Source organism: Herbiconiux dendrobii, assembly GCF_052048175.1.
In the GTDB taxonomy this organism is placed as follows: Bacteria; Actinomycetota; Actinomycetes; order Actinomycetales; family Microbacteriaceae; genus Herbiconiux.
In genome coordinates this window covers 346,030-568,905 of sequence record NZ_JBLZQV010000004.1, presented here as the reverse complement: position 1 = coordinate 568,905, position 222,876 = coordinate 346,030, and the positions used below count along the sequence as shown (strand labels likewise).

Genomic DNA, 222,876 nt, shown 5'->3' with positions numbered 1-222,876 from the left:
CGTTCGTGAGCGACGCGGCGCACGAGCTGCGAACCCCCGTCGCGGGCATGCAGGCCGCGGCCGACACGCTGGTACGGTCATCCGTCGACCGCGACGAACGCGAGCGACTCGCCTCGCACGTGGTGCGGGAGGCCGGCCGGGCGTCGCGACTGATCGACGACATGCTGCTGATGGCCCGTGTGGACCGCGGGCTCGTGCTCGAGTCCCGGCCCGTCGACCTGGCCGACGTCGTGTCGGCCGAGGCCGAGCGGCAGCGCATCCGCCGGCCCGATCTCGATCTGGTGCTCGCCCTGCCCGCTGCCTCCGCCGGACCCGCCGTCGTGGACGGCGACCCGGAACGCCTCAGCCAGATCGTCGCCAACCTCGTCGACAACGCGGCGCGGATGGGCGGCGGCGCAGTGACGCTGGCCGTCGACCACGTGGGGGAGACCGTCCGGCTGGTGGTGTCGGACGACGGTCCCGGGGTTCCGCCCGAAGATCGCGAGCGCATCTTCGACCGCCTGGTGCGGCTCGATTCCTCCCGCAACGCGCGTGGCGGCGGCGCGGGACTCGGCCTCCCGATCGCCCGCGGGATCGCGCGCGCCCACGGAGGCGATCTGGTCTCGGTCGAGCCCTCGGAGGTCGGCTCGTCGGCGCACGGTGCGGCCTTCGCGCTCACTCTCCCGCGGGTGTGAACCCCGCGCGCCGGGGACGACGGATGCGTCAGAGACCGGTGCGGCGGCGGACCTTGGAGAGCAGACGGCCGAGCTTGCGGGCGCCCCGGTGGACGAGGGTCGGCGCGGGCGCGGGTGCCTCGGCGGCCTGCGGCGGCTCGTCCTCGACGCGCACGAGCACGGCCATCGCCTGGTCGAACAGCTCGCCGGTGGGCACCCAGCGCTCGAGCCGGAAGCCGGCCGCGCCCCACACCGTCTCGACCCACGGCCGGGGCGCCACGGCCCAGGAGTAGAACGAGCGCTTGCGCGGGCCGTCGTCGTCGGAGCCGCCGCCCGCGTAGACGAACTCGCCCCGGCGGACCGCGTCGAGGCTCTGCAGCGCATCCGGAACCACCTGCGCGAGGTTGCTGGTGAACTTGTCGGCCTCGCCGGCGGCGACGGCCGCCTGCGCGCCGGCCACCACCGCGAGGAACTGCTCCTCGAGCACGGTGATGTACACCCGGGCGCCGGGGTGCGTGAGCCGGCCGAACTCGGCGGCCCACTGCCGGTGAGCGTCTTCGGAGAGGTGGGAGAACACGCTGAACGCGGTCACGGCGTCGAATCCGCCGTCGCGGAACACGGTCGGCGGCCACGGCGCGTTCGTGACGGCGTTCACGCCCGGAAGAGTGGTGTGCAGCAGCGTCGTCATCTCGGAGTCCACGTCGCTCGGCCAGAGCTGGTCGGCTCGGAGGCGGCGCATCAGCAGGCGGGAGATGCGGCCCCAGCCCGATCCGAAGTCCAGCACCGTCTGCGAGGCGACGTCTCCCTCGGGCCAGGCGTCGAACGCGGCGTCGACGAAGCGCTCGGCCTCGGAGTACGCGGTCAGGTAGCTCGACCCCACGAACTTGCGCTGGATGCGTTCCGGCGGGTTCAGCGGCGTGCGCTGCACGGGGTCGGCCACGGCGGGCAGTTCGTCGAGGCTGGGCGCCTCGGCGAGCTTGCGGACGAACGTGCTGTCCGAATCGGCGTACGCCATATCTCCTCCAGGTCTCTGCGCGCCCATCTTGTCACAGTTCGACATGATCGACAGGGGTCGATGAACTATCCTCATCCGGCATACTGGTCGCATCAGGTGATCACCGACGAAAGGCCGTCATGACGACCCCGTTCTCTCTCGAATCCCTCTTCGCCGTAGGCGGCATCATCCTCGTGGTGCTGATCCTGCTGGTGGCGCTGATCGTACTGCTGCGCGGCATTAAGGTGGCCAAACCCGATGAGGCGATCATCGTCACCTCCCGCCAGAAGGCGGTGAAACCCGGCCAGACGGCGTTGGAGGAGACCGAGAACGCCGGGCAGCGCGTGGTGTTCGGCTCGCGCGTGTTCGTGAAGCCGATCGTCGAGGCGCACTTCAAGCTCTCGCTCCGCTCGCGCCAGCTGAACGTGCAGGCCACGGCCCAGACGAAGGATGCCATCACCATCAAGGTGAACGCGGTCGCGGTGGTCAAGGTGGGCGGCTCGGAGTCGATGGTGCGCGCCGCGGCCCAGCGGTTCCTCAACCAGCAGGACCAGATCGAGACCTCCACCGAAGAGGTGCTCTCCGGATCGGTGCGATCGATCGTGGGTCAGCTGACGGTGACCGAGATCATCACCAACCGTCAGGCGCTGCAGGGCCAGGTGCTCGACGCCGTGCGCGAGTCGCTCGACGTGCAGGGTCTGCAGATCGACACGCTCCAGATCAAGGAGATCGACGACGACAACGGCTACATCCGTGACCTCGGTCGCGCCGAGGCGGCTCGCGTGAAGCAGGTCGCCGAGGTCGCCGAGTCGGTGGCCCGCCGCACCTCGGAGGAGGCCCGCATCGAGGCCGACCAGGCCGTGGCCGAGCAGCAGCGCAAGCTCGACCTGCGGAACGCCGAGATCCAGAAGGAGACCGACAAGGCCCGCGCCGAGGCCTCCGCCTCCCGCCCGCTGGCCGAGGCGATCTCGCAGCAGGAGGTCATCGCGCAGCAGGAGATCACCGCCGGCAAGCGCGTGGGCCTCCGCAAGCAGGAGCTCGACGCCGAGATCCGCGCCGTGGCCGACGCCGACGCCTACTCGCTGGAGAAGAAGGCGCAGGCGGATGCCGCGGCCGCCGTCGCCGCCGCGAACGCCGAGCGCGACCGCCGCAAGGCCGTGGCCGAGGCCGTCGAGGCCGAGGGTATCGCCGAGCGCAACCGCCGTCGCAGCGCCGCCGAGGCGACCGAGGCCGAGGGTGTGGCCGAGAAGAACCGCCGGATCGCGGCCGCCGAGGCGCTGCGGGCCGAGGGTGAGGCCGAGGCCAACTCGATCCGGGTGAAGGGTTCGGCCGAGGCCGAGGCCACCCGGGCGAAGGCCGACGCGCTGGAGGAGCGCGCCGACGACCTGCTGCGCCAGCAGGTGATCGGCCAGCTGCCCGCCATCGTGCGCGCCGCATCCGAGCCCCTGGCGGCCATCACGAACATGACGGTGATCTCCAGCGACGGATCGGGCACCGAGCAGGTCGGCTCGAGCGTGGCCGGCCAGCTGGCCTCGTCGATGCAGATCGTGAAGGACCTGGTGGGCATCGACATCTCCGAGATCGTGACGGGGCGCGCCTCGGGCGCCGCCGCCGGCCGCGCCTTCGCCGAGGCGAACGCCGGCGTGAAGCAGGCGGCGCCCGCCCCGCGCGTCGCACCTCCCGCGACCGCCCAGGAGTAGCGGGGGAGTAGCGTGAGGCCATGGCTGGCGAAGCGGTGATGCTCGAGGTCGACGGACCGCACGGGATGCGCGAGGTGCGGGTGTCGAGCCCGTCGCGCGTGCTGTGGCCCGAGCCCGGCATCACCAAGGGCGATCTTGCGCAGTACCTGATCGACGTGGGCGGGCCCTTCGTCGAGGCGAACGGCGACCGGCCGATCTCGCTGCAGCGCTTCTCGGCCGGCATCGAGGGCGAGCAGTTCTTCTCCAAGAACCCGCCGAAGGGGGCGCCCGAGTACGTGCGGGCCGTGCCCGTCACCTACCCGAGCGGGCGCACGCATCCGCAGCTCGTCATCGACGAACCGGCCGTCGCCGTGTGGGCCGCGCAGATGAACACGATCGTGTTCCACCCGTGGGCCTCGCGCGCCGAGACCGCCGACTTGCCCGACCAGTTGCGGATCGACCTCGACCCGCAGCCCGGCACCGGCTTCGCCGAGGCCGTCACAGCGGCGCTCGCCCTGCGCGAGGTGTTGCAGGAGGCGGGCCTGACCGCCTTCGTGAAGACCTCGGGCAACCGCGGACTGCACGTGTTCGCGCCGATCGAGCCGACGCAGGAGTTCCTCGTGGTGCGGCACGCCGTGATCGCGGCGGCGCGCGAACTCGAACGACGGATGCCCGACGCGGTGACCACCCATTGGTGGAAGGAAGAGCGCGGCGAGCGCATCTTCGTCGACTTCAATCAGGCCAACCGCGACCGCACGATGGCGGGCGCGTACAGCCCCCGGCCGTTGCCGCACGCCCCCGTTTCGTGCCCGGTGACCTGGGACGAGCTTCCCTCGGTCGACCCGGCGGCGTTCACCGTCCTGACGGTGCCCGAGCGGCTGCGCACGGTGGGGGATCCCTGGGCCGGGATGGGCGCGCATCCGGGTACCATCGACACCCTGCTCGGCTGGTGGGAGCGCGACCTCGCCGCAGGCCTCGGTGAGTTGCCGTTCCCGCCCGACTTCCCGAAGATGCCCTGCGAGCCCCCGCGCGTGCAGCCGAGCCGCGCCCGCAAGCCCGACTGAGCCCTGCGCGCCCCGTCCACTTGCCACATCTTCTGGCAAGTCGGCCCCGAAAGCGCCGACTTCTGCCAAGTGGCTATGCTGCTGACGGCGACTTCTGCCAAGTGGCCGTGCTGCTGATGGCGACTTGTGCCAAGTGGCGGGTCGGATCGCCTACGGGCCGGGAGCGGCAGCGTGCAGCGCGATCAGCTGGGCGGCGGAGTGGGCGAGGTGCTCCCGGATGGCGGCATCGCCTCGGGTTCGGATCGCCTGCAGCAGGCGGTCGTGCTGCTCGGCCATCTCGGCGGCGGGCAGCAACGGGCGCAGCTGGTTGAGGAAGAGCAGCAGCTCGCTCTCGAGCCCGGCGTGGGCCTCGGTGAGGCGGGGGCTGCCGGCCGACGCCACGAGCGCGTGGTGCAGGCGGGCGTGCGCACGCTCGATCGCCCGATGGTCGTCGGGGTGGAGAGCGCAGAGCGCCCGCAGCTCGCCGTTCGCCTCGACCACGGCATCCGGGATCTCCACCACGGCACCCGGAGTCGCCGTGCGCGCCTGCAGCAGCCGCACCGCCTCGGCCTCCAGCGCCGTGCGGTACTCCATCAGGGAACGGATGTCGTCGTCCGAGAACGCGCGCACGCGGGCCCCCCGGTAGGGCGCGAAGTCGACCAGCCGCTGCGCCGCCAGCTGCTGCAGCGCGGCCCGGACGGTGTGCCGGTTCACGCCGAACCGCTCGCTGAGCGCCTCCTCGCGAAGCGCCGATCCGGGCGCGAGCACGGCATCCAGGATCTGCTCGCGCAGCTCCGCGGCCACGATCGAGACGGCGGTGCGCGCGGTTCCGGTCACGCCTCGAGGGTACCCGGATGCGGTCGGTCGCGATTCGAAAGCGGGTCATAGGGCTGTCATAGCAACCGCAAAGACTCCGGCGGCTGAATGGACATCGTTCGTTCATCACCCGTTCTAGTGGAGTTCCCCATGTCCCAAGCCATCCTCGTCGCTATCGACCTCATGGCCGTCGGCATCCTCACCTTCGGCCTGTACTTCCGCCGCCACCACCGCCGCGACCTCGTGGTCGCGTTCCTCGGGGTGAACGTGGGCGTGCTCGCGGTCTCGATGGTCCTCGGCTCGAGCACCATCGGTGCCGGCCTCGGTCTCGGCCTGTTCGGCGTGCTGTCGATCATCCGGCTGCGCTCGGACGAGATCGCCCAGCACGAGGTGGCCTACTACTTCTCCGCCCTCGCCCTCGGCCTGCTCTCCGGCCTCACCGGCACCGTCAGCGTGCTGAACGTGGCGCTGATGGCACTCATCCTGCTCGTGATGTTCGTGGGCGACAACCCGGCCCTGTTCCGCCGCTACCGCCAGCAGAGCATCCAGCTCGACCGCGCCTTCACCGACGAGCGGATGCTCACCGCGCACCTCGAGCGGATGCTCGGCGCCGAGGTCAAGCAGGTGCAGATCAAGCACCTCGACCTGGTGAACGACACCACGCTGGTCGACGTGCGCTACCGGGTGCAGCCCGACGGCGGGGCTCCGGATGCCGCACCCGCCGGATCGCAGACCGCACGCGAAGCCGAACTGGTGGGCTCCCGATGAGCACGCAAGTCGTTCCCCCGGCCGCACCGGCCGCCCCGGCCGGTCCCAGCGACCGCGCCTCGGCCCGTGTACACGCCCTGCCGCCGATCGGCCTCGACGAGCTGGTCGAGCGCGCCGCCCTGCAGACCCGCATCGACCGCAAGTACGTGGTGCCCGCGGCCGAGCTCGACGGCATCCTCGCCGAGGTGGCGGCCCTGCCGGCCGAGGCCCGCGTGCTCGAGATGGCGGGCATCCGTTCGTTCCGCTACGAGTCGGTGTACTTCGACACCCCCGAGCTCACCAGCTACTGGATGGCCGCCCGCGCGCGGCGCCGCCGGGTGAAGATGCGCACCCGCTCCTACGTCGACTCCGGCACCGCCTTCCTCGAGGTGAAGACGAAGGGCGCCCGCTCGGCCACGGTGAAGGACCGCCTCGAGTACGACTTCGCCGACCGCGCCCGCCTGAACCACGACGGACTCGACTACCTCGGCGCCACGCTCGACGACGCCGGTTTCGACGAGGTCGCCCCGGCCGCGCTCGTGCCCACCCTGGTGACGCGCTACCACCGCACCACCCTGTTCGTGCCGGGCGACGAGCAGCATGCCGAGAGCCGCGCCACCATCGACACCGGCCTCGACTGGGAGCGCGACGCGGACCACCGCATCCGAACCCCCGGAATCGTGATCGTCGAGACGAAATCCGGATCGCGCGCTTCGGCCGTCGACCGCATTCTGTGGGGCCGCGGCCACCGCCCCACCACCGTCTCCAAGTACGGGACCGGGCTCGCCGCGCTCCGGCCCGACCTCGCCTCCAACAAGTGGTCGCGCACCCTGCGCCGCCATTTCGACCCCACCTCCCTCTCGTCTTATCCCGCCCCTTAAGGAGCACTCCATGCGATCACCCCGCAAACCCCTCGTCTTCCCGCTGCTGGCCGGAGGCATCGTCACCATCGGCCTGCTGGCCGGCTGCGCCACCACGGTGGCGGCCGGTTCGGGCGGCGCCGCGTCCTCGGCCACCACCGAGACCGTCGACACCGGCACCACCGCCGACGCGACGGGCGTCGACGCCACCCAGAACGCCGCCGCCGTGCTCGCCGCGAACGACAGCGTGCACGACTTCACCGACGACTCCTCGGGCGACGCCGACGCCACCACAATCACGCTCGACGGATCGACGGCGACGACGGATGCCGCAGCCGGGGTCACAGTCGACGGCGGCACCGTCACCATCACCGCGGCCGGCACCTACCGGGTGAGCGGCAGCCTCACCGACGGGCGGCTCGTGGTGAACACCACCGACTCCGGCACCGTGCGCCTCATCCTCGACGGCGCCTCGATCGCGAGCTCGACCAGTTCGGCCGTCGACGTGGTGGCCGCCGACGAGGTGGTGCTCGTGCTCGCCGAGGGCTCCGCGAACACACTCAGCGACACCTCGGCCTACGCCGACACCGACGAGTCGAACGCCGCCCTCTACAGCGCGGCCGACCTGCTGATCACCGGCTCCGGATCGCTCGACGTGACCGGCAACGGCAACGACGGCATCACCGGCAAGGACGGCCTGGTGATCGCCTCCGGCACCATCACGGTCGATGCGGTCGACGACGGCATCCGCGGCAAGGACTATCTCGTGGTCACCGGCGGCACCATCACCGTCACGGCGGGCGGGGACGGGCTGAAGAGCGACGACGAGGAGGATGCCACACGCGGCTTCGTCGACATCGCGGGCGGCTCGGTCACGGTCACCGCCGGCGACGACGGGGTGCAGGCCTTCACCGACGTCGTGGTGACCGGCGGCACGCTCGACGTGACCGCCGGCGGCGGATCGGCCTCGGCACCCGCCCGCGCGAGCACGCAGGGCGCCGGCTGGACCGACGACGCGGCCTCGGCCGACGACACCGACACCGACACGGGCACCGACGAGACGACCGCCTCGAAGGGCATCACGAGCGGGGTCATCACCGTGATCGAGGGCGGCACCGTCTCCGTCGACGCCGCGGACGACACGATCAACTCCGTCGCGTACGTGCACGTGGTCTCGGGCACCGTGTCGCTCGCCGCGGGCGACGACGGCATCCACGCCGACAGCGCGCTCGTGATCGACGGCGGCACCGTCGACGTCGGCACCTCCTACGAGGGGCTGGAGAGCGCGGACATCACGGTGGCCGGGGGAGACGTGTCGGTCACCTCCAGCGACGACGGCCTGAACGCGGCCGGCGGAACCGAGGAGGCCACAGCGGGCATGGCCGGCGGCGACGCGGCCGGGTCGCAGCTGATCACCGTCTCCGGCGGCACGCTCGTGGTCGACGCCGGCGGCGACGGCCTCGACTCCAACGGCAGCATGACGATCACCGGCGGCACCACCGTGGTGAGCGGACCCACCGACAGCGGGAACGGCGCCCTCGACGTGAACGGCGCGTTCACCATCTCCGGCGGCACGCTGCTGGCGGCGGGCAGTTCGGGCATGGTGGTCTCGCCCGGCACCGACTCCTCGCAGGGCTGGCTCTCGGCCACGCTCGACGCGGTGCAGGATGCCGGCACGATCGTGCACGTCCTGGCCGAGGACGGCACCGAGATCGCCGCGTTCGAGTCGGGCAAGGCGTTCCAGAACATCGTGTATTCCTCGGCGGGCATATCCACGGGAGCCACCTACAGCATCGCCACGGGCGGCACGGTCTCGGGCGATCTGACGGGCGGTCTCGCCTCGTCGGGCGACGCGTCCTCGGCTACCGTCGTCACCACGGTGACGGCCGGTGAAGCCGCCGCCGGAGGCATGGGCGGCGGTGGGGGAATGCCCGGGGGCGGCACCGGAGGCCCGGGGCGCAACTGACGGCCGGGGTTCGGGATGACGCGGAACTATTACGGCGTATGGAGATTTCTCTCAGGGAGAGTGCCCATACTTGTAGCTTCAATCGTTCGCGCGGGAGAAAATCCGAGACATCCCGAACCCCCGACCCCGCCTCGCGAGCGTCACCTCCGGAGCCCCGAACCCCTGACAGGGCGGGCCCCGAGAACACCCGACACCGACCGTCACGCCCATCGCCGCGGCTTGCGACGGCGGCCCTCGCGGCTGCTGCGCCCCACCGTGCGCTCGGCGCGCCCCTTCGAGCGCGCCCGCGGTACGACTGCTCCCGAGCGGCCGTTCCCGTGCTCCCGGGCTCGAACATTGGACACTCCGAACCGTGCACAGCACCACCGGCACCACCCACCACACGCACCCCACCCGACGCTCCCTGCGCGACTCGCGTCGCCGCTCGCGTCGCACCGCCGCGCTCGGCCCCGCCTCCTCCGCCGCCGCCGCCGCGGTGCTGGTGGCGGTCGCCTCCCTGGCGAACCCGATGACGGCCAGCGCCCAGCCCGTCTCGGTGGGCACCACCAACGCCTCGACAGCCCTCGCCCTGGGAACCGTGGCCGCCACCGCCGACGCGACCGACACCACCGACCCGGCCGCCGGCGCCCTGTTCGAGCGCACCAAGGACCGGGCCGACGTACGCGCCGCCGAGGCGGTCGCCTCGGGCAACGCCGTTCTGGCCTCGGTGAAGGGCAAGGTCGACACCGCACCCCTGGTGACCTCGCTCGCCTCGCTGGCGAACTACGCCTACCTCGACACCACCACGGTGCAGACCCTCACCACGACGGCCGTGGCCGTGACCACGCAGGCCACCACGCAGGCCGCGGCCGTCGACAAGGCGGCGGCGGATGCGGCGGCGCAGGCGGCCGCCGAGGCCGCAGCGGCCGCCCAGGCCGCGGCCGAGGCGCTCGCGCTGGCCAACACCCCCGACGGCGCCCGCACGGTCGCCGCGCAGATGGCGTCCGACCAGTACGGCTGGGGATCGGACCAGTTCCAGTGCCTCGACTCGCTCTGGACCAAGGAGTCCGGCTGGAACTACCAGGCCGAGAACGCCTCGAGCGGCGCCTACGGCATCCCGCAGTCGCTGCCCGGCAGCAAGATGGCGAGCATCGCCGACGACTGGGCCACCAACGCGGTCACCCAGATCTCCTGGGGTCTGAACTACATCTCCCGCGGCTACGGCACGCCCTGCTCGGCCTGGTCGCACTCGCAGTCGGTCAACTGGTACTGATCCGGCCGGCCGGCCGTGTGGGGTCAACCGGCACCGGTCGGTCCATCGGCACCGATCGGCGCATCCGTCGACAGGTGACGATCCGCCAGTAGCATGTGGGGGTGACGACCACACCGCCGGCACCACCCGCCACGGGCCTGCGCGCCCGGGCCGGCTCCGCGGTGCAGAAGGTGCCCACGAAGTGGTTCGTCTCCGGCGGCCTGGTCGTCTTCCTGGCGGTCTCGGCCGCGTTCGGTGGCCTGAACGACGCGGTCGCCGCGCCGATCCCCGAGCTCGCCGCCGGAGACACCCACACCGGCGCACAGCTCAGCATCACGGTCGAGCGCGCCGTGCTGCTGGACGGCTTCCCCGAGCAGGGCATCCTGCCGGACGAGGGCGACCGCCTGCTCGTCGTGGTGGCGACGGTCGAAGACGTCTGGCACGACCCCGCCTCGACGCGGAACACCCTCGGCGCGGCCGACAACCTCCGTCCGGTGGGCGTCCAGGGCCTGGATGCGGCCAGCATGCCGCTGAGCGTGGCGGTGATCAGCGACGGCTCCGAGTTCCCCGACCTGCAGCCCGGTGTTCCGATCGAACTCGCCTTCATCTGGTCGGTCGATCCCGCGGCGCTGGCCGAGGGCGACGCGATCGCGGTCGACCTCTACGACAAGACGTACCGGAGCGACGGCTTCATCACCTCCGGTGAGCGGTGGGTGGATCCGGTCGTGGCGGCCACGGTGACGGTTCCGGTGACCGACTCCGGAGACGGATCGGGTGCCGACACCGGTGAGGGCGAAGGATGAGCGCGCTCCCGGATGCCCGCCCGGCGGCCAAGGGCTGGTGGCGGTCCGCGCTGAACGGTCTCGTGCTCGTCGCGGTGCTCGTGGTGGCCGGGGTGGTGGCCCACACGGCGCCCACCAAGGGGTTGTGGCAGGCGCCGATCGCGGTGGCGGGGGCGGTGGGCCAGGAGGTCGCCGGGCGCAACATCGTGGCCACGATCGACGAGGTGCGGGTGGCGGAGCAGGTCACGGCGGCCAACGGCTGGGCCGGCGAGACCACCGGGGTGTGGGTGGTGGTCGACGCGGGGGTCGCGAGCGTGGTCACCGACGAGGCGGCGCGGCTCGGCTCCGCCCGGCTGCAGATCGGCGGCACCTCCTTCAGCGCCTCCACCCGGCCCGGCTTGGGAACGATCGCCGACCAGTCGCTGACGACCGGGATCGCCCTCACGGGCCCACTGATGTTCGAGGTGCCGCCGGAACTGCTGGCGACCGAGGATGCGCACCGGGCGAGCGTCCAGCTCGCGCTGGACGAGGACCGGCGGGTCGACTCGCAGATCGAGGTTCCCGTCGACCTCGGAGCGCTGCCGCTCGAGGACTCCGTCGAGACCGGGCGACCCGTCTGGGGAGTGCGATGAGCGAGACGGCGCCGACCATCCCCGCCCACCCCGGGGCACCCGCCGCGTCCGGCACCGCCCGGCCCGGCCGCCGCTGGTGGCGCCGCAACCGCTGGGGACTGCTGGGCATCCTCGTGCTCGCGCCCGCCACCCTCGCGCTCACCTTCTCGAACGAGTGGGGCGCCTACTACGCCGGGCGCCCGAGCGTTCCGGTGCACGTCGCGGCGGGGGAGCGGGTCGACTTCGGCGGCACCGCCTGGCAGCTGATCGGCGCCCAACGCATCCCGGGAGACGACCCCGCCGTGGCCGACGCCGGCCTGCCCGCGGGCGCCGACCTGATCGTGGTGACGGTCGCCGTCGACCCGCAGCTCACCGGGGGAGCGACCAGCTCCACCATGTGCACCTTCGTGCTCGAGGAACTGAGCGGCGGTGGGGTGGTGCGCAGCTGGCGCGACGCGCTCTCCTCGGGCGTGGAGTACGTGGCCGATCCGGATGCCGCGGTCGGCTGCGACTCCGAACGCACCTCGGCGTACACGGCCGAGTCGCACTTCGTGGTGCCCGCCGACGCCGGCGACGAGCTCGCCGTCGAGGTGCAGGTGGGCTCAGAGCTCCCGCGCTTCCTCCGGCTGGGCGTGTGAGGCGGAGGCCGCGGCATCCGCCGCCTCGCGCCGCTCCTCGAGCCGGCGCAGGCAGAAGTCGTACGCGGCCGCGATCAGGCACAGCCGCAGCGGCTCGAGCAGCACGCTCACCACGAACACCAGGATGTCGTCGAAGTTCATCCACCAGCCGTAGAGGTCGTGCGGGCCGATCAGCCGCACGCCCGCCAGCAGCAGCCAGGTGCCGGCGGCATCCAGAACCGTGTAGGCCAGCACGAACAGCCCCATCGGCACGACGCCGGCCCGCCAGATCAGCAGCACGGCGCCGGCCAGCGGCCGCCAGCGGTCGGTGAGGTCGGTGCCCACGTCTTTCAGCCGGGTGCGCACGCCGTTCGGCAGGGCGACCACGCGGTCGCGCACGCCCGTGTAGTACCGGTGCGAGGGCCGGTAGGCGATCTTCGGGGTGCTGAGCGCGCGCCCGTAGACGATCCCGGCGAGCGTCAGCCAGGCGAGGGGGAACAGCATCAGCGCACCGGCCTCGTTCAGCGCCCACTCGATCCCGCCCCAGAGCCAGCCGAGCGGGGCGAACACCGCGAACGCCGCGGCCCTCAGCTGCTCGTACCACTGGATGGCCGCGCGGCCGGACACCCAGGCCTGGAACCCGGCGGTGTAGTTGCTGATCAGGAAGAGCGTCAGGAACACCCAGACCGCTTCGAGGTAGACGGCCACCAGGTTCGTCCACTTCGGCAGCGACGTGGCGTAGCGCTTGATCAGGAACCGCCCGCTGAACGCCACGACGATCGTCGCGAGGGTGCCGGCATCCAGCTGCAGGTTGAGCACGGCCGCGGTGGGCGCGGGGCCGTCGGCGAAGGGGTTCATGTTCCCGAGCGCCGATTCGGCGTACGACTTCACGTCGGCGCCGAGCAGCTTCCAGGCCGCGTAGAAGGCGAAGAACGGCAGGATGCTCACCAGGAAGATGTCGGAGACCCGCCGGTGCCCGCCGGCGGCCGGCTGCTCGAGCGCGCCCAGGCCGCTCGCGTCGACGCGCCGGAACGCGGGCATGTCGTCACGCAGCGCCAGGAACATCGCGATGTAGCTGCCGAGCCGGGCCAGAACGGCCAGCGGCAGGATGAGCAGCCCGAGCAGGGCGCTGGAGGCCCCCGCGAACGCCGCCACCTCGATCAGCGCGTAGCGCACCAGCCAGCCCGCCAGGAACCACGCCAGCAGCACCGGCCAGCGGGCGGCGACCAGGCGGAGCGTGCGGGTCAGGACGGAGAGCACGGCATCAGGCTACAGCTGTGGTCCGGCCCCGTGGGGCTTTCCGCACCCGCGGCGGCGAGGACGGGAGAGGATGGGCGCATGGCATCCCTGCTCCGCACCCGCATCGAGCGCGGCATCCGGATCGTGGTGGCGCGCTTCTCGCGCAGTCGCTTCTTCCGGCGCGTCGGCCCGACGATCATGCCGCCGCTGGAGCGCGCCATGAAGCTGCTCACCGGCGGTCGCGTGCCGCTCAGCGGCCTGCTCGTGCCCTCCCTGGTGTTGCACACCACGGGGGCGAAGTCGGGCCTGCCCCGCGAATCGGCCCTGATGTACTGCCCCGAACCGGGCGGCCGGATGCTGGTCACCGGCAGCAATTTCGCGGGCGAGAACCATCCCGCCTGGAGCGCCAACCTGCTCGCGCATCCGGAGGCCTGGGTGTCGGTGCGCGGGCGCCGCATCGACGTGCGGGCGTCGCTGGTGCCCGACGAGGAGCGCGAGGCCGTGTGGGCCTTCATCGAGAAGCAGTGGCCGGGGTATCGCGGTTACGAGCGGGCGTCGGGTCGCACCCTGCGCATCTTCCGGCTGGTGCCCGCCGACGGCGGCCCCACGCCCGGCGCGTCCACCCCCATCCGGGGTTGACTACGCTGACTGTCATGGAGCAGCCCGATTCGACCGTCCCGACCGATCGCGAACGCTTCGAGAGCCTCCGGCTCGACGCCGTGCAGCGGCTCGACCTGCTCGACACCCCGGCCGAGGAGCGCTTCGACCGCATCACGCGCATCGCGCGCGAGCTGTTCGACGTGCCGATCGCCGAGATCAACATCCTCGACGACCGCCGCCAGTACACGAAGTCTCCGCAGCCCGGGGGCGTGGCCGGCGACATCCCGCTCGACGACTCGTTCTGCGCCATCACCGTGCAGCAGTCCGATATCATCGTGGTTCCGGATGCCACGCAGGACGACCGCTTCTCGTCGCGCTCCGCGGTGAGCGACGAGCGCCACATCCGGTTCTACGCCGGGCGCCCGCTCAGCATCGACCAGCAGAGCCAGGTGGGCACCCTGTGCCTGGTCGACACCTCTCCGCGGGAGTTCAGCGACGAGCAGCGGCAGCTGCTCGACGAGCTCGGCGGCTGGGTGGAGCGCGAGCTGCGGGACACCGCCGACCTGGATCGGGCCACCGAGGTGCAGCAGAAGCTGCTGCCCCGGCGCCAGCCCCGCCAGGCCGTCCCCGGCGGCTTCGACCTCGCCGGCGCCTGCGTGCCGGCGATGGCCGTGGCGGGTGACTTCTACGCCTGGCACGGCGAGGTGGGCGAGATCGAACTCACCCTGGCCGACGTGATGGGCAAGGGCACGGCCGGCGCCATCCTGGCCGCCACCGTACGCTCGGCCTTCCAGTCCCGCACCGGCATCGACGTGGTGACGGCGATCGAGCAGGTGAACGAGCAGCTGATCGACGACCTCGGCGCCACCGGCAGCTTCGCCACGCTCTTCCACGCGCGCATCGACACGGCCACGGGGGCGATCGTCTACGCCGACGGCGGCCACGGCCTGACGATCATCGTGCACCCCGACGGCTCCTACGAGCGACTCGAGGCCACGGGCCTTCCGATCGGCATCGTGGGCGACGGCCTGTGGACCCTCGGCGAGGCCGTGCTGGGCGAGGGCGACCGCCTGCTCACCTTCACCGACGGCCTGCTCGACCTGTTCGACGGCTCGCTCGAGTCGCTCGACCCGATCGCGGCGCTGGTGCGCGCGGCCGGCAGCGCGGGCGGCTCTCAGCGCGTGGTCGACACCTTCACCTCGCTGGTGCCACCGCGCGCCGACGACGACGTCACTCTGGTGGTGGTGTCGCGCGGCTGATCGTCCAGACGTTCCGCTCGTCGAGCCGCTCGTAGCGCAGCTCGTCGACGAGGGCCTGGATGAGCGCGATCCCGCGCCCCGACTCGGCCAGCTCGTCGGGCATCTCACGGTTCATCAGCACGATGCCGCCGGCGTCCGCCGTGTCGGTGAGCGAAGCGCTGAGGCCGCTCTCGTCGGCCGAGACGGTGAGCACGCAGGTGACCCCGGTGTCGCCGGCGGCGTGCTGGATGACGTTGGAGGCGAGCTCGATCAGCGCCGTCTCGAAGGCCATCCGCTCGAACTCGGCGATGCCCGGGTTCGCGGCCCAGACGGTCTCGAGGAAGGCGTGCACCGCATCCACGTCATCCGGCGGGGAGGTGAAGACGAGATCCTGTCGCTCCTCAGTCACGGTAGGCCGCCTCGGCGCTGTCGTAGGCGGGCAGGATCTTGTCGACGTTCGAGAGCTTCAGCACCATCGCCACCTGGCTGGAGGGCGACACGATCCGCAGGTCGCCGCCGGCCTCGCGGGCCGACTTCAGGCAGCTGATGATGGCCCCGAGCCCGGAGGAGTCCATGAACGGGATCAGCGCCAGATCGAGCACGAGCCGCGGCCGGCCGCCGTCGAGGGCGCGCTTGGCGACCTCGCGCAACGTCGGGCCTGAGACCATGTTCAAGCGGCCTTCACCGCGGATCACGGCGATGTCGTCGCCGATCGATTCGGTCTGGAACTCCATCGATGGATACCCCCTAGAACTAAGCTGTACCCAGGCTATCGAAAGGGGGAGGGGTGTCCGATCCGGAAAAAGCCATCACGCGCATCGTGCAGGCGTATCCGAACGTGAAGGTCGTGCTGAGCGACTCCGTGTTCGCCGACTCCTACTTCCACTCCGCCGGGCCCGACGGGGGGACGCTCTACATCAACGCGGAGCTGACCGGCCTGATCGCCTCGCAAGCAGGCTGGACGGGGTCGATCATCACCACCGAGCCGCTGCCCGACGCCTGACGCGAGCATCCGGTCGCGTGAACGTTCCCAACACCATCTCCATCGGGCGACTCGTCGTTCTGACACCCCTCTTCGTGGTGTCGCTGCTGGTGTTCGGCAATCCGCTGCTGGCGCTGATCGTGCTGATCGTGCTCGGCATCACCGACTGGGCCGACGGCTTCATCGCCCGCCGTTTCGACCAGATCACCGATCTCGGCAAGAAGCTCGATCCGATCGCCGACCGCGTGAGCCAGTTCGTGGTGTGCGTCACCCTCGTGGCCGCCGGACTGGTGCCGCTCTGGATGGCCGTCGTGCTGCTGCTGAGCGATCTGCTGCTGGGCATCACGATCTTGGCGAAGAAGCCCGGCATCGTGATGGTGCGCTGGCTCGGCCGGGTTCGCACGGTGCTGCTGATGGTCGGCTTCCCGCTGCTGCTGCTCGTGGAGTCGTTCTGGCCCGACGACCGGGTGCTCGGCACCGCGGCGCTCGCCGTGGTGGGCGTGGGCTGCGTGCTGCACGCCGTGGCGAACATCGAGTACACGGTCGTGACGCTGCGCGGACCGGCGAGCGCGGCGGCCCGGAACAGGTAGGGCCTCAGGGGGTGCCGCCGAGGTCCCGCATGCGGCCGGCCGCGTGGGCGAGTGCCCGCTTCGCCTCGGGGGTCCAGCCGGCGCCGACGAACACGTGGATGGCGCCCGGGTAGAGCCGCAGCTCGACGGTGCTGCCCGCGGCACGCGCCTTCGCGGCGAAGGCCTTGGCATCCGGCAGCAGGATGTCGCGGTCGCCCTGGTAGACGAACGTCGGCGGCAGTCCCGCGAGCGGGTCGGTGAGCGGGCTGACCTGCGGATCGGCGGTGCCGCCCGGCGACCCCGCGGCCCAGAGCTCTCCCGCCTCGACCAGGTTCGACCGCTCGAGCAGCGGGTCGCGCGACTCGAGCGCGGCGATGGCCGGCGACTCGAGTCGCACGTCGAGCCAGGGCGAGAACAGCAGCAACCCGGCCGGCGGCGGCAGCTCGCCGTCGCGGCAGCGCAGGGCGAGCCCGACCGCCAGACCGCCGCCGGCGGAGTCGCCTGCCACGAACACGGGCGACCCGGTGGGGGCGGCCCGGTCCAGCGCCTGCCGGTAGACCTCGTCGAGGAACGGATACGCCTGCACCGCCGTGTGCTCGGGAGCGAGGCCGTAGCTCGGCACCACCACGGTCGCCCCCGATCGCTCGACCAGGGAGGTGATGATGCTCCAGTGCGCCGCGATGACCGGCCCCACGTACCCGCCGCCGTGCAGATACACCAGCTGGGTGCCGGTCGCGTGTTCGCGGGGCGTGACGAGCGTCACCGGGAAGCCGCCGAGCATCCGGTGCTCGACCGTGCAGAGGCGGCGGAGGGCCGGCGGGGCCGGTGCGTCGCGGAGGCCGCGCGACTCGCCGGCCCTCCGCCACGCGGCTTTGAGCGGTGCGATGCCGAGCAGCGCTCGGGTGAGGGACATCGGAACGGACATGGCCACCTCTTATGCGGTCGGGGACTCCATGTCGAGTCTGCCCGGTCGGCGGCCGATCCGCCTCAGCGCGTGAAGAACCGCGCGTCGGTGAGCAGCGGGTAGTCGTCGGGGCGGGGGCCCGCGGCGGCCCGGCGGCCCGGACCGTCGTGCGCGATCGCGAGAACCGCCACGATGACGCCCCAGAGGGCGAGGGCGGCGAGGATGACGATGACGAACAGCATGGGAGGCGCCTTCCGGTCGGGATGGGCCGATCCCTGGCGGATCGACCTGATGCCCTCACCCTCCTCGCTGAGGCCGGGCCGCCTCATCGGGCGGATGCCGTAGATCGTTCGGGAATCGGGGCCGGCGCCTAAGCCGTCCGACGCCTCCCGGCGGTATCGTGGGTGGAGCAAGCCGCCCCGCTCGACGATGAGCGAGGGCTCCGAATCCCCAGGGCAGCGTCGCCCATTCGGCACCACGACGACCGGTGGCTGCATCCCGTCGTCTCCGACCCGGAGTGTGTCATGACCATCGCAGTACGCAAGACGGAGCGCCGCCGCGGCGGCCTCCCGCAGGATCAGGACGTCAGCCACTCGGGCTGGTTCGTTCTGGAGGGCGGCCTCGCCGCCGGGATCGTCACCTTCGTGACCTCGCAGATCACCTTCGCGCTCACCTCGAAGGGGGTGCCGGGCCTCGGGGTGCTGACCGCGTCGACGAGCCTGACGCTCGGCTTCGTGGTGGCCGTGATGGCCACCCTGGTGGGCGTCGTCGCCTGGCTGGAGGTGGATCGGCGCGGACTCGCCGTGCGCGCGCGCAGCCGGGCGGTGCTCTGGCGGATCGCCGTGGGAACGGCCTCGATCGGCATCGCGGCGAGCGGCCTGCTCGGCTCGTGGCAGGTGTGGCTGATGATCTCGTCGATCGTGGTGGTCGGCGCGCTCGCCGCCGGCCTCTTCGCGGCCTGGTGCATCCGCCGCACCTGACCCCGGAAAAGCACCTGACCCGACGGAAAAGGGCCGCACGCCCCCAAGCGTGCGGCCCCGCGTCCGGCGAACTCAGCCGATGGGCGTGGGGTTCGTCGGGTTCGGCGGCACCGGCAGCGAACCGTGGATCTGGTTCTGCGCCTGGCACTGGCTGGTGCAGTTCGTGGCGCCCTGCGAGAGCTCGATGGCGTCTTCGCCGAGCACGCCTCCGAGGCGTCCGCCCGAGGTGACGAGCCACTTGGTGACGGTTCCGGTCTGCAGGGTCTTCGTGGCGACCTGAGGGCTGTCCTTGCCGAGCAGCATCTGGTGGAAGCCGGTGGCGCTCTGCGAGGCGGTCACCGCATCCACCCCGTTGCCGAAGTTGATCTTGCCGGTGTACTGGTTCACGAAGTAGAACAGGCCCGGGCCGAGCGTGTGCACGAGCTCGACGGAGCCGGCGAACTCCGGTTCCATCTGGAAGATGCCGCCCTGGGCGCCGTCCTTGGCCTGGATCTTCAGCTTGCCGCCGGCGGCGGCGAAGATGATGACGAGGGTGTCGTCCTTCACCTCGAGCTGCTTGATGGTGGGCTTGCCGATCTGCGCCGGGGTGAGGGTGGGCACCTTGGAGGCGAACACGACCGTGGGCGAGGTGACCATGCGCAGCGCATCCGGAGCCCCGGTGAGCGTGTAGTCGTAGACGCCGAGGGTGCCGGGGTCGATGCGGAAGGTGTTGTTGAGGCCGGTGACCGTGATCGGGCCGGTGACGGCGAGGTCTTTCAGCTTCACGTCTTTGCCCGCGGCGGGGTTGTAGGTGGTGCCGTTCACGGTGACGGCGTAGTCGCCGCCGCCGGCCGAGGGCTTGGCGCTGGCGGGAGCGGCCAAGGCGGTGGCGCCCACCAGGGCGGTGGCGGTGATCGTGGCGGCGACGAGCGCGCCGCGGGCGATGCGGCGGAACGACCGCGGCGGGCGGGTGGTTCGGTGCGTGGTCATGAGAGGCCTTCCGGTGACGGGGGAGAGCGGATGCGGGCTGGCCGCTCTCCCATCGTCATCGACGCCCGTCGTGCGGTCGATACGACCTTGGTACTAGTACCCGTCGTGCTGCTAATAGCCGTTCTCGCGAGCCCACAGCGCCGCGCTGGTGCGGTCGTTCAGCCCCAGCCGGCGGAAGACGCTGCCGAGGTGCACCTTGACGGTGCGTTCGGCGATGCCGAGCTCGCGGGCGATCTGCTTGTTGGCCAGCCCCCGGGCGACCAGGCGCAGCACCTCGGCCTCGCGGCCCCGGATGAGCGGCTCGGCCTGCTCGGCCGCCGCGGCCGGCCCGGCGGCGTCGGGCGGGATCGACGCCGCGCCCGGGAAGAGCATCCGCGCCACCCGGGGATCGATCGGCGACTCCCCGCGTGCGGCCGAACGGATGCCGGCGGCGATCTCGGCGGGCTCCGCGTCTTTCAGCAGGTAGCCGGTCGCGCCCGCGGCGAGCGCGTCGCGCAGGCGCTCTCCGTCGCGCGAGGAGGTGAGGATGACGATGGGGAGGGCCGGATGCTCCTGCCGCAGCGCCCGGGTCGCGTCGACACCGTCCAGCCCCGGCATCGACAGGTCCATCAGCAGCACGTCGGGGCGGCTGTCCCGCGTCAGGGCGAGGGCCTCGGACCCGTCGGCGGCCTTGCCCACCACGGTCACGTCGTCGAGCTCGCGCAGCAGGGCGATCAGCCCGGCGCGCACCAGAGGATGGTCGTCGATCAGTGCGACCCGGATCACGAGCGTGCCCCCACCGGGCTGCTCGCGCGCAGCACTAGCCGCCAGTCCGTGCCGCGGCCCGGCTCGCTCCGCACCAGCAGCCGGGCGCCCGAGGCGGCGGCCGCCTCGACGATCAGCGGGATGCCCAGGTGGCCGGATTCGGGCCGCTCGATGCCCTCCGGTTCGAAGCCGCGCCCGTCGTCGGCGATCCCGACCGGCACCGATCCGTCGGGCTGCACCGGGCCGAGGGTCACCACGGCCTCGGCGGCCTTCGCGTGCCGCACCGTGTTCGCCAGGCACTCCCGCACCACGCGGAAGACCAGCCGGGCCTCGTCGGGGGTCAGCTCGGGGATGCCGTCGTCGACGATCCGCACGCCGACGCCGCGACCGCGGACGGCGTCGGCGAGATCGTCCAGCGCCGAGCGGATGCCCGCGGCCGTGAGGCTCGGCGGGTACACGTCCACCAGCAGGGAACGCAGCCCTCCCACGTTGGCGCGCAGGGTGCGCGCCGCCTCGTCGAGCTCGGTCGCGAGGGCGGTGTCACCCGAGCGCTGGGCGCGCGCGGCCCCGCCGTGCAGCGCGAGTGCGCCGGCCGTGAGGTCTTGGATGGCGCCGTCGTGCAGCCGGCCGGCGATCCGCCGCCGCTCGTCGGAGGAGGCGTCGAGCGCGTGCTGCAGCACCGCCTCGCGGTGGGCGCGCACGTCGCGCAGGTAGACGACCAGCCGCCGCCCGAGTGGCAGCAGCAGCACCAGCAGGGCGAGCACGCTGCCCACGGCCAGCAGCGAGAACGCGCCCCAGAGCTCGCCGGTGCGCACGCTCACCTGGTCGTAGCGGAAGTAGGCCTCGAACAGCACGGCCCGCCCGCTCGGGCTGGTGACCGCGTGGTAGGCCTCGAGCAGCTCGCCCTGGCCGGTCTCGTAGCGGTTCTCGGGGGCGCCGAGGTCGCTCACCTCGGCCTCCACGCCGTTGCTCGCGAGCACGCGCAGCTCCTCCTCGTCGAGTCCGAAGGTCTCGCCGATCAGCCGCGGTTCGTCGGAGTACAGGATGCGGCCCTCGGCATCCCAGATCTTGACCCGCACCACGGATTCGCCGAGCACCCGGGTGCGCACCAGCTCGTCGAGCAGGGCGCGCGCCGCGGTGTCGCCGTCGAGCAGGGCGTCGCTGAGCGCCGGTTCGACGATCACGTCGCCGAGCAGCTCCGCCGAGCGGGCCGCGTCGTGCACCGCCTCGCGGTCGGCGAGCTGGCGGGCCACGAACACGCCGACGGCCACCACCACGAGCACCACCAGCACGGCGGCGGCGATCAGGCGGGTGAACAGCCCGCGCCGCGAGGGCGGTTCGACGCGAGCCGAGCGGCGCGCCTGCGCGGCCGTGAGGTCGATCCAGGCCGGTTCCGGGGGCATCCTCTCAGTATGGACGGATGCGCCGGGTCCGCACCGCCCGGGCCGGCGCGCGGGCAGCCGGGCAGGGCAGGGCCTGCGGGCGTCAGAGGATGCGGTGCGTGCGCGCTTCGGGCGGCCCGCCCCGGCGCACGAGCGAGTTGACCGGCCACGACAGCAGCATCAGCAGCAAGGGGTAAAGCCCTGCCGGAGGGACGACGAGCGTGATGGCGAGGGCGAGCGCGGTGAGACCGGCGGTGATCCAGTCGGCCCACAGATAGCCGCGAGCCGGTTCGCGACCGGGCGGGAGCAGACCGCGTCGCACCAGCACCAGCTCTTGCAGGCGCACGGCGATCTCCGCCACCAGCACGGTGCCGATGTAGAGCCCGGCGGCGAACGAGTCGTGCCCGGGCGAGGAGACCACGAGCACCGTGGGCAAGGGGAGGAACACGATGCACGCCACCCAGAGCAGGTTCGTGTTCACCAGCGCCCGGGTCGACCCCGTGACGCCGCGGTACAGCCGGTGGTGGTCTTTCCAGAACGCGGCGATCACGACGAAGCTGAGCGCGGCCGCCCCGAGGCCGAGGGCGTTGCCGGTGAGGAAGTCGAGCGCGGAGCCGGAACCCTCCTGCGCCGTGTCGACCAGGGGCAGCACGATCAGCGTGATGGCGATCGCCACGACCGCGTCCGTGAAGGCGACCAGGCGCCCGACACCGCTCTCGGGGGACTCGCCGGGTTCGGGTGACATGGGCTCATCCTAGGGAGGCCGCATCGGAGCCTCGGAGGCGGCCTCGGTAGAATCGGGGCATGAGCGACTCGACCGCCCGTCCTTCGATGCCGTTCGGCACGGCCATCGCCACAGGCCTGCGCCGGTACGCCGACTTCACCGGCCGCGCCGGGGTGGCCGAGTTCTGGTGGTTCATCCTGTTCGTCTCGGTGGTGAGCTTCGGCCTCGGCGCGCTCAACATCAGCACGCCGCTGGGCATGCTGGCGCTCGGCACCACGCTGTCGACGGTGTGGTCGGTGGCGGTGCTGGTGCCCACCCTCGCGGTCGCCGTGCGGCGCCTGCGCGACGGCGGCAACAGCTGGCTCCAGCTGCTCTGGCTGCTCGTGCCCATCGCCGGCGTCATCGTGGTGGTGCTCCGGCTGTGCGATCCGGCCCGGGACGCCGTCCCGCGCATCTGACGCCGCGTCCTGCGGGACGCGCAGGGCGGGGTATCCGGGGTTCCTGCAGAAATACGCGCCGCCGAGAACCAGTTCAGGCGCTGACCCGGATTCAGGCGCTGACCCGGATCAGGCGCTGATCCGGATCAGGCGCCGACCCGGATCACGCGGCGGCCACGAGGCCGGCGGCGGTGACCGTGAGGTCGCCCGCGACGGCATCGACGGTGACCGCTCCGCCATCGGCGAGGGCGCCGGAGACCAGCAGGTCGGCGATGCGGTCGTCGACCGAGCGCTGGATGACGCGGCGGAGCGGGCGGGCGCCGTACTCGGGCTCGTAGCCGTTCTCCGCCATCCAGTCGATCGCGGCCTCCGTCACCGTCAGCCCGATCTCGTGCGCGGCCAGCCGGGCGCGGGTGGCGCCGAGCAGCAGCGACACGATCTGGCGCAGCTGCGCCTTCTCCAGCTTGCGGAACAGCACGATCTCGTCGATCCGGTTGAGGAACTCCGGCCGCATCGCCTCGCGCAGCTTGCCCATCACGCGGTCGCGCAGCGCCTTGTCCGAGCCGAAGCCGTTGCCGGCGGAGCCGTCCGCCGAGGCTGCCACGAAGCCCATGGCACCGCTGCGCGAGGCCAGGAACTCCGATCCGAGGTTCGAGGTCATGATGACCACCGTGTTGCGGAAGTCGACCGTGCGGCCCTGGCCGTCGGTCAGTCGCCCGTCGTCGAGCACCTGCAGGAGCAGGTTGAACACGTCCGGGTGGGCCTTCTCGATCTCGTCGAACAGCACCACCGAGTACGGGTTGCGGCGCATGCGCTCGGTCAGCTGGCCCGCCTCGTCGTAGCCGACGTAACCGGGAGGGCTCCCGACCAGGCGGGAGACCGTGTGGCGCTCGCCGAACTCCGACATGTCGAAGCGCAGCATCGCCGACTCGTCGCCGAACAGCGATCCCGCCAGCGACTTGGCCAGCTCGGTCTTGCCCACGCCGGTGGGGCCGAGGAAGAGGAACGAGCCGATCGGCCGGTTCGCGTCGCCCATGCCGGTGCGGTTGCGGCGCACGGCCTTGGCCACCACGGTCACGGCGTCGTCCTGCCCGATCACGCGCTCGTGCAGCTCGCCCTCCAGGGCGGCCAGGCGCTCGCGGTCGACGTCACCCAGGCGGGACACCGGGATGCCCGTGGCCCGCGAGATCACCGCGGCGATCTCGGTCTCGTCCACCACGGCGGCGGCGTCGATCCCGCCGGCGGCGCGCTCGGCGGCCACCCGGCCCGGCAGCGAGACCGCCTCGGCCAGCTGCTGCTGGATCTGTTCGATCTCGTCGCGGATGCGCGAGGCCTCCTCGTAGTGCTCGGCCGAGACAGCGGCGTTCTTCGCGCCCTCCAGGGCGGCCAGATCGGCCTGCAGCGCCGAGATGTCGACCACCTCGGGCAGCTTGCCGAGCGAGAGCCGCAGTCGCGCGCCGGCCTGGTCGATCAGGTCGATCGCCTTGTCGGGCAGGAAGCGGTCGCTCACGTAGCGGGCCGAGAGCTCGACGGCGCTGGCGAGGGCCGCATCCGTGTAGCTCACGCCGTGGTGCTCCTCGTACGCCGAGCGGAGCCCGTGCAGGATCTGCACGGCATCCGGGATCGACGGCTCGCCCACGGTCACGGGCGAGAAACGGCGCTCGAGCGCCGGGTCCTTCTCGATGCCGCGGTACTCCTTGAGCGTGGTGGCGCCCAGCAGATGCAGGTCGCCGCGGGCCAGCCGGGGCTTCAGGATGTTGCCGGCGTCCATGCTGTTCTCGCCGGAACCGCCCGCGCCGACGACCGTGTGGATCTCGTCGATGAACACGATGATCTCGTTCTTGTGCGCCGAGATCTCGTCCATCAGCGTGGTGAGGCGCTCCTCGAAGTCGCCGCGGAAGCGGGTTCCGGCGAGCATCGCGGGCAGGTCGATGGCCACCACGCGCTTGTCGCGCAGCTGCTCGGGCACGGTGCCGTCGACGATCGCCTGGGCGATGCCGTCGACGATCGCGGTCTTGCCGACGCCGGCCTCGCCCACCAGCACCGGGTTGTTCTTGGTGCGGCGGGACAGGATCTCGACGGTCTGCTCGATCTCGTCGAGCCGGCCGACCACCGGGTCGAGCGAGCCTTCGCGGGCGAGCGCGGTGAGGTCGGTGCCGAACTTGTCGAGCGTCGGGGTCTCGGATGCCGCGTCGGCGGTGTCGTCGCCCATCGCCGAAGCGGGGTCACCCGCAGCGCCGGCCGCGGCGCCGATGTTCTGGCGCATGCCCTCCTGCAGCGCATCCGGGGTCACGCCGGCCTGTGCCAGCACCTGGCCGGCGGGGGAGTCCTGGTTGATCACGAGCGCGAAGAAGAGGTGCTCGGGGTCGATGTAGGTCGAGCCCGAGGCGCGGGCCACCTGGTAGGCGTGGAACAGGGCGCGCTGGGCGCTCTGGGTGAGCGCCGGGGCGGTGACGGGGTCGCTGCTCGCGGCGGGGAGCCGCGACTCGGCGGCCCGCACGATCGCGCGCGGGTCGGCGCCGACCCCGCGGATGGCGTCGGACGCGGGCTGCACGGGTGCGATGGTGCGCAGGATGTGCAGGGCGTCGAGCTCGCGGTGGCCGTGGCCGATCGCGTACTGGCCGGCTTCGGCGAGCAGCTCCTGGGTGCGGCGGCTGATCAGCTTGCTGAGGTCGATCGAGCGGCCGGCGCGGGCCGCGCGCTCGCCTTCGAGGTAGCGCGCGAGGAACTCGTCGAACGAGCTGTTGTTGCCGCTGCCGTCTTGCGTGGGCCCCTCGGGGCCGAAGTTCTCGGGCACGAAACCTCCTGGTTCATGAAACTTGAGTGCCTTACGCTCAAGTTCAACGCCATCGACGGGAAGTTATTCCCGTGGGTACCCTGAGAGGCGGATACAGCTCCCTCTCGAGGAAAAACAGGGGGTCTCAATTCCGTCGAATCATGGCTTGATGAGAGTCGATACCCGACTCCCACTGACAGGACTTCCTCTCATGGCTGCTGCCCGTTCCCTTCCCTACCCGCTCGGCTTCTCGACGGTGCACGACGGTGCCGACGACACCGGCGACGGCCGCTGGAACTTCGCCCTCTACTCCGAGACCGCCGACCACGTGTACGTCTGCACCTTCGACGAGAACGGCGAGGAGACCCGCATCCGCCTGCCCGAGCGCACCGGGCACGTCTTCCACGGCTTCGTCGACGGAGCCGGCATCGGCACCCGCTACGGCATCCGCGTCGACGGCCCGTGGAACCCCGCCGCCGGTCTCCGGCACAACGTGAACAAGCTGCTGCTCGACCCGCACGCCACCGCGATCGACGGTGGCTACGACTGGGGCCAGGCCGTCTTCGGCCACGACATGAACGACCCCGAGCAGCGCGACGACACCGACTCGGCGCCGGCCACGCCCCGCTGCATCATCACCGACCCGGGCTTCGACTGGGGAGACGACCGCGCGCCGCGCACCCTGCTCAGCGAGTCGGTCGTCTACGAGACCCACGTCAAGGGCTTCACCAAGCTGCACCCCGAGATCCCGGAGGAGATCCGGGGCACCTACGCGGGCCTCGCGCATCCCTCGGCGATCAAGCACCTCACCGACCTCGGCGTCACCGCGGTCGAGCTGCTGCCGGTGCAGCAGTTCGTGCAGGACAGCCACCTCGAGGAGAAGGGCCTGCGCAACTACTGGGGCTACAACTCGATCGGCTTCTTCGCCCCGCACAACGAGTACGTGAGCGACGCGGGCGCCGCGGCCGGCCCTGGCGGGCAGGTCGCCGAATTCAAGCAGATGGTCAAGGCGCTGCACGAGGCCGGCCTGGAGGTCATCCTCGACGTGGTCTACAACCACACCGCCGAGGGCAACCACATGGGCCCGACGCTGAGCTTCAAGGGCATCGACAACGCCGCCTACTACCGCCTGGTGGAGGGCGACGAGGGCAACTACTTCGACACCACAGGCACCGGCAACAGCCTCAACGTCGGGCATCCGGCCGCCCTCGGGCTGATCATGGACTCGCTGCGCTACTGGGTCACCGAGATGCACGTCGACGGCTTCCGCTTCGACCTGGCCACCACCCTCACCCGGCAGGGCGGCGACGCCGAGCTGCACAGCGCGTTCCTCACCCTCATCCAGCAGGACCCGGTGCTCGCGCCGGTGAAGATGATCGCCGAGCCGTGGGACACCGCGGGCTACCAGGTCGGCGGCTTCCCGGCCGACTGGTCGGAGTGGAACGGCAAGTTCCGCGACGACGTGCGCGACTTCTGGAACGGCACGGATGCCGTGCTCGGCACCCTCGCGCAGCGCATCCTGGGCTCGCCCGACGTCTACGAGGCCTCACGGCGCTCGCCGCTGTCGAGCGTGAACTTCATCACCGCGCACGACGGCTTCACCCTGCACGACCTCACCTCGTACAACGACAAGCACAACGCGGCCAACGGCGAGGACAACAACGACGGCGAGAGCGACAACAAGTCCTCGAACGGCGGCGCCGAGGGCCCCACCGACGACGAGGCCGTGAACGAGCGCCGCGACCGCAAGCGCCGCAACCTGCTCGCCTCGCTGCTGCTCTCGGCCGGCGTGCCGATGCTGCTCGGCGGCGACGAACTCGGCCGCACCCAGGGCGGCAACAACAACGCCTACTGCCAGGACGACGAGATCTCGTGGTTCGACTGGGCGAACGCCGACCAGGAGCTGCTCGCCTTCACCCGCGACCTGATCGCGCTGCGCCGCGAGAACCCGGCGCTGCACCCGGCCTGGTTCCGCCAGGCGCCGTCGTCGGACGACCCGCAGGACACCGTGCGCTCGCTCCGCTCCGACGGCGAGGAGTTCTCCGACGAGGACTGGGACAACCCCGACGCGCGCTCCGTCGTGTTCGTGTTCGAGCATCCGGGCGCCGACTCCTTCGCGCTGCTCTTGAACGCGGCCGAGAACGGCGTCGAATTCCAGGTTCCGGATGCGCCCGGCGCCGAGTGGCGGCTGGCCGCCTCCAGCGACCCCGGTCAGCAGGTGGAGGGCGAGGTCAGCACGCTGATCGTGCGCGACGGATCGTTCACCCTGCTGCGCTCCGCCGCGGAGGCCGGATGACCGACCCCGACGTCGTCGTCGTCGGCTCGGGACCCAACGGTCTCGCAGCCGCCGTCACGATGGCGCGCGCCGGGCTGTCGGTGCGCGTGCACGAGGGCCAGGCCACGATCGGTGGCGGTTCGCGCACGGCCGAGACCACGCTGCCGGGGTTCCGGCACGACGTGTGCTCGGCCGTGCACCCGCTCGCCCTGGCTTCGGGGTTCTTCCGCCGCTTCGGGCTGGCGGAGCGCATCGAGCTGATCGTGCCGGAGGCCTCCTACGGGCACCCGCTCGACACGGAACCGGCTGCCGTGGCCTATCGCGACCTCGATCGCACGGTCGAAGACCTCGGCGTCGACGGCGCGGCCTGGCGGAGCCTGATGGGCCCGCTGGCCGAGCACGCCGACGAGGTGGCGCAGTTCACCGGGTCGACGCTGCTACGGCTGCCGGCCCACCCGATCACCGCGGCGCGCTTCGGGCTGCGCAGCCTCGAACAGGGCTCGCCGCTGTGGAACCTGCGGTTCCGGGGCGTGCGGGCCCCCGCCCTGCTGAGCGGGGTGGCGGCGCACTCGATCCAGCCGATGCCGAGCCTCGGAACGGCGGGCGCCGCCCTGTCGCTCGGCACCTACGCGCACAGCCGGGGCTGGGCCATCCCGCGCGGCGGCAGCCAGGCCATCGTCGAGGCGCTGGCCGACGACCTCCTGGCGCACGGCGGCGAGATCCTCACGGAGTCGCCGGTGGCGTCGCTGCGGGAGCTGGGCTCGCCGCGCGCCGTGCTGCTGGACACCTCGGCGGCCGGACTCGCCCGGCTGGCCGCCGACCGGCTGCCGGCGCGCTACCTGGCAGCGCTGCGGCGGTTCCGCTTCGGCAACGCGGTGGCGAAGGTCGACTACGCCCTGAGCGGGCCGGTGCCCTGGTCGGATCCGGCGCTCGCGCAGGCGGGCACCGTGCACGTCGGGGGGACCCGGGAGGCGATCGCCGCCTCGGAGGCCGACGTCGCGGCGGGCCGGCATCCGCACGACCCCTACGTGCTCGTCTCGCAGCCCTCGGGCTTCGACCCGTCGCGCGCGCCCGAGGGGCAGCACGTGCTCTGGGCCTACACGCACGTGCCAGCCGATTCGCCGCTGGATCGCACCGAGGCCATCACCCGGCAGATCGAGCGGTTCGCACCGGGCTTCCGCGACCTCGTGCTCGCCTCCAGCTCGCGCACGGCCATCGACCTCGAGAACCACAACCCGAACTACGTCGGAGGCGACATCGCGGGCGGGGCGGCGACCTTCGGGCAGCTGATCCGCCGGCCGACGCTCTCGCTGAACCCGTGGGCCACGCCCGCCGAGGGCGTCTACCTCTGCTCGTCGTCGACGCCTCCCGGCCCCGGCGTGCACGGGCTCGCGGGCTGGTACGCGGCCCGGCGTGCGCTGGCGAAGGAGTTCGGCATCACCATCCCGCCCTCGCTGGCGCCCTGACCGTCGCCGGTAGGCTGACCCTCGCCGCATCCTGAACGGAGGTCTCATGTCCACCAACACGCGTCGCATCGCCTGTTCGCCCGAGGAGCTGTTCGAGGTGCTCGCCGACGGCTGGCTGTTCCCGGTGTGGGTGGTCGGGGCCTCCCGGATGCGCGAGGTCGAAGACGCCTGGCCTTCCGTGGGCAGCCGCCTGCACCACTCCTTCGGCGTGTGGCCGGCGTTGATCGACGATCAGACCACGGTGACGGAGTGGGACCCGCCGCGCCGGATGGTGATCCGTCCCGCCGGCGGGCCGATCGGCGAGGCGCAGGTCACGCTCGACGTGCGCCCGCACCGCGACGGCTGCGTCGTACGGATCCGCGAGAAGGCGGTGAAGGGGCCGGGAGCCCTGGTTCCGGGGCCGCTGCTGGACGTGCCGCTCCATCTGCGCAACATCGAGACGCTGCGGCGGCTCGCGTTCATCGCCGAGGGCCGGCGCCGAGAGTAAGCACCGAGGGTAAGCACCGAGGGGACGCGCTCACGGAAAGCGCTGCGGGTCGCGCGCTGCCTCACCAGCCCTCGGGGCCCGCCGAGCCGGCCGCGTACTCTTCCAGGGGCGTCGCATCCTCGGCCCAGGCGGTGAGCACGGGTGTCACGATGCGCCAGCACTGCTCGGCCACCGCGCCGGGAACCGAGAGCAGCGTGTCGTCCTGCAGGATGCCGGCCAGCACCTGGGCGTAGGCGCCGAGGTTCGCCTCTCCCGGGTGCGCCTCGAGGGCCACTCGCTCGAGGCCTCCGGCGTCGTCGGCGCTGTTCACGAACAGGTCGAGGTCGACGTCGCTGCCCTCCAGCGACATCCGCAGCACCGTCTCCGAGTCCTGGGATGCTCCGCCCGCGGCACGCAGCCCGGCCGGCGCCGACGAGGCCTTGAAATGGACCGCCACCTCGGTGCGCGGATGGCCGATCGCCTTGCCCGAACGCAGCACGAACGGCACGCCCTGCCAGCGCGGGGTGTCGACCTGCAGCAGGAGCTGCGCGAGGGTCTCGGTGCGGCGATCGGCGTCGACGTCCGGCTCGTCGACATAGGAGGGGAAGAAGCGGCCGTCGGCCCGGCCCTCGCCCCCGATCCGGCCCTCGGTATAGCGGGCGCGGCGGGCGCCGGAGGGGTCGTCGCGCCAGACCCGCACGGCACCGAGCACCTCGGCCATCCGATCGTGCACCTCGTCGGGCGTGACGGCGTCCGGCCGCTCCATCGCGGTGAGGGCGAGCACCATCAGCAGGTGGCTCTGCAGCATGTCGCGCAGGGCGCCGGTCTGGTCGTAGAAGGTGGCGCGGCCTTCGATGCCGAGCTCCTCGTCGTAGACGATCTCGACCTTGTCGATGTGCTCGGCGCTCCAGCCGGCCTCCATCAGGCGGTTGCCGAAGCGGAGGCCGAGCATCCCGAGCACGGTCGCGTTGCCGAGGAAGTGGTCGACGCGCCACAACCGGTCTTCGGGGATGACGGCGGCGAGGGCCGCGTTGAGCTCTTGGGCGTCGGCGAGGTCGGAGCCGAACGGCTTCTCGATGGCCACCACGAGGTCGTCGGGCAGCTCGATCGCGGCCAGCGACTCGGCGACCGTGCGCCCCATGGCCGGCGGCAGGGCGACGTAGAGGATCGGCGGATGCTCGCAGGCGGCCAGCAGGGCGGCGAGCTGCTCGGGGTCGGAGGCATCCGTCGGCACGAACCGCGCCTCGGCGACCAGGGCGTCGACCGTGTGCGGCGAGACCTCCGCCGCCTCGAGGCTGCGGCGCACCAGACCCCGCCACTCCTCGTCGCTCTGCGGGGTGCGCGCGGCACCGATGACCTGCAGCCGGATGCCGCGCGAGACGTCGAGCACCCGCCCGAGCCCCGGCAGCAGCAGCCGCTCGGTGAGGTCGCCGCCGGCGCCGAGCACGGCGATCGAGCGCGTGGTGGGGGAGAGGGACTCCGCGTCGGGGATTCCGGGGGCGTCGGGGGTGTCGGTCATGCTCCTGACCCTAGCCAGGTCGGCGACGACCGGCTCGGATCCGGTGCCCGGACAGACGAAAGGGCGGCACGGCCGAAGCCGTACCGCCCTCGATCAGCCGATCGGTCGATTCTCAGATCAGCCGATCAGCGGATCGTCGTCATCAGCTGTTGCGACGTGCCACGTTCGTGCGACGCGCGATCAGCAGTGCTCCACCGGCTGCGAGCAGCAGGGCCAGCCCGCCGCCGAGCAGCGGAGCCACGGTGCCACCGGTGTTGGCGAGGCCCGTTCCGGGGTTGCCCGCCGGAACGCTGCCGCCGCCGTTACCGCCGCCGCCGTTCACGGCGGTGATGGTGACCGTCGACGTGGTGCCGGCGCTGGCCACACCCTCGATCGACTGGGTCGCCGTGATGGTGACCGTGCCGGCTGCGAGCTGACCGCCCAGGGCGATGCTCCAGGTGCCGTCGGTGACGGTGTCGGTGCCGACGATGGTGCCGTTCACCCAGAGGGTGACCGTCGCGCCGTCGATACCGGTGCCGGAGACCGACTGGGGGCCTGCGCCCTGGTCGTATCCGGTGCCGCTCTTCGGGTCGGTGATCGCCGGGGCGACCGGAGCGACCTGGAACGACAGCGAGGCGGCCGGCGAGGTGCTCGAGCCCTCGGCGGACTGAGTGGCCGAGACGGTGTACTTGCCGTAGCCGAGCTTCACGTCGACACTCCAGGTGCCGTCGGAGCCGACTGTGGCGGTGTCTTCGACGTCACCGGTCAGCGTGACCGTGGCGCCGGGGGTGCCGGTGCCGCGCAGGAAGCTGAGCGAGGTCTCGACCGACTGGCCGTCGAACGGCGAGGTGAACACCGGAGCCGCGAGCGGAGCCGGGAGCACGTCGACGTCGAACGTCGTGGCGGGGGAGGAGGAGAAGCCCTGCGTGGCGGCGATCGAGTAGGAGATCGCGCCGGCGGTGGCGGGAGCCGGGAACGACCAGTTGCCGCTGCCGTCGATGGCCACCGTGAAGGAGTCGCCCGTGGACGGGTCGACCTCGAGGGTCGTACCGGCGGGGCCGGTGCCGGTGATGAAGCCGCCGGCGTAGATGTCGCCGCCGTCACCCGGGAAGGTGACCTGCGGTGCGTCGATCTTGACGGCGACGGTGTAGCCGCCGGTCAGCGCGAGGCCGGCCTGCAGGTCGGCGCCCCAGACGAACGAGTCCGCTTCGCTTCCGCCCGAGACGACGCCGATGGCGGTGTCGCCCTGGATGATCGATCCGCCGGAGTCACCGGGCTTGGACAGCATGGTCGCGCCGAAGCCGTAGACCTGGTGGCCGCTGACGTTCGCCCAGCCCTTGACGGCCTGGATCGTACCGGTGCTGAAGCCCGTGGTGCGGCCGCTCTTGGAGATGGTCGCGCCCATCGAGGCCTCGCCGACCGAGCGCACGGGCACGGTGGAGGAGGCGAGGTCGTCGCTGGCGATGGCCGCGGCCGACCAGTTCGTGACCTCGGGGAGCAGGGTGAGGTCGTCGTTCGTGACGTCCCAGGTGGAGATGTCGACCGAGTTCAGGTCGCCGTCGGTGCCGGCGGAGTCGCCGGGGCCGCCGAACTGGCTGAAGCCCACCTCGCCGAGCTCGGCGAGCAGGCTCGGCTGCGTGCCGCCGCCGGCCGTGTCGTCGGAGGGCACGGTCAGTGCGCTCAGGCCGAGACGGGCGCCGGTCTCCTCGTTCAGGGTGCAGTGACCCGCCGAGATGACCGCGGGGTCGCCCTCGGGGGTGAAGCCGGAGAAGCCGACCGAGCAGAGCCCGACCTGCTGGTCTCCGACGTTCTCGTACGCCGCGTATCCGGCGCCGCCGACGACCTCGTCGGCGGCATAGGCCTCGATCGGGCCCGACAGCGTCTTGATCACGGTGTTGCCGGCCGAGCCGAGCAGCAGGCGCGACTCGCCACCGAGGGAGGCGCTGTCGGCCGTGGTGTAGACGACCACGTTGCCGGCACCGTCGGTCGCGACGGCCTGGATGTCTCCGTCGACCGTCAGGAGCGACTGCGCCAGAGCGTCGAAAGCCGGTCCGCTGGTGGGGAGTTCGGCGTCATCCGCAGCGAAGGCCGCGGTTCCGAATGCACCGGTCATGCCGGCTACTGCAAGTGTTCCGACCGCGAGATACGCGAGCCTCTTTTTCAACGTCATCGATGGATACCCTCTGGTTCTGTATTGGAGAACGGGGGTTGTTCAGACATACCGGTCTCCCGTTGATGTCCGCCCCCTCGTCCTAGGGTAGTCAACTCTTGTCGATAAACACAGGGTGAAGTCAAAGGAACTTCTCATCTTGTTGATTGTTCCGGCCCGGACTGGTCGGATGGAGGCATGTCTTCTCGCCGTCTCGTCCCCTTCCTCGCCCTGTCGATCGCCCTGGTGGGCCTGGCCGGATGCGCCTCGGGACAGGCCGGCGGGCCCGGGGAGGGCGGCGACGACGGCGGCAGCACGGGCGCGAGCGCAGCCGTGGATCCGGCGGCGGTCGGCACCTGGCGCGCAGCGGATCCCGACACGGCCTGGCTCCGGATCGACGACGCCGGCGCGGTCACCGGCAGTGACGGCTGCAACAAGGTCACGGGCACCGCCGCCGTCGACGGCGACACGATCGAGTTCACGATGGGGCTGATGACGCAGAAGGCCTGCTCCGGTGTCACCCTCTCGTTCGGCACCCTCACCTCGGGTCAGCTGTCGGGCGACGTGCTCACCGCTCGCGACCGCGACGGGGCCGACCTCGTCGAACTGCACCGCTCCGCCGAGTAAGAGGACGCTCGTCCGACCTGTTCTGGACACCTGTCCAGAATCAGGCGTAGGATCGGCGCGTGACGGCGCAGCAGCAGAACGCGAACCAGGCCATCCGCAGCTCTCTGGAGGGGTCGGACGACCCGCGGGTCGCGCGCACACGCTCGGGCATCCTCGAGGCCGTCCGTGCGCTGTCGGAGGCGGGCGAGGAGCTCTCGGCGGCGGCCATCGCCCGGGCCGCGGGTATTAGCCGCGCCAGCTTCTACGCGCACTACGCCGGCCTCGACGACCTCGCGAACAGCCTGCGGCGCGACGCCTTCCGGGTGATCGCCGAACTCTACGACGGCGAGGTGCTGCGCACGGGCGCCGATGCCCTCAAAGCCTCCCAGGATCGCCTGGTGGCGCACTTCGCCGAGAACCGGGGCCTGTATGCCGCCGTCAGCGCGCTGCCGGTGTCCAAGCAGAGCTACTTGGCCGATGTGCGCGCGATGGCCGCCGTGATCGAGCGCGAACTGGCCGAGCATCCGGCGTTCCCCGACGGCCTTGACCCGGTCGCCACCGCTCGGTACGTCGCCGGCGCCGCCTACGGCCTGCTGGATGCCTGGATCGCCGAGGAGGTCGATCTCACCGAGCCCCAACTGGTCGAGCACCTGCTGAGGCTCCTGCCCTCGTGGTTCAGCCGCACGCGCTGAACCGACCCGAAGAAAGGAACACCCATGAAAGCCGCCATCGTGCGCGAACTCGGCGCAGGCTTCGTCACCGAAGACATCGAGCTGGCCGAGCCGATCGGCCGCGAGGTGCTGATCGACGTGAAGGCGTCGGGCCTCTGCCACACCGATCTCACCTACTCCCGCAACGATCTCGGCTCCCCGCTGCCGATGCTGCTCGGCCACGAGGTCTCCGGCGTCGTCGCCGCGGTCGGCCCCGGTGTCACCGAGTTCGCCGTGGGCGACCACGTGGTCGGGTGCCTCGTGCAGTCCTGCGGGAAGTGCGAGGCCTGTCTGACCGGCCGCACCTTCCAGTGCGAGCACCCCGAGGAGACGCTGCGTCACGAGGGCGACGCGCCCCGCGTCACGGCGGCCGGAGACGGAGACGGCACTGGCGACGGCGCTGGCGTCACCGGCGAGAAGATCGAGCAGGTCTTCGGTCTCGGCGGATTCGCGCAGCAGGCCCTCATCCACGAGAACCAGCTGGTGAAGGTGAGCGAGCGCATCCCGTTCCCGCAGGCCGCCCTGCTCGGCTGCGGCGTGGTGACGGGAGCCGGAGCCGTCATCAACACCTCGAACACCCAGGCCGGCGACGCGGTCGTCATCATCGGCGCGGGCGGCGTGGGGCTGAACGCCATCAACGGCGCCGTCGTGGCGGGCGCGACGACGATCATCGCGGTCGACGTGGCCGACGACAAGCTCGAGAAGGCGAAGCGCTTCGGCGCCACCCACACCGTCAACTCCACGTCGACGGATGCCGTGGCCGAGGTGCTGGCCATCACCGGCCGGGGCGCGGATGCCGCGTTCGACTTCGTGGGCATCCCCGCGGTCACCGCCTCGGGGCTGGAGATGATCAGGCCGGGCGGCGGCCTCTACCTGATCGGCATCCTCGACCCGGCGGCGACGGTGCCGCTGCTCACGATCGGGCTGATCGGAACGCAGAAGCGCATCCAGGGTGTGTACATGGGATCGACCACGCCCAAGCGCGACATCCCGCTCTACGCCGACCTCTACCTGCAGGGCCGCTTCGACCTCGACGACCTGATGTCACGTGAGATCGCCCTCGACGGCGTGAACGAGGGCTACGAGGCGCTGAAAGACCCGGAGGTCACCCGCGTGGTCATCACGTCCGGCCTCGCCTGACTCACCGCCACTTGGCGCAAGTCGCCGCTCCTCACCGCCACTTGGCGCAAGTCGCCGCTCGTCACCGCGACTTGCCACAACTTGTGCCAAGTCGCGGCGGATTGCGGCGACTTCTGCGAAGTGGCGGGTGCGGTGCGCGACGGGCGGGTCACGGGATGAGGATGAGCTTTCCGCCCGGATGCTGCGACTTCAGCTCCTCCAGGGCGGCGCGCGCCTCGTCGAGGGGGTAGGTGCGCGCGATCGGCACCACGAGCTCGCCGCGCCCCGCCGCCGCGATCAGACGCGGGCGTACCTCGTCGCGGAAGGCGGCGCTCGCGGGCATGCCGCCGCCGATCGCGATGATGCCGTCGGCCTCCGCCCGGCCCATGGCCGCGATCGTGACGATGCGCCGACGATCGGTCACGAGGGCGAGTGAGGTGTCGACGGCCTCGTCGGTGCCCACGCAGTCCAGCGCCGCGTCGACGCCCTCGGGCGCCTTCGACCGCAGTCGCTGCTCGAGCCCTTCGCCGTAGGCCACGGGGTCGCCGCCGAAGCGCCGCACCACGTCGAAGCTCGCCTCGCTCGCCGTGCCGATCACCCGCACGCCGCCGATCAGGGCGGCCTGCTGCAGCAGGCTGATTCCGACCGCTCCGGATGCCCCGTGCACGAGCACGGTGTCGCCCGGCTTCACGCCGGTGACGTGCAGCATCTCGGCGGCGGTCGTGCCGGCCAGCAGCAGTCCCGCGGCCTCCTCGAACGACACGCCCGCGGGCTTCGCGAACACGTCCGAGGCGGGAAGGGTCAGTGCGCTGGAGTACCCACCCCTCACCCGGAAGGCCAGCACCTCGTCGCCGACGGCGCCGCCGCCCGAGGCGATCACGGTGTCGGGGCCGATGGCCGCGATGACCCCCGCAACTTCGTACCCGACCCGGACCGGCAGGTCGCTCGGGTCGCCGCCACGAGCCACGTGCTTGAAGTCGGCCGGGTTCATGCCCGCCGCTTTCACCTCGACGGTCACCTCGCCCGGCCCGGGGGCCGGCACCTCGGTCTCGATCTCCTCGAACACGTCGAGGTCTCCGTACTCCCGTGCGATCCAGCTGCGTGCCATGAGAACAACGCTACTCCGGACTCCTCGCGGTGCGGATGGGCGGGTCCTTCCATTCATAGGTTTCGCATAGCCCGACCATAGGAGGCCCTTGGCCGGGTCACGAACACTGGATGCACAACGACCATCCCACCGGCGCATCCGGCACCGGCCGACGAACCAGCGAGGACGACATGAGCAGGATCCCCGAACCCGAATCCACCCCCGAGGGCCCGGCCTACGAGGGCCGGCTCCTCACCCGGGTCGACGAGGAGGTGGTCGACCAGGGTGTCGCCTTCGACATCCGCACGCTGGTGAGCCGCCGGACCGTGCTGAGCGCCGTCGGCTTCGGCCTGGGAGCGGTGGCCCTCGCCGCCTGCACCACCGGCACGAGTGGCAGCAGCGCCTCCGGATCGACCGCCACCGCGACATCCGGAGCCACGACGGGCAGTGCCTCGGGGCTGCCGGCGGGCGAGATCCCCGACGAGACCGCCGGCCCCTATCCGGGCGACGGCTCCAACGGCGCCGACGTGCTCGAGGAGTCGGGTGTGGTGCGCAGCGACATCCGCTCGAGCATCGGCGGCGGCACCACCGCGGCCGGCGTGCCGATGGCGCTCTCGCTCACCATCCTCGACATGGCGAACGGCGATGCGCCGTTCCAGGACGTCGCCGTCTACGTCTGGCACTGCGACGCTCACGGCGACTACTCCATGTACTCGGAGGGTATCGAGAACGAGACCTATCTGCGCGGTGTGCAGGTCGCCGACAGCACCGGAACGGTGTCGTACACGTCGATCTTCCCGGCCTGCTACAGCGGCCGCTGGCCGCACATCCACTTCGAGGTGTATCCCTCGGTGAACGACATCGCAGACTCCGCGAACGCGATCGCGACCTCGCAGGTGGCCCTGCCGCAGGCCGTCTGCGACGCGGTGTACCAGCTCTCCGAGTACGAGGGATCCAGCGCCAACCTCGCGCAGGTGAGCCTCGACTCCGACAACGTGTTCGGTGACGACGGGGGAGCCCTGCAGCTCGCGACCGTGACGGGAGACGCGACAGCGGGCTACGCGGTCTCGCTCACCGTGCGGGTCGACACGAGCACGACGCCGACCGCCGGTGCCGCACCCTCGGGCGGCGGGGGAGCGGGCGGCCCCGGCGGCGGCGGAACCCCGCCCGCCGGCGCGCCCGGCCAGTAAGGACACACCATGGGACTGCTGCAGAACCTCACCGGATGGCACGCGCTCATCCTGCTCGCCGTCGTGCTGCTGTTCTTCGGCGCGGCGAAGCTGCCGACGCTCGCGAAGAGCCTCGGCCAGTCGGCCCGCATCCTGAAGGACGAGGTCGGCGAGCCGCCGGCCGCGGCCACCCGGGAGTAGACGGATGTTCGGGCTCACGTTCGAGAAGCTGCTGCTGATCGGCCTGCTCGCGGCGTTCCTCATCGGCCCGCGTCAGCTACCGGTCTACGCCCGGAAGTTGGGGGTCCTGGTGCGCACGGTGCGCGGGATGGCCGACACCGCCAAGGCCCGGGTGGCCGAGGAGCTCGGCCCGGAGTTCCACGAGACCGACTGGAAGAAGCTCGACCCTCGCCAGTACGACCCGCGCCGCATCGTGCGCGACGCGCTCGCCGACGACGGCATCACCGTCCCGTCCGCGCCCGAACCTCCCCCCGCCCTCGCGCCCGTCCGCTCCCGCGCGGTGACCCCCGGCGGCTGGCAGGAGGCCCTGCTCGCCCGGGTGGACGCACCGGTCGCCCGGAGTTCCGATTAGACCGCAGCGATCCCGGTGCATCCCGCACCGGGATCGCTTGTGTTAAGGCCTTGTTACATCTCGGCGTCTCGTGAATAATTCAGATCGTTGCGTCATATGATGACATTCCGATCTACATACTAAGAATTATTCGGCGACGAGGGGCATGAGATGACAAGCCAGAGCACGGTGACGGCGTTCCAGGATGCGATCGCCGCCGCCACGCCCTCGATCGAGGCGATCGTCGATTTCGTGAACGAGCATCCGGAGCTCGCCCACCAGGAGACCGAGACCGCGGCCCACCTCGTCGCGCAGCTGCGCTCCGCCGGCTACACCGTCACCGAGGGCGTCGCCGGCATGGACACGGCCTTCCGCGCCGAGCTCGAGTTCGCCGCACCCGGCACGACGGTCGGCGTCATCGCCGTCTACGACGCACCCGCCTCCATCGACGACGACGGACGCGTGAACCCGGTGCACTCCTGCGGCCACGGCCCCCAGGCTGGCGGCGTGATCGGCGCGGCCCTCGCCCTCGCCGCCGTGCGCGAGCAGCTCACCGGTTCCGTGGTGATCGTGGGCTGCCCGGCCGACGAGATCCACTCGCCGCTCACCCGAGAGCTCGGCAGCGGCAAGGCCCGCACCGCCGCGGCCGGGGTGTGGGACGACATCGACGTGGCCCTCTACCCGCATCCGGAGTTCATCGACACCGTCTGGCCCGCCTCGCTGCTGATGCGCCGCGAGACCGCCCACGTCGTCGGCATCCGTACCCTGCGCCGCGACGTCGTATGCACCCCGCTGGTGGCGATGGCCAACGTGTCGAAGGTCGCCGAGCGCTTCGACCCCGCCACCCTCATCATCGAGTCGGTCACCGTCGACGGCGACGTGGAGGAGTCGGCCGGCATGACCTTCGAGGCGAGCTTCCTGGTGTTCGCGCACACCGCCGAGGAGCTCGAAGCTCGCATCGCCGACCTGCACGACACCGTCGGCGAGGCCACCTGGACCACCTCGGGTGTCATCGACGCGGTGCGACCGGATGCGGGCGTCACCGCCCTGGTCGCCGAGGCCTTCGCTCTGGCCGGCCGCGACTTCGTGGCCGAGCCGCCCGCGCTCGGGTTCGCCACCGACTTCGGCAACGTGACCCAGGTGACGAGGGCTGCGAGCGTGGGCGTCGGGCATCCGGACGGCTGGCGCTACCACACCCCCACCGGCGCCGAGGAGTTCGCGGGAACCCCGGGCAAAGAGGTCGCGGTCTCGACCGCCCAGGTGATCGGCCTCGCGGTGATCACGATCGGCGCCGCCACGGATTTCTGAGCGAGGCCGCCGCCGGAGCATCCGCACCGGCCTCACCGAGCCCAGACGACACAGCCGCAACGACAGAACAGACAGGAACAGCACATGACCGATAGCCGACGCCACGCCGAGATCTCGGGTGGGGGCTTCGCGGGACTCACCGCGGCCACCGCCCTGGCGCAGAAGGGCTGGAGCGTTCGCCTGCACGAACGCGCTCCCGAGCTGCGTGCCGAGGGTGCGGGCATCGTGCTCTGGAACAACAGCCTGCAGGTGCTCGACGCGATCGGGGCCACCCCCGACCTCGACGCGCGCTCGATGACCCCGCCCGCCTACGAGACGCGGATGAACAACGTCATCCAGTCGCAGGAGGAGCTCGACGGCATCCGCTGGCGCACGATGACCCGCCCGCACCTGCACCAGACGCTGCTCACCGCGGCGCGCGAGGCCGGGGTCGAGATCCAGGCCGGCTCCGAGGTAGTGGCCGCGACCCCCGAGGGCGAGATCACGATGGCCTCCGGCGAGAAGGCGCAGGCCGACCTCGTGATCGGCGCCGACGGCGTCGGATCGGCCGTGCGCGACTCGCTCCGCATCCCGCTGAAGCGCCAGCGCTCGGGCGACGGCATCACGCGCTTCCTGGTTCCCCGCCGCAAGGCCGAGCTGCAGGCGCTCGAGCCCGACACCGAGTGGGACAACGTGATCGACTTCTGGAACCTCGAGCCCCGCGTGCTGCGCGTGCTCTACACGCCGGCCAACGACGAAGAGCTGTACATCGCCCTGATGTCGCCCTCCGCCGATGCCGACGGCTCCCGCGTGCCGATCGACCTCGAGCTGTGGACCTCGGTGTTCCCGCAGCTGGCGCCGGTGCTCCAGGATGCCGCGGGCATCCAGGGCCGCTACTACGGCTACCAGACCACCCGGCTCGAGCACTGGACCCAGGGCCGCGTCGCCCTGATCGGCGACTCGGCGCACGCCATGTGCCCCGCCCTCGCGCAGGGCGCCGGCACCGCGATGCAGAACGCCTGGACGCTGGCCGTGGCCGCGACGGAGGCCGTGGCCTCCGGTGGCACCGACTCGCTCCCGGATGCGCTCACCGAGTGGGAGCGCATCGAGCGCCCCTACACCGACCGCGCGCAGGACCGCTCTCAGTGGTACGCCGACACCCGCGAGATGGCCAAGGGCAATCAGTTCGTGGGCGAGAGCGTCGAGACCGCCCTCTACAACCCCACCGACCCCCACCGACACGAGGTAGCAGCATGAGCATCGCCCCCGCATCCACCATCGACTCCATCTACAAGGTCCGCGCGTGGCACTCCTTCGTGCAGGAGACCGTGCACGAGCTCGGCCCCGCGCCCGAGCAGCCGCTGATCAAGGCGGCCGTGGCCGTGGTGTTCGAGAACCCGTTCGCGGGGCAGTGGGTCGACGACCTCTCGCCGCTCACCGACGCCAGCGAGAGCCTCGGCACCGAGCTCGGCCGTCGTGCCGTCGCCCTGCTGGGCGGCCGCCCGGTCGAGAGCTACGGCAAGGGCGGACTCGCCGGCGTGAACGGCGAGCAGGAGCACATCGTGGCCTGCGTCACCACCGTGTTCGGCAACGCCCTGCGCGCGGCCGTCGGCGGCGGCGAGGCCTGGATCTCGTCGGCCACCAAGGTCGCTCCGGCGGGGGCGCAGATCGACATCCCCCTCGCGTACAAAGATGAGGTGTACGTGCGGTCGCACTACGACGCGATCACCCTGACGCTTCCGGATGCGCCCCGCCCCGACGAGATCGTGATCATCGCGGCCGTCGCCACCGGCGGCCGGGTGAACGCCCGCGTCGGCGGCATCACGGTCGACGAAGTCGTCGCCGGCACGCAGTCCTGAGCACCAGCCGCATCACCCCGCCGAAACACATCCAGAGCCCGAAGGAGCATCCGTGACCTACTCGCACACGCCGTTCTACGAAGACCAGTCCATCGCCAGCATCCTCGCCGACGTGGCGCGGGCGCACCGCATCCTCGAGCTCGAGGGGCACGGCGACATGTCGATGGGGCACCTCTCGTTCCGCGACCCCTTCGGCCGCGGCCTCTGGCTGAAGCGCGGCAACCTCGCGCTCAGCGAGGTGGAGGGCGACGACTTCATCCTGATCGACTTCGACGGGAACATGCTCGAGGGCACCGGCCTCCGCCACATCGAGTGGCCGCTGCACGCCGAGATCATGAAGGCCCGCCCCGACGTGAACTTCGTGGGCCACTCGCACGCGCACTACGCCACGGTGCTCGGCGCCTCGGAGGAGTCGCTGAAGCCCTACAACAACCACGGTGTGTGGTTCGCCTACGAGGGCGTTCCGCGCTTCGCCGAGACCAGCCACATCATCACCACGATGCCGCTCGGCATCGCGGCGGCGAAGACGCTGGGCGACGCCCAGGCGCTGCTGCTGGCCAACCACGGAGTCGCCTTCGTCGGCAGCACCGTAGCCGAGGTGACGCTCACGGGCATCTTCCTCGAGAAGGCGGCCCGCTTCCAGGTCGACCTCAAGGCCTCCGGCTTCGTGCCGATCGAGCCCGATGCCGAGGAGACCAAGGAGAAGTTCGACCGCATCTACCCGCCGAAGGCCCAGCACAACTTCTGGACCTTCTTCAACCGCCGCCTCGAGCGCGTCGAGACCGCCTTCGGCATCGGCATCTCGCCGATCGGCCTGCCCCCGGGCGTCTGAGCCACCGTGGGTGACCCGGCCATCCGGCATCCGTCGCCCACATCCTGACCGTCCCCCCGATCTCCACCCGTATCAACCCGCGAAAGAGAGCACCCAGATGAGCAGTCTCCCCACGATCGCCACCGTCATCGGATCGGGCACCATGGGCCCCGGCATCGCCGCCGTCCTCGCCCGCGCCGGTTCCACCGTGCGTCTGTACGACATCTCCGAAGACGCGATCGCCCGCGCCGAAACCGCCTACGGCATGGTGCAGAACGTGCTCGCCGCGGTCGAGTCGCCCTCCGCTCCGGGCGGATCGGTCAGCTTCGGCACCGACCTCGACGCGGCTCTGGAAGGTACCGAGCTGATCATCGAGGCCGTGCCCGAGATCCTCGCCCTCAAGCAGAAGGTGCTCGCCGACCTCGAGTCGCGCATCGCCGACGACGTGATCATCGCCACCAACACCTCGGGCATCCCGATCAGCACCATGGCCGAGTCGATGACCGTGCCCGGCCGCCTGATCGGCATGCACTGGTCGAACCCGCCGCACCTCATCCCGATGATCGAGATCATCCCGGGCAAGGCCACCGACGAGGCTCTGGTGGGCAAGCTCACTGAGATCGTCAAGGCCTTCAACTACGTGCCCGTGCTGGAGAAGGAGATCCCCGGCTTCGTCGAGAACCGCGTGCTCTACGCGATCCTGCGCGAGTGCATGGCGCTGCTGGAAGAGGGGATCGTCACCCCCGAGGGCCTCGACGCGTGCGTCAAGTGGGGCATCGGCTACAAGCTCTCGGTGATCGGCCCCACCCGTCTGCTCGACATGGCCGGCCTCGACATCTACCAGGCCGTCTCGAGCTACCTGAACAAAGACCTCGACGTCAGCACCGACACCCCGCAGTTCATCAAGGACAAGATCGCCGCCGGCCAGCTCGGCTTCAAGTCGAACGGCGGCATGTACGAGTACGGCGAGGGCGACGTCGACGCGAAGCGCAAGGAGATCATCACCGGTCTCATCGCGGCCCGCAAGACGCTCTCCACCATCCCGAACGTCTGATCAGCGACGTCTGATGGGCAGCATCCGATGAGCCGGGCCGTCTCCGTCGAGAGCATCGGCGACGGCCTCTCCCGCACCCGGGGCGCCGATGTCGACATCGCGTTCCGGATGCGGGGCGCAGGCCCCGCCGTCGTGCTGCTGCATGGCACCTCGGCGAACCACGCCGTCTGGGAGCCGGTCGGCGACGCGCTCGAGGGCCGCGCCACCGTGATCGCGCTGGACCAGCGCGGTCACGGCCGGAGCGACAAGCCCGAGGACGGCCAGCCCGGCAGGGGTTACACCGGTGACGATTTCGTCTCCGACGTGATCACCGTGCTGGACGCCCTCGGCCTCGACCGGGCGCTGGTCGCCGGGCACTCGCTCGGCGGCCGCAACGCCTGGCTCGCGGCGGCCCGCCATCCGGCGCGCGTCACCGGCGCCGTGGTGGTGGACTACACGCCGTTCGTCGAGGCATCCGTTCTCGACCAGCTCGACGAGCGGGTCGCCCTCGGGTTCCGCCCGTTCGGCAGCCCCGCCGAGATCGAGCAGTACCTGCGCGAGCGGTACCCGGCCATCCTGCCGGGTGCCGTGCAGCGGCGTGCGCAGTGGGGCTACGAGCAGGCCGGCGACGGCGAATGGATGCCCCGGGCCTCCGCCTCCGCCATGTCGCAGCTGATCGAGGGCTTCCGCACGCCGTACGACCGGGAATTCCGGGAAGTCCCTGTGCCGATGACCCACCTGCGCGGTGCCGAGAGCAAGCTGGTCAGCGAGGCCGCCTGGGAGCAGGCGATCGCACTCCGGCCCGCCGGCAGCCATCCGGCCGACCGCTGGATCGAAGTCGCCGGTGCCGACCACTACATCCCCGAAGAACAACCCGAGCTGGTCGCCGCCGAGATCGCCCTGGCGCTCGGCGTGTGACCGGCATCCCGGCCTCACCGCACCACCAGCTCGACCTGATCGACCGCAGCACCTGATCGAAAGGAACCACCCATGCCCCTCTTCATCGACAAGCTCGCCATCTCGAGCCCCGACTTCGTGAACCTCGAGCGCATCCCCGAGAACTTCAGCGCCGACGGCGGCAACGACACCCCCGGCATCGCCATCTCGGGCGCACCCGAGGGCACCGTCGAGTTCGCCCTGATCGTGAACGACCCGGATGCCCCGCTCGCGAACGGCTTCACCCACTGGGTGGTGTACGGCATCCCCGCCGACACGAGCACGCTCGACCTCTCGGCCGAGGGCGTGCGCGTGGCCCCGAACGGCGCCGGCGCCGCGGTGTACTACGGCCCCCAGCCGCCAGCCGGCCACGGCCAGCACCACTACTTCTTCCACCTCTACGCGCTGAGCACCCCCGTCGTGGGCGAGCCCACGCGCGAGGGCTTCCTCGCCTCCTACGCCGACTCGGTCATCGAGGTCGCGCGCACGGTCGGAACCTTCAGCCGCGACTGACCTCTCCTGCCCCCCACCCCCGGTGGCAACGACGGAGCCTGAGACCACATGCGGTCTCAGGCTCCGTCGTTCTCGTCGTAGGGGCTGAAGCTCCGTCGTTCCGGACAGCGGGTCAGCGCGGAGGCGGAGGTCAGGAGGGGTAGGAGGCGGCGAACGACTCGGCGATCGCCAGTACCGCCGCGTGCACCGGGCCGGCCGTGATGGAGGGGATGACCGCGGCATCCACCACCCGCAGGTTGTCCAGGCCACGGAAGCGCAGATCGGGCGTGACGGGCGCGTGCTCCGAGCGGCCCATGCTGAGCGTGCCGACGGGGTGGTGGTGGGTGATCGCCGCGCGGGCGATGAAGGCATCCGCTTCGGCGTCGGTCGTGAGTGCGGTGGAGGGCAGCACCTCGGACCCGCGCCACGAGGCCAGCCCCTCCGATCCGCCCACCAGGCGGGCGTGTTCCAGCGCCAGGCGGAACATCGCGCGGTCGTGCTCGGTGGAGAGGTAGTTCGGGTCGATCACGGGCTCGTCGGAGACGTCGGGCCCCGAGATGCGCAGCGATCCGCGACTCGTGGGGTTCGTCACACCGAACAGCAGCGTGTACGCCTCGCCCGGCGCCGCACCGGCTTTCGCCGCCTCGCCGGCCCAGATCTCCGAGGCGCTCGGCCCCACCACGCAGCCCACGACAAAGTCGACGGCTCCGGATGTCTCCGACAGCCCGTTCGCCGACAAGTACGTCATCGACTCCGAGAGCTGCAGGCGCGTCGGCGGCACCGGCCGGCGAGAGGTGTAGACGTTGCCGGCGCCCAGCAGGTGGTCGTGCAGATTGCCGCCCACCTCAGGCGACTCCAGCACGGTCTCGACGCCCGCCTGCCGCAGCATCCGCGGGTCGCCGACGCCGGAGCGCATGAGCAATAGGGCGTCGCCGATCGACCCGCCGCAGAGGATCACCTCGTCGGCCTCGAGCACCTCGTCGTGCCCGTCACGCGTCACGGCGACGCCGGTGACCCGGCCGCCGTCGATCAGCAAGCGGTGCACGGTGACGCCGGTGAGCAGGGTGAGGTTCGGCCGGTCGAGCACCGGGTCGAGGTACACATCGGAGACGGTCACGCGCTGCCCGTCGCGGATGGTGAGCGAGTTGGGGGTGGCGCCGATCATCTCGCCGCCGTTGTGGTCGGGGATGCGCGAGACGCCGAGCGCCTCCCAGGCGGCGAGGTAGTCGAGCACCAGAGGGCTGGACAGATCCGGCCCCGGGAGCAGAACCGGAAGCGGTCCGCTGTCCCCGTGCACCTCGCTCGCTCCGCCGCTGAAGCTCTCGGAGCGGATGAACGCCGGCAGCAGGGCATCCCACGACCACCGTTCGTCGCCGGTCTCGGTGACCCAGCGGTCGAAGTCGGCCCGGCAGCCGCGCATGTGGGCCATCGCGTGCACGAGGCTCGATCCGCCCGGCCCCTTGCCGCGCGCCCAATCCAGCGAGCGGCCGGCCAAGCCGGCCTGCGGCGTGGTGCGATAGGCCCAGTCGTAGGATCGCCCGTGGATGAACGGCCACAACTCAGGCCGCCGCATCTCCGGGTCGGTGACCCGTTCGCCCGCCTCCAGCACGGTCACCCGGCGCGATGGATCGGCGCTCAACCGGTTCGCGAGCACGCTGCCCGCCGATCCGGCGCCGATGATCAAGACGTCGGAACCCATCTCATACCTCTTTATTAAGCGATCTGTTCCGCCACAGCTGTCGGACGGTGGTGCCGGTGCCGGTGCCGGTGCCGGTGGCGGCGGGCGGCGGCGTGGTCCGGCCTAGTTGCGCGTGTGCCCCGCGTCGACCACGAGCGTCTGCCCGGTGATCCATCCTGCCTTCTCCGAGGCGAGGAAGGCCACGGCGGGCGCGACGTCTTGCGGGAGTCCGCGCCGGTCGAAGGCCTGCATGGGCACCACGAACTCGAAGCCGGCCTCGTGCGGGCCGGAGAGCACGCCCTCGCTGGCGATGATGCCGGGCGCCACCGCGTTGATGGTGATGCCGAGGCGGCCGAGCTCGCCGGCGAGCCCGCGCACGAGCCCGATCGAGGCGCCCTTGGTGGCCACGTAGTGGGCGCAGTCGGGGGTGCCGGCCACGAAGGTGTTCGAGGCGATGTTGACGATGCGGCCGTAGCCGGCCTCGCCCATCACCGAGGTGACCGCGTGGGTGACCAGGTAGATGCCGTCGAGGTTCACCGACATCACCTTGCGCCACTCGGCGAACGAGATGTCGACCCAGGGGGTGAGCGGCACGAGGGCGGCGTTGTTCACCAGCACGTCGATGCGCCCGAACTCCGCCACGATCTCGTCGACCACGGCCTGCACGCGCTCGGGGTCGCTCACGTCGAGCAGCTTGGCCACGCCGCCGTTGCGGGCGGCCACGGTCTCGGCGCCGGCGAGGTTCACATCGGCCACGATCACCTTCATGCCGTCGGCGGCGAGCTCGTCGGCGATCGCCGCTCCGATGCCCTGGGCGGCGCCGGTGACGAGGGCGACGCGCTGGCCGGCGGGGGAGGCCGTGCTGGTCGGGGGGGTCTCGGCGGTCTCGGGCATGATCACTTTCCTCCGTAGTACGCGGGTGCGAGGGTCCAGGTCTCGAACGAGGCCAGCTCGTGCGAGGGGTAGATGTCGGCGTTCTTGGTGCGCGCCAGGTAGTTGAGGCGGCGGATCGCCTCGACCGACTTCGTGGGGTCGAGGTGGAAGCCCGCGATCCACTCCTTCTCGAGGGTGGTGTGCGTGTAGGCGGCGTCGCCGCAGAACAGCATGTTGCGCTCGTTCGCGAGCTCCACCAGCAGGGAGTAGTGCCCGATGGTGTGCCCGGGGGTCTCGAACAGCCAGACGCCGGGGACGATCTCGTAGTCGCCCGAGATGGGCTTGTACGTCACCTCGGCGTGGTCGAACGAGAGGTCGGAGTAGCCGAGGCGCTCGAAGGGCTCGGGCACCTTGGCGTGCCGCAGCTCCTCCTTGTGCACGAGCGTGGTGGCCTTGGTGAGGTGCTTGTTGCCGCCCACGTGGTCGAAGTGGAAGTGCGAGTTCACCACGATGTCGACGTCGTCGGGGGAGAAGCCGCAGGCGGCCAGCTGGGCCGGGATGGTCTGCTCGGGCGACTGCAGGGGCAGCTCGAACGGCAGCACGGCGTTCACGTGGTCGAGGTCGAACCCCGTGTCGTAGAGGATCAGGGCGTCCGGATGCTCGATCAGCACGCTGTACACCGGGAAACGCACCGGGTTGCCCGCGTTGATGTGCCAATGCACGTCGGATTCGTCGATGACGAGCGTGCCCCCGTCCAGCAGGTAGACCTTCGGGTCCGTCATGTGATGCTCACTTTCCTCGGGGAGCTGTCTGAATTATCATCCGACGCTAATTGTCGATCACGTTATGAGAAGAAAAAGACCGGTGTCAAGCATCCGGACCTGACTTAACGAACCGGAAACACAGGAGCCCGGCCGGCCGGCTCTCAGGGGGCGGTGACTCCCGGGAAGTCCTCGAACCGGGGCATGCCGGAGTAGTAGGCCCACCGGTAGCAGTGGTCGAGCATCGGCTCGGCCGCGAAGTCGCCGACGCAGGTGGCGTCCTGATAGCGCTCGCCGCTGGAGTCGGTGTAGTGGGCGCGGCAGAGGACGCGCCAGGTCGTAGGGGTCACCGACTCGTCGTCGATGAGATGATCTGAGGGCAGCCAGCACTCCGTGCTGGTGATCGCCGCCGGATCGACATTCGATGTCGGGCCGGCGACCTGGGCGAGCGTCTCGAGCGCCGCCGCATCCTCGTCGGACAACGACGGGGTGCCGGCACACGAGCTGAGCGTGAGGGTGAGCGCGGCGAGAAGCACCGTCGGGGTCCAGCGTTTCATGGGGACAACCTCCTCCGGACATCGTTGACGGAGCGTGTTTCGAGCGTGTAACAACTGAATTTCAGGCTTGGCTTCCGTTGTTAATTCTCATATCGTATCGCTACCCCTCCACAATGTAATAGAACCAGCAGCACCAGAACCCGAAGCACCAGAACCCAGGGGCCCACCACTCTGAGAGGAAGATCTCGGCAATGCGTATCTCGGCAATCGACATCACCCGCGGCGGTTCTCGCCGCACAGCAACCCGTCTGGCGGTGCTCACCGTGTCCGGTGCGCTCGCCATCAGCCTCGCCGCCTGCTCCTCGGGCCGTGGAGGAGATGATTCCAGTGGCAGCTCGACCTCCTCGGCCGGCGCCACCGAGGTCACCCAGTTCGCCCTGGTCGCCCCCGAGAACGAGTCCGACTTCGGCTACAACCAGGCCGGCATCGATGCGGCCAACGGCGCCGCCGAAGAGCTCGGCATCGACGTGACGATCGTTCCGGATGCCGGCTACGACAACATCGAGACCGTGCTGAACCAGGTGGCCGACGGGGGAGCGCAGTTCATCGTGGCCCACGCCTCCGGCTACAACGTGGGTGCGGCCAGTGCCGCGGCCGCCAAGAAGGTGCCGATCCTGATCCAGGATGCCGGCGCCGACGAGAACGTGCCCGGCCAGATCGCCGCCGCCAAGCCCGAGGGCCAGGAGGGCGGCTACCTCGCCGGTGTCGCCGCCGCCATGTCGACGACGTCGAAGAAGGTCGGCATCGTGGTCTCGGCCGACAACGCGAACTGGTTCGCCATGTCGTCCGGCTTCGCCGAGGGCGTCTTCAGTGTCGACCCGAGCATCCAGGTGCTCTACACCTCGGTCGGCCCGGCGGCCTACGCCGACGCCGCCGGTGGCAAGACCGCCACCGAGCAGATCATCGCCTCCGGCGCCGACGTCGTGTTCGGCATGGGCGACGGAGCCACGCACGGCTACCTCCAGGCGATCGATGCCTCCTCGGGCGTCAAGTACATCGCCGACATCGGCGACGTCACCCCCGGTCTCAGCGACCCGAGCAAGCTGCTCACCTCGGTGCGCTGGAACTACGAGCCCGCGTACGTGCAGGCTATCAAAGACGTCGACGCCGGCACCTTCGGCACCGTGACCTACCCGGTCGACGTCGAGAACGGCGGCATGTACCTGCAGGAGACCGACCAGATGACCCCGGAGATCGAGGCCGCCGTCGAGAAGGCCAAGCAGGGCATCATCGACGGCTCGATCGTGCCCACGATCGCCACCTCGGCCGCCGAGGTCGCCGCGGTGATCGCCGCCAAGGGCGCCTGACCCGAAGCGCCCGACCCGTCCGGATCGGCCGGTGCCGCAGACCCCCGCCTGCGGCACCGGCTCTCTTTTCCCGAACCCGCCGTCCTCCACCAGCCAAGGAGCTCCCGTGACGACAACGGCCACGAGTGACGTCATCTCGCTGAGAGACATCACCAAGGCGTTTCCCGGCGTCATCGCCAACGACCGCGTCTCGCTCGACATCGTCGGCGGGCAGGTGCACTGCCTGCTGGGCGAGAACGGGGCCGGCAAGTCGACCCTGATCAGCATCCTCGCCGGCATGCAGCAGCCCGACTCGGGCAGCATCGCCATCGGCGGCAGGACCGTCGACATCTCCTCGCCCAAGGTGGCCGTGGACTACGGCATCGGCGTCGTGCACCAGCACTCCACCCTGGTACCGGCGTTCACCGTGCTGGAGAACCTGATGCTCGGTGACACCGGCGTGCTGCAGAACAAGAAGCAGGCGGCCGAACGCCTCGAAGAGCTCGCCGACCTGCTCGGTGTGCAGATCGATCCGCACGCACTCACCTCCGACCTCGGGCTCGGCCAGCAGCAGCAGGTCGAGATCGCCAAGGCGATGTGGAAGGGCAGCCGGCTGCTCGTGCTCGACGAGCCCACTTCCATGCTCACCCCCCAGGCCATCGAGCACCTCGGCGAGAGCATCGCCCGGGTGAAGAACCAGGGCCTGGCCGTGGTGCTGATCACCCACAAGCTCCGCGAGGCCTACGCGATGGGCGACTGCGTCACCATCCTGCGCGGCGGCCGCAACGTGGGGCACATCGGCGTCGACGAGCTCGCCTCCTACAGCGAGAAGCAGGCTCAGGATGCGATCCTGGCCGCGATGTTCGGTGACGATCTCGGTGCGGCAGGCGGCGATCCCACGGCCGTCGACCTCGAGGAGGCCGCGGAACTCGCCGGCGCCACCGAGGCCACCCGCGAGACCCGCGCCATCGACTTCGAGACCCGCCCCGTGCGGCTGGAGCTGCGCGGCGTCACCAGCCGCGCGGGAGGCCGCGACATCGAGGCCGAGGACGTGACGCTCACGGTGCACGAGGGCGAGATCCTCGGCATCGCGGGCATCGACGGCCACGGACAGGCCGCCCTCGCCGAGGTGGTGGCCGGGCAGCGCTCGGCCTCATCCGGAACAGTCCTGTTCGACGGCGCCGACATCACCCGCTCGGGTGTGCGCGGCCGGCAGCTGCTCGGCGTGCGGTACGTCACCGACGACCGCTTGCACGAGGGAACCGTCGGCTCGATGTCGGTGGCGCTCAACCTCGTGATCAAGCGGATCGGGCAGAAGCCGTTCTGGAAGGCCGGACGAATCCAGCAGAAGGCCGTCGACGCGGAGGCCAAGCGCCTGATCGACGAGTACGGCATCCGCACCCCGTCGGCCGCGACCCGGGCCGGCACGCTGTCGGGCGGCAACATCCAGAAGATCCTGCTGGCCCGCGAACTCACCAACGGGGCTCGCCTGGTGGTGGTGAACAAGCCCACCTACGGGCTCGACCTCAAGACCGTGCACCTGGTGCGCGAGATCCTGATCGACTTCGCCGCCCAGGGCGGCTCGGTGCTGCTGCTCTCCACCGACCTCGACGAGCTGATCGAGCTCTCGCACCGCATCGAGGTCATCTCGCGCGGCAGCCTCGTCGGAGGCGTCGTCAACGACGGAGCCGGCACGGCAGAGAAAGTGGGCCACTACATGACCGGCGCGATCGAAGGCACCGACTGATGACGACTGCAGACCTCAAGACCCCCGTCACGCCGAATCTCTCCGGCCCGGGTCAGACCGGCACGGCTCAGCGCGTCGCGCAGGGCTTCATCCGCTCGGTGGTGCCGGTGCTGCTGGCGCTCATCGTGTCGGGCCTGGTGATGATCGCCATCGGCGCCAGCCCGCTCGACTTCTTCGCGGGCGTGTGGAAGTACGGCATCACGGGCAGCAACTGGCAGCGCAGCCTCTCGCTGATGGCGCCGCTGCTGATCGTGGCCGTCGGCCTGATCGTGGCCTTCCGCGGCCAGCTCTGGAACCTCGGCTACAACGGCCAGTACCTGCTCGGTGCGGTCGTGGCCTCCGGTCTCGGGCCGATCCTGTTCGAGGTGATGCCGGCCTTCCTCGCCACCCTCGTCATCTTCGTCGTGGCGGTGCTCACCGGCGCGGTCTGGTCGCTCATCCCGGCCATCCTCAAGGCGCGCTACGGCACGAACGAGATCATCACCTCGCTGGTGATGTCGTTCATCGCCGTGGGCGTGGTGAACCTGCTGATCAAGGGCGTGTTCAAGGATCCGGGCACCTCGACGCCGCAGACGGCCGTCATCCCCGACAGCGACCTGCTGCCCTACATCCCGGGCACCGAGATCCACATCGGCTTCGTGATCGCGATCGTGCTCGCCGTCGTGGCGCAGTTCGTGTTCAGTCGCACCTCGTTCGGTCTGCGGGTCGACATCTTCGGGGCGAGCCCCAAGGCGGCCCGGCATGTGGGGCTGAACTCCACCTGGATGGTCATCCTGCTGTTCGCGCTCTCCAGCGGGCTGATCGCGTTCGCCGGGTCGATCGACATCCTCGGGCAGTTCAGCTACCAGCGGGCCGACTGGGATCCGCGGTACGGCGACGCCGTGATGCCGCTGGTGTTCCTCGCGCGGTTCCGGCCGGTGGCCGCCATCCCGTTCGTGGCGTTCTACGCCGTGCTCGCCACCGGCGGCACGCTCGCCGCGCAGCAGGCGGGCCTGAACGTCGACTTCCTGCTGGTGATCGTGGGTCTCATCCTGCTGTTCATGACCATCACCGAGTACATCGGCGATCGCCGCCGGCTCGGCCAGAGCTACCTGCCCCCGGGCCTCAAGCGCACCGTGCTGCAGCCCTTCCGCCGCGCCTCCGAAAGGAACTCGGCATGAGCGACATGCTGTCCGCCGCCTTCATCACCGTCTTCATCGCCACCGTCATCGCGCAGGCCATGCCGCTGATGCTCGCGGCCGTGGGGGAGACCATCGGCGAGCAGGCCGGCATCCTGAACCTCGGTATCGAGGGTGTGATGCTCGTCGGCGCCTACACGGCCTTCGTGGTGACGCTCACCACGGGCAGCTTCTGGTTCGGGATGCTCGGCGGCGTCATCGGCGGCATCGTCGCGAACCTCGCCATGCTCGTGCTGAACGTGTGGCTCGGTCTCAACCAGATCGTCATCGGTCTGGCGATCACCCTGATCGGCGAGGGCATCACCAGCGTGCTGTACCTGCAGAACTACACGAAGTCGCCGGCGAGCCTGGGGGCGCAGCCGAAGCTGCCGATCCCCGGCCTCGCCGACATCCCCGTGATCGGGCCGGCGCTGTTCCAGCAGTCGGGCATCTTCTGGGTCTGCATCCTGCTGGCGCTCGGCCTCGCGTTCGCGCTGGCGAGCACCAACTGGGGTCTGTCGACCCGCTCGGCGGGCCAGAAACCGTCGTCGCTGGATGCGGCGGGCGGCAGCGTGATGCGCACCCGGTCGATCGCGGTGCTGCTGAGCGGCGGTCTCGTCGGCCTCGGCGGCGCGTACCTGGCACTGCTCACCACGGCCACGTTCAGCCCGTTCCTCACCAACGGGCTCGGCTTCATCGCGATCGTCATCACGATGCTCTCGCGCGGCCGCATCCTGGTGGTCATGCTCACCTCGCTGATCTACGGACTGGCGGTGGCGATCGGGCCCGCGCTGCAGGTGATCGGCTTCACGGTGCCGGCCGACATCATCAAGATGCTGCCGTTCCTGATCGTGATCGTGATGCTGATCGTGTTCGCACGCAGTTCGGTCGTTCCACCGGCGCTCGGAACGCCGTACACTCGCGGAGCGCGATGACGACAGCTGTGGCGCGCCGGCACATCGGGAACGCGCCCCGTGTGAGCACGTCACCTGCGAAGACGCCCTTACGATAGAGCGGAGCCGACCATGACCGACATCACAGACGAGACAGAGCCAGCCGCCGAGCCGCAGCGCACCAAGGGTGTCGACAGTGCGCGCCGGGCCCTGCAGATCCTGCTCGAGTTCAGCGAGAACACTCCCGAACTGACGGTCGACAACGTGCTCGAGAAGCACGACATCTCGGTGCCGAGCGCCTACCGCTACATCTCGCTGCTGCGCGAGCTCGACCTGATCGAGGAGCGCGAGAAGGGCCGCTTCGTGCTCTCGCCGCAGATCCTGCGGCTATCGCGGGCCGCGGAGACCACGATCGACTTCCGGGCCCAGGTGCAGCCGATCCTGAACCGGATGACGGAGGAGACCGGCGAGACGGCGCTGTACCTGCGCCGGGTCAACGACTCGGCGGTGTGCCTGGCGATCGCGGAGTCGGATCACCCGATCTCGATCTCGTTCCAGCCCGGCAACCTGATGCCCCTCTACGGCGGCGCTGCGGCCAAGCTGCTGCTGAGCGAACTCACCTCGGCGAAGCTCACCCAGTACTTTAACCGTCTGGGGTCGACGCTCTCGAAGCCCGAGAAGAAGAAGCTCGAGCTCGACCTCGAGCCCCTGCGCGCCTCCGGCTACGCGGAGAGCGCGGGCGAGGTCGACCGCGGCGTCTGGGCGGCGGCGGCGAGCGTGCGCACGAACGGCATCTCGGCGGGGGCGCTCACCGTCGTGGCCCCCGACTACCGCCTCACCGACGAGCACAAGACCCAGATCGCCGACGCCGTGCGCGAGGGCGCGAAGGCCTTCCGCGAGGTCATCGCCCACCGCAGCTGAGCCGCCGGCGCCTGCGTGCGCCCGTGCCCCGATCAGGGCTCGGTCGTCAGCACGATCCGGCCGAACACCTCGCCGCGGTCCATGGCGCGGTGGGCGTCGGCTGCGGCGAGGCTGAACGTGGCGAAGGAGCGTGACTTCTGGAACGACTGCAGCAGCCGCATGCCGAAGTCGGCCGGCGGCATCCCGGCCACCACGCCCACGCTGACCAGTCGCCCGTTCGGGGCCAGCCGGTCGAGGAACCCGGGGAGCTCCGGCCCGCCCACGACGTCGATGATGACGTCGAAATCGGATGCTGCGGTAGCCGTCTCCGCGTCGGCCGGCGCTTCGCCGTTCCGGTCGAGCACCATCGTGGCTCCCCGCTTCCGCAGTCGCCGGCCGCGCTCGGCCGACGACGTGGTCACGGCCACCGTGTTCGCGCCTGCGGCCGCGGCAAGCTCCACCGCCGCGATGCCGATGCTGCCCGCCGCGCCGCGCACGAGCACGGATTCCCCGGTGGAGACGTGCGCGTGGGCGAGCGCGAACCGCGCGACGGGCGCGGAACTGCCCACGGTGACCGCGTCGACGGCCGACAGGTCGGCGGGGAGCGGCGTGATGTCGTCCAGTCCCGCGACGGCCCGCTCGGCGTCGACCCCGCCCACCCCGATCGCCTCCACGGCGATGACGACCTGACCCGGCCCGGCCACGGCGTCCGGCACCTCGGTCACCTCCATGCCGCTCGGGTCTTAGAACCGGCGGATCTGCACTGCTCGCATCGTCTCTCCTTCATCGAGGTCATCGAGGTCATCGGGCCACGCGGTGATCGTCGCCGACTACGCTGGAGACGTTAACGGACGCCTCCGTCCACTTCGGCGAAACGAGAGACGTCGGCCCTGCCACCCTCTATCGGCGGTTCCCCACGAAACAGCTGCTGATCGACGAGCCCTTCGCCGCCCTCACGACCGACGCGTTCCGCCTCCGACCACCATGGCGAACTCCCGGCGGCGCCCAGGCTCCTGCCGGCGGCGCGGCGCGTCGTCGGATAGGTCAGGGCGGGTCGGCCTCCCCCTCCCAGAAGTTCCAGCGATAGCCCCACGGGTCGAGCACGGTGATGGTCGTGGGGCCGTAGGGCTGGCGCTCGGGCGGTGTGCCGGCCGCCTCGGGATCGGCGGCACGAACGCGTTCGTACTGGGCCCGGATGTCGTCGACGTGCACGATCACGAGCGCGCCGCCGCCCTCGCCCGGTCCCGGTGCCCGCCCGGAGATCGAGATGCGATCGGCGCCCACCTGGATGTCGGCCTCCCGCGTGCTCGACCCACCCATCCGCCACCGCGTCGACGGGCCGAACCCGAGCACCCGTTCGAGCCAGTCGAGCGCCGCATCGGCGTCGTCGTAGTAGAGGTACGGCACGACCTCGGTGAAGGCCACGGGGAGTCCTCCGCTCGGTTCGGCAGGCATGCGCGGTTGGCGGTGTGCGGTGTGCGGTGCGCGGCGCGCTGTGCGCGAGATTCTACGCCGGGGCGCCGGCGCCGGCCAGCGCTTTCGTGCGGCCGGCCGCATCGCGCACGCGGGCGCACTGCTCGGGAGTCGAGCGCTCGGTGAGTTCGATCACCTGGTCGAGCCGTCGCTGCGCCTCCTGCAGGTCGGCGATGACGGTCGTGATGCGGTCGCGTTCGGTGTGCAGGCTGAGGAGCATCTCGGGCGAGGCGTGGCCGGTGTCGACGCAGGGGAGGATGAGCGCGATCGTGCGGCTCGCGAGCCCCGCCGAGAACAGGTGCTGGATGAGGCGTACCCGATCGACGGCGGATTCGCCGTACACGCGCTGACCGCTCGGCGTGCGCTCGGAATGCAGGATGCCCTGCTCTTCGTAGTACCGCAGGGCGCGTGTGCTCACCTGCGCTCGGGCGGCCAGGTCGCCGATCCGCATGTCGTCCACGGTGCATCCTCTCGTGTTCGCCGTCGGCGGAGCAGTCGAACTTGCCCTTGACGTCAACGTGAGGTTTTAGCCTACTCGATGGAAGGCCGCCGCAGCCGCAGCGGTCCCGCACGAAGGGAAGAACATGAACATCGCAGGATCCGTCGCCCTGGTCACCGGAGCGAACCGCGGCATCGGCCGCCGCTTCGTCGACGAGCTGCTCGAGCGCGGCGCGGCGAAGGTCTACGCGGCAGTGCGCCGCCCCGATCGGGTGGCCGAAGGTGAGTTCACCGACGCCCGTGTCGAGGTGCTGCGGCTGGATCTGCTCGACGCGCAGACGGTGACGGATGCCGCGGCACACGCCACCGACGTCACCCTCCTCATCAACAACGCCGGTATCACCACGGGCGCCAACCTGTTGGGCGAGGGCGACCTCGAGAAGCTCCGCCTCGAGCTCGACACCCACTTCTTCGGCACGCTCGGGGTGATCCGCGCGTTCGCGCCGGTGCTCGCGGCCAACGGCGGGGGAGCGATCGTCGACATCCACTCGGCCCTGTCGTGGTTCTCGACCCTGGGCGCGAACGGCTACAGCGTGGCGAAGGCGGCCGAGTGGGCCATGACCAACGGCGTGCGCCTCGAGCTCGCCGGCCAGGGAACGCTCGTGCAGGGCGTGCACCTCGGCGCCGCCGACACCGACATGATGGCCGGCTACGACGGTCCCATGATCGCTCCGCGCGCGGTCGCGGCGGCGGCCCTCGACGGTGTCGAGGCCAGAGCGATCGAGGTACTGGCCGACGACTGGGCGCGCCTGGTGAAGGCCTCGCTCGCGAACGACCCGGCCGAGTTCTATGCCGAGGCGCTTGCGGCGCGCGTCTGAGCCCGCCGCCGGGCGTCTTGTCGGGGCTCCTGCGGCACGCTCGACGCGCAGGCGGTCCCGACCGGCACGTGACCCGACCGGCGCCTGACCCGACCGGCGCCTGACCCCGTCAGGCCCGATCGCATTCGCGCAACGTCTCCGCCGGGTAGTGCCCGTACTTCTGCTGGTAGCGCGCGGCGAAGCGGGAGAGGTGGGTGAAGTGCCACCGCCGGGCGATCTCGTTCACGGTGACCTTCTCGTTCCGGCCTCGCGCGCGCAGCTCGTCGTGGGCACGGGCGAGTCGTACTGTGCGCAGATAGGCCAGAGGTGACACCCCGAGCTGCTTCTTGAAGGCGTGCTGCAGGCCGCGGCTGGACAGGTGCGCGGCCTGAGCGATCTCGCTGAGCCCGATGTCGGCGTGGGCGTTGGCGTGCATGAACTGGCACGCGAGACGCACCGGATCCGTGTGGACAGCCATGATCGTTGTTCGGAGCGGACGACGAAGGCGGATTGAGGGAGAGCCCCTCAATCCGCCTTCGGTGGGCGATCTGCGTGCGGGTTCGGCTACGCCTTGCCCACCCGGCGGCGCACGATCACGGCCGCGGCGCCGGCGAGCAGCAGCAGCCCGCCGAGTCCGAGGAATCCGCTGCCGTCGAGACCGGTCGCCGCGAGACGGCCGTCGCCGTTCCCGTTACCGGCGGTTCCCGGGTCGCCCGGCGTGACCGGGTTCACCGGCGTCACCGGGTCGGCCACCACGGCGAAGCCCGCCGAGACGGTGCGCTCGCTGCGCACGCCCGTCAGCGTGACCGTGTAGTCACCCGCGGTGGTGCCGGCGGGGAGCACGACGGTTCCGGCGTAGCTGCCGTCCTCGTCGTCCGCGTAGATGTTCAGCGGCAGGTCGACCGGCACGATCGCCGTGCCGGCGGCGTCGACGATCGAGAGTGTGAGCTCTTCGTTCGGGCTGAAGCCCGCCGCCGTCAGAGCGACGCCGGTGCTGGTCGCCGCCGAGACCGTGCTCGACGCGGGGTCGACCGCGAGGGCGAGCGGGATGAGCGGAACCGGTGCGGTCTCGAAGGTGAAGAACACCGCGAGGCGGTCGATGCCGGGGATCGGCTGACCCTCGGAGTCGAAGTTGTACACGTCGGCTCCGGTGCCCAGCGACCCCGGCTCGAGGCGGCTGAAGTCGGTCGTGACCGTGTAGGTGCCGTCGGCGTCGACCGTGGCGGTGCCGGCCTCGGCCGTCGAACCGGAGCGGGCGCCGTAGAGCACCACGATCTGGGTGCCGGGAGTGGCGGTACCGGTGAAGTCGGGGGTGGCCGTGGTGACGACCTCGCCCACCTCGGGGGAGGTGACCGTGAACGGATCGGCCGGGTTCGGGGCCACGGCGAGGCTGAACGTGAGCGGAACGCTCACCACCACCGCGTCATCCGGAGTCAGTTCGGAGACCGTGGCGACCACGGTCGTCTCGCCGACGCCGAGCAGGTCGAAGTTCGCGTAGAGCGACCAGTCGCCGGCTCCCGTGGTGTCGGAATAGACGGCGGTGTGCAGCGATCCGTCGCCGGTGACGTACTGCACATCGACGTGGTTGCCGTCGGTGAGGCCGGATCCCTCGATCACCGCGACGTTCGGGAACGCCTCCGGCACATCGGTCTGACCCGGGGTGGGGCTGGTGACCGTGAAGGTGTCGGCGGCCGCGTAGGCGGTGGTCGCGCCCACGAACGGCAGGGCCAGGACGCCCAGGGCGACGCCGAGGGCGGCGAGCCTGGATCGGTGCCGGCGGGAGGACGGAGAAGTGCTGTGCATCGGTGCTCCAACTCTGAGGGTGACCGCCGATCATCTCCGGGAAGAGAGCGTCGTCGCCCCGTGCGTGGGGCCGGCGGTGTGCTCAAGCTACCCGCCCCCCACAGACGCCGTAAATGGGCTGGGAGAGCCGGAATCGTGATGTCGTCGTTATGTGGATACACGCGAGGGGCCACTGGTGCGGATGGGGCGTATGTGACTGGTGTGACAGATGAGGCGCTTCAGGCGGCTGTTCACCCTGGTTTCGGCGACTGTATGGTGACGATCACCTCACCCAGCTCGCCTCGATGAAGATGGAGAACTCGCACTATGTTCGAAAAGAAATTCCTCGCGGATGCGATCACCCGAAGTGCCGAGACCGAATTCGATCGCCGCAAGCTCTTCGCGGCGGCCGGGATCGCGGCGGCCGGAGTGGGCGCATCCGTTCTGCTGCCGGCTGCGGGTGCCGGGGCCGTCGGAGCCGCCTCGGCGGCGGGCGTCAGCGACGCGTCCGTCCTCAACTTCGCTCTGAACCTCGAATACCTCGAGGCGGAGTTCTATCTGCGGGCCACCACCGGAGCCGGGTTGCCGAACAGCATGATCACCGGAAAGGGCACGCCGGGGGGCGTGTCAGGTGGCAAGCCTGTTCCGTTCAAGAGCCCGAAGATCAAGGGTTATGCGGAGGAGATCGCGGCCGACGAGAAGGCGCACGTCGCGTTCCTGCGCACGGCCCTCGGTTCTGCGGCGGTGGCCCGCCCGGCGATCGACATCGACGCGGCGTTCAGCGCGGCGGCCGCGGCGGCCGGACTCATCCCGGCCGGCGGCAGCTTCGACGTCTACGCCTCGGAGGAGAACTTCCTGCTCGGCGCCTTCGTGTTCGAAGACGTGGGAGTCACGGCCTACAAGGGTGCGGCCCCGCTGATCGCCAACAAGACCTACCTCGAAGCCGCCGCCGGCATCCTCTCGGTCGAGGCCTATCACGCCGGGATCGTGCGGAACGCGCTCTACTCGCTCGACCTCGACGCGGCCGCGAACGCCATCTCGGACGCCCGCGACAGCCTCGACTCGGGTACCGACCTCGACCAGGGCATCACGGTCAACGGCAAGGCGAACCTCGTGCCCACCGACAAGAACGGCATCACCTTCAGCCGCACGCCCGGCCAGGTGCTCAACATCGTGTTCCTGAACCCGGCGCCCGTCACCAAGGGCGGCTTCTTCCCGGCCGGCGTCAACGGCGACATCACCACCAGCGCCGGCTGACGCCGAAGGGATGCGGATGCGGGTTCCGACCGTCGGGGGACGGCCGGAACCCGTTCTGCTTCACCGGCCTAGAGCTGCACCGGCTTAGGAGCCCGACGGCCCCCGCAGGCTCTCGGTGATCACGCGCATCGCCGAGGTGTCGGCGAGCGTCGCGGTGTCGCCGACCGAGCGGTTCTCGGCCACGTCGCGCAGCAGGCGCCGCATGATCTTGCCCGAGCGCGTCTTCGGCAGTTCGGGAACGACCAGGATGCGCTGCGGCTTCGCGATCGGCCCGATCTCGGCCGCGACGTGGCTCTTCAACGCCGTCACGATCGCCTCCTGATCGCCGCCGAGCGACTCGGTGGCACCGCGCAGGATGACGAACGCGACGATCGCCTGGCCGGTGGTGGCATCCGCGGCGCCCACCACGGCCGCCTCGGCCACGGCGAGGTGCGACACGAGCGCCGACTCCACCTCCATCGTCGAGATGCGGTGCCCCGAGACGTTCATCACGTCGTCGACGCGGCCCAGCATCCAGATGTCGCCGTCTTCGTCGTACTTGGCGCCGTCGCCGGCGAAGTAGTAGCCCTTCTCCTTGAAGCGGTCCCAGTAGACCTCCTGGGCGCGGGCCGGGTCGCCCCAGATGCCGCGGGTCATCGAGGGCCAGGGGCGGTCGATCACGAGGTAGCCGCCTTCGCCGGGCTCGACCCGCTCGCCCTGCTCGTCGACGACCTGCACCGAGATGCCGGGGAGCGCGCGCTGGGCCGATCCGGGTTTCGTGGCGGTCACTCCGGGGAGGGGAGCCACCATGATGGCGCCCGTCTCGGTCTGCCACCAGGTGTCGACGATGGGGGCGTTGCCACGGCCGATGTTCTCGCGGTACCACATCCACGCCTCGGGGTTGATCGGTTCGCCCACGCTGCCGAGCAGGCGCAAGGAGCTGAGGTCGTAGGAGGCGGGGATCTGGTCGCCCCACTTCATGAAGGTGCGGATGAGCGTGGGCGCGATGTAGTAGATGGTCACGCCGTACTTCTCGATGATCTCGAAGTGCCGGCCCTCGTGCGGGGTGTTCGGCGTGCCCTCGTACATCACCTGGGTGACGCGGTTGGCGAGCGGGCCGTAGACGATGTAGCTGTGGCCGGTGATCCAGCCGACGTCGGCGCCGCACCAGTAGACGTCGGTGTCTGGTTTGAGGTCGAAGACCGCATTGTGCGTGTAGGCCGCTTGGGTGAGGTAGCCGCCGCTGGTGTGCAGGATGCCCTTCGGCTTGCCCGTGGTGCCGCTGGTGTAGAGGATGAACAGCGGATGCTCGGCCCCGAACGCCTCGGGCGTGTGCTCGGGCGACTGGCCGTCGACCAGCTCGTGCCACCAGAGGTCGCGGCCGTCCCGCATGGGCACGAGGTCGGTGAAGATGCCGCCGATGCGCTGCACCACGAGCACGTGCTCGATCGTCTCGGCGCCGTCGAGGGCCTCGTCGACGTTGGTCTTCATGGGGGCCGACGATCCGCGGCGCCACTGGCCGTCGGAGGTGATCACGAGGCGGGCTTCCGCGTCGTCGACGCGGGCGCGCAGGGCGGCGGGGGAGAAGCCGCCGAACACCACGCTGTGCACGAGGCCCAGGCGCGCGCAGGCGAGCATCGAGATGACGGCCTCGGGGATCATCGGCAGCTGGATGACCACGCGGTCGCCGGCCACGAGGCCCAGTCCGGCGAGGGCGTTCGCCGCGCGGCTCACCTCGTCTTTGAGCTCGGCGTACGTGATGTCCCGGGTGTCGCCCGGCTCACCTACCCAGTGGATGGCGACCTGGTCCCCGTGGCCGGACTCGACATGCCGGTCGACGCAGTTGTAGGCCACGTTGAGGGTGCCGTCGGCGAACCAGCGCGCGTGCGGCGGGTTCGACCAGTCGAGCACCTCGGTGAACGGGGTCGCCCAGTCGAGCCGGTTGGCCTGCTCGGCCCAGAAGGCGTCGTAGTCGGCGGCCGCGCGGTCGTAGGCCTCGGACGTGAGGTTCGCGCCGGCGGCGAAGGCCTCGCTCGGCGGGAAGGTGCGCGACTCGTGCAGCAGGTTGTCGAACACCTGCGGCCCGTCGCCGAGCGGGAGGTCCTGCAACTGGATGCGGTTCTGGTCGTCGGCCACTGGGGATCTCCTCGTTGAAATTCACCGGAACCGGATGCTCGGGGCTTGCCTTCGCATCCGGTGCCAGTATCCTGTCACTCAGTGCCATATCGTGCAACACGAGATGGTCTCGGCCTCGTGAACACCTCGACCGTCGAAGGAGACGCGCCCATGCCCAGCCCGGCAGAGCTCAACGCCCGACTGCGGGTCGGCGCGCTCGAGCTGTTCGAGGCCAAGGGGTTCGAGGCCACCACGGCCGAAGACATCGCGACGGCGGCGGGAATCAGCCGCCGCACGTTCTTCCGGTACTTCCCGGTGCGGGAGGACGTGCTGTTCTCCGACCACGCGGTCTATCTGCTGCTCGTGGAAGAGCGGCTGAGCAGCGCCTCCGGCGAACCGATCCGGGTGGCGGGGGAGTCGCTGCTGCCGGTGCTCTCCGGCTTGATGGCGGATGCCTCGTTCGTGGCACGCCGTGCCGCGCTGGCGCGCGACACCGTGCCGTTGCGCGACCGCGAGGTGCTCTGGATGCGCGAATACCAGGAGTTGCTGGCGGCGCACCTGGCGCGGCAGGATCTCGGTGGCCGCAGCGCGATCTTCGCCCAGATCGTGGCGGCGGCGGTGCTGGCCGCGTTCAGCCAGGTCATCGTGCGCTGGCTGGAGTCGCCCGCCACCGAAGACCCGCGAGCCCTGTTCGCCGAGCTCCTCGACGAGATCGCGGAGTCGATGGGCGAATCCGGCATCCGGGGTCGAGGCCCCGGCCCCGAGCATCCGGAGCGCCCCGGAGTCGTCGTCATCAACTCGGGTCTCACCCCCGAGCAGATCGCCCAACTCATCGAAGGAGCCCGCCCGTGACCCGCTCCGGGCTGATGGGCCCGCCCGGGGTCGGCAAGGGCACCCAGGCTGCCCGGCTGTCTGGGCGGCTGGGCATCCCCGCGATCTCGACGCGCGACCTGTTCCGCGAGCACGTGTGCACCTCGACGCCGCTGGCGCTCGGGGTATCGGCGCTGATCGCCGCGGGCTCCTACGTGCCCGACTCGGTGACGAACGCGATGGTGGCCGAGCGCATCCGCGAGCCTCGGCGTGAACGGATGACGATCTCGCCTGATCAGTAAGCCTCGGAGCGGTGCACGAATTCGAACGCGAAGATGACCAGTCGTTCGTCTTGCACCTCGGCGAGGAGTCGGTAGTCGCCGATCCGGTATCTCCACACGCCCGTGAGGGCGCCGGTCAGTCCCTTTCCGCGCGATCGCGGATCGTCGAGCCCGGCGAGTTCGTCGAGATAGGACGTCAGGCGCGACGCGATGGTGCGGTCGAGTTTGCGAAGTCGTCTGTCGAACTCGGCGCTGGTCTCTACGGACCAACGGCTCAAAGGCCGAGCTCCCGGCGGATCTCGCCGAGAGGACGCGTCTTCTTGTCGGACGCCAGCCAGGCACTCGCGGCCTTCTCGGCCCAGGCGATCTCCTCGAGCTCTTCGAGCTGGTGGGTGATCGCCTCGTGTACCAGAGCATCGATCGGACGGCCTGTGCGGTCGGACAGCGCGGACAGACGTCGCATCTCATCGTCGTTCAGATCGATCGAGAGAGCCATGTCATCTCCTTCGCGCAGCCGCAGATGCTGCACCGAGGATATCCGCTCCGTCGTTCGTTTGACAGGCTTTGCGCTGGCCGCGGCGTTAATTCGCATGCTGCCCTACTTTCGTAATCAGTCGATCGGTGAATCGTAGGGAGTGCGGCAATTCTACAAACACGCACCGACAGCCGGGTGGCCTGTGGACAGGGCTGCGCCGCGATAGCGTTGACGGGTCGCCGCGGCACGGGGCCGGGCGACGGATGGGGGAATGCGGATGTCGGTCGGACTGCTGGCGGTTGTGGACGACATCCTGACCGCGGCGCTCAAAGCGAGCGCCAAGACGGCGGGGGTCGTGATCGACGACGCGGCCGTGACACCGCAGTACGTGCAGGGGCTGACGCCGGCGCGCGAGCTGCCGGTGGTGCGCAACATCGCGCTGGGGAGCCTGTTCAACAAGTTCGTGATCATCATCCCGATCGCCCTGCTGCTCACCGCGTTCGCGCCGTGGGTGCTGCCCTATCTGCTGATCATCGGCGGAACGTACCTGTGCTTCGAGGGCGCCGAGAAGGTGCTCGAGTGGTTCGGGTTCCACCACGCCGCGGGGGAGACCGAAGACCGGGACGAGCGCAAACTTGTGTTCGGCGCCATCCGCACCGACCTCATCCTGAGCACCGAGATCATGCTCATCGCACTCGCCAGCCTCGATGCCGACTTCGGCATCTGGATGACCCTCGGGGCGCTCGCCGTCATCGCGCTCGCGATGACGCTGCTCGTCTACGGCGCCGTGGCACTGCTGGTGAAGATCGACGACATCGGCCTGCAGATGATGAAGAATCCGGCGCGCCGGGTGCGCCGCACGGGTGCGCGGATCGTGGCGTCGATGCCGGCGGTGTTCCGCGTGATCAGCATCGTGGGCACGGTGGCGATGCTCTGGGTGGGTGGTCACCTGGTGATCGCGAACCTCGCCGAGACGTTCTGGACGGGCCCGTACGACCTGCTGCACGTCGTGACCCACGCCATCGAGGCGGCCGGCCCGGTGATCGTCTGGATCGCGGACACGGCCGTCTCGGCGGTGTTCGGCCTCGTGCTCGGCCTTCTCGTGGTGGCGGTCGTGCTCGGGCTGACGCGCCTGTTCCGCCGCACCCCCGCCGAGGCATCCGCGCACTGACGCTGGCCCGGCCCCGGAGCATTCACCGGGGCCGGGGCCCGGATGGCGGATGCGTCAGTACTTGTACGACTGCCCGCCGTCGATCGGCACGACCGTCGCGTTGACGTAGCTCGCGTCGTCGCTGAGCAGGAAGGCGACCACGGCGGCGATCTCGGGGGCCTCGCCGTAGCGCTTGGTGGGGTTCGACTGGATGAACTGCTCGGCGGCGGCACGCGGGTTCTCGGGGTCGAGCTGCTTCATCGAGTTCTCGACCATGGGGGTCCAGATGGCGCCGGGCGCGATGGCGTTGATCCGGATGCCGAACTGACCGTACTCCACGGCCGAGTTGCGGGTGAGCCCCACGACGCCGTGCTTGGCCGCCGCGTAGCCGGACTGGTTGCCGATGCCCCGGATGCCGCCCACGCTCGCCGTGTTCACGACCATGCCGGAGCCCTGCTCGCGCATCACCTTGAGTACCTTCTCCAGCCCGAGGAAGACCCCGCGGAGGTTGATGGCCACGACCTTGTCGAACTCGGCGGCGGTGAATTCCTCGGTGAGGTTCTGGCGGCCCTCGATGCCGGCGTTGTTGAAGAAGCCGTCGATCCGGCCGAACTTCGCGACGGTGTCGGCGACGTAGCGGTCGACGTCTTCTTCCTTCGAGACGTCGGCGATGAGCGTGAGCACCTCGGCGCCCGGGGCGGCGGCCTCGATGGCCTCGACGGATGCGGCGAGACCCTGCTCGGAGACGTCGACGAGGGCGAGCTTGGCGCCCTCGGTGGCGAGGCGCACGGCGGTGGCGCGGCCGAGGCCGGAGCCTCCGCCGGTGATGAGGACGACGCGGTCGGTGAAGCGGTTCACGGTGATGCCTTTCGAGCGAGATGGGTTCGCCGGATGGGCGAACGCGGGCACTCGAGTCGTTTGCGTGGACCGGTCCGGCGCACGCCGCCGGCTCAAGCTGCCGGACGGATACATCCGGCGTTCTTCACCCTCCATGATACGCCTGTATCTACAGCCAATGGTCAGCGCGAGTCTGTGACGCTGCCCTGCTCTTTCGGTCCTTCAGGCTCGCCCGCACCGTCGCCCTCGCTCTCGCTCTCGTCCTCGCGCGTGCCGCGCGGCGAACGGCCGCCCGCGGGGCCGCCGCCGAGGGAGAGGGTGGCGGCGAAGCCGATGGCGAGGAAGCCCGCGGCCGCGAAGGCCGAGTACTTCGTGCCGTCGGAGAAGGCGATCTTCGCGTCGTCCGCCACGCTGCTCGTCGACGGGTCGGCCTCGAGCCCCGCGATGGCGGCGCCGGAGCTGTCGACCACTTGGGAGACGAGCTGGTCGCGCGTGGACTCCGGGACGCCCGCATCCGTCAGCCGGCTGTCGAGCTGGGCGCTCGCCGTGGTGAAGAGCACGGTGCCGAGGATGGCGATGCCGAGTGCCGAGCCGATCTGGCGGGCCGTGCTCTGGGTGCCCGACCCCTGTCCGCTCTGCTCGAGCGGCACATCCTTCAGCACGACGCCCGTGAGCTGCGCGGTCGCCAGTCCCACGCCGAACCCGTAGACGAAGAGGAACGGGATGAGCAGCCCCCAGGCGGTGTCGGGCGCGATGACGAAGCCGAGCCCCGCGACACCCACGATCTCGGCCGCGAGCCCCACGCGCACGATGATGACGGGCGCGATCCGGTTGCCGAACGCGCCGGCGAAGCCCGAGGCGACGAAGGATCCGATGGCGAGGGCCACGAGGATGAGCCCTGTCTGCAGGGCGTCGAAGCCGAGCACGTTCTGCAGCCAGAGGGGGAGCGAGAGGATGATGCCGAACTCGCCGAGCGACACGATCATCGCGGCCAGGTTGCCGTTGCGGAAGCTCGGGATGCGGAAGAGGTCGAACGCGAGCATCGTGCTCTGCCCCCGGTGCATCCGTCGCCGTCCCCAGAGCACGAAGCCGAGGCCCGCCAGGATCGTGATGGCGAACGCGATGGGGATGGGGGAGAGCTCGAACGGCCAGCTCCAGTCGCCGATGGTGAGCGGGGTGTCGGTGAGCCACCAGCCGTAGGTGCGGCCCTGGATGAGCCCGAAGACGAGGGTGGCGCTGGTGACGACGGAGAGGAGGGCGCCGACCCAGTCGATGCGCTGCGGCAGGGCGCCCTCGGCGGTGGCCCGCGATTCGCGCACGAAGATCAGCAGCCCGACGATGATGATCACGCCGAGCGGGATGTTGATGCCGAACGCCCAGCGCCACGAGAAGTAGGTCGTGAGCCAGCCGCCGAGCAGCGGACCCACGGCGGTCATTCCGCCGATGGTCGAGCCCCACACGGCGAAGGCGATGGCGCGATCGCGGCCGCGGAAGGTGGCGTTGATGATCGACAGGGTGGTCGGCAGCACCATCGCGCCGCCCACGCCCTGGATGACGCGGGCGCCGATGAGCAGGTCTCCCGTGGGCGCGAGGGCGGCGAGGATGCTCGCCCCGGCGAAGATCGCGACGCCCAGTATCAGCACCCGGCGTCGCCCGAACCGGTCGGCGAGGGTGCCGAACACCAGCAGGAGCGCGGCGAACACGAGGGTGTACGACTCCTGCACCCACTGCACCTGGGTGGAGGAGATGCCGAGGTCGTCGATGATCGACGGGATGGCGACGTTCACGATCGTCGAGTCGACGATGATCAGGGCCACCGCGATGCTGATGAACACCAGCCCGATCCACCGTGTGCGTGACGACATCGCGACCTCCTGCTGCTCTCGCGGACTATTTCGCTAACCAGCTTAGCTACTATTTCGCTTGATTGCTTCGTCGCAACTAAAAGGGTCGTGTCGCGGCGGCGCCGGAATGCGATCCCCCTCCGCCGGCCGCGCATCTCGAGCCGGGGACGATCCGAACGACTCCAGAAATCTTTCGGCCGGGGTGCATCCAAAACGGGGTCCACACGGGAAGTGGGGGGTGAAAGCAGTTTTCCCCCTGCTCCTCGTGAGCACGATCTGGAGGTACTCATGCGTAAGATCCTCATCTCAGGGCTGGCCGCCGGCGCTCTCATCGCCGTCAGCGCCGCTCTCCCCGCAGCGGCCGCCGATGGCGACGCGTCGCTGTCGGTTCTGCACGCGGTTCCGGGCGTCACCGTCGACGTCTATGTCGACGGGGCCCTGACCCTCGACGACTTCACGCCGGGCACGCTCGCCGGGCCGCTGGCGCTGCCGGCGGGAACGTATTCGGTGGCTATCACCGCATCGGATGCCGCCGACGCGAGCGCCCCGGTCATCGGCCCCATCGACCTGAACCTGGCCGCCGGCGGCAACTACACTGCGGTCGCGCACCTGGACCCGGCCGGCACCCCCACCGCCACGCTCTACACGAACGACACGGCTACGATCCCGGCCGGGCAGGGCAAGCTCACCGTGCGTCACGACGCCGCGGCACCGGCCGTCGATGTGCTCGCCGGTGGAACCCCGGTGATCACCAACCTCTCCAACCCGGCCGAGTCGGTGCTCACCCTGCCCGCGGGAACGGTCTCCGCATCCGTCGCCGCCACCGGAACCACCGACCCCGTGATCGGCCCGGCGGATGTCACGGTCGCCGAGGGCACGAACACGATCGTCTACGCGTGGGGCAGCCTCGCCGACGGTAATCTCGCCCTCGCGGTGCAGACCATCGGCGGCCTGCACTCGAACCCCGACGGAGTGCCCGCGGGCAGCGCCGGTCTGGTCGCCACCAACCAGCCGGCCGACAGCGCACCGGTGTGGATCGGTGCGGTCGTGCTGCTGATGCTCGCCTCCGCGGTCGCGGCTGTGGCGGTGCGTCGGCAGAACGCGGCGAAGGACGCCCGCTGACCGAGCGTCGGCTGCCGACCGCCCTGGCCGGGGCGGAACCCCCGCTCGCCCCGGCCAGGGCATCCGTCGTGCTCGCGGTCGTCGTCGGGACGGCGGTGCTGCTGAGCGGCTGCGCTCCGGGAGGCCCGGCTGCGGATGCCTCGGCAGCGACCCCGGCGGTGGTCGCTGCCTCGGCGTCGCCGACGCCGCATCCGAGGCCGACGCCGTCTCCGGATGCGGGCGGCCCGGCGGTCGTCACCGGCGTGCCCGACGTGCCGAGAACGGACGCGGGACTCGGCGCGGCGACCAGCGCGCCGACCGTGCCGCCGACGCGGGTGCGGGTGCCCGAGCTCGGGATCGACGTGTCGGTCGCCGAAGAAGGGGTCGACGCCGACGGGGCGTTGGCCCTTCCCTCCGACCCGGGTATCGCCTCGTGGTATCGCTGGGGTCCTTCGCCGTGGAGTGCGGCGGGCGCCACCGTGATCGCGTCGCACGTGGACTCGCTCGACTACGGCATCGGGCAGTTCGCACGCCTCGCGGGCGCGCCGGTGGGCACGGCCATCGCCGTCGAGGCCGCGGATGGACGGGTGGGGGCCTTCGCGGTGCAGACCGTCGAGCTGCAGTCGAAGACTCAGATCGACTGGAGCGGCGTGTTCGACCGCACGGGCGCTCCGCGGCTGGTGCTGGTGACCTGCGGCGGCGAATTCGACTACGACACCGGTCACTATCTCAGCAATGTGATCGTGACCGCCGTTCCGATCGCGTGAGAGGAGGGCGGGTATGCTCGACCCGATGGCGACGGCGCCCACTCCGCGCCGCGAGCATCCGAACGGTCCGGCCCGCGATCATGCGGGGGTGTGGAGGAGGCGGTGTGTCCCGGTGACGGATCGATTCTCCGCTGGAACGGCCGACAGCAGCTCTGGCAGCACCTCTGACAGCACCTCTCCCGGTGACGACGCCGACGCTCCTGACACAACCGCCGCCGCCGCAGACCGTGCGCTCTTCGCCGCGTTCCGCGACGGTGATGAGCGGGCGCTCGCCGAGGCGTACTCGCGCTGGTCGGCCCTCGTGCACACGCTCGCGCTCCGGTCGCTGGGCGATCCGCGCGATGCCGAAGACGTGACACAGAAGGTCTTCGTCTCGGCGTGGAGGGGGCGGGCGGGCTTCGATCCGGCCCGGTCGCCGTTGGGGGCGTGGCTCGTGGGCATAGCCCGGCACTGCATCGCCGACACGCACGAGGCGCGCAGCCGACTACGCCGGGCCGAGGAGGCGCACGTCGTGCGCACGCCGCCGGCCGAGGTCGACGACACGGCGAAGCTCGCCGACAGCCTCGTGATCGTGGACGAGCTGAACCGGCTCGAGCCCGTCCCGCGCCAGGTGATGAAGCTGGCGTTCTACGATGATCGCACCCACGTGCAGATCGCCGACGACCTCGGTCTTCCTCTCGGCACGGTGAAGAGTCACATCCGTCGAAGTCTCACTCGGCTCCGAATACGTCTGGAGGTGAACGATGACTCATATCGATGACGATGCACTCGCGATGATCGCGTTGGGCGATTCCGGCCCGAGCACCGCCGAGCGCGCTCACCTGGCGGACTGCGCCCGCTGCTCGGAGGAGCTGGCGGCACTCAGTCGCGCCGTGCAGCTCGGCCGAGCCGAGGATGCCCCGGAGCTCGTCGCTCCGTCGGCGGATGTCTGGACGCGCATCAGCGCCGAACTCGGCCTCGCGGCGGAGACGCCGGCGCATCCGGATGCTCGTCCGTCATCCGTTCCCGCCTCGCCCGCCGCGCAGTCCCCGTCAGTTCAGCCGGCCTCGCCCGACCAGCCGCCCACCGCATCCGCCGCGCCCGCCGCGCCGCCCGCCGCATCCGCCGCGCCGCCCGCCCCCCACCACGTGAAGCGCCGACGCCGGCTGTCCGGTCGATCCCGCATCTGGGTGCCGCTGGCCGCCGCCACTGTCGTTCTGGCTGTGGTCGCCGGTGCCGGCCTCGGAGTCTGGTGGCAGACGGCGCAGCAGTCGCCGCGCGGCATCGCGGTCGCCGGAGCCGAGCTCACTCCGTTCCCCGGTTGGCCGGATGCGCGGGGCAGTGCCGTGGTGGAGCAAGACCCCGACGGCCGCCACCGCGTGGTCGTCGACGTCGACCCGCAGACCGACGCCGGTGGCGGCTCCTCGCCGCTGCGTGAGGTGTGGTTGATCCGCTCCGACGGAACCGGCCTGGTCAGCATCGGATTCCTCGACGGCCCCGAGGGCTCGTTCGACATCCCCGACGGAATCGACCTCGACCAGTACTCCCTGGTCGACATCTCGGCCGAGGCCGACGACGGCGACCCCACGCACTCCGGCGACTCGATCGTGCGCGGCGAACTCCGCGCCCTCTGACCACACGGAAAGCGGTCAATACGCCGGCCGGGCCCTCCAGGGTGAAGGCCGGATCCGCTCTCACCGAGGCGCGGTGGACGCCCTCCGGTGCAGCTCGGGCAGTGGCTCGGTGAGCAGGACCTCGCGCGGGGCGTCGGCCGGCTCGAGCAGCCGCCGAACCGCGGTTACTCCCATCTCGTACAGCGGAAGGCTCACCGTCGTGAGCGACGGGACCAGGTGCTCGCTGATCCAGGTGTCGTGCACGGCGGCCACGGAGAGGTCGGCCGGGATCCGCAGCCCGAGGCCGGCGGCGGCGCCCAGGATGCCGATGCCGATGAGCGTGTTGCCCGCGATGAGAGCGGTGGGGTGGCCCGCATCCGTCGCCCCCCAGCGCGCGACCAGCTCGTGCAGCCCGGCGCGCCCGCCGTCGGCCGACCACTCGCCGAACACGAGGTCCTCGTCACGCAGCTCGAGCCCGGCATCCGTCAGCGACGACCGGATGCCCTCCTCGCGCAGCCTGTTCGTCATCGATTCGCGGGGCCCCGAGACCAGTCCGATCCGGGTGTGCCCGAGGGCGAGCAGGTGCTCGGTGAGGATGCGGCTCGCGGCCGGCTCGTCGGGGTAGACGTAGGAAACGGCGACCGCCTCCGCCACCTCCTCGCCGGGCCGTGGGGGAGCATTCACCACCACGGTCGGCACGGCGCGGGCGATGTCGGCGATGCGCTGGTCGAAGCCCTGGTGGCCACCCTGCACGATCAGGCCGTCGACGCGGCGGCCGCTGACGAAGATGGTGAAGGCCTCGTCGTCGGCGAGCAGTTCGTCGATGTCGCCGAGCACCAAGAAGTACTGGTGCTCGCCCGCTTCGGCACGGGCTCCCCGCATCAGCTCGAGGTAGATGGGGCTCGAGAGATCGTGCACCACCAGGCCGATCAGCCCGGTGCGGCTCGCGCGCAGGCTCTTCGCGGCCACGTTGGGCACGTAGCCCAGCTGGGCGGCCGACTCGAGGATGCGCGCCTTGGTCTCGGGCGTGGCCCGGGCGCTCGGGTGCCCGTTCAGCACCCGCGAGGCCAGGGGAGCCGAGACGCCGGCGAGCCGGGCGACGTCGGCGAGACGGACGGGCCCGGCACCGGCCCCGGCCCCGGCCCTGGCCGTTCGCCCTGGCGCGGGCGACGATGCGGAGGACGACGCGGGCGGCATCGCGGGTGGTTCGGGTCCGTCCATCCCTCCACTATGCCGGTTGTTCCGCCCGGGAGCCGACGACGAGCTTGCGCGTCTCCGGAAGCAGGAACATCCCGAGCGCGGCGAGCAGCATCAGAACGAGGCAGTACAGCGCCACCAGCCAGAACGAGTCGACGGCCGCGGTGAGTGCCGCCGCCACGAACGGCAGGGTGCCGCCGATGAGCGCGCCCGTGATCTCGCGGCTGAAGGTGACGCCGGTGTAGCGGTGGCGCACGTCGAACAGCTCCGACATGAAGCCCGACTGGGCGGCCAGCATGGCGTCGTTGCAGAAGGTGAACACGAGCACGAGGGCGATCCAGATGAGCACGGGCGTGCCGGTGTTCAGCAGGAAGAAGAACGGGTAGACGAGCACCGCGGCCCCGATCGCCCCGGCGAGGAACACGGGCCGGCGCCCCACCCTGTCGCTGAGCCAGCCCGCGGTCGGGATCGTGACGAGCTTCAGCAGGTTGCCGATCAGGATGCCGGTGAGGCCGATCCAGGGCGGCGCGCCCACGACGGTGGTGAGGTAGGTGAGCGCGTAGACGGAGGGCAGGTAGCTGGCGACGTTCGGCCCGATGCTGGCGAGCATGGCGAGCGGGATGCGCCGCCCCTCGGTGCGGAACAGCTCGGTGAGGGCCACCCGCGGCACGGCTCCACGCGCCTTCACATCCGCGAACTCGGGGCTCTCGCTCACTCGCAGCCGGATCACGATGCCGGCCGCGCACACCACGATGCTGAGCAGGAACGCCACGCGCCAGCCCCAGGAGAGGAAGGCTTCGGCCGGGAGGGTCGTGTTGAGCACGGTGAGCACACCCGTGGCGAGCAGGGCGCCCACGGCGTTGCCGGCACCCGGGATGGCGGCGTTGAGTCCGCGCGATCCGTCGTTCGAGTGCTCGGCCGCGAGCAGGGTGGCCCCGGCGTATTCGCCGCCGGCCCCGAATCCCTGGAGCACCCTCAGCACGATGAGCAGCACCGGTGCCGCCACCCCGATGGTGGCGAAGTCGGGCACCAGCCCGATCAGGGTCGAGGAGATGCCCATCAGGACGAGGGTGAAGAAGAGCATCTGCCGTCGCCCGTAGCGGTCGCCGAGGGTGCCGATGATCACGCCGCCGACGGGGCGGGCGAAGAACCCGACCGCGAAGGTGGCGAACGAGGCGAGCGTCGCGGTCAGCGCATCCTGGGTGGGGAAGAACACGGCCGGGAACACGAGCGCGCTCGCCGTGGCGTAGAGCGAGAAGTCGTACCACTCCAGCGCCGTGCCGACGGTGGCGCCCACCGTGGCTTTGTTGATTCGAAACGTCATTGTTCTGGTCATCCTTTCAGGGCGAGGCGGACGGAGACGGTGACCGGGGTCGTCGCTCCGTCGCGATCGGTGGCGGATCCGGCGAGCCGGAGGAATCCGCCGAAGTGGTCGACGCGGGCGAAGGCCGATCCGCTCGTCGAGATCTCGGTGCCCTCGTCGAGCCAGCGGATGCCGTCGGCGCTCAGCTGCACGCGAAGGGTGAGGGTGGTGCCCTCGTCGGCGTCGTGGACTTCGACGAAGAAGAGGGCTTCGTCGGCCCAGCCGCACTCGAACGGATGCGTGAGCACCTCGTTCTCGAAGGGCTGCCGGAGTTCGATCACCGAGGTGGAGAAGGTCTTCACGAGCGTGCTCCCGTCTCGACGGAGATGACGACGGAGTCGATGAACAGCGAGACGCGCCGGTCGGTGCCGGCCTCCACGAAGAAGACGGGGTTGAGCAGGCCCTCGATGTCGTCGTAGGCGGGGGCGAGGGTCGGATGCGCGCCCGCGGGGAATCGCAGCGTGCGCGAGCCGGCGGAGAACTCCTCGTACCGCCGGTTCTCGAGGTCGATGGTGAGCGAGAGCGGGGTCCAGTTGAGCTTGTCGTCGGACTCGTTGTAGATGAGGGGCTGGTAGCCGTTCTCGAACCAGGTCGTGGCGGCGGTCGAGCCGTCGCGGTGGCGTTCGCCGAACCATTGCGGGTCGATGCCGGCCTTGTGCCAGCCGTCGGTGCCGTAGCTCCATTCCCGGTCGGTGGCATCCGTCGGGCTGTAGAACTGCCAGCGGCGCACCGGTTCGCCGTCGATGGCGTTCACGTAGCGCACGCCCGGCATGTACCGGTGCTGCGCGTCTTGCAGGTCGACGAAGAAGCCGAAGGCGCGCAGGTCGTTCACGCCCAGCCCGGGACGGTCTTGTTCGGCCTTGTAGGCGACGAGGGCCTCGATCCGGAGGCGTCGTGCGCGCGGGGGCACGGCGAGGCGCTTGATGGCGAGACCCATCGATCCGGCGGCCGGCGGTTGATCGGCGGCGGCCGCGGCGGCCCGGCTCGACACCTTGAGCGAGTACGTGCCCTGGGCCGACCCGTGGGTGCCGCCGAACGCGAACGTCGCGGAGCTGAGCATCGTCGGGCCCCAGTGGATGAGGTCGATCTCGTCGGAGTGCTCCCGGAATCCCTCCGCGACGAAGTTGGGCCGCAGGTCGAGCCATCCGTTCATGCCGGTGTCGAAGTCGTCGGCCACGAGCACCCGGGGGAGCGGGTCGAAGTAGCCGGATGCCGGGGTGATGCTCATCGTCGAGGGGTGTCCATCCTGTGTGTGGCTCGATTGCGGTGTGAACAATCGATTTACCAATCATGCGCACGGCGCCGTCACCTGTCAAGCGGGCCGCGTCGGATCGGGGGTTGACGCGTCACTTGCATTTTGCAAGTATGTCGGCATGAGCCTTTTCATCACCTGCCCGGTCGAGAGCGTCGACCGCGCGACCACCTTCTACACGGCCCTCGGCTGGACCCTCAATGCCGAGATGTCCGACCACAACGTGTCGTGCTTCGCGATCGCGCCCGAGCAGTACGTCATGCTCGGCAGTCGCGAGATGTACGCGAGTGTCGGCGCCACCGAGGAGCTCGTCGGCGGCCCCGACACCCCCTCGAAGGTCACGGTCTCGTTCGACCTCGGCAGCCGTGAGGCGGTCGACGAGCTGGTCGAGCGTGCCGGTGCGGCCGGCGGGCGGATCGGGGACATCGACGACTACCCCTTCATGTACCAGCGCCAGTTCGATGACCCCGACGGCTATCACTACTCCCCGTTCTGGATGAAGCCGGACGCCGATCCGACCGCGTGAGCGATCTGGCCGCCGCTCTCGACGTCGTCGGCGCGCGCTGGGCCCTGCTCATCGTGGAGCGTCTCCTCGACGGCCCCCAGCGCTACGGCGACCTGCAGCGCGACCTGGGCGTGCCGACGAACATGCTCGCGACCCGCCTACGCGAGCTCGAGGCGGCCGGCATCCTGTCCCGTCTGCCCCTCCGCCACAACACCCGCGCCTACGCCCTGACCGACCGCGGTCTCGCCCTCCGCGACCCGATCGTCGCGCTCGCGCGCTGGTCCGCCGAGGAAGCTACGCCGCAGTCGCCTCGGCAGCTTCCTTGAGGAGCTGACCGACTCGCTGCTTGGATATGTGAAGCACCACCCCGATGTCATCCAAGGTGAGTCCTCCCTCTCGAAGCTCGAGCACGGCCGCCCGCGCCTTGGCGGCGGCGACGGCGTTGTAGTGCCGAGACAGCTCCCGCGCTTCGTCAGCGCTCTTGATCTCCTTTGCGGCCGAACTGGGCACGACCGGCCGTAGCTCGAATTCGATGGACGATTCCGGCTCCCCGGTAACGAACGAGATCGCTTCCCGGATCTCGTCTGCCTGCGACAGTCGCTTGACCTGCGAGATGGCTCCCGGTGCATCCTCGGCCTGGAGAACCCACCACTTGCCGGTCCACTCGGCTGTCACTATGTAGCGATTCATCGCCACCATCCCTTTCCGAAGACTCCGTCGAACTGAGCCCAGAACTTGCGAGCCGTGACATCGTCGATCTCGCTGTGCCGACCCAGCGTTGACCTGTGGCCACCTATCGAGACGCCCGTGTGGTTGGACAACTCGACCTCGGCATAGTCGAGACCGCTCCGTTTGGCCTGAGTCTGCAATTTCTTGAGGACAATTCGTCTCTTCACGATAGTCGTCCAGATCGCACTTGACAAGAGTGTCTAGGTCGCAGTTGACGAAACAATCGTGACATCGGATCCCTCCCGGTATGGCCGCCACAGCGGCTTGAGACGTAGGGAGTGAAGGGACTCTATCGAGTGCGGCCGACAACGGATGAAGAACGCGCGCCGTAACGCGAGGTCATCCGCCCGCACGACCGCGCCCGGCTGGCGTAGCCTGCTAGGGCAGTGCGCACAACGAAGCCTCGCGTCCCGGTCAGGGACACGCCTGCGACGTCCCTATCCGTGGAGTCGCGCCCGCGGCTTCCCAATCCGAGGAGCACACCGCTATGGTCACCACCATGAACGCCCACATCGTCGGCCGGAGCAGCATGCGGGCGGGTCTCGCGCGGGCGGGGTTCTGTCGATGACGAACGTGACCTTCCAGATCGACAGCACTCGTTTCGACGAGAACTACCGCCCCCTCCACAACTCCCGCATCACCACGAACTTCGCCAACCTCGCCCGCGGCGAGAAGCGCCAGCAGAACCTGCGCAACACCTTCGCGATGATCGACGGTCGTTTCAACGACCTCGCCCCGCACGACAACGAAGCCGGCGACCGCTACACGGTCGAACTCGACATCATCTCGGCCAGCGTCGACGTCGATGGCGAGGGCATCCGCGACGCCGTCCCCCTGATCGAGGTGCTGCAGACCACCATCATCGACCGCCGCACGGGCGAGCGCATCAAGGGCACCGTCGGAAACAACTTCTCCTCCTATGTGCGCGACTACGACTTCAGCATCCTGCTCCCCAAGGGCAAGACGGCCGGCTTCGGGGAGCTGCACGGCAACCTCTTCAAGGCCTTCCTGGCCTCGGATGCCTACGCGCAGCATTTCGACAAGCCGCCCGTCATCTGCCTGAGCGTCTCGACCAGCAAGACCTATCACCGCACCGAGAACGAGCATCCGGTTCTCGGCGTCGAGTACCGCCAGAGCGAATACTCGGCGACGGATGCCTACTTCGCTCAGATGGGTTTGAGCGTGCGCTTCTTCATGCCCCCTCGCAGCGCAGCCCCGCTGGCGTTCTACCACCTCGGCGATCTGACGGCCGACTACACCGACCTCGAGCTGGCCGCCCTGATCAGCACGATGGAGACCTTCCAGAAGATCTACCGTCCCGAGATCTACACGGCCAACTACACGGCGGGGGCGTCGTTCCAGCCCAGCCTGACGAATCCGGATTTCTCGCCCACGTCGATCGACTACGACCGCGAGGAGCGCAGCCGCCTGGCGCTCGAGCAGGGCAAGTTCGCCGAGGAGCACTTCATCACGCCGCACAAGACCGCTCTCGAAGAGTGGTCGACCGACTTCGCGGCCCAGGCACACCAGCTCGATCTGCAGGGAGAACGTTCATGACCAAGCTGCTTCCCACCTCGACCGCGGGCAGCCTGCCCAAGCCTTCGTGGCTCGCGGAGCCCGAGAAGCTCTGGTCGCCCTGGAAGCTCGAGGGCGACGCGTTGACCGAGGGCCGGCAGGATGCTCTGCTCCTGTCGCTGGCCGAGCAGCAGCAGGCGGGCATCGACATCGTGAGCGACGGCGAGCAGACCCGCCAGCACTTCGTGACCACGTTCATCGAGCACCTCAGCGGGGTGGATTTCGAGAACCGTGAGACGGTCAGGATCCGCGACCGCTACGACGCCTCCGTGCCGCGGGTCGTCGGTGCGGTGACCCGTGAGAAGCCGGTCTTCGTCGAAGACGCGCGCTTTCTGCGCGCGCAAACCGACCAGCCGATCAAGTGGGCCCTGCCCGGCCCGATGACCATGGTCGATACCCTTTATGACGCCCACTACGGCAGCCGCGAGAAGCTGGCCTGGGAGTTCGCGACGATCCTCAACCAGGAGGCGCGCGAGCTGCAGGATGCCGGAGTCGACATCATCCAGTTCGACGAGCCCTCGTTCAACGTCTTCTTCGACGAGGTGAACGACTGGGGTGTGGCCGCTCTGGAGCGGGCGATCGAGGGCCTCACGGTCGAGACGGCGGTGCACGTCTGTTACGGCTACGGCATCAAGGCGAACACCGACTGGAAGGCGACCCTGGGGGAGGAGTGGCGCCAGTACGAGGCGATCTTCCCGAAGATCCAGGCGTCGGCCATCGACATCGTCTCGCTCGAGTCGCACCACTCGCACGTGCCCATCGACCTGATCGAGCTCATCCGGGGCAAGAAGGTGATGGTCGGAGCCATCGACGTGGCCTCCGCCGACGTCGAGACGCCGGAAGAGGTCGCCGACACGCTGCGGAAGGCGCTCGAGTTCGTGGATGCCGACAAGCTCTACCCCTCCACCAACTGCGGCATGGCGCCCTTGCCCCGGTCGGTCGCTCGCGGCAAGCTCGCCGCGCTGGCTGCCGGCGCCGACCTCCTGCGAGCCGAGCTGACGGCCTAGCCGCGAGGCGAGCGTACGCTCAAAGCAACGGGCGCGAGCGACACTGGGGGCGATCTTGGGCGAGGGTACGGAACATTCGGTCACCGACGAATGGGACTCTCGGTCACGGCTCGACGAGCGGGTTGCGGCCCTTGAGAGGATCGCCGTACTCCTGCCGGCGCTCGCGGCGGCAGCGCTGCTGCGTCGGTCGGCCCAGCCATGATCATCGTTGGCAAGCGCGGAGCGCGCGGCAATCCCGTGCGCTTCGGTGCCCGGATGCTCGGCTCGGCGGGTTACTGCCGCGCGCTTCGCGCTTGCCCTCGATGACGGTGCCCGGCTCTCGAAGGCGGGCGCGCCTGATCAGGCAGTGGACGTTGGATGATGCGTCGCCGTGTGGTCGGCCCCACGCAATCGTCGCTCGGGCTCGGGCTCGAGGTCGAGGTCGAGCCGCGCCCTACCCTCACGCACCGAGCTACCGGTGACGCTCGAGACGAGTTCGACCGGGCTGATGAAGTTCTGCGACCGACTCAACCCTCGTTGCGGAGGTCGCTGCGCGACCGCACCTCGACCTCCTCAGCAACCCGCACCCGCAGCGCCGAAATCACCCGCCCCACCTCCTCGTAAGCGGCCATGACCTCCAGCAGTTCCTCGTCGCTGAGCTCAGCCATCCCGGCGTTGATCTCGTCCACGACGCTGCGGAGTTTGGCGGTGATCTCTTGGATTCGAGTGGCAGTGAGCATACTGAGATTCTATCAAAGAGATCTGACGAAACCTCAATTAATCTCGGTCGATCATTCGTAGTGAATGCCGGTCTCCGGGCCCCGCCCTCAGCTGTCGCGCAGCGCCTCGGCCGGGTGCACCCGGCTCGCCCGACGACCCGGCAGGATCGACGCGAGCACCGAGAACCCCACTGCCCCGCCGAGCACCGCCACCACGAACCACGGCGAGAGCACCGGCCCGCTGAACCCCTGCACGCCGAACGTCGAGTTGGCGCCGACGAACCCGTAGAGCACGCCCAGCAGCAGTCCCAACACCGCGCCGACACCCGCGACGACGACACTCTCGACGAGCACCATGCGCCGGGCCTGGCGCGCCGTCAGCCCCACGGAGCGCAGCACCGCGATCTCGCGCTGCCGCTGCAGCACCGACAGCGACAGGTTGCTGCCCAGCCCGATGGCCGCAACCAGAACCGAGAAGGCGGTGAGCACGTAGACCACGACCAGCATCACCATGATGAACTGCGAGACCTGCTCGAGCTCGACGGCATCGCCGAAGTAGGCGCGGGTCTGGGCGAGGTACATCTCCCCGGCGACCGTGAACATCGTCACGAGCGTCACCCCGATCAGCACCGACACGACGGTACGAGCCGTGCGCACGGGGTTCGCCCGCAGGTTCGCGCCGGCCAACAGATCTGCCCCGCGGCCTCGGAGCAGCCGTGTCACACCGCCGACCATGGGTGTGGTGAATGCGGGCGCACCGAGGATGATGCCCACGATCGAGAGCACCCCGCCCGGAAAGGCGATCAGCAGCCCGAACGGCGACACCAGCCCGGCGATCACGCCGAGTGCGAGAAACCCGCTGCCCACGACGGCGAGCACGATCCCGGCGATTCCTCGACCACGGGTGGCGGATGCAGGCAACTGGGTGCTGCCGGCGTCGCTCCGAGCGCCCTCGGCAGGGGAGACGCGGGCGACGATCTTCGCCCCGCTCGAGGCGGCGAGGGTCGAGACCGCGAGGCACACGACGGCGGGAACGATGACGAGCTGCGGCGTCCACGCGAACTCGAGCCCCGCACCGAACGAGGCGTTCAGGACGCCGATGGCCGCCAGCGACACGAGGATGCCCAAGGCGATTCCGGCGATGGCTCCCGCGGCTCCCACGGCGAGCCCGTCGATGCGCGATGTCCGCCGGATCTGCCGCGAGGTCGCCCCCACCAGCCGCAGCAGCGCGATGTCGCGCCGGCGTCCGGCGTAAACGGTGGCGAACGTGCCGGAGATGACGATCGCGGCGGTCAGCACCGCGATCCCGAGAAAGACGAGCCCGACGGATGTGAGGGCCGCGCGCACCGGAGCGGCATCCTGCATCCCCGTCGTCGACAGCGCTCGCACGAACACCTCGATGGTCTCGAGCAGCAGCACCGCGAACGCGGCGACCACGGCCACGACCGCGACCCCGGCGGCGTACCGCCCGGCGGTCTCCCGCAGCTCGCGCAGGGCCCAGAGCCTCATTCGGACACCGCCGGCAGGTGGTCGGCCTGCATGGTCGCGGCCGTGGGCCCGGCCGGCTGTCCTCCGGCAAGTCCGTTCGTCTGCACGCCTCCGATACCAGCGATATGCGCGGTGGCGTGCCCGCTCGTCCGCCCGCTCACCCGCGCGCTGATCTGCTCGGCGGTGCCGCCGTCGAAGTCGTCGATCACGGCACCGTCGCTCATCAGGATGACGCGGTCGGCCACGCTCGCGGCCCGCGGGTCGTGCGTGATGAGTACGACGGTCTGGCCGTACTCGGTCGATGCCGACCGCAGCAGCCCCAGCACCTCGTCGCCCGACGCGCTGTCGAGGGCGCCCGAGGGCTCGTCGGCGAAGATCACGTCGGGTCGGGTGACCAGCGCGCGAGCGATCGCCACGCGCTGCTGCTGTCCGCCGGAGAGCTGGTGCGGCCGGTGGTCGAGGCGATCACGGAGGCCGAGCCGGGTGACGACGGCGTCGATCCACGCCTCGTCGTCGCTGCTCGGCCGCGACCCGGCGAGAAGGAACGGCAGCCGGATGTTCTCTTCGGCCGTTAGCGCCGGCAGCAGGTTGAACGCCTGGAACACGAACCCCATCCGCTGACGCCGGAGCAGCGTGAGCGGTTCGTCGCGCATCCCGGTGATCTCCTGCTCCGCGAGCCACACCTGCCCCGACGTCGGGGTGTCGAGCCCGGCGAGCACCTGCAGCAGCGTCGACTTCCCGGATCCGCTCGGCCCCATGATGGCGGTGACCGACCCGGCGGCCACGTCGAGGTCGACGCCCCGCAGGGCGTGCACGGGCGACTCGGCCGAGCCGAAGACTTTGCTGATCCCGCGCGCAACGACGGCGCGGGTCTGAGGGGGCTGGGGTGCTGAAGTGCTCATGGGGTCAACGGTAGGGATCCCGGGTAGCCTGCCGAATCGGCCTCCGGGACCATCCTCGCGCGCCCGCCGGCCCCGGTTTGGTCCCGAGGTATGACGCGTTCCGACCGTCGGGCCCTGGTCACTCGACCGGGCCCAAGACAGGCTAGCCGGGGTGCTTAGGCGCTGAGCAGCGGCACGATCCGGTCGAGCTCCCCGGCCTTCGCCTCGGTGACGACCTCCAGGTCATACCGGGTCTGCAGATTTGTCCAGAACCGATCAGAGGTGCCGAACGCCCGAGCGAGACGTGCAGCGGTATCGGGGGAGATGCCGCGCTTCCCATGAACGATCTCGTTGATCCGCCGAGCGGGCACGTTGATCGCCTGTGCAAGCCGGTACTGACTGATCTCCAGCGGCTTCAGAAACTCCTCGAGGAGGATCTCTCCCGGGTGGATCGGCGCGTGTGCGGTAGCCATGGTTCCCCCTCTCAGTGGTAGTCGACGATCTCGACGTCGACCGGACCGGTAGGGGTCCAAACGAAGCAGATGCGCCATTGGTCGTTGATTCGGATGCTGTGCTGACCTTCGCGATCTCCCGTCAGCCGCTCGAGGCGGTTGCCGGGTGGAACACGGAGCTCATTCAAGTTCTCAGCCGCGTCGAGGATGAGGAGCTTGCGGTTCGCCATTCGCTGCAGATCGGGCCCGAACCGACGAACATGCTGCCGGTACCAAACCCGCTCCGTGGTGAGGTTGGCGAACGAGTGGATCATGCTCAATAATAACGGGTCGCGTTACTAGTGGCTAGGTGAGTAGTTGCTACCCAATTGAGTCGGAAGAGCGCGCACTCGCGCTCAGGGCTTCGCGGATCCTCTCCGGCTCGCCGCGAGGGTGATCGCCGCAACGCAGATTGCCGCGATGGCCACGCCGAGCGGCAGGAGGGGGAGCGGACGCCCGGTGGCAGCGAGCGTGGAGCCCCCGGCCGCCGCGCCTGGATCCGGCAACACCGCAGGCGACGGGGACGCGGTGGGCGAGGGGGTCGGCGTGGGTGCCGGCGTCGGCCCATCCGCTTCCACGGACAACGTGTATTGCCCCAGCGACCCGTATTGCGGCGCCGACGGTGATTCGAACTGGGTGTTGTCGGCGACGTCGCCGTATCCGGTGCCCGACACCGTCGCCATGTAGTCGCCAGCCGGCAGGACGAGGTGCGCCGAGGCGTCGAGCCCGGTGGCGTAGACGTTGAAGAAGTCGCCGGCATCGCGGGCGGGAGGGTCGATGCGGGCGACCTCGATCCCGGAGGAGTCGGTGACCGTGAGCAGGATTCCCAGGTTCGGCCCCGTCGAAGCCGGTCGCGCGTAGAGGTCGACTCTCCCGCCGGTGGAGGTGAAGTGGAAGGAATCCCGATCGGTGTTCGTGCTGATGACACCTGAACCGGATGTGGTGAAGGAGCCCGCAGTCTCAGCAGAGTCCCCGAAGTCATCCGCTCGATATGCGATCCGCCCACTCACGTACCGATCGATCGCCAACCGAACCGCCGAATACAGATCGGGCACCGACGGGCAGAAGTCCTGCGTGCCCGGGATCATGAACGCGATGCCGTCGACCTCGCAGTATCCCTTGTCGTCGGGCAGAAGCATCCCCTCGCTCGTCGGACCGGCCTTATCTGAGCGAAGTTGCCAATCGGATACCACCTCAGCCCGGATAGTCGACCGGGTGGCGTGACTACTTCAGTCGGCTCGCTTCAGTACGCAATTTTCACAAGTCTTCTGACTGCTGTTGATTCGGTCTGGTTGTGTTTCCGAACGCGGTTTCGCATGTGCGCGGAATTCCCTATCGCGGTCTCAGAAGGAAACTCAACATGTCAATCGGAGCTCTGACAAGAGCAACTGCGAAGCTCGCGACCGTCGGGATGATCTCTGGCTCTCTGGTGCTAGGCGCCGGCGTGGCTGGCGCTGCGGCGGCACCCGCGCAACCTGTGGGGGTGCAGCATTCTCCCGCGCAGTGCTATTTGTACCAATTCGATGCGATCGCCGGGGGACTGCTCTACTACCTGTGCATACACGACGTCATTCCGCCGTTTCCCCACTAATTTCCCGTCAGTAGATGACCTTTCTGACGACGAGAATGAGGGCGCTTACGAGGAGAACCAGGAGAAAGGCGAGGGCGAAAGCATTCGCGAGGGGGCTGGGCCCTGGGCCCCGTATTACCCACTCGACACATCCGCCCGTCACGCTGCCGAGCGCGATCGCTCCCGCTCCGATAGCGCTCGGCAGCGTTGCCGATCCGGACGCCTTCGACCGTCGGCTGAGCGAAAACACGAGAACACTGACAATCAAGAAGCCCAGGCATGCCAGCGATGCCAACGCGGCATCATCGATCGCACGCATGGCGACGGGGGGAATCAGCCCGCCAACGATCGAGCTGATCGTTGTGGCAAGAACGATCATGACGCGGCGTGCCCGGTGCGGAGGGTGGGAAGCGGAGCCGAACAGTGCGTTCGCCGATACCAAGAAGGCGGCGGCGATGACGAATGCGGCATACAGAGCGACCAGCGTAACCAGGTTCATTGCGGCACCAATCCCATGCGCAGACGATATCCACTCCGAAGAGGATTATCGACGACTGCCGCAAAATTGTGAGCTTAAATCAAGCTTCGAGGGGAAGTGAGGCACCCGTCCGGCACGTCACCCGTGCGTGGCGCGGCACAAGAGACCGACTGCTAACCTCCACGCATGGCCATTCCCACCATCCACGAAGCCCTGGCCGCCTTCGTGGCCGAGCGCGACTGGGCCCAGTTCCACACCCCCGAGAACCTCGCGAAGAGCATCTCCATCGAGGCGGCCGAGCTGCTCGAGCTCTTCCAGTGGTCCCCGGATGCGGACGAGCAGCAGATCCAAGACGAGCTCGCCGACGTGCTCACCTACGCCTACCTCCTCGCCGCCCGGCTCAAGCTGAACCCCGAAGACATCGTCCGCGCCAAGCTCACGAAGACCCGCGAGAAGTACCCCGTCGAGAAGGCCCGCGGCACGTCCACGAAGTATGACCAGCTCTGAGATCGTCCGCCTCCCATTCGACAAGGACGAGGTTGGCGTCTGGGCGCGAAGCGGCGACAAGCGCATCACCAACTGGCCGGTCGTCTACATCCTCGACGACGACACGACCAGCGCACGCCGGGCATCCGATCGCCGCAAGATCTACGTAGGCGAATCCCTCAACGTAGCCACCCGCATGCGCCAACACCTCGCGAGCATCGAGCGCAGCCACCTCACCAACCTCCGCGTCATCCTCGACGAGACCTTCAACAAGTCGGTCTGCCTCGACCTCGAATCGTTCCTCATCGAGATGCTCAGCGGCGACGGCGCCTTCGAGGTGCTCAACCGCAACGACGGCATCGTCAACGCCGACTACTACAACCGTGCCTTCTACCAAGACAGCTTCGACGCCATCTTCGACCGCCTGAAGCTCGACGGCGTCTTCACCCGCACCATCCCCGAGATCATCAACAGCGACCTCTTCAAGCTGAGCCCCTTCAAGTCGCTCACCGACGACCAGGCCTTCGCCGTCGAGGGCGTCGTGAGGAGCCTCTTCGACGACCTGCGCAGCAACGACTTCAGCACCACAGTCATCCAGGGCGACCCCGGCACCGGCAAGACCGTCGTCGCGATCTACCTGCTCAAGCTGCTCGCCGACATCCGCGCATCCACACCCCTCGACGCCCTCGACGACGACGGCGACTCGCTCTTCTCCGAGTTCTTCACCGACGAGCACCGGATGCTCCTCCGCGACCTCCGAATCGGCTTCGTCATCCCGCAGCAGTCGCTCCGCAAATCGGTGCAGAAGGTCTTTCGAAAGACCCCCGGACTCGACCCGTCAATGGTGCTGACGGCATTCGACGTGGGGGAGTCAGAGCAAGACTTCGACCTGCTCATCGTCGACGAGACGCATCGCCTGAACCAGCGCGCGAATCAGCCGGCGGCGGCCTTGAACATCAAGTTCCGCGACATCACGACGAAGCTGTTCGGCCACGACGACACCTCGAAGACTCAGCTCGACTGGATCACGGCCAAGAGCACCCACCAGATCTTCCTGGTCGACCCCGCGCAGAGCGTGAAGCCGGCCGACATCCCGATCGCGGCCCTCGAGCGGCTCGTCGCCGATGCCAAGGCAGCCGATCATCACCACCCCCTTCTCTCGCAGATGAGGGTGCGGGCCGGTTCCGACTACGTCGGCCACGTGAGGCGGATGCTCGGTGCCGCAACCGGGTCAGGCTCGCAGCCGCCCGCATCCGTCCCCGACTTCGGCGACTACGACTTCCGGATGTTCAACGACGTCTCCGAGATGCGTGCGGAGATCGTGCGCCGAGACCGCGAGGTCGGCCTCTCGCGCCTGGTCGCGGGCTACGCCTGGGAATGGAAGACGAAGGGCAACAAGCCGGGCCACGACATCGAGATCGGCGAGCTGCGGATGCGCTGGAACAGCACCCAGACCGACTGGATCGCGTCGCCGGGTTCGCTCGACGAGGTGGGTTCGATCCACACGGTACAGGGCTACGACCTCAACTACGCCGGTGTGATCATCGGCCCCGACCTCCGCTTCGACACGACCACCGGCCGCATCGTCGTCGACCGCGCCTCCTACTTCGACAAGAAGGGCAAGGAGGCCAACAAGGCGCTCGACCGTGTCTACTCCGACGACGACCTGCTCTGGTACATCCAAAACGTCTACGCAGTGCTGCTCACGCGAGGCATCCGAGGCACCTACGTCTACGTCCACGACCCGGCGCTACGCGAGCAACTCCGGCTGTTTATGCCTCACAGCGGACTAGCCAGTCGGACCGCCGAGATTGCGAACCGACGCCGGTTCTCGTCCGTAATCTCGTCCGAATTGACCTGACTACTGTCGAAGTCTTCAGTGAGCAGCCTTGCCATGCTTCGGCGGACTCCACCCGAGATCGACAGATACCATGCCTCTGCGTCAAACTGCGACTCGGGTCTACAAGTCGTGCCGTTGGACCAGTACGCAGTGCGGACCATTACGACTGCAACAGCTTCGAAAGTCGCAGTGTCACGGTCGACCTTGTCGTCCAAGACACCGAGAAGTGATGCGTCGTAGCGAACTGCTTCGCGTGCGGCAGGGCTGATCTGGCCGGCCCTCGAGAGAGCGACGAGCGGCGGTCGAAGACGCGCTAGTTCCCGACGATGTGCAACGCATGAGGCCCGGCGAACCACAACCCTGTGTCCCAACTCCGGCGAAAGACTCCAAGGATTCCCACGGACTGAGCAATGACTTCGATCCGCCACGCCTTGCTGGTGAGGTTCGGTAGCGACGAACCGGCCTGCACCAAGTGGTTGTACCAACCGTCGAGCCCAGGCAGGATCAAACACGCTCGATTCTCTCTCATGCCGTGAGGTCGAAAATCTACCCAGTTCTTCTCGTTCGGTGTCGCATCTGCGACGTGGGTGCCGGCCTCCAGATGCAGACCATGCGGGTAAGAGTGGCGACCGGCCCTCTCGCGATCGCGCATCGCCTCGCGGAGTTGACTGATGCGGGATTGCCAGAGCGGCGACAACGGTTCCGGTCGACCATTTAGGACCTCGCCCAAGTGCGTGGAGGCGTTCGGTCCCTTCGCATGAACCCACTCCACGTAGGAACCCAAAGTTCGATCGAACCCCCAGACCTCGGAGATAAGAGCGAATCGCGAGTCATCCACCGGCTGACCTTGGTCAAGCCACCATCTCAGCCCTCGGGCATGGTCTCGCCAACCGAAGGAGAACGAGAGTAGCGCCGCAAGAGAATTCCAGTATCCGAAGACGCCGGCGCTGATGGTTCTGCGGTCGTCCGGATGCCGGGGGAAGCGCTCACCTGTTCTGGGAGAGTTGAGCGCTTTGAATAACAGAGGAGTTGCCCAGCCCCAGTCGTACTTGCCTTCCAACGCTGGCGGGGGATCGCAGCGCAGCAGAGTGAAAGTTGCGCCTTCCTGGTAGCCCAGCGCGCCCATTCCGGATCTCGGTGAGCTGGCAAGTGAACTCACTCTGTTCCCGCTTCCTGGTAGGTCTGCGGCATCTGACGCCGCGAATCCGTATTGGTGCGCAGCATCCACCGACCCCTCGACTGACCGACCGGAGAGAGAGTCTGCGCTTCATCCGTTGTCTAGCTGACTTCGTTCACATATCGCTGAAGCAATTCTTTGACCACGTCAGTCAGCGTGCGATCCTCGCTCGCCGCTTTTGCCTGGGCTGCCGCATAGAGCTCGGGTGGGATCCGAAACGACTTGTGCGGTGTCTTCGGCTGGTTTGGCATTGCCCCATCGTGCCAGAATCCTGCCTCTTGCTGGGTGTACATCCACCTCCTATGATTGGTGGTATGACACCAGAGTCTTTGTTCACCCTCGTCCACATGCCCACCTACCTTGCCGATGCTTTCAGAGATCGCGCGCTTCGCGATGGACTCTGTGCCGAGGAAGCGATGATCCACCTCCTCTCGGACTGGATCAGCGACCCCGCACCGAAGCGTGACTGGGTGGACTTGCCAAAGGTCATCTACGGGGTCGAGCAGGAGATCGCAGCCACCTCCGGACATGAGGGTTTCCTGCGGACCCGCTACGGCAGCGTCAAGCTATGTCGCTGTCGAAACTGCGGTATTCGAATACCAGAGGCGATCCGGATCATGCCGTGGAAGGCGTGCTCGGAGGACTGCGCGGATCAATTGTGGATTCGTTCTCACCCCTCGGAAGTGTAGGCAGGAGCCCCGCACTGGGAAACGGCTCTACAGGCTTTCAGCCAGCTTTCGGCCAATGGCGGCACCGAGTGGGATCGGCACTGCATTACCGATCTGCCGGGCGATCGCGGACTTGGAACCCACGAATCGGTGGGTCTCAGGAAACCCTTGCAGGAGGGCGGCCTCGTAATGGGTGATCGCACGGTGCGCAGTCGGGTGGAGGTATCGACCCTTCTCCGGCTTGAAGAACTCCGTACGGATCGTCACCGAGGGCTTGTCCCAATGCAGCCTGCCCATGACGTCGCCCGAACCGGTCGTGTGCTTCACCCAGCAAGGCGCGAGCAGATCGCCCTTCAGATCGAATCGGTTGCCGCCCAGCGGGATCGCGGAAAAGCGACGCATCGACTGATCGGTGTAGTAGCGACTCCAGTGAAGATCACGTGGTGCGAAAGCTCCCGCATAGGTGCGCTTGCCGAACTCGACGCTCCGTTCGGCGATCACGTGATCCCTGTCTGGCGTGACTGGAACAAGTGAGAGGGCGTCTGAGACGGTTCGGTAGCGCTTCAGCGCCGACCCTCTCGCGGGATCGCCGTGAGTGGCCTCGGGAAATCCAGGGAAGGGCAGGTCTCGATGATGACCGATGACCACTGCCCGTTTCCGCGACTGGGCGGCTCCAAAGTCGGCGGAATTGAGGACGCGATGTTCGAACGCATAGTCCTCGAGGAACCCGCCGGGTTTCGTCGCCTCCACGAACTGCTGGAACTGATGGGACTTGGCGAACGCGGCCACGTTCTCGACGACGAAATACTTCGGAGTCACCTTCACGAGCGTCTTCGCGTACTGCTCCCACAGTGTGTTCCGCTCGTCTTCTGCATCCTGCTTGCCGAGCGTTGAGAATCCCTGGCAGGGAGGTCCACCGACAACGATGTCGATACTCGTCGGCATGTTCTGTGAGGCCAACCAGTCCTGGATTGTGCCGGCGAAGACGATGCCTTTGCCGAATGTCGCCTCGTAGGACGCGGCCGCGGATGGCTCCATTTCCACTGCGGTGACGCTCCGGAACCTCGCAGAGGCCACATGGAAACCTGCGGTCAACCCGCCAGCGCCCGCGAACAGGTCTAGAACGCGGATTGTACGGCGGGGCATGTTCTCGATTCTAGCCAGCGGGATCGGTGATGGCGGATTCGTATCCGGCGGGCCCGCAGGCTCCGATTCAACTAAGGCGACCTCTGTAGAGTTGAGCCCTAGTTGTTGCGGATCGGGGGAGCCGGTACGCGTATGGTTATGCATGCTCGGAGCAGAATGTCGAAGAAGAAGCTGATCGAGGTTGCGCTGCCTCTCGACGCAATCAATGCGCAGTCGGCGCGGGAGAAATCGATCCGCCATGGACATCCCTCGACACTGCATCTCTGGTGGGCAAGACGCCCTCTGGCGACGGCTCGTGCCGTGCTGTTCGCGCAGCTCGTGGATGATCCGTCCTCCCGGGAGGATGAGTTCCGGGATGAGGCACTCCGGCAGGACGAGACGGATGTCGCTGGCTACGTGGAGCGGCAGATCGATGCGGAACGCGAGCGGCTCTTCGACTTGATCACACGAATGGTTGACTGGGACAACCTCGGCGACGAGCGGCTCTTCGACGCGGTCCGGGCCGAGATCGACCGGTCAACAGGAGGTAAGCCGCCCGCAATCCTCGACCCCTTCGCCGGTGGTGGCACCATCCCGCTGGAGGCCCAAAGGCTCGGGCTGGAGGCGCACGCCTCCGACCTCAACCCGGTGGCCGTGCTCATCAATAAGGCGCTCATCGAGATTCCGCCCAAGTTCGCCGGTCGTGCCCCGGTGTTCCCGGATGCGGCGGCGGAGCGGAACGGCTGGCCGAAGGCGACCGGACTAGCCGAGGACGTGCGCCGGTACGGTTCCTGGATGCGCGACGAGGCGGAGAAACGCATCGGGCACCTCTACCCCAAGGCGACACTCGACGATGGCACCGAGGCGACCGTGATCGCCTGGATCTGGGCACGCACAGTCACTTGCCCGAACCCCGCCTGCGGCATCGAGATGCCGCTCGTGCGCTCATGGTGGCTCGGGAAAAAGAAGGGGAAGGAGGCCTACGTCATACCGACGGTGACGGACGGGCGCGTCGAATACTCGATCGGTCACGACCCGAGAAGGGCGCCGACGGAAGGCGCTGACGGGACAGTCGGAAGGCAAGGTGCGTCGTGTATTTCTTGCGCAACCGCTGTCCCGCTGGAATACGTTCGATCCAAGAGCCGCAGCGTCGGACTCGGTGCTCAGCTCATGGCAGTGGTTGCGGAGGGAACAAGAACCCGGGTTTACCTTCCCTCGACACCGGCCCACATCCAGGCTGCGTCTGATACTCGCCCAGTCGATGTCCCAGCTGGCGAACTCTTCGACTGGCCTGGCCGAATCAACGTAGTCCGCTACGGGCTGACAAGTTTCGCGTCGCTGTTCACGACCAGGCAGTTGACGGCGTTGACGACGTTCAGCGATCTCGTGGGCGAGGCCCGCGAGCGTATTCTCCGCGACGCACTCGACTCCGGCCTTCCCGAAGGCGATCGCCTCGAACAGGGCGGCACCGCCGCCGCGGCCTATGCCGACGCCGTCGCCACCTACCTCGGCTTGGTGACTTCCAGGTTGACCGACTATCTAGCGTCAATCACCACTTGGGCTAGCAATCCGCAAATGGAGATTCTTCGCAACGTTTTTGCTCGCCAAGCAATTCCGATGGCCTGGGATTTTGCGGAGGGAAACCCGTTCGCCAGGTCTTCCGGTGGGTTAGACATCATGATTCGCGCAGTGTCACGAGCTGTTGAGAAGGTTCCGGGTGGTGCTGCACCTACCGTCGATCAGGCCGACGCAGCAACACGTGACTACTCAAACCTCCTCGTCTCGACGGATCCGCCGTACTACGACAACATCGGTTACTCAGACCTTTCCGACTTCTTCTACGTATGGCTCCGTCGGTCTCTGAGATCGGTGCATCCCAAACTCCTGAGCACAATGCTCGTTCCCAAGGCAGAAGAACTCGTCGCCAATCCCTATCGTCATGGTGGAACGAAGGGAGCACGCGACTTCTTCGAGCACGGCTTTGAGGACGTCTTCGTTAGGGCGCGTGATTCGGCTAGCCATGATTACCCGATTGCTGTCTATTACGCGTTCAAACAGTCCGAGACAGACGACTCAGGCCAGGCTTCGACGGGATGGGAGACGATTCTCGGGAGCATGATCCGTGCTGGCTGGTCGATCACTGCCACTTGGCCCATGCGCTCCGAACGGGGAGGTCGAATGATCAGCATCGGCACTAATGCGCTCGCCTCCTCCATCGTGCTCGCCTTGCGCCCACGTTCCGAGGATGCTTCCGCGATCGATCGTCGGGGTTTCTCGGCCGAGCTGCGCTCCACGTTGCCGGAAGCGCTTCGCGCACTGCAGCAGGGGAGCGTGGCACCTGTCGATCTCGCTCAGGCTGCAATCGGGCCGGGCATGGCCGTGTACTCGAAGTACTCGGAGGTGATCGAGTCCGATGGGTCGCCGATGCCGGTGCGCGAGGCGCTGCGGCAGATCAACGCGATGCTCGACGAGGTCGTCTCAGAGCAGGAGGGCGACTTCGACGCCGACACACGGTGGTGCATCTCCTGGTTCGAAGGGCACGGTTTCACAGAGGGGCTCTATGGCGACGCGGAGACGCTCGCCAACGCGAAGAACGCCTCTGTGGAGAGCTTGCGGCGCTCTGGTGTCCTCCGCTCGAGCGGGGGCAAGGTCGCGCTCATCGCCCCGGCTGATCTTCCTGACGGGTACGACCCAATGACGGACGACAGGATCAGCCTCTGGGAGGTCGTCTTGAACCTTGCGCGCGCGTTGGACGACGAACGGGGCGGTCTCGATGCGGCCGGCCGCATCCTGAACAGAGCCGAACAGCGTGGGGTCGACACGTCAGCCGCCCATCAGCTTGCCTACCTTCTGTACTCGATCAGCGAGAAAAGGGGGTGGACTGCCTCCGGCATCCTCTTCAACGGGCTCGGTAGCTCCTGGCCCGAGGTTCGCGCTGCGGCGCGTGCCGCGGAGAGCGCGAGTGCCCCTGCGACGACGACATCGCAGCTCGACTTCGATTCCCTCGGGAAGGACTGACAGTGGCGATCAGCAATATCGATCGGGTCGGGCGAGCGCTCGATGTGCTCGCCTCGGCACTTGCGCCATTTGTCGAGGGCGTGCTTGCCCCGCACATTCCCGACGGTACGGATTGGACTGCTCTCCTCGCCGCGAAGGACGGCCGAGACGGGCGCGACTACGACCGGAACGATCCGCAGATGCAGCTCCGTGCGATCACCGAGAGGATGGGGGCGCTCGGCTTCCCCTTCGGGGAACGGCTCTCCCGAGGAGAGCAGAACCTTGCCGGCGAGATGAGGGAGGTGCGCAACGGCTGGGCGCATCGCAAGCCTTTCACCGCTGACGACACCTACCGTGCGCTCGACACGTGCGAACGTCTGTTGAGAGCTATCGGAGCACCCGCTCAGGCCGATACGGTGCGAAAGCTGAAAGCCGACGCGCAGCGCGCCGCCTACGCGGAGGAGACACGGCGCGACGTTCGAGCGGCAGCGTCGTCGATGCCGGAGCTCGCTGATTCAGACCTCGCCCCCTGGCGGGAGGTCCTCACTCCCCATCCCGACATCGCTGCCGGCAACTTCGCTCGGGCCGAGTTCGCAGCCGACCTTCATCAGGTGGCCGCTGGCGAAGGGGCTCCCGAGTACGTCGATCCCGTCAGGTTCTTCGAGCGCACCTACCTCACCGAGGGTTTGAAGACGCTGTTGTCGATGACCGCAAAGCGGATCTCCGGTGATGCCAACGCGCAGTCAGTAATCAACCTGCAGACCACCTTTGGCGGCGGCAAGACCCACTCCATGCTCGCCGCATGGCATCTCTTCAGCGGCCGGCCGCTCGCCGACTATCCGCAGGCGGTGCAGGACCTGTTGGGCAGGGATTCCTCCGCCCTGCTCGATCGTCAGGTCAAACGAGTGGCGATCGTCGGCAACGAGATCGCCCCGGGACAGCCAGTGACCAAGGCCGACGGCACTGTCGTGAACACGATCTGGGGAGAGCTGGCTTGGCAGCTGGGCGGCGCCGGGGGTTACGCATTCGTAGCCGATGCGGATCGCACCGGTACTAATCCGGGCGAAGCCCTACGTGCACTCATCGCTCGGTACTCGCCGGCGCTCATTCTTATCGACGAATGGGTCGCTTATGCTCGCGGCCTCTACGGCCGCGACGATCTGGTCGGCGGTACGTTCGACTCCCAGTTCACCTTCGCGCAGCAGCTCACTGAGGTGGTCAAGTCCGTTCCCGGCGCACTTCTACTCGTCTCGATCCCGGCCTCCGACATCCGGTTCGACGAGGAGGGGGCCAGCGGATCCGATCTCGAGATCGGAGGTGCGAACGGGAGAGCCGCGTTGCAGCGGCTCCAGCACGTCGTCACGCGCGTCGCCCACAACTGGACTCCGGCTTCCAGCGGGGAATCCTTTGAGATCGTGCGGAGAAGACTCTTCACGGAGCCTGACGCCGACGGGCGCAGGAAGATCGATGCGACGGTTCGTCGCTTCGCGGAGTACTACCGAGGGCAAACCGGCGAACTGCCGCCTGAAACTCGGCAGGTGGAGTACGAAGCCCGGCTGAGAGCCGCTTACCCGATCCATCCGGAGCTCTTCGACAGGCTATATGGTGACTGGTCCGCACTCGAACGGTTCCAGCGCACTCGCGGGGTGCTCCGCATGATGAGCGCCGTCGTCCACTCCCTCTTCGTGGCCGGTGATGACTCGCCGCTGATCATGCCCGGCTCGATGCCCCTAGACGACCCGGCCGTGCGAGACGAAGTGACCGCCTACCTCGACGACGCTTGGCGCAGCATCATCGAGACCGACATCGACGGCGAGAATGCGACCCCACTCCTCGTAGACCGCGAGCGGCCGTTGTTCGGCAGACGTGCGCTGACTCGCCGTATCGCTCGCGCATTGTTCCTCGGATCCGCGGCGACCCTCGAGAGCGGGCACAAGGGCATCGAGCGGCAGCGGATCTTCCTCGGTGTCGCCATGCCCGGCGACACGATCGGCAACTTCAGCTCCGCCCTCCAAATGCTCGGCGATCGGGCCACCTATCTCTACTCGGAGGGCAGCCGCCACTGGTACGACAGGCAACCCTCCGTGAATAGGCTCGTCGCCGACCGCGCGCAGGCACTCGACATCGAGGACGTCTACGTAAGGGCCGTCTCGCTGTTGCGCGGCACAATCGGTAGCGCTCCGGAGTTCGGTGGCTTCGTTATAGCGCCGGAGGCCACCTCCGACGTGCCGGAATCGGAGCAGGTCAGGCTCGTCGTGCTGCACCCGCGGCATACGCTCACCGGAAAGCCCCGGGAAGGTGCCGGTTGGGGATTCATCGACGAACTCGTCCGCACTCGAGGCTCCGCGGCACGCCAGAACGCGAACACCGTGATCGTTGTGGCCGCAGACGTGAATCGCTGGGCAGAGGTCGAGGAGGCACTGCGCACCCAGATGGCCTGGGCCCAGATCGCGTCCGGCGTGCGAGAGCTCGACCTCACGCAGAGCCAGGCGGAGCATGCTCGTCGCAGGGAGGCGGAGACGGCCGCTGTAGTCGATCAGCGTCTATCCTCTGCGTGGATCTGGGCTGTGCATCCAGTGCAGACAGACGGGACGCAGCCGCTTGAACCGGTGATAGTGAAAGTCGACGGTGATGAACGACGACTAGCGGTTCGCACGGGTCTGCGGCTCGGACGGGACGACGTCATCTACACGCGAACCTCTCCGCTCGCGCTCACGCTCATCTTCGACCGTTACCTGCGCAGCCGCTGGAACCGCGGCCACATCGCTGTCGGCGAGCTGTGGCAGTACCACCTGCAGTACCCGTACATGCCTCGGTTGCGGGACAAATCCGTCCTCCTCGATGCGGTCAGCTCCGTCATGACGGACGCCGGCTGGTCGCAGAAGGGCTTCGCGCTCGCAGACGAATACGACGAATCGACCGGCGACTACACCAACCTGCGGATTCCGTTCGATCACGATTCCGGTGAGGTGACCGATCGGACGCTCCTGGTGTCACCGCGCCTGGCGGGAGAACAGATCGCACGGGAGCGCGCTGCGAGCACTTCCGAGACCGAAGCCGGCAGCTCTGCGACTTCTGAAGAAAGTGGATCCTCGGATAGTTCCGCGACGGGCCACGGCAGGATCAAACCGCCCGCGCCGCTACCGCCACGGGTGCCGAACGCCCGTTTCGAGGGAGACATCGACCTGAAGCCGCGGGGGGATCTTCGAGCGCAGCTCGCGGCGATCGTCGACGAAGTACTCGTCCACCTCCAGGAGGCGGACCCTGACACCTTCGAGATCCGACTATCCATCGCGGCGGACAGATCGCAGGGCTTCGCCACCGATACCGTTCGGACGGTTTCGGAGAACGCGCGCAGTCTTGGGCTCGCCCCGGGCACCTTCTCGGAGCTCTGAGCGCGATGGACGGTATCGCCGAGGTCGGCCACAAGGACGTGCCGCCGGATCCCAGCATCGCAGATGCGGTGGGCCGGCATCACACGCTCGGGACTGCCCTCGCCGACCTCGTCGACAACAGCATCGACGCCCGCGCCGAACGCGTGCATATCCGCTTCCTCTCCGATGGCGGTGCCATGCAGGGGCTCCGCGTCATCGATGACGGAGACGGCATGGACGCATCACGGATCGACTCTGCCATGACCTTCGCTCGCCGCCGCGACTACGCGCAGGATGATCTCGGGCATTTCGGCCTCGGTCTCAAAGCAGCCTCTTTGAGCCAGGCCAACATCCTCGACGTGTTCAGCCGATCGAGTGGGGGCACTGCCGTCGGGCGTCGGATCACGGCGACAAGTCCCACACGCGTTTCGGAGCTTGATTCGAGACAGGTGACCAACATCCTGAGCGAGCGCGGTGCGTCTATCCCCGGAGGATCGTCCGCCAAGGGCACCGTCGTGGAATGGCGGGGCGTCCGCACGTTCCTGAGCTCGTCGCATGATGACGAGCGGACGGCCTGGCTCGAAACGACTGTCGAGGCGCTCCGGATGCACCTCGGTCTCGTTCTGCACCGTCTGATCGCTGCGGGCCGGGTGACGATCACCATCGACGAGTTCGATATCGGCCTCCAGGAAGCGGGGGCTTCGAGAACAGTCGACCCGATCGATCCGTTCGGCTACATCGCACCGCCGGGAGGCGGAGCCGTAGTCGATCTGCAGGGACACCTCGACGGAGAAGTGATCGGTCTCCAGGGGCACGTCTGGCCGGCCGCGCAGGCGGACGCACACTCTTTCAGGCTTGCCGGTCGCTCGGGCGAGGAACGGCAGGGGTTCTACATCTACCGGAATGATCGCTTGCTGCAGGCAGGAGGATGGAACGGGATCGTTCACGGCACCAGGGACCTGGCCTACGCGCGGATCGTGTTCGAACTCGGCGATGCAGTGGTGCGCCACGCGACGATCAATCCGGAGAAGTCGGGAGTCGAATTCGACGCCGACCTGCGCGAGGCCATCGAAGGCAGTACCGACAGGCAAGGCCGTGGGTTTCGTGACTACCTAGGTCTCGCTGAGCAGGAGGCCGCGGTATCGCGTCGCCGGACTCGCCGACCAATCACGCTGGCCGAACCCCGGAGGGGCCTCAGCCCGGAGCTGCTCGAAACGATCTCGCAGTCGGTATCTTTCTCCGACCACGGTCCCATCGAGATTCGCTGGCGCACCATGCGCGGCGGTTCTTTCACAGATGTCGACCTGGATCGCCGCACACTGTGGATGAACAGTCGGTACCGGAAGGTGCTCGGAGCCGACACCGGCGAGGCTGACGACGCTCCTTTGCTCAAGATGCTCCTCCTCTTGCTGTACTCGCGATTCTTCGAAGGGTCGATGCTGGGCGGGCGTGAGAGGGAGGAGTTGGCGGCTTGGAACGACCTGATCATGGCATCGTTAGAGGAGGAACTTGAGAGTCGGCAGGTCGAGGGAGTGGATGACGATGAGTGACGAAGCACCCAGACCGCTGTTCACGCCAGAGACGCTGGAGCGGTATTTCCGCTCCGGTGCGCCGACCGTCCATCTGCTCTCAGATGCGCCTAGCTGCCTGCTGATCATCGAACCGGAATTGAAACGTCTGCGCCTGCGCACTCCTGCGACGGACTCTCCCGCTGACGTCGGCGCCTACGACCGGCTCACATTCGACATCGTGGAGGAGCCGGGCGAGGAGTCGCTCTGGTTCGAACTGACCATCGATGCGGACGGTATGGCCTACGAAGGCTACTCGCTGATCATGTCGGTCGTGGACCAGATGGGGGCCGGCAGGCCGTTCCGTCACTCTGTGTCGGAAGCTCTCGCCGCGTATCGAGAGCTCCTCACTCGTCGACGATCGCTCAGCGACGAGCAGGAGATCGGTCTGTTCGGTGAGCTCGGAGTCTTCGCCCACCTCATCGAGGCGACGGGGGAGGAGGCCGCCACCGCGGCGTGGCTCGGGCCCCAGAATGAGGAACATGACTTCGTGCTCGACGGATGCGATCTAGAGGTCAAGACCACGCGAGGGGAGTCGCGAGTCCACGTGATCGGCAGCGCAACCCAACTGCTGCCATCTCCAGAACGACCGTTGCATCTGGTTTCGATCCAGGTGACCGCCGCAGGCGCGGCCGCGGGGGGAGAGACTCTGCCCGGGCGGGTCCGTCGAGTGCGAGGGCTGCTCTCGCGTGGCGCGCGGGTATTCGAGGAGCGACTCCGGGCAGTCGGCTGGGAAGACCTGAATGCCGACGACGTTTACACACGTGGCTATGTGCTGCGCAGCATGCCTCGCAGCTATCTTGTCGACGACGAGTTTCCGGCGGTCGTCCCCGACGGGCTCGCAAAGATCGTTCGCAGACCCGAGCTTGTCGTGGGCCTGGTCTACCGTATTGATGTCACCGGCCTGGCAGTCGGATCACCGCCCGCCGAGCTCGCGGGCTTCTGTGAAGGGAACACGTCCGATGGTTCGTGAGGACGAGTACAGCAGGGCTATCGTCTCTGCGCTAGGAGGGATGGACGTCTATGGGCCAGAGGATCTACTCGGAGATGTAGCGCACAAGCTCGCCAGAAGCGGCATACGCATCGATGAACACGAGCTCGTCGAGATCCTCACCGTCGGGGACGTCAACAGCCCGGAGCACACGGCCTTCCACCTTGCCCTGGCCCGGTGGGATGCCATACCTGACGCGGAATGGCGACAGGAGACCAAGCCGGCCACTCGGGACCGCCGCGACCTCGTCCTCCGGCTACTCGGCTTCAGCGAGGCTTCGGCAGCAATCATCGACGGCGCGCATCCCGCCTATCTCGCCGCAGATGTGAGTATCGTCGATCCGAACTGGGAGCCTTGGTATACACCAGAGCGCCAACGGGCCCATCGGTTCTACTGGCCCGCCTATGAAGGCGTTCTGCGGGACAAGCTCGATCCGAATGCGGTCGCTTCCATCGATGCCATCACGACGAACATCGTCTCCCGTCTCGCGGAGCCGACAGCAGAGGAGCCCTATCAGGCGAAGGGTCTCGTCGTCGGACACGTCCAGAGCGGAAAGACCGCCAACTTCACGGGCGTGATCGCAAAGGCCATCGATGCGGGTTATCGACTCGTCATCGTGCTGACGGGTACCGTCGAACTTCTTCGTGGGCAGACCCAGCGGCGCCTCGACATGGAGCTCGTCGGGGAGGAGAACATCCTTGGAGGCCGCGATCGCACAGACTCGAAGGCGATCGCCGACATCGACTACGTGGGCGACGGTGATCTTGACTGGTCCGAGGGCCGATTCCTGACACACGGTATCGATTTCAGCTTGGAGCCGGGGATTCCCGCGATCCGCCGACTCACCGGGAAAACGTACGACTACAAGCGGCTTGCTGCAGGTCTCGATGCGCTCGATTTTCGAAGCGGGAACGAACTGCGCAATCCCCGGCTCCCTGTCTGGCACAAGGAGAACCTGTTCGACACAGACGTGCGTATCGCGGTCGTCAAGAAGAACAAGGCCGTGCTGAGCAAACTCGTGCAGGATCTCCGCAACGTCAAGGCGAGACTCGATGAGATCCCGGTGCTGATCATCGACGACGAGGCAGACCAGGCCTCGGTCAACACCGTCAATCCGGCGAAACAGAAGTCTGCCGAGCAGATCGAGCGGACCGCCATCAATGGACTTATCGCGGAACTGCTGGGAGAGCTCAAGCGCAGTCAGTACATCGGCTACACGGCGACGCCCTTCGCGAACGTATTCGTCTCGCCGGAAGACTCAGAGGACATCTTCCCGAAGGACTTCATCATCAGCCTCACTCCGCCGCCGGCGTATATGGGAGGCCGCGAATTCCATGATCTCGATGGTGTCGCAGAGGAAGATGAAGGGAATCCCGCGGTCTCAAACGAGACGGCGTTTGTCAGAGACCTCGTCGCGGATAGCGAGGAGCGGGCTGCTGAGGAGCTTCGGGAGGCCATCGACTCATACGTGCTCACCGGGGCGATCAAGCTCTGGCGCGCGGATGCTGACCCTTCTCTTTCGTTCGCGCATCACACGATGCTGGTGCACGAATCTGTGAGGACCGCCGAGCACAAGGATCTCGCAGCAACGATCCGACGCGTATGGGCCCGCGCGGGTTACTCGTCACCGCAGGCACGGGTGAGGCTCCGTGGTCTGTACGAAAGAGACATCGTCCCCGTGACTGGCTCTCGCGACTGGCCTGCGTCGCTCCCGGCTGAATTCGATGAACTGGCACCCTACGTGGGAAAAGCTCTAGACCTCATCCTGGTGAGCGGCGATCCGGTCATCATCGTCAACGGTGACAAGGACGCGGACTATGAGCAGGTTGACTTTCAAAAGGGGAGGGTCTGGCGCATCCTCGTCGGCGGCACCAAGCTCAGCCGCGGTTTCACTGTCGAAGGCCTAACGGTGACCTATTACCGCCGTCGGGCGCAGCAGGCCGACAGCCTCATGCAGATGGGCCGTTGGTTCGGCTACCGTCACGGGTACCGTGACCTGGTCCGTCTATTCATCGCGCGGAATGCGATGGGACCACGAGGCAAGACGTTCGATTTGTACGAGGCGTTCCAGGCGATAGTGGAAGACGAAGAGGACTTCCGCGCTCAGCTTCGAACCTTCTCTGAGCTCGACGAGCAAGGTGAGCCCATGGTCCGCCCGATCGAGGTGCCGCCACTTGTGTTCCAGCAGTTGCCCTGGCTGAAGCCGACCAGTCCCAACAAAATGTATAACGCCGAACTCGACTTCGTGGGGGACGGCGGGCTACTCAAGGACTACCCTCGTCAGCCGGATCGTGGGAGGACCGGTGCAGTCAACAACGCACACTTCGCCGCGGTCAAGAATTGGCTTCCCCTACTTGGACCAGAGATGGAGTTCGAGTACAGAGATCCGGCGACGTCAAAGCGTGGATCATTCCCCGCCCGGACAGTAATCGTTCCCGCGGCAGACATGGTCGAAGCTTTGGGCCAGTTTCGCTGGATCGACGGGTTCTCATTCGCCCCGACTCTGTCGATGCTCGAACGGGCAATGCTCGAGAAGACCCTCGTCGACTGGGCCGTGGTGGTGCCGTATCTGGGCAAGACGCCGATTCTTCGCGCTGTCGACCAAAGTGAAATCCCGGTGCTTAAGCGCACGCGACGCGATGGAATTCGAGGAGGGTTCTCCGGAAGCTCCTTCCGTCAGAGGGATGCAGTCCAGCACATCGGCGGCAACCCAGAGAAACGCGGGGGCCCGAACGCCGAATCGCTCTACACTCCAACACGCGGTGCGATGCTGCTGACTTTCGCAGCAGATCCCGTCGGCGATGACCGTGACCCCAATCATCTGCCGAGCGACGTGCCCGCATCCGAAGTTGCGACGCTGTTCTCGCTTGTGTTGCCGAGACTGGCCGCTCCGCGCGGACGGATCGGCTTCCGTGTGCGCGATTGGACGCGAAAGAACCAGGCGATTGTCCCGCTAGCGGATTGAAGACAGGTGTAGCTGCATTGGTGCCTCCGCGCGCAACATGGCGCACGCGTTGATCGATACGAAGACTACGGATCTACGGGGTAGCGGCCTCAATCAGGAAAACTCTCGTCCTTCCGACGCCGTTGGTGAATCGACCGGTATCGAAATGGTCTGGTTGGACGTACCATGCCTGAGAGAATTTGAGCGAAGTGCTTGCCGCTGCAATTGCGATCGCCTGCATCTTGGAGCCGGTCAAGCCGACTTCGAAGTTGAAGTTGGACAGCGCGTAGTACTCCTCATATGTTTCGCGGATCGCCGTGAGTGCATGCTCGGGACTGCTGCTAGGGATCTGACGGGTATTACAAGAATGCGCGTCCTGCGCTGCCACCCTCGCGGCCAGTCGCGCGAGATCGTCTCGGGCCGAGTCCCCGGATGGAACCAGAATCTCGACGTGATCATAGTCACGCTCTTCGAGCAGCGAGAACAACCGCTCGTGCTTGGCCGAGCTCGACGCCAGAAGCGCTCTTCGTCGGCCATCGTCGACGTCCCCGCTATGCATTGGGATGAAGTGGTACGGGCGGGTCTCGCCGGTGAGGATGTCGTGGCAAGCTTCGAGGCGCGCGTAGTCATCATCCTCCGCGGCAGAGCCGAGGCGCATGGCGACTTCTTCGTTGAGGGGATAGTAGCGCTCGGCCTCTGTGTAGACAGCCAGTACGCGACCGTCACGATTCAGCAGGCCGCGAATGGCGTGGTAGATGAATTTCTTGGAAAGACCTGTGGTGTCCACAACACCGATTCCACCGACACCCGGCGTATCAATGGTGAGAGATTGATCACTCGCGACAGTTCTCACCTCTCCTTCACTTGTATTCAGCAGATCGCGGATCTGAGCACCGTATCCAATCAGCGGATAGGTCACACTGACTGCGAGTTCTGGTCGGAACTCATTCAGCAGCCGTTTGGTCGATACAAATGCGCGTTCCTCGAAGCCCGCCGCAGTCACCAAGGTGTGAGGCCGCAGCGAAGCCAACTGGTCGAGTGCGAGTTCCTGTATCGACGGAAACGGTAAGGGCTCACTTAACGTCGGCCGACTAGGGCCTGATTGAGTAAGTTCCTGAAGTTCTCGAGCGTCGAAACCGTCGAATAGCGTCGGAATCGACGGTGGTGACGACAGGACCTGAATGTCCACAGGGAATGACGGATCCAAGTCTGCTGTTGATGCAAGATTCCGTTTTAGTGTCTCGCTGGAGTTCTGCGGGTCGTCGAGCCAGTCGATGAGATTCTGCCCGGATAGTTCGAACCGATCCCGTTGAGACAATCCGATTGCGCTGGCGAGCCCTAAGAGCTTCCTAAACGTCAGCGTGTACTGCGCGATGGGATCCGAATCTCGAGTCTTTGTTCTTGGAGTGTCCGGGCCGCCGGTGAGCACAAAGACGCCGGCATCCATCAGTTCGCGAAGCTGGCGAAGCTGATTGTCCGTGTCGCCGGTAGTGACTCGCACGTAGACGCTCGCGTAGTCCCGGATGCGCGCCGGGTCGCGGCGCGCTGACTGAACGAGTAGATCGTGTGCCGCTTTCGCGAAGCCATCCGCGAAGTGCTTCAGTCGCCCCTGTCTCCGACTCAGTTGGTACAGGCGGCGCGAACAGAACTCTTGGAAGGCGCTGGATTGATACTTCGCTGGGACAGGGACGCTTGAGACGCGCCCTGCTTTGGTGAGTATCAATTCGTAGATCGAAATGACGTCGCCAATGTCGCCTACGCAAACGGCGGCAAGAGCGCTCATGCCGAAATAGACATTCTTACGATCGGGGGACGATTCTGTACTAGCCGCAATTCTTCTGGCGATGTCTACGAGTGGTTGATCACCCACAATTTCCGAGGGGGTCCAGTCAGGGTGCGATGAGGTCAGGTTCGCGCGTTGTTGAAGCACCTTGGCAACGAACTCGCGGCCCGCACGCCCCTGCGAGTCTCGGAGCTTGGCGTAGATAGCGGAGGCGAGATCGAATGTGTCGTAGTCGCGACCGCTTCGCGCTGTCTCGACGAGACCTGGGGATTTGAGAACCAACTCGAGAGTCTGCGCCTCCGTGGTGATCTTGAATGCACAGTTCTCGTTGACGAACATCAAAGTAGACATGAGCGCACGGATAGATTCCTCGTTGAGGTGGCGTGTTGATACGTCATCAAGGAGGAAAAGGACTCGAGATCCGGTCCACACATCCGCGCACTCCGACACAGCCAACGCGAGGCTGGGCATGGCGGACGCGGGGTGCGCCGACAATATATGGTCGCTCTTACCGCTCTCCAGAGATCGCAGCATCTCAAGGATCCTGCGTTCTAGAACGTGAAGATTGTCGCCGTCTTCTACGCCTGAGTTGCTAATCAGCGAGCCAATTAGCGAGGCGATCGGTCGAGGCGCAACGGGGCTCAGCGCATTTCGTCCTGCGACCTCGCTGAGATGTCTCATCGCCTGCAGGGCCTCGCGCGCGAAGGAAAGGAAAAGCCTTGTATGCGGTTCGTGCAGAGGCCCGTCAGGTCTGCCGAGACCATCGAGAAGTCGGTTGCAGGAGACGTAAAGCCCGACGTAACCATCTCTACGCAGCGCGTCGGTGACCGCAGCCGGAGTATTTGCCGCACCCGTCTCTTGTCCGACAGTGCTCGCGCGCGCGTGAAACTGAAGAGACCGAAGCAGCATCGTCTTGCCGCAGCCTCGCATGCCGGTGATCACGAGCGGACCGGACGACTCAATACGGCGTTGCCATTCACCATCAGGATCGACAAGTAACCTAGGGACAAACCAAGGCCGCATGGTCTGCGCGTTGAACGAGTCTCCGAACCTCACTAAACCACCGTTCGGCTCCTTCCAGGGGGACGACGCTGCCATGAACGCTGATTCGATTCCGGCTATCAAGTCCGTGTAATTCGGGTTCCGTTGCGTCAAAGTTTCAGGCTTAAGCAGATTTGCGATGTCGTTCAGTGCTAGCGCAAGACGGTATTCGACGTCCGGTGCATCGATCGGATCCGGGACAACTCGCAGTGCCAAGCGCATCAGGTGCTCGGTGACCTGGTGGCTGTCCGCAATTTGCTTTGCCTCGTCGCTACGACTGCGATCGAGCACCGAGCCTAGGTCGACCGCAACTACCTGCACGAATGGGTCGATCGCCCCTCCTCTTTCCAGCTCGGGTGGAAGCTCCTGAACAAGGATGTTGCCGCTATGCAGGTCATTGTGGAACACCTGCTTGTTCTCGAGCTCATTCAGTAGCCGGAGGAGGTCCGTGGCGATTTGAGCGGCTGCACGGGCGGAAATTGTCTTGGGCTCGTCGAGGAGGCTGCGGAGAGATCGACCGTCCACATAATCGAGCACAGCCACATGGCATGGAAGAGCTTCAGTGTCGCCTTCGAACATCACTTCGGCGTCGAACGCATTGTGGATATTGACTAAGTGTCGCGTCCCGCTCGCAACATCAGCGTGCTGTCTGCTCTCTTCGACAAAATCCTTGCCACGGAGCGCGTAGATGGTGCGAGGGATGATCTTTAGACAGACCTTCTGACCGAGCACGCCTTGTCTCGCGATGTATGTGGCGCTGTAGTAGCCGCGATCTATGGAGCCGATGATCTCGTAGTCGGGCAGCCCTCCGACAGGTCTATGTTGCAGAGGATGTCTCATTGTTCGACCACAATCCACGCAAACATCGTCGAGGGTGAGGTCGTGATACCCAAGCTTCGGGTGCCAGAAGCAGGTCAGGTTGGTCATGGGCCCACGACCTCCAGAATCTCGTTCGGGTTAGCCCCGGCGGTTGTGCGAATGGTGAAAAGCTCCAGGAGCGTGGAAGTCTCTGGTTGCAGGGTCGAACGGAACTCGAGAATCGGGTCTCCGCATCGGACTTCTTGCCAAGGTGCGCTAATGAGACGTATGCCGCTGGCATCTGGATATGCGGATCGATTGCTGGACCGATGTTGCGAGTACGCCTGAGTCTTGAGTAACAAGCTACGTATGCGATCCAAGCGGTACTCCGCGAATCCATCGCTCCTGGCATGCACGACCGTCCGAGATTGCGAGGCCACGAGGGCTAGTCTCTGGTCAAGATTCGCGATCGAAGAGCCTTGGGCGCGCAAGTTTTCCTCCATCGCGTGCCTGAGCGAGGGAGTGTCGACTGAAGACTTGGACGCACGTCCATTGCTTGTGACGATATTGGCGATCGTCGAGCACAGCGCTGCGTGACTGGTAAGCCAGGCGTCTTGGGCCTGCTCGCGAAGTACGAGAGTTAGTGCGGTCAGAGCCTCTCCTCTACCGAGATACGGCTGAAAGGGCACTCGTGCGTCGGTAATGACCACGACCGGTGCAAGACCGAGTCTGTTTGCGACCTCGCAGTACAGGTCTGCGTTCTTGCGGGCCTCAGGCCTCGTCATACCGAAATTCCCGTGAGGCGCTACCCTCGCCTCCAATCCTGCGATGCCTACGCCGCCAGCGAGCTTCTTCGAAAGGATACTTGCGATTGCGAGGGCCGGGACGGCTTGCGTACCTTGCTCCTGGCGCAAGCGAAATAGGGCTGCATCTGCCGGTGCCCATGTTTGATCGGCGACAGTATGCGCGTAGCGAGACGTTAGAAGGACGTGCTCAAACTCGTCGCTGGACAGCCCTACTTGATAGTCAGGAATGGTGCCCAGTACGTCTGCTCCGCCAGCTGGGCGTCCCACGACACCGATCTTCGGGACGGTCAGCCCGGCGGCCACAATGTGCAAAGGACATAGCAGTGTCGACAGTGAACTTGGTCCCCCGCTGGACGCGACATCGGCAGAATTGGCACTAATTGGACGACGGGTTCCTGAGTCGGCCAAGGCACTCGTCAATGCAGCGATCGCGTCCACCCGGCCGGGCGCCTGCAACACTTGGCTATACAGATCGAGGATGGTGCGCGACAGGATCGGAGTCCTCATTATGGACAAAGGTTCAGTTTCGCATCGGGACGATTGTTGCCGCCACGCTTCTCCGCCGTCATCGCAAACTGCCTAGCCACGTAACCGTACTCCCCCATAGGGAGATCTTAGGCTTCTCGGGGCGCTGCGTGACCGTGACTTGCCATTGATCATTCGCAGCTGCGGTTTCGATTACAGAACGCTCGGACTCGATGCGCGAAATGAACGAAGCGCTTTTCAGGATGTGCCGGTTTGGCGTCACAATATGCATCATGTTGAACGGCTCGGACCCTCGGCCGTGTTAATCGTTTGTGCCTGAGCATCAATGTCTGGACCCGTGTAGACGCGATGGAAGGCTTCATCCAGAAGCTTCGCACCATCGATCAGTTCCAACGTAGTCAGATCAGAGATCTCGTGCGTTCCAGCGTTCCCCAACCACTTGACAGCGAATAGAAGATCAGCTGTGTGTTCTCTCATTACATCTGCATCGCGCCACTCGGCGATTCTCTGATGCGCGTTACGGAATTTGCCAGAATGGGTGATGGACGCCACACCCTGAGCTGTCAGGAAACGCTCAACAACCGATCGAAGTGCAGTAGCGGCGAGCCCCGCGTCGGCGAAGACGACACGCGAAGCCCGAAGGACTCCCTCGCGAAGTTGATCGGGCGCTGAACGCGGCACCGGCATCAGGTGCATAGGGGGATGTAGATGACTGAGCCGATAAAATGACGAGAATTGCTCCGGTCCTTTGTCCCATGGTTCGTCAGAGCCGGACTCTATTGAGGTGCCTACAAAATAATCTCCCGTACCGTGGACCGACTGCTTGCAATCCGGGTTCTCGCACTCGCCACGAATAGTGAACGTGCCGTTGATCCATTCAGGCTCGAACGCCGAATGACTGTGGGATGACGCGGAAGCGTAGCTTTCATATTCGGCGGGCCGTCCGAATCGAACGTGACCTGTGGCACAGTTCGGACACCTCGGCCGGGGCCACGGTTGTCCGCTTTCGATCGTCTTCGAGAGATCCGAGAGAGCTTCATCGACCGACATGGTGCGAGCCTAGCGATTCGCTTCATAGTTTTGGGTGCTGGAGCCGTCGACGTGCATGACCCCAGTGACGATAAACCCGATCTACTAGACCTCAGTACCTGGGTCGCGCCAGGGGATCTTGAGGGACGTCGACGATCCACTCACGGCTATCGACGGGCGTCGTAGGCAAAACTTGCCGTTGCGAGAGGCGGCAGCAGCTATCGATCTCCGCGTCGTCTTTGAGCGCCTGCTCAACCATCGAGTCGACGCGGGCGAGCTGTTCTCCGTTGGCGTCGGTCCAGCGCAACCTGGCGATCGCCAGATCGAGGCGGTGGAGTACCGCATCGCGACCGTAAAGCCATTCCGGTAGCCAGGCGCGTTCGACTGCAGGCCAGTGCATCAGGTTCTTCCATCTCAGTGTGGAGGCCGTCGCGGTCGGCGACCGTGCGACGCGACTTCCACGAGTCGCCGTCGAGCATCACAGCCAAGAACGGGCGGCCGGGGCGTCCGTGGGCGCGATGCTCAGGTCGACACCGAAGTCGGAGAGGCCGACATCCGTCTTCACCGCGAGGCCGCGCATCCGCAGTTCGCTGGCAATGTCGTCTCGGTGGCGGTCGAAGATCGCTGTGGGGCACAGGTCGGCGTCCAGGGAGTTCCGATCCGCTGACCCGCCACCTCGAGGTGCGACTTCAGGTGCTTCACTCCGACCGAGCTCGTCTGCTCGGCGTACAGCTCTGACGGATCAAAGCTCGCGAACAACAGCACCTGACGACGCGCCCGCCTAACCGGTGAGCAGATACCCAACAAACGAGACGCATCGCGATCTACACACGTGACCGGCCGAACACGCATCTACGATGCATGACGGCCTCGGCTCACACCTTGACACTCCCGTAGCATTTCCACTGTGACTAGCGCTGAAGCATCCTCCAATCCAGATTTGACTTCCGTTCGGGAGGCTGCCGAGGACGTTGTGAGGTCGTACTTGCTTGACCCGGGCGACTCTCGTTTCATGTCTATTGGAACGTTCGATACCGGCGTGACTGTATTGAGTCAGCAGATTCGAGCTCTAAATCTCGCCTGGGCCTTGGTGGAGTCTGGGAAGCTCTCTGACCAATCGCGGATCGCGGTCGTGGGCGGAGGGTTCGCGGGACTTACTGTGGCGGCCGGTCTGCTGAAGAAATTGAACAATGCGCAGGTGACAATTTTCGAGCGTCGCGACACACTCCTGCCGTTGCAGCATGGCAGCGATACCCGCTGGTTGCACCCTCATATCTATGACTGGCCTCAGCTAGGGAGTGAGTCCTTCAGCGCAGCCCTTCCCCTGCTCAATTGGACAGCAGGGAGAGCTTCGGATGTGGTCGTACAGGTCCTTGCGAGTTGGCGCGACGTCGTGAAGGTGCATAAGGACGCGGTTACAGCGGGGGAATCGACGGCCTCTGTTCGGCTATTTTGCAATACTCAACATCTGCAAATCTCACTGAATGCCGAGAGGGCTTGCGCGCGGGTCGAATGGATCGGCAATGCTCGCGATTCAGCGGAGCCATCAGTACCTCTTGAAGGAGGCCGTTCGGCAATTGGCGGGGCCGAGGACTTCGACCTGATTATTCTCGCCGTGGGCTTCGGCGTCGACTCCGGATCTGCCAGTCCTTACTGGCGGAACGAAACCTTGGCTCAGCCACAACTCGGCGACGCACGTACTACGTACATCGTCTCTGGCGGTGGCGATGGCGCAATGATCGACCTTTTTCGGCTACGAATCGCGCACTTTCGGCAGGACCGAATCCTTAGTGAGCTCTTCAGCGAGCACCTTGAGCTGCGTTCAGAGCTGAGTATGTTGCATTCTCAAGCGAGTCAACTGAATCTTTACGAGGAGTTGGATCGCGTCTGGACTCACAGCGATTTCACTACTCAGGCGACCGCTGTTCTCTCCACTATGCAGCAACGGCTTCGGCACGATTCGCAAGTAATCCTTCATACAAAGTCGTTGACGTTTGCGGACCTATTTACGGGGAAGCGGGTCTCGTTCCAGAATCAACTACTCGCGTATCTTCTTTTTAGAAGTGGAGGTTTCATTCCATCTCAACGCGACCTGAAGGTCTTGGCGACCGAACATGGCGTACCCAAGGAGCGGGTCATCATTCGTCATGGAACACAGAAATTCGAAATGTTGAACGGTGCGCTATCGGCGCCGCTGCAGGAAGCGGTGGCGGTAGCAAGGAAGGACGATGCCGGTCACCGGCAGTCAGATCTGATTAGCTGGTCGGGTGGCTATTTTGACATTCCTCTCACTTCATCAAACGAAGTCGATGACCGGAAGAAGGCGAATTGGCGCAAAGAATATCTGCCTGGTCCGACACAGCTAATCGCGTCCTCATTCTGCTCGGCCGTTGCGGGATTCTTATCGGTCGAGCATCCTCCGACGAAACGGCTTCGAGTCACTCTGCACAGGCGTCTAGTAATTGGTAGTGAGACAGTCCTTCAGCAGGCGTGTGAGTACCAGGGGCTTTGCCTGACGGGCTCATCGTCTACGGCAGGCCGAACATTCCCCTCGGACAATGCAACGATTGGATTGGCGTTCCAGACGAAGAAAATCGTACGTTCCGTCCACACGGCAACCCACGCGACTTTGGACCAGGACATGCATGCCCTCGATCTCAACGCCGCGTCGAGAACAATGGATAAATCTGTAAAGTCCATCGCCGCAATTCCTCTGCTCGGCACGCCAATAGATGGTGACGGAGTGAACGTTGTCGTTGGTGTGCTCTATCTTGACAGTGAGGTGAAGGGGTACTTCTCCGACAGCAGAAGGCTTAAGGGGATAATAGAAATGGCTCGGTCGTTCATGGCAAGCCTGCCTGGGCGGAGAGCTGGGGCGGCCGAGCGTGTTGCTAACACGGGCTTTTGGCAATCCGACAGCTCCATAGAGTCCAGTGCTCGAACAGTAGGCGTGCTCCAGGCACTGGAGGTGCTCGACCGCGAGAAGGCCCCTGTATCTAGCGAACTAGCCCAACTCAACTACGACTTCTCAGACTTCATCGCAACGGAAGGAGGATCTGGTGTCTACAGTTCACGAACTGAAGAGCTGGCCTGAGTTCTTCCAGGCTCTGGTGGCAGGAGTACGCAGTCATGAACTGAGGCAAAACGACCGAAACTTCGTTGTAGGCGACCTACTTCAACTTCGGGAATATGACCCCGTGACATCGCGATACACGGGCGCAGAGTGCGTATTCGAGGTGCGGTCGATCACATCGGCAGAATTTCCCTGTGCTGTATCGGCTCAAGGATTGGCGGACGGATTCTGCATTATGTCGGTCAGCCTGATGGAGCTCGCTGACTCGTCGGACTAGCCGCGGGGCCTGCTGCAGGTTTCACACTTCATCGAGCAATGAGTCCTTGCGAAAACCGTCTTTCGTTGTCACGGTGACGGTAGAGGTCCCGCTCTGATGCGAGCTCACGTGGAGGCTCGTTGAGGGAATCGTGGAAAGCGCCAGCATGACTTCGGCATTGGCTCGACACTTGGTTCCTCCACTGGGAAGGAACAGGCCCTCAATCAGGTGCCTTGGAACGAACCTGCCTCCCAGCGGGTCACTCGAGTCGTTCCTGCCGAGCCACCACCGGTGCATCGCTCGCTCCAAAACAGTTGCGAGTTCTGCCTCAACGTCCAGGATCGTCAGCACTCCGTACTCGTTTTCTTTGAGTTGGGTTAAGAGTCGCGCTGGCTGTTCCTCCCAAGCAAGAGATCCCTGCAGGATGACATTCTCGCCAGCACGGAGGGACACCGCCGCGATGTTCTCAGATATCGCAACCGATTCTCGGTGTACTAGGCTCGATAGCTCCATTGGGCGTATTGGCAGGCCATCCGTGAGCGTCCTCCCCAGCAGATCATCATAAATACGGTCCTTAAGCGCACGTCGCACGAGGTGCTCCTTGATGATGTCTGGGTCGATGTTTCGATAAGTCGCGTCAAAACCAGCGATTTGAAGTGCAGTTGTTTTGCCGCCCCCAGGCGGCCCGGCTGTAACTACTGCCACTCGTCCATTTCTTTCCACGGCGGTTTGAGCCGCCAGGAATTCCGCGGCAACCTCCGCTCCCCGAATAGCCCGTTGGGCGTCCGAGTAATGGTTCGCAGTCGAGCGCGGCGAGTCCGTGTGCATGATCTCACCGTGAATTGAAAGGGACTCGAGTTCAGCCGCTACTCGCGCAGCTATTTCTGGCCTATCCATTGCGAGGGCTCACTGCCTCCGAGGTGGAGACGATCCTCCGAAGTTCATCCTGCGAGATGCTTCCATCGATCGCCAACTGAGTGAGTTCGTCCCAACCTCCGGGAATGTAACCCCAATCAGGTTCGTCTTTGGAATACTCACCAGGCTCGTAAGGGAACGCAGCGAGCATATCGATGAGGGTTTCACGATCGATCCGCTTGGCCAAAAAGTTTTCGTAGATCTCGCTTGGTCGGAACGCCAATAGAGATGGGTCATTCTCAATTTCTTTCAACTGACGAAACACAGCGGTTTGCGGTTTTCTGATGGCCCTAGCTATCTCTCGCTGGTTCATCCCATTCGCACGTGCCCAAAACAGCAGTCTTCTTGATACGCGCTCGTCTGTGCTCCGCTTCGCAGCTCTGGTGCGTAGTAGCTCAGTGAGCCATGCAGTTACGTTCTCGCCTGATAGCCGCTGAGTAAGCGCATCGGCTGCGATTAGCGCAAAGCTGGGAATGACTGGCATCAATAGGGCACTCGAAGCCTGCGCCAACGACTCTGTCGTCAAAGTGGCATATCGCCGCATCCAAATCTGAGCGCTCGCTAAGGCCTCAGGATATTCGTCGACGTCAAATGACATGAAAGGCGCCGATACCTCTCGATGCGGGTTGTCGTGCTCGGCATGTCGGGCCCTGGGGTGATGTTTCTCACGAGTGCCAGCGTGAATGATGTATGACGCGAAAGACTGTGGTTCTAACGTTGTCGTGGGAAGCCCAATCATGCATGCGGCCGTAGCGAGATGCAAGTAGTCGGCGTACCTTACCGACTCAGTGTGCGGATCCTCTGCAGACTCGGCTAAGAGCGCCTTGGCCCCGACAATGTCATGCGCATTCAGTAGAGCGAGGGCTTGTCTTGCCAGTTCAGATGTAGTTAGTGCTGTCTGCGCCACGTCTGCCTCCTGATTCAATTTGAATCAAGTCTACCGGTTTGTTGCGAGCTCAGGAAGGTGATGGAGCGTCCTGACGATAAGCGTGCCGCCCTGCAGGGTCGGTAACTGAGTCGCTGTGACCAATCGGCTGTTAACGCAAGATCCTTGGGCGGAATTGATACACCTGCCCTGACCTTTGGTGATCGGAACAGAGGCTGAAATCGCTCGGAGTAAGCGCGACAAGGCTCGGGTTCATCGTGAGCTGCCTGAAAAGGCATCCTGAACGGTGCTTGGAGTAGGAATCGGTTTCCCGAGGTCGGCCTACTGGATGATGCCCAAGTCCGTGCGCTGCAAGCGACCGTTTCCGAGGCCCCAGGTGAGAGCCCCGTCGAGGCGGGTGCTGATCGCCTCGGTCATGCGCTTGCCACCGAAGACCGCAAGGGCCCCGCGCTTGAGGTCGGGCTCGGAGAGGCCGGCCGAGGCCTCTGCGACGATCGACATTGCGTTTGCGATCTCGACGAGGGAGACGTGGTCGAGGGGGCGGGCTTCGCCCTGCTGTGAGGAGCGCGCGCGGCGCCAGGTCGCGGGGTCGAGCTCCGTGGGCCAGGCGAACGGCTCGGTTGAGCGGGCCTTCATCTCGGGCGGGACGAAGGTCAGGATGGCTGTTGCTCGGGATTGGGCGACCTTGTTGAGGTCGAATGCGGCCGCCACGAGCTTTGCCAGGCGCACCAGGTGCACCGGGCCTTCCGTTGCCACGATTTCACGGATGACGGCCTCAACCGCTCGGCCGGCGTCCTGTCTGGGGAGCGCGTCGAGGACGGCTATCGAGCCAACCCTCCGCGGCATCCATGGGGTGTACGGCTCGTTGAGGTCGTCGATGACAGAGCGCTGCGCGGCAGGTGCGCTCGTCAGGTTCTTGAAGAGGCCGGGGGTGTCTGCTGTGGCGAGGTCGGGAGCATCCGCTGTGGCGTGGTGGTCGCCGGTCGCCGCTTCTTCGGAGAGCGCGGGGGCTGCTGCAGACGACGTGGGGCTGTCGATCTCTTCGTCGTCTTCGAGTGCCTGCTCGACCATCGAGTCGACGCGGGCTAGCTGGGCGCCGTTGGCGTCGGCCGCCTGGACGTCGGCGATTGCCAGCTCGAGGCGGTCGAGCACCGCCTCGCGGGTGTGCAGCCATTCCGGGAGCCAGACGCGCTCGACCGCTGGCCAGTGCATGAGGTTCTTCAGGACCTCGGTGGGGAGGCCGTCGCGGTCGGCGACCGTGCGACGCGACTTCCAGGAGTCGCCGTCGAGGAGGACTGCCAGGAGGGGGCGGTCGGGGGCGTCCGCCGGGGCGATGCTCAGGTCGACACGGAAGTCGGAGAGGCCGACGTCCGTTTTCACCGCGAGGCCGCGCATCCGCAGTTCGTTGGCGATGTCGTCTCGGTGGCGGTCGAAGATTGCAGTGCGTCGGGGGTCGGCTTCGAGGGCTTCCGATCCGCTGGCCGCCATCTCGAGGTACGACTTCAGGTGCTTCACGCCGACCGAGCTCGTCTGCTCGGCGCGGAGCTCCGACGGATCGAAGCTCGCGAACAACAGCACCTGACGGCGCGCCCTCGTGACCGCCACGTTGAGGCGGCGCTCGCCGCCGGCGCGCTGCAGAGGGCCGAAGTTGAGGGGGAGGAAGCCCTTCTCGTTCACGCTGAAGGCGATCGAGAACAGGATCGCGTCGCGCTCGTCGCCCTGCACGTTCTCGAGGTTCTTCACGAACAGACCCTCGCTGTCGTTGTCGAGGGCATTCAGGATGCGCTCGTCACCGGTGTCGCGCAGCAGGTTCTCGATGAAGTCGCGCTGCTGGGCGTTGAATGTGACCACACCCAGCGAGGGGGCCTCGAAATCTGCGGGCGGAACATCCGTCTGCGCCGCTGACGCCGCCTCGAAGCGGCGACGGATCTCGGCCACGATCGCCTCGGCCTCGATGCGGTTCGTGCGCAGCTCCTTGCCCTTGCCCGAGCGGTTGAAGGTGCCGTTCACCCGCACCATCGAGACGCCGTAGCCGTCGAGCGACTGCCGCTCGGCCGACCTCAGCGGCGCCGGGAACGACGAGAGCCGGCTCTCGTAGTAGTGGTGATTGCTGAACGAGATGAGCGACTCGTCCTGACTGCGGTAGTGCCACGAGAGCCACTTGCTCGGCACCTGCGACTGCACGCACTCCGAGAGGATCGACTCCTCGTCTTGCACCACGACGGCCTCGAGCTCGACCTCGTCGTCGGCATCGAGCGCCGTCTCGCCGAAACTGGTGGGCGGCATCTGCTTGCTGTCACCGACCACCACGACCGAATCGGCGCGACCCATCGCACCCACGGCATCCGCCACCCGGATCTGCGACGCCTCGTCGAACACGACCACATCGAACAAGCCCGGCTTCGCGGGGAAGAAGCGCGCCACCGACTCGGGCGACATCAGCGTGATCGGCAGCACCTGCGTGATCAGCTCACCGAAGGTGTCGAGCAGGGTGCGCACGCTCATCCCGCCCCGCTGCCGTTCGAGCTGACGGCGCAGCAGACCCACCTGGCCGGCCGGCGCGCTCGAATCGAAACGCCGGAGCGCCAGCACGTGCGCCGGGATGGCGTTCGGCAGCTCGGCCCGGATCGCCAACGCACTCGTCGTGAAGCGTTCGATCGAGCGGTTGTGGGCGGTGGGGTCGAAGTCGGCCAGGGTGGTGGTCTGTTCGCGTTCGTCGACGGATGCCGCGGCCAGACCCTTCTCGAACGAGAGGCGTGCGTCGTCCGCAGTGAGCTCGCCGGTCTCGAGCGCCTTGACGGCGGCGGCCATGCCGCGGCGGCGGAGTGGTTCGAGCGCGCGGGTGAAGGCGAGCCAGCGGTCGAGGGTGACGGGCGTGGGGGAGTCGAGGTTGCGGCCGGCGCGGGTGGCGGCCCAGGTGTCGAAGAAGGTTTGGCGCTGGGGCTCGTGAGACTGGCTTGTCGGGGCGGTCTGGCTGGTCGAGGCACCGTGGCCTGTCGCCCCCGCCGGGCCGGAGGCCCATGCTCCGAGATCGCTTGCCGTGGTGTGGGCTGCCGTGATGAGGGCCGACCACGCCGTTGCCAGCGCTGCGATCGCGGCGGCGCGGGAGGCATCCGGGGGCGTGGCCTCGTACAGGCAGCGGCACTCGCGGGTGAACGCATCCGGCTCCTCGCCGGGGCGGACGCCGATGGTCGTGCCAACCCAGCGGAGCCAAGTGATCTGCGTCGTCACCGATTCGGCGTCGCTCGGGCGGAGGGGGTTCCAGTCGGCGCCGATCCGCACGCCGGCGAGCTGCTGCAGGTAGGCGCGTAGGGACTGGAGGTAGCCGGCCGACTCGGCGATCTGGCCGGTCAGGGTCGAGAGCTGCTTGAGGTCGACCGCGTCGGGGGAGCGCAGGGCCGGGGCCAGCTTCGCGGCGACCGCCCGTCGGCGCTTCTTGCGACCGAAGAAGCCGGACTGGTCGGCGGCGAGGGCCTCGGCGTGGATGCCCGCGATGTCGAGGGCGACGGCCTCGGGCTGGGCCTGCTGCAGCCAGGCCGGGGGCGTTTGCTTCAGGGCGGCCAGCTGGTCGACGACTGCTTGCGCCGCGGTGTTCCAGGCGCTGGGCGTCGTGGTGTCGCGTGCTGCGTCGATGGTGGCGAGCGGTTCGCGCTGGTAGCCGTCGATGCGCGACCAGTCGGCGAGTTGCTCGGGGGAGTTCGCGAGATCGATGAAGTCGAAGGTCGCAGCCGCGTCGAGTGCCGCCGCGATCGCCCGGTCGAGGGTCTGCGCGGCGGTGTGCACCGCGGTCGAATCGGCCGGGGCATCCGGTCGGTCGACGACGAAGCCCCAGGGGTTCACGCGCTGCGGGCGCACGTAGTCGGCCGTCTCGGGGAGGTCGCGGAGGGCGACCCGGATCGCCTCGAAGTCGTCGGACGAGCCGCCGGAGACCAGGCCCGACGGGACGGGCATCTCGGGCACGAACGCGTCGGCCGCCAGCTCGCTCGTGCGAGCGGAGTAGAGGGAGAGACCGGCCGAGTTCTTCTCGTGCAGGCGCTCGGCGTAGCGCGAGAGCGTGCGACGGTTGGAGTTCGCGATCTCGAGGTTGGTGCTGAGGGCGGCGCCATCCGTGGTGACGCGGTGCTCGAGGGCGGCCTTGATCTGCGATCGCACCGCGGCGGGGCGCGCACCCTTGTCGTGGAGGTCGAGCGAGAACGGGCCGAGGCCGATCTCTTCGAGTCGGCGCTGCACCACGGACAGGGCGGCGCGCTTCTCGGCCACGAAGAGCACGCGCTTGCCGTCGGTGAGGGCTTTCGCGAGCAGGTTCGTGATGGTCTGCGACTTGCCGGTGCCCGGAGGGCCCTCGAGCACGAAGGTGCGTCCCTGCGCGGCCTCGGCCACCGCTTCGAGCTGCGAGGAGTCGGCGGGCACCGGGCACTGCGCGCTCAGGGCGTCGAGGTCGACGGCGTTCTCGGCCGTCGCCTCGGGAACGGGGTCGATGAACGGCGCCGTCGGCGTCTCGATGAGGTGCTTCACCAGCGGGTTGCCGGCGAGCGACTCCCAGTTCTCGTCGAGGTCTTTCCAAAGGCGGAACTTGGCGAACTGCAGGATGCCCAGGTTGACGGTGTCGTCGACCCGGAACGGGAGGTGCGCATCGAGCATGGCCTGGCGGGTGGCGGTGAAGGCGGCCTGCAGGTCGATGCCCGCGCCATCCTGAACCGGGTCGGCCAGACCGGGGATCGTCAGGTCGTAGGCCTGCGACAGCTTCTCGAGCAGGCAGTAGTTGGGAGTGGACGCGCCGGACTCGTCGAGGGTCAGGCGGTAGAGCGACCCGCGGTTCGCCGTGGTCAGCGTCACGGGAACCAGGATGAGCGGCGATCGGAGCTCGCGGTCGTTGAACGTCCAGTGCAGCATGCCGAAAGCGAGGTAGAGGTTGTTCGCGCCGGTCTCCTCCACGATCGTCTTCGCCTTGTAGGCGAGGTAGCGGAGTTTGGTGGCGTAGGACTCCTCGGTGATGTCGATGTACGCCTCCTTGCGGTCGGCGAGCAGCTGGGCGCGGGTGTCGTCGGGGAGGTCGCGGCCGAACTGGATCTTGCGCTCGCGGTCGACGGCGCTGATCGCGTTGGAGGGGCGGAGGGACAGCTGGATGCCAGCGTTGATCTGGTCTTCGAGGTGGGCGAGGGATGCGCTCGGAACGGCCAGGGAGTAGCCGGCGCGGTCGGTGAAGTTGATCAGGCGGTTGCGGAGGCTCAGGTCGAGGAGGGAGTTCTTCCACTGGGCTACGCGGGGTGGGGCGGCTCGTCTGTTGGTCTCGTTGTTTGTGGCTTTTGTGGTCTCCCGGCCGTCGCGCAACGCGACTCTCGCGGCGACCCGGTACTCGGTGACGACGACGGTGCCGTCGGCATCCACGGATCTGGACGGCAGGGGGAAGATGCTCGCCGAACGGGCGGCGCCCACGTCGATCGCGCCGATGAACGTGCTCGGCGCTCCCTCCATGCGGGCTCGTGCTGCGCGCTTGGCGGCCTCGAAGTCGCCGTCGCGGGAGTCGGTGACGGCCGTCGTCTCGAGCAGCACGATCTGGCCGAGCGCGGTGCGGTTGATCAGGTCGGCGGGTTCGAAGTCGACCACCGAGCCCATCTCGCTGTTGTGCCGCCAATAGCCGAGGAAGGCGTGGCCGTCGAAGATCCACAGGGTCGAGTTGATGCCCGCCTGCTCGAGGGCTGCGGCGAGCACGACCGTGGTGTCGAGGCAGGTGCCGACCCGGCCCTCGAGCACCTCGGCCGGTGTGCGCACCTTCTGGCCGGTGCTCGACCAGCTGGCGGGCGGCTCGGCGTAGCGGATGCGCCGCGAACGCATCGCTTCGTAGATCGCCTCGACCGTCGCATCCACTCGGTTCGGGTCTTCGAGCTGGTAGCCGGTCATGCTGCGGTCGCCGGTGCGCTTCTCGAGGAGCTCGCCCGCCTCGTGGAGGAGCGGCTGGATGGCGGCCGCGTTGGGCTGCACGTAGGCGGGGAGCAGCTCCATGCCGAGTTGCACCGGGGTGGTGCGCCACTGGGAGGCGGCGAGGACGTCGACCTCGGCGGATGCTTCGGCTCGCGTGGTGCCGTCGGCGTCGGTGAGGCGGGCGGTGATGCGCCCGGGACGCTGTTCGTCGACGGCGAGCATCGTCGCCGGGTCGAGGTAGAGGCTGAGCTCGGAGAGGGTGACGGTCGCCTGCTCGGCGAGGTCGATGAGGGTGGTGCTGGGTTCGCCCAGCGAGCCGAAGGCATCCGTGGCTTCGATCTCGAGGGAGGCGGCGCGGAGCATCGGGCCCGGGTTCGTGATGGTGACGGCTTCGAGGGCGGAGAGGCAGGCGTTCGCGAGGGCGTAGCTGACGACGCCGGCGGTGGTGAGTTCGAGGCTCAGGCCGGTGGGCAAGGTGAGGGGCTCGGCGGATGCGGTCGGCTCGAGGTGCCGCGCATCGACGACGGCTTCATCACTGTTGCTGGACTCCATCGAGTTACTCCCGGCGCTTCATGGCGAACGAACTCGCAGCGCACGGGCACGTAGTCACTGCGTCTTTCGAGCTTAGTAGCGGCCGCTGACACGGCCATGGGTGCCGAACACGGGCGACGGATCGGAATTCACACCCCTCGTTCCATTCATGATTAATGCTCGATAATGAAGGGGTGCCCATGAAGCCATCCGCTCGCATCTATGTCGACGGATTCAATCTCTACCGGCGGTGTCTGCAGTCGAAGTCACACCTGAAGTGGCTTGACCTCGTCGCGCTTGCCGGGTTGCTGATGCCGGGTTACCACATCGACCACGTCCATTACTTCACGGCGCACCTCCGACCTGGCCTTCTTGCCGATCCGCAGTCGCCCGTGCGTCAGCAGATGTACCTGCGAGCCCTGGAGGCTCATCCTGATGTCTCAGTCCACTTGGGATCGTTCCGGAACGACAAGCGCAACATGCCCGTGCATCCGCAGACCGTCGATCCGGAGACGGGAAAGTGGGTCACGACGGCGGTGCGCAAGCTCGAAGAAAAGGGCTCAGATGTGAATCTGGGGACACGGATGACCGCCGATGCGTTCACGCTCAAGGCCGACATCTACGTGATGGTGTCGAACGATTCCGATCTGGCCGGCACGTTGAGGATGTTGAAGAACGAATTCGGTTTTCGGACGGGCATCATTTTTCCGATGCCTAGTTCGCGAAGCTCGAAGGAGCTCATCAAGACCGACCCCGACTTCGTCGAGCACGTCACCGACGAGGTGCTGGCAGCCAGCCAGTTCCCCAGGGCGCTCACTGACCAGAAAGGCCAGTTTCACTGCCCGGCGAAGTGGGCTTAAATTCCGAAGGCCCCAGTTTCCTGAGGCCTTCTAACCGGTAACCGAAGTATCCGGGGGAGTGCCCCAATCATAGCTGCCTTGCCTGGGGTCCACTAGCAGCCAGACCGGATTTCGAACGAGATCACGGTGCCGAAAGTCCCCGGATGCGGCGTCAGGCGTCTCAGTTCTCGCCGTCCAGGATGCGCTTGCCTCGGCGCAGGGCGGTGACGATCAGCACCAGTCCGATGGACGCCTGCGTGCCGCCGACGGCGAGCCAGGAGGTGACGGGGGTGACCTGGTGCAGGAAGCCTGCGGCGAGGTAGTTTCCGATGTGGAAGCCTCCGTGCACTCCGACGGCCGCCCAGAGCGAACCCGTCCAGAGCAGCAGCCCGACGGCCAGCAGCGCGAAGCCGAAGGGCTGCGCGAGGTAGAGCACGTGCTCCCACGCCGACTGCTGGCCGCCGTTCGACACGAGGTGGATCACGGTGAACGCGAGCGTCGTCACGGCGACCGCGACGACGGGGCGATCCCTCAGGGTCCACAGCAGCATGCCGCGAAACAGCAGTTCCTCCGGAATAGCCTGCTGCACGAACGCCAGACCCAGGTAGTTGACGATCAGCAGCGCCACGAGCCACGGCGTCGCCTCTTGGTCTCCGATCAGCTCCTCGTCGGAGAGCACGGGCCCGGTGGCCGGCAGCAGCGCCATCACCGCAAGCACACTGGCCGCCGCAACCGCGACACCGAGCAGCAACCAGGCGATCGATCGGCGCCCCAAACGCCAGCCGGCGGCACGGATCGGACTGCGCTCGACCCACCGCATCCATCCCCGCACGCCGAGCACCACGACGGCGAGCACCATGACCTGCAATACAAACGCCAGCGCGAAGCCCCAGGGTGACGGGCCGCCGAAGATCTCGACGGCACCCGGGATGACGGACAGCGCGCCGGGCACGAGGCTGGCGGTGAGGTTGGCGATGATCAGGATGCCGATGGTCACGACCACTCGCACTGCGATGCCGAACGGGCCGAGGCCGAGCCGGGGAGACGCGGGCGTGGCGGGCGAGGCGGTCGTGGTGGACGGGCCGGTCTGGCCGAATGGGGTGGTCATGTCTGGCACGCTACGGATCCGGCGGACATCTGACCCGACCCCACGGTCACGTCCGGGGCTGACCCGGGTCACCGCCGGCGCTGCGCGAGTCGTGACCGCGGTCACGTGCGGCCCGCCGACTCGATTGCCTACGCTGAGAGGCATGCCGAGTATCCCGACCCGACGCGCCCTGCTGCTCGACCTCGCAGCGACCATCGGGTTGGGCGGTCCGGCCGTGATGGTGCTCTACTCCTTCGATCGCCGGCCGGCCTGGACGACGGGGGCAGTCGTGCTACTGCTCGCCGCCGCCATCATCGTCTGGGTGCTGTGGCGCCGGTCCGCGCAGCGTTCGCGCGGGTGGGCCATCGCGTTCGCCGTCATCGCGATGGTGACCATGACGTTCGGCGACGGATCCCTCTACTACGGCATCATCTGGGCGGCCTGCCTCGTGCTCGGCATCACCTTCGCGTCGGCGGTCGTGGTGTGGGGCTTCGCGGCGGCATTGGTCGCGTTGGTCGTCGTGCTGCACGTGTCGTCCGGGAGCCCGGCCGAACTCGTCGTGACTGAGGCGATCGCCACCGTGTTCTTTGCGGGCATCGGCGCGGCGGTCGCCGCCATCCTGCGTGACAGCCTGCGCGTCGACGAAGCCCTGCGCGGCGCACTCCGGCAACGGGATGCCGCCGCCGCCGAACTGCGCGCACGTCTCGACACCGACCGCGATCTCGTGCTGGCCCGCGAGCGGGAACGCACGGCGCGTGAGTTGCACGACGGCCTCGGGCATCGGCTCACCGCCATCGGCCTCTCGCTCGACTACGCCGCCCGGGTCGATGACGCGGACGCAGCGCGCGAGGAACTGCGCCGGGCACGCGAGCTCGTGGGTGAGTCCCTCGACGCGATGCGGCGTCTCGTGCGCGCGATGCATCCGGTCGAGCTCAGCACCCTGCGGAACGCGGAGGCGTTCCGGGCGGTCGCCGAGGCGTTCCGGGGCACCGGCATCGACATCCGGGTGTCGATCGAGGGCGACGATTCCGTGCTGAGCCACGAGCAGTCCCTGCTGCTTCTGCGTTTCGTTCAGGAGGGACTGACGAACGTGGTGCGGCACTCGAACGCGACATCGGCTGAACTGCGGGTGACCGTCGGCGAGACGGCGGGATCGGCATCCGGCACGCCCGCGGCGGGCGTTCAGGCCGTTGACGCCGTTGACGCCGTTCATGCCGTTCGGGCCGTTCTCGAGGACCGCGGTGTGGCCTCATCGCCCGTCTCGTTCACGGAAGGATTCGGTCTGCGCTCCCTCCGCGTTCGGGCCGAGGCGTTCGGCGGAACGCTCGACGCCGCTCCGACACCGACCGGCTTCCGGCTCTCGCTCGCGCTGTCGCCGACCGCCGAGCTGCGCAGGGCGAGCATCCCCGCGACTCAGGATGCCGCGTGAGCGCGATCCGCGTGATGATCGTCGACGATCAGGAGCTGCTGCGGCGGGGCCTGCGCATGATCCTCGAGACCGACCCGGAGATCGAGGTGGTCGGTGAGGCCGAGGACGGGATGCGGGCGCTGGCGCTCATCCCGGTACTCGCGCCCGACCTCGTTCTCGCCGACGCCCGGATGCCCGTCCTCGACGGGATCGGACTCGTGCAGCAGTGCGCTATGTCGCATCCCGGACTCCCCGTGCTCGTGCTCACGACCTTCGACGACGCGCGGCTCGTACGGGACATCCTCGACGCCGGGGCGGCCGGATTCCTCCTGAAGGACATCTCCACGGATGCGCTGACGGATGCCATCCGGCAGGTGCTCGCCGGCGGGCTCGTGCTCGATCCTCGGGTCGCTCGTGCGGCGGTGACTCCCGTGTCGCCGACCGCCGGGCATCCGGCTCTCACCGACGCCGAACAGGCCGTCGCCGACCTCGTCGCCCGCGGCCTGCCGAACGCCGAGATCGCCGCGCACCTCCACCTGGCACACGGAACGGTGAAGAACACCGTGTCGGCGCTGTTGCGCAAACTCGGCGAACCCGATCGCACGGCGCTCGCGCTTCGGCTCGCCCGCGGGGTGGCCGGGTGACGCAGTAGCGGACCGTCGTGCCGAATCGTCTCGGCCTGGGGCGCTCGCCTCTCGCGGGTCAGCGGTCGTCGCGGCGACGGCGCACACCGACCACGATCAGGACTACGCCGACGACCGCGAGCGCGAGGCCGATGTAGAGCCAGGTGCGGTCGCCGGTCATGGAGCTGCCCGGGATTAGGTTCGCACCTTGGCCCGCGAAGAGGCCTCCGATCAGCAGAGCGACGACACCGACGATGATGAGCGCCGTGCGCCCGGCTCTGCTTGGCATGGACGTCACGCTACTCGTCTTTGCGCGCGCTGGTTCGGGAAAGGCGTGGCCCCTCCGCAAATGCCGTGGAATGTGCGCAGGTGGTGGCTCGAGTTGCGCGACAGTGCGCAGATGAGCAAAGTTGGCTACAGAAGTTGAGCGATTGGGCCGGGCTTCCTAGCCTGAAACACGTGCCGATGCACGCTGGATCGACCGGCGATCACGTTGCCGGCTTGGAGGAGACCCTGATGACTGACCAGATGACCGCCGCCGTTCTCTACGAACCCGGCGACATCCGCGTGCACGAGGTTCCCGTGCCGGAGATCGGCCCGCGCGACCTGCTCGTCGAGGTGGCCGCGTGCGGAGTGTGCGGATCCGACATCCCGCGCATGAACAGCACCGGCGCCTACTACTCGCCCATCATCTGCGGCCACGAGTTCTCGGGGCACGTGGTGGACGCCGGCGGCGAGGTCACCGGGTTCTCGCAGGGCGACCTCGTGTCCGTTCCTCCTCTGCTGCCGTGCCGGGCGTGCGAGAGCTGCCTGGCCGGGGCGTTCAGCCTGTGCGAGGACTACGGGTACTTCGGCTCGCGCCGCGACGGCGCCTACGCCCAGTTCGTGAACGTGCCCGCCGACAACGCACTGCTGATGCCGCGCGGGCTCGACCCGCGCGCCGCCGCCATGATCGACCCCTCCGCCATCGCTCTGCACGCCATCTGGAAGACCGGACTGCGCGAGGGGCAGCGCGTCGCCGTGCTCGGCGCAGGACCTATTGGCCTCTTCGCCATCGAGTGGGCCAAACTGCTCGGCGCCGATGAGGTGCTCTCGCTCGACGTGAGCGAGGAGAAGGCCGCGATGGCCCGTCAGGCCGGCGCCGACCTCACCGCCATCTCCGGCGAGCACGCCCTCGACCAAGCGGGCAAGGGCTTCGACGTGCTCATCGAAACGGCCGGCGTCCCGGCCACCATCGCTCTGGCCCCGAACCTGCTCGCCCGCCACGGTCATGCCGCCTTCATCGGCATCCCGCACAAGCCCACGGAGTTCGACAAGAAGACCTTCTCCACCTTCCTGCGCCGCGAGGCATCGCTGCACGGCAGCTGGAACTCCTTCTCCTCGCCCTTCCCGGGCAAGGAGTGGACCGACAGCGCCGAGCGGCTCGCCGACGGCAGCCTGGGCTGGGAGTTCATGATCACCCACCAGCTCGGCCTCGAGGAGGTGCCCCGCATCATCACGCAGCTCGGCGAGCGCTCGATCTTCTCCTCGAAGGTGCTCTTCATGCCCAACGGCGGCGCCACCGAGGTGGCTCCGGCGTTCGCGGGGGCTACCGCTGGATCCACCGCATCCGGACCAGGCAACTGAGAGGCGCCGAGCGCGAACCATGAACGGTGACGACGAGATCCTGGCGGTGAAGGCCGCCGAGCTCTACTACGAGAGCGACAAGACGCAGGGCGAGATCGCGACCCTGCTCAGGATCACGCGCTGGAAGGTGGGGCGGCTGATCGCCCAGGCCCGCGAACAGGGCATCGTGCGCATCGAGATCGTCCACCCGCGCGCCCGGCGGCTGCCGCTCGAGCGCTCGCTCAAGGAGACGTTCGGTCTGCACGACGCCGTGGTGGTGCCCGGGCTCGGGCAGGTCGACTCCGAAGAGCTCCGCGGCCGGGTGGCCGTGGCCGCGGCCGAATACCTCGCGAGCCTGCGACCCGTGCCCCGCACGCTCGGCATCAGCTGGGGCCGCACCCTGCACGACGTCGCCATGGCGGCCAAGCAGGGCTGGGCCACGGATGTGCGGGTGGTGCAGATCAACGGCGGCGTCAGCCTGAGCCGCCGGGCGTCGACCGCCTCCAGCACCGCCTTGATGCTGGCGCAGAAGGGCGGCGGCTCAGCCACCATGCTGCCGAGCCCCGCCATCCTGGAACGGGTCGAGACCAAACGCGCCATCGAGGCCGACCGCACCGTAGCCGGCGTGCTCGACCTCGCACGCAACGCCTCGGCATACCTGTTCTCGGCCGGCAAGGTCGACTCCAGCTCGGTGCTGGTGGAAAGCGGCTACATCTCCACCTCCGAACTGCACGACCTGCGCCGCAAGGGAGCCGTCGGCGACGTGCTGGGCCGCTTCGTGGACGCCAACGGCTACCCCGTCGACCCCGATCTGGATGCCCGCACCGTGGGCATCCGGCTCGAGGAGCTGCGTTCGGCGAAGTCCGCCATCGCCGTGATCTCGGGCGAGCAGAAGCACGACATCTGCCGGATCGTGGTGACCGGGGGCCTGTGCAGCGTGCTCGTGACCGACGAGCTCACCGCCGAGCACCTGCTCGACGAATCGTTGTGCCCCTGACCGTCCCGGGCCTTCGCCCGCCCAGACCTCTCTGAACCGAACCATCCCGTCCTGAAAGGACACGACGTGACAATCGACATCACACGCCCCCTCGCTCGCGAGGTGGTGGGCGCCGAGATCTCCGACTCGAGCCTGCGCCGCTATCTCGAGGGCATCCCGGGCGTCGACGCCGTGGGCCTCGAGCAGCGCGCGGCGGGGCTCGGAACGCGCTCCATCAAGACCACCTCCAAGGCCTGGGCGCTCGACAAGATCATCGAGCTGATCGACCTCACCACCCTCGAGGGGGCGGACACGCCAGGCAAGGTGCGGTCGCTCGTGGCGAAGGCGCTGGTTCCGGATGCTGCGGACCCGTCGACCCCGCGGGTGGCGGCGGTGTGCGTCTACGGCGACATGGTGCCCGCAGCGGTGCAGGCCCTCGGCAGCGCGCATTCGGCGGGAACGGATGACGGCATCAACGTGGCCGCGGTGGCGACGGCGTTCCCCTCGGGGCGTGCCTCGCTGGCCGTGAAGCTGACAGACACCTCGGACGCGGTCGCGGCCGGTGCCGACGAGATCGACATGGTGATCGACCGCGGAGCCTTCCTGTCTGGCCGCTACGCGCAGGTGTTCGACGAGATCGTGGCCGTGAAAGAGGCCTGCCGACGAGCCGACGGCAGCTTCGCGCACCTCAAGGTGATCCTCGAGACGGGGGAGCTGAACACCTACGACAACGTGCGCCGGGCCTCCTGGCTCGCGATCCTGGCGGGCGGTGACTTCATCAAGACCTCGACCGGCAAGGTCGCTCCGGCGGCCACCCTGCCGGTGACGCTGCTGATGCTCGAGGTGGTGCGGGACTGGCATCGCCAGACCGGTGTGAAGATCGGCGTGAAGCCGGCCGGTGGCATCCGCTCGTCGAAGGACGCGATCAAGTATCTCGTGACCGTGGCCGAGACGGTGGGGGAGGAGTGGCTGCAGCCGCACCTGTTCCGGTTCGGGGCCTCGAGCCTCTTGAACGACGTGCTGCTGCAGCGGCAGAAGCTGTCGACCGGGCACTACTCCGGCGCCGACTACGTGACGATCGATTGAGAACGGGAACCTGCTGATGTCTTTCCTCGAATATGCTCCGGCTCCCGAGTCGACGGCGATCCTCGATCTGAAACCCGAATACGGCCTGTTCATCGGCGGCGAGTTCGTCGAGGGGCACGGCGAGTCCTTCGTGACGGTGTCGCCCGCGACCGGCGCAACGATCGCCACGATGGCCGGCGGCGACGCCTCCGACGTCGATCGTGCGGTGGCGGCGGCCCGGAACGCCTATGAGAAGACCTGGTCGCGGATGCCCGGCGCCGAGCGCGCGAAGTACCTCTTCCGGATCGCGCGCCTCGTGCAGGAACGCTCCCGCGAGCTGGCGGTGGCGGAGTCGCTGGACAACGGGAAGCCGATCAAGGAGACCCGCGACTTCGACATCCCCACGGTCGCGGCCTGGTTCTTCTACTACGCCGGCTGGGCCGACAAGCTCGATCACGCCGGCTTCGGCCCCAACCCGCGCGCGCTCGGCGTGGCGGCCCAGGTGATTCCGTGGAACTTCCCGCTGATGATGCTGGCCTGGAAGATCGCGCCCGCCCTGGCAGCCGGCAACACCGTGGTGCTGAAGCCCGCGTCGACCACACCGCTGACCGCCATCCTGTTCGCGGACATCCTGCAGCAGGCCGAGCTGCCCGCCGGCGTGGTGAACATCCTGACCGGACCGGGCGGCATGGGCGGCGCCCTGGTGGCGCATCCGGATGTCGACAAGGTGGCGTTCACGGGCTCGACCGGGGTTGGGCAGGGCATCGCCCGCGCCCTCGCCGGAACCCGCAAGAAGCTCACGCTCGAACTCGGCGGCAAGGGTGCGAACATCGTCTTCGACGACGCGCCGATCGATCAGGCAATCGAGGGCATCGTGTCGGGGATCTTCTTCAACCAGGGGCAGGTGTGCTGCGCCGGGTCGCGGCTGCTCGTGCAGGAGAACGTGCACGACGAGGTGGTGGAGCGCCTGAAGGAGCGGATGTCTACGCTGCGCGTGGGCGATCCGCTGGACAAGAACACCGACATCGGCGCGATCAACTCGGCCGCGCAGCTGGCCACCATCCGCGGTCTCTCCGACATCGGCGAGGCCGAGGGGGCCACCCGGTGGAGTCCCGACTGCGCGCTGCCCTCGGAAGGGTTCTGGTTCGCTCCGACGATCTTCACGAACGTATCGACCAGCCACCGGATCGCCCGGGAGGAGATCTTCGGGCCGGTGCTCAGCGTGCTCACCTTCCGCACTCCCGACGAGGCGATCGCGAAGGCGAACAACACGCCCTATGGGCTGTCGGCCGGCATCTGGAGCGACAAAGGCTCGCGCGTGCTCGCCGTCGCCGACCGGCTGCGCGCCGGCGTGGTGTGGACCAACACCTTCAACAAGTTCGATCCCGCCTCGCCCTTCGGCGGCTACAAGGAATCGGGATACGGCCGCGAAGGCGGACGCCCCGGCCTCACCGCCTACCTCGAACCCTCCGACACGGCGGCGGCATCCGCGGTGAAGACCGTGACCGCCTCCCGCTCCGCCACGAGCCGCAGCCCGAAAGGAGCCGGCAAATGAGCCGTCTCGCCGTTCCGAAGACCTACAAGCTCTACCTCGGCGGAAAGTTTCCGCGCAGTGAGTCCGGGCGCACCTACCCGGTTGTGTCGAAGAAGGGAGCCTTCGTGGCCAACGCCGCCCAGGCATCGCGCAAAGACGGGCGGGATGCCGTCGTGGCCGCCCGCGCCGCCGTGAAGGGCTGGTCGGGAGCGACGGCCTACAATCGGGGGCAGGTGCTGTACCGCATCGCCGAGCTGCTCGAGGGCCGCCGGGCGCAGTTCGTCGACGAGATCGTGACCCTCGAGGGCGGGTCGGCCGCGGCGGCCTCCCGTCAGGTCGACGAGGCCATCGACCTCTGGATCTGGTACGCCGGCTGGGCCGACAAGTACCAGCAGGTCACCGGCAGTGCCAACCCCGTCGCCGGGCCGTACTTCAACCTCTCGGTGAGCGAGCCCACCGGAGTGGTGGCGCTCGTGGCACCGCAGGGCCGCACGAACAGCCTGCTCGGCTTCGTCAGCACGGTGGCGCCCATCATCCTGTCCGGCAACACCGTGGTGGTGGTGGCCGACCAGGATGCGCCGCTCTCCGCGATCTCGCTATCCGAGGTGCTCGCCACGAGCGACGTGCCGGCGGGAGTGGTGAACGTGCTCACCGGTGCGCCGGCCGAGATCGCGCCCTGGCTGGCGGCGCACGCCGACGTCAACGCTCTCGACCTGGCCGGCGCGGAGTCGCTGGATTGGGCCGAGCTCGAGCGCACGGCGGCCGAGACCCTCAAGCGCGTGCTGCCGCCGGTGGACGGCGGCCTCGCCGAGCCGAGCCTCTGGCGCATCGTCGCCTTCACCGAGACGAAGACCGTCTGGCACACCAAGTCGCTCCTGTGAGCACCCAGGCGGTGCGCGCGTGAGCGGAGCGACCCGAGAATGTCTGCGCAGATGAGCAAACTGCCCCACATTCGTTGAATCCCGCTCCGCTCCGCCGCCATCCTGTAGTCGTTCACCAACTCTGACCAAGGAGGTTCAGATGAAGAAAGCAATCCGTTTCGTGGCCGTGGCCGCGCCCCTCGCTCTCGTCCTGTCCGCGTGCTCGGTATCGACCACCCCCGGTGGCGACACCGGAACCGGGTCGTCCGACGGCACCGTCACCATCGGCTTCAGCCAGGCCACGCAGCAGTCGCCGTTCTACGTCGAGCTCGGCGACGGCGTGAAGCAGGCCGCGGAGGCCGCGGGCGCTGGTCTCGAGTACGTGGACGCCAACGGCGACGTGACCAAGCAGAACAACGACATCGAAGACCTCATCACCAAGGGCGTCGACGTGCTGCTGATCAACCCGGTCGACCCGCAGGGCATCGCCCCCAGCATTGCCTCGGCGAAGGCCGCGGGCATCCCGGTCGTCACCGTCGACCGCTCCGCCGACGGGGCCATCGCCCACGTCGGCCGCGACAACGTGGAGATGGGCAAGCTGGTGGGCGGCGCCGTCTCCGACGCCCTGGGCAGCGCCGGCGGCAAGATCATCGAGATCCAGGGCGACGCGGGAGGCACCGTGGCCATGGACCGTTCCGAGGGCTTCCACTCCGCCTTCGAGGGCAACAGCGCCGTCACGATCGTGGCGGGCCCGTACGCCGAGTACATCCGCTCGAACGCTGTCACGGCCATGCAGGACCTCCTGCAGTCCAACCCTGACGTCAAGGCCGTGTACGCCCACAACGACGACATGGCCCTCGGCGCGCTGCAGGTGCTCAAGGAGAACGGCCGTACCGACGTGCTGGTGGCCGGCGTGGACGGACTGATGGAGGCCGTCGACGCCATCGACGAGGGCGACCAGTACCTCGCGACCGCTCTGAACGACCCGATCTCGCTCGGCTCCATCGCCGCCGAGACCGCCCTCAAGGCGGCAGCGGGCGAGGCGGTCGACGCCGAGATCGACGCCGGCACCGCCCTCGTCACCAAGGAGAACGCGGCCAAGTACGTCGGCGACACCCTGTTCGCCGAGAACAAGTAACGAACGATACGCCGATGCACCCGCATCCGTCGGCCGTGGCCCTCCGCGCACTCGCGCCGGGCCGCCGCTGACGGATGCGGGCTTCCGCATCACCCACCCCCGAACTCACCACCCACCGAAGAAGCTGAGTGCCATGCCTTCCCACTATCTCGCTATCGACATCGGAACCGAGAGCGCCCGATCCGCTGTGTTCACCGAGCACGGGCAGCGGATCGGCGACGGCAGCGCGGTCTATCCCACCGACTTTCCTCGGCCCGGGTGGGCCGAGCAGGATCCGATCGCCTGGTGGAACAGCGCTGCGGATGCGGCGCGGCAGGCGCTCGCCGAGGCGGGTCTGGACGAGGTGGACGGCATCGCGGTGGCGACCACGGCGTCCTCTGTCGTCTTCCTCGGATCGGACGGCCGGCCCCTGCGCCCCGCGATCCTCTGGATGGACGCCCGCGCCACCGAGCAGTCGGCCCGCACGGCGACCACCGAGCATCCGGCGCTCGCCTTCTCCGGCGGATCCGACTCCTCGGAGTGGCTGGTGCCGAAGGCCATGTGGGTGGCCGAGCACGAGCCGGAGCTCTACCGCGATGCGGCCTTCATCGGAGAATCGGTCGACTACCTCACCTGGCGCCTCACGGGCGAATGGGTCGGGTCGCGGATGAACGCCACCTGCAAGTGGAACTACGACCATCGTGAACCCACCGTTCCGCACGATCTGTACGAGATGCTCGGCGTCGGCGACCTCGGCGCGAAGCTGCCCCAGCGGATCGAGGCCGTCGGCGACGTGGCGGGCACCCTCAGCGAGGAGGCGGCCGCGAAGCTGGGCCTGCGCAACCGCCCCGTGGTGGGGGTGGGCGGCATCGACGCGCACCTCTCGCTCATCCCGCTGCAGGCGCTGAGCGCGCATCCGGTCTCGATCGTGGCCGGCACCTCGAACGCGTTCATCGCCGAGATGGACGAACCGCTCTTCTCGCCCACCATCTGGGGCCCGTATCCGCACGCCCTGAGCGCCGACAAGTGGCTGGTGGAGGGCGGACAGGTCTCCGCCGGTTCCTCGCTCACCTGGCTCGCCGAACGCGTGCTCGGCTACAACCGCGACCGCATCCAGGCCCTCATCTCGGATGCCGCGGCCGAGGCGCCCGTGCGCCACGGCCTGATGGTGCTCGACAACTTCATGGGCAACCGCACGCCGCTGCGCGATCCGCTGCTGCGCGGCGGCATCCTGGGCGCCTCGCTCGGCAGCACGCCGGCCCAGCTCTATCGCGCCACCGTCGAGTCGGTGGCCTACGGCACCCGGCAGGTGCTCGACAGCTTCGCCGCGTGCGGAGTGGACACCAGCGAGGTGTTCGTGACCGGCGGCATCCGGCACAACGCGCTCTGGCTGCAGACGATGGCCGACGTGCTCGGCCGGCCGGTGCGACTGGTCTCGGGCGAGAACCTCACGCTGATGGCGTGCGCGGCGATCGCGGCCGCCGCGTCGGGAGGCGGGGGAGCGTCCGATCTCGCGACCACCCGCCGGCTCTTCGTGCCGAAGGCCGTGCCGGTGGAGCACGACCCGACCGTGACCGGGCTGTTCGACGAGGCTTACGCGGTCTATCGTGGGGCGACCGCCGCCACCACCTTCGTGCACCACGCCCTGCACCGGCTGGCCGCCCGATGAGCGACGACGAGCTCGCCCTCCAGGCCGCTCAGCTGTATTACGGCACCGAGAACACCCAGGACGAGGTGGCCACGCAGATGGGCCTCAGCCGCTGGAAGGTGGGGCAGCTGCTCGCCACCGCCCGGGACCGCGGCTTCGTGCGCATCGAGGTCGTGCATCCGCACACCCGCGAGTTCGCACTCGAACGCGAGCTCGCGGCGAAGTACGGGCTCGCCGGTGCCGTCGTGGCCGCCACGGGCGGTGCCGGCCAGGAGGAGCTGCGCGGTCTCGTGGCCGTGGCCGCCGCCCGGTTCCTCGAGACGATGTCGCCGGCCCCCCAGAACCTGGGCATCAGTTGGGGACGCACCCTGCACGACGTCGCGCTCGCGCTCGGCGAGGGCTGGGGCTCCGGGGTCGACGTGGTGCAGGTGAACGGCGGCTTCAGCGCCAACGAGCGCGAGAGCACCGCCTCCATCACCGCGTCGATCATCGCCCACAAGGCCGGCGGATCGGCCGCGCTCGTGCCGAGCCCCGCCATCCTGGAGCACCTCGCCACCAAGCGCGCGATGGAGAGCGACCGGGCCCTGCGCTCCGTGCTCGAGCGTGCGGAGAAGGCCGACTCCTACCTCTACAGCGCCGGCGTCGTCGACGAGCGCTCGGTGCTGGTCGACAGCGGCTACATCACCCCCGAGGAGATGGCCGCCCTCGTCTCCCGTGGCGCGGTCGCCGACGTGCTCGGCCGGTTCATCGACGCCCGCGGCGAGATCGTCGACGCCGAGCTCGACGACCGCACCATCGGCATCTCGCTCGACGCCCTGCGCCGCTCGCGCCGCTCGATCGCCGTGATGGCCGGGCGCCCGAAGCACGCCGCCTGCCTGGCGCTGGTGCGGTCCCAGCTGTGCGGCATCCTCATCACCGATCGCGAAACCGCCCAGTTCCTCTTGGAGGCGTCATGACCACCATCCCCATCCAGACGGACGCGAGACCGAATGCCACACCGGCGGCCGACTACCGGCTCGAGATGCGCGGGATCGACAAGTCGTTCCCGGGCACCCACGCCTGCAAGGGCACCGACCTGCGGGTCGCGCCCGGCGAGGTGCACTGCCTGCTGGGCGAGAACGGCGCGGGCAAGTCGACGCTGATGAAGATCCTCTCCGGTTCGTACCTGCCCGACGGCGGGAAGATCCTGATCGACGGCGTCGCGCAGTCGTTCGCCGGGCCGCAGGACGGCATCGCCGCCGGCATCTCGGTGATCTACCAGGAGCTCGACCTCTTCCCCGACCTGACCGTGGCGCAGAACCTCTTCCTCGGCCACTCGCCGAGCGCCGGAGGCATCCTGAAGCGGCGCGCGCGCCGGCTCGCGGCCCAGGGCTTCCTCGACCGGGTGGGGGCCACCTTCTCGCCCGACGCCGTCGTGGGCCACCTGCCGATCGCCGATCAGCAGCTCACGGCCATCGCCCGCGCGCTCACCACCGACGCGAAGATCATCGTGATGGACGAGCCGACGGCCACCCTCGGCGGGGCCGACGTGGAGAAGGTGTACCGCGTCATCCGCAGCCTCAAGGCCGAAGGATGCTCGGTGATCTACATTTCGCACCGTCTCAACGAGGTCGAGAGCATCGGGGACACCGTCACCGTGCTCCGCGACGGCCGGCACGCGGCGCGCTACCCGGTGGCCGAGACCAGCCAGGACCGCTGGATCGCCGACATGATCGGTGACAAGACCTCCGAGCTCACCGCCGTGATCGACCGGCCGGCACCGGCGGGCGACCCGCTCTTCGTGGCTGAGCAGGTGACCGTCCCCGGCGTGATCGACGTGCGCGACGTGGCGGTGCGACCGGGCGAGATCGTGGGGCTCGCCGGTCTCGGCGGCGCGGGACGCACGACGTTCCTCTCGGCCGTCTTCGGCGGACGCCGGGCCCACACCCGGATGACCCTGGCCGGCAAGAGGCTACGGAACCGCTCGGTGCGCGAGTCGACCGCCGCAGGCTTCGGCCTCGTCCCCGAGAGTCGCAAGACCGAGGGACTGATGCTCGGACTCTCGATCTCGCGCAACGCGGCGATCTCGTCGATCGGGCGACCGCCCTGGTTGATGCCGCACGAGCGGGGGCGCGCGCTCACCAAGCCGGTGCTCACCGGACTCGGGGTGAAGTTCGCGAACGCGAATCAGCCGGTCGGCCAGCTCTCGGGCGGCAACCAGCAGAAGGTGGTGCTCGCCAAGTGGCTGACCCGGGGCATCCGGGTGCTCCTGCTGGACGAGCCCACGCGCGGTCTCGACATCGGCGCGAAGGCAGACCTCTACCGGCAGCTCCGGCAGCTGGCCGAGGGCGGCGCCGCCATCCTCGTGGCCAGCAGCGAACTCGCCGAGCTGATGGCCAACGCCGACCGCATCATCGTTCTGCACGAAGGCCGCAAGGCCGCCGAATTCGATCCCCGGACCGACTCCGAGGAGACCATCACACACACCATCATCAGTGGGAGGACATCATGAGCACCGTCACAATTCCCGACGTGCAGCCGACGGGGCCCACGGGGTCGGGCACACCAGACGGACCGAACCGGAAGGAGATCTGGCGCCAGCGCAGCGGCCGCTGGCTGCTGAAGGGCAACCTCCTCGTGGTGTTCGTGATCGTGATCGTGATCGCCTCGATCCTCTCGCCGGACTTCCTCTCGGTGCGGAACATCTCCAACCTGCTCCAGCAGTCCAGCCTCACCGGCATCATCGCCATCGGCATGACGCTGGTCATCCTCACCTCGGGCATCGACCTCTCGGTGGGCAGCACGGCGGCCCTCAGCGGCATGGTGGTGGCGATCGCGCTCGACGGCATGGTGCCGATCCCGCTGGCGATCCTGCTGGCGCTCGCCGTGGGCTGCGGAGCCGGCCTGATCATGGGCTCGATCGCGGCGTGGGTGCGGCTGCCCGCGTTCATCGTGACCCTCGCAGGGCTCACGGCCATCCGGGGCGTGGCGTACATCCTCACCGACGGCAAGCCGGTCGGGCAGGACCTGCCCGAGGCCTTCACGATCATCGGCGGCGGCTACCTCGGCGTGATCCCGATCACCGGGATCATCTTCATCGCGGTGGCGATCATCGCGGCGGCCGTGCTGCGCTTCACCACCTTCGGGGAGTACGTCTACGCCGTCGGCAGCAACGAGGAGGCCGCTCGCCTCTCCGGCGTGCCGGTGAAGTGGGTGCAGGCCGCGGTGTTCGGCATCTCGGGCCTCACGGCTGCGCTCGCCGGGATCCTGCTGACCAGCCGCCTCACCATCGCGCAGCCCACCGCCTTCTCCGGCGCGGAGCTCGACGCCATCGCGGCCGTGGTGCTGGGCGGCGCCTCGCTGTTCGGCGGGCGGGGCTCGATCAGTGGAACCGTGATCGCCGTTCTGCTGCTGTCGGTGCTGAAGAACCTGTTCAACCTGATGGGGATCGGCTCGTTCTTCCAGATGGTGGCGACCGGGATCATCCTGCTGCTTGCGCTCGTGCTCAACAAGTTCATCGACTCACGCGCGCGGGCGATCGGCTAGCCGGTCCACTTCGGTTGAAGAGCGCTCAGCGACTCCTCGGTGAGTGACCGCACGCGTTGCGCGGAGGGGTGCGATCAGAGGCCGAGCAGGGCGGCGAGGCCCTGCTCGCTGACGACCGGGATGCCGTAGTCGCGGGCCTTCTTCGCCTTGCCGGAGAGGGAGTCGGGGTCGGCGGCCGCGACGAGCTTGACCTTCTTCGTGACGGCATCCTTCGGCACCAGGTCGTTGGCCACGAGGATGTCGTGCCAGCGCTCGCGGGGGAGGGACATCTCTCCCGTGAGGGTCACGAGGTCGCCGGGGTTCAGCGCGAAACCACCGAGCGACGTGCCAGGGTGCTTGGGCGAGGCGGGCGCGACCTCCGGGGGAGTGAGCACCTTCTCGATCTGCGAGGGTGAGATGCGCAGCAGGGCGGCTACCGCGAGCAGGTCGGCGGTCTCGGCGTCGGTGAGGGCGCCGTCCGACCAGGCCGCTGCACCGAGCATCCAGAAGTATTCGAGGTTGAGCTTCTCGCACGCTGTGCGGCTGATGCCCAGCGATCCGGCGAGCTGGATGAGTCCCTCGGCCTCGTGTACCGACAGCACGCGATCGAGGAGCGCGCGGTCGAGCAGAGCGAGGTACTCGTTGTGCTCTTCCGGCCCCGAGAACTCGCCGAGGCTGTCGGTGATGCGCTCCAGGAAGTGGTGGTCATTGCCGCTCTGCGCGTGCTCCCGCGGGTACCACGGCGTGCCCCGGCTGGGGAGGCGCCCGTAGGAATAGGTGGCGGCGCGGTCGAGGTGGTCCGACCATCCGGAGCGGTCTTCCGAGTGCGCGATGTACGAGGCGAGCAGTTGTGCTGTGGCGTGGGCGTCGACGGATGCGCGGTGTGCGCCCTCGAGCCGGATGTCGAACGCGGCACAGCAGTCGACGAGTGCCCGGCCCGAGCCGGGCAGATACACGCGGGCGAGCTGCATCGTGCAGACCGAGACGAGGTCGTTGCTGGTCCAGACGTCTGCCCGGGCGAGCTCGGCTAGGAGGAAGCGGGTGTCGAATGACGCGTTGTGAGCGACTAGCACCCGGCCGTCGAGCAACTCGATCAGTTCGGGCGCGATGTCGGCGAAGGTGGGCGCTCGCAGGATCTCGGCGGCCGAGATGCGGTGGATGTCCTGCCGGCCGAGATCGCGGCCCGGGTTGAGGAGTGTGTCCCAGCGGCCCGTGATCGTGCCGTCCGGGTCGGAGTGGACGACCGCCACCTCGATCGCGCGATCGGTTCCGTTCGGGAAGAGACCGGTGGTCTCGAAGTCGATCGTGGCAAAGCCGGGTGCGCCCATCCGGCTACCGTATCCGACAGGTGTCGCAATCCTCTCGCCCTAGAAGTGGGGGCGCTTGGCTCCTAGTCGGCATCGGGCTCGAGGATGCGCGCGACCGCCGCGATGGCGGCAGTTCGGCGCGAGGCATCCGTCGCCCGGGTGTCGGCCGAGAGCAGGCCGACGGGGGCCGTCTGCCAGGCCTGGGCGATGGCGTAGATGATGACTAGGAGGTCGACCGCGCTGAAGGTCGACGACGCCTGCGACTGGAGCGCCTCGGCCTTGCTGAGGTAGGCCTCGAGGGGCTCGGATGCCGCTTCGGGGCGCTCTAGTTGCGCCCAGAGGCAGATGCGGAGCACCTCGGGGGTGTCCCGATGGAAGTCGTAGAGCTCGCCCACCCAGCGCGGCAGGTCGCTCGGGATCGGCGGCACGGCCTCCGCCATCCGCGTGATCGCATCGGCCAAGGCGGCGTCGAAGAGGCCGTTCTTGTTGCCGAAATAGGCGTAGATCATCCGCACATTGCTCTCGGCCACCCGGGCGATGCGGTCGATCCGGGCGCCGGCGTAACCGTGCGCGGCGAACTCCTCGCGCGCCGCCAACAGGATCTTCGCCCGCGTCGCCTCCGCATCTCGTTGCACCATGGTGCTAGCGTATAAGTAAATGAATACTTACTTAAGGAGCGACATGGATCCGCGGATCGAACAGGCGCTCGCCATCACCCCGGCGAGCCGGGCACGCGAGCGCACGATCGACATCACCACCATCGGCGCTCGCACCGGGCGCGCCCGCCGCATCGAGGTGTGGTTCTACCGGGTCGACGGGCAGATCTACCTCTCCACCTCACCCGCCCGGCGCAGTTGGTACGCGAACCTCGTCGCGAATCCCGCCTTCACGTTCCACCTCAAGAACGGGGTTCGCGCCGACCTGCCCGCCGTCGGGACCCCGATCCTTGACCCGGGCATCCGCGAGGCCGTCTTCTCGGCGATCATCGCCGACCTCAATCAGCCCTGTCACCCGGCCGGCATCCGCCAACCCGTCGGATCGCTCGACGAATGGATGCAGGGGAGCCCGCTCGTGCATGTCGAGTTCACCGAACAGGCAGCGCGATGACCGCGACCGAGACCGGGCCTCGCGTCGCCCTCGTCACCGGCGCGAACCGCGGATTGGGGCGCGCGACCGCGCTCGCGCTCGCCGGCCGGGGCATCCGGGTCGTGCTCACCTACCGAGGCGACGCGGGCGAGGCGGCGCGCGTGGTTCAGGAGATCCGGGATGCCGGGGGAGACGCCCTGGCGGAACGGCTCGATCTGGCCGACATCGATTCGTTCGCCGCCTTCCGCGACGCGGCTGTGCGGCACGCGGAGGAGCGCTGGGGCGTGTCCGGTCTGCACGTGCTCGTCAACAACGCGGGCGTCGGGCTCTTCGGGCCGCTGGCTGAGGTCACGCCTGCCGACTTCGACACGGTCGTCGGCACCAACCTGCGCGGCACCTTCTTCCTCATCCAGGCGCTGGCACCGCACCTCGTCGACGGCGGGCGCATCATCACCGTCTCGACGTCGCTCACCCGCCACGTCAGCCCGGGGACCTCGCTCTACTCCGCCTCGAAGGCGGCCGTAGAGTCGCTCACGCGCAGTCTCGCCGTCGAACTCGGACCCCGCGGCATCCGGGTCAACAGCATCGCACCCGGCCCGACGGCCACCGACTTCAACGGCGGCGCCATGCGCGACGACCCCGAGGTGCGTCGCATCCTGGCCGGCAGCACTGCCTTGGGCCGGGTCGGCGAGCCCGCCGAGATCGCGGATGCCATCGCGGCACTGGCCTCGGACGACCTGCGGTGGGTGACCGCCGAACGCCTCGAGGTCTCGGGAGGAAGCCTGCTCTGAGTGCGCCGGGTGATCGGTTTGCGGCCTACTAGGAGGTCGGCACCGCCTGCGAGCGCGCTGCCGCCACCTCGAGGCCACGCTCGGTCGTCGGGAAGCTGCTCAGCGCATCCTGGATCTCATCGGCGGTGAAGTTGGCGCCGAAGAGGGGGCTGTGGGGCTGGAGGGTGATGCTGTCATGCAGGGTTCCGGCGAGCACCGGGTCGAAGCCCGATGCGTCCACGAGCGTGGCGACGGCGGCGAGTGCGGCCTCGTCGTCGCCGGCGACCGCGATTGCCTTGCGGCCTGGCGTGCCGGCCGGGGTCGGGCCCTCGTCGAGGTCGTGGTAGCCCATGTGGTTGTAGGCCTTCACCACTCGGGAGGAGGGGAGGAAGGACTGGATGAGCTCGCTCGTCGAGACACGGGGGTCGTTGAGGTCGTCGCGGATGCCGTCGACCTCCCACCAGTAGTTCATGGCGTCGATGACGAGCTTGCCCTCGAGCAGGTGCGCCGGGATGGAAGGGTACTTGCCCAGGGGGAGGGCGAGGATGACGATGTCGGCGTCGCGGGCGACCTCCTCGGCGGTGGTCGCGTGGGCTCCGGGGGCGAGCACGTCGATGATGAGCGCGATCTTGCTGGGGCTGCCGGAACCGGCGATGAGCACGCGGTAGCCGGCCGTGAGGAGCAGGCGGCTGAGGACGGTGCCGACCTTGCCGGCGCCGAGGATGCCGATGGTGGGGAGGGCGGAGTCAGTGGGGTGGGTGAGCGGGGTTTCAGGCATGGGGTGCTCCGGTGAGTGGGCGGGGTCGGTGGTCGTTGTCTCAGGAATGGGTGGCGCCGATCGGGTGAACGGGGTGGGTGGTCGGCGCTTCTTGCGACGGTGAGGTCACCCCCGCCCCCGCCTCCGACTGCTCGCGGCGCTCGGCGGCGAGCAGCTCGCGCACGCGGGGCGCGACGCGGGTGCCGAAGAGCTCGATCGTGCGGGCCCGCGCGTCGACCGGCAGGCCGCCGATGTCGTACTTGAGGTCGAAGCGGCTGATGTGCAGCTCGTGCGTCATCCGCACGATCTTCCGCGCCACCGTCTCGGGGGAGCCTACGAAGAGCGCCCCCGTGGCGAGCTCGAGCTCGTAGCGCTCGCGCGTGGGCGGGTAGAAGCCGCGCTCGCGGCCCATCTGCGTGACCATCGGCTCCCACGCGCGCCACCAGGTCTCGGAGGCCTCCTCGTCGGTGTCGGCGATCAGGCCCAGCGCGTGCTGGCCGACCGGCTGCATCGGCTGGCCGAACTGCTCGAGCGCGCGGAAATACAGGTCGACGTGACCCGCGAAGCGCTCCGGCTCACCACCGATGATCGCCAGCATGAGCGGCAGTCCGTAGCGGGCGGCACGGATGACCGAATTGGGACTGCCACCGACGCCGATCCAGGTGGGGATGCCACCCGGACGCATCTGCGGATGCAGCGTCTGCTCGGTCAGCGGCGCGCGAACCGTCCCCGACCACGTCGTCGGCATCTCGCGCTGCAGCTTCATGAACAGCTCGAGCTTCTCCTCGAACAGCGTCTCGTAGTCGGCGATGTCGTAGCCGAACAGCGGGAACGACTGGATCTGGGATGCTCGCCCCAGCACCAGCTGCGCCCGCCCGTTCGACATCGCGTCCAGCGTCGAGAACTCGTTGTAGAGCCGCACCGGGTCGTTCGTGCTGAGCACTGTGACCGCCGTGCCCAGACGGATGCGCTCGGTCGCCGTGGCGATGCCGGCCAGCAGCACCGGGGTGGCCGAGTCGACGTAGCCCTCGCGGTAGTGCTCGCCCACGCTGAAGACGTCGAGGCCGACCTGCTCGGCACGCTTGCCTTCCTCGACCACCAGGCGCACGGTATCGGCGTCGGACAGCGTGCGACCGCTGCCGTCGGTCGGGACGTCGCCGAAGGTGTTCAGACCGAATTCGAGTGAACCGGTGGGGGTGGGGGTGGTGGCCGTGCTCACGGGTGCCTCCTGGGGCTGGGGCGATTGCGGTGGTGCGCCGCATCCTTATGATTGACATGTCAACTAGGAGGATGCGTGGAACATTCCCGCCCCGACGGCCACCGCCGGTCGCCGACCGCGCACGACCTTCGCGTGTGGCGCGACTTCGTGGAGACGGGTGACCGCATCCGTTCTCTCCTCGCGGCACGGCTGCAGGCCGAGTCGGGGATGTCGACGGGGGACTACGCGGTGTTGCTCGCGCTGTCGGAGGCCGCCGGAAACCGGATACGACCGTCCGATCTGGCCACCGCCATCGACTGGGAGCGCAGCCGCCTCTCGCATCATCTCGGTCGCATGGAGGCGCGGGGCCTCGTGACGCGGGAGGCGTTCGCCGCAGACAGCCGCGGGGCCGAAGTGGTGCTGACCACGGAAGGCGCCTCAGCGTTCCGCCGCGCCTCGGTGGCGCACCTCCGTGCCGTGCAAGAGCTGTTCATCGAGGCTTTCGGGGCAGGCGAAGAGAGCGGGCTCGGGGCGGTCGAAGACGTTTCTCGCGCCCTGCGCGCCCACCTCGCCCGGCGAGACATCGAGATGCGGTTAGCGGATGCCGATATTTCGAGGACCGACCCCGTATAAGGCGTCGGTCGCCGGTATTCCTGCATGGCTAACCGAAACAGGCGCCTGGTGGCGGCATCCGTCAGCGGCACTGCTCGTCAGGAGCCGTCCTTGCGGGTTTCGGCGGCGATCCCCTTGGCGATCGTGACGATCCACGGGTTGGCCGACCAGAGGCCGTCCTTGCCCTTCGTGTAGAGCACGTCTTCGACGCCCCTGCGCACGGGGCTCTGATTCCCGGCCCCCTCACGAGTGTGCCTCAGGGAACGCGGATTCCGGTGCGGTAGTTTCGCTCCTCGTGTCGGAAGAACGGGAGCAGGAACCGCAGCAGCCGGTGGTGTCGCGCGGGGCGGGCATCCGTGTGCGCGACGTCGACCTCGGGGCGCGGTCGCTCATCGGGAGCGGGGCTGCGACCGAGGTGCACCGGCTCGAGGCGTTCACCGTGCCGGGGCACCAGGGCGGGGTCGCCGTGGTGAGCATCCGGGATCGTGACGCGACGCACTGGGATTCCGCCGCGCTCTCGCGGCTGGTCGCCCTGCGCTGGGGGCTCGACGCGCGCGAGCGTGCGCTGCTCGACGGGCTCGCCGCCTGGCCGCTGGCCGTGGTGGAGGGCGACGGCGGAGACGTGGTCGGATGCCTCGTGCCGCTGGCCGCGCATCCCTTCTACTACCTGCCCGCCGAGGAGAAGAACCCGGGCAAGGTGCCGCAGCAGGCCAAGTGGCTCGTGGTCGCGCCGAAGCGGGCCCGGCGGGCCGGCGCGGCGGCGGTGGGGGAGCGGGATCTGGTGGCGCGGGCCACGGTGCTCGCGCGGGTGTGCCTGCTGCTCGAGCTGCTGCATCGGCACGGGGTGGTGTTCGGCGACCTCTCCGACCAGTCCGTGCTGTTCGGGGCCGGCGACGTGGCCGAGGCATTCGTGGTGGGGTGCGAGGGCGCGACCGTCGGCGGCGAGTCGGGCGACCCTGGCCTCCAGCGCAACAGCGCCGGATGGGCCGCCCCCGAGACCATCGAGAACGCGGATGCCGGCGACGGCAAGACGGAGCCGTCGATGTCGCGGGCTCCCTCCCTGCAGTCGGCCGAGACCGACCGCTACAAGCTCGCACTGCTGATCCTGCGTATGCTCGCGCCGGCCGGCGACGGGCTCGAACGCAGCCGGGATGCCGACCGCATCCGGAGCGTGCTCGACGAGACCGGGCAGCGGATGATGCACGACGCCCTCGAGGGTGCTCCGGATGCTCGGCCCGGCGCCGCCGACTGGTACCGGTACCTGCGCGGCGTGATCGTCGAGAGCCTGACGGCACCGAGCATCCGGAGCGTCTCGGTGAGCCCGGCGCTCGTGGCGGAGGGGGATGAGATCCGGCTCGAGGTCGAACTCCGCGGGGCGAAGCAGCTCACGATCGAGATGCCGGGGCGCGCCGACATCACGCGCGAGGTCGGCGGGCGGGTCGTCTCCGAACGGTTCACCGCGCGGCAGACCGGACGCATCCGGGTCCGCGCCACGAACGCCCACGGCGAGGACGTGGCGCTGACCGATCAGGTGCGGGTGCTGCCGGTGCCGACGCCGGCGCGCATCGCCATCGCGACGCCGGAGGTTCCGGCGGGGCTCGGCGTTCTGCCCGACCTGGCTTCGCTCGAGGCGGCACTCGGGATCTCGACGCCCCCCAGCTCGGGAACGGGCGGGGGTGCGAGCGACGGCGCGCACGAGGCATCCGGTTCGTTCTCGCCGTTCGACCGCGTCGCGGACCTGCGCGCCCGGCTCGACGCCGACGCACTGCCGCTCCGGGACGTGCTGCAGATCGGTCTCGAGGCCGAGCGGGTGTCGCGCGACCGCGACCGCCTCTTCCCCTCCTTCGAGGAGTTTCTCGGCGACGTCACCTCGCGGAAGGGCACGACGCGACCGGGTGCGTGACGCTTAGCGAACCGGCACCCGACTTCGCAAGCCCTCGTGCCGGATGCTCATGCTCCTCTAGGGTGATCTCGGCCGTGTCGACCATCCACGGGGGGTGCGCCGAGGCCGGGACACGATGGGGTGCTTCATGAAGCCGGTGCGCGGATCGATGGTTGCAGTGGTCGCGGGGGCGGTTCTCGCCGTCACCGTGACCTCGGGTGGAGCGATGGCCGCTCCGGTGAGCGAGCCGGCGCAGCCCGATCTCGTCACCCTGCTCGACGGCTTCTCCGACTACTGGACTCCCGAGGCGGGAAACCCGCTGCACGGTGCGGTGGTCGACGCCACCGTGCTGGCCGAGAACGACCAGCAGGTGACCTGGATCAACAACAACGCCACTCCCGCCCAGCAGTTCGCGGCCCTGCAGGACTCCGAATACGGCGAGAGCCCCGACAGCTACGACCAGTCGATCACCATCTCCACCGGCCTCGGATCGGTGCTCGGCCCGCTTTACGTGCAGGGCCGCCAGAGCGGCGCTCTGCCACTGACCAGCGCGCTCATCAACAGCGAGGACGGCACCGCCGGCGCCTTCGTCTCGACCGGTGCGGCGAAAGACGCCTACAGCTTCCCCCGCCCGTTCCTGCCGAGCCAGGCCGGCCCCTCCGACGGGCAGCCCTGCGACCCGGCGACGGTCAACGCGTCCTCGCTGCAGGCCAACCGCATCGGCAAGCCCTACGCCGACGCCGAGGGCAACCTGAACATCGTCGAGGTCGCGCCGGCCACCGACGGCACCGGCGACTTCGCAGACGGCCCGGTCGACCTGAACCCCGACTACGAGGGCCTGTGCACCTCGGGCAGCTTCCCCAGCGGCCACACCACCACGGCCTACCAGGCCGGCATCACGCTCGCGACGATGCTGCCCGAACTCGCCCCCGAGATCCTCACCCGCGCCTCGGAGAACGGCAACGACCGCCTCGTTCTGGGCGTGCACTCGCCGCTGGACATCATGGGCGGTCGCATCAGCGGGCACGCCGCCATCGCGGCCCTCTGGTCCGACCCGGAGTTCGTGGCGAGTGAGTTCGCGCCCGCCATCGCGGAACTGCGCGGCTACCTCGAGGCCCAGTGCGGTGACACGATCGCCGCCTGCGCGGCCCGCGGCGAGGCCTACGCGAACGACCCCTACGACGGCAAGGCCATGCCGGGAGGCACCGCGCAGATCGTCACCGACCGGGCATCTGGACTCGTCGCCTATGACGAGCGGATGACCTACGCCTTCGCGCCGGCCGGCCAGACCGGACTGGCGCCGGCGGTGCCCGCGGGCGCCGAGAACCTGCTGCTCACCACGTTCCCCACCCTCACCGACGCGCAGCGCAGCTCGGTGCTGGCGCAGACCGAGATCGACTCCGGCTACGCCCTCGACCAGACCGCATCGGGAGCCGGATCGTGGCAGCGCGTCGACCTCGCCGCCGCCACCAGCGCCACCGTGCAGCTGAACGCCGACGGCACCGTCACCGTGGTGTCGGTCGGAGGCGCCGCGACCGTGCTGGCCGCGCCGACGCCCACCCCGACGCCCACGCCCACTCCTGCCCCGGTTCCGGTTCCCTCGGGCACCGCCACCCCGGCCCCGGGCCTCGCGAACACGGGAGCCGACGTGCAGGGCATGCCCGCCCTCCTTCTTGCCGGGGGAGGCTCGGTGCTGATCGCGGGCCTCGCGCTCGCGCTGATCGCCGGCCGTCGTCGCCGCCTCACGCAGGAACGGTAGGCGCACGGTGGCGCACCGACGGATGCTGACAGCCGGTTCTCTCGCCCTCACGGCCGGTCTCGCCGCGGCACTCGTCGCGGCCGGATCGGGCGCGAGCGCCTTCGCCACCGAGCCCCTGCCCGAACTGACCCTGCCCGGGCAGTGCGTCACCAGCCCGCAGTACGTGGCCGACGGCATCAGCCTCGGCTGCACCGTCACCGGGGCGCCGGATCCGGACGACCCGAACGACCCGGCGCAGGGCGCCTACGTGCACTCCGCCTCGATCGACCTCACCGTGGCCGGTGTGCTCCCGCAGGTGGTGCAGAGCAACGACCTGATCTTCCAGCCCGTCGGCTCGCCGGCGGGGACGGATCCCGGCATCACCAACGAGACCGTCACCTCGATGGCGAACCGCAGCGGCGCCGTCGTCGGCGTCAACGGCGGCTACTTCGACAACGACAAGGGTCCGCTGCTCACCGAGACCGAGAGCCCGGAGCCGTTCTCCGGCGTCGTGTGCGGCGGCGTGGTGATCGACGGGCGGGTGATGAAGAGCCCGCCGAACAGCGCCGATCTCAACGCGAGCGTCTTCGTGAACGCCGACGGCACCATGGGCATCGGTCACGTGTACTTCGACGCCTCGATCCAGGTGCTCGCCGCCGACGGCAGTGTGCAGGATGAGCACGCGCTCGACTCGGTCAACACCCTCGGCGACGGCGTCCCCCAGCCCGGCTGCCCGAAAGACCACGCCGAGCCCACCACCGGCGCCGGCATCACGCTGATCACGCCGGACATGGGGGAGGTGGTGCTCAACGCGAGCTACAACGAGAGTCCTGACTCGCAGTACATCGTGCCCGCCAGCGCTGCCGCCGTGGAGGTCACGGCCCACGCCGACGGATCGGGCGGCTACGTCGTGGACGCCGTCGCCCTTCCCGGCCAGATCACCGGGATCGCCGCGCTGGAGCCGGGACAGATCATCCTGCTCGCCTCGCAGAGCGACGTCGAGAAGACGGCCGGGTATTGGCTCAAGAACTCTCTCGAGGCCGGCGACACCCTCGAGATCCCGCAGGCGCTCGCCGTGGGCGACGGCAAGGACCGCGTGCAGCTCGGCGCCGGGATCACCTCCCTCGTGGGCGGCGTGGGTCAGATCGCCGGCGGCGGCCGGATCCTCCCGGCCGGGGGCACCCCGTTCCCGCAGGGCACCAACGCCGAGACCGTCGTGGGCCTCGACGAGAGCGGCACCGCGGTCACGCTCGCGGTGATCGACAAGGTGAGCGGCACCAACACGAGCGGCGACGTGGAGGACTCGCCGGGCGTCACCTGGCAGCAGGCCGCCCAGACGGTGATCGACCTCGGCGCGAGCGACGCCATCCTGCTCGACGGCGGCGGGTCGAGCACGCTCGTCGCCCAGCTGGGCGCGCCGGCGATCGGCCCGTCCGGGCCCTCCCGGGTCACTGTGACGAACACCCAGGACGGCGCCAACAACTACCCCAACGGCGACTTCAACCAGCGCCTCGTGGCGAACGGGCTGTTCTTCCTGGGCACTATCGCCGGGCCGACTCCGACACCGTCGCCGACGCCCGCCCCGGTGCCCCCGACGCCCGTGCCCGGCGTGGACGGCCCGTCGCTCGCCGCGACCGGGGACGACGCCGTCTCCGGCATCGCGCTCGCCGGCCTGCTCCTGCTCGCGGGTATCGCGACGTCGGCCGTGATCGCGGCACGCCGCCGAGCACTCTGACGGCTCGACGGACCGAAGGCGAGGGCTGACCGGCCCTCGGCTCAGCGGGGTGGGCGCGCGATCCCGTCGATCCACTCGGCGAACGTCTGGGTGCCGCGGTCGGCATCCGGCCCCGCCTCGGTGGTGCCGTCGCGCATGGCCTTGCCGAAGCCGCCGGGGAGCGGGATCTGCAGGATCGGGCCGGTGCCGCCGGTCGCGGTCGCGTAGGCCTTGACCATGTCGGCCATCTTCAGCGTCTCGGGCCCGGCGAGGTCGGTGGCGTGGCCGGCGGGGCCGCCCTCGGCCAGCTCGACGAGATGCTGGGCCACCTCGCGGGCGGCGACCGGCTGAGAGATCATCGTGGGCACCAGGTGGATCGGGCCTAGGTCGACCCGACCGTAGAGCTGCTGCGCGAACTCGTGGAACTGGGTGGCGCGCAGGATGGTCCAGGGGATGCCGCCCTCGCGGACGAGCCGCTCCTGCACGGCCTTGCCGGCGTAGTAGCCGTAGGGGGCCTTGTCGCTGCCGACGATCGAGAGCGCGACGTGGTGGCCGACGCCGGCTGCCTCCTCGGCGGCGAGCAGGTTCGCGGTCACCGTTCCGAAGAACCGCTCCGACACCTTGGCCGACTGCGTGGCGACGGATGCGGCATCCACGACGACGTCGACGCCGGCGAGAGCGGGAACCAGGCCGTCGCCGGACATGAGGTCGATCCCCGTGCCGCGACTGAGCACGACCGCCTCGTGGCCGTTCTCGCGGGCGAGGTCGACGACGTGGCGTCCGACGGTTCCGGTTCCTCCGGCGACAGCGATCTTCATGCGGACAACGCTAGCGGGGTCGAGCGGCCGACGGCGTCAGACGCTCGGGTGACGAGCCGCGCCCGTGCGAGCCGCGACGGGCGAGCCCCGCACCGCCGCTCGGCACGCCCATCGGGAGAGCACAGAATTGTGCCAGGGAACGTTGATTCTGGTGGGGTAGCTTCGCACCTCGTGTCAGAACGCCGCTACAACGCCAACCCCGTGTCGAACTTCATGGCCTGGCTGGGCGGCGCCCGGCTCGACGTGCTGCAGGATGCGCCCGGAGACCGCGCTCGCTTCGTGGCGATGGGCGGCGTCATCCTGAGCACGGCCTTCCTCTCGGCGGTGTCGGCGTCGTTCGCGCTGGTGATGGCCGTGGGGGCGCCTCTGGTGGTCGCCGTCATCGTGGGCGTGTTCTGGGGTGTCATCATCCTGAACCTCGACCGGCTGCTGATCATCGGCATGGCCAAGCAGAAGGGCGTGTGGCGCAACATCGGGCTCGCGATCCCTCGCGTGGCTTTGGCGCTTATCATCGGAACGGTCATCTCGACGCCGTTGACGCTGCAGATCTTCTCGGCGGAGATCAACTCCGAGATCCAGGTGATGCAGGCCGAGGACAAGGCGGCGTTCGAGGAGCGGATGGCCGCGGATCCGCGGTTCGCCGCCATCCCAGACCTCGAGAAGTCGATCGCCGCGAACCAGGCGATCGTGGATCAGGGGCTGCAGACCGACCTGTCGTCCGACCCGAACTACGCGGCCGCGGTGGCCGCCACGGCCGCTGCGCAGACCGCCTTCGACGCTGCGCAGGCCGCGTACCTCGCCGAGATCGACGGCACGGGCGGCACGGGCATCCGGGGCGACGGAGCGGTGACGCAGTCGAAGCTCGTGGCCGTGCAGGCTGCTCAGGCGCGCCTGGACTCGGCCAAGGAAGCCGAAGCCGCGGCCCTGACCGCGGCGCAGTCGAACCTCGAGACCTCGGCGCAGAGCCGTCTCGATGCCGCGACCGAGCAGCTCGCCGCCGACAAGGACACGCTGGCCAAGGCTCAGGATGCGCGCGACACCGAGCAGGCGGCCTACGACAGCGCCGTCGACAACAGTGCGGGGCTGCTGTCGCGACTCGAGGCGCTGTTCCGGCTCGGCGAGGCGAACGCGCTGCTGAACGTGGCGCACATCATGATCGCGCTGCTGTTCATCTGCATCGAGCTGTTGCCGGTGATCGTGAAGGTGCTGTCCAACCTCGGCGTGCCGACCGCGTACGACCGGATGGTCGACGTGCGGGAGGACGGCGAGGTGTCGGGCGGCGCGATCTGGGCGTCGGAGCGCGCTCGGGCGATCGAGGTCGAGGCGGGGGTGCAGGTCTCCGTGGCGGAAGACCGGGCCGAACGTCAGCTCGCGTTCGGCAAACGGGTGAACCAGGCCGTGCTGGAGCAGCAGGAGTCGGTGATCGAGCGCGCGCTGCAGGTGTGGGCCGGGTACGCCGGCGAGCGGGCCGAGGCGCGGATGGGGGAGTGGGAGCGTTCCCTCGAGGCGGCCGAGGCACGGGACGGCGGCGTGCCGCGTGCGGCGGCCGACCTGACCGAGACGGCCCGCATCGACACGTCGGCGGACCGGACCGACACGGCCCGGCTGCCCACGGCATCCGCATTCCCCGGCGCGGTTCGGCCCGGCGATGCGCGGGTTCAGGATGGCCGGACTCAGGATGCGCGGGTCCAGGGCGAGCGGGCTCAGGATGCGCGCGAGTCCGACGACGCGACGGCCCGGCTGGCCGAGCTCGGTTTCGATGTGGACGACGACATCGACGCCGTCACCGGTGGAGTGGTCGGCGGCCCCGATCGCGCGGCTGATCACGTGCCGAGCCGCGTGCCGGCGAAGCCCGTCACGCGCAACGCCGACCGCGAGGCGTTCCTGCGCCGGGCGGGCCTCCCCGACCACCTCTGACGCTCTCGGCGTTCGAACTCCCCCCCCCCCCCCCCACCCCCGCCGCCCGCGACCCGTCACCTGATCCCGTTCTGGCGGGCTCATAACGGGAGCACGTGACGGGTCGACGAGGGGGAAGGGGGCCCTGGTGCCAGGGTTCGCGAGCCGTCACTCAGTGCCGTTCTGGCGGGGTCATAACGGGAGCACGTGACGGGTCGGCGACGGGGCGAGGGGGCGAGCGCTAGCGGGGGGACGTCGTGAGGCGGGCGGCCATGCCGTCGAGGATGAGGTCGATGCTCGTGTGCAGTTGGGCGTCGTCGACGCCTACGAGGTCGGCCTCGGCGAGGCGGCGGAGGTTCGTGAAGCCAGCGGCGCGCGGGTCGTCGAGCGCTCGCAGCAGCTCGGGCACCTGGGGGTGGCCGCTGCTGCGCCGGGCGATCAGCTGCTCGCGCGCCGCGGCGGCCGCGAAGCTCGCGAGCGTGGCGAGGCCGCGCGCGGCGGTCTCGTCGTCGAAACCCGCCGCCATCATGATGCGGAGCGTGTGCTCGACGGGTTCGAGCAGCACGACGTCGGTGGCACTCAGCTCGATGTAGGCGCCATGGCCGTTGGCGGCGATGACCGCGTCGTGCATGGAATACGCGAGCGCGCTGCAGGCCTCCCGCCAGGTGGCATCCGGAGCGATCTCGACCGGCTGGAACCCGGCCGCGAAGGCGTCGAGCGCCATCAGCTCGCGCAGGGTGCCGAGGTCGCTGATGTGGTGGTGCACCGTCGCGCGGTCGACGCCCAGCCGGTCGGCCACGGCCTGCACGGTGATGGTGTCGGGATCGAGATCGCGCACCGCCTCGACGATGCGGGCCGGCGTGAGTCCGGCTCGGTTGCCGCGGCCGCGACGTGCGCGCGGCTCCGGGGGCAGCTCGTCTGAAACGGCGGCGGTCATGGCTTCACTGTAGCGCTCGCATCTTGTATTCACGGGCGTGAATTACTATCGTCGGACTACGGGCGACCGCCCATCCCGAGCGTCGTCGCTCACGCACCGTCGAAAGGACCGATCATGGCCGACACTTCCGCACCTCTGACCGCCGCGAGCACCATCGGAACCTGGCTCGAGCATCCGGTCGGCGGGCCGCTCATCCGCGGTTTCCTGAAGGCGGCGGGGGTCGGCGACGAAGCGCTCGCGCCGGTCAGCGGGCTGCCGCTGCAGCAGCTCGTGGTGATGAGCCAGGGGCAGATGCCGCAGTCGGTCGTCGACGACCTCGTGCTGCAGGCCAACGGAGGGGTCGCGCCGGAGGAGTCCGGCACCGCCACGGGCTGGGTGGAGAAGATCACCCCCGGGCGCTTCGCCGGCCAGACCGTGATCGTCACCGGCGCGGCATCCGGAATCGGACGCGCGACCGCGACCCGAATCGCCCGCGAGGGCGGCCGGGTGGTGGCCGTCGACATCAGCGCCGAGCGGCTGCAGGAGTTCGCGGCGTCGGTTCCGGATGCCGAGGTCGTCACGATCGCGGGGGACATCACCAAGCAGGACGACATCGACGCGATCGTCGAGGCCGCGGGCGAGCGCATCGACGGTCTCGCCAACATCGCCGGCATCAACGACGACTTCTCGCCGCTGCACGAGACCACGGATGCGATGTGGGACCGGGTGATCGGCATCAACCTCACGGGCTCGTTCAAGCTGACCCGCGCGGTCATCCCCGTGATGCTCGCCGCCGGCGCCGGGTCGATCGTGAACACGGCCTCCGAGGCCGGGCTGCGGGGGAACGCCTCGGGCAACGCGTACACGGTGTCGAAGCACGGCGTGATCGGGCTCACCCGCAGCGCCGCGTTCATGTACGGGCCGCAGGGCCTGCGGGTGAACGCCGTGGCTCCGGGCGGGGTCGCCACGGGCATCCCGATGGCGGCGAGCCCGTCGGAGAGCGGATCGGCGCGGCTGAAGCCGTTCCAGAGCGCGATCCCGTCGATCGCGACCGCCGAGAAGCTCGCCGCGTCGATCACCTTTCTGCTGAGCGACGACGGGGTGAACATCAACGGCGTGGTTCTGCCGTCGGACGGTGGCTGGTCTGTGCAGTAGGCGCGGCGCGCGGCGGGCGGCGGGTGCCGGGCCGCGGGCGGCGGGCGGCTGGGCGGGATCGGGAAGAGGATCGGGAAAGGACCGAGATGGACATCGAGAAGGTCGACCCCGCTCTGCGTGCGGCCACGCTGAAGCTGCCCGCGACCGACCCGTCGAAGGCGTGGCTGCGTGCCGTCATCCGGATCGCGACCCGGGTGATGCGCGTACCGCGCGTCGCTGGCGTCGCGGTCTCGACCGTGAAGGCGGACGGCGCTCGCATCCGTCTCTACACGCCGGGGCGGCGCCGAGGTGGAGGCGCGCTCTTCTGGGTGCACGGCGGCGGTCTGCTCTTCGGCGACGCCCGGCAGGACGAGGCGTTCTGCGCCGGAACCGCGTCGGAACTGGGGATCCCGGTGATCTCGGCCAATTACCGGTTCGCGCCCGAGCATCCGTTCCCCGCACCGTTCGACGACGTGTACGCCGGGTGGCTCTGGCTGCAGTCGCAGGCCGCGGAGCTGGGTATCGATCCGGCGCGGATCGTGGTCGCGGGTGAGAGCGCCGGCGGGGGGCTGGCCGCCTCGCTCGTGCAGCGCCTCCACGACGAGGGCGGTGTGCAGCCTGTCGGACAGGTGCTCTTCGCGCCGATGATCGACGACCGCACGGCGGCCGACGAGTCGCTCGACGCCCTCGACCACTGGGTCTGGAACAACCGCGCCAACCGCGTCGGCTGGAGCGGCTACCTCGGCGCCGCCTTCGGTCGCGACGACGTGCCGCCGTACGCGGCGGCCGCCCGCCGCACCGACCTCTCCGGCCTGCCGCCGACGTTCATCGCGGTCGGCGACATCGAGCTCTTCTTCACCGAAGACGCCGACTACGCCCGCCGCCTCGAGCAGGCCGGCGTCTCCGTCGCCCTCGACGTCGTCCCCGGTGCCCCGCACGGCTTCGAGAACTGGGCCCGCGACGCGGCCCCGTCCCGCGCGCTGCTCGGCCGAGCCCGCGCCTGGCTCCGCGCCGCCCTCGAGTGACGTGTCGGCCGGTGACGCGGCCGTCGCCCCGCGCGCAGCATTCCCTCCGAAACGACCACCGGAGCCGCCACGGCTCGCGCTGCACTGACCCGGGTCTTCCTCGACGACCACGTGCTGGCGCCGTCACAATCGAGGGCGTGCGGCGTGATCTGCTGCTCGTGTTCGGCGCGGGAGTGTGGTGCGGTGGAAAAGAACTGTCGAGCGGCGGGATGTCAACGACGACGCGAGAGGCGGATCATCTCTTCGGCTTGAAAGAACACGCTCTCGCGACTGTCTGTGAGGGAGACTCCGTCTTCCCCGAAGACATCGAACGTGAGGTCGACGATCTCGTCAGGATCGGTGATCTGAAGATGCCGGATCAGAGTGACGATGTCCTCGTGATCCTTCAGGCGACCCGCGGCCATCTTCATGGCGAGGAGGAATCGGGGTGACGCGAGCCGCAGATGCAGGCCACCGATCTCGAGCACCCGCGCATCCGTGTCGTCGCTCTCGAAGCTCATGAAGGCGAAGGCGCTCTGGTTGACCCAATCGGAGGGAAGGCCTTGCTCCGCGGCCATTGCGGCGGCCTCTTCTCGCACGACCTCGAAGGGGCGGAACAAGCCATCGACATCTTCGGTCGCCCGCCTCGAGCCGAGCCCGATGGCCATCGCCGCACCGCCGATCACGTATGCATCGACGGATTCGCCGCGTCGGCCGATCCGTTCGCCGAGCTCCGTCAACAAACTGGCCAATTCGTCGGCCGAGAACAAGCGTGCCTCGGTCATGCCGCGTCCAGATCGCGTTCGCGGATGACGATGCCACGCTCCAGGAACTCGGGTGCAGCGTCCGTCTTGAGGAAGTCGACATAGCCGGGGGAATAGGTGTCGTCGGGGCCGGGGACCCACTCGTGCACGAGGGGCGGTCTCTTCGTCCACCTCGGCGGCATGACGCCTCGCTTCGAGGCGCCCCAGCCAACGACTGTCGCGAAGAAGGTGTCCCATCGCTCGTCGGAAAGAGGGGCCGGCTTCTTGAGGAAATCCTGGATCTCGTTGTCGGAGGAGGCCCGACGGAAGTGGTCTACCGCCTGCACCGTGAGCCGGAGTGCCGCTGCGGGATCAGATGCTGAGAGCTCTGCCTCGATCGCCCGCGCCGCCGTCCGCGCGGTCATCAGATTCCTCTGAGCCATCGTGATGCGTGAGGTCGACGTGTGCAGGTTCTCACCCAGCGCGGCGAGAGCCCGCTCGAGCGACGCCAGCTTGATCGTTCCTGCACGCTCGGACTGCTCCAGCTGCGAGACGGCTCCGGCGGTCACCCCGAGCGAGGCCGCGAGGTCGTAGATCGACAACCCCGCGCGGCTTCGAGCAGTTCTGATGTGGTCGGACACGATGCCTCCTGGTATAGGTGCAACTATACTCTCGATCCACCGACGGTTGTCGGATCGGGGTGGGCGTGGGACGGTGGGGGGATGATTCGCATCGGCCGGCATCCCTTGGCCGCTGCGTGGCGGCTGGTGGTGGTCGTCACGGCCGGCGGGAGCGCGGTGCTCGCCGCCCTCGCCTCGGCGGTGTTCATGGCGCTCGGTGCGGGGGCGTGGAGCTACCTGCTCGCGTTCCTGAGTGTGTGGGCCGTGCTGGGCGGTGGGGTCGCCATCGGGCTGCGCATCGCGTACTCGGTGATCGAGTGGGATCCGGATCGGCGGGTAGCTCGGCTGCGCGGCCGGGAGGTGCCGCTCGACACCATCACCGAGGGCTGGCGGGCGGTGTCGTCGGGCAACGGGGCGGCCTACCTCGCGTACCGGTTCGTCTCCACCGAGGGGCCGTCGGCGCGGGTGCTGGTGGCCGGGCGGCCGATGCGCGGGCTGGACGAGGACGGCGTCGCAGCCCTCGCGCGATTCGTGCGGGAGCTCCCGCTACGGGTTCCCGGCGACGGCACCCAGGGCGCCCGAGCCGAGGGGGAGCTCACCGACCGGCAGCGCGCCGAGGCGGTGTCGCTCACCGAAGGCGGCGGGAAGTCGCGGGTCTCCGCGCACACGCTGCTCGCCGAGTTGGGGGAGCCGACCGGGCTGCCGGACAGCGCCTCCGGAGCGACACCGGATGCGGACGCCTCGGGGCACCCCGCGATCTCCGCCCGTGAGGCGGCTCGGCTCGAACGGCACTGGGAGGAGGACGACGCCGCGGCGGCGACGGTGCTGAGCGAGCAGGTGCCGGTCGCGCGGAGGCTGCGACGGCTCTTCTTCTGGCTGGTGATCGCCGCGCTGGGGGTCGCGGCGGCGGCGATCGTGTACGCGGTCGTGCAGGAAGAGCTCGAGCGCAGCCTCGACAACGACGTGGTCTTGGTGTTCGTCGTCGGCGGGTTCGGCCTCGGCGTGCTGTTCCTTCTCGCCTGGAGCGCCGCCGCGGATGCCGACGTACGGCACCGCCGCCGGCTGGCCGAAACGGCGTGGGACGGGCTCGATGCCGACGAGCGCCGTCGCGGACTCGCCGCCCCCTACCTGCTCGCCTTCGCGGAACCCGTCCGGCGGTTCCGGATGGTGCTCGCCTTCGTGCTGTGCACGCTCGGGCTTCTCGTGATGCTGTTCTCCATCTTCCTCATCGCCGAGCCCGAGCCGGGCGACCTGCCCGTCCTGGGCTTTGGGGTGCTCGCGGCGGGCGTGGCGATGGAGGTGTGGGCCGCGGTCGATTACATCAGGCTCTCCCGGCGGAAGCGGGCGGATGCCGAGTTGCTCATCCTGCGGGGAGGCTGGCGGCTGGTGCCGCCGTCGGTGCGGGCCTGACGCGGCATCGGAATTGACACCCGAAGACGTGGTAGCGGACACCGGTCGCGCTGTCTTATCGTCAGGTGTCGAAGCGGTGGCGGAGTGCCGGCCGCGCATCCGAGACCCTGAGGACGACGTTGACCCCGAGGCATGCCCGCGCGCGCAGAGAGCTGGTCGTCATCGACCGACGGCTCTTCCTCGGCGCCCTCGGTATCGGGGTCGTCGCGAGCGCCTCGGCTCTGGCCGCCGTCTCGTGGGCCGATACGCCATCGGTCGGTGCGGCATCCGGATCGACGGCGACCCCGACGGCCCGCGCGACACCCGCCGGGCCGTCGACGCCGACCCCCGCGGCGGCGATCACACCGACCCCCGAACCCACGCCGACCCCCGAACCCAGCCCGATCCAGGCGGAGTTCACCCCCGACCTGCAGAAGGTGCGGCTCCCGGGCGGCCCCATCACCGCGCTGCCGGGCGAGGGGAACCTGCTCGCCTGGACGGTCGACGACGGCTCGAACGCCGACGTCATCCGCCTCTACACCGAGTTCGCGGCGGCGTCCGGCACCCGGCTCACCTACTTCCTCAACGGCTCCTACGAGGGCTGGGTGCAGCACGCCGACCTGCTGCGGCCGCTCGTGCAGTCGGGCCAGATCCAGCTCGGCAACCACACCTTCGACCACGCCGACCTCACCAAGCTCAGCGACGCGGGCGTGATCGACCAGCTGCAGCGCAACCACGACTTCATCCCTGAGCACGTACGGGGTGGATGCTCGCCCCTACTTCCGTCCGCCGTTCGGCTATCACGACGCCCGGGTCGACCGCCTCGCGGCGAGCATCGGCTACACCTGCCCGGTGCTCTGGTACGGCACCCTCTCCGACTCGGGGCTGATCACCGAGCAGCGGGTGATCGACTTCGCGACGACCTGGTTCCTGCCCCAGCACATCGTGATCGGCCACCTCAACTTCGCGCCCGTCACGAACGTCTTCCCGCAACTGCAGTCCCTCATCGCCGAGCGGGGCCTGCGCACGGTCACCCTCGACGACGTCTTCCAGCGCTGAGCACCGTCCGCCCGCCCCGCGACGTTCAGGCCCGCCGCAGCGTCGCTCGATCGTCGGTGATCCAGGTCTGACCGCGGTTGTCGCTGAAGCGGATGCGATCCACCCCGAACTTCTCGGTCGAGGCGAGCGGGCGGAGAATTCCGGAGTACTCCGCGGTGCTGCCGGGGAACTCCCAGCCGAAACCCGGTCCCTGGTTCGTCGGTTGCACGAAGTAGTCGCCCGGCGGGACGATCCTCATCCTGATCGGCAGCTTCGGATGATGATTGCGCATCCTGGCGTCGATCACGACATCGTGGAACGTCGAACCCGAGTCGTTGAGGATTCTGACACCCCAGACGCCCTTGTTGCGAGCATCCGTGACCGCCCACGCCATCAAGCGCGTGGCCTGGCTCCGCGCCTCGCGCTCGGTGTCGTCCCGCCGCTTGCGCCGCTCGCCGAGGTATTGCCCCGCCGCGATCAGGACGGCGGCCGTTGTGATCCAAGCGAGGGGGTCTCCGAGCTCACGCATCCATTCATCGAGCATCCCTCATGTTATCAGAGCGACATCGCAGGCGCTCAGGTCTGGGAGAATGGAAGGATGCCCGAAACGCCGTTCGACGAGGATGCGGAGCTGCGCAGCATGGTCGGGGCCGCAGCGCTGGACCGCGGGCGCAAGTACTACCTGCAGAACCGCGTCAGCGACATCCGCTGGTCGGCCGACGGGCGCACGTTGCGGGCGCAGGTCGACGGATCGCAGGGTGCGCGCTACGTCACCACGCTCGCCTTCCGCTCGGCGAACCGCACCGCGCTCGAGCTGCAGGCCAGCGCCTGCACCTGCCCCGTGCACGCGAACTGCAAGCACGCGGCCGCCACCTTCCTCACGGTGAGGGCGCTCCAGGCGCGACTCGCCCCGCCCCGCGCCGCCCGGCCCGGAGAGCGCTCGACGGCGCCCGCCTCGTGGGAGCGCACGCTGCTCGACCTGATCGGCGAAGGGCCGATCCGCGAGACCGGCGGCGCCGTGCGGCCCCTCGCCCTGCAGTTCGAACTGCGCGACACCTCGAAGCTCTCGACCCGAGGGGGGTACGGGTCGCGCGCCCGACGGCCTCAGCCTGTGCGACTGGGCATCCGGCCCGTGGCCCTGGACGAGAAGGGCGCCTGGGAGCGCACCCAGGCCAGCTGGCAGCGGCTCCGCTACGGCGGCGACGACCAGTTCGCCCCCGATCAGCTGGTGTGGTTCGAAGAGCTGTACGGGCTCGTCGTCGGCGCCGAGCTGGCGCGCTACGGCCGCAGCAGCGAGGTGTGGCTCTACCTCGACGACCTCGACAGCCCCTCGGTGTGGAGCTACTTCGACCGCGCGGCCGAGCTCGGGATCGCGCTGCTGCACTCCGAGCCGACGCTGCCGCCGGTGCGGCTGCGGTCCGAGAGCGCCGAGGTGCACCTCGACGTGCGCGCCGTGGACGACGGGCTGCGGCTCGAACCGATCATCCGGGTCGGCGACGAAGCCCTCGCCCGCGCCGAGGTGGGCTTCATCGGCAACCCGGCCCACGGGCTGTACCTGCGCGAGCCCGCCGGCGCAGCGGACGACCTGCGCCACCAGGCCCTGCAGCTGATCCGCCTCGACGCCCCCATCGGTACGGCCACCCAGAACCTGCTGCGTTCGCCGGAGCCCGTCACGGTTCCGGCCGCGCAGGTCGACGACTTCACCGCCCGCGTGCTGCCGCGCCTGCGAACCACGCTGCCGGTGCGCTCCGGCGACGCCAGTTTCGACCTGCCGGCGCCGGCCGAGCCCACCCTGGTGCTCACCGTCACCCAGGAGGGCGGCCAGGGCATCCGTCTCGACTGGGACTGGCACTACGCGGTTCCGGGCCCCCGGGCGGCGACGGATGCGGGGCGCAGTGCGCCCCTGTGGCCCGCGTCCGAGAGCCCCGAGGTCGACAGCGCCGCCAGTGCCGCGCGCGCCGACGACCTGGCCCTGCGCGACACCCGCACCGAGCAGCGCATCATCGCCGGCACGAACGCCTCCGTCATCCGGTTCCCGGCGCTCGGCGATCCGTATTCCGGCCGGCTGCTCGCGCAGTCGCGGCTGCGGGGGATGACGATGGTCGACTTCCTGCAGCACGAGGTGCCGCGCCTGGAGGCGCTTGACCGCACCCGGGTGAGCTTCGACGGCGAGGTCCCCGAGTACCGCGAGGCCGAGGAGGCCGTGGTGATCAACCTCGCGACCTCCTCGCGCGAGGGCGATCGCGACTGGTTCGACCTGGCCGTCGAGGTGACGGTCGACTCCACCGAGGTTCCGTTCGACCAGCTGTTCGTGGCCCTCGCGACCGGCGACGAGTACCTCATCCTGCCCAACGGCGTGTACTTCCGGCTCGACGACCCGCGCTTCGACCGCCTGCGCGCCCTGATTACCGAGGCGCGCGGCCTGCTCGACAAGCCCGGCGACGAGCTCGCGATCAGCCGCTACCAGACCGGCCTCTGGGACGAGCTGCAGGAGATCGGCGTCGTCACCGCGCAGGCCGAGGCCTGGGGCAGCGCGGTGGCGGCCCTCTCGGCGGCCGAGCAGATCGCCCCCGTCGCGCTGCCCGAAGGCTTCGAGGCCACCCTGCGCGGCTACCAGCAGCACGGCTACGACTGGCTGAGCTTTCTGGCCGACCACGGGCTCGGCGGCGTGCTCGCCGACGACATGGGCCTCGGCAAGACGGTGCAGATGCTGGCCACCATCGCCCGGCAGCGCGCCACGACTCCGGATGCGCCACCCTTCCTCGTGGTGGCGCCCACGAGCGTCGTGGGCAACTGGGCCGCCGAGGCCGAGCGGTTCGCACCGGGGCTGCGCGTCGCCACGATCGAGTCCACCGGCAGCCGCCGGCGCACGACGCTGGCCGAGACGGTGCGGGGCGCCGACCTCGTCGTGACCTCGTACGCCCTCTTCCGCATCGGCTTCGCGCAGTACGACGCGCTGCCGTGGAGCGGGCTGATCCTCGACGAGGCGCAGTTCGTGAAGAACCACCAGAGCTCCACCTACCAGTGCGTGCGCCGGCTGGATGCTCCGGTCAAGTTCGCGATCACGGGAACCCCGATCGAGAACAACCTGATGGAGCTCTGGTCGATGTTCTCGATCGTGGCGCCCGGTCTGTTCGCCGGCCCGAAGCAGTTCACCGACTACTACGGCACCCCGATCGAGAAGAACGAGGAGTCGGCGCCGGAACTGCTCACGCAGCTGCGCCGCCGCATCCGTCCCCTCATGCTGCGCCGCACGAAGGAGAAGGTGGCCGCCGACCTGCCTGAGAAGCAGGAGCAGGTGATCGAGGTGGCGCTCAACCCGGAGCAGCGCAAGATCTACGACACCTATCTGCAGCGCGAGCGGCAGAAGGTGCTCGGCCTGATCGAGGATCTCGACTCGAACCGCTTCCAGATCTTCCGCTCGCTCACCCTGCTGCGCCAGGCCGCGCTCGACGTGAGCCTGATCGACGAGGCCCACTCCGAGGTGCCCTCCACGAAGATCGACGTGCTCTTCGAGCTGCTCGAGGACATCGTGGCCGAAGGGCACCGGGTGCTCATCTTCAGCCAGTTCACGAGTTTCCTGTCCCGGGTGAAGAGCCGGCTGGAGACCGAGCAGATCGAGTTCGCCTATCTCGACGGGGCGACGCGCAAGCGTACGCAGGTGATAGACGGATTCCGGAGCGGCACCGCACCGGTCTTCCTGATCAGCCTCAAGTCGGGCGGGGTGGGGCTCAACCTCACCGAGGCCGACTACTGCATCCTGCTCGACCCGTGGTGGAACCCCGCGACCGAGGCGCAGGCCGTCGACCGGGTGCACCGCATCGGGCAGACCAAGAACGTGATGGTGTACCGGCTGGTGGCCGCCGACACGATCGAGGAGAAGGTGATGACGCTCAAGGACTCGAGGGCGAAGCTGTTCGCGAGCGTGATGGCCGAGGGTGGTGCCGCGGGCGGATCGAAGATCACCGGGAGCGACATCCGGGAGCTGCTGGGCTGAGGCGGGAGGGCTTCCTGCCGATTCGCTGGGTCATCCGTCCGCCCGTGCCACGGCGACCGGACCGTGTATATCGTTGAGTATCGTTCGCGGTTCGCGACGACGCTGCAGCCACGCAGTCCACGCACGTCACGCAGGGAGAGCATCATGGGCGGTTCGTACTCGGCCGGAGGATTCGGCACCGGAAGTCACACCGACGGCATCTGGCAGGCGATGGAGCAGTTCCGCGCCAAGTTCGAGAAGCGCGTCGGCACCCGGATGGGCCGCGGCGACGTGCGCGCGGCCGTGCTCGCGCTGCTCGCCGAGCAGCCGATGCACGGGTACCAGATCATCCACGAGATCGAGGAGCGCAGCGGCGGCAGCTGGAAGCCGAGCCCCGGTTCGGTGTACCCGACCCTGCAGCTTCTGAACGACGAGGGCCTGATCTCGGCCGAGGAGTCGAACGGCCGCAAGACCTATGCCCTCACCGAGGCCGGCCGCGCCCAGGTGGCGAGCGCCGGGGCATCCGCCCCCTGGACCTCGGGCGACGGCTTCGGAGCGGGAACGGATGCCGGCGCCGGCACCGACAAGGGCGAGTTCGCGGCCCTCCCGAAGGCGGGCTTCGAGCTCGCGCAGGCCGCCGCCCAGGTGGGCCGCACCGGCACCCCGGAGCAGGTCAAGCAGGCCGTGGCCGAGCTGGAGGACGCGCGCCGCCGGCTGTACGCGATCCTCGCCCAGGACTGACCCGGGTGAGCGCAGTCCCTCTTGAGCGCGCGGCCCGGCCGGACCGCGGCGACTCGGTTCCGAGCGCCCGCGAGGCCCGCGCGCGGTACCGCCGCATCCTGAGGTTCGCGGGCTGGAATCTCGCGGTCACCTGGTGGTACGAACTCGTGCTGCCGCGGTTCGGGCTCACCCGCATCGCCGAGCGCACGCGGGCGCGGCGGATGCAGCGCTTCGCACGGCGCTTCCACGTGCTCGCGGTCGACCTCGGTGGGCTGATGATCAAGGTCGGCCAGTTCATGTCGTCGCGCCTGGACGTGCTGCCGCCCGAGATCACGAAGGAGCTCGAGGGGCTGCAGGACGAGGTGCCCGCGGTGCCGTTCGACCTCATCCGGAGGCTCGCCGAGGCCGAGCTGGGCATGCCGCTCGCGCGCGCCTTCGCCTGGGTCGACGAGACGCCGGTGGCCGCGGCCTCCCTCGGCCAGGCGCATCGGGCACGGCTCGCGCCGGCCGACGCCGCCGACACCGGCCTCGAGGCCGTGGTGCTCAAGGTGCAGCGGCCCGGGATCGACGCGATCGTCGAGGTCGACCTGGCCGCCCTCCGCAAGGTGGGCGGATGGCTCAGCCACGTGCGCCTGGTCTACTCCCGCGTCGACGCGCCCGCGCTCGTGGAGGAGTTCGCACTCACCTCGCTCGAGGAGATCGACTACCTGCACGAGGCCGCCAGCTCGGTGCGATTCGCGGCGGAGTTCGAAGGCGACGCCCGTGTGGGCGTGCCCGAGGTGGTGTGGGAGCGCTCGACCCGCCGCGTGCTCACGCTCGAAGACGTGACGGCGATCAAGATCACGGATGCGGTGGCGCTCGCCGCCGCCGGCATCGACCCGGCCGACGTGGCGCCGGTGTTCGCCGCCGTGATGTTCGACCAGCTGTTCACGAACGGCTTCTTCCACGCCGATCCGCACCCCGGCAACATCTTCGTGACGCCGATTCCGGATGCTCCGGACGGAGCCCCGGCCTGGAAGCTCACCTTCATCGACTTCGGCATGATGGGCGAGGTCGGCCCGAACACCCGCAGCGGCCTGCGCAAGATGCTGATCGCCGCCGCGTCGCGCGACGGCAAGGGCCTCGTGGATGCGGCGCGGGAGCTCGGCGTGCTGCTGCAGTCGGCCGAGACCACCGAGCTCGAGCGCGCGCTGACGACACTCTTCGCCCGCTTCGGCGGGATGGGCTTCGCCGAACTGCGCGAGGTCGACCCGCGGGAGTTCCGCGAGTTCGGCGAGCAGTTCGGGCACGTGGTGCGGTCGCTGCCGTTCCAGCTGCCCGAGAACTTCCTGCTCATCATCCGGGCCATGTCGCTCACCTCGGGGGTGTGCAGCGCGCTGGATCCGGGCTTCAACCTGTGGAACTCGGTCGAGCCCTACGCGCAGCAGCTGATCCGCGAGGAGCGCGGCAACCTGGCGCAGGATCTCGGCAAGCAGGCGCTGGAGAACCTGGGGCTGATCTGGCGGCTGCCCAAGCAGATCGAGTCGCTGATCACGCGTGTCGACGAAGGTTCGATCGCCGTGCGCACGCCCGATCTCGACCGCCGGGTGGCCGGACTCGAGCGCACCGCCCGCCGCGGTATCTCGGCCGTGCTGTTCGCCGCCCTGCTGGTGGCCGGGGCCGTGCTGCGCGCCGACGACGCCGTGTTCGGCACCGTGCTGATGATCGCCTCGGTGCTGCCGCTGCTGCACGCGCTCTTCTCCGGCCGTCGCGGTCGCTGAGCGTCGAGATCGACACGGACCACGGGGGATGAGTGCGGAGCGGACGGGCGGCACGCTGATGCGCAGACTGGGCTGGTGGGCGCGCGATTACGCCTACGCCCTCGTCTGGCAGGTGCGCGCCCTGTTCGACCGCGCCGATCCCCGCGAGTTCGAGAGCGGCGACGGCACGCCGCTCGTGGTCATTCCGGGCGTGTACGAGACCTGGCGCTTTCTGCAACCGCTGATCACCGAACTGCACGGGCGCGGGCATCCGGTGCACGTCATCGGACCGCTGCACTGGAACAACCGGCCCGTGCCCGAAGCCGCCGCCCTGGTCGCCGACTACCTCGACCAGCACGACCTCACGGGCGTGGTGCTGGTCGCGCACAGCAAGGGCGGGCTCGTCGGCAAGTACGCGATGAGCCTCGGCACCGCGGCCGCCCGGATCGACGCGATGCTCGCCGTGGCGGCACCCTTCGGCGGCTCGAGCTACGCGAGGTACCTGCCGGCCCGCAGCCTGCGCATCTTCCGGCCGACGGATGCCACGATCCTCGAGCTCGGCCGGCACGCCGATGTGAACGCCCGGATCGTGTCGGTCTACGGCCGCTTCGACCCGCACATCCCCGGTGGGAGCGCCCTGGCCGGCGCCAAGAACGTGAAGCTCGACACCGGCGGGCACTTCCGCGTGCTCGCGAATCCCCGCGTGCTGGCCGAGCTGGCGGCGCTCGCCGAGTGACCGGCCGCCGAGGCGGTGCAGACCGTCTCCGGGGCGTGCTCACCGGCAGCCCTGCACACTGCCGACCTCCTGTCTAGTGGGCGCGGCATCGGGTTCCGCCGCGTAGGCAGAGGGGACCGGGCCGTTGTGGCTGGGGAACCGAGAGGGAACACAATGTCCGAGAACTACCAGCCCGTGCCGCCGACCGGCTTCGCGCCTCCGGCACACGACGAGCAGTCCGACGCGGCGGCATGGTCCGATGTGCAGGCACAGTCCGGTGCGCAGGGACAGTCCGATGGCCAAGGCAAGGCCGATGCCGCCAAGCAGGCGGCCGGCGAGCTGAAGGACACCGTCGCCGAGAACGCGGGATCCGTCGCCGGAACCGCCACCGAGGAGGCCGCCGGCGTCGCGCGCGAGGCCAAGTCGCAGGCCAAAGACCTCTACCACCAGACCCAGTCGGAGCTGAAGGAGCAGGCGGGCGTGCAGCAGCAGCGCGTCGCCACCGGTCTGCGCTCGCTCGGCGACGAGCTGGGCAGCATGGCCGACGGCTCCGACAGCGACGGCCTCGCCAGCGACCTGGTGCGTCAGGTGTCGGATCGCGCGGGCAGCGCGGCATCCTGGCTCGACGCGCGCGACCCGGGATCGCTCCTGGCCGAGGTGAAGTCGTACGCCCGCCGCAAGCCCGGCACGTTCATCGCCGCCGCGGCGATCGCCGGCGTGCTCGCCGGACGGCTGACGCGCGCACTGGCCGCCGGTGCGGCCGACGAGAAGGCGGCGGCGGCGTCCGCCGACGCCCATCCGGAATCCGCCTCGACCGTGGCCCCGGTCGCGCCCGTGGTTCCGACCTCGGTCGCCCCTGTGACCGCTCCGGTCACGGTCGTCGACCCCGGCTACCGCACCGACCTCGACGAGACGCCGCTCTACACCGAGCGCGCCTCCACGCTGGACGACGGCTTCGGAAGCCAGGGCGAAGGCACCCAGCGATGACCGACTACACCCCCTCGGAGCAGAAGGCGGCGACCACGTCGCTCGGCGACCTGCTCGGCGAGGTCACGAAAGACCTGTCCACGCTGATGCGGCAGGAGCTCGAGCTGGCCAAGGCCGAGCTCAAGCAGTCGGCCACGCGCGCCGGCAAGGGCGCGGGGATGCTCGGCGGTGCCGGGTATGCCGCGAGCATGACGATCCTGTTCCTGTCGATCGCCCTCTGGTGGGCGCTCGGCACTCTGATCGGCGGCGGCTGGTCGGGCCTCGTGGTGGCCGTGATCTGGGCGATCGTCGCCCTGATCCTGTTCCTCGTGGGCCGCACGAAGCTCAAAGAGGTCAACGGCGCCCCCAAGACCGTCGAATCACTGAAGAAGATCCCCGAGACATTGAAAAGGAATGAGGAGAACCGATGAGCGATTCACCCGAGCAGATCCGTGCCGACATCGAGCGCACCCGCCGCGAACTGGGCGGCGACGTGGACGCGCTGGCCGACAAGGTCACCCCGTCGAAGATCGTCGGCCGCCAGACCGACAAGGTGAAGGGTGCGGTCGGATCGGTCAAGGATCGCGTCTTCGGTGTGGCCGATGACGTGAAGTCGTCGGTCTCCGGAACCGGATCCTCGGCGGCCGGCGCGGTCACCGATGCCAAGGACCGGGTCGCGGCCAAGGCGGAGGGCAACCCGCTCGCCGTCGGCCTGATCGCGTTCGGCGTCGGCCTGCTGGCCGCCTCGCTGATCCCGGCCTCGACCAAGGAGAAGGAGCTCGCAGCCGGCGTCAAGGAGCAGGCCCAGCCCCTCGTCGACCAGGTGACGGATGCGGCCAAGGAGGTCGGTTCGAACCTCAAGGAGCCGGCTCAGGATGCCGCCACCGCGGTGAAGGATGCAGCGGCCTCGGCCGTCGGCAGCGTGAAGGAGGAGGCGGGCTCCGCCGCCTCCGACGTGAAGGACCAGGCCCAGCAGGCCCGCGACGACGTCGCCGGGAGCTGACCGCACCGCACCGCAGAGCTGAGCGGGCCCGCACTCACGTGCGGGCCCGCTTTACTGATCGGTCTGCCGCCGAAGGCCTCGCTGCACCATGAATTCGACTGCCCGATTCATCCGGAGGGGGATGAGCCTTGTCGAGGGGTTGCCGGTCGACCAGACGCGGAAGAGCTCGTCGACGAATCCTTGGCCCACGACCTCCACGCCCTCGAAGTCGAGTTCGACCTCGTCGAACTGCTCCAAGCCGGCTGCGAGCCTCTTGGCCTCGCTGCGACTCACGAATTCCGTGCCGCGTTCGAAGAGCTTCACGACCGGACGGGTACGGGCGAACGCGCCATCGATCGTGTAACGATCGAACACGTCGATGAGCGGCCGGCTCGCATCGCGGTCGAAGACCAGCTCCACCGACGTTCCCGCCGCCGAGCCGATGCCGACCGCGGTGTCGTCCCGCTCGTTGTCGACGATCCACCGCAGACCGTTGGCTTCGAGCACGAACACCATGACCGCCTTCGAGGTGAAGAAGATCCCTTCGCCCGTGTGCCGCGTGGGATCGGTTGTCTGCTTACCCTTGCTCAACTCTTCGACGGACGCGTACTCGTCCGGAAGATCCAGCGTGCTCCGGAGGTTCTCGAAGGCTCCGATTCCATCGTCCGCGATCTGCACACGGACGCGTGTGTCTTCGGCAGCTCTGACTGATACGCGCGAGCCCTGAGAATGGTCGATTGCATTGTTGACCATCTCGGTCACTGCGTATGCCGCGATCTGACGAGCTGATCCCCCCAGCTCGAGTACCCGCTGGAGGTCTTGCCAGACGGTGTCCTCAGAGAGTCCCTTCAGTGAGTACTCTCGATCGAAGCGCACGGGAGCACTCCAGTCCGGATGCAGCTCGGTCCACCGACGGAGGAGGCTGTCGCGCTCGTACCGGCGATGTCCGCCTGTCGTCAAGGTCGCCGGCAATGCGCCCTGATCTGTAAGAGATCGGATCGTCTTGATGGACACACCGAGAAGGTGGGCGGCTTTGCCGACAGACAAATCATCCACTTTCGCGTCCCCTCCGGTAGTTTCCTGCGTCAACATACGTCAATTTAGTACAGAAAACTACCCAGCGGTCTGATCTCAGGGAGTATTTTGATCGCGCGCGAGACGAGCGAAGCTGTCAGGAGGCCGGGGCGGGGAGGTTCGGCTGGGGGTACAGCGAGCCCTGGTCGCGCTCGGGCGGGGCGGGCAGCACCAGCTCGCGGTCGCCGAGGGGGCTGGAGAGCGGTATGCGCACCAACCGGAGCGCCTCGGCGTCGGGATCGGTGAGCGAGTCCGCCTCCTTCGCGCCGCAGATCACCACGAAGTCGTCGTTGAGCGTGTAGCCGACGCCCGTGACGGAGACGGTGACCGTGGTGTCCGTCTCCTCGACGAGCACCGGGCCCGGGCGGCATCCGCCGGACAGCACCGCGAGCACCAGGTCGCCGTCGTGCACGTCCGATCCCAGGTCGCCCACGGCATCCTGACCCACGATCGCCGACCGCCACACCTGCAGGCCCTGCTCGACACCGCTGTAGCCGGCCAGCGTGGCCTCGACGTCGTCGACGGGCTGCACCTCGGGATCGAGGTCGATCTGCAGGTCGCCCACCGAGGTGTACCGACCGATGTTCCAGGCCTCCTTCAGTGAGGCGCGGGTCTGGCCCTGCCCCTGCGCCACGAAGAACCAGATCAGCAGGCCGATCGCGACGAGGATCAGCAGCACGCCCGACGCGCGCGTGTAAGCGATCCAGGCACTGCTCGGCTCGGCCTGGTCACCGTTGCGGAGCTGCCAGCGCGAGCCGAACAGCATGGCGCGGGGAGGGGCGAACAGGCACCACAGCCCGAGGAGGGCGGCCACGGCAGAGAAGAGGAGCATCCCTCCAACCTACCGAGCCGGGAGGCGGTCAGCCGGCGGCGCGGGCGTTCGCGGCGGCGCCGGAGGCGGGCTCCGCGAGCACCACGGCGGTGCCGAGTTCGCGGATGGCGGCGGCCGCGGTGTCGTGCAGGCCGTTGTCGGTGATCACGAGGTCGACCTCGTCGACGCCGAAGATGCGGTAGCGGCCGAAGGTGCCGTACTTGGAGGAGCCGGCGACGAGCACCGACTCCGACGAGACGGCGATCGCGGTGGTCTTCAGCTCGATCTTCGACTCGGCGGGCGTCGTGACGCCGCGCTGCAGATCCCAGGAACTCGACGAGACGAAGGCGATGTCGATCGAGAGCTCACGCAGTGTCAGCGCGGCCAGACGCCCGACGGTGGACTGGTTGTTCTTCTCGACCCGGCCGCCGAGCGCGATCAGGTCGACCGTCGGATGATCCAGGAACGAGCCGATCACCGCCAGGTCGTTCGAGACGATCGTCAGGTCGGCCACCGAATCGAGGTAGGGGCGCATCGCCTGGATCGTCGTGCCCGCATCCAGGAAGACCGTCATGCCGTCGCGCACGAGCGAGGCGGCCTCGCGGGCCATTGCATCCTTCTCGATCAGGTCGAGCGCCGCTTTCTCGAGCCGGCTCGGCTCCACCGACAGCCGCGACGAGATCTTCGCCCCGCCGGGCGTGCCCAGCACGCGGCCGGCCGCCTCGAGGGCGGCAATGTCGCGCCGGATGGTCATGTGACTGACCCCGAGCAGGGCGGTGAGCTGGTGATAGCTCATCACCGACTCCCGGCGCAGGTGCTTCACGATGAGTTCGCGACGCTGCTCGGGAATTAGCGGCGTCTCTTCGGAATCGGACACGGCACCTCCTCGATGCGATCAGTTTAGAGGGTGCTGCGGAAGGGCGGGACGGATGCGGCGGGCTGAGAGGGTGCGCCGGCCGGGGCCGCCGTCCACGGCGTTCCCCACTTCTCGCTGAGGGCGCGGATGTCGGCCTCCGGCAGCATCCGGCGGGGATGGCCGCCGGTGAGCAGGGCGATCCGGCAGGCCTCTTCGAGCTCGACGGCCGCTTCGACGGCCCGCGTGACATCCGTGGCGCTGGTGATCTGGCCGTGGTTCGCCAGCAGGGCGGCCTGGAACGGGTAGTCGAGTTCGAGCACGAGCTCGCCGAGTTCGGGGCTGCCGGGCGCGCGGAACGGGATCATCGGCGTCTGGCCGACGCGCATCACGAAGTAGGGCGTGAGGGGCGGCACCGCGCTCAGCTCGCTCCAGGGCTCCAGGCACGACAAGGCGACGGCGTTGGGGGAGTGCACGTGCACCACCGCCGTGTGCGTGGGGTTCTTGCGGTAGAAGGCGAGGTGCAGGGAGGTCTCCTTCGAGGCCTTGGGGCCCTCGAGGTGACGGCCCTCGCGGTCGAGCACCGCGATGTCGCCGCGCCGCAGCCGACCGAGGTCGGTGCCGGTGCCGGTGGCGTAGATGCGGTCGCCGTGGGCCACGCTCACGTTGCCGCTGGAGCCGGGGCTGATGCCGGCGGCCGCGACCCGTGCGCCGGCGGCGACGACGAGGGCGACCGGGTCGGCCAGGTCGATCGCGTCGGTCGCGTCGGCCGACTCAGCTGATTCGGTGGCCGCCGGCCGCGTGGTCGGATCGGTCACGAGAGGGCCTCCCAGGCGGTGGTGAACAGGTCGTCGGCGCCGAAGTTGCCCGATTTCAGGGCCAGCGCGACGGCGGGGGCGGGTGTGTCGGCGTCTGCAGCGCCGGCGACGTCGAGCCCCGAGGTCTCCGACAGCGACCAGCACACGCCGGGTGCGATCTGCGGCCCGATCAGCAGGCGGCGGCAGCCGAGCGCCGTGGTGACCGCGCCCGAGGTCTCGCCCCCGGCCACGACGACCTGCCGCACGCCGAGCTCGGCGACGGCGCGGGCGACCAGCGCCGAGAGCGCGGTCTCGACGGCCTCGCCCGCCTCGGCCGACTTCACGTCGTCGAGCGAGGCCACGGAGTAGACGAGGGGCAGCGCGGTGGCCGGGAGCCCCTCGAGCCACGCCAGAACCTCGCCGACCACGGCATCCGGATCGCCGACCAGCCGCTCGATGTCGAGCTGGTGACCGGATGCGCCCTTCTCCAGCGCGTCGGCGATCTGCGCGCGGGTCTTGGCCGACGCGCTCCCGCACACCACCAGCCGGCGCCCGCCGGGAACGTCGAAACGCTGCGAGGCGGGGTCGTGCTCGCCGTGCATCCCGAACGCCAGGCCGGCGCTGCCGGAGAGCACGCGCCAGCCGGCGGTGGCCGCCTGGATGGTCTCGAGGTCGCGATTGGTCGTGGCATCCACCACCACGTAGGAGGTGCCCGCGGGGACGGCGTCCAGCGCGGTGCTCAGCGCCTCGGCGCCCTGCCAGACGGCGTCGACGGAGACCTCGGCGACGGCCCGCGCGGTCTGCGGGGCGAGGATCTCGGCCGGGCGCGACTGCGTCATCGGGGTGAGGGGATGGTGCCGCATCGGCGAGTCGCTCAGCAGCTGATCGTGCACGAACAGGTGGCCCCGGAAGACGGTTCGCCCGTTGTCGGGGAAGGCCGGGACGACCACGGTGCGCGCTTCGCCCAGCTCGTCGAGCACCGCATCCAGGATCGGCCCGATGTTGCCGGCGGGCGTGGAGTCGAAGGTCGAGCAGTACTTCACGAAGTACTGCTCCGGATGCAGCGACTCCAGTGCGCGGATCGAGGCGAGCGAGCTGCCGACCGCCTCGGCCACCGGCGCGGTGCGGGACTTGAGGGCCACGATCACGGCATCGAGCCCGGTGGCCTCGGCGGTGGAGGGCACCGCCTCGGCGCCCAGCACCACGGCTACCCGGAGGCCCCGTTCGCGGAGCGAGGTGGCGAGGTCGGTGGCGCCGGTGAAGTCGTCGGCGATGGCTCCCAGACGGATCACGGCGGGCTCCCCTTCGAGGTGGCGGACGGTTCGAGGTGGCGGGCGGGCCGCCCTGTCGAGGGGGACGGCCCCGCGACGACCACGCCATTCCACCACATGTGAATCCGTGTTGCAAAGTTTGAAAATCTGATCGGCTTGTGTGTATGGTTGCCCAATCGTCGCGGCGGAGCATCGTGAGTGCCTCGTCGTCGATGACCCCCAGACACTCCAACGCACGGAACGACCCGTGCAGACGGGACCGACGGTGACTTCCCACGCGCTACCCCCGCAGGCTCCGGCCGACATCCGTGTCGCCCTCACCGGCGCCCGGGGCGGATTCGGCCGCACCTTCCTGGCCCAGGTGCGGGCTCTGCCCCGCCTGGTGACCACCCAGTTGATCGACCCCGACAGCGCCGGCGTGCAGCAGATGCTCGACGAGCTGGAGTTCGCCTCGGGGGCCGCCCCCGCCCCCGCCCTCGTCTCCTCGATCGACGACGTCGACTGGAGCGGCATCGACGTGCTCGTCGAGGCCACCGGCCGCATCGACGCCGGCTTCGACTACGCGGCCACCGCCATCGCGCACGGCGTGCACGTGATCATGGTGAGCAAAGAGGTGGAGTCGCTCGCCGGAGTGAGCCTCGCCGCCGCCGCCCGCGACGCCGGCGTGCGCTACCTGCCGGGCGACGGCGACCAGCCCGCCAACCTGCTGCGGCTGCTCGACTGGGTGGAGCGCACGGGCCTGGAGGTCGTGGCGCTCGGCAAGTCCAGCGAGTACGACCTCGTCTACGACCCCGAGGCCGAGACGGTCACGCAGGTCGACGAGACCCTGCTCGCGCCCGATCTCGGCGCCCTGCTGGAGCGCGGCGACGATTTCGCGGCCACGCTCGCCGCCCGCTCCGCGGCGGTTGCGGGTCTCAAGCGCTCCGCCGCCGCCGACTCCTGCGAGATGGCCGTCGTCTCCCTCTACTCCGGCGCCCGCGCCGACGTGGAGGCGATGCACTACCCGGTGGCCCGCCCGGACGAGCTGGCCGACATCTACGCCTCCTGCGCCGACGGGGGCCTGCGCCACCGCGACCGCGTCGTCGACGTGTTCTCGATGCTCCGTCTGCCCGGCGAGGCGAGCTTCGCCGGTGGCGTCTTCGCCGTGGTGAAGACCGGCGACCCGGTCACCTGGGAACTGCTGCGCGGCAAGGGCCACGTGGTGTCGCGTTCCGGCGAGTACGCGTGCATCTACTGGCCCTATCACTTCATGGGCGTCGAGACCGTGCTCTCGGTGCTCGACGCCGCCGACGGCTCCGCAGCCGAGCGGCGGCCCCGCCAGCACACGGTGCTCGCGGCTCGTGCCGCGGTCGACCTCGCGGCCGGCACGCGATTCCGCGTCGAGGGGCACCACCACGAGATCGCGGGCGTCGCTCCCGTCATCATCGACCGCGAGACGGCGGCGCATCCGGATGCCCCGGCCGAGGTCTCCGTCTCGGCCTACTACCTGCTGAGCGGTGCCGTGCTCATGCGCGACGTCGCCGCGGGGGAGCTGATCCTGCTCACCGACCTGGCCGAGACGCCCGAGAGGGCGCAGGCCGCGTTCACCGCCGGGTTCGCGCTGTGAGCGGCACCGAGGCTTCCGGGGCCGGAGCATCCACCGGCGCTGCGGCGGCGGCTCGCGTGGGCCTGCTGCCCGAGGGCTACGACCTGCGGATCCTCGACGCCCACCATCACTTCTGGGACCTCGAGGGCGAGGGCCACTGGCCCTGGATCCAGGACGAGTACAACCCCGACTTCTTCCTCGGCGACTACACGGCCATGCGCCACACCTTCCTGGCCGAGCAGTACCTGGCGGCCACGGCGGGCTGGAACGTGCTCGGCACGGTGCACTGCGAGGCCGAGCGCAGCCGCGACGAGGAGGTCGAGGAGGACGTGTTCCTCGAGGGTCTGCACGCGCTCGACCCGCGGTTCCCCGCGGCGGTCGTGGCGCACGCCTCGTTCCTGCGCGACGACCTCGACGAGGTGCTCGCCGGTCACGCGCAGCATCCGCTGGTGAAGGGCATCCGCTCGAAACCGGTGATCGCCCGCGACGCCCGCGAGGCGGCATCCGGAACCGTCGCCGGGCAGCCCGGAACGCTGCAGGACCCGAACTGGGTCGCCGGCCTACACACGCTCGCCGAGCACGGCTTCTCGTGGGATCTGCGGGTGCCGTTCTACCACCTGGCCGAGGCGGCCGAGGTGGTGGCGGGCATCCCCGGCACGCCGGTGATCGTCAACCACTGCGGCCTGCCGCTCGACCGCAGCGACGAGGGCCTCGCCCTCTGGCGCGACGGGATGCAGCGGCTCGCCGCCCTGCCCAACACCGTGGTGAAGGTCTCCGAACTGGGCCTCTACCGCAACGTCTGGAACCGCGCCTCGAACATCGAGGTCGTGCGCGAGACGCTCGCGATCTTCGGCTTCGAGCGCGCGATGTTCGCCTCCAACCTGCCCGTCGCCACCCTGACGGCCCCGAGCTTCGACGAGGTGATGGAGGTGGTGCTCACCGGCGCCGCCGGAGCATCCGCCGCCCAGCTCGACGATCTGTTCCACCGCACCGCCGCGCGTGTCTACCGCGTATCGCCTCCCACCCTCTCTGCGTCCGCAGACTCCCTCACAGAAAGCTGACGACCCATGACCACCGTCAACGACGACAAGCTGTTCCGGAAGGTGATGCTCCGCGTCCTTCCGCTCGCCATGCTCGGGTTCTTCCTCTCCTATCTCGACCGGGTGAACATCGGTTACGCGCAGGCCACGATGAGCGCCGACCTCGGCTTCTCGTACGCCGTCTACGGCCTCGGTGCCGGCCTGTTCTTCGTGGGGTACTTCATCTTCGAGATCCCCTCGAACCTCATCCTGGCGAAGGTGGGCGCCCGCAAGTGGATCGCGCGCATCATGATCTCCTGGGGCATCATCTCGGGCCTGATGTTCTTCGTGAACAGCGAGTGGATGTTCTACGCCCTGCGCTTCATCCTCGGTGTCGCCGAGGCCGGCTTCATCCCCGGCATCCTGTTCTACATGGCGTCGTGGTTCCCGCCGAGCCGCCGCGGCCGCGCCTGGGGCATCTTCTACATCGCCCTGGCCTCCTCCGGCCTGATCGGCGGACCGGTGTCGGGCGTCATCCTGGCCGGCATGGACGGCGTGGCCGGACACGCGGGCTGGCAGTGGCTGTTCTTCATCGAGGCGATCCCGACGGTGCTGCTGGGCATCGTGATCCTGTTCGCCCTGCAGGAGGACTTCCGCACGGTGAAGTGGCTGAACCCCGCTGAGAAGGATCGCCTCGGCACCCTGCTCGAGGCGGAGGCGCCGGCGGGCGGGCACACGCCCCTGCGCCAGGTGTTCAAGAGCAAGCTGATCTGGATGCTCACGGCCGTGTACTTCTCGTACAACTTCGCGCTCTACGGCATCAGCTTCTGGCTGCCCAACCTGGTGGGCGAGCTCGGCTTCGCCGGGCCCGTGGCGATCGGCTTCATCTCGGCCATCCCGAGCCTCGCGGCGATCGTGTCGATGGTGACCTTCGGGTTCCTCTCCGACCGCGCCGGTGAGCGCAAGAAGTTCATCGCCGCCGCCTTCGTGCTCTCGGCGATCGGCTTCGCGCTGTGCATCGTCGCGGGCACCGAGAACCCGATCCTCGGGGTCATTGGTCTGAGCCTGGCCAACGCCGGTGCCCTGTCGATCCCGGCGATCTTCTGGAGCTTCCAGACCTCGATGCTGGCCGGCACCGCTCTGGCCGGCGGCATCGCGCTGATCAACTCGACCGGCAACCTGGCCGGCTTCGCGGCCCCGTACCTCATCGGCTACGTGAAGGACACCCTGGGCTCGGCCACGGTCGCCCTCTACATCACCGGCGCGATCATGCTGGTGGGCGCCGTGCTGGTGCTCACGATCAAGCGCAGCGGACGGGTGCCGCGCGAGAGCGACGCCCCCGCCCGGATGAAGCAGACCGCCGAGCAGAACAGCATCTGAGGCCCGCCCCGCGCACATCCAGGTCGCGCGATGACGTCTAAAACTCCGGTGATGGACGTGATCGCGCGACCTGGCGGCCGTCAAGAGGCGGGCGAGGTCTCCACGGGGTTCGTGAGGGGCGAGTCGTCTTTGAGGGCGCGGATGTTGCGGGCGATCAACGGGGCGGCGCCGCGCGGGCGGTTGCCGGCCGCGTGGGGGGTGAGCAGCAGGTTCGGCGTGGTCCAGAGCGGCGACGACTCCGGCAGGGGCTCCTGCACCATCACGTCGAGGGCGGCTGCCCGCAGACGTCCCGACGTCAGCGCTTCGATCAACGCCGGCTCGTCGACGGTGGCGCCGCGGCCCACGTTCACGAAGACGGCACCCGGCTTGAGTGCGCTCAGCAGCTCGGCGCCGAACGCCCCCTCGGTCTCCGGGGTGGCCGGCAGCAGCGAGATCAGCACGTCGACTCCCGCGAGGTGCGCCGGGAGCCCGGCGTCGTCGACCACCGGGTACCCGTCGCGCTCGCCCGCCGACGAGGCCACGCCGGTCACGGTCGCCCCCAGCAGCTCCAGCATCGGCGCGAGCGTGCGCGCGATCGAGCCGAAGCCCCAGATGCACACCGTCGCGCCCGCGAGCGTGTAGAGCGACTCGGTCGACGGATCGCGCTGGGCCTCCAGGAACTCCTCGTCCCACCGCGACTCGCGCTGCGCGTCCCGCATCCGGTCCAGCCGGCGGATCACCGCGAGGGTCAGGGCGAGCGTGTGCTCGGCCACCGTGGCGTCGTGCAGCGACCGGCCGGACGCGACGGCGACCGAGGGCGCGAAGCCGGCGGCGAGCACCGCATCCGGACCCGCCGCGAGCGTCTGCACCAGGCGCAGCGAGCCGAGCGAGCGTGCGGCTTCCGCCAGGTTCTCGCCCGTGTTGCGCCAGGCCACCAGCATCTCGGCGTCATATGCCGCTTCGGGTATGGAGCCCGCGGCGTCGTACACCACCAGGTCGTCGTCGGGATCGACGGTCAGGTCGCTCAGGTCGATGGTGTCGGGGATGAGGATCTTCATGGCCGCCTTAGGAGAGGAACATCGGACTGCTTCGATCGTGGCACACCGACCCCACCGCGTGCAGCGAGCACGGCGGAGGTGCGGCACGGGAGCCGCTCCGGATGCGAGACGATGGAAGCATGACCGCAACACTCGTCGCCAAGGGTCTGGCCGGAGGCCACGACCATCGCACCCTGTTCAGCGGGCTCGACCTCGTCGTCGCGCCCGGCGACGTCGTCGGGGTGGTCGGTGCCAACGGGGCCGGCAAGTCCACGCTGCTGCGCATCCTGGCCGGCATCGACGCGCCCCAGGAGGGGACCGTGTCGCTGGCTCCGGCCGATGCGTTCATCGGCTGGCTCCCGCAGGAGCACGAGCGGATCGGCGGCGAGAGCGTGGCCGAGTACGTGGGCCGCCGCACCGGAACCACGCAGGCCACGGCCGAGATGGATGCCGCGGCGGCAGCCCTCGGCGACACCGCGCCGGCGGGCCCGGGCGCTCCTGACCCGGCCGACGTCTACTCCACGGCGCTGGATCGCTGGCTCGCCAGCGGGGCCGCCGACCTCGACGAACGGCTGCCGATCGTGCTGGCCGAGCTCGGGCTGTCGCTGTCCGCCGACGCGCTGATGACCGACCTCTCCGGCGGACAGGCCGCGCGCGTGGGCCTCGCCGCCCTGCTGCTGTCCCGCTTCGACGTCGTGCTGCTCGACGAGCCCACCAACGACCTCGATCTGGACGGGCTCGAGCGGCTCGAAGGCTTCATCCGCGGCATCCGGGGCGGTGTGGTGCTGGTGAGTCACGACCGCGAGTTCCTCGCCTCGAGCGTCACCCGGGTGCTGGAGCTGGATCTCGCGCAAGGCACCAAGCGGGTCTACGGCGGCGGCTACGACGCCTTCCTCGAGGAGCGTGCCACGGCCAAGCGGCACGCGCGGGAGGAGTACGACGAGTTCGCCGACAAGAAGGCCGACCTCGTAGCGCGGGCCCGCACCCAGCGGGAGTGGTCGAGCCAGGGCGTGCGGAACGCGATGAAGAAGGCGCCCGACAACGACAAGATCCGGCGCAAGGCCTCGGCCGAGTCCAGCGAGAAGCAGGCGCAGAAGGTGCGCCAGATGGAGAGCCGCATCGCGCGGCTCGACGAGGTGGAGGAGCCGCGTAAGGAGTGGCAGCTGCAGTTCACCATCGGATCGGCGCCCCGCTCGTCGTCGGTGGTGTCGACGCTGTCCGGGGCCGTGGTGCGGCAGGGGTCGTTCACGCTAGGCCCGGTGTCGCTGCAGGTCGACGCCGGCGACCGGATCGGCATCACCGGGCCCAACGGTGCCGGCAAGTCGACACTGCTGCGGCTGCTGCTCGGGCGCGTGGAGCCCTCGGAGGGGCTCGCGAGCCTGGGGGCGAGCGTCGCGATCGGCGAGATCGACCAGGCCCGCGCCGTGCTCGCCGGCGCGGGGGAGGCCTCGCTCGCCGAGAGCTTCGAGGCGCAGGTGCCCGACTGGCCGGTGGCCGAGGTGCGCACGCTGCTGGCCAAGTTCGGGCTGAAGGCCGATCACGTGGGCCGATCCGTCGACGAGCTCTCGCCGGGTGAGCGCACGCGGGCGGGCCTCGCGCTGCTGCAGGCGCGCGGCGTGAACCTGCTCGTGCTCGACGAGCCCACCAACCACCTCGACCTCGTGGCGATCGAGCAGCTCGAAGAGGCCCTCGAGTCGTACACCGGCACGCTGCTGCTGGTCACCCACGACCGGCGGATGCTCGACACCGTGCGCCTGAACCGCCACTGGCACGTCGAGGCGGGTCAGGTGAGCGAGCGCTAGGCTCGCGGCATGTCCTCCTCCAGGCGAAGCCGTCGCGGATCGCGGCCGGCCGGCTCGCACGGTGACGGGTCGCGATTGTCGATCCGGTCGCGCGATTCCCTGCTGTCGATCGGCTCGCGCGGCTCGGTGCTGTCGGTCGGCAGCGTGGGTTCGTTCTGCTCCCTCGGCAGCGTCGGCTCGGCGTTCTCGATCGGGTCGCTCGGCTCGGCCGCATCCGTTCTCTCGGTGGGCTCGTTCCTCGGCGTCGTGGCCGTGCTGTCGTCGCGGTCGGTGCGGGCGGTGCTGTCGTCGGCGACGCGGGGCGGCGTGCTGCGGGGCGGTGCCGGGCGGCAGGGGCGCGCGGCGTCCTGAGGGTGAGGCCGTAGCGCGGGCCGGGACTCCGTCGTGTCGTCGAATGCCCTGGTCGGGCGCGGATCAGCACGGACTCTTCCCCTGGAACGCGTTCTCCGGCACACTGTTCGCGTGAGGCTCTTCAGGGGAGTTGCAGTCTTCGCGTCGGCCGCCGCGCTGGCGCTGTTCGGAGCGGTGCCCGTGGCGATGGCCGACGGGATCGCGCCGACCGTCACGGTGAACCAGGGTGCGGGGCAGGCGGATCCGACGGCGACGTCGCCGATCGTGTTCGACGTCGTGTTCTCGGAGCCGGTGACGGGTCTGACGCCGGCGGACTTCAGCTCGACGGGAACGACCGCCGGGGGGATCCTTCTCCTGGATCTCGAGGGTTCGGGTACGACCTACACGGCGTCGGTGTCGGGGATGACCACGGCAGGCGACGTAGTGCTGACGTTGCCCGCGGGTGCGGCGCAGGATGCCGAGTTCGACGACAGCGCGGCGTCGACGGCGACCGACAACACGGTCACTTGGGCGCCGCCGCCCCCGGACACGACGGCGCCGACCGTGACGGTGAACCAGGGTGCGGCGCAGGCGGATCCGACGGCGACGTCGCCGATCGTGTTCGACGTGGTGTTCTCGGAGCCGGTGACGGGGTTGACGCCTGCCGATTTCAGCTCGACCGGGACCACCGCGGGCGGAGTTCTTCTGCTGGATCTTGAGGGTTCGGGGGCGACGTATACGGCGTCGGTGTCGGGGACGACGACTGCAGGCGACGTAGTGCTGACGTTGCCCGCGGGTGCGGCGCAGGCGGATCCGCCAACGACGTCGCCGACCGTGTTCGACGTGGTGTTCTCGGAACCGGTGCCGGGGTTGACGCCTGCCGATTTCAGCTCGACCGGGATCACCGCGGGCGGAGTTCGTCTGCTGGATCTTGAGGGTTCGGAGGCGACGTATACGGCGTCGGTGTCGGGGATGACGACTGCAGGCGACGTGGTGCTCACGTTGCTGGCCGGTGCGGCGCAGGATGCCGCGTTCAACGATTCGGCGGCGTCGACGGCGACTGACAACACGGTCTCCTGGGCGCCGCCGCCCCCGGACACCACCGCGCCGACCGTGACCGTGAACCAGGGTGCGGCGCAGGCGGATCCGACGGCGACGTCGCCGATCGTCTACGACGTCGTGTTCTCGGAGCCGGTGACGGGTCTGACGCCGGCGGACTTCAGTTCGACCGGGACCACCGCCGGTGGGATCCTTCTTCTCGATCTCAAGGGTTCGGGGGCGACGTATACGGCGTCGGTGTCGGGGATGACGACGGCGGGCGACGTGGTGCTGACGTTGCCGGCCGGTGCGGCGCAGGATGCCGCGTTCAACGATTCGGCGGCGTCGACCGCGACTGACAACACGGTCACTTGGGCGCCGCCGCCGCCCGACACCACTGCACCGACCGTGATCGTGCACCAANATACGGCGTCGGTGTCGGGGATGACGACTGCAGGCGACGTGGTGCTCACGTTGCTGGCCGGTGCGGCGCAGGATGCCGCGTTCAACGATTCGGCGGCGTCGACGGCGACTGACAACACGGTCTCCTGGGCGCCGCCGCCCCCGGACACCACCGCGCCGACCGTGACCGTGAACCAGGGTGCGGCGCAGGCGGATCCGACGGCGACGTCGCCGATCGTCTACGACGTCGTGTTCTCGGAGCCGGTGACGGGTCTGACGCCGGCGGACTTCAGTTCGACCGGGACCACCGCCGGTGGGATCCTTCTTCTCGATCTCAAGGGTTCGGGGGCGACGTATACGGCGTCGGTGTCGGGGATGACGACGGCGGGCGACGTGGTGCTGACGTTGCCGGCCGGTGCGGCGCAGGATGCCGCGTTCAACGATTCGGCGGCGTCGACCGCGACTGACAACACGGTCACTTGGGCGCCGCCGCCGCCCGACACCACTGCACCGACCGTGATCGTGCACCAAGGTGCGGGGCAGGCGGATCCGACGGCGACGTCGCCGATCGCGTTCGACGTGGCGTTCTCCGAGCCGGTGACCGGACTCACCGCCACGGATTTCTCGACGGCCGGCACGACGGCCGGGGGAGTGCTGACGCTGTCTCTCTCGGGGACGGGCACGGTCTACACGGTCTCGGTGTCCGGCATGACCACGGCGGGCGACGTGGTTCTGACGCTACCGGCCGGCTCCGCCCAGGATGCCGCCGCCAACGCCAGCACGGCCTCCAGCTCGACCGACAACACGGTCTCCTGGGCCCCGCCGCCGCCCGACACGACGGCTCCGAGCGTGACCGTGGAGCAGGCCGCCGCGCAGGCCGACCCGGCGACCACCGCCCCGATCCGCTTCGACGTCACCTTCTCCGAGCCCGTCACCGGCCTCGCGGCCTCGGACTTCTCGACCACGGGATCGACCGCCGGCGGCACCTTGACGGTGGAGCTGACGGGATCCGGTGACTCGTACACGGCCTCGGTCGCGGGCATGACGACCGCCGGCGACGTCACGCTCTCGCTGCCCGCCGGGGCAGCTGCCGACGGTGCGGGCAACCTCAGCCTCGCCTCGACCTCGACGGATGCGGTGGTCACCTGGGCGGTCGCGGCGCCGCCGACCACCCCCACCCCCACCCCGACCCCCACCCCGGAACCGACACCCGGCCCCGGACCCGGCGTCACTCCGGCACCGGGAAACGGCGGATCGGGCGGAACGGGCGGGTCGGGATCCGCCGGTCCCTCCGGTGGCAGGGGTGGTGGAGGCCTGGCCGACACCGGCTGGAACGCACTCCCGCTGCTGCTGATCGCGGGCGCGGGCGTGTTGATGGGGCTGCCGCTGGTCGTCGCGCGCCGCCGCCGTCCGAGCTAGAACGGCACTGAGACCGCAGGGGTCGGTCGGATGGGATCGTCAGGATCCCGTCCTAGTGTGTGGGCATGAAGCAGGATGAGACTCCGCCCACCGTCATCATCGTGGAGCCCACGGGCGACGCGGGCGCCGGCCCGAACGGTGCCGCGGCGCCCGACGACGTGAGGAGCGCGGCGAAGAACCTCGGGCGCGCGGTGGGGCGGGCCGCAGGCCGCAGCGCCGGGCGCGCGGCCCGCGGCACGCGGGAGCGCATCCGGCGCAACCCGACCGCGGATGCCGTGTACCGCACGGGGGTCGGCGTGGTGGGCGGCGGTACCGTGGCGCTCGGCGTCGCGATGATCCCGCTGCCCGGCCCCGGCGTGCTGGTGGCCCTCGGCGGGCTGGGCATCCTCTCGACCGAGTTCGAGGGCGCCAAGAAGGCCCGCACGAAGGCGAACGCCGCCGCCAAGAAGGGCTTCGACGCCGCCAAGTCCGCGCGCGACCGCCGCCGTGCCGCGCAAGCCGCGCCCGACAGCTCCGCCCGCTGAGGCTCTTCGCACAGGCCGAACACCCGTCGATCCGTCAGTTTGTGCCCATCAGGAGCCCGAATAACGGCACTAGGTGACGGGTCGGTGGATGGTGCGGGACTTCGCGACGGTGGGGCGGGACTTCGCGACGGTGGGGCGGGACTTGGAGACGGCGGGGCGGCTCTGCTCGTCAGCGCCTGGGCTGCGGGGACGCAGCGGCCGCGGCCTCCGCTCGGCGCTGGGTGCGTGCGGCATCGGCGTCGGCGGCCTCCTGCACCGTGGGGGCGGTGCCGCCGAGGTCGCGCGGCTGCCACCACTGGCCCGTGCCGTCGACCGGGTAGGCGGCCTGCAGGCCGGCCGTCAGCTCCTGCAACTGCGTGCGCAGCTCGGCGGTCTTCTCCGGCACCGAGTCGTCAGGGCTCACGGAGATCGGGGCGCCGAACGCGAAGTCGACCGGAACGCCCACTCGGTCACGCATCCGGATCTTCCGGTTCTTGGTGAGCAGCCGTTGCCCGCCCCAGACCGCCACCGGGATGACCGGCACTCCGGCCTCGGCCGCGAGCCGCACGGCTCCCGACTTGAGCTCGCGCACGGTGAAGCTCGCGCTCACGCCGGCCTCGGGGAAGACGCCGATGATCTCGCCCCGGCGCAGCGCCTCGACGGCCTGCGCGTACGCCTCGCCGCCCGCCGCCATGTCGACCGAGATGTGCTTCATGCCCCGCAGGAGGGCGCCCACCACGGGCTTGTCGAAGGCGCGCTTGGTGGCCATGAACCGCACCCGGCGGCGGTTGTGCAGCCAGGTCTGCCACTCCACCAGGGCGAACTCGAGGTAGCCGAAGTGCGTCATGGCGAAGACGGCGCCGCCGGTGGCGGGGATGTTCGCCTGGCCCGTGGCGCGGTGCTTCACGCGCAGGGCGGCGAACACGGTGCGGCCGATCCCGATCGCGGCGGTGTAGACGGGCTCGGCGGGACGTCGTCGGGTCATGCCCCCCACCGTACGCGGCCTCCCTGCGGAACCGGTGTGCCGGCTCCGGATGCGAGCGGCCGCGCGCCGACCGGGGGATAGTGGAGAGCAGCCGGAGCGAGCATCCGTGATCGCCGCGGAGGAGGATCTCCGGCCGGAAGCGAAACGACGATGAGCCACGACGGCGACAGCAAGGCAACCGGCACCGACGGTCAGGGTCTCGGCAAAGACGGCACCATTCCCGACTCCCCGGACGGCATCGCGGTCGGGCACGACCCCGACGGATCCCACTTCAACCCGGAGGAGGACACCGACGGGGCGGACGACGCCGATTCTGACGGGGCTCCGACCTCTCCGGCCGCGGGATCCGACTCCACCTCGGGCGACGACGACCCCTACGAGATCGAGACGGATCTCGGACCCGACGGACCGGCGCAGGTCTAGCGGGCACGGGATCGGGCTCGGGCGCGGGATCGCGGACGGGAGCCGGCCGTGTGCCGCTGGGTGGCCTATTCGGGTGAGGCGCTCCATCCCTCGACCCTGATCCTCGACACGCCCCACTCGCTGGTGGCGCAGTCGCTCGACTCCCCGCTCGGGCGCGAGACGGTGAACGGCGACGGATTCGGCATCGGCTGGTACCCGAACGGCGCGACTCCCGGCACCGCCCCGGCGTTCTTCCGCAGCATCGAGCCGGCCTGGCACGACGAGAACCTGCGCGAGATCGCCCGGGCGGTGCAGAGCCCGCTGTTCTTCGCGCACGTGCGTGCGGCGGCCGGCCCGCCCATCCAGCAGACCAACTGCCATCCGTTCCGGCACGAGAACTGGCTGTTCATGCACAACGGGGCACTGCGGGAGTTCCGCACGATGCAACGAGACATCGAGCTGGCGGTCGACCCCGCGCTCTACCCGTTCCGGCAGGGTACGACCGACTCGGAGGCCGTGTTCCACCTGGCGCTCAGCCGGGGGCTGCGGGAGGATCCGATCGCCGCCATGGGCCGCACCCTGCGCGAGATCGAGGCGATCGGCGCGCGACTGAGCGTGCCGCATCCGGTGCAGGGCACCTTCGCCGTGACCGACGGATCGACCGTCTGGGCGTTCCGGTATTCCAGCGAGGGCCGCTCGCGAACGCTGTTCCACTCCGAGGAGATGTCGACGCTGCAGAAGGCGTACCCCGACCTCGATCGGCTCAAGGCGTTCGGCGAGGGCGCGCGGGTGATCGTGTCGGAGCCGCTGACCGACCTGCCCGGCGCGTTCGTGGAGGTGCCGGAGTCGACCGTGGTGATTCTGGAACCGGGGGAGGACTGCTACCGCGAGGAGCCGTTCCTGCGCGCGGCGTAGGGGCGGGCCCGGGCTGCGGAGGCCAGGCCTCAGGCGCCGGGAGCGGGCCCGTCGGTGGGCGTCGCCGAGGCGATGAACGTGTGGATCTTCTCCTCGAGCTCGCGGTCGAAGGAGTCGACCTCTTCGCCGGCGCCGGCCTCGGGTCCCGTGCCGGCCTCTTGTTCCGCGCCGGCCTCTGAATCTGGGCGGTCTGCGCCGCGGGCTTCCGTCATGGCACCAGGATAGCGAACCGCCGCGCCCCGGTTACGCCGTGGGCGCGAGCGCTTCGAGGAACGCGACGACGTCGGCCAGCTCTTCGGGCGAGATGCCATGGCCGAGCCCGTCGTAGTGCCGGCTCGTGAGGGTGGAGTGCTCGGGCAGCCAGGCTTCGGTGCGGGCGACGGCCTCGGCGGTGATCACGCCGTCGAGCGTTCCGCGCCCCGAGAACACGGGCGGGCGATCGACGGTCAAGGCCTCGTCACCGGGTTGCGGATGGCCGAGTACGAAACCGCCCAGAATCACGGATGCCGCCACGCGCCGCGTCGCCGAACGCAGCAGTTGCGAGGCCATGAGGCCGCCCTGCGAGAAGCCGAGCGGCACGACCGCGGTCTCGGCGGGCACCGTTTGCGCGATCCACTCGGTGATGGCGTCCGTGGCGACTTCGACCGGCTCGGCGGCGGGAGCGCCGGGCGTCGTGATCGGGAACCAGGAGAAGCTGCCGGGGCTCAGGGTGAGCGGTGCGCGCAGGCTCGCCCAGGCGAAGCCGGCGGGCAGCGCGGGAGCGAGCGAGGCGAGGTCGGCCTCGTTCGAGCCGTATCCGTGCAGCAGCAGAACCAGCACGCGGGTGCCGGCCGGCGCCGGGCCCGCACCCCAGGAGGTGATCGCGGTGGTGACGGCGAGCTCGGGCATGGGTCCTCCTGGGTGGTGCGGGTCCGTCGTCCGGCAATTGCTTGTCGGTACAACCAAATCGTACCCGCTCAGGCGGCGAGGAGGTCGTCGATCTGGCCGAGCGCCTGACGCATGCCCTCCTCCATGCCCATCGCGACGAGTTGCTCGAGCTGATCGAGGGTCTCGTAGGAGGTGACGATGGTCATGCGCGTGATCCCTCCGTCAGTCGGCTCGAGGCTCACCCGTACCTGCGTGACGGGCATGTCGTCGTTCGGTGTGCCGTCGTCGTGGGAGAACCCGTCTTCGTAGGTGAGGCCGTCGGGCGCGTCGACCGTCTTGATCCGCCACCAGCCGGGGGCCTTCTCTCCCTCGGGGCCGGTCATGTAGTAGCGCGACTCGGCGCCCGGGGTCAGCTCGTGCCGGGTGAAGGTGGCGGGCCAGGTCGGTGGACCCCACCAGCGCTCGAGCTGCCGCGGATCCGCCCACATCTGCCAGACGCTCTCCACCGGAGCGGCGAACTCGGCGACGAAGGAGAGGGTGAGCGCTTCGGGGTCTTTGTGCGAACTGATGACCGTCATGGTCGGTGTCCTTTCTCGACGGGGGCGGAGGAGGTGGTGCTGCCGGGGTTCGGGGTGGCGCCAGTGGCAGGCGCGGGTCCAGCTGCAGGCGCGGGTGCGGTCAGCACTTCGCCGAAGCGGTCGAGGCGTTCGCGCCACAGGTGCTCGAACTCGCCGAGCAGGCGGCTGGCGCGCTGCAGGGTGTCGGGGTTCGCGCGTACGATCTGCTCCTTGCCGCGCCGGGTCTTCTCGATCAGCGCGGTGCGTTCGAGCACGCCGACGTGCTTCTGCACGGCCGCGAAGCTCATCGTGTAGCGCTCGGCGAGCGACGAGATCGACTGCTCCTGCCGGATGGCCCGCCGCACGATGTCGCGGCGGGTGGAGTCGGCCAGCGCGCGGAAGATCGCATCCGTCTCGGCTTCGCTGATCTCTCGTATAACCATTTGGTTGTACGTTACGCGCGTGCGCGCTGCCGCGCAAGGGCCGCGCGCCGAGGTCGCCGAGACCGCTCAGCCGCGCGAGGTCGTGGTGTGCGGCGCGGGCAGCGTGCCGCCGAGCAGCTGCTGCACGGTCACGAGCGTGAAGCCGCGGCCGAGCAGCCCGTCGACGATCGCCGGGGTCATCCGGGCCGTGTTCTCGTGCACGTCGTGCATCAGGACGATCGCGCCCGGCCCGGGTTGCTGCACGGCGCGGTCGAGCAGGGTGGCGTCATCCGGGATCCGCCAGTCGTTCGTGTCGACCGTCCAGAGGATCGCGGGCAACCCGGTCTGCGCCAGCACGCGCGGGTCGACCGCGCCGTACGGCGGGCGGAAGGTGGTCGGCCGCAGGCCGGCCGCATCCTGGATCGCCTGGCTGGTGCGGTCGAGCTGGTCGCGGATCTCCTCGTCGGTGAGCTTGGTCAGGTCGGGGTGGTTCCAGCTGTGGTTGCCGATCTCGTGACCCTCGGCGCGCATCCGCACCACCACGGCCGGGTTCTGCGCCACCCGGTAGCCCTGCAGGAAGAAGGTCGCGGCAGCGCGGCGGGCGTCGAGATCGTCGAGCACCTGAGCGGTGTAGTCACCCGGGCCGTCGTCGAAGGTGAGGGCGACGCAGGCGAACAGCGCGCAGTCGACCTGCTCCTGGGCGCGGGTGGGTGCGGGCGGCAGGGCGAGCGGGGCTCCGGATGCCAGGACCGCCTGCACCTGCGCGCCCTGCTCGCCGAGCAGGGCGGTGGCCTCGGCGGCGGGCACGGTCAGGGTGAACGGCGGATGCGACCCCTCGGTCGTCGCGCCGGCCCGCCAGGCGGCGAGGGCCTCGAGTTCGGGGGTGCCGAAGCCGGCGGGCACGGTGACCACGAGCGATCCGTCGGGCGCGAAGGCCAGGTGCGAGAACCAGGCGCGCAGCTGCTCGAGCGGAAAGTCGTCGACGCTCTGGTGCATCGCCGGGTCGAACGCGCCGGCTGCGGCCTTGAGCGACCGGACGAGTCGGGGGAGCAGCGCGCGGAGCCCCTCGTCGGTGAGGAATGCATCGCTCGTGACGACGAAGGCACCCGAAGTCTCGGCGTAGTAGACGGTGCTCTGGTCGGAGGTGACCTGGCCGCCCGACGCGGTCGTGATGCGGAGGGCTTCCACGAGCAGGGTTCCGGTGGCGGCGAGGATCTCGCAGGTGACGGTGAGCCGGGGCCCGTCCCCGGGAGCGCTGAGGGCGGGATCGGTGAGCAGATCGGCGACCGGGCGGGTGGTGGATCCGGGCACGCAGCCGCGATCGCCGGGCGCGATGTCCGGGGCGTCGGCCGCCGGTGTGTAGGCGATGCCGGAGAGAGCGCTGTGCTCGGCGATGGCGGTGGTGACCCGGCCGCGCAGCAGCTCGGTGAAGCTCTGGTTGCCCGGGATCTCGCCCCACCGGGCGGCCAGCGGAGCGGCGGTGTTCGCCGAGTAGAGCAGCCGCACGTCGATGCCGGAGGCGTCGACCGCCGCCGGCGAGGTGGCGGTGGTGCTCTCGGTGACGGTCAGTTCAGCGGAGGCACCCGCACGCGGACTCCAGCTAGGTGCCGGCGAGACCGTCGAGCACCCCGCAAGCAGTCCCACCACCATCAGCCCGACCACCGTGTGCCACCCGCGCCTGACCGCCGTTCGGTCGCATTTTCGGTCATTCCCTAGCCGTTTTCCGCACAGAATTGCGACCAATTGACGGCGCCTCGGCGGGCATGTGCTGGCGCTCACGGGGTCGGCTCCGGGAGAGGGTCTGGTTGGGGTGTCGGGGCGCTCGCAGCGAAGGTGGTGGTGGTGAGGATGTCGGCGATCGTGGGGCGGTAGTCGGCGGCGCGGTCCGCGGGTGCCGTGGCGAGGAGGACGAGGGCTGTGCCGGGCTGGGCGGTGGGAGTGGCGGTGCCGGCGGCAGTGGCGGTGTCGGTGGCAGTGGCGGTGCCGGCGGGAGTGGCGGTGCCTGGCTGAGACGTGTCGGTCGTCGTCGCGGTGCCGGTGGCGGTGGCGGTGCCCGGCTGAGTCGTGTCGGTGGTCGTCGCGGTGCCGACGGCCGGCGGCACAACCGCGGGGTGGAGCAGTGCCACGAGGGTGATCTCGGCCCCGGTGGCGAGTTCCGCGTACCGCACGGTGGCGCCCGACGCGAGTGTCTCGGCGCTCCACGCCGCAGCCGCCAGATCGGGCTGCTCTCCGTCGCCCGCGGCGCCGGACCCGGCGAGAACCGCCGCCAGCGCCGCCTGGTCGGCATCGGTCGGGGCCGCGATCGGGGCGACATCGTCGGCGGTGACCGCGCCGACGGCGGGCGAGACGTGCAGCGCGATCGTCTCGACGCGCAGGACGCCGTCGGGGGAGAGCAGCACCGCGCGGTCGGCCGGGAGGAACGGCCCCACTCCGACGACCACCCAGCCGGCTTCCGCAAGCACGGTGACGGAGTTCGCTGCGGCGGACCCTCCGGTCGGTGCCGGCGTCGGTGTCGGCGGCGGCGTCGTCGCCGCGGGCGTCAGCACGATCGCGGTGTCCGTCAGGAGGCGCTCGCGCGGCGTCTCCGCCAGCACGGGCGGGAGCCACCACAGGGCCGACAGGGCGGCGGCACCGAGCACCAGCACGAGCGACGCCGACACGATCGCGGCGATCCGCAGCCGCCGCGACCGCGCACCACGGGTCTCGAGGCGATCGCGCGTACTCGTCATCGGGGTCGGCTTCCGGGTCGGTCGGGTGGGGGTGGCCGGTCGCCGCGCGGGCGCCGTCCGGCATCAGGATAGGCGAGCCGTCGCCGAGCAGACGCGGACGCGCCCCGACTCCGCCGTTCCCGTTGCGGAGTCGTTATCAACAGGTGTCGCATGGCCCCTCTGATCGGGCATTCCTGAGCCGGACCGCCCCGAACTGGGGGTGACCCGCGGCCCCCGCCACGGACGGACTTCTGCCACGATCGGCGCGAGGCCGTGCGATCCGCGTTCCTCCCGAACAAGGAGGTTCTCATGACCCACCGCCTGCACCGTCGTCCGCTCGGCCGGATCGTGATCGCTTTGGCGACCGTGGGACTGGCAGCCTCGCTCGCCGCCTGCGCGAGTGGCGGTCCGGCGTCGACGCAGTCGGCCTCGATCGCGGAGGCCCCCGCAGCGTCGAGCTCGTCAGACTCCTCTGCCTCCTCTGCGCCGGCCGCGACGGCGAGCCCCACCCCGACGGCACCGGCCACCGACGCCCCGGTGGTGGTGGAGGAGCTCGGTCGCGGCGAGCAGCCGGCCGGCGTCGACGTCGAGGTCGACGGACCCGTCGAGGTCGCCTTCCGGCGCATCACGCTGAAGCCGGGCGCGGGAACGGGGGAGCACTGCCACGACGGACAGCTGATCGCCGTCGTCGAGCAGGGCGAGTTCACCCACTACGCGCCGGTCTACCCCGACGGTGTGCATGTGTACGAGGCCGGGGACTCGATCATCGAGGGAGCGCATTACGTGCACGAGGGCAAGAACGAGGGCACCGAAGACGTGGTGCTGCTCGTGACCTATGTGATCGCCGACGGCGATCCGCTGGCCGAGACCGACCTCACGAAGTGCTCGGGCTGACCCCGCGGCCGGCCTCACCGCTCGAGCCCGCCGCCCGGGCGGCAGCCTCGACCTGAGCGTGGTGCGCCGCCCAGCCTGACGTGCCCCGGTCGGCTATGTTCGGGTCGGCGGGACCGTTGCCGACCGCGCCGTCGATCAGCTCGCGCAGGATGTCGGCATGCCCGGCATGCCGCGCCGTCTCGGCCACCATGTGCACCAGGATCTGCTGCAGCGTCACCGATCGCCGTTCCGGCGGCCACCACGGCACCTCGCCGCGGGCATCCCCGTCCAGTGCCTCGATGGTGGCATCGGCGTGCGCCGCCGAATAGTCGTGCAGGTCGAGGATGGCGGCCCGCGTCTCGTCGGCCGTGGCCCACATGTCGGCCTCGGGTGGAGCATCCGGAGCGCTCCACGGCAGCGCCCTGCCCGGCCGCCCGAACACCTCGCCGAAGTACTCCAGCTGCACCGAGGCCACGTGCTTCACCAGACCGAGCAGGCTGGTGCCCGTCGGGGTCATCGGTCTCCGGATGTCGTATTCGCCGAGACCGTCGAGTTTCGCGCGCAGGTCGGCGCGCCGGACGCGCAGGTAGCCGTGCAGGGTCTCTTTGTCGTCGGCGGTGCTGTCGTGCGGGCTCATGCTCCGACTCTGCACCCGACCCCCGACATCCGCCGGCATCCGCGACACTCGATGAGAAAAGCTCGGAAAACATGTGGCACGAACGCCATATGTGTATATGCTGTGCACGCGGCGGTACCACGGGGGTGGAGATTCGACGAAAGGTCCGATGGTGTTCCGTGCCCACTCTTCCAAGCCGCGGCTTGCCCCTGTCGCCCTTGCCGTGGTTGCGACCATCGCCGGCGGCCTGTTCGCCCCGCCCGCCCAGGCGGCGGAGACCTCAGCCGGGGTGTCCGACCTCACCGACCCGGTGGCCCTGATCGGCGCCCTGGCGCCCGAACTGCTCGCCGAGACCAGTCCGCCGGCCACGCCCGAGCAGGTCGCCGGCATCCGGACCCAGCAGGGAATCGACCCGTTCCAGGCCCGCATCCCCGCCGATCCCGGCTCCGAGATCCGACTCTCCCCGGCCGGCACCGATGGCGCGGGCCTGCCCGTCGGCGTCACCATCGACTACGCTCGTGGCCGGTCCCGCGAGGTCGGCGGGATCACCGCCTACCCCGCCGCCGCGGCATCCGGTGCCGAGGCGGGCGGCGCGGCGGCCTACGTCCAGCCCATCCAGAACGGAATCCGCATGCTCACCGCCCTGGCCGACCGCGGCGCGGGGGAGGACTTCTCGTACACCTTCGACCTCCCGCAGGGCAGCCGGACCACGGCGCTGCCCGACGGAGACACCCTGGTGTCGGATGCGGCCGGCCACTACGTGGGCACGCTCGGTCAGGCCTGGGCGCGCGACGCATCCGGTGCCGAGCTGCCCACGGACTACCGCTGGGCCGGGACCGTGCTCACCCAGCACGTCGAGCTGGGCGCCGGAACGGTGTTCCCCGTGCTGCTGGACCCGGTGTGGTTCTACAGCTACGACTTCTCGGTCACGATCCCGGGGTACCACGCGAACCATCCGACGGCCACGGCCGGCGCCGCCGACAGGCTGCTGCACGGCTGCTTCAACTGCTGGTTCCCCATCAACGGGGCGCCGCGCGGCTACCCGGTCGACGGCCAGGTGCTCACCCTGAACGCCAGCCCGTTCACCATCATCACGGTTCCCGCGCCGGTGAAGATGCAGACGGCCAACGGCGGAGCGATGCAGTTCGTGGCGCAGCCGGGGCACTTCGACGGCGCCGGATCGATCATCACCTTCTCCTGGTACAACGACCCGAGCGGCTTCCTGCACCTCTACGTGCACGCGAAGATCCTGGTGGACCGCGGGCCCGCGGTCAACATCGCCAACTCGCGCCTGGCGGGGGCGAACTGGCTGCTGTTCTGGCAGCGGGTGGCCGACCACGCCGACGGAACCGCCGGCGGCGGCGGAGTCTGATGCGGGAGGCGCGATGAGCGGATCCACGGGGCGGAGTGCCGGACGACCGGCGCTCCGCCCGCCCGCGGCGCTCACGGGCGGGACGCCTCGGCCGCGGCCACGCATCCGGCCGGAACCGGTTCTCGTCGGGGCGCCGGCCGCCCTGCTGGCGATCCCCGGCGGTGCTGCCCTCGGTGTGCTGCTCGGCGGCATCCTGCCCCTCGCCCTGCTGCTGCCCGAACTCGTGCGCACGGGCGGTGCGCAGCCCGGATTCGCGACGATCGCCGTGGTGGTCGGCTGCGTGACCGGCCTGCTGGCCGGGCTGCTGATCGGTGGCCTCACGGCGGCGGCGCTCGCGATTGCCTGGCGGGCGCGCGCCCGTCCGGCCTCCGTGGTGACGGCGGGGTCCGTCGTCGCCACGCTGGCCACGATCAGCGGCCTGCTGATCTTCTCGGGCCCGGATGCGCAGTTCGTCCTGTTCGCCCTGCTGGCCAGCACGCAGGCGGTCGGCGGCGTCATCCTCACCGTCTGGGTGGGCGAGCGCGGCCGCGCCGCCGTCGCCCCGCCCTTCTGGACCTAGGCAGACGCAGGCGGCGCAGGCAGACGCAGGCGGCGCGGGGCGTGCCGCAAATCCTGAGGGTCTCGTAACACCGACGACATCTGCGGGCCGGTAGCGTCTGGGTATGGAAGGCCCCTCGAGCGACCTGAGCGACGACGCCCTCGCCGCACACCTCGCGGCCGTGCTGCAGCGCACGGCCGAGGTGCTCGAGGCGTCCGGCGCCCGCACCGAGGCGCTCGCCGACTTCCGGGAGCGGCGCCCCATCCTCGGCATCGCGCGCTCGCCGATCATGGTGCCGCGCGGGCGGGTCTGGCGGCTCGGCGTGCTGCTGCTCGACCAGCAGCGGGCGCTGCATACGATCGGCGCCGTCACCCGCGCCGTCGAGCCCGGGCGCGTCACCAACCAGTCCGCCCGCGCCGAAGAGCGCCGCGACTACCGGCGCGCCGCGTTCCAGGCGAAGTTCGCCGAGGGCGACACCGTGAACTTCGACACCGAGCCGATCCCGCTCGACGGCGCGAGCATCCGGAACCCGACCCCCGGTTCGGCCGCGAGCAGCCAGAGCCTGCTCGCCGAGCGCGACGGCGTACTGCTGGTGCGCTGGAGCAGACAGGCCGGCGACCAGGCCCTCACCCCCCTCGAGCCGTACCTGGCCGACCGTGCCGTCCTGCTGACCGCCCCGCCCCCGTAGACCCGACCACGATCCGACAATCGCTGAGGAGCCCCATGGAATCCCGCACCGAGCATCCCTCCCGCCGGTTCACCGAGCCGTCACTGCTCGTTCACCGCGCGGTCGCGCGCCGGGGTTACCGTCCCGCGAAGCTCATGGGCGCGAGGCCTGTCGAGAGACCGGCCGCCGTCAACCCCGAAGGGACTCCCGCATGATCGAGCGCGTCGACCCCTTCATCGGCACGGATGTCACGGCGCTGCCCCCGCAGACCGGCCTCGCCGCCACCTGGTGGTGGCCGAAACCGCAGATCGGCAACACGCATCCGGGAGCCACTTACCCCCTCGGCATGGTGTCGGCCTGCGCCTACTCGGGCGCGTATCCGACGGGCTACGGACGCTACGACCTCAGCCTGGAGGGCGTGCCCTCCACCCTGCACGAGGAGCAGCTGGCCTCGGGGTTCACGCACTTCCAGCAGTCGGGCACGGGCGCCATCCGGAAGTACTACAACTACTTCCGGGTGACACCGATGATCGAGCCGCTCGACGTGCTCGGCCGCACCTGGCCGATCACCGAAGAGGATGCGGCGCCCGGTTACTACTCGGCGACCCTCGACTCCGGGGTGTCGGCCGAGATCACGGTGGGGCCGAAGAGCGCGGTGCACCGGTACACCTTCCCGCGGCATCCGAACGCCCGCATCGTGATCGACTTCTCGATGGGCGGGCTCTCGATCCCGTACGGCGCCACCGTGCCGCTGCGGGCGAACCTCGAAACCATCGCGCCGGGCGTGGCCAACGGCTACGTCGTCGCAGAGGGCGCGCCGATCGCGGTGCACATCGAGTGCGACACCCCGCAGTGGCGGCAGATGCTCTGGTACGACCGGCGGCTGATGCCGGGCGGCACCAAGCTCGCGCTCGACCACATCCGGCCCACCACCCTGCGGCCGTTCGGGCTGATGTGGGCGGGGCCGAGCGAACCAGGCCAGACCGTCGAGCTGCGCATCGGCTTCTCGCTGCGCGGCGTCGAGCAGGCCGAGGCGAACCTCCGCGCCGACTGCGGGCCCGGCCCGGCGCGCTTCGAGGCGCGGCGCGAGCGCACTCGCAAGACCTGGAAGAAGCACCTCAAGACGATCGAGATCCAGACGCCGAGCCCCGAGCGCAAGACGGTGTTCGCCACGGCGCTGTACCACTCGCTGATCAAGCCCAGTTTCGCCAACTCGGAGAGCCCGTTCTGGCCTGCCGACGGCGCCTTCGCCTACGACATCGCGACCATGTGGGACATCTACCGCACCCAGCTGCCGCTGCTCACCGCGCTGCAGCCCGAGAAGGCGGTCGAGCTCGCGAACGCGCTGCTGACGATCTGCGAGGAGGAGGGCAACTTCCCGATCGGCTACCGGCTGGCCCGCGGCGGCGACCGCTTCTCGCGGCAGGGCAGCGCACTCGCGCACACCTTCCTGGCCGACCTCTGCCAGCTAGGACTGCCCGGCATCGACTGGGAGTGGGCGCTGGTGCACATGAGCGACGACCTGCGCCGCACCTACGGCGAGGAGTTCCTGCTGCGCGGGGAGGCTCATCCGATCAGTCACACCCTCGACATCGCCTATGGGTACTGGTGCACCGCCAAGGTCGCCCGGCACGTGGGCGACAACGCGCTCGCCGTGCAGTTCGAAGCGCTCGCCGAGCGCTGGGTGAACGCGTACGACCCCGCATCCGGTCTCTTGAAGGACTCCACCTACTACGAGGGCAGCCGCTACAACTACTCGTTCCGGCTGCAGCACGACATGGCGGGGCGGATCGGCGTGAGCGGCGGGCCCGAGAAGTTCCTGGCGCAACTGGACGCGTTCTTCGGCTACGGGGCGCCCGCCGTCGTGCAGCCGGGCAACCGGCCGTCGGCGGAGGAACTGCTCGCCGGGTACGCGCTCGGCCGCTTCGAGGGCCTCAACAACGAGCCCGACATGGAGGCGCCCTGGGCCTACCACTACCTCGGCCGGCCGGACCGGACCGCCGAGATCGTGCACGACGTCGTGCACCAGCAGTTCGGCACCGGCCGCGGCGGGCTGCCCGGCAACGACGACTCGGGCGGACTGAGCTCGTGGTACGTCTGGGCCTCCCTCGGACTGTTCCCGGTGGCGGGGCAGAACATCGTGCTGATCAACGCGCCCTCGTTCGCGGAGTCGTCGATCGCGGTGGGCGGCGGCACCTTCACGGTGCGCACGCGCGGTTTCGCGGAGCCGTTCGCCGGTGGGCCGGCACAGTACGTGATCGGGGCCCGGCTCAACGGGGCGCCGCTGGAGCGCAGCTGGCTGAGCGGGGCCGAGTTCCACGGGGGCGGCGAGCTCGTGCTCGAGCTGGGGCCGACGCCCGGCGGATGGGGGACCGTCGAGGTTCCGCCCTCGCACGGGCCCGCTCCGGTCTCGAGCGCCTCCGGGGCCGCGGCCGTGACGCCCGCGGAGGCGGGAGCGGCCGCGGCGTTCGGCTCCGAGGTCGAGGCGGTGGAAGCCGCCGCCGGCGTGGAGGCGGCGCTCGAGGCCGCCACCGGCATCGAGGACGACTCCGAACCCGGACTCGCCGAGGAAGACGGCCAGCCCGAGCCGCGCATCGTCACCGACGCGGCCGATCCGGTGGGCAGCACCGTTCCGGAGCCGTCGGCCGAGACGAAAGCCCGCGCCGATCCGGATCCCGAATCCGACTCGCACCCCGAACCCGATCCGCTCGCCGGATCCGGCTCCCACCCCGAATCCACCTCCGAGGCCCCCTCGCCACGAACCCCAGGAGAGAGCACATGAACACCGTCAAGAACCGACTCGTCATCGTGGTGCGAGCCGATCCGGTCATCTGCGGTCACTCCGTGGAGGGCCGCAACCTCGCCGAGACCGCCCTCACCCGCGGTTTCGACGAGGTGCGCATCGTCACCTGGCCGATCGAGCGGCTCGAGGCGGCCGGTCTGCCGCTCAAGCCGCTCGACACCGTGCTGCCCTACAGCGACGGCATCATCGTCGAGCGCCCGGGGCCCGTCGGCGACTACAAGGTGCCCGACGGCCGCTACCTGGCCGGTATCACGGGCCGCCTGGTGGAGCTGTTCACCGACGGCGTCCCGACGGTCGCACTCTCGCTCTACCTGAGCCCGCACACCATCGCGGTGGCGGATGCGGTGCGCGCGGCGCACGGCACCGGGCTGCCGGTGAACGTCACGACGATCGCCGAGGCGGTGGGATCCGACGTCACGAACGTGGTGCGCACCGCCGTCGAGGAGGGCCGTCTGGGCGCGGCCGCGCACATCCTCTCCTCGTACCTGTCGCAGGACCACTGCGTGGCCGTGTCGGAGTACACCCGCGACCTCATCGTCAGCGAGGCCGAGCGGGTCGACGAGCAGCACGGCACGCGCTTCGCGGCGCAGTGCCGAGAGCGTATCGTGGTGTCGTACCCGGCCATCGACGCGGCGCAGTACCTCGACCTCGACCCGGCTGCGAAGGCCGCCGAGCTCGACCGGCGGGGGCTCGTCGACGACGGGTATCTGTTCTTCCTCTCCCGGCTGACGGATGCGAAGGGGGTCGACGACCTGATCGCCGGCTTCGAGCGCAGCGAGATCGGGCGTACGACCCAGATCCCGCTGGTGATCGCGGGGCGGGGGCCGCAGGCCGAGGCGCTCAAGGAGCTGGGGGCCGCCTCGCCGCTGGCCCACCGCATCCGTTTCCTGGAAGATGTCGGCGACGCCGAAAAGCCGTACCTGATGGCGGGCTGCGCGGCCTTCGTGCTGCCCTCGAAGCCGCGGCCGGAGTTCGTGGAGACCTTCGGCATCGCCCTCGCCGAGAAGATGCTCGCGGGCGGTGGGCCGGTGATCACGACGCTCACGGGCGGCATCGGCGAGGCGATCGGCGACCACGCGCTCGTGGTGCCGGTGAACGATCCGGATGCGATCGCCGCGGCGATCGACCGCGCGGTGCTGCACACCACCCCCGAGCAGCGCGCCGCCTGGGCGGAAGAATCGCGCGCCTACGCCCTCCAGTTCGACCGCCACGCCGTCTTCGACAAGCTCTTCGAGCGCTTCCCTCGAGTGCAGGTCGAGGCCGAGGTTCCTACCCCGGCCTGACCCGCACCGACCGACCCACGGCCTCCCGAGTCGCTCGGGTCCGCCCCCGTCTCGAACCAGGAGGGGCGGACTCCGGCGACGCGCCGTGGGGTGGATGTGGGTCTGCGAGCGGGAGCGTCAGACCCAACCGAGGTGGGCGCCGTCGAGCGTGGTCCACACCCCACCGAACCGGTCGACCGCCACGCTCCATGAATCGTGCGCGGCGAACGGTGCGGTGAAGAAGGTGGTGTTGCCCGCCGAATCGAAGCGGGCGAGGCCGCCCTCACCGTCGGTCATGTACATCTCCGTATGCTCGCCGGCGACCATCGACCGCGGTGTGACGGGGAGCGCTCGGGTCGGGTAGGCCTTCACGATGAGCAGGGTGCCGTCGGGCGCGATCTTGGCGACTCCCGTGCTGGTCGCGGCCCAGATGTCGCCGCTCTTGGCGACCTGCACATCGATGGCACCCCAGATACCGGTCGGGGCAACGGCTCCGAGGGAGACGGGCGTGTAGGTCTTGGCGAACGGGTCGTACACCGTGAGCTCGGAGGAGGCGTCTTGGGTGAACCAGACACGGCCGTCGCCCGCGACCGCGATCTGCTCGATCATGTGCCCGCTGGGGCTCGCCACGGTCGACGAGCTGCCGTCGGGACGGATCATCGTCAGACCCGGGTCGCTGGCTCCGTTCCAGCCGCCGAACCAGATGTTGCCGACCTCGTCGACGGCGATGTCCTCCGGCGCGCTGGGAAAGCGCCCGGCGAGCGGGAAGGTGTCGACCACCCCGGTCGTGGTGTCGAGCCGGCGCATCACGTTGTCGACCGGGCCGGCGTCGCCGAGCCAGATGTGGCCGTCCGGCGTCGCCGCCATGGAGACCGTGCGCGTGCCGGTGAGGCCGAGCGGGAAGGCGGTCGACCCGGGAACCCCGGGAGCGATCCGCACGAGCTCCTCCGCGCTGTCGTCGGCGTACCAGATGTCGCCGGCCCGGTCGGAGGTGAGCTTCCACGCGCTGCCGCTCGTCGCGTCGACGTAGTGCCAGGTGGCGTAGTCGCGCGGGAACGGCTCGAGCGCGTGCGCCGGTGCGGCCACCGCCACGGCCGCAGCGGGAGCCATCAGCGCCATGGCCAGAGCGGACGTGGCGATGGTGCGCACGCGCAGGGTCGCGCGCCCCTGCCGAGCGGGTCGGGGCACAGCGTCGATCGGGTGTGTGACGGTATCGGCAGTCATGGGTCTCCTCAGGTCGCGACCGGCGACGGGTGCGCGGGTCAGGTGGGGCGCGGGGGTGACGCGCAGCCCCACCGTAGCCGAGGAAATCTCACAGAGACGATGAGTACTTTCTACTCGCCGCGAGCTCGAGCGGACTACCCTAGGCGCATGCTTCCCGCGTCGCCCGCCGAGCGCCACCGCGTCGTGGCCGAGGGGTTCACTGCGCTCACCGGGGCGATCGATGGGACGTGGGATGCCCCGGCTCCAGTCGAGGGGTGGGTGGCGCGTGACGTGGTGCGGCACCTCACCGGGTGGTTCCCCGGGTTCCTGGCGGGCGGGAGCGGCGTCGTGCTGCTGGCGGGGCCGTCGGTGGACGACGATCCGGTGGCGGCCTGGCGTGTGCACGCCGACGCCGTGCAGGCGGTGCTCGACGATCCGGCGACGGGCGAGCGGATGTTCCGCAACCCGCACACGGGCGAACTCCCGCTGGCCGACGCCATCGACCGCTTCTACACGGCCGACGTGTTCATGCACACCTGGGATCTGGCCGCCGCCACGGGTCAGGATGCTCGACTCGACCCCGACTTCGCCCTCCAGCTGCTCGAGGGCATGGAGTCGATGGAGGAGCTCATCCGCTCGTCCGGCCAATACGGCCTCCGAGTCGAGGTGCCCGCCGCATCCGGCCCCGTCGCCCGCCTCCTGGGCTTCATCGGCCGCGACCCCTCCTGGCGCCCGCCCGCCCCCTGAACCTCCCGCGACCCGTCGATTCTGGCCCTGATACTGCGGAGGAAGGGCCAGAATCGACGGGTCGCGAGGATGTCGGGACGAGGGGAGAGGGGAGAGGGTGAGGCGGTCTACGCCTCGGACTGCACCGTGGTGGTGGCCAGGGGGATCTCCTTGACGAAGCAGAGGATGAGGGCTGCGGCGAGCATGAGCGGCACCAGGAGCAGGTAGACGGGGCTGAGCGCGTTCGCGTAGGCCTCGACGATGAACTGATGGATCTCCGGCGGCAGCGCGTTGATCGCGGCCGGGGTGAGCGCGTTCGTGTCGGTGGGCAGCGCCCCGCCGGCCGTGCCGAGGGACGCGGCTCCGGAGGACAGCTGGTCGGTCAGCCGGGCGACGAACACCGAGCCGACGATCGCCGATCCGAGCGACGCCCCGATCTCGCGGAAGAAGTTGTTGCCCGCGGTCGCCGTTCCCACCTGGCTGTGCGGCACCGAGTTCTGCACGATCAGCACGAGCACCTGCATGGCCAGGCCGATGCCGAGCCCCAGGATGGCGAGGTACGACAGGATCAGCCACAGCGGCGTGTCGGCCCGCATGGTGGAGAACAGCACCAGGGCACCCGCGATGATGAGCGAACCGACGATGGGCATCCACTTGTAGCGCCCGGTCTTGGTGACCAGGAAGCCGCCGCCGATCGCGGTGATCAGAAGGCCCGCCAGCATCGGCAGCAGCATGAAGCCCGACTGCGTGGCGTTCACGCTGTTCACGATCTGCAGGAACGTGGGCATGTAGCCGATGGCGCCGAACATCGAGATGCCGATCGCCAGGCCGCCGAGCGTGGTGAGCGTGAAGTTGCGGTTCGCGAACAGCGACATCGGGATGACCGGCTCGCTGACCTTGCGCTCGATCAGCACGAAGGCGAGCGCCGAGAGCACCGTGACGATGATCATCACGATGATGACGGGGGAGTTCCAGTCGTACTCGGTTCCGCCCCAGGATGCGGTGAGCACGAGCCCGGCCGCGGCCAGCGCGAGGGTGGCCATGCCGGCGACGTCGATCTTCGGCCGCACGGCGTTCACGATCTTCGGCAGCTTGATGAAGGCGACCGCCGCGACGATGGCGGCGATGCCGAGCGGCACGTTGATCCAGAAGGCGTAGCGCCAGCTGAGCGTGTCGGTGAACAGGCCGCCGAGCAGCGGGCCGGCCACCGAGGAGAGGCCGAAGACCACGCCGATGAAGCCCATGTACTTGCCGCGCTCGCGGGCGGGGATGACGTCGGCGATGATCGCCTGCGACAGGATCATCAGGCCACCGCCACCGAGGCCCTGGATGGCACGGCCGGCGATCAGCCACTCCATCGAGTTCGCGAACCCGCCGATGATCGAACCGAACACGAAGATCGAGAGCGCGATGACGAAGAGCGACTTGCGCCCCACGAGGTCGCCGACCTTGCCGTAGACGGGCATCACCACGGTGGAGGCGAGGATGTAGGCCGTGGCGACCCACAGCATGTGGTTCACACCGTCCAGCTCGCCCACGATGGTGGGGAGGGCGGTGCCGAGGATGGTCTGGTCCAGCGCCGAGAGCAGCATCGCCACCATCAGGGCGCCGAAGATCAGGTTGACCCGGCGCTTGGTGAGCACGGGCGGCGGGGCGCCGGTGGCGGAGTCTGCGGGTTCGGGGGCGGCTGCGGCAGCCGCGTCGGTGGTGGAAGTCGTCATGAGCGGGTGTCCTCGATCGGTTCGGGGGAGACGAATGGGGAAGAGCGGAAGTGCGGACGAGCGGGCGGGCGGAGGAGCTGAGGAGCGGAAGGGCGGAGGAGCGGAGTGCGGTCGATGGAGCAGGAGACGGATGGCGCCGCCGCGCGGTCTAGCGGCGCCGCGCGGCGGTGAGCAGGGTGGTGCGGGCGGTGTCGATGTGGGTGGAGAGCGGATGGCCGGAGTGCTCCTCCTGGCTCCACGAGTGCATCGCCAGTCGCAGCACGCCACCGACGAGCATCACGAGCGCCCAGGCCTCCTGCGCGCGCTCGGCCGCCGGCACGACGCCCTCGTCGCCGAGCAGCCGCTCGATCTGGCGGGCGAAGTCGGCCTCGATGCCGTCGAGGGCCTGGAAGCTGGAGACGAGCAGATTCGGATGGGCCACCAGGATCGCGCGCCGCTTCTCCTGGACCTCCTTCGAGCCCAGGTCGAACACCGCGAACTCGTCGCGGAGCGCATCGATCACCGCATCCAGGATCGAGACGTCGGGCTGGTATTCCAGGCGCTGCAGGCTCGGCGGCGGGAACATCCGCGAGTGGCCGAGCACCGCATCCTCTTTGCTCGCGTAGTAGTTGAAGAAGGTGCGGCTCGTCACGCCGGCCTGGGCGCTGATGGCCTCGACCGTGACCTCGGTGAGGCCGAAGCGGGAGACGAGGTCGACCGCGGCCCGCTCGATCGCCGTCGCGGTCTCGCGCTTCTTGCGTTCGCGCAGGCCCGTGACCGCACCCGCACCCGGCCCTGCGCCGGCATCCGTGCCCGCAGCCGCATCCGCACCCGTGATGGGCGCGTCGGGCGAGAGGGGGGACTCGAGGATCGGCACGGAGTAATACTTGCATACCGCGAAAGTTTTCTCAATGTGAAAGTTGCCGGCCCCGGACTCTGCGGCCTCCGAGGGGCGGAGGGTTACGCTCGAGGGGTGGATGCCTGTGCCGAACTCTGCTCGCTCCTGGAGCGTCTCGTCAGCGCGCCGGACGCCCGCGAGCGCACCCCGCGCGGTTACCTGCGCGAGGTGGGCCGGCAGACCGCGGGCATCCGGCTCGGCCCGCTCTGGGCTTGGGACGCCATCCGCGGCGGCCGCAATCACCTCCCCGGCACCGGCTTCGCCGGGCCCTTCGACGACAGCACGCGCGGCCAGGCGCGGCACTTCGGCGGGATCGTGGCCGTGACGGCCCGCATCGGCCCCCGCCTCGCGCGCTGGGGCTCCATTCACATCGGCCGCGACCGGCCCGACACCGCCGACGGGCGGCTCAGCGACGCCGCGATCGAGTTCTCGCGCCTGGTGCTGCAGGGCCGGTTGCGGCCCGCGGATGCCTCGGACTGGGTGCGCAGGCGCCTGTGTGCGACCGCCGGGCCGCAGCCGTCGGCGGAACGGCTATCCTGATGCCCGTGGAGGCGCACCGTGGCTAAGAAGGACGAGAAGGGCAAGAAGGCGAAGAAGTCCAAGTCGAAGTCGAAGGCGCCTCGCTGGCTCGGCACGGGCGAGGAGATCCAGGCGAAGCCGCTGCCGCCGCACGAACTCGAGGCCGCGATCGCCGATGGTCTCTCGATCGCCCGCTTCTCGGTGGTGCTCGCCCTGAAGAACCGCCTCATCGTCGCCGCCCTGCGCGACGACCTGCCCTTCGACACGGCGACCGCGGCCGTGATGGCCCGCGAGGAGCTGGAGGAGATCGCGCGCGAGCAGGATCGCAACATCGAGCACGCCGAAGACGTGAGCGAGAGCGTCGGATCGGCCCACGGTGCGGCGCGGCACGAACACGACTACAAGGCCCGCGATCTCGCCCTGCTCACCGCCCGGCGCCGCGTCTACGAGGCCGTGGCCGCGCAGTCCCGGGCCGACGCCGACGATCCGGAGCGGGTCGCCGAACTGGTCGAAGACGCCCGGCTGCGCGCCTGGGAGGAGATCAGCCGGGAGGTCGCGGCGCGCCTGGACGTCACCGGCGCCGCCGAGCAGGTCGTGGTCGACGAGCGCTACCTCGCCGAGCGCGAGGGGCGGATGCGACGCCTGCGGGAGATCGACCTGTGGGAGCTGGCCGACCAGCAGCACGCCAAGACCGCGCGGCGCAAGAAGCGCTGAGCCCGCGGCGCTCTGTTTGCCGGCCGTTCGGCGTCTGTGCTGCCGGCCGTTCGGCGTCTGTGCTGCTGACCCCACGGCGTCCGCAGGAGTAGATTCGGCCTCAGGTCGCTCCGGAGTCGGCGGGAGGTGCGCGCGTGCCCGATGAGATCGCCGAGGCGTTCGCCCGGTACGACGCCGCGCTCCGGCCGGCGCCCGGCGAGTTGGTCGAGGCGCACGACCTGCGCCGTACCGTGCTGCAGGCGCTGGGCGACGACGGGCGGGTGCTGCACACCGTCGACGCCGGATCCTTCGCCCACGGCACGGCCGTGCGCCTGCACAGTCTCGTCGACGTGATCGTGGTGCTCGCCGGCCCTCGCCCGCGCGGCGTCGCCCGGGCCGTCGACCTGCTGCGCGCCGCTCTGCCCGCCGAGGCGGTGCCCTCGGTGGTCGCGACCTCGCGGGTGCTCGGCGGCGATTCGCTCGTGGTCGAGCGGATCGGGGCCCCCGGCATCCGGCTGATCCCCGCCTTCGAGGCGGCCGCGACCGGGGCGGGTGCGTCGGCTCGGGCATCGTCCGCCGGCCCCGCCGACACTCTCTGGGTGGCGGATGCCGCCCACCGCTGGGTGCGCCACCGCCCGGCCGCCCGCGCCGTGCTGCTCGACCGTATCGACGACGACGGATCGGTGCGCGCCCTCATCCGGCTGCTGCTCGCCTGGAAGCACCGCCAGTCGGTGCCGGTCTCGTCGTACTACCTCGAGACGCTGGCCATCCGTCAGGCTCTGCAGCAGCGCTCGTTCAGCCTGCTCTGGGACGTCTGCTGGATCTGGGAGGCGCTCGCCGCCGACGGACTCGTGCCGGCTCCGGATCCGAGCAGTCCCAGCCAGGTGCAGGCGGTGCGACCCGCCGCCTCGATCGGGCGGGCCCTGGAGGCGCAGTTCCCGATCGAGCGGGCGGCGTCGAGTGCGCGCTCGGCCGTGAACGCCTTCATGGACGGCGACCAGGCGCGCACCGCGGGTTTTCTCGAGGCGCTGTTCGGGCCGGAGTTCCCCGCACTGGCCTGAGGCCCTCGCGAGGCCCTCGCGGCGTCAGTCGGCCGACGCCGCCGTGGACGATGCCGCGTAGACGTCTGCCGCGCTCGCGACCCGGTTGTTGTAATCGATCGAGGAGTTGTAGGAGACGACCGCGGCGACCCAGGCCGCGTCGTCGCGGAGATCGACGCCGCCGACGCAGAGGTAGCGGCCGGCGGCCAGCGCGGCGTCGTCGATGTCGTGCGGGTCGCGGATGCCGTCACCGTCGCCGTCCGCCGCGGCGGATTCCCACGTCGAGGGCAGGAACTGCATCGGCCCCACCGCCCGATCCCACACCGCATCGCCGTCCAGGGCGCCGCGCTCGGTGTCGGCGATCGCGTCCACGCCGTCTCCGTTCAGGGCGATCCCGATGATCGGCGGGTCGGCCCGGCCGTCGTCGCCGATCGCGCCACCGTACAGCGTGCCGTGCTCGGACTCCACGAAACCGATCGCCGCCAGCGTGTTCCACGAGAGGTGGCACGTCGGCTGCTCCTCGCGCAGGCGGATCTCGGCGCCCGCGTAGGCGAGCAAGGCCCGGATGGGGATTCCCGTGGCCAGGGCGACATCCGCGGCCCAGGCCGGATCGGGCAGGCTCGCGAGCGGTGCCGCGCCGACCCCGGCCGTCGTGCCCGTGCCCGCGCCCGCCGTGGGAGTGGCCGCGTTCGCCGCGTCCGCCGGGTCCGGTTCGGCCGGGGCGGAGGAGGCTTCGGCCGGGTCGGGTTCGGCGAGTGCGCCGGAGGCGCCACCAGCGGTGCTCTCGGCCTCGGCGGCGGTCTGCGACATCCACCCGCCACCCAGTGCGACGCCGCCCACGACGGCGGCGACGACGAGCACCACGAAGCCCGCCAGCAGCGCGACGACCACCCCGCGCCGCCGCGCCGAGCCCCCTGCTGTGCTGTCCACCGAACTCACCCTAGGTGAGCGAACCGTCCGACACGACGGAGTCTTCGCCCGGCTCGCCGAGCGCGACCGCCCGTCGGGCGCCGCGTCGGCAGAACGGGCGGGGGTGGCGCTGCCCTGATACCGTCGCGAACATGCCCACACCCCGCCGCGCCGCACTCGTGTACAACCCGATGAAGGTCGATCTCGAGGCGCTCAAGACCGCCGTCGCCTACGAAGAGCAGGAGGCCGGCTGGGGTGAGACCCTCTGGCTGGAGACCACGGAGGACGACCCGGGTGCCGGCCAGACCGTCGAGGCCCTGAAGCAGAAGGTCGACCTCGTGATCGCCGCCGGGGGCGACGGCACCGTGCGCATCGTGGCCGAGGCCCTGCACGAGTCGGACGTGCCGCTCGCCCTGCTGCCTTCGGGAACCGGCAACCTGCTGGCGCGCAACCTCGATCTCACGCTCGACGACGTGCCCAACGCCCTCGAGACGGCGTTCCGCGGCGAAGACCGCGCGATCGACCTCGGACTCATCCGCATCCGGCACCAGGACGACTCCGTCACGAAGCACGCCTACCTGGTGATGGCGGGCCTCGGCCTCGACGCCAAGATGCTCGCGGCCACCGACGACGAGCTCAAGGCGAAGGTGGGCTGGCTGGCGTACGTCAAGGCGATCGGGCAGGTGCTGCGCGACAAGAACCAGCTGCGCATCCGCTACAACCTCGACCAGAAGGGCAACCGCTCGGTGCGGGCGCACACCATCATGATCGGCAACTGCGGCTCGCTGCCCGCGAACATCCTGCTGCTTCCGGATGCGGCCGTCGACGACGGCCGGTTCGACATCGTCATCCTGCGGCCGGAGGGGTTCATCGGCTGGGTGCAGATCATGGTCAAGATCTTCTGGGAGAACGGCGTGCTGCGCCGCACCGTGGCCGGCCGCAAGCTGATGGGGCTCACCAAGGAGGTGCGTGCGCTCAACTACCTCACGGGTCGTGAGCTCGTGCTGCGGCTCTCGCGCCCCGAGGAGATCGAGCTGGACGGCGACGGTGTGGGACAGGCCGTGTCGCTCAAGACCTGGATCGACGAGGGCGGACTGACCGTGCGGGTTCCCGCCTCGAACGTGCCGGAGGAGCCTGCGCAGCAATCGTCCTAGCGCTTTGCGACACCCGGTGCAACCCCTACGCGAGCATTAACTTTATTGGCTAGTCTTTCTAACAACTAGTCAGCCACGTGGAAGGACATGAGATGGCTCTCGTCACCGAGATCTCCCCGGATCGCATCGCAACAGATCACCTCACCTCCCGTCCGCTGACCTGGTCGAACCCGGAGTCGCAGCTGTGGATCGCCTACCGCGAAGGCGAGTACGCCGGCATGGTCGAGTACGGCGACGGCCACTTCCTGGCCAGCGGATCGCGCGGCGAAGACCTGGGCACGTTCAGCGACCGCACCCAGGCGATGAATGCCGTTCTGCAGGGCGTCGCCCGCCGCCGTCTCCCCGACGGGCTGCTCTCCAACGTCGCCATCGTCAGCGCCGTCGTCGCCGTCTCGATCGCGGGCATGAGCCTCACGATGATCGCGGCCTGACCGCTTTCCCCACGGGCACGCCCGCCATCCACTCGCCAGCCGCGAGGTCGTTCACACGGCCGCGCGGCTGGCTTTCTTGTCGCGCGGGCGGCGGGCGAAGTCGCGCGCCCGGCTGCTGGAGAGTGCGATCAGGATGAGGATGTCCAGCGACACCCCCACGAGGTTCGTGCCGAGGGTGATCGCCTGGTGGCCGCTGAAGTGGTCGAAACCGGCGATGATCAGGTTGATCGTGCTGAAGGTCATCACCGAGATGCGCGCCACGTTGCTGCCGAAGAAGACGAACAGCCCGAACAGCACCTCGGCCAGCGCGAAGGCCGCGGCGAAGGCGATCAGGATCCAGAGGGTGGCGTCGCGGCCGTCCATCGCGTCCGTCAGCAGGGGTTCGCCGTCGTCGATCGTGATCGCGTCGCGCACCGTGTTCCAGTCCAGCAGCACGGCGGCGATCAGAAGCAGCGGCGTGAAGGCGCGCACGAGCACCACGGCGGCGCCGAAGACGGTGGGGGCCGGTCGCCTGACGGCCTTCTGCGCGAGCGGGGAGGCGTCGTCCGAGGCGAGCAGCGCACCCGACGGCGAGGCCGAGGCCGCGGTGTGCGGGGTCGGCACCGGTGCGGCGCTCTCGCGGTACGCGGCATCCGTCGGGGTGATCGCGCGCAGGTCGATGATGGGCAGGTCGCCGTCGGTCACGATGGTGTCGCCGCCGCCGTTGCGGGAGTGGTACCCGGTGGCGAAGTCGCGCAGCACCGTGACCGTGGCGAGCGGATCGGCATCCGTCACCGTCGTCACGATGTGATCGCGCTCCACGTCGGTGTTCTCGTCGATCTTGTGCGTGATCTGCAGGGTGAACAGCGAGAAGCCCACGGCGCGGTCGTAGGTGCCGGCCGCCAGCCAGTCGGTGGAGTGGCCGCCGGGCAGCAGCCAGCCCTCGGGGCAGCGCCAGAAGCGCACGTGGTGGCGCTTGGCCGGGTTGCCCTTCACCTCCTGCTGGTAGGCGAAGTCCTGATTGCGGCCGAACAGCATCAGCGGGCTCACCGGCGCCTCGTTGTAGCTGCGGCGGAGCACGGTGGAGGCGACGATCCTGCTCGCGCTGCGCAGGGTGAGGTCGTCGGCCCGCGTCCAGCCCGCTGCGAGCATGGCCGTGTGCAGCTGCTCCTCGGTGCCGAGCAGGCCCAGGTTCACCGGGTCGCCGAGCAGCCCGTCGCTCGTGCGGGTGCGGCCGATGAAGTAGTTCGGCACGTAGATGTTGGTGAGGATGCGGTGCAGTCGGGGGAGCGCGATGTAGGCCACGAGCACCCAGAACACGATGTAGAACCACAGCTGCGCCCAGCCGGCGGTGAAGCCCTCGGAGAGCACCAGGTAGGCCAGCCACACCGATGAGGCGCCGGCCACGACGAAGAAGAGGTTGTCGAAGACGGCGTTCAGCGAGAAGCGGCGGCGCGCGGGCGGGGCGGACGGGTCCGGCATGAGGCCACGATACCGTCACCGCCGGTCACGGTGCCTTCGCCTTCCGTGCCCTCGCCCTCGGTGCACGGATGGTGCACGGATGCCGCGACGGGGTCAGTCGCTGAACTCGAGGTCTTCCACGTGCGCCTTCGGCATCAGCACCGCCGCCGCGATCGAGAGCACCGCGCAGACGGCGACGGACACGAACACGGCGCCGGCGGCGGCGATGATGGCCTCGGGACTCAGCAGGTCGAGGTCGGGCACACCGCCGGACGGGTCATCCGTGCTGGCGGCCAGGATGCCGTTCGCGATGGCGCCGAACACGGCCACGCCCACCGCGCTGCCGATCGAGCGCGCGAACAGGTTGGCGCCGGTCACCACGCCGCGTTCGTTCCAGGGCACGCTCGACTGGGCCGCGATGATGCCGGGGGAGGCCACGAAGCCGAACCCGGCGCCGATCACGAAGCAGCAGATCGCCACCGTGATCACCGAGGGGGTGCCGGCGGTCACCGCCAGCGCGACGGTGCCGCCCACGGCCAGTGCGATGCCGATCAGCACCGTGCTGCGGAAGCCGAGGCGGGTGTAGATGCGGCCGGACTGCGAAGCGCTCACCGGCCAGCCGAGCGTGAGCGCGGCCAGCGCGAGCCCCGAGAGCAGCGGGGTGACGCCGAGCGCGCCCTCGAGGAAGGTCGGCACGTAGGAGGTGAGCCCGGTGACCATGGCGCCGATGCCGAGACTCAGCAGGGTGGTGGTGAGCAGCAGCCGCTTCGAGAACACCCAGAGCGGCAGGATCGGCTCCGCGGCCCGCCGTTCCACCAGCACGAACGCCACCAGGGCGAGGCCGCCCAGCACGAACACCCCGACTCCCGGGAGGGAGGCCCACGGCCAGGCCTGGCCACCCTCCAGCAGACCCAGGATGACGGCGCTCATGCCCACGGCGAGCAGCACCGCACCCGCGTAGTCGATGGTGTGCCGCTGCCGCTCGACCTTCTCGTGGAAGCGGCGCAGCAGCATCCAGCCCGCCAGGAGGCACAGCGGTACGTTGACGAAGAAGATGAAGCGCCAGCTGAGGAACTCGCTGAACACGCCGCCGAGGGTGGGGCCGATCACCGAGGAGATCGCCCAGACGCTCGCGATGTAGCCCTGCACCTTGGCGCGCTCGACGACGCTGTAGATGTCGCCGGCGATGGTGATCGCCATCGGTTGCACGGCTCCGGCGCCGAAGCCCTGCAGGGCGCGGAAGGCGATCAGGGCGGGCATGCTCCAGGCCAGGCCGCAGAGCACCGAGCCGGCCAGGAACAGCCCGATGCCGATCAGGATGATGGGCTTGCGGCCGAGGCTGTCGGAGAGCTTGGCGTAGATGGGGACGGAGACGGCCTGGGAGAGCAGGTAGATGGAGAACAGCCAGGGGAACGAGGCGAAGCCACCGAGGTCGTCGACGATGGAGGGGACGGCCGTGGCGAGGATGGTGGCGTCGATGGCCACCAGGCCGGTGGAGAGCATGAGGGCGCCGAGGATCGGGCCGCGCTCGGAGCGGAGGCCGACGCCGTCTCGACGGGAGGAGGCGCTGGTGCCGCCGCCGCTGCCGCCGGTGCCGCTGCCGCTCTTGCCGCCGCTGCCGCCGGTGCCGCTGCCGCTCGCGCCGCCGCTGCCGCCGGTGCTGCTGCCGCTCTCGCCGCCGCTGCTCCCGCTGGTGCCGCCGCTCACGCGATCGCCGTCAGAAGGGCCTGGAAGGTGCGCGGAGCATCCCGAATGGCCGAGCGGCCCGCGATCGGGCCCGCCCAGTGTGCGGTCGTGGCCACGTTCACGATCTCGTACTCGACCAGCGTCCCCTCGATCAGCATGCCGTCGTCGGCGTCGCGCACCGTGTACTCGCCGCGGTACCACCACCCGCCCTGCACGATCGCGGTGCGAGCGGCCTCGTCGACCAGCAGGGACTCCGCGGGCGTCTCGGCGCTCAGGCGTTCGACCAGGCGGCGGAAGGCGGCATCCGGAGCACCCTTGAGGTGCCCTGCGAAGGAGCGGAGCACGGTGTGCCGCGCGGGGCGTTGCAGGCTGATCGTGGGCACCCTTTCGATGCTACTCCGCGCCGGAGCGGGCGCGGGCGATCGTGACCCGGGTGAGGTAGGGCAGCTCGAACCTCGTGCGGCCGGCGAGGTCGGGATGTGTGCGCAGGAGGTCGTCGAGGCGGGCGAAGAGCTCGGCACGCTCGGGCGCGGTCATCGCTATGACGTAGCTGCGGGAAGCGACCATGGCCACGAGCGCGTCGTGATCGAGCTCGTTCGTCCAGGAGAACTCGGCGTGGGCGGTGCGCTCGAGCGGCGCGCCGAGCGGTGGGGTGACGGTCTCGTACTCCTCGGCGATCGAGGCGCCGATCACGCCGGTGAGCGCGGCGACCCAGCCGACGGACTCGTCGCGCACGTTCCAGATCAGCGCGAGCGCACCGTCGGGGCGGAGCACGCGGGCCACCTCGCGGGAGGCGGTCGGCACGTCGACCCAGTGCCAGGCCTGGGCCATCGTGACCAGGTCGGCGGAGGCGTCGTCCACGGGGATCCGTTCGGCGGATCCGTCGAGCGCGGTCACCGTGGGAAGGCGGGCGGCGAGTCGTTCGCGCATGGCCGGATCGGGTTCGACGGCGGTGACCCGGGCGGGCCGCTCCGCCAGCGAGGCCGTGAACTTGCCCGTGCCGGCGCCGAGGTCGATCACGTCGGGCTGGCGGCCGTCGGTGTGCGCCTGCGACAGGATCCACTCCACCGCGTCGTCGGGGTAGCCGGGGCGGCCCCGCTCGTAGGCCTCCGCGGCCTTGCCGAACGAGAGGGCGGTGCTGCTGTCGTCGAAGCGGGACATGCCCTCCATCGTGCCACCGGCCGCCGGGGTGCGCCCCTGTGGTGCGATCGCGGTGGGGGCCGTCAGCTCCGGGCGGCGAGGAGGTCGAGCGCCTCGGTGGGGGTGGTGGCCGTCAGCGTGGGCCGCCAGGATTCCGGCCAGGCGCGGCCGTGGCTGATCCACGCGGTCGAGAGGCCCGCGGCGCGCCCTCCCGCGATGTTGGCGACCGGGTGGTCGCCGATCATCCACACCTCGCCCGAGCGGGGTGCGGCGGCAAGCGCCTGGGCGAAGATCCGTGGATCGGGCTTCTTCGCGCCCACCGCCTCGGAGATGAGGCAGGCGTCGGCGAGTTCGTCGAGCCCGGTCTGCGCGAGCTTGCGGGACTGCTGCCGGACGAGGCCGTTGGTCACGATCACGAGCGCCGATCCGCGGGCCTTGAGCTCGACGAGGCGCTGCTGCACGCCGGGGTAGAAGTCGATGTGGGGGAGGATCCCGAGGAGCAGCCGCTCGAGCACGGCCTCGACGGGGTCGTGCAGACCGAATCGGGCACGGATGCGTTCGGCCAGTTCCGGGCGCGGGGCGTAGCCGCTCGCGTCGGCCTCGATCAGCCAGTGGGCGGCCGCCTCGCAGGCGGCGGTGCCGGCGCCGCTGGAGATCTCGGCGGCGAACTCCCGGGCCCAGGTGCGGAACGCGCGGTCCCGGTCGATGAGGGTGTTGTCCAGGTCGGCCAGCAGGAGCACAGCGCGAGTCTAACCACCGTGCGGCCCGGCGCCCCGGCCCGGCCTGGCGGCAGGTGCCGGGAGCTCGATGTCGCGGCAGGGTGTTAGGGTTCGGAAACGACCACGGGAACGAAGGCAGGACGAGGGTGGCAGGCAGGCTCTGGGGCGCCGCTCGCGGCATCGCGTCGGCCGCCGCCGCATTCGCGCTGCTGGTGGGCCTGGTGGCCGCCGCGCCGGTGCCGACGCCGATCCCCGCGCCACGCCACACCGGGGTCGCGAGCGACGCCCCCATCGGGCAGTCGGGTTCCGGGCAGGCGGGTTCGGGGCAGCCGGGTTCGGGACAGGCGGGAGACGCCCCCTCGACCTCGGCTCCGGGAGCGACCGCGCCCGATCCGGCCGCCACCGGCACCGCACCCGGCACCGGAGCCGCCGTACCGGGTACCGACCTCTCGGCGAGCCTGCCGGGCCGGCTGCACACCGACGGCGCCACCATCGAGACGGCCGACGGGTCGCCCTACGTCATCAAGGCGATCGCCTGGTTCGGCATGGAGACGGGCAACTGCGCCCCGCACGGGCTGTGGTCGATCTCGCTCGACCAGGGGCTGGCGCAGATCGCGTCGATGGGGTTCAACACCATCCGCCTGCCGTATTCGAACGAGTGCCTCTCGGCCACCGCCAGCAACTCGATCAACGCCGCCCTGAACCCGGGCCTGGCCGACCTCACGCCGCTGCAGCTGATGGACACCGTCGTGCAGACCGCGAAGTCGTACGGGCTGAGCGTCATCCTCGACCGGCACCGCCCCGACTCGGGGGCGCAATCGGCGCTCTGGTACACCGCGCAATACCCCGAATCCACCTGGATCGCCGACTGGAGGATGCTGGCGGCCCGCTACGCCGCCGAGCCGGCCGTGATCGGGTTCGACCTGCACAACGAGCCGCACGGCGAGGCCTGCTGGGGCTGCGGCGATCCGGCCACCGACTGGCAGGCCGCGGCGACCCGGGCCGGCGACGCGGTGCTCGCCGTCGACCCGGAGCTGCTGATCATCGTCGAGGGCGTCGAGAAGCAGGGCGACGGCTCGTCCACCTGGTGGGGCGGCGGGCTCGCGGATGCCGGCTCGGCGCCGGTCTCGCTGGCGGTGCCCGACCGGGTGGTGTATTCGCCGCACGACTACCCGGCGTCGATCTACGCGCAGAGCTGGTTCACGGCCGCCGACTACCCGGCGAACCTGCCCGGGGTGTGGGACGGGAACTGGGGCTACCTGGCGAAGCAAGACATCGCGCCGGTGCTGCTCGGCGAGTTCGGCTCGAAGCTGCAGAGCGATCAGGATCGCGCCTGGTTCGAGACGATCGTGTCGTACCTGGCGACCACAGGTATCAGCTTCTCGTACTGGTCGTTCAACCCGAACAGCGGTGACACCGGCGGCATCGTGCAAGACGACTGGGTGACGCCGCAGGCGGAGAAGGTGGCGGCGCTCGCACCGCTCCTGGGGGCGGGGAGCGCGGTGGCGCCGCACTCGGCGGTGCCGGTGCCGTCGCCCGATCCGGTGCCGTCCGCGACGCCGGTGCCTTCGCCCTCGCCGTCGGTCGGGCCGCCCTCGCCCTCGCCCTCAGGCTCGCCGGTGCCGACGCCGGGCACGTCGGGCGCTCCGACGAAGATCTCCGGATCGGCCTCCTCGCGCAACCCCGGACCGATCGTCGTGCCCGGTGAGACCGGCGCCCTCGCGGAGCTCTCGGCCGAGTGGGACCTGCAGAGCGAGTGGCCGGGCGGTTCCGTGACGGAGCTGACGGTGTCCAACCGCGGCGGATCGGCGGCCGGCTGGACCGCCTCCTGGCCCGACCCCGCCGCCACCGGCGTGGTGAACGCCTGGGGCATGGACTGCACGGTGGCCTCGGGCACCGTGACGTGCACGGGCGCCGACTGGGCCGCGTCCGTGACTCCCGGGCAGGCTGTGACGGCGGGCGTGCAGCTCACGTCCTCCGGGGCGGCGCCTTCCGCACCGACGCTGTCGATCGTGCCGCGCTAGCGCGTGCCGCTGCTGCGCGCCGCCGCTGGTTCGCGCGGTGGGGCGTGCGTGATCAGCGGGGGGAGCGCGCGGTCGCGGCGTCGCGGGGGCGTGGTGCCGAGCATCCGGACGACGCGTCGAACGGCGCGGCTGGTTCGCGCGGTGGGGCGTGCGTGATCAGCGGGGGGAGCGCGCGGTCGCGGCGTCGCGGGGGCGTGGTGCCGAGCATCCGGACGACGCGTCGAACGGCGCGGCTGGTTCGCGCGGTGGGGCGTGCGTGATCAGCGGGGGAGCGCGCGGTCGCGACGTCGCGGGGTCGTGGTGCCGAGCATCCGGACGACGCGTCGAACGGCGCGGCTGGTTCGCGCGGTGGGGCGTGCGTGATCAGCGGGGGGAGCGCGCGGTCGCGGCGTCGCGGGGGCGTGGTGCCGAGCATCCGGGCGACGCGTCGAACGGCGCGGCTGGTTCGCGCGGTGGGGCGTGCGTGATCAGCGGGGGGAGCGCGCGGTCGCGGCGTCGCGGGGGCGTGGTGCCGAGCATCCGGACGACGCGTCGAACGGCGCGGTGACGGGCGACCCGCGCGAGCGTGGTCTCGCCGCGGCAGAAGCGCACGAAGTAGCGGGCGCCGACGGGGGTGCGCAGCAGCGTGTGCACGAGTCCGCGGTGGCGCTCGAAGGCGCTCAGGATGAGGGCTCCCGCCACCTGTTCCGGCTCCAGTACGGCTTCGACGCGGGTGCGGTAGGTGTCGAGTTCGGCGTCGAAGGCGGCGGACCGGAGCGCTGCGCCCGCGGCCGTGGCCGCGTCGTCCGTCGCCGTGTCGTCCGACCTCAGCGCCGCCACCGCGCGGGCCGCGGCCTCGCCGGCCCAGGCGCCGGAGCGGAGGGCGAAGGAGATGCCCTCGCGGGTCCACGGCTCGAGCAGACCCGCGGCATCACCGGCGACGAGCACCGCGCCTCGGCGCAGCGGCGAGCCGGGTCGGCGCCACTGCGTGAGGTGGCCTGAGGAGTGCAGTGTCTCGGCGTCGGTCTCGGTCAGCCCGAGGTGGCGGCGCCAGGCGGCGAGGTAGTCGCGCGTCTGGTCGGGGGCGCCTTTGCGCTGGATGACCCCGACGGTCAGCGAGTCCTGCTTCGGGAACACCCAGGCGTAGCTGCCCGCGTCGCCACCCCAGTCGAGCAGCACGCGATCGCGCCAGGATGCCGCGGCGGCACCGGCCGGCATCCGCACCTCGTCTTCGAGGCCGAGGTCGATGCCGCCGGGCTGCACGCCGACGTAGCGCCCGATGCGGCCGCCCGTGCCGTCGGCGCCGATCACGACGCGGGCGCGCAGGGTTCCGGCCGAGGTGACGAGGGTCACGAGGGCCTCGGCCGCGCCGCCCGGGTCGGCGGCGATACCCGGGGTGGTGGGGGCGGAGGGGGCGGCCGCGATGCCCGGGGCCGTAGGGGCGGTGGGGCCTGTGGGGGCGGTGGGCGCGGAAGGGGCGGCGGGCACGCCGGGCGACGGTGCTGGGGCGGCCGCGATGCCCGGGGCCGTGGGGGCGGTGGGGGCGGTGGGCGCGGCAAGGGCGGCGGGCACGCCGGACGCCGGTGCTGGGGCGGCCGCGATGCCCGGGGCCGTAGGGGCGGTGGGGCCTGGGGGGGCGGTGGGCGCGGAAGGGGCGGCGGGCACGCCGGGCGACGGTGCTGGGGCGGCCGCGATGCCCGGGGCCTTGGGGGCGGTGGGGGCGGAGGGGCCTGTGGGGGCGGTGAGTGCGGAGGGGTCGGCGGGGGCGGTGGGGGCGGCGGGGGCGGTGGGCGCGGAAGGGGCGGCGGGCACGCCGGGCGACGGTGCTGGGGCGGCCGCGATGCCCGGGGCCTTGGGGGCGGTGGGGGCGGAGGGGCCTGTGGGGGCGGTGAGTGCGGAGGGGTCGGCGGGGGCGGTGGGGGCGGCGGGGGCGGTGGGCGCGGAAGGGGCGGCGGGCACGCCGGGCGACGGTGCTGGGGCGGCATCCGTCGCCGTCACCGAGCGCACGGTCACGCCGTCGGCGAACCGCACCCCGGCATCCTGGGCGGCGCGGGCCAGCGCCTGGTCGAACTCGGAGCGGCGCACCATCGCCAGGTAGGGCTGGGGGCGGTCCAGCACGAAACGGCGTCGGAACCGGTCGGTGAAGACCGTCTCGCGCACGCGGGACTCGACGGTGGCGCGGGCGACCTCCGGGATGAGCGCGAGCGATTCGCCGAGGAGCCCCCCGCCGCAGGTCTTGTAGCGCGGGAAGGCGGCGCGGTCGAGCAGGAGCACCGAGGCACCGCCCTCGGCCGCGCGGCGGGCGGCCGTCGTGCCGGCGGGACCGGCGCCGACCACGATCACGTCCCACACGCGCTGCTCCGGCGACTCGGCGGAGGGCTCCGGATGCTGCGTCATCCCTCCAGGGTAGGACCGCTTCGGGCTTCGTGCGTGCCACTGCGATCGCGGCATCCCGCATCGGGTGTCCAGGCCGCGGTGCTAGCGTCGGGAGCATGTCGAGCCTCGCCGAGATCGCTCCGGAGAGCGTGCTGCTCGCGGGCGCGGGGCGAGCGATCCTGCTGCAGATCGCGCTGCCCGAGGTGGGGTACGGCGTCGCGCGGCACAGCGACTTCGCCGCGCAGCCGATGAAGCGACTGAACGCCACCCTCAGCTACATCTACGCGCTCTCCGGCGGCACCGAGGAGGAGGCGCGGATCATGCGCGCGGCGGTGAACCGCGCCCACCGCCCGGTGCGCAATCCGCCCGCCGGTGCGCCGCGCGATGCGCCGGCGGGAGACGCGCCCGCCGCTCCGCCCGGTGCAGCGGAGGGGGACGCTGCATCCGTAGCTGGGCCCGGCGCCGCATCGCGTGCCGAGAGCACCGCTGCACCCTGGGCTGGGCCGTCCGCGGCATCCGGGGTCGGGTGCGCCGCTGCAACCGGGTCGGCGCCGTCTGCCGCGTCCGGAGCTGGGAGTGCCGGCGCATCCGGAACCACGCGATCCGCCGCATCCGGAGACGCATCGCCGTCGGGCGACCCGCAGTACGACGCCCGCGACCCCGAGCTGCAGCTCTGGGTGGCTGCCACCCTCTACGAGACCGCCGTCACCGTGTACGAACTCGTGCACGGACCGCTCGCACCCGGCGACGCCGAACGCGTCTACCGCGAATACGCGCTCCTGGGCACGGCCCTGCAGATGCCCGAGGAGCTGTGGCCCGCCGATCGGGCCGCGTTCCGCGCGTACTGGAGCGGGATGCTCGAGCGGCTGCACGTCGACGCCACGGTTCAGGATGTGGCCGACACGCTGCTGCGCGCCGAGAACGCGCCGCTCGCCATCCGCGCGGGCATGCCGCTCGCCCGCTTCGTGACGGTGGCGTTGCTGCCGGAGTCGCTGCGCGCTCAGTACGGCTTCTCGTGGACGCCCGCCCGCGAACGCCGCTTCCGCCGCCTGGTGCGGGTGGCGGCTCCCGTGTACCGGGTGCTGCCCGCGCGGATCCGCCACGCCCCGCAGCGCCACTACCTCGCGCGCATCCGATCGCACGCCCACGCCCACGCCGACGTCCCTGCCCCCGCCCGGGCCTGAAGCCGCGCGCCGCGACCCGCCCGCCGCGACCCGCTCGCCGCGACCCGCTCGCCGCGACTCGCCCGCCTGCAGGCCTGCCCGCATCCTGTGCGCCCGCGTCGATCCGCCCGCGACTTGCCACAACTTGTGTCATGTCGGGGCGAAAACGCGCAACTAGCGTCAAGTCGCGGTGGTGGGAAGGGTGGCTCCAGGGCCGGGGCCAGTGCCAGGGCCCGGCCGAGTGCCAGGGCCCGTACCAGGACCGACCGCGGCGCGGGCGGCGGAGGCGGCGCGCTCGCGTGCTACCGGCGCTCGTGCGCGACCGAGCGGGCGTGCCAGCGGCCGTGCGCGTGCTCGATCGCGATCGGGTGCGCGAAGCACGCACTCACGGCCTCGGTCGTCAGCACCTCGGCGGCGGGGCCGATCGCGGTGATGCGGCCCTCGGCGATCAGGAGGGCGTGCGTGGTGCTGCTCGGCAGCTCCTCGAGGTGATGCGTCACGAGCACCGACGCGAGCTCCGGATGCGCCTCCCGCACGAGGTCGAGGGTGTCGAGCAGCTGCTCGCGGGCCGCGACGTCCAGGCCCGTGGAGGGCTCGTCGAGCAGCAGCAGCTGCGGGTCGGTCATCAGCGCCCGCGCGATCAGGGTGCGGCCGCGCTCGCCCTGCGACAGCGTCGTCCACGGTTCGTCGGCCTTGCCGGCCAAACCCAGCAGCGCGATGAAGCCGTCGGCCCGCTCGAGGTCGTCGGCGGTCGGCGCCCAGTGCGGCATCCGTTCGACCGTCCCGGTGATTCCCGTGAGCACCACGTCGCGGATCGGCAGCGCCGAGGTGATCGGATGCCGCGGATTCACGTGCCCGATCGACCGCCGCAGCTGCTGCAGCTCGACCCGCCCGATGCGGTGCCCCAGCACGTGCACCTCGCCGCTCGTCGGATGTTGCACCGCTCCGCACAGGCTCAGGATCGTGCTCTTCCCGGCCCCGTTCGGGCCGATCAGCGCCCAGTGCTCGCCCGCCCGCACCCCGAACGAGATCGCATCCAGCAGCACGCGGCCGCCGCGCACGAAGCGCACGTCCCGCAGTTCGAGCACCGTGTCATCCGTGGTCGCGCCCATCCCTCCATCCTGCCGCAACGCGTTCGGGCCTTCGTTGGGTCGCAGAAAAGCGTGTAAAGAGGAGTCTTTGGACGTTTTTCTGCGACCAAACGACGGCGAGGTACCTGCGAGGCGACGCGAAGTCGGGCGGAGGACACCTGCGGTTCACGGGGCGGATGCCTGCCGGTCACGGGGGGCGGCGACAGTTCGGGCATGACTGCCCGCATCGGATTCGGCGTGATGGTGGCCGGGATGCTGGCGCTGGCGGCGTGGCTGGCCGTCGGCGCGCTGTCGGCGGCCGCCGCGCCGTCGGCGAGCGCCGAGGCCGGATACTCCGAGGCGCCGTTCAGCGCGGTCGTGCCCGGCGGGTCCGGCGCCGCGGGTGGGTCCGGCGCATCCGGAGCGTTCGGAGCAACCGGTGCCGGGTCGGGCGAGGGGACGGCGGGAACGGGGGCGCCCGGCAGCACCGTTCCGAGCTCGGCCGCGGATGCCGCCACCCCCGCCACCCCCGCCACCCCCGCCACCTCCGTCACCCCGGCCGTCCCGCTCGGGCCGGGCACCGCATCCGGAGCCTCGACCGCAGGCCGCGGCACCTCATGGAACGCCGTCACCCTCGTCTCGCCCGAATGGGCGCAGAGCACAGCCACGGCCACGGGTATCCCGGTGCGTGCCCTCGTCTCCTACGCGGGGGCAGCGCTCGCACTGCAGTCCGAGCAGCCCGGCTGCGGCCTCGGCTGGAACACGATCGCCGCGCTGGGCTGGGTGGAGTCCGGCCACGGAACGCACGGCGGCTCGGCCATCGGCGCGGACGGTGTGGCGGCGCCGCCCATCCTCGGACCCGCCCTGGACGGCGGTGCGTACGACGCGATCGCCGACAGCGACGGCGGAGTGCTCGACGGCGACGCGACGGGCGACCGCGCGGCCGGACCCCTGCAGTTCATCCCGGGCACCTGGGCCGAGTGGGGTGCCGACGGCAACGGGGACGGGCGAGCGGATCCGCAGCAGCTCGACGACGCCGCACTCGCCGCGGGGCGCTACCTGTGCCACTACGGCGCTCTCGGCGACCCGGCCACCTGGCGCAGCGCCGTGTTCGCCTACAACCACGTGCAGAGCTACGTCGACCTGGTCGCCGACACGGCGAACGGATACGCGACGGCCGCGAATGGCTGAGCTCGGCGCGCGGCCCGACGCCGCGGACGGTCTCATCTCGGGCCGCTACCGCCTCGGCGAGCTGCTCGGCAGCGGGGGATCGGCCTCCGTGTTCACTGCGGTCGACGTGGGCGAGGGCACGACCGTGGCGCTCAAGATCCTGCATCCACACCTCTCGCGCTCGGTGTCGGCCCGGGAGGCGTTCTTCGGCGAGGCCCGCGCCGCGCAGGCGCTGCAGCACCCGAACATCGTGGGGGTGCTCGCCTACGGCGTGCACGCCCCGGATGCGGGCGGCCCTGGGGCGAGCGCCGGCACCGGTGGAGACACCGCGGGTGCTGGTGGGGACAGCGCGGCGCCTGCCGATGACCCGCAGGCCTGGATCGCCCTCGAACTCGTGGCGGGCACGAGCCTCGCCGAACTGGTCGAGCAGCGCGGGCGCCTGCCGATCGGCGAAGCGCTCGCCGTGGCCGACGGCGTGCTGAGTGCGCTGGAATTCGCGCACGCGGCGGGGGTGGTGCACCGCGACGTCTCGCCGGCCAACGTGATGCTCGTGCGCGACCCGCGCGGGGTGCTCCGGCCCTCGGGCGTGCGCCTGGTCGACTTCGGGCTCGCGGATGCCGCGGGCCGGGCCGCGCTCGGCACCGACGTGCTCGGCCGCGACGGCAGGGCCGACATCCCCTCGAGCACCGAGTCGAGCCCTGTGGAGAGCAGCTGGGCGCGCGCCGAGGCGAGCACCGTTTCGAGCGCTGAATCGACCACCGAGTCGAGCCGCGTGGCGAGCGCTGAGTCGAGCCCCGTGGCGGGCACGGTTTCGAGCGCTGAGTCGAGCCCTGTGGCGGGCACCGTTTCGAGCGCTGATTTGACCACCGAGTCGAGCCGCGCGGCGAGCCCAGAGGCGAGCGCAGAGTCGAGCGCCGAGGCGCGCCCCGGGGTGAGTTCCGCCGCGAGTGCCCGTCGCGTCGGGGTCGTCGGCAACGTGAACTACCTGTCGCCCGAGCAGGCCCGGGGCGAGCCCGTCGACGAGCGCGGCGACCTCTACCAGCTGGGCGCCACTCTCTACTTCGCGCTCGTGGGGCGGCCGCCGTTCGTGCGTTCCACCCGCCGCGCGGTGATGCTCGCGCACCTCCAGGCGCCACCACCCGTGCCCTCGGTGCTGCGCCCGGGCCTGCCCCGCGCCCTCGACCGCCTCGTCGTCAAGGCCCTGCTCAAGGATCCGGCCCAGCGCTTTCCCGACGCCACCCGCATGCGCGCGGCCGTGCGCACCGCGGCCACCCACCTCGCCGGAGCAGACGCGCTCCCCGCAGACGACCTCGCCCGAGACGGCCGGGCACCGGGTTCCGGATCGCCTTCGGCCCTCGGCGGTTCCGGCACGATGGTGCTTCCCGCACCCAGCTCGTACGCCGGGGCAGCCGGTTCCGGCAGGACTGCCGGCACAGGCAGGGCAGCCGGCGCAGGCAGGGCAGCCGGCACGGGCTCAGCCTCAGTCGACGGATCCGGATCCGCGCCGGGCCCCGACGACACCACGCAGGTGCTGCCCACGGCCCGGTCCCGCCGAGCCGCCGCGTCCCACGCTGCCGCCCTCGCCGCCGGCGCCCCCGCCAACGCCGGTGCGAGGAGCACCCCCGCCTGGAGCCCGGCATCCGGAGCCCCGGCGGTCGGCTCCACCGCCGCGAACCACCCCGCCGCGAGCCGCACCGCCGCGAACCACCCCGCCGCGAGCCGCACCGCTGCGAGCCGCGCCGCTGCGAACCCCGCGGCCCGCGGCGCCACGAACGGCAGTCCCACCGGCGGCTCCGCCAGCACCCCCGCCCCACCCCGCGGTCCGCTGGCGCGCGGCGCACTCGCGCTCTGGTGCGGTGTCGGTGTCGTCGCCCTGCTCGTCATCGGCGCCTGGGCGCTCGCCTCGGGAAGCGTGCCCCCGTCGTCCTTCGCCGCCGGCAGCGAGCAGACCGCCGCCCCCACCGCCGAGCCGACCACGACGACCACCCCCGCCACGGCCGCCACGCAGCCCCCCACCCAGGCCGCCGCCGCGCTCGTCCCCGTGCCGGTGCTGCAGGGCTCGCTCGCCGAGGCCCGCGCCGCGCTGGCCGCCGCCGGACTCACGGCGGGCGCCGTCACCCTCGAGAACGCACCCCGCGCGGCCGACTCCGTGCTCTCCACGAGCCCGGCCGCCGGCACCACCGTGGCGCCCGGCGCGGTCGTCGACCTCACGGTCGCCTCGGGGTCGAACGCCGTGCCCACCGTGGAAGGCGCCGCGCAGGACGACGCCGTGACGAGCATCCGCACCGCGGGCTTCGACGTGGTCGTCACCAGCCGAGCGGATGCGGCCCCGCCCGGCACGGTGCTGCAGACCCTGCCGGCCCACGGCACCGTCGCCCGGCTCGGCAGCACGGTCACGATCGTGGTCGCGAGCCCGCTGCCCGCGGCGACCCCCGACCCCACGCCGACCCCCACAGCCACCGCGGTTCCCACCCCCACCTCAACCGCCACCCCGCCGGCACCGGCCCCCACCCCCGCCGCCGGCCCCCGCTGACGCACTCCTCCGTTCCGGACGGCCACCCCGCCGGGCGTTCCGGACGGCCACCCCGCCGGGCGTTCCGGACGAGCACCCTGCCGAGGTTTCCGGACGAGCACCCCGCCGAACGGCACCCCCACCCGCGAACGGGGGACGCCCCGTGAACCCGGCGCTCGCCCCGCCACATCCCGGCTACGTCGCCGTCATCCCGCAGACTCCGACCGTTCATCCGGCCCGCTGAGAATCAGCGCATGGTGCAGGGCTCGTGAGGGATGAAGACGTCTTCCAGACGATCGACGACGTCTTCCTGGAAGACGGATTCGACGGCTTCGAGCGCACCGAGGTCATCGCCGGGTCCGGCGAAGAGAACGCCGGACACGAGGGCGATCGCGCCGCAGGTGCGGGCGGCGCGGGAGGTTCGGGCGGCGGGACGGATGAGGGGGACGGGAGCGGTGCGCCGCGGCCTCGCTCACTGGCGTCTCGCCGTTCGACCTCCGACACCGTGTTCCAGACGGTGGCCTTCGCCGCCGGCGCCACCACGGTCGGCATCATGCTGGCGGTCGGCCTCTTCCTCTCCATCCGCGCCGGCTCCGCGCTCTCGGTGGCGGGCATCGGCTTCCTGTTCGAGCAGCAGTGGTCGCCCGAGACCCAGACCTTCGGCATCGCGGCCGTGCTCTTCGGCACGGTGACGATCGCGCTGATCGCTCTCTGCGTCGGCTTCCCGCTCGCCCTCGGCACCGCCCTGCTGCTCTCCGAGGTGGTGCGCGGAAAGCTCCGCTCGTTCCTGGTGAGCCTGGTCGACCTGATGGCCGCCGTGCCGAGCATCGTCTTCGGCCTCTGGGGCGTGTTCTTCCTGCAAGCCGCCATCATCCCGGTCGCCGAGTGGATCTCGCGGTACTTCGGCTGGATCCCGATCTTCGCGGTCACCGGCGAAGACGGCGCGGTGCTCACCGAGGCCAGCGCCTTCACCAGCTCCGCCTTCATCGCCGGCATCGTGGTGGGCCTGATGGTGGTACCCACCCAGGCCTCCGTGATGCGCGAGGCCTTCTCGCAGGCCCCCATCGGCGAGCGCGAGGGCGCCTTCGCCCTCGGCGCCACCCGCTGGGGCATGATCCGCACGGTCGTGCTGCCCTTCGGCCGCGGCGGCATCATCGGCGGCACCATGCTCGGCCTCGGCCGCGCGCTCGGCGAGACGATCGCCGTCTACATGATCATCTCGCCCCTGTTCACCATCAACTGGCAGCTGCTGAAGACCGGCACCAACTCGGTCTCGGCCCTGATCGCCCTGCGCTACGGCGAGGCGAGCGAGTTCGGCCTCTCGGCGCTGATGGCCGCGGGCCTGGTGCTCTTCCTCATCACGCTCGTCGTGAACTTCACGGCCTCGTCGATCGTGGCCCGGTCGCGCTCCGGCGCAGAGAGCCTCTGACATGACCACCATCTACGAGACGGCCCCGGATGCCGGCCCCGACGTCGACCTCGACGACCCCGGCCTCGAGCAGGAGTACGACGACGACTTCGACCCCGAGTACGACCGCGACCCCGACGAGCCGGCCCCCACGAGCATCCCCGACGTCGAGGGGATCGAGGTGGGCCCGCGCCGAGGTGTGCGCACGGCCACGCTCGACGAGAAGTTCAACGTCGTGGGCGCCCTGGCCGGCGCCCTCGCGCTCTCCACGCTTCTGTTCGGCTGGATCGGCCCGCTCACCGGCGTGATCGGCTGGTTCGTGGTGGCGTTCCTGGCCTTCCTCGGGTTCTACATGCTCCTGGTGTCGCTGCGCAGCGATTTCCAGGAGGTGAAAGACCGCGTCGCGACCGTTCTGATGGTCAGCGCCGGCGTCATCCTGTTCGGCGCCCTCGTGTTCATCGTGGTCTACACGCTCACGCGCGGCTCCGAGGCGCTGCCCTTCGTCAACTTCTTCACCGAGACGATGGAGCTCACCGGCCCACTGGATCCGCTCTCCTCCGGCGGCATCCTGCACGCCATCGTCGGCACGCTGATCCAGATCGGCATCGCGCTGGCCATCACCGTCCCGCTCGGCATCACCACGGCCGTCTTCCTGAACGAGGTCGGCGGCCGCTTCGCCCGCTTCGTGCGCACCATCGCGGATGCCATGACCGCGCTGCCCTCGATCGTCGCCGGCCTCTTCGTCTACGCCGCCATCATCCAGCTCGTCACCCACCAACGCTCGGGTTTCGCCGCCGCCATGGCGATCACCGTGATGATGCTGCCGATCGTCATCCGTGCCTCGGATGTCGTGCTCCGCCTGGTTCCGGGAAACCTGCGGGAAGCCTCCTACGCGCTCGGCACCACCCGCTGGCGGACGGTGTGGCACGTCGTGCTGCCGACCGCCCGCTCCGGGCTCGTGACCGCCGTCATCCTCGGCACGGCCCGCGGCATCGGCGAGACCTCACCGGTGCTGCTCACCTCCGG

The 222,876-nt window shown here is 69.5% G+C and carries 206 protein-coding genes and 1 pseudogene (2 of these 207 cut by a window edge); 119 read left to right on the top strand and 88 right to left on the bottom strand.

The features are described 5' to 3' along the window. Window positions 1–674 carry the 3' end of a HAMP domain-containing sensor histidine kinase gene (locus ACN4JJ_RS15460; RefSeq protein ID WP_440710776.1) on the top strand. It extends 937 nt beyond the left edge of the window, so 674 of the gene's 1,611 nt are visible here — the last part of the coding sequence; its start codon lies beyond the left edge, outside the window; its stop codon occupies window positions 672–674. 28 nt (window positions 675–702) lie between these two features. On the opposite strand, the gene ACN4JJ_RS15455 is transcribed toward ACN4JJ_RS15460, so the two are convergent. Next, complete coding sequence (locus tag ACN4JJ_RS15455) at window positions 703–1,668, bottom strand: class I SAM-dependent methyltransferase (protein WP_440710775.1); 966 nt, start codon at window positions 1,666–1,668, stop codon at window positions 703–705. A 119-nt stretch (window positions 1,669–1,787) separates the two neighbouring features. On the opposite strand from ACN4JJ_RS15455, the gene ACN4JJ_RS15450 reads away from it, so the two are divergent. Both ACN4JJ_RS15450 and ligD read left to right on the top strand, forming a co-directional pair. Then, window positions 1,788–3,347 carry an SPFH domain-containing protein gene (locus tag ACN4JJ_RS15450; RefSeq protein WP_440710774.1) on the top strand — a complete coding sequence of 520 codons (1,560 nt, stop codon included), beginning with the start codon at window positions 1,788–1,790 and terminating at the stop codon, window positions 3,345–3,347. 20 nt (window positions 3,348–3,367) lie between these two features. Further along, window positions 3,368–4,390, top strand: a complete 1,023-nt coding sequence (ligD, locus tag ACN4JJ_RS15445; RefSeq protein ID WP_440710773.1) for a non-homologous end-joining DNA ligase — start codon at window positions 3,368–3,370, stop codon at window positions 4,388–4,390. Window positions 4,391–4,540: 150 nt separating this feature from the next. Here ligD and ACN4JJ_RS15440 read toward each other — a convergent pair whose 3' ends face one another. After that, window positions 4,541–5,206 carry a GntR family transcriptional regulator gene (locus ACN4JJ_RS15440; protein ID WP_440710772.1) on the bottom strand — a complete coding sequence of 222 codons (666 nt, stop codon included), beginning with the start codon at window positions 5,204–5,206 and terminating at the stop codon, window positions 4,541–4,543. Between the two features lie 129 nt (window positions 5,207–5,335). On the opposite strand from ACN4JJ_RS15440, the gene ACN4JJ_RS15435 reads away from it, so the two are divergent. The 7 genes from ACN4JJ_RS15435 to ACN4JJ_RS15405 all read left to right on the top strand — a co-directional run bounded on the left by ACN4JJ_RS15435 (window position 5,336) and on the right by ACN4JJ_RS15405 (window position 12,020). Further along, window positions 5,336–5,953 carry a DUF4956 domain-containing protein gene (locus ACN4JJ_RS15435; RefSeq protein ID WP_440710771.1) on the top strand — a complete coding sequence of 206 codons (618 nt, stop codon included), beginning with the start codon at window positions 5,336–5,338 and terminating at the stop codon, window positions 5,951–5,953. Beyond that, complete coding sequence (locus tag ACN4JJ_RS15430; RefSeq protein ID WP_440710770.1) at window positions 5,950–6,813, top strand: polyphosphate polymerase domain-containing protein; 864 nt, start codon at window positions 5,950–5,952, stop codon at window positions 6,811–6,813. The genes ACN4JJ_RS15435 and ACN4JJ_RS15430 overlap by 4 nt, the downstream gene beginning before the upstream one ends. Window positions 6,814–6,823: 10 nt before the next feature. Next, window positions 6,824–8,758 (top strand): carbohydrate-binding domain-containing protein, encoded by a 1,935-nt coding sequence (locus ACN4JJ_RS15425; protein WP_440710769.1) that lies wholly within the window; start codon window positions 6,824–6,826, stop codon window positions 8,756–8,758. A 352-nt stretch (window positions 8,759–9,110) separates the two neighbouring features. Further along, complete coding sequence (locus ACN4JJ_RS15420; protein WP_440710768.1) at window positions 9,111–10,010, top strand: aggregation-promoting factor C-terminal-like domain-containing protein; 900 nt, start codon at window positions 9,111–9,113, stop codon at window positions 10,008–10,010. Window positions 10,011–10,111: 101 nt separating this feature from the next. Continuing rightward, window positions 10,112–10,792 (top strand): hypothetical protein, encoded by a 681-nt coding sequence (locus ACN4JJ_RS15415; RefSeq protein ID WP_440710767.1) that lies wholly within the window; start codon window positions 10,112–10,114, stop codon window positions 10,790–10,792. Beyond that, complete coding sequence (locus ACN4JJ_RS15410) at window positions 10,789–11,403, top strand: hypothetical protein (protein WP_440710766.1); 615 nt, start codon at window positions 10,789–10,791, stop codon at window positions 11,401–11,403. The genes ACN4JJ_RS15415 and ACN4JJ_RS15410 overlap by 4 nt, the downstream gene beginning before the upstream one ends. Further along, window positions 11,400–12,020 carry a hypothetical protein gene (locus ACN4JJ_RS15405; RefSeq protein ID WP_440710765.1) on the top strand — a complete coding sequence of 207 codons (621 nt, stop codon included), beginning with the start codon at window positions 11,400–11,402 and terminating at the stop codon, window positions 12,018–12,020. Before ACN4JJ_RS15410 ends, ACN4JJ_RS15405 begins: the two co-directional genes overlap by 4 nt. On the opposite strand, the gene ACN4JJ_RS15400 is transcribed toward ACN4JJ_RS15405, so the two are convergent. After that, on the bottom strand, window positions 11,985–13,259 hold the full coding sequence (locus ACN4JJ_RS15400) for a hypothetical protein (protein ID WP_440710764.1): 1,275 nt from the start codon (window positions 13,257–13,259) through the stop codon (window positions 11,985–11,987). The genes ACN4JJ_RS15405 and ACN4JJ_RS15400 overlap by 36 nt on opposite strands. A gap of 78 nt (window positions 13,260–13,337) precedes the next feature. Between ACN4JJ_RS15400 and ACN4JJ_RS15395 the strand changes: the two genes are divergently transcribed. Together ACN4JJ_RS15395 and ACN4JJ_RS15390 are read left to right on the top strand one after the other, a co-directional pair. After that, the gene (locus tag ACN4JJ_RS15395) at window positions 13,338–13,877 is read left to right on the top strand and encodes a nitroreductase family deazaflavin-dependent oxidoreductase (RefSeq protein ID WP_440710763.1); all 540 of its coding nucleotides are present in this window, start codon (window positions 13,338–13,340) and stop codon (window positions 13,875–13,877) included. Window positions 13,878–13,891: 14 nt separating this feature from the next. Further along, window positions 13,892–15,097 carry a PP2C family protein-serine/threonine phosphatase gene (locus ACN4JJ_RS15390; protein WP_440710762.1) on the top strand — a complete coding sequence of 402 codons (1,206 nt, stop codon included), beginning with the start codon at window positions 13,892–13,894 and terminating at the stop codon, window positions 15,095–15,097. On the opposite strand, the gene ACN4JJ_RS15385 is transcribed toward ACN4JJ_RS15390, so the two are convergent. Both ACN4JJ_RS15385 and ACN4JJ_RS15380 read right to left on the bottom strand, forming a co-directional pair. Further along, the gene (locus tag ACN4JJ_RS15385; protein WP_440710761.1) at window positions 15,069–15,485 is read right to left on the bottom strand and encodes an ATP-binding protein; all 417 of its coding nucleotides are present in this window, start codon (window positions 15,483–15,485) and stop codon (window positions 15,069–15,071) included. The two genes, ACN4JJ_RS15390 and ACN4JJ_RS15385, sit on opposite strands and share 29 nt — an antisense overlap. Continuing rightward, complete coding sequence (locus ACN4JJ_RS15380; RefSeq protein ID WP_440710760.1) at window positions 15,478–15,810, bottom strand: STAS domain-containing protein; 333 nt, start codon at window positions 15,808–15,810, stop codon at window positions 15,478–15,480. Before ACN4JJ_RS15380 ends, ACN4JJ_RS15385 begins: the two co-directional genes overlap by 8 nt. A gap of 53 nt (window positions 15,811–15,863) precedes the next feature. On the opposite strand from ACN4JJ_RS15380, the gene ACN4JJ_RS15375 reads away from it, so the two are divergent. Next, the gene (locus tag ACN4JJ_RS15375; RefSeq protein WP_440710759.1) at window positions 15,864–16,079 is read left to right on the top strand and encodes a hypothetical protein; all 216 of its coding nucleotides are present in this window, start codon (window positions 15,864–15,866) and stop codon (window positions 16,077–16,079) included. 17 nt (window positions 16,080–16,096) lie between these two features. Then, the gene (locus tag ACN4JJ_RS15370) at window positions 16,097–16,648 is read left to right on the top strand and encodes a CDP-alcohol phosphatidyltransferase family protein (protein WP_440710758.1); all 552 of its coding nucleotides are present in this window, start codon (window positions 16,097–16,099) and stop codon (window positions 16,646–16,648) included. 4 nt (window positions 16,649–16,652) lie between these two features. Here ACN4JJ_RS15370 and ACN4JJ_RS15365 read toward each other — a convergent pair whose 3' ends face one another. Both ACN4JJ_RS15365 and ACN4JJ_RS15360 read right to left on the bottom strand, forming a co-directional pair. Continuing rightward, window positions 16,653–17,552 (bottom strand): alpha/beta hydrolase, encoded by a 900-nt coding sequence (locus ACN4JJ_RS15365; RefSeq protein WP_440710757.1) that lies wholly within the window; start codon window positions 17,550–17,552, stop codon window positions 16,653–16,655. A gap of 62 nt (window positions 17,553–17,614) precedes the next feature. Next, on the bottom strand, window positions 17,615–17,773 hold the full coding sequence (locus ACN4JJ_RS15360) for a hypothetical protein (RefSeq protein ID WP_440710756.1): 159 nt from the start codon (window positions 17,771–17,773) through the stop codon (window positions 17,615–17,617). Between the two features lie 282 nt (window positions 17,774–18,055). On the opposite strand from ACN4JJ_RS15360, the gene ACN4JJ_RS15355 reads away from it, so the two are divergent. After that, window positions 18,056–18,511: a hypothetical protein gene (locus tag ACN4JJ_RS15355; RefSeq protein ID WP_440710755.1), complete on the top strand. Its 456-nt coding sequence runs from the start codon at window positions 18,056–18,058 to the stop codon at window positions 18,509–18,511. Between the two features lie 72 nt (window positions 18,512–18,583). Here the strand turns inward: ACN4JJ_RS15355 and ACN4JJ_RS15350 are convergent, their stop codons facing one another. From ACN4JJ_RS15350 to ACN4JJ_RS15335, 4 genes are all read right to left on the bottom strand, one after another. Continuing rightward, window positions 18,584–19,480, bottom strand: coding sequence for a hypothetical protein (locus tag ACN4JJ_RS15350; RefSeq protein WP_440710754.1), 897 nt, complete (start codon window positions 19,478–19,480; stop codon window positions 18,584–18,586). Between the two features lie 111 nt (window positions 19,481–19,591). Further along, on the bottom strand, window positions 19,592–20,245 hold the full coding sequence (locus ACN4JJ_RS15345) for a response regulator (protein ID WP_440710753.1): 654 nt from the start codon (window positions 20,243–20,245) through the stop codon (window positions 19,592–19,594). After that, complete coding sequence (locus ACN4JJ_RS15340; protein WP_440710752.1) at window positions 20,242–21,627, bottom strand: sensor histidine kinase; 1,386 nt, start codon at window positions 21,625–21,627, stop codon at window positions 20,242–20,244. The genes ACN4JJ_RS15345 and ACN4JJ_RS15340 overlap by 4 nt, the downstream gene beginning before the upstream one ends. Window positions 21,628–21,709: 82 nt before the next feature. After that, the gene (locus tag ACN4JJ_RS15335) at window positions 21,710–22,351 is read right to left on the bottom strand and encodes a TMEM175 family protein (RefSeq protein WP_440710751.1); all 642 of its coding nucleotides are present in this window, start codon (window positions 22,349–22,351) and stop codon (window positions 21,710–21,712) included. A 59-nt stretch (window positions 22,352–22,410) separates the two neighbouring features. On the opposite strand from ACN4JJ_RS15335, the gene ACN4JJ_RS15330 reads away from it, so the two are divergent. Continuing rightward, window positions 22,411–22,788, top strand: coding sequence for a DUF805 domain-containing protein (locus ACN4JJ_RS15330; RefSeq protein ID WP_440710750.1), 378 nt, complete (start codon window positions 22,411–22,413; stop codon window positions 22,786–22,788). Window positions 22,789–22,930: 142 nt separating this feature from the next. On the opposite strand, the gene ACN4JJ_RS15325 is transcribed toward ACN4JJ_RS15330, so the two are convergent. Then, window positions 22,931–25,564 carry an ATP-dependent Clp protease ATP-binding subunit gene (locus ACN4JJ_RS15325; protein WP_440710749.1) on the bottom strand — a complete coding sequence of 878 codons (2,634 nt, stop codon included), beginning with the start codon at window positions 25,562–25,564 and terminating at the stop codon, window positions 22,931–22,933. Window positions 25,565–25,754: 190 nt separating this feature from the next. On the opposite strand from ACN4JJ_RS15325, the gene glgX reads away from it, so the two are divergent. Genes glgX through ACN4JJ_RS15310 form a run of 3 tightly spaced genes read left to right on the top strand, consistent with a single transcriptional unit; the run spans window position 25,755 to window position 29,771 of the window. Beyond that, complete coding sequence (glgX, locus tag ACN4JJ_RS15320) at window positions 25,755–27,839, top strand: glycogen debranching protein GlgX (RefSeq protein ID WP_440710748.1); 2,085 nt, start codon at window positions 25,755–25,757, stop codon at window positions 27,837–27,839. Beyond that, a complete protein-coding gene (locus ACN4JJ_RS15315; RefSeq protein WP_440710747.1) occupies window positions 27,836–29,284 on the top strand; it encodes a phytoene desaturase family protein in 1,449 nt (482 codons plus the stop codon). The genes glgX and ACN4JJ_RS15315 overlap by 4 nt, the downstream gene beginning before the upstream one ends. Before the next feature lie 46 nt (window positions 29,285–29,330). Continuing rightward, window positions 29,331–29,771 carry an SRPBCC family protein gene (locus ACN4JJ_RS15310; RefSeq protein WP_440710746.1) on the top strand — a complete coding sequence of 147 codons (441 nt, stop codon included), beginning with the start codon at window positions 29,331–29,333 and terminating at the stop codon, window positions 29,769–29,771. 61 nt (window positions 29,772–29,832) lie between these two features. Here ACN4JJ_RS15310 and ACN4JJ_RS15305 read toward each other — a convergent pair whose 3' ends face one another. Beyond that, on the bottom strand, window positions 29,833–31,269 hold the full coding sequence (locus ACN4JJ_RS15305; RefSeq protein WP_440710745.1) for a glucose-6-phosphate dehydrogenase: 1,437 nt from the start codon (window positions 31,267–31,269) through the stop codon (window positions 29,833–29,835). A 142-nt stretch (window positions 31,270–31,411) separates the two neighbouring features. Next, window positions 31,412–33,361, bottom strand: coding sequence for a hypothetical protein (locus ACN4JJ_RS15300; RefSeq protein ID WP_440710744.1), 1,950 nt, complete (start codon window positions 33,359–33,361; stop codon window positions 31,412–31,414). Between the two features lie 234 nt (window positions 33,362–33,595). Between ACN4JJ_RS15300 and ACN4JJ_RS15295 the strand changes: the two genes are divergently transcribed. The 3 genes from ACN4JJ_RS15295 to ACN4JJ_RS15285 are packed head-to-tail and all read left to right on the top strand — an operon-like array spanning window position 33,596 to window position 35,853. Beyond that, window positions 33,596–34,024: an META domain-containing protein gene (locus ACN4JJ_RS15295; RefSeq protein WP_440710743.1), complete on the top strand. Its 429-nt coding sequence runs from the start codon at window positions 33,596–33,598 to the stop codon at window positions 34,022–34,024. 59 nt (window positions 34,025–34,083) lie between these two features. Further along, window positions 34,084–34,695 (top strand): TetR/AcrR family transcriptional regulator, encoded by a 612-nt coding sequence (locus tag ACN4JJ_RS15290; protein WP_440710742.1) that lies wholly within the window; start codon window positions 34,084–34,086, stop codon window positions 34,693–34,695. Between the two features lie 24 nt (window positions 34,696–34,719). Next, window positions 34,720–35,853 (top strand): zinc-binding dehydrogenase, encoded by a 1,134-nt coding sequence (locus ACN4JJ_RS15285; RefSeq protein WP_440710741.1) that lies wholly within the window; start codon window positions 34,720–34,722, stop codon window positions 35,851–35,853. Between the two features lie 148 nt (window positions 35,854–36,001). On the opposite strand, the gene ACN4JJ_RS15280 is transcribed toward ACN4JJ_RS15285, so the two are convergent. Then, complete coding sequence (locus ACN4JJ_RS15280; RefSeq protein ID WP_440710740.1) at window positions 36,002–36,940, bottom strand: NADP-dependent oxidoreductase; 939 nt, start codon at window positions 36,938–36,940, stop codon at window positions 36,002–36,004. 170 nt (window positions 36,941–37,110) lie between these two features. On the opposite strand from ACN4JJ_RS15280, the gene ACN4JJ_RS15275 reads away from it, so the two are divergent. From ACN4JJ_RS15275 to ACN4JJ_RS15230, 10 genes are all read left to right on the top strand, one after another. Beyond that, complete coding sequence (locus ACN4JJ_RS15275) at window positions 37,111–38,109, top strand: intradiol ring-cleavage dioxygenase (RefSeq protein WP_440710838.1); 999 nt, start codon at window positions 37,111–37,113, stop codon at window positions 38,107–38,109. Window positions 38,110–38,118: 9 nt separating this feature from the next. Then, a complete protein-coding gene (locus tag ACN4JJ_RS15270) occupies window positions 38,119–38,289 on the top strand; it encodes a twin-arginine translocase TatA/TatE family subunit (RefSeq protein ID WP_440710739.1) in 171 nt (56 codons plus the stop codon). 4 nt (window positions 38,290–38,293) lie between these two features. After that, on the top strand, window positions 38,294–38,680 hold the full coding sequence (locus tag ACN4JJ_RS15265; protein ID WP_440710738.1) for a twin-arginine translocase TatA/TatE family subunit: 387 nt from the start codon (window positions 38,294–38,296) through the stop codon (window positions 38,678–38,680). A 150-nt stretch (window positions 38,681–38,830) separates the two neighbouring features. Continuing rightward, window positions 38,831–39,967, top strand: a complete 1,137-nt coding sequence (locus ACN4JJ_RS15260) for a M20/M25/M40 family metallo-hydrolase (protein WP_440710737.1) — start codon at window positions 38,831–38,833, stop codon at window positions 39,965–39,967. Window positions 39,968–40,051: 84 nt separating this feature from the next. Continuing rightward, the gene (locus ACN4JJ_RS15255; RefSeq protein WP_440710736.1) at window positions 40,052–41,203 is read left to right on the top strand and encodes an FAD-dependent oxidoreductase; all 1,152 of its coding nucleotides are present in this window, start codon (window positions 40,052–40,054) and stop codon (window positions 41,201–41,203) included. Then, a complete protein-coding gene (locus ACN4JJ_RS15250) occupies window positions 41,200–41,805 on the top strand; it encodes an amino acid synthesis family protein (protein WP_440710735.1) in 606 nt (201 codons plus the stop codon). Before ACN4JJ_RS15255 ends, ACN4JJ_RS15250 begins: the two co-directional genes overlap by 4 nt. 52 nt (window positions 41,806–41,857) lie before the next feature. Beyond that, window positions 41,858–42,637, top strand: a complete 780-nt coding sequence (locus ACN4JJ_RS15245) for a class II aldolase/adducin family protein (protein WP_440710734.1) — start codon at window positions 41,858–41,860, stop codon at window positions 42,635–42,637. Between the two features lie 97 nt (window positions 42,638–42,734). Then, window positions 42,735–43,670, top strand: coding sequence for a 3-hydroxyacyl-CoA dehydrogenase NAD-binding domain-containing protein (locus ACN4JJ_RS15240; protein ID WP_440710733.1), 936 nt, complete (start codon window positions 42,735–42,737; stop codon window positions 43,668–43,670). 27 nt (window positions 43,671–43,697) lie between these two features. Then, window positions 43,698–44,567, top strand: a complete 870-nt coding sequence (locus ACN4JJ_RS15235) for an alpha/beta fold hydrolase (protein ID WP_440710732.1) — start codon at window positions 43,698–43,700, stop codon at window positions 44,565–44,567. A gap of 72 nt (window positions 44,568–44,639) precedes the next feature. Then, window positions 44,640–45,098, top strand: a complete 459-nt coding sequence (locus ACN4JJ_RS15230; RefSeq protein ID WP_440710731.1) for a YbhB/YbcL family Raf kinase inhibitor-like protein — start codon at window positions 44,640–44,642, stop codon at window positions 45,096–45,098. Between the two features lie 130 nt (window positions 45,099–45,228). Here the strand turns inward: ACN4JJ_RS15230 and ACN4JJ_RS15225 are convergent, their stop codons facing one another. The 4 genes from ACN4JJ_RS15225 to ACN4JJ_RS15210 all read right to left on the bottom strand — a co-directional run bounded on the left by ACN4JJ_RS15225 (window position 45,229) and on the right by ACN4JJ_RS15210 (window position 48,946). After that, entirely contained in the window at window positions 45,229–46,776 is a 1,548-nt protein-coding gene (locus tag ACN4JJ_RS15225; RefSeq protein WP_440710730.1) for a GMC family oxidoreductase, read from the bottom strand. Window positions 46,777–46,878: 102 nt separating this feature from the next. Beyond that, entirely contained in the window at window positions 46,879–47,649 is a 771-nt protein-coding gene (pldH, locus tag ACN4JJ_RS15220) for a pyridoxal 4-dehydrogenase, SDR-type (RefSeq protein WP_440710729.1), read from the bottom strand. Window positions 47,650–47,651: 2 nt separating this feature from the next. After that, the gene (gene pldA / locus ACN4JJ_RS15215; RefSeq protein ID WP_440710728.1) at window positions 47,652–48,410 is read right to left on the bottom strand and encodes a 4-pyridoxolactonase; all 759 of its coding nucleotides are present in this window, start codon (window positions 48,408–48,410) and stop codon (window positions 47,652–47,654) included. A gap of 143 nt (window positions 48,411–48,553) precedes the next feature. Beyond that, the gene (locus ACN4JJ_RS15210; RefSeq protein WP_440710727.1) at window positions 48,554–48,946 is read right to left on the bottom strand and encodes a hypothetical protein; all 393 of its coding nucleotides are present in this window, start codon (window positions 48,944–48,946) and stop codon (window positions 48,554–48,556) included. A gap of 191 nt (window positions 48,947–49,137) precedes the next feature. Between ACN4JJ_RS15210 and ACN4JJ_RS15205 the strand changes: the two genes are divergently transcribed. From ACN4JJ_RS15205 to ACN4JJ_RS15185, 5 genes are all read left to right on the top strand, one after another. Next, on the top strand, window positions 49,138–50,253 hold the full coding sequence (locus ACN4JJ_RS15205; RefSeq protein ID WP_440710726.1) for a putative B6 ABC transporter substrate-binding protein: 1,116 nt from the start codon (window positions 49,138–49,140) through the stop codon (window positions 50,251–50,253). A gap of 106 nt (window positions 50,254–50,359) precedes the next feature. Next, complete coding sequence (locus ACN4JJ_RS15200) at window positions 50,360–51,979, top strand: putative B6 ABC transporter ATP-binding protein (protein WP_440710725.1); 1,620 nt, start codon at window positions 50,360–50,362, stop codon at window positions 51,977–51,979. Next, window positions 51,979–53,139, top strand: a complete 1,161-nt coding sequence (locus ACN4JJ_RS15195; protein WP_440710724.1) for a putative B6 ABC transporter permease subunit 2 — start codon at window positions 51,979–51,981, stop codon at window positions 53,137–53,139. Before ACN4JJ_RS15200 ends, ACN4JJ_RS15195 begins: the two co-directional genes overlap by 1 nt. After that, window positions 53,136–54,071: an ABC transporter permease gene (locus tag ACN4JJ_RS15190; protein ID WP_440710723.1), complete on the top strand. Its 936-nt coding sequence runs from the start codon at window positions 53,136–53,138 to the stop codon at window positions 54,069–54,071. The genes ACN4JJ_RS15195 and ACN4JJ_RS15190 overlap by 4 nt, the downstream gene beginning before the upstream one ends. A 90-nt stretch (window positions 54,072–54,161) precedes the next feature. Next, on the top strand, window positions 54,162–54,950 hold the full coding sequence (locus ACN4JJ_RS15185; protein WP_440710722.1) for an IclR family transcriptional regulator: 789 nt from the start codon (window positions 54,162–54,164) through the stop codon (window positions 54,948–54,950). Between the two features lie 32 nt (window positions 54,951–54,982). Here ACN4JJ_RS15185 and ACN4JJ_RS15180 read toward each other — a convergent pair whose 3' ends face one another. The 3 genes from ACN4JJ_RS15180 to ACN4JJ_RS15170 form a co-directional block, all read right to left on the bottom strand. Beyond that, on the bottom strand, window positions 54,983–55,660 hold the full coding sequence (locus ACN4JJ_RS15180) for a zinc-binding dehydrogenase (protein WP_440710721.1): 678 nt from the start codon (window positions 55,658–55,660) through the stop codon (window positions 54,983–54,985). Between the two features lie 313 nt (window positions 55,661–55,973). After that, window positions 55,974–56,354 (bottom strand): VOC family protein, encoded by a 381-nt coding sequence (locus ACN4JJ_RS15175; protein ID WP_440710720.1) that lies wholly within the window; start codon window positions 56,352–56,354, stop codon window positions 55,974–55,976. Window positions 56,355–56,436: 82 nt separating this feature from the next. Continuing rightward, a complete protein-coding gene (locus tag ACN4JJ_RS15170; RefSeq protein WP_440710837.1) occupies window positions 56,437–56,853 on the bottom strand; it encodes a MerR family transcriptional regulator in 417 nt (138 codons plus the stop codon). 133 nt (window positions 56,854–56,986) lie between these two features. On the opposite strand from ACN4JJ_RS15170, the gene ACN4JJ_RS15165 reads away from it, so the two are divergent. Then, window positions 56,987–57,718 (top strand): SDR family oxidoreductase, encoded by a 732-nt coding sequence (locus ACN4JJ_RS15165; RefSeq protein ID WP_440710719.1) that lies wholly within the window; start codon window positions 56,987–56,989, stop codon window positions 57,716–57,718. A 109-nt stretch (window positions 57,719–57,827) separates the two neighbouring features. Here ACN4JJ_RS15165 and ACN4JJ_RS15160 read toward each other — a convergent pair whose 3' ends face one another. Both ACN4JJ_RS15160 and ACN4JJ_RS15155 read right to left on the bottom strand, forming a co-directional pair. After that, window positions 57,828–58,175, bottom strand: coding sequence for a helix-turn-helix transcriptional regulator (locus tag ACN4JJ_RS15160; RefSeq protein ID WP_440710718.1), 348 nt, complete (start codon window positions 58,173–58,175; stop codon window positions 57,828–57,830). Window positions 58,176–58,261: 86 nt separating this feature from the next. Next, on the bottom strand, window positions 58,262–59,500 hold the full coding sequence (locus ACN4JJ_RS15155) for a hypothetical protein (RefSeq protein WP_440710717.1): 1,239 nt from the start codon (window positions 59,498–59,500) through the stop codon (window positions 58,262–58,264). Window positions 59,501–59,806: 306 nt separating this feature from the next. Here ACN4JJ_RS15155 and ACN4JJ_RS15150 point away from each other — a divergent pair, with 306 nt between their 5' ends. Continuing rightward, complete coding sequence (locus ACN4JJ_RS15150) at window positions 59,807–60,736, top strand: ferritin-like domain-containing protein (protein WP_440710716.1); 930 nt, start codon at window positions 59,807–59,809, stop codon at window positions 60,734–60,736. An 84-nt stretch (window positions 60,737–60,820) separates the two neighbouring features. Here ACN4JJ_RS15150 and acs read toward each other — a convergent pair whose 3' ends face one another. Next, window positions 60,821–62,791 (bottom strand): acetate--CoA ligase, encoded by a 1,971-nt coding sequence (acs, locus tag ACN4JJ_RS15145; RefSeq protein WP_440710836.1) that lies wholly within the window; start codon window positions 62,789–62,791, stop codon window positions 60,821–60,823. Window positions 62,792–63,001: 210 nt separating this feature from the next. Here acs and ACN4JJ_RS15140 point away from each other — a divergent pair, with 210 nt between their 5' ends. Further along, window positions 63,002–63,682 carry a TetR family transcriptional regulator gene (locus tag ACN4JJ_RS15140; RefSeq protein WP_440710715.1) on the top strand — a complete coding sequence of 227 codons (681 nt, stop codon included), beginning with the start codon at window positions 63,002–63,004 and terminating at the stop codon, window positions 63,680–63,682. After that, window positions 63,679–63,942, top strand: coding sequence for an adenylate kinase family protein (locus ACN4JJ_RS15135; protein ID WP_440710714.1), 264 nt, complete (start codon window positions 63,679–63,681; stop codon window positions 63,940–63,942). The genes ACN4JJ_RS15140 and ACN4JJ_RS15135 overlap by 4 nt, the downstream gene beginning before the upstream one ends. On the opposite strand, the gene ACN4JJ_RS15130 is transcribed toward ACN4JJ_RS15135, so the two are convergent. Both ACN4JJ_RS15130 and relB read right to left on the bottom strand, forming a co-directional pair. Continuing rightward, window positions 63,936–64,199: a type II toxin-antitoxin system RelE family toxin gene (locus ACN4JJ_RS15130; RefSeq protein ID WP_440710713.1), complete on the bottom strand. Its 264-nt coding sequence runs from the start codon at window positions 64,197–64,199 to the stop codon at window positions 63,936–63,938. The genes ACN4JJ_RS15135 and ACN4JJ_RS15130 overlap by 7 nt on opposite strands. Further along, window positions 64,196–64,513: a type II toxin-antitoxin system RelB family antitoxin gene (gene relB / locus ACN4JJ_RS15125; RefSeq protein WP_440710712.1), complete on the bottom strand. Its 318-nt coding sequence runs from the start codon at window positions 64,511–64,513 to the stop codon at window positions 64,196–64,198. The genes ACN4JJ_RS15130 and relB overlap by 4 nt, the downstream gene beginning before the upstream one ends. A 160-nt stretch (window positions 64,514–64,673) precedes the next feature. Here relB and ACN4JJ_RS15120 point away from each other — a divergent pair, with 160 nt between their 5' ends. Then, a complete protein-coding gene (locus ACN4JJ_RS15120; protein WP_440710711.1) occupies window positions 64,674–65,567 on the top strand; it encodes a DUF808 domain-containing protein in 894 nt (297 codons plus the stop codon). A gap of 54 nt (window positions 65,568–65,621) precedes the next feature. Here the strand turns inward: ACN4JJ_RS15120 and ACN4JJ_RS15115 are convergent, their stop codons facing one another. Continuing rightward, the gene (locus ACN4JJ_RS15115; protein ID WP_440710710.1) at window positions 65,622–66,404 is read right to left on the bottom strand and encodes a glucose 1-dehydrogenase; all 783 of its coding nucleotides are present in this window, start codon (window positions 66,402–66,404) and stop codon (window positions 65,622–65,624) included. A gap of 161 nt (window positions 66,405–66,565) precedes the next feature. After that, entirely contained in the window at window positions 66,566–68,248 is a 1,683-nt protein-coding gene (locus ACN4JJ_RS15110; RefSeq protein WP_440710709.1) for an MFS transporter, read from the bottom strand. Between the two features lie 267 nt (window positions 68,249–68,515). Here ACN4JJ_RS15110 and ACN4JJ_RS15105 point away from each other — a divergent pair, with 267 nt between their 5' ends. The 4 genes from ACN4JJ_RS15105 to ACN4JJ_RS15090 all read left to right on the top strand — a co-directional run bounded on the left by ACN4JJ_RS15105 (window position 68,516) and on the right by ACN4JJ_RS15090 (window position 71,708). Beyond that, on the top strand, window positions 68,516–69,349 hold the full coding sequence (locus ACN4JJ_RS15105) for a DUF4397 domain-containing protein (RefSeq protein ID WP_440710708.1): 834 nt from the start codon (window positions 68,516–68,518) through the stop codon (window positions 69,347–69,349). Between the two features lie 68 nt (window positions 69,350–69,417). After that, entirely contained in the window at window positions 69,418–70,095 is a 678-nt protein-coding gene (locus ACN4JJ_RS15100) for a class F sortase (RefSeq protein ID WP_440710707.1), read from the top strand. A 112-nt stretch (window positions 70,096–70,207) separates the two neighbouring features. After that, window positions 70,208–70,855 carry an RNA polymerase sigma factor gene (locus tag ACN4JJ_RS15095; protein WP_440710706.1) on the top strand — a complete coding sequence of 216 codons (648 nt, stop codon included), beginning with the start codon at window positions 70,208–70,210 and terminating at the stop codon, window positions 70,853–70,855. Further along, a complete protein-coding gene (locus ACN4JJ_RS15090) occupies window positions 70,839–71,708 on the top strand; it encodes an anti-sigma factor (protein WP_440710705.1) in 870 nt (289 codons plus the stop codon). The genes ACN4JJ_RS15095 and ACN4JJ_RS15090 overlap by 17 nt, the downstream gene beginning before the upstream one ends. Window positions 71,709–71,768: 60 nt before the next feature. Here the strand turns inward: ACN4JJ_RS15090 and ACN4JJ_RS15085 are convergent, their stop codons facing one another. The 4 genes from ACN4JJ_RS15085 to ACN4JJ_RS15070 are packed head-to-tail and all read right to left on the bottom strand — an operon-like array spanning window position 71,769 to window position 75,475. After that, complete coding sequence (locus ACN4JJ_RS15085) at window positions 71,769–72,908, bottom strand: LacI family DNA-binding transcriptional regulator (protein ID WP_440710704.1); 1,140 nt, start codon at window positions 72,906–72,908, stop codon at window positions 71,769–71,771. Between the two features lie 7 nt (window positions 72,909–72,915). Beyond that, window positions 72,916–74,208, bottom strand: a complete 1,293-nt coding sequence (locus ACN4JJ_RS15080) for an MFS transporter (protein ID WP_440710703.1) — start codon at window positions 74,206–74,208, stop codon at window positions 72,916–72,918. 8 nt (window positions 74,209–74,216) lie between these two features. Further along, window positions 74,217–74,549, bottom strand: a complete 333-nt coding sequence (locus ACN4JJ_RS15075) for a hypothetical protein (RefSeq protein ID WP_440710702.1) — start codon at window positions 74,547–74,549, stop codon at window positions 74,217–74,219. Then, window positions 74,546–75,475 (bottom strand): DUF6772 family protein, encoded by a 930-nt coding sequence (locus ACN4JJ_RS15070; RefSeq protein WP_440710701.1) that lies wholly within the window; start codon window positions 75,473–75,475, stop codon window positions 74,546–74,548. The genes ACN4JJ_RS15075 and ACN4JJ_RS15070 overlap by 4 nt, the downstream gene beginning before the upstream one ends. A gap of 145 nt (window positions 75,476–75,620) precedes the next feature. On the opposite strand from ACN4JJ_RS15070, the gene ACN4JJ_RS15065 reads away from it, so the two are divergent. Next, entirely contained in the window at window positions 75,621–76,025 is a 405-nt protein-coding gene (locus ACN4JJ_RS15065) for a VOC family protein (RefSeq protein ID WP_440710700.1), read from the top strand. Then, entirely contained in the window at window positions 76,022–76,330 is a 309-nt protein-coding gene (locus tag ACN4JJ_RS15060; RefSeq protein WP_440710699.1) for a winged helix-turn-helix transcriptional regulator, read from the top strand. Before ACN4JJ_RS15065 ends, ACN4JJ_RS15060 begins: the two co-directional genes overlap by 4 nt. On the opposite strand, the gene ACN4JJ_RS15055 is transcribed toward ACN4JJ_RS15060, so the two are convergent. Further along, window positions 76,299–76,694 carry a hypothetical protein gene (locus ACN4JJ_RS15055; protein WP_440710698.1) on the bottom strand — a complete coding sequence of 132 codons (396 nt, stop codon included), beginning with the start codon at window positions 76,692–76,694 and terminating at the stop codon, window positions 76,299–76,301. The genes ACN4JJ_RS15060 and ACN4JJ_RS15055 overlap by 32 nt on opposite strands. Window positions 76,695–77,297: 603 nt before the next feature. Here ACN4JJ_RS15055 and ACN4JJ_RS15050 point away from each other — a divergent pair. Beyond that, on the top strand, window positions 77,298–78,290 hold the full coding sequence (locus tag ACN4JJ_RS15050; protein ID WP_440710697.1) for a putative oxygenase MesX: 993 nt from the start codon (window positions 77,298–77,300) through the stop codon (window positions 78,288–78,290). Then, window positions 78,287–79,315, top strand: a complete 1,029-nt coding sequence (locus ACN4JJ_RS15045; RefSeq protein ID WP_440710696.1) for a methionine synthase — start codon at window positions 78,287–78,289, stop codon at window positions 79,313–79,315. Before ACN4JJ_RS15050 ends, ACN4JJ_RS15045 begins: the two co-directional genes overlap by 4 nt. Before the next feature lie 506 nt (window positions 79,316–79,821). Here ACN4JJ_RS15045 and ACN4JJ_RS15040 read toward each other — a convergent pair. The 7 genes from ACN4JJ_RS15040 to ACN4JJ_RS15010 form a co-directional block, all read right to left on the bottom strand. Then, window positions 79,822–80,034: a hypothetical protein gene (locus tag ACN4JJ_RS15040; RefSeq protein ID WP_440710695.1), complete on the bottom strand. Its 213-nt coding sequence runs from the start codon at window positions 80,032–80,034 to the stop codon at window positions 79,822–79,824. Window positions 80,035–80,121: 87 nt separating this feature from the next. Beyond that, window positions 80,122–81,522 (bottom strand): ABC transporter permease, encoded by a 1,401-nt coding sequence (locus ACN4JJ_RS15035; protein ID WP_440710694.1) that lies wholly within the window; start codon window positions 81,520–81,522, stop codon window positions 80,122–80,124. Further along, on the bottom strand, window positions 81,519–82,403 hold the full coding sequence (locus ACN4JJ_RS15030; RefSeq protein ID WP_440710693.1) for an ABC transporter ATP-binding protein: 885 nt from the start codon (window positions 82,401–82,403) through the stop codon (window positions 81,519–81,521). Before ACN4JJ_RS15030 ends, ACN4JJ_RS15035 begins: the two co-directional genes overlap by 4 nt. Before the next feature lie 155 nt (window positions 82,404–82,558). Beyond that, entirely contained in the window at window positions 82,559–82,855 is a 297-nt protein-coding gene (locus ACN4JJ_RS15025) for a HigA family addiction module antitoxin (RefSeq protein ID WP_440710692.1), read from the bottom strand. Window positions 82,856–82,866: 11 nt separating this feature from the next. Beyond that, window positions 82,867–83,148, bottom strand: a complete 282-nt coding sequence (locus ACN4JJ_RS15020; RefSeq protein WP_440710691.1) for a type II toxin-antitoxin system RelE/ParE family toxin — start codon at window positions 83,146–83,148, stop codon at window positions 82,867–82,869. Between the two features lie 81 nt (window positions 83,149–83,229). Beyond that, window positions 83,230–84,012 carry a flagellar hook assembly protein FlgD gene (locus tag ACN4JJ_RS15015; RefSeq protein ID WP_440710690.1) on the bottom strand — a complete coding sequence of 261 codons (783 nt, stop codon included), beginning with the start codon at window positions 84,010–84,012 and terminating at the stop codon, window positions 83,230–83,232. A 459-nt stretch (window positions 84,013–84,471) separates the two neighbouring features. Then, entirely contained in the window at window positions 84,472–84,942 is a 471-nt protein-coding gene (locus ACN4JJ_RS15010; RefSeq protein ID WP_440710689.1) for a hypothetical protein, read from the bottom strand. A 165-nt stretch (window positions 84,943–85,107) separates the two neighbouring features. Between ACN4JJ_RS15010 and ACN4JJ_RS15005 the strand changes: the two genes are divergently transcribed. Beyond that, entirely contained in the window at window positions 85,108–85,428 is a 321-nt protein-coding gene (locus ACN4JJ_RS15005; RefSeq protein ID WP_440710688.1) for a nucleotide pyrophosphohydrolase, read from the top strand. Further along, complete coding sequence (locus tag ACN4JJ_RS15000; RefSeq protein ID WP_440710687.1) at window positions 85,415–87,268, top strand: DNA/RNA helicase domain-containing protein; 1,854 nt, start codon at window positions 85,415–85,417, stop codon at window positions 87,266–87,268. Before ACN4JJ_RS15005 ends, ACN4JJ_RS15000 begins: the two co-directional genes overlap by 14 nt. 292 nt (window positions 87,269–87,560) lie before the next feature. On the opposite strand, the gene ACN4JJ_RS14995 is transcribed toward ACN4JJ_RS15000, so the two are convergent. Beyond that, the gene (locus tag ACN4JJ_RS14995; RefSeq protein ID WP_440710686.1) at window positions 87,561–88,373 is read right to left on the bottom strand and encodes a hypothetical protein; all 813 of its coding nucleotides are present in this window, start codon (window positions 88,371–88,373) and stop codon (window positions 87,561–87,563) included. Between the two features lie 152 nt (window positions 88,374–88,525). After that, the gene (locus ACN4JJ_RS14990) at window positions 88,526–88,717 is read right to left on the bottom strand and encodes a hypothetical protein (protein ID WP_440710685.1); all 192 of its coding nucleotides are present in this window, start codon (window positions 88,715–88,717) and stop codon (window positions 88,526–88,528) included. A gap of 21 nt (window positions 88,718–88,738) precedes the next feature. On the opposite strand from ACN4JJ_RS14990, the gene ACN4JJ_RS14985 reads away from it, so the two are divergent. After that, window positions 88,739–89,113 carry a hypothetical protein gene (locus tag ACN4JJ_RS14985; RefSeq protein ID WP_440710684.1) on the top strand — a complete coding sequence of 125 codons (375 nt, stop codon included), beginning with the start codon at window positions 88,739–88,741 and terminating at the stop codon, window positions 89,111–89,113. A gap of 27 nt (window positions 89,114–89,140) precedes the next feature. On the opposite strand, the gene ACN4JJ_RS14980 is transcribed toward ACN4JJ_RS14985, so the two are convergent. After that, window positions 89,141–90,238, bottom strand: a complete 1,098-nt coding sequence (locus ACN4JJ_RS14980; protein ID WP_440710683.1) for a DNA cytosine methyltransferase — start codon at window positions 90,236–90,238, stop codon at window positions 89,141–89,143. A gap of 156 nt (window positions 90,239–90,394) precedes the next feature. Between ACN4JJ_RS14980 and ACN4JJ_RS14975 the strand changes: the two genes are divergently transcribed. From ACN4JJ_RS14975 to ACN4JJ_RS14955, 5 genes are read left to right on the top strand one after another with little or no spacing between them, the layout of a single operon-like run. Continuing rightward, window positions 90,395–93,235 carry a DUF1156 domain-containing protein gene (locus ACN4JJ_RS14975; RefSeq protein ID WP_440710682.1) on the top strand — a complete coding sequence of 947 codons (2,841 nt, stop codon included), beginning with the start codon at window positions 90,395–90,397 and terminating at the stop codon, window positions 93,233–93,235. A 2-nt stretch (window positions 93,236–93,237) separates the two neighbouring features. Next, on the top strand, window positions 93,238–96,609 hold the full coding sequence (locus ACN4JJ_RS14970) for a Swt1 family HEPN domain-containing protein (RefSeq protein ID WP_440710681.1): 3,372 nt from the start codon (window positions 93,238–93,240) through the stop codon (window positions 96,607–96,609). Between the two features lie 5 nt (window positions 96,610–96,614). Next, window positions 96,615–98,138 (top strand): ATP-binding protein, encoded by a 1,524-nt coding sequence (locus ACN4JJ_RS14965; protein ID WP_440710680.1) that lies wholly within the window; start codon window positions 96,615–96,617, stop codon window positions 98,136–98,138. After that, a complete protein-coding gene (locus ACN4JJ_RS14960; protein ID WP_440710679.1) occupies window positions 98,131–99,129 on the top strand; it encodes a PD-(D/E)XK motif protein in 999 nt (332 codons plus the stop codon). The genes ACN4JJ_RS14965 and ACN4JJ_RS14960 overlap by 8 nt, the downstream gene beginning before the upstream one ends. Continuing rightward, window positions 99,119–102,112 (top strand): Z1 domain-containing protein, encoded by a 2,994-nt coding sequence (locus ACN4JJ_RS14955; RefSeq protein WP_440710678.1) that lies wholly within the window; start codon window positions 99,119–99,121, stop codon window positions 102,110–102,112. Before ACN4JJ_RS14960 ends, ACN4JJ_RS14955 begins: the two co-directional genes overlap by 11 nt. A 73-nt stretch (window positions 102,113–102,185) precedes the next feature. Here the strand turns inward: ACN4JJ_RS14955 and ACN4JJ_RS14950 are convergent, their stop codons facing one another. The 3 genes from ACN4JJ_RS14950 to ACN4JJ_RS14940 form a co-directional block, all read right to left on the bottom strand. After that, window positions 102,186–105,842, bottom strand: a complete 3,657-nt coding sequence (locus tag ACN4JJ_RS14950; RefSeq protein WP_440710677.1) for an ORC-CDC6 family AAA ATPase — start codon at window positions 105,840–105,842, stop codon at window positions 102,186–102,188. A 1,433-nt stretch (window positions 105,843–107,275) separates the two neighbouring features. After that, on the bottom strand, window positions 107,276–108,055 hold the full coding sequence (locus ACN4JJ_RS14945) for a DUF4145 domain-containing protein (RefSeq protein WP_440710676.1): 780 nt from the start codon (window positions 108,053–108,055) through the stop codon (window positions 107,276–107,278). Window positions 108,056–108,146: 91 nt separating this feature from the next. Then, complete coding sequence (locus ACN4JJ_RS14940) at window positions 108,147–108,434, bottom strand: hypothetical protein (protein ID WP_440710675.1); 288 nt, start codon at window positions 108,432–108,434, stop codon at window positions 108,147–108,149. 612 nt (window positions 108,435–109,046) lie between these two features. On the opposite strand from ACN4JJ_RS14940, the gene ACN4JJ_RS14935 reads away from it, so the two are divergent. Then, window positions 109,047–111,128: an FAD-dependent oxidoreductase gene (locus ACN4JJ_RS14935; RefSeq protein WP_440710674.1), complete on the top strand. Its 2,082-nt coding sequence runs from the start codon at window positions 109,047–109,049 to the stop codon at window positions 111,126–111,128. Continuing rightward, window positions 111,094–111,384, top strand: a complete 291-nt coding sequence (locus ACN4JJ_RS14930) for a DUF3850 domain-containing protein (protein ID WP_440710673.1) — start codon at window positions 111,094–111,096, stop codon at window positions 111,382–111,384. Before ACN4JJ_RS14935 ends, ACN4JJ_RS14930 begins: the two co-directional genes overlap by 35 nt. A 21-nt stretch (window positions 111,385–111,405) precedes the next feature. Here ACN4JJ_RS14930 and ACN4JJ_RS14925 read toward each other — a convergent pair whose 3' ends face one another. The 3 genes from ACN4JJ_RS14925 to proA all read right to left on the bottom strand — a co-directional run bounded on the left by ACN4JJ_RS14925 (window position 111,406) and on the right by proA (window position 119,638). Then, entirely contained in the window at window positions 111,406–112,191 is a 786-nt protein-coding gene (locus ACN4JJ_RS14925) for a zeta toxin family protein (RefSeq protein WP_440710672.1), read from the bottom strand. A 61-nt stretch (window positions 112,192–112,252) separates the two neighbouring features. Continuing rightward, a complete protein-coding gene (locus tag ACN4JJ_RS14920) occupies window positions 112,253–112,876 on the bottom strand; it encodes a hypothetical protein (RefSeq protein ID WP_440710671.1) in 624 nt (207 codons plus the stop codon). Window positions 112,877–113,485: 609 nt separating this feature from the next. Continuing rightward, entirely contained in the window at window positions 113,486–119,638 is a 6,153-nt protein-coding gene (gene proA, locus ACN4JJ_RS14915; RefSeq protein WP_440710670.1) for an anti-phage protein ProA, read from the bottom strand. Window positions 119,639–119,817: 179 nt separating this feature from the next. Between proA and ACN4JJ_RS14910 the strand changes: the two genes are divergently transcribed. Then, window positions 119,818–120,477, top strand: a complete 660-nt coding sequence (locus ACN4JJ_RS14910; RefSeq protein ID WP_440710669.1) for an NYN domain-containing protein — start codon at window positions 119,818–119,820, stop codon at window positions 120,475–120,477. 160 nt (window positions 120,478–120,637) lie between these two features. Here the strand turns inward: ACN4JJ_RS14910 and ACN4JJ_RS14905 are convergent, their stop codons facing one another. Further along, entirely contained in the window at window positions 120,638–121,564 is a 927-nt protein-coding gene (locus tag ACN4JJ_RS14905; protein WP_440710668.1) for a CPBP family intramembrane glutamic endopeptidase, read from the bottom strand. A gap of 142 nt (window positions 121,565–121,706) precedes the next feature. On the opposite strand from ACN4JJ_RS14905, the gene ACN4JJ_RS14900 reads away from it, so the two are divergent. After that, window positions 121,707–122,972 carry a sensor histidine kinase gene (locus ACN4JJ_RS14900; protein ID WP_440710667.1) on the top strand — a complete coding sequence of 422 codons (1,266 nt, stop codon included), beginning with the start codon at window positions 121,707–121,709 and terminating at the stop codon, window positions 122,970–122,972. Beyond that, a complete protein-coding gene (locus tag ACN4JJ_RS14895) occupies window positions 122,969–123,595 on the top strand; it encodes a response regulator transcription factor (protein WP_440710666.1) in 627 nt (208 codons plus the stop codon). The genes ACN4JJ_RS14900 and ACN4JJ_RS14895 overlap by 4 nt, the downstream gene beginning before the upstream one ends. A 58-nt stretch (window positions 123,596–123,653) precedes the next feature. Here ACN4JJ_RS14895 and ACN4JJ_RS14890 read toward each other — a convergent pair whose 3' ends face one another. Then, a complete protein-coding gene (locus ACN4JJ_RS14890) occupies window positions 123,654–123,863 on the bottom strand; it encodes a hypothetical protein (RefSeq protein WP_440710665.1) in 210 nt (69 codons plus the stop codon). A 227-nt stretch (window positions 123,864–124,090) separates the two neighbouring features. On the opposite strand from ACN4JJ_RS14890, the gene ACN4JJ_RS14885 reads away from it, so the two are divergent. From ACN4JJ_RS14885 to ACN4JJ_RS14840, 10 genes are all read left to right on the top strand, one after another. Continuing rightward, window positions 124,091–125,200, top strand: a complete 1,110-nt coding sequence (locus ACN4JJ_RS14885; RefSeq protein ID WP_440710664.1) for a galactitol-1-phosphate 5-dehydrogenase — start codon at window positions 124,091–124,093, stop codon at window positions 125,198–125,200. A 19-nt stretch (window positions 125,201–125,219) separates the two neighbouring features. After that, a complete protein-coding gene (locus tag ACN4JJ_RS14880) occupies window positions 125,220–126,176 on the top strand; it encodes a sugar-binding transcriptional regulator (protein ID WP_440710663.1) in 957 nt (318 codons plus the stop codon). A gap of 66 nt (window positions 126,177–126,242) precedes the next feature. Then, window positions 126,243–127,241, top strand: a complete 999-nt coding sequence (deoC, locus tag ACN4JJ_RS14875; protein WP_440710662.1) for a deoxyribose-phosphate aldolase — start codon at window positions 126,243–126,245, stop codon at window positions 127,239–127,241. A 16-nt stretch (window positions 127,242–127,257) separates the two neighbouring features. Continuing rightward, window positions 127,258–128,775 carry an aldehyde dehydrogenase family protein gene (locus ACN4JJ_RS14870; protein ID WP_440710661.1) on the top strand — a complete coding sequence of 506 codons (1,518 nt, stop codon included), beginning with the start codon at window positions 127,258–127,260 and terminating at the stop codon, window positions 128,773–128,775. Continuing rightward, window positions 128,772–129,635, top strand: coding sequence for an aldehyde dehydrogenase family protein (locus tag ACN4JJ_RS14865; RefSeq protein WP_440710660.1), 864 nt, complete (start codon window positions 128,772–128,774; stop codon window positions 129,633–129,635). Before ACN4JJ_RS14870 ends, ACN4JJ_RS14865 begins: the two co-directional genes overlap by 4 nt. A gap of 139 nt (window positions 129,636–129,774) precedes the next feature. Continuing rightward, a complete protein-coding gene (locus ACN4JJ_RS14860; RefSeq protein ID WP_440710659.1) occupies window positions 129,775–130,752 on the top strand; it encodes a substrate-binding domain-containing protein in 978 nt (325 codons plus the stop codon). 133 nt (window positions 130,753–130,885) lie between these two features. Then, the gene (locus tag ACN4JJ_RS14855; protein ID WP_440710658.1) at window positions 130,886–132,400 is read left to right on the top strand and encodes an FGGY-family carbohydrate kinase; all 1,515 of its coding nucleotides are present in this window, start codon (window positions 130,886–130,888) and stop codon (window positions 132,398–132,400) included. Continuing rightward, a complete protein-coding gene (locus ACN4JJ_RS14850; protein WP_440710657.1) occupies window positions 132,397–133,335 on the top strand; it encodes a sugar-binding transcriptional regulator in 939 nt (312 codons plus the stop codon). The genes ACN4JJ_RS14855 and ACN4JJ_RS14850 overlap by 4 nt, the downstream gene beginning before the upstream one ends. After that, window positions 133,332–134,870: a sugar ABC transporter ATP-binding protein gene (locus tag ACN4JJ_RS14845; RefSeq protein WP_440710656.1), complete on the top strand. Its 1,539-nt coding sequence runs from the start codon at window positions 133,332–133,334 to the stop codon at window positions 134,868–134,870. The genes ACN4JJ_RS14850 and ACN4JJ_RS14845 overlap by 4 nt, the downstream gene beginning before the upstream one ends. Then, window positions 134,867–135,904 (top strand): ABC transporter permease, encoded by a 1,038-nt coding sequence (locus ACN4JJ_RS14840; protein ID WP_440710655.1) that lies wholly within the window; start codon window positions 134,867–134,869, stop codon window positions 135,902–135,904. The genes ACN4JJ_RS14845 and ACN4JJ_RS14840 overlap by 4 nt, the downstream gene beginning before the upstream one ends. 74 nt (window positions 135,905–135,978) lie before the next feature. Here the strand turns inward: ACN4JJ_RS14840 and ACN4JJ_RS14835 are convergent, their stop codons facing one another. Together ACN4JJ_RS14835 and ACN4JJ_RS14830 are read right to left on the bottom strand one after the other, a co-directional pair. Beyond that, the gene (locus ACN4JJ_RS14835) at window positions 135,979–137,211 is read right to left on the bottom strand and encodes an exonuclease domain-containing protein (protein ID WP_440710654.1); all 1,233 of its coding nucleotides are present in this window, start codon (window positions 137,209–137,211) and stop codon (window positions 135,979–135,981) included. A gap of 62 nt (window positions 137,212–137,273) precedes the next feature. Continuing rightward, complete coding sequence (locus ACN4JJ_RS14830) at window positions 137,274–137,828, bottom strand: TetR/AcrR family transcriptional regulator (RefSeq protein WP_440710653.1); 555 nt, start codon at window positions 137,826–137,828, stop codon at window positions 137,274–137,276. A gap of 43 nt (window positions 137,829–137,871) precedes the next feature. On the opposite strand from ACN4JJ_RS14830, the gene ACN4JJ_RS14825 reads away from it, so the two are divergent. Both ACN4JJ_RS14825 and ACN4JJ_RS14820 read left to right on the top strand, forming a co-directional pair. After that, a complete protein-coding gene (locus tag ACN4JJ_RS14825) occupies window positions 137,872–138,297 on the top strand; it encodes a nitroreductase/quinone reductase family protein (RefSeq protein WP_440710652.1) in 426 nt (141 codons plus the stop codon). Beyond that, window positions 138,294–139,067, top strand: coding sequence for an SDR family NAD(P)-dependent oxidoreductase (locus ACN4JJ_RS14820; RefSeq protein ID WP_440710651.1), 774 nt, complete (start codon window positions 138,294–138,296; stop codon window positions 139,065–139,067). Before ACN4JJ_RS14825 ends, ACN4JJ_RS14820 begins: the two co-directional genes overlap by 4 nt. Before the next feature lie 28 nt (window positions 139,068–139,095). Here the strand turns inward: ACN4JJ_RS14820 and ACN4JJ_RS14815 are convergent, their stop codons facing one another. Then, window positions 139,096–139,824, bottom strand: coding sequence for an NADPH-dependent F420 reductase (locus tag ACN4JJ_RS14815; protein WP_440710650.1), 729 nt, complete (start codon window positions 139,822–139,824; stop codon window positions 139,096–139,098). 40 nt (window positions 139,825–139,864) lie between these two features. Further along, window positions 139,865–141,022: an LLM class flavin-dependent oxidoreductase gene (locus ACN4JJ_RS14810; RefSeq protein WP_440710649.1), complete on the bottom strand. Its 1,158-nt coding sequence runs from the start codon at window positions 141,020–141,022 to the stop codon at window positions 139,865–139,867. A gap of 132 nt (window positions 141,023–141,154) precedes the next feature. Between ACN4JJ_RS14810 and ACN4JJ_RS14805 the strand changes: the two genes are divergently transcribed. Continuing rightward, window positions 141,155–141,634, top strand: a complete 480-nt coding sequence (locus ACN4JJ_RS14805; RefSeq protein WP_440710648.1) for a MarR family winged helix-turn-helix transcriptional regulator — start codon at window positions 141,155–141,157, stop codon at window positions 141,632–141,634. Window positions 141,635–141,711: 77 nt separating this feature from the next. On the opposite strand, the gene ACN4JJ_RS14800 is transcribed toward ACN4JJ_RS14805, so the two are convergent. Continuing rightward, window positions 141,712–141,834, bottom strand: coding sequence for a hypothetical protein (locus ACN4JJ_RS14800; protein WP_440710647.1), 123 nt, complete (start codon window positions 141,832–141,834; stop codon window positions 141,712–141,714). Between the two features lie 74 nt (window positions 141,835–141,908). Between ACN4JJ_RS14800 and ACN4JJ_RS14795 the strand changes: the two genes are divergently transcribed. The 3 genes from ACN4JJ_RS14795 (at window position 141,909) to ACN4JJ_RS14785 (ending at window position 146,968) form a co-directional block, all read left to right on the top strand. Further along, a complete protein-coding gene (locus tag ACN4JJ_RS14795; RefSeq protein WP_440710646.1) occupies window positions 141,909–143,516 on the top strand; it encodes a hypothetical protein in 1,608 nt (535 codons plus the stop codon). A 127-nt stretch (window positions 143,517–143,643) separates the two neighbouring features. Continuing rightward, complete coding sequence (locus tag ACN4JJ_RS14790) at window positions 143,644–145,254, top strand: phosphatase PAP2 family protein (protein WP_440710645.1); 1,611 nt, start codon at window positions 143,644–143,646, stop codon at window positions 145,252–145,254. Window positions 145,255–145,276: 22 nt separating this feature from the next. Further along, a complete protein-coding gene (locus tag ACN4JJ_RS14785; RefSeq protein ID WP_440710644.1) occupies window positions 145,277–146,968 on the top strand; it encodes a phosphodiester glycosidase family protein in 1,692 nt (563 codons plus the stop codon). 41 nt (window positions 146,969–147,009) lie between these two features. Here ACN4JJ_RS14785 and ACN4JJ_RS14780 read toward each other — a convergent pair whose 3' ends face one another. Next, the gene (locus ACN4JJ_RS14780) at window positions 147,010–147,765 is read right to left on the bottom strand and encodes an SDR family oxidoreductase (protein ID WP_440710643.1); all 756 of its coding nucleotides are present in this window, start codon (window positions 147,763–147,765) and stop codon (window positions 147,010–147,012) included. A gap of 171 nt (window positions 147,766–147,936) precedes the next feature. On the opposite strand from ACN4JJ_RS14780, the gene ACN4JJ_RS14775 reads away from it, so the two are divergent. Continuing rightward, window positions 147,937–149,682: a DUF4407 domain-containing protein gene (locus ACN4JJ_RS14775; protein ID WP_440710642.1), complete on the top strand. Its 1,746-nt coding sequence runs from the start codon at window positions 147,937–147,939 to the stop codon at window positions 149,680–149,682. Window positions 149,683–149,902: 220 nt separating this feature from the next. Here ACN4JJ_RS14775 and ACN4JJ_RS14770 read toward each other — a convergent pair whose 3' ends face one another. Beyond that, window positions 149,903–150,598, bottom strand: coding sequence for a TetR/AcrR family transcriptional regulator C-terminal domain-containing protein (locus tag ACN4JJ_RS14770; RefSeq protein ID WP_440710641.1), 696 nt, complete (start codon window positions 150,596–150,598; stop codon window positions 149,903–149,905). A gap of 114 nt (window positions 150,599–150,712) precedes the next feature. Here ACN4JJ_RS14770 and ACN4JJ_RS14765 point away from each other — a divergent pair, with 114 nt between their 5' ends. Next, window positions 150,713–151,732, top strand: a complete 1,020-nt coding sequence (locus tag ACN4JJ_RS14765) for an SDR family NAD(P)-dependent oxidoreductase (protein WP_440710640.1) — start codon at window positions 150,713–150,715, stop codon at window positions 151,730–151,732. Between the two features lie 86 nt (window positions 151,733–151,818). Then, complete coding sequence (locus ACN4JJ_RS14760; RefSeq protein WP_440710639.1) at window positions 151,819–152,736, top strand: alpha/beta hydrolase; 918 nt, start codon at window positions 151,819–151,821, stop codon at window positions 152,734–152,736. 212 nt (window positions 152,737–152,948) lie between these two features. Here the strand turns inward: ACN4JJ_RS14760 and ACN4JJ_RS14755 are convergent, their stop codons facing one another. Beyond that, on the bottom strand, window positions 152,949–153,500 hold the full coding sequence (locus tag ACN4JJ_RS14755) for a DUF6036 family nucleotidyltransferase (RefSeq protein WP_440710638.1): 552 nt from the start codon (window positions 153,498–153,500) through the stop codon (window positions 152,949–152,951). After that, window positions 153,497–154,099, bottom strand: coding sequence for a helix-turn-helix domain-containing protein (locus tag ACN4JJ_RS14750; RefSeq protein ID WP_440710637.1), 603 nt, complete (start codon window positions 154,097–154,099; stop codon window positions 153,497–153,499). The genes ACN4JJ_RS14755 and ACN4JJ_RS14750 overlap by 4 nt, the downstream gene beginning before the upstream one ends. Window positions 154,100–154,180: 81 nt before the next feature. Here ACN4JJ_RS14750 and ACN4JJ_RS14745 point away from each other — a divergent pair, with 81 nt between their 5' ends. After that, window positions 154,181–155,488 carry a hypothetical protein gene (locus tag ACN4JJ_RS14745; protein WP_440710636.1) on the top strand — a complete coding sequence of 436 codons (1,308 nt, stop codon included), beginning with the start codon at window positions 154,181–154,183 and terminating at the stop codon, window positions 155,486–155,488. 61 nt (window positions 155,489–155,549) lie between these two features. Here the strand turns inward: ACN4JJ_RS14745 and ACN4JJ_RS14740 are convergent, their stop codons facing one another. After that, window positions 155,550–155,996 (bottom strand): hypothetical protein, encoded by a 447-nt coding sequence (locus ACN4JJ_RS14740; RefSeq protein ID WP_440710844.1) that lies wholly within the window; start codon window positions 155,994–155,996, stop codon window positions 155,550–155,552. On the opposite strand from ACN4JJ_RS14740, the pseudogene ACN4JJ_RS14735 reads away from it, so the two are divergent. Both ACN4JJ_RS14735 and ACN4JJ_RS14730 read left to right on the top strand, forming a co-directional pair. Further along, window positions 155,905–156,162, top strand: a pseudogene (locus ACN4JJ_RS14735) (polysaccharide deacetylase family protein); the annotation flags it as partial. The gene ACN4JJ_RS14740 and the pseudogene ACN4JJ_RS14735 sit on opposite strands and share 92 nt — an antisense overlap. 67 nt (window positions 156,163–156,229) lie before the next feature. After that, a complete protein-coding gene (locus ACN4JJ_RS14730) occupies window positions 156,230–156,526 on the top strand; it encodes a polysaccharide deacetylase family protein (protein ID WP_440710843.1) in 297 nt (98 codons plus the stop codon). A gap of 25 nt (window positions 156,527–156,551) precedes the next feature. On the opposite strand, the gene ACN4JJ_RS14725 is transcribed toward ACN4JJ_RS14730, so the two are convergent. Further along, entirely contained in the window at window positions 156,552–157,049 is a 498-nt protein-coding gene (locus tag ACN4JJ_RS14725; RefSeq protein ID WP_440710635.1) for a hypothetical protein, read from the bottom strand. A 54-nt stretch (window positions 157,050–157,103) separates the two neighbouring features. Here ACN4JJ_RS14725 and ACN4JJ_RS14720 point away from each other — a divergent pair, with 54 nt between their 5' ends. From ACN4JJ_RS14720 to ACN4JJ_RS14690, 7 genes are all read left to right on the top strand, one after another. Further along, a complete protein-coding gene (locus ACN4JJ_RS14720; protein WP_440710634.1) occupies window positions 157,104–160,502 on the top strand; it encodes a DEAD/DEAH box helicase in 3,399 nt (1,132 codons plus the stop codon). A 144-nt stretch (window positions 160,503–160,646) separates the two neighbouring features. After that, window positions 160,647–161,222, top strand: a complete 576-nt coding sequence (locus ACN4JJ_RS14715) for a PadR family transcriptional regulator (protein ID WP_291056612.1) — start codon at window positions 160,647–160,649, stop codon at window positions 161,220–161,222. Window positions 161,223–161,227: 5 nt separating this feature from the next. Further along, a complete protein-coding gene (locus ACN4JJ_RS14710) occupies window positions 161,228–162,961 on the top strand; it encodes an ABC1 kinase family protein (protein ID WP_440710633.1) in 1,734 nt (577 codons plus the stop codon). 28 nt (window positions 162,962–162,989) lie between these two features. After that, the gene (locus ACN4JJ_RS14705; protein ID WP_440710632.1) at window positions 162,990–163,676 is read left to right on the top strand and encodes an esterase/lipase family protein; all 687 of its coding nucleotides are present in this window, start codon (window positions 162,990–162,992) and stop codon (window positions 163,674–163,676) included. Between the two features lie 153 nt (window positions 163,677–163,829). Further along, entirely contained in the window at window positions 163,830–164,642 is an 813-nt protein-coding gene (locus tag ACN4JJ_RS14700) for a hypothetical protein (protein WP_440710631.1), read from the top strand. Continuing rightward, window positions 164,639–165,052 (top strand): phage holin family protein, encoded by a 414-nt coding sequence (locus ACN4JJ_RS14695; protein ID WP_440710630.1) that lies wholly within the window; start codon window positions 164,639–164,641, stop codon window positions 165,050–165,052. The genes ACN4JJ_RS14700 and ACN4JJ_RS14695 overlap by 4 nt, the downstream gene beginning before the upstream one ends. Further along, window positions 165,049–165,624, top strand: coding sequence for a DUF3618 domain-containing protein (locus tag ACN4JJ_RS14690; RefSeq protein ID WP_440710629.1), 576 nt, complete (start codon window positions 165,049–165,051; stop codon window positions 165,622–165,624). Before ACN4JJ_RS14695 ends, ACN4JJ_RS14690 begins: the two co-directional genes overlap by 4 nt. A gap of 51 nt (window positions 165,625–165,675) precedes the next feature. On the opposite strand, the gene ACN4JJ_RS14685 is transcribed toward ACN4JJ_RS14690, so the two are convergent. From ACN4JJ_RS14685 to otnK, 5 genes are all read right to left on the bottom strand, one after another. Then, on the bottom strand, window positions 165,676–166,695 hold the full coding sequence (locus ACN4JJ_RS14685) for an STAS-like domain-containing protein (protein WP_440710628.1): 1,020 nt from the start codon (window positions 166,693–166,695) through the stop codon (window positions 165,676–165,678). 79 nt (window positions 166,696–166,774) lie between these two features. Then, complete coding sequence (locus ACN4JJ_RS14680; RefSeq protein WP_440710627.1) at window positions 166,775–167,509, bottom strand: DUF6199 family natural product biosynthesis protein; 735 nt, start codon at window positions 167,507–167,509, stop codon at window positions 166,775–166,777. 28 nt (window positions 167,510–167,537) lie between these two features. After that, the gene (locus tag ACN4JJ_RS14675; protein ID WP_440710626.1) at window positions 167,538–168,365 is read right to left on the bottom strand and encodes a DeoR/GlpR family DNA-binding transcription regulator; all 828 of its coding nucleotides are present in this window, start codon (window positions 168,363–168,365) and stop codon (window positions 167,538–167,540) included. 23 nt (window positions 168,366–168,388) lie between these two features. Then, window positions 168,389–169,159 carry a class II aldolase/adducin family protein gene (locus tag ACN4JJ_RS14670; protein ID WP_440710625.1) on the bottom strand — a complete coding sequence of 257 codons (771 nt, stop codon included), beginning with the start codon at window positions 169,157–169,159 and terminating at the stop codon, window positions 168,389–168,391. After that, window positions 169,156–170,430 carry a 3-oxo-tetronate kinase gene (otnK, locus tag ACN4JJ_RS14665; protein ID WP_440710624.1) on the bottom strand — a complete coding sequence of 425 codons (1,275 nt, stop codon included), beginning with the start codon at window positions 170,428–170,430 and terminating at the stop codon, window positions 169,156–169,158. The genes ACN4JJ_RS14670 and otnK overlap by 4 nt, the downstream gene beginning before the upstream one ends. A 244-nt stretch (window positions 170,431–170,674) precedes the next feature. On the opposite strand from otnK, the gene ACN4JJ_RS14660 reads away from it, so the two are divergent. Genes ACN4JJ_RS14660 through ACN4JJ_RS14650 form a run of 3 tightly spaced genes read left to right on the top strand, consistent with a single transcriptional unit; the run spans window position 170,675 to window position 174,393 of the window. Then, window positions 170,675–172,015 carry a homoserine dehydrogenase gene (locus ACN4JJ_RS14660; protein WP_440710623.1) on the top strand — a complete coding sequence of 447 codons (1,341 nt, stop codon included), beginning with the start codon at window positions 170,675–170,677 and terminating at the stop codon, window positions 172,013–172,015. Continuing rightward, window positions 172,012–173,055 carry an amidohydrolase family protein gene (locus tag ACN4JJ_RS14655; RefSeq protein WP_440710622.1) on the top strand — a complete coding sequence of 348 codons (1,044 nt, stop codon included), beginning with the start codon at window positions 172,012–172,014 and terminating at the stop codon, window positions 173,053–173,055. The genes ACN4JJ_RS14660 and ACN4JJ_RS14655 overlap by 4 nt, the downstream gene beginning before the upstream one ends. Before the next feature lie 6 nt (window positions 173,056–173,061). Next, a complete protein-coding gene (locus tag ACN4JJ_RS14650; RefSeq protein WP_440710621.1) occupies window positions 173,062–174,393 on the top strand; it encodes an MFS transporter in 1,332 nt (443 codons plus the stop codon). Window positions 174,394–174,473: 80 nt separating this feature from the next. Here ACN4JJ_RS14650 and ACN4JJ_RS14645 read toward each other — a convergent pair whose 3' ends face one another. Further along, a complete protein-coding gene (locus ACN4JJ_RS14645) occupies window positions 174,474–175,430 on the bottom strand; it encodes an NAD(P)-dependent oxidoreductase (protein ID WP_440710620.1) in 957 nt (318 codons plus the stop codon). Between the two features lie 119 nt (window positions 175,431–175,549). Between ACN4JJ_RS14645 and ACN4JJ_RS14640 the strand changes: the two genes are divergently transcribed. The 4 genes from ACN4JJ_RS14640 to ACN4JJ_RS14625 all read left to right on the top strand — a co-directional run bounded on the left by ACN4JJ_RS14640 (window position 175,550) and on the right by ACN4JJ_RS14625 (window position 180,924). Further along, the gene (locus ACN4JJ_RS14640; protein ID WP_440710619.1) at window positions 175,550–177,211 is read left to right on the top strand and encodes an ABC-F family ATP-binding cassette domain-containing protein; all 1,662 of its coding nucleotides are present in this window, start codon (window positions 175,550–175,552) and stop codon (window positions 177,209–177,211) included. Between the two features lie 9 nt (window positions 177,212–177,220). Then, window positions 177,221–177,562: a hypothetical protein gene (locus ACN4JJ_RS14635; RefSeq protein WP_440710618.1), complete on the top strand. Its 342-nt coding sequence runs from the start codon at window positions 177,221–177,223 to the stop codon at window positions 177,560–177,562. Between the two features lie 186 nt (window positions 177,563–177,748). Continuing rightward, window positions 177,749–180,400, top strand: coding sequence for a beta strand repeat-containing protein (locus ACN4JJ_RS14630; RefSeq protein ID WP_440710835.1), 2,652 nt, complete (start codon window positions 177,749–177,751; stop codon window positions 180,398–180,400). Window positions 180,401–180,465: 65 nt separating this feature from the next. Beyond that, complete coding sequence (locus ACN4JJ_RS14625; protein ID WP_440710617.1) at window positions 180,466–180,924, top strand: PGPGW domain-containing protein; 459 nt, start codon at window positions 180,466–180,468, stop codon at window positions 180,922–180,924. Between the two features lie 169 nt (window positions 180,925–181,093). Here ACN4JJ_RS14625 and ACN4JJ_RS14620 read toward each other — a convergent pair whose 3' ends face one another. After that, window positions 181,094–181,888 carry a lysophospholipid acyltransferase family protein gene (locus ACN4JJ_RS14620; protein WP_440710616.1) on the bottom strand — a complete coding sequence of 265 codons (795 nt, stop codon included), beginning with the start codon at window positions 181,886–181,888 and terminating at the stop codon, window positions 181,094–181,096. A gap of 150 nt (window positions 181,889–182,038) precedes the next feature. On the opposite strand from ACN4JJ_RS14620, the gene ACN4JJ_RS14615 reads away from it, so the two are divergent. Then, a complete protein-coding gene (locus ACN4JJ_RS14615; protein ID WP_440710615.1) occupies window positions 182,039–182,311 on the top strand; it encodes a hypothetical protein in 273 nt (90 codons plus the stop codon). A gap of 48 nt (window positions 182,312–182,359) precedes the next feature. Beyond that, window positions 182,360–183,205: a class II glutamine amidotransferase gene (locus ACN4JJ_RS14610; protein ID WP_440710614.1), complete on the top strand. Its 846-nt coding sequence runs from the start codon at window positions 182,360–182,362 to the stop codon at window positions 183,203–183,205. A 29-nt stretch (window positions 183,206–183,234) separates the two neighbouring features. Here ACN4JJ_RS14610 and ACN4JJ_RS14605 read toward each other — a convergent pair whose 3' ends face one another. The 6 genes from ACN4JJ_RS14605 to ACN4JJ_RS14580 all read right to left on the bottom strand — a co-directional run bounded on the left by ACN4JJ_RS14605 (window position 183,235) and on the right by ACN4JJ_RS14580 (window position 187,780). Then, entirely contained in the window at window positions 183,235–183,417 is a 183-nt protein-coding gene (locus tag ACN4JJ_RS14605; protein ID WP_440710613.1) for a hypothetical protein, read from the bottom strand. A gap of 31 nt (window positions 183,418–183,448) precedes the next feature. Then, a complete protein-coding gene (locus tag ACN4JJ_RS14600) occupies window positions 183,449–184,093 on the bottom strand; it encodes an alpha/beta hydrolase (protein WP_440710612.1) in 645 nt (214 codons plus the stop codon). Between the two features lie 68 nt (window positions 184,094–184,161). Continuing rightward, window positions 184,162–184,650 (bottom strand): SRPBCC family protein, encoded by a 489-nt coding sequence (locus tag ACN4JJ_RS14595; protein WP_440710611.1) that lies wholly within the window; start codon window positions 184,648–184,650, stop codon window positions 184,162–184,164. Further along, window positions 184,647–185,072, bottom strand: a complete 426-nt coding sequence (locus ACN4JJ_RS14590; protein ID WP_440710610.1) for an ArsR/SmtB family transcription factor — start codon at window positions 185,070–185,072, stop codon at window positions 184,647–184,649. The genes ACN4JJ_RS14595 and ACN4JJ_RS14590 overlap by 4 nt, the downstream gene beginning before the upstream one ends. Before the next feature lie 66 nt (window positions 185,073–185,138). After that, complete coding sequence (locus tag ACN4JJ_RS14585; RefSeq protein WP_440710609.1) at window positions 185,139–186,713, bottom strand: polysaccharide deacetylase family protein; 1,575 nt, start codon at window positions 186,711–186,713, stop codon at window positions 185,139–185,141. Between the two features lie 113 nt (window positions 186,714–186,826). Beyond that, window positions 186,827–187,780, bottom strand: a complete 954-nt coding sequence (locus tag ACN4JJ_RS14580; RefSeq protein ID WP_440710608.1) for a hypothetical protein — start codon at window positions 187,778–187,780, stop codon at window positions 186,827–186,829. Between the two features lie 288 nt (window positions 187,781–188,068). On the opposite strand from ACN4JJ_RS14580, the gene ACN4JJ_RS14575 reads away from it, so the two are divergent. Further along, window positions 188,069–188,653, top strand: coding sequence for a cupin domain-containing protein (locus ACN4JJ_RS14575; protein WP_440710607.1), 585 nt, complete (start codon window positions 188,069–188,071; stop codon window positions 188,651–188,653). Here ACN4JJ_RS14575 and ACN4JJ_RS14570 read toward each other — a convergent pair. Beyond that, window positions 188,634–189,269: a DinB family protein gene (locus tag ACN4JJ_RS14570; protein WP_440710606.1), complete on the bottom strand. Its 636-nt coding sequence runs from the start codon at window positions 189,267–189,269 to the stop codon at window positions 188,634–188,636. The genes ACN4JJ_RS14575 and ACN4JJ_RS14570 overlap by 20 nt on opposite strands. 202 nt (window positions 189,270–189,471) lie before the next feature. Between ACN4JJ_RS14570 and ACN4JJ_RS14565 the strand changes: the two genes are divergently transcribed. The 5 genes from ACN4JJ_RS14565 to ACN4JJ_RS14545 all read left to right on the top strand — a co-directional run bounded on the left by ACN4JJ_RS14565 (window position 189,472) and on the right by ACN4JJ_RS14545 (window position 195,911). Then, entirely contained in the window at window positions 189,472–190,620 is a 1,149-nt protein-coding gene (locus tag ACN4JJ_RS14565; RefSeq protein WP_440710605.1) for a hypothetical protein, read from the top strand. 13 nt (window positions 190,621–190,633) lie between these two features. Further along, window positions 190,634–191,179 carry a hypothetical protein gene (locus tag ACN4JJ_RS14560; RefSeq protein ID WP_440710604.1) on the top strand — a complete coding sequence of 182 codons (546 nt, stop codon included), beginning with the start codon at window positions 190,634–190,636 and terminating at the stop codon, window positions 191,177–191,179. A 103-nt stretch (window positions 191,180–191,282) separates the two neighbouring features. Beyond that, entirely contained in the window at window positions 191,283–191,846 is a 564-nt protein-coding gene (locus ACN4JJ_RS14555) for a hypothetical protein (RefSeq protein ID WP_440710603.1), read from the top strand. Window positions 191,847–192,036: 190 nt separating this feature from the next. Then, a complete protein-coding gene (locus ACN4JJ_RS14550) occupies window positions 192,037–194,607 on the top strand; it encodes a glycoside hydrolase domain-containing protein (protein WP_440710602.1) in 2,571 nt (856 codons plus the stop codon). After that, window positions 194,604–195,911, top strand: coding sequence for a glycosyltransferase (locus ACN4JJ_RS14545; protein ID WP_440710601.1), 1,308 nt, complete (start codon window positions 194,604–194,606; stop codon window positions 195,909–195,911). Before ACN4JJ_RS14550 ends, ACN4JJ_RS14545 begins: the two co-directional genes overlap by 4 nt. A 117-nt stretch (window positions 195,912–196,028) precedes the next feature. On the opposite strand, the gene ACN4JJ_RS14540 is transcribed toward ACN4JJ_RS14545, so the two are convergent. After that, window positions 196,029–197,114, bottom strand: a complete 1,086-nt coding sequence (locus tag ACN4JJ_RS14540) for a Vgb family protein (RefSeq protein ID WP_440710600.1) — start codon at window positions 197,112–197,114, stop codon at window positions 196,029–196,031. Between the two features lie 147 nt (window positions 197,115–197,261). Here ACN4JJ_RS14540 and ACN4JJ_RS14535 point away from each other — a divergent pair, with 147 nt between their 5' ends. Beyond that, window positions 197,262–197,840 carry a TIGR03086 family metal-binding protein gene (locus ACN4JJ_RS14535; protein WP_440710599.1) on the top strand — a complete coding sequence of 193 codons (579 nt, stop codon included), beginning with the start codon at window positions 197,262–197,264 and terminating at the stop codon, window positions 197,838–197,840. Between the two features lie 107 nt (window positions 197,841–197,947). Here ACN4JJ_RS14535 and ACN4JJ_RS14530 read toward each other — a convergent pair whose 3' ends face one another. Together ACN4JJ_RS14530 and ACN4JJ_RS14525 are read right to left on the bottom strand one after the other, a co-directional pair. Continuing rightward, window positions 197,948–199,540, bottom strand: coding sequence for an MDR family MFS transporter (locus ACN4JJ_RS14530; RefSeq protein WP_440710598.1), 1,593 nt, complete (start codon window positions 199,538–199,540; stop codon window positions 197,948–197,950). Between the two features lie 148 nt (window positions 199,541–199,688). Next, a complete protein-coding gene (locus ACN4JJ_RS14525; protein ID WP_440710597.1) occupies window positions 199,689–200,396 on the bottom strand; it encodes a TetR/AcrR family transcriptional regulator in 708 nt (235 codons plus the stop codon). Window positions 200,397–200,492: 96 nt separating this feature from the next. Between ACN4JJ_RS14525 and ACN4JJ_RS14520 the strand changes: the two genes are divergently transcribed. From ACN4JJ_RS14520 to ACN4JJ_RS14510, 3 genes are all read left to right on the top strand, one after another. Further along, window positions 200,493–200,957, top strand: coding sequence for a hypothetical protein (locus tag ACN4JJ_RS14520; RefSeq protein ID WP_440710596.1), 465 nt, complete (start codon window positions 200,493–200,495; stop codon window positions 200,955–200,957). Between the two features lie 18 nt (window positions 200,958–200,975). Next, on the top strand, window positions 200,976–201,650 hold the full coding sequence (locus ACN4JJ_RS14515) for a hypothetical protein (protein WP_440710595.1): 675 nt from the start codon (window positions 200,976–200,978) through the stop codon (window positions 201,648–201,650). 134 nt (window positions 201,651–201,784) lie between these two features. After that, on the top strand, window positions 201,785–202,690 hold the full coding sequence (locus ACN4JJ_RS14510; RefSeq protein ID WP_440710594.1) for a nucleotidyltransferase family protein: 906 nt from the start codon (window positions 201,785–201,787) through the stop codon (window positions 202,688–202,690). A 24-nt stretch (window positions 202,691–202,714) separates the two neighbouring features. On the opposite strand, the gene ACN4JJ_RS14505 is transcribed toward ACN4JJ_RS14510, so the two are convergent. Beyond that, entirely contained in the window at window positions 202,715–203,599 is an 885-nt protein-coding gene (locus ACN4JJ_RS14505; RefSeq protein ID WP_440710593.1) for a lytic transglycosylase domain-containing protein, read from the bottom strand. Between the two features lie 131 nt (window positions 203,600–203,730). On the opposite strand from ACN4JJ_RS14505, the gene ACN4JJ_RS14500 reads away from it, so the two are divergent. Together ACN4JJ_RS14500 and ACN4JJ_RS14495 are read left to right on the top strand one after the other, a co-directional pair. Beyond that, window positions 203,731–204,732 carry a diacylglycerol/lipid kinase family protein gene (locus ACN4JJ_RS14500; RefSeq protein ID WP_440710592.1) on the top strand — a complete coding sequence of 334 codons (1,002 nt, stop codon included), beginning with the start codon at window positions 203,731–203,733 and terminating at the stop codon, window positions 204,730–204,732. Between the two features lie 92 nt (window positions 204,733–204,824). Then, the gene (locus ACN4JJ_RS14495) at window positions 204,825–205,163 is read left to right on the top strand and encodes a hypothetical protein (RefSeq protein WP_440710591.1); all 339 of its coding nucleotides are present in this window, start codon (window positions 204,825–204,827) and stop codon (window positions 205,161–205,163) included. Window positions 205,164–205,214: 51 nt separating this feature from the next. Here ACN4JJ_RS14495 and ACN4JJ_RS14490 read toward each other — a convergent pair whose 3' ends face one another. The 5 genes from ACN4JJ_RS14490 to ACN4JJ_RS14470 form a co-directional block, all read right to left on the bottom strand. Next, window positions 205,215–206,624, bottom strand: coding sequence for an LssY C-terminal domain-containing protein (locus ACN4JJ_RS14490; protein ID WP_440710590.1), 1,410 nt, complete (start codon window positions 206,622–206,624; stop codon window positions 205,215–205,217). Window positions 206,625–206,717: 93 nt separating this feature from the next. Continuing rightward, on the bottom strand, window positions 206,718–208,106 hold the full coding sequence (locus tag ACN4JJ_RS14485) for an MFS transporter (protein ID WP_440710834.1): 1,389 nt from the start codon (window positions 208,104–208,106) through the stop codon (window positions 206,718–206,720). Window positions 208,107–208,306: 200 nt separating this feature from the next. Continuing rightward, the gene (locus ACN4JJ_RS14480) at window positions 208,307–208,672 is read right to left on the bottom strand and encodes a hypothetical protein (RefSeq protein ID WP_440710589.1); all 366 of its coding nucleotides are present in this window, start codon (window positions 208,670–208,672) and stop codon (window positions 208,307–208,309) included. A gap of 10 nt (window positions 208,673–208,682) precedes the next feature. Continuing rightward, on the bottom strand, window positions 208,683–209,450 hold the full coding sequence (locus tag ACN4JJ_RS14475; protein WP_440710588.1) for a class I SAM-dependent methyltransferase: 768 nt from the start codon (window positions 209,448–209,450) through the stop codon (window positions 208,683–208,685). Between the two features lie 62 nt (window positions 209,451–209,512). Then, window positions 209,513–210,169, bottom strand: coding sequence for an HAD family hydrolase (locus tag ACN4JJ_RS14470; protein WP_440710587.1), 657 nt, complete (start codon window positions 210,167–210,169; stop codon window positions 209,513–209,515). Window positions 210,170–210,294: 125 nt separating this feature from the next. On the opposite strand from ACN4JJ_RS14470, the gene ACN4JJ_RS14465 reads away from it, so the two are divergent. Then, window positions 210,295–212,172, top strand: coding sequence for a cellulase family glycosylhydrolase (locus ACN4JJ_RS14465; RefSeq protein ID WP_440710586.1), 1,878 nt, complete (start codon window positions 210,295–210,297; stop codon window positions 212,170–212,172). Window positions 212,173–212,535: 363 nt separating this feature from the next. Here ACN4JJ_RS14465 and ACN4JJ_RS14460 read toward each other — a convergent pair whose 3' ends face one another. Further along, the gene (locus tag ACN4JJ_RS14460; protein ID WP_440710585.1) at window positions 212,536–214,548 is read right to left on the bottom strand and encodes an FAD-dependent monooxygenase; all 2,013 of its coding nucleotides are present in this window, start codon (window positions 214,546–214,548) and stop codon (window positions 212,536–212,538) included. Between the two features lie 95 nt (window positions 214,549–214,643). Here ACN4JJ_RS14460 and ACN4JJ_RS14455 point away from each other — a divergent pair, with 95 nt between their 5' ends. After that, window positions 214,644–215,711: an oxygenase MpaB family protein gene (locus tag ACN4JJ_RS14455; RefSeq protein WP_440710584.1), complete on the top strand. Its 1,068-nt coding sequence runs from the start codon at window positions 214,644–214,646 to the stop codon at window positions 215,709–215,711. Window positions 215,712–215,992: 281 nt separating this feature from the next. Here the strand turns inward: ACN4JJ_RS14455 and ACN4JJ_RS14450 are convergent, their stop codons facing one another. Then, window positions 215,993–216,802 (bottom strand): ABC transporter ATP-binding protein, encoded by an 810-nt coding sequence (locus ACN4JJ_RS14450; protein WP_440710583.1) that lies wholly within the window; start codon window positions 216,800–216,802, stop codon window positions 215,993–215,995. Between the two features lie 192 nt (window positions 216,803–216,994). Between ACN4JJ_RS14450 and ACN4JJ_RS14445 the strand changes: the two genes are divergently transcribed. The 4 genes from ACN4JJ_RS14445 to pstA all read left to right on the top strand — a co-directional run. Beyond that, entirely contained in the window at window positions 216,995–217,951 is a 957-nt protein-coding gene (locus tag ACN4JJ_RS14445; RefSeq protein ID WP_440710582.1) for a lytic transglycosylase domain-containing protein, read from the top strand. Beyond that, window positions 217,944–220,463 (top strand): serine/threonine-protein kinase, encoded by a 2,520-nt coding sequence (locus ACN4JJ_RS14440; protein WP_440710581.1) that lies wholly within the window; start codon window positions 217,944–217,946, stop codon window positions 220,461–220,463. The genes ACN4JJ_RS14445 and ACN4JJ_RS14440 overlap by 8 nt, the downstream gene beginning before the upstream one ends. A 247-nt stretch (window positions 220,464–220,710) precedes the next feature. Next, window positions 220,711–221,871, top strand: a complete 1,161-nt coding sequence (pstC, locus tag ACN4JJ_RS14435; protein ID WP_440710580.1) for a phosphate ABC transporter permease subunit PstC — start codon at window positions 220,711–220,713, stop codon at window positions 221,869–221,871. Between the two features lies 1 nt (window position 221,872). Then, a protein-coding gene (pstA, locus tag ACN4JJ_RS14430; RefSeq protein WP_440710579.1) for a phosphate ABC transporter permease PstA crosses the window boundary here: on the top strand, window positions 221,873–222,876 show its 5' portion. Its footprint extends 385 nt past the window's final position; only the first 1,004 of its 1,389 coding nucleotides appear in the window; its start codon is at window positions 221,873–221,875; its stop codon lies beyond the right edge, outside the window.

What these genes read in the sequence shown, in the direction of transcription:
- ACN4JJ_RS15335 (WP_440710751.1), bottom strand. Translation starts at nt 22,351, where the DNA reads ATGTCACCCGAACCCGGCGAGTCCCCCGAGAGCGGTGTCGGGCGCCTG.
- ACN4JJ_RS15065 (WP_440710700.1), top strand. Translation starts at nt 75,621, where the DNA reads ATGAGCCTTTTCATCACCTGCCCGGTCGAGAGCGTCGACCGCGCGACC.
- ACN4JJ_RS14570 (WP_440710606.1), bottom strand. Translation starts at nt 189,269, where the DNA reads ATGAGCCCGCACGACAGCACCGCCGACGACAAAGAGACCCTGCACGGC.
- glgX (WP_440710748.1), top strand. Translation starts at nt 25,755, where the DNA reads ATGGCTGCTGCCCGTTCCCTTCCCTACCCGCTCGGCTTCTCGACGGTG.
- ACN4JJ_RS14910 (WP_440710669.1), top strand. Translation starts at nt 119,818, where the DNA reads ATGAAGCCATCCGCTCGCATCTATGTCGACGGATTCAATCTCTACCGG.
- ACN4JJ_RS15350 (WP_440710754.1), bottom strand. Translation starts at nt 19,480, where the DNA reads ATGACCACGCACCGAACCACCCGCCCGCCGCGGTCGTTCCGCCGCATC.
- ACN4JJ_RS14615 (WP_440710615.1), top strand. Translation starts at nt 182,039, where the DNA reads ATGAGCCACGACGGCGACAGCAAGGCAACCGGCACCGACGGTCAGGGT.
- ACN4JJ_RS14820 (WP_440710651.1), top strand. Translation starts at nt 138,294, where the DNA reads ATGACCGCGACCGAGACCGGGCCTCGCGTCGCCCTCGTCACCGGCGCG.
- ACN4JJ_RS15005 (WP_440710688.1), top strand. Translation starts at nt 85,108, where the DNA reads ATGGCCATTCCCACCATCCACGAAGCCCTGGCCGCCTTCGTGGCCGAG.
- ACN4JJ_RS14550 (WP_440710602.1), top strand. Translation starts at nt 192,037, where the DNA reads ATGATCGAGCGCGTCGACCCCTTCATCGGCACGGATGTCACGGCGCTG.
- ACN4JJ_RS14500 (WP_440710592.1), top strand. Translation starts at nt 203,731, where the DNA reads ATGCCCACACCCCGCCGCGCCGCACTCGTGTACAACCCGATGAAGGTC.
- ACN4JJ_RS14860 (WP_440710659.1), top strand. Translation starts at nt 129,775, where the DNA reads ATGAAGAAAGCAATCCGTTTCGTGGCCGTGGCCGCGCCCCTCGCTCTC.
- ACN4JJ_RS15280 (WP_440710740.1), bottom strand. Translation starts at nt 36,940, where the DNA reads ATGGCACGCAGCTGGATCGCACGGGAGTACGGAGACCTCGACGTGTTC.
- ACN4JJ_RS15275 (WP_440710838.1), top strand. Translation starts at nt 37,111, where the DNA reads ATGAGCAGGATCCCCGAACCCGAATCCACCCCCGAGGGCCCGGCCTAC.
- ACN4JJ_RS15110 (WP_440710709.1), bottom strand. Translation starts at nt 68,248, where the DNA reads ATGTCGTCACGCACACGGTGGATCGGGCTGGTGTTCATCAGCATCGCG.
- ACN4JJ_RS14905 (WP_440710668.1), bottom strand. Translation starts at nt 121,564, where the DNA reads ATGACCACCCCATTCGGCCAGACCGGCCCGTCCACCACGACCGCCTCG.
- ACN4JJ_RS15085 (WP_440710704.1), bottom strand. Translation starts at nt 72,908, where the DNA reads ATGGACGGACCCGAACCACCCGCGATGCCGCCCGCGTCGTCCTCCGCA.
- ACN4JJ_RS15160 (WP_440710718.1), bottom strand. Translation starts at nt 58,175, where the DNA reads ATGGCTGTCCACACGGATCCGGTGCGTCTCGCGTGCCAGTTCATGCAC.
- ACN4JJ_RS15170 (WP_440710837.1), bottom strand. Translation starts at nt 56,853, where the DNA reads ATGCGGATCGGCGACCTGGCCGCCCGAGCGCAGGTGAGCACACGCGCC.
- ACN4JJ_RS14700 (WP_440710631.1), top strand. Translation starts at nt 163,830, where the DNA reads ATGTCCGAGAACTACCAGCCCGTGCCGCCGACCGGCTTCGCGCCTCCG.
- ACN4JJ_RS15230 (WP_440710731.1), top strand. Translation starts at nt 44,640, where the DNA reads ATGCCCCTCTTCATCGACAAGCTCGCCATCTCGAGCCCCGACTTCGTG.
- ACN4JJ_RS15300 (WP_440710744.1), bottom strand. Translation starts at nt 33,361, where the DNA reads ATGACCGGTGCATTCGGAACCGCGGCCTTCGCTGCGGATGACGCCGAA.
- ACN4JJ_RS14995 (WP_440710686.1), bottom strand. Translation starts at nt 88,373, where the DNA reads ATGGGCGCGCTGGGCTACCAGGAAGGCGCAACTTTCACTCTGCTGCGC.
- ACN4JJ_RS15285 (WP_440710741.1), top strand. Translation starts at nt 34,720, where the DNA reads ATGAAAGCCGCCATCGTGCGCGAACTCGGCGCAGGCTTCGTCACCGAA.
- ACN4JJ_RS15015 (WP_440710690.1), bottom strand. Translation starts at nt 84,012, where the DNA reads ATGCTTCTGCCCGACGACAAGGGATACTGCGAGGTCGACGGCATCGCG.
- ACN4JJ_RS14935 (WP_440710674.1), top strand. Translation starts at nt 109,047, where the DNA reads ATGTCTATTGGAACGTTCGATACCGGCGTGACTGTATTGAGTCAGCAG.
- ACN4JJ_RS14990 (WP_440710685.1), bottom strand. Translation starts at nt 88,717, where the DNA reads ATGTACACCCAGCAAGAGGCAGGATTCTGGCACGATGGGGCAATGCCA.
- ACN4JJ_RS15315 (WP_440710747.1), top strand. Translation starts at nt 27,836, where the DNA reads ATGACCGACCCCGACGTCGTCGTCGTCGGCTCGGGACCCAACGGTCTC.
- ACN4JJ_RS14850 (WP_440710657.1), top strand. Translation starts at nt 132,397, where the DNA reads ATGAGCGACGACGAGCTCGCCCTCCAGGCCGCTCAGCTGTATTACGGC.
- ACN4JJ_RS15165 (WP_440710719.1), top strand. Translation starts at nt 56,987, where the DNA reads ATGAACATCGCAGGATCCGTCGCCCTGGTCACCGGAGCGAACCGCGGC.
- pldH (WP_440710729.1), bottom strand. Translation starts at nt 47,649, where the DNA reads ATGCCCGAGACCGCCGAGACCCCCCCGACCAGCACGGCCTCCCCCGCC.
- ACN4JJ_RS14535 (WP_440710599.1), top strand. Translation starts at nt 197,262, where the DNA reads ATGCTTCCCGCGTCGCCCGCCGAGCGCCACCGCGTCGTGGCCGAGGGG.
- ACN4JJ_RS14870 (WP_440710661.1), top strand. Translation starts at nt 127,258, where the DNA reads ATGTCTTTCCTCGAATATGCTCCGGCTCCCGAGTCGACGGCGATCCTC.
- ACN4JJ_RS15180 (WP_440710721.1), bottom strand. Translation starts at nt 55,660, where the DNA reads ATGGAGGTGACCGAGGTGCCGGACGCCGTGGCCGGGCCGGGTCAGGTC.
- ACN4JJ_RS14855 (WP_440710658.1), top strand. Translation starts at nt 130,886, where the DNA reads ATGCCTTCCCACTATCTCGCTATCGACATCGGAACCGAGAGCGCCCGA.
- ACN4JJ_RS14475 (WP_440710588.1), bottom strand. Translation starts at nt 209,450, where the DNA reads ATGTCCCGCTTCGACGACAGCAGCACCGCCCTCTCGTTCGGCAAGGCC.
- ACN4JJ_RS15150 (WP_440710716.1), top strand. Translation starts at nt 59,807, where the DNA reads ATGTTCGAAAAGAAATTCCTCGCGGATGCGATCACCCGAAGTGCCGAG.
- ACN4JJ_RS14925 (WP_440710672.1), bottom strand. Translation starts at nt 112,191, where the DNA reads ATGCACACGGACTCGCCGCGCTCGACTGCGAACCATTACTCGGACGCC.
- ACN4JJ_RS15140 (WP_440710715.1), top strand. Translation starts at nt 63,002, where the DNA reads ATGCCCAGCCCGGCAGAGCTCAACGCCCGACTGCGGGTCGGCGCGCTC.
- ACN4JJ_RS14725 (WP_440710635.1), bottom strand. Translation starts at nt 157,049, where the DNA reads ATGCTCGATGAATGGATGCGTGAGCTCGGAGACCCCCTCGCTTGGATC.
- ACN4JJ_RS15310 (WP_440710746.1), top strand. Translation starts at nt 29,331, where the DNA reads ATGTCCACCAACACGCGTCGCATCGCCTGTTCGCCCGAGGAGCTGTTC.
- ACN4JJ_RS15120 (WP_440710711.1), top strand. Translation starts at nt 64,674, where the DNA reads ATGTCGGTCGGACTGCTGGCGGTTGTGGACGACATCCTGACCGCGGCG.
- ACN4JJ_RS15435 (WP_440710771.1), top strand. Translation starts at nt 5,336, where the DNA reads ATGTCCCAAGCCATCCTCGTCGCTATCGACCTCATGGCCGTCGGCATC.
- ACN4JJ_RS14545 (WP_440710601.1), top strand. Translation starts at nt 194,604, where the DNA reads ATGAACACCGTCAAGAACCGACTCGTCATCGTGGTGCGAGCCGATCCG.
- ACN4JJ_RS15340 (WP_440710752.1), bottom strand. Translation starts at nt 21,627, where the DNA reads ATGCCCCCGGAACCGGCCTGGATCGACCTCACGGCCGCGCAGGCGCGC.
- ACN4JJ_RS14715 (WP_291056612.1), top strand. Translation starts at nt 160,647, where the DNA reads ATGGGCGGTTCGTACTCGGCCGGAGGATTCGGCACCGGAAGTCACACC.
- ACN4JJ_RS15260 (WP_440710737.1), top strand. Translation starts at nt 38,831, where the DNA reads ATGACAAGCCAGAGCACGGTGACGGCGTTCCAGGATGCGATCGCCGCC.
- ACN4JJ_RS14620 (WP_440710616.1), bottom strand. Translation starts at nt 181,888, where the DNA reads ATGACCCGACGACGTCCCGCCGAGCCCGTCTACACCGCCGCGATCGGG.
- ACN4JJ_RS15030 (WP_440710693.1), bottom strand. Translation starts at nt 82,403, where the DNA reads ATGAGCACTTCAGCACCCCAGCCCCCTCAGACCCGCGCCGTCGTTGCG.
- ACN4JJ_RS14625 (WP_440710617.1), top strand. Translation starts at nt 180,466, where the DNA reads ATGAAGCAGGATGAGACTCCGCCCACCGTCATCATCGTGGAGCCCACG.
- ACN4JJ_RS15050 (WP_440710697.1), top strand. Translation starts at nt 77,298, where the DNA reads ATGACGAACGTGACCTTCCAGATCGACAGCACTCGTTTCGACGAGAAC.
- ACN4JJ_RS14685 (WP_440710628.1), bottom strand. Translation starts at nt 166,695, where the DNA reads ATGTTGACGCAGGAAACTACCGGAGGGGACGCGAAAGTGGATGATTTG.
- ACN4JJ_RS14785 (WP_440710644.1), top strand. Translation starts at nt 145,277, where the DNA reads ATGCTGACAGCCGGTTCTCTCGCCCTCACGGCCGGTCTCGCCGCGGCA.
- ACN4JJ_RS14650 (WP_440710621.1), top strand. Translation starts at nt 173,062, where the DNA reads ATGACCACCGTCAACGACGACAAGCTGTTCCGGAAGGTGATGCTCCGC.
- ACN4JJ_RS14945 (WP_440710676.1), bottom strand. Translation starts at nt 108,055, where the DNA reads ATGTCGGTCGATGAAGCTCTCTCGGATCTCTCGAAGACGATCGAAAGC.
- ACN4JJ_RS15255 (WP_440710736.1), top strand. Translation starts at nt 40,052, where the DNA reads ATGACCGATAGCCGACGCCACGCCGAGATCTCGGGTGGGGGCTTCGCG.
- ACN4JJ_RS15430 (WP_440710770.1), top strand. Translation starts at nt 5,950, where the DNA reads ATGAGCACGCAAGTCGTTCCCCCGGCCGCACCGGCCGCCCCGGCCGGT.
- ACN4JJ_RS14495 (WP_440710591.1), top strand. Translation starts at nt 204,825, where the DNA reads ATGGCTCTCGTCACCGAGATCTCCCCGGATCGCATCGCAACAGATCAC.
- ACN4JJ_RS15025 (WP_440710692.1), bottom strand. Translation starts at nt 82,855, where the DNA reads ATGGCTACCGCACACGCGCCGATCCACCCGGGAGAGATCCTCCTCGAG.
- ACN4JJ_RS14490 (WP_440710590.1), bottom strand. Translation starts at nt 206,624, where the DNA reads ATGCCGGACCCGTCCGCCCCGCCCGCGCGCCGCCGCTTCTCGCTGAAC.
- ACN4JJ_RS14885 (WP_440710664.1), top strand. Translation starts at nt 124,091, where the DNA reads ATGACTGACCAGATGACCGCCGCCGTTCTCTACGAACCCGGCGACATC.
- ACN4JJ_RS14575 (WP_440710607.1), top strand. Translation starts at nt 188,069, where the DNA reads ATGACCCACCGCCTGCACCGTCGTCCGCTCGGCCGGATCGTGATCGCT.
- ACN4JJ_RS15225 (WP_440710730.1), bottom strand. Translation starts at nt 46,776, where the DNA reads ATGGGTTCCGACGTCTTGATCATCGGCGCCGGATCGGCGGGCAGCGTG.
- ACN4JJ_RS15250 (WP_440710735.1), top strand. Translation starts at nt 41,200, where the DNA reads ATGAGCATCGCCCCCGCATCCACCATCGACTCCATCTACAAGGTCCGC.
- ACN4JJ_RS14975 (WP_440710682.1), top strand. Translation starts at nt 90,395, where the DNA reads ATGTCGAAGAAGAAGCTGATCGAGGTTGCGCTGCCTCTCGACGCAATC.
- ACN4JJ_RS14815 (WP_440710650.1), bottom strand. Translation starts at nt 139,824, where the DNA reads ATGCCTGAAACCCCGCTCACCCACCCCACTGACTCCGCCCTCCCCACC.
- ACN4JJ_RS14635 (WP_440710618.1), top strand. Translation starts at nt 177,221, where the DNA reads ATGTCCTCCTCCAGGCGAAGCCGTCGCGGATCGCGGCCGGCCGGCTCG.
- ACN4JJ_RS14580 (WP_440710608.1), bottom strand. Translation starts at nt 187,780, where the DNA reads ATGACGAGTACGCGCGATCGCCTCGAGACCCGTGGTGCGCGGTCGCGG.
- ACN4JJ_RS14955 (WP_440710678.1), top strand. Translation starts at nt 99,119, where the DNA reads ATGGTTCGTGAGGACGAGTACAGCAGGGCTATCGTCTCTGCGCTAGGA.
- ACN4JJ_RS14830 (WP_440710653.1), bottom strand. Translation starts at nt 137,828, where the DNA reads ATGGTGCAACGAGATGCGGAGGCGACGCGGGCGAAGATCCTGTTGGCG.
- ACN4JJ_RS15405 (WP_440710765.1), top strand. Translation starts at nt 11,400, where the DNA reads ATGAGCGAGACGGCGCCGACCATCCCCGCCCACCCCGGGGCACCCGCC.
- ACN4JJ_RS14790 (WP_440710645.1), top strand. Translation starts at nt 143,644, where the DNA reads ATGAAGCCGGTGCGCGGATCGATGGTTGCAGTGGTCGCGGGGGCGGTT.
- ACN4JJ_RS14980 (WP_440710683.1), bottom strand. Translation starts at nt 90,238, where the DNA reads ATGCCCCGCCGTACAATCCGCGTTCTAGACCTGTTCGCGGGCGCTGGC.
- ACN4JJ_RS15305 (WP_440710745.1), bottom strand. Translation starts at nt 31,269, where the DNA reads ATGACCGACACCCCCGACGCCCCCGGAATCCCCGACGCGGAGTCCCTC.
- ACN4JJ_RS14760 (WP_440710639.1), top strand. Translation starts at nt 151,819, where the DNA reads ATGGACATCGAGAAGGTCGACCCCGCTCTGCGTGCGGCCACGCTGAAG.
- ACN4JJ_RS15410 (WP_440710766.1), top strand. Translation starts at nt 10,789, where the DNA reads ATGAGCGCGCTCCCGGATGCCCGCCCGGCGGCCAAGGGCTGGTGGCGG.
- ACN4JJ_RS14445 (WP_440710582.1), top strand. Translation starts at nt 216,995, where the DNA reads ATGACTGCCCGCATCGGATTCGGCGTGATGGTGGCCGGGATGCTGGCG.
- ACN4JJ_RS14530 (WP_440710598.1), bottom strand. Translation starts at nt 199,540, where the DNA reads ATGACGACTTCCACCACCGACGCGGCTGCCGCAGCCGCCCCCGAACCC.
- ACN4JJ_RS15270 (WP_440710739.1), top strand. Translation starts at nt 38,119, where the DNA reads ATGGGACTGCTGCAGAACCTCACCGGATGGCACGCGCTCATCCTGCTC.
- proA (WP_440710670.1), bottom strand. Translation starts at nt 119,638, where the DNA reads ATGGAGTCCAGCAACAGTGATGAAGCCGTCGTCGATGCGCGGCACCTC.
- ACN4JJ_RS15155 (WP_440710717.1), bottom strand. Translation starts at nt 59,500, where the DNA reads ATGCACAGCACTTCTCCGTCCTCCCGCCGGCACCGATCCAGGCTCGCC.
- ACN4JJ_RS15000 (WP_440710687.1), top strand. Translation starts at nt 85,415, where the DNA reads ATGACCAGCTCTGAGATCGTCCGCCTCCCATTCGACAAGGACGAGGTT.
- ACN4JJ_RS14560 (WP_440710604.1), top strand. Translation starts at nt 190,634, where the DNA reads ATGAGCGGATCCACGGGGCGGAGTGCCGGACGACCGGCGCTCCGCCCG.
- ACN4JJ_RS14740 (WP_440710844.1), bottom strand. Translation starts at nt 155,996, where the DNA reads ATGACGTCGGCGTTCGAGCCGTCGTCGACCGTCCAGGCGAGCAGGTTC.
- ACN4JJ_RS15390 (WP_440710762.1), top strand. Translation starts at nt 13,892, where the DNA reads ATGGAGCAGCCCGATTCGACCGTCCCGACCGATCGCGAACGCTTCGAG.
- ACN4JJ_RS14845 (WP_440710656.1), top strand. Translation starts at nt 133,332, where the DNA reads ATGACCACCATCCCCATCCAGACGGACGCGAGACCGAATGCCACACCG.
- ACN4JJ_RS15380 (WP_440710760.1), bottom strand. Translation starts at nt 15,810, where the DNA reads ATGGAGTTCCAGACCGAATCGATCGGCGACGACATCGCCGTGATCCGC.
- ACN4JJ_RS14950 (WP_440710677.1), bottom strand. Translation starts at nt 105,842, where the DNA reads ATGACCAACCTGACCTGCTTCTGGCACCCGAAGCTTGGGTATCACGAC.
- ACN4JJ_RS15090 (WP_440710705.1), top strand. Translation starts at nt 70,839, where the DNA reads ATGACTCATATCGATGACGATGCACTCGCGATGATCGCGTTGGGCGAT.
- ACN4JJ_RS14825 (WP_440710652.1), top strand. Translation starts at nt 137,872, where the DNA reads ATGGATCCGCGGATCGAACAGGCGCTCGCCATCACCCCGGCGAGCCGG.
- ACN4JJ_RS14440 (WP_440710581.1), top strand. Translation starts at nt 217,944, where the DNA reads ATGGCTGAGCTCGGCGCGCGGCCCGACGCCGCGGACGGTCTCATCTCG.
- ACN4JJ_RS14965 (WP_440710680.1), top strand. Translation starts at nt 96,615, where the DNA reads ATGGACGGTATCGCCGAGGTCGGCCACAAGGACGTGCCGCCGGATCCC.
- ACN4JJ_RS15070 (WP_440710701.1), bottom strand. Translation starts at nt 75,475, where the DNA reads ATGAGCATCACCCCGGCATCCGGCTACTTCGACCCGCTCCCCCGGGTG.
- ACN4JJ_RS14460 (WP_440710585.1), bottom strand. Translation starts at nt 214,548, where the DNA reads ATGACGCAGCATCCGGAGCCCTCCGCCGAGTCGCCGGAGCAGCGCGTG.
- ACN4JJ_RS14720 (WP_440710634.1), top strand. Translation starts at nt 157,104, where the DNA reads ATGCCCGAAACGCCGTTCGACGAGGATGCGGAGCTGCGCAGCATGGTC.
- ACN4JJ_RS14940 (WP_440710675.1), bottom strand. Translation starts at nt 108,434, where the DNA reads ATGCACTGGCCTGCAGTCGAACGCGCCTGGCTACCGGAATGGCTTTAC.
- ACN4JJ_RS15355 (WP_440710755.1), top strand. Translation starts at nt 18,056, where the DNA reads ATGACCATCGCAGTACGCAAGACGGAGCGCCGCCGCGGCGGCCTCCCG.
- ACN4JJ_RS14540 (WP_440710600.1), bottom strand. Translation starts at nt 197,114, where the DNA reads ATGACTGCCGATACCGTCACACACCCGATCGACGCTGTGCCCCGACCC.
- ACN4JJ_RS15010 (WP_440710689.1), bottom strand. Translation starts at nt 84,942, where the DNA reads ATGAACCTGGTTACGCTGGTCGCTCTGTATGCCGCATTCGTCATCGCC.
- ACN4JJ_RS15455 (WP_440710775.1), bottom strand. Translation starts at nt 1,668, where the DNA reads ATGGCGTACGCCGATTCGGACAGCACGTTCGTCCGCAAGCTCGCCGAG.
- ACN4JJ_RS15080 (WP_440710703.1), bottom strand. Translation starts at nt 74,208, where the DNA reads ATGACGTTTCGAATCAACAAAGCCACGGTGGGCGCCACCGTCGGCACG.
- ACN4JJ_RS15450 (WP_440710774.1), top strand. Translation starts at nt 1,788, where the DNA reads ATGACGACCCCGTTCTCTCTCGAATCCCTCTTCGCCGTAGGCGGCATC.
- ACN4JJ_RS14770 (WP_440710641.1), bottom strand. Translation starts at nt 150,598, where the DNA reads ATGACCGCCGCCGTTTCAGACGAGCTGCCCCCGGAGCCGCGCGCACGT.
- ACN4JJ_RS14755 (WP_440710638.1), bottom strand. Translation starts at nt 153,500, where the DNA reads ATGACCGAGGCACGCTTGTTCTCGGCCGACGAATTGGCCAGTTTGTTG.
- ACN4JJ_RS15035 (WP_440710694.1), bottom strand. Translation starts at nt 81,522, where the DNA reads ATGAGGCTCTGGGCCCTGCGCGAGCTGCGGGAGACCGCCGGGCGGTAC.
- ACN4JJ_RS14920 (WP_440710671.1), bottom strand. Translation starts at nt 112,876, where the DNA reads ATGTCATTTGACGTCGACGAATATCCTGAGGCCTTAGCGAGCGCTCAG.
- ligD (WP_440710773.1), top strand. Translation starts at nt 3,368, where the DNA reads ATGGCTGGCGAAGCGGTGATGCTCGAGGTCGACGGACCGCACGGGATG.
- ACN4JJ_RS15365 (WP_440710757.1), bottom strand. Translation starts at nt 17,552, where the DNA reads ATGTCCGTTCCGATGTCCCTCACCCGAGCGCTGCTCGGCATCGCACCG.
- ACN4JJ_RS14985 (WP_440710684.1), top strand. Translation starts at nt 88,739, where the DNA reads ATGACACCAGAGTCTTTGTTCACCCTCGTCCACATGCCCACCTACCTT.
- ACN4JJ_RS14835 (WP_440710654.1), bottom strand. Translation starts at nt 137,211, where the DNA reads ATGGGCGCACCCGGCTTTGCCACGATCGACTTCGAGACCACCGGTCTC.
- ACN4JJ_RS14595 (WP_440710611.1), bottom strand. Translation starts at nt 184,650, where the DNA reads ATGACGGTCATCAGTTCGCACAAAGACCCCGAAGCGCTCACCCTCTCC.
- ACN4JJ_RS14555 (WP_440710603.1), top strand. Translation starts at nt 191,283, where the DNA reads ATGGAAGGCCCCTCGAGCGACCTGAGCGACGACGCCCTCGCCGCACAC.
- ACN4JJ_RS14765 (WP_440710640.1), top strand. Translation starts at nt 150,713, where the DNA reads ATGGCCGACACTTCCGCACCTCTGACCGCCGCGAGCACCATCGGAACC.
- ACN4JJ_RS14780 (WP_440710643.1), bottom strand. Translation starts at nt 147,765, where the DNA reads ATGAAGATCGCTGTCGCCGGAGGAACCGGAACCGTCGGACGCCACGTC.
- ACN4JJ_RS15330 (WP_440710750.1), top strand. Translation starts at nt 22,411, where the DNA reads ATGAGCGACTCGACCGCCCGTCCTTCGATGCCGTTCGGCACGGCCATC.
- ACN4JJ_RS15020 (WP_440710691.1), bottom strand. Translation starts at nt 83,148, where the DNA reads ATGATCCACTCGTTCGCCAACCTCACCACGGAGCGGGTTTGGTACCGG.
- ACN4JJ_RS14645 (WP_440710620.1), bottom strand. Translation starts at nt 175,430, where the DNA reads ATGAAGATCCTCATCCCCGACACCATCGACCTGAGCGACCTGACCGTC.
- ACN4JJ_RS14900 (WP_440710667.1), top strand. Translation starts at nt 121,707, where the DNA reads ATGCCGAGTATCCCGACCCGACGCGCCCTGCTGCTCGACCTCGCAGCG.
- ACN4JJ_RS15360 (WP_440710756.1), bottom strand. Translation starts at nt 17,773, where the DNA reads ATGCTGTTCGTCATCGTCATCCTCGCCGCCCTCGCCCTCTGGGGCGTC.
- ACN4JJ_RS14745 (WP_440710636.1), top strand. Translation starts at nt 154,181, where the DNA reads ATGATTCGCATCGGCCGGCATCCCTTGGCCGCTGCGTGGCGGCTGGTG.
- ACN4JJ_RS14695 (WP_440710630.1), top strand. Translation starts at nt 164,639, where the DNA reads ATGACCGACTACACCCCCTCGGAGCAGAAGGCGGCGACCACGTCGCTC.
- ACN4JJ_RS15240 (WP_440710733.1), top strand. Translation starts at nt 42,735, where the DNA reads ATGAGCAGTCTCCCCACGATCGCCACCGTCATCGGATCGGGCACCATG.
- ACN4JJ_RS15210 (WP_440710727.1), bottom strand. Translation starts at nt 48,946, where the DNA reads ATGAAACGCTGGACCCCGACGGTGCTTCTCGCCGCGCTCACCCTCACG.
- ACN4JJ_RS14450 (WP_440710583.1), bottom strand. Translation starts at nt 216,802, where the DNA reads ATGGGCGCGACCACGGATGACACGGTGCTCGAACTGCGGGACGTGCGC.
- ACN4JJ_RS14485 (WP_440710834.1), bottom strand. Translation starts at nt 208,106, where the DNA reads ATGCTCTCCACCGGCCTGGTGGCCATCGACGCCACCATCCTCGCCACG.
- ACN4JJ_RS14890 (WP_440710665.1), bottom strand. Translation starts at nt 123,863, where the DNA reads ATGCCAAGCAGAGCCGGGCGCACGGCGCTCATCATCGTCGGTGTCGTC.
- ACN4JJ_RS15105 (WP_440710708.1), top strand. Translation starts at nt 68,516, where the DNA reads ATGCGTAAGATCCTCATCTCAGGGCTGGCCGCCGGCGCTCTCATCGCC.
- ACN4JJ_RS15190 (WP_440710723.1), top strand. Translation starts at nt 53,136, where the DNA reads ATGAGCGACATGCTGTCCGCCGCCTTCATCACCGTCTTCATCGCCACC.
- ACN4JJ_RS15235 (WP_440710732.1), top strand. Translation starts at nt 43,698, where the DNA reads ATGAGCCGGGCCGTCTCCGTCGAGAGCATCGGCGACGGCCTCTCCCGC.
- ACN4JJ_RS14455 (WP_440710584.1), top strand. Translation starts at nt 214,644, where the DNA reads ATGTCGAGCCTCGCCGAGATCGCTCCGGAGAGCGTGCTGCTCGCGGGC.
- ACN4JJ_RS14705 (WP_440710632.1), top strand. Translation starts at nt 162,990, where the DNA reads ATGAGTGCGGAGCGGACGGGCGGCACGCTGATGCGCAGACTGGGCTGG.
- ACN4JJ_RS15195 (WP_440710724.1), top strand. Translation starts at nt 51,979, where the DNA reads ATGACGACTGCAGACCTCAAGACCCCCGTCACGCCGAATCTCTCCGGC.
- ACN4JJ_RS15295 (WP_440710743.1), top strand. Translation starts at nt 33,596, where the DNA reads ATGTCTTCTCGCCGTCTCGTCCCCTTCCTCGCCCTGTCGATCGCCCTG.
- ACN4JJ_RS15055 (WP_440710698.1), bottom strand. Translation starts at nt 76,694, where the DNA reads ATGAATCGCTACATAGTGACAGCCGAGTGGACCGGCAAGTGGTGGGTT.
- ACN4JJ_RS14640 (WP_440710619.1), top strand. Translation starts at nt 175,550, where the DNA reads ATGACCGCAACACTCGTCGCCAAGGGTCTGGCCGGAGGCCACGACCAT.
- ACN4JJ_RS14840 (WP_440710655.1), top strand. Translation starts at nt 134,867, where the DNA reads ATGAGCACCGTCACAATTCCCGACGTGCAGCCGACGGGGCCCACGGGG.
- ACN4JJ_RS14865 (WP_440710660.1), top strand. Translation starts at nt 128,772, where the DNA reads ATGAGCCGTCTCGCCGTTCCGAAGACCTACAAGCTCTACCTCGGCGGA.
- ACN4JJ_RS15425 (WP_440710769.1), top strand. Translation starts at nt 6,824, where the DNA reads ATGCGATCACCCCGCAAACCCCTCGTCTTCCCGCTGCTGGCCGGAGGC.
- ACN4JJ_RS15040 (WP_440710695.1), bottom strand. Translation starts at nt 80,034, where the DNA reads ATGCTCACTGCCACTCGAATCCAAGAGATCACCGCCAAACTCCGCAGC.
- ACN4JJ_RS15395 (WP_440710763.1), top strand. Translation starts at nt 13,338, where the DNA reads ATGGCATCCCTGCTCCGCACCCGCATCGAGCGCGGCATCCGGATCGTG.
- ACN4JJ_RS14590 (WP_440710610.1), bottom strand. Translation starts at nt 185,072, where the DNA reads ATGGTTATACGAGAGATCAGCGAAGCCGAGACGGATGCGATCTTCCGC.
- ACN4JJ_RS15045 (WP_440710696.1), top strand. Translation starts at nt 78,287, where the DNA reads ATGACCAAGCTGCTTCCCACCTCGACCGCGGGCAGCCTGCCCAAGCCT.
- ACN4JJ_RS15205 (WP_440710726.1), top strand. Translation starts at nt 49,138, where the DNA reads ATGCGTATCTCGGCAATCGACATCACCCGCGGCGGTTCTCGCCGCACA.
- ACN4JJ_RS15265 (WP_440710738.1), top strand. Translation starts at nt 38,294, where the DNA reads ATGTTCGGGCTCACGTTCGAGAAGCTGCTGCTGATCGGCCTGCTCGCG.
- ACN4JJ_RS14600 (WP_440710612.1), bottom strand. Translation starts at nt 184,093, where the DNA reads ATGCCCGAGCTCGCCGTCACCACCGCGATCACCTCCTGGGGTGCGGGC.
- relB (WP_440710712.1), bottom strand. Translation starts at nt 64,513, where the DNA reads ATGCGAATTAACGCCGCGGCCAGCGCAAAGCCTGTCAAACGAACGACG.
- ACN4JJ_RS14605 (WP_440710613.1), bottom strand. Translation starts at nt 183,417, where the DNA reads ATGACGGAAGCCCGCGGCGCAGACCGCCCAGATTCAGAGGCCGGCGCG.
- ACN4JJ_RS14880 (WP_440710663.1), top strand. Translation starts at nt 125,220, where the DNA reads ATGAACGGTGACGACGAGATCCTGGCGGTGAAGGCCGCCGAGCTCTAC.
- ACN4JJ_RS14690 (WP_440710629.1), top strand. Translation starts at nt 165,049, where the DNA reads ATGAGCGATTCACCCGAGCAGATCCGTGCCGACATCGAGCGCACCCGC.
- ACN4JJ_RS15185 (WP_440710722.1), top strand. Translation starts at nt 54,162, where the DNA reads ATGACCGACATCACAGACGAGACAGAGCCAGCCGCCGAGCCGCAGCGC.
- ACN4JJ_RS14680 (WP_440710627.1), bottom strand. Translation starts at nt 167,509, where the DNA reads ATGCTCCTCTTCTCTGCCGTGGCCGCCCTCCTCGGGCTGTGGTGCCTG.
- ACN4JJ_RS14960 (WP_440710679.1), top strand. Translation starts at nt 98,131, where the DNA reads ATGAGTGACGAAGCACCCAGACCGCTGTTCACGCCAGAGACGCTGGAG.
- pldA (WP_440710728.1), bottom strand. Translation starts at nt 48,410, where the DNA reads ATGACGGACCCGAAGGTCTACCTGCTGGACGGGGGCACGCTCGTCATC.